This is a genomic window from Streptomyces sp. cg35, assembly GCF_050410835.1.
In the GTDB taxonomy this organism is placed as follows: Bacteria; Actinomycetota; Actinomycetes; order Streptomycetales; family Streptomycetaceae; genus Streptomyces.
This window is the reverse complement of the sequence record NZ_CP191268.1, coordinates 2429254-2659939: the sequence shown is the minus strand read 5'-3', so window position 1 is coordinate 2659939 and position 230686 is coordinate 2429254. Positions and strand designations below refer to the sequence as shown.

At 69.7% G+C, this 230686-nt stretch carries 196 protein-coding genes, 1 tRNA gene, 3 rRNA genes and 1 pseudogene (2 of these 201 running past the window's edge); 138 read left to right on the top strand and 63 right to left on the bottom strand.

Annotation, left to right across the window (positions count from 1 at the left end):
• On the bottom strand, positions 1-1459 hold the 5' portion of the coding sequence (locus tag ACQUQD_RS12170) for an HSP90 family protein (protein WP_428952073.1). It extends 353 nt beyond the left edge of the window; 1459 of the gene's 1812 nt are visible here — the first part of the coding sequence; the start codon lies at positions 1457-1459; its stop codon lies off the left edge, out of view.
• 162 nt (positions 1460-1621) lie between these two features.
• On the opposite strand from ACQUQD_RS12170, the gene recG reads away from it, so the two are divergent.
• From recG to mutM, 8 genes are all read left to right on the top strand, one after another.
• Complete coding sequence (gene recG, locus ACQUQD_RS12165; RefSeq protein WP_428952072.1) at positions 1622-3841, top strand: ATP-dependent DNA helicase RecG; 2220 nt, start codon at positions 1622-1624, stop codon at positions 3839-3841.
• A gap of 92 nt (positions 3842-3933) precedes the next feature.
• Positions 3934-4530, top strand: coding sequence for a 16S rRNA (guanine(966)-N(2))-methyltransferase RsmD (gene rsmD, locus ACQUQD_RS12160; protein ID WP_428952071.1), 597 nt, complete (start codon positions 3934-3936; stop codon positions 4528-4530).
• Between the two features lie 26 nt (positions 4531-4556).
• Positions 4557-5036 carry a pantetheine-phosphate adenylyltransferase gene (gene coaD, locus ACQUQD_RS12155; RefSeq protein ID WP_428952070.1) on the top strand — a complete coding sequence of 160 codons (480 nt, stop codon included), beginning with the start codon at positions 4557-4559 and terminating at the stop codon, positions 5034-5036.
• Positions 5037-5127: 91 nt separating this feature from the next.
• Positions 5128-6192 carry a cell division initiation protein gene (locus tag ACQUQD_RS12150; protein WP_428957533.1) on the top strand — a complete coding sequence of 355 codons (1065 nt, stop codon included), beginning with the start codon at positions 5128-5130 and terminating at the stop codon, positions 6190-6192.
• 168 nt (positions 6193-6360) lie between these two features.
• On the top strand, positions 6361-7005 hold the full coding sequence (locus tag ACQUQD_RS12145; RefSeq protein WP_428957532.1) for a YceD family protein: 645 nt from the start codon (positions 6361-6363) through the stop codon (positions 7003-7005).
• Between the two features lie 2 nt (positions 7006-7007).
• Positions 7008-7181 carry a 50S ribosomal protein L32 gene (gene rpmF / locus ACQUQD_RS12140; RefSeq protein WP_030361955.1) on the top strand — a complete coding sequence of 58 codons (174 nt, stop codon included), beginning with the start codon at positions 7008-7010 and terminating at the stop codon, positions 7179-7181.
• 19 nt (positions 7182-7200) lie between these two features.
• Positions 7201-7989 (top strand): ribonuclease III, encoded by a 789-nt coding sequence (rnc, locus tag ACQUQD_RS12135; RefSeq protein WP_428952069.1) that lies wholly within the window; start codon positions 7201-7203, stop codon positions 7987-7989.
• A gap of 191 nt (positions 7990-8180) precedes the next feature.
• Positions 8181-9050 carry a bifunctional DNA-formamidopyrimidine glycosylase/DNA-(apurinic or apyrimidinic site) lyase gene (mutM, locus tag ACQUQD_RS12130; RefSeq protein ID WP_428952068.1) on the top strand — a complete coding sequence of 290 codons (870 nt, stop codon included), beginning with the start codon at positions 8181-8183 and terminating at the stop codon, positions 9048-9050.
• Here the strand turns inward: mutM and ACQUQD_RS12125 are convergent.
• Positions 9023-9403 (bottom strand): winged helix-turn-helix transcriptional regulator, encoded by a 381-nt coding sequence (locus ACQUQD_RS12125; RefSeq protein WP_428952067.1) that lies wholly within the window; start codon positions 9401-9403, stop codon positions 9023-9025. The genes mutM and ACQUQD_RS12125 overlap by 28 nt on opposite strands.
• 84 nt (positions 9404-9487) lie before the next feature.
• Complete coding sequence (locus ACQUQD_RS12120; RefSeq protein ID WP_428957531.1) at positions 9488-10597, bottom strand: CAP domain-containing protein; 1110 nt, start codon at positions 10595-10597, stop codon at positions 9488-9490.
• Positions 10598-10731: 134 nt separating this feature from the next.
• Between ACQUQD_RS12120 and ACQUQD_RS12115 the strand changes: the two genes are divergently transcribed.
• From ACQUQD_RS12115 to ACQUQD_RS12100, 4 genes are all read left to right on the top strand, one after another.
• Positions 10732-11013 carry an acylphosphatase gene (locus ACQUQD_RS12115; RefSeq protein ID WP_428952066.1) on the top strand — a complete coding sequence of 94 codons (282 nt, stop codon included), beginning with the start codon at positions 10732-10734 and terminating at the stop codon, positions 11011-11013.
• Between the two features lie 381 nt (positions 11014-11394).
• A complete protein-coding gene (locus tag ACQUQD_RS12110; RefSeq protein ID WP_428952065.1) occupies positions 11395-11598 on the top strand; it encodes a hypothetical protein in 204 nt (67 codons plus the stop codon).
• Positions 11599-11818: 220 nt separating this feature from the next.
• Complete coding sequence (smc, locus tag ACQUQD_RS12105) at positions 11819-15373, top strand: chromosome segregation protein SMC (RefSeq protein ID WP_428952064.1); 3555 nt, start codon at positions 11819-11821, stop codon at positions 15371-15373.
• A 217-nt stretch (positions 15374-15590) separates the two neighbouring features.
• Entirely contained in the window at positions 15591-17015 is a 1425-nt protein-coding gene (locus ACQUQD_RS12100; protein ID WP_428952063.1) for a sugar porter family MFS transporter, read from the top strand.
• 87 nt (positions 17016-17102) lie between these two features.
• On the opposite strand, the gene ACQUQD_RS12095 is transcribed toward ACQUQD_RS12100, so the two are convergent.
• Together ACQUQD_RS12095 and ACQUQD_RS12090 are read right to left on the bottom strand one after the other, a co-directional pair.
• On the bottom strand, positions 17103-18077 hold the full coding sequence (locus ACQUQD_RS12095) for an LLM class flavin-dependent oxidoreductase (RefSeq protein WP_428952062.1): 975 nt from the start codon (positions 18075-18077) through the stop codon (positions 17103-17105).
• A 57-nt stretch (positions 18078-18134) separates the two neighbouring features.
• Complete coding sequence (locus tag ACQUQD_RS12090; RefSeq protein ID WP_428952061.1) at positions 18135-19583, bottom strand: cytosine permease; 1449 nt, start codon at positions 19581-19583, stop codon at positions 18135-18137.
• A 185-nt stretch (positions 19584-19768) separates the two neighbouring features.
• On the opposite strand from ACQUQD_RS12090, the gene ftsY reads away from it, so the two are divergent.
• Positions 19769-20986, top strand: coding sequence for a signal recognition particle-docking protein FtsY (gene ftsY / locus ACQUQD_RS12085; protein ID WP_428952060.1), 1218 nt, complete (start codon positions 19769-19771; stop codon positions 20984-20986).
• Positions 20987-21090: 104 nt separating this feature from the next.
• On the opposite strand, the gene ACQUQD_RS12080 is transcribed toward ftsY, so the two are convergent.
• A complete protein-coding gene (locus ACQUQD_RS12080) occupies positions 21091-21759 on the bottom strand; it encodes a bifunctional DNA primase/polymerase (protein WP_428952059.1) in 669 nt (222 codons plus the stop codon).
• A 461-nt stretch (positions 21760-22220) separates the two neighbouring features.
• Between ACQUQD_RS12080 and nsdA the strand changes: the two genes are divergently transcribed.
• The 5 genes from nsdA to ffh all read left to right on the top strand — a co-directional run bounded on the left by nsdA (position 22221) and on the right by ffh (position 30030).
• The gene (gene nsdA / locus ACQUQD_RS12075) at positions 22221-23702 is read left to right on the top strand and encodes a transcriptional repressor NsdA (RefSeq protein WP_428952058.1); all 1482 of its coding nucleotides are present in this window, start codon (positions 22221-22223) and stop codon (positions 23700-23702) included.
• A 319-nt stretch (positions 23703-24021) separates the two neighbouring features.
• Entirely contained in the window at positions 24022-25371 is a 1350-nt protein-coding gene (locus ACQUQD_RS12070) for an ammonium transporter (protein ID WP_428952057.1), read from the top strand.
• The gene (locus tag ACQUQD_RS12065) at positions 25368-25706 is read left to right on the top strand and encodes a P-II family nitrogen regulator (RefSeq protein WP_266596273.1); all 339 of its coding nucleotides are present in this window, start codon (positions 25368-25370) and stop codon (positions 25704-25706) included. Before ACQUQD_RS12070 ends, ACQUQD_RS12065 begins: the two co-directional genes overlap by 4 nt.
• Before the next feature lie 31 nt (positions 25707-25737).
• Positions 25738-28266 (top strand): [protein-PII] uridylyltransferase, encoded by a 2529-nt coding sequence (locus tag ACQUQD_RS12060; RefSeq protein ID WP_428952056.1) that lies wholly within the window; start codon positions 25738-25740, stop codon positions 28264-28266.
• A 204-nt stretch (positions 28267-28470) separates the two neighbouring features.
• A complete protein-coding gene (gene ffh / locus ACQUQD_RS12055) occupies positions 28471-30030 on the top strand; it encodes a signal recognition particle protein (protein WP_428952055.1) in 1560 nt (519 codons plus the stop codon).
• Positions 30031-30115: 85 nt separating this feature from the next.
• Here the strand turns inward: ffh and ACQUQD_RS12050 are convergent, their stop codons facing one another.
• The 8 genes from ACQUQD_RS12050 to yhfZ form a co-directional block, all read right to left on the bottom strand.
• Positions 30116-31351: a phosphopentomutase gene (locus ACQUQD_RS12050; protein WP_428952054.1), complete on the bottom strand. Its 1236-nt coding sequence runs from the start codon at positions 31349-31351 to the stop codon at positions 30116-30118.
• Entirely contained in the window at positions 31348-32514 is a 1167-nt protein-coding gene (locus ACQUQD_RS12045; protein ID WP_428952053.1) for an alanine racemase, read from the bottom strand. Before ACQUQD_RS12045 ends, ACQUQD_RS12050 begins: the two co-directional genes overlap by 4 nt.
• A 6-nt stretch (positions 32515-32520) precedes the next feature.
• On the bottom strand, positions 32521-33651 hold the full coding sequence (locus ACQUQD_RS12040; protein WP_428952052.1) for an aminotransferase class V-fold PLP-dependent enzyme: 1131 nt from the start codon (positions 33649-33651) through the stop codon (positions 32521-32523).
• A gap of 2 nt (positions 33652-33653) precedes the next feature.
• Positions 33654-34601 (bottom strand): phosphotriesterase family protein, encoded by a 948-nt coding sequence (locus tag ACQUQD_RS12035; RefSeq protein ID WP_428952051.1) that lies wholly within the window; start codon positions 34599-34601, stop codon positions 33654-33656.
• 181 nt (positions 34602-34782) lie between these two features.
• Entirely contained in the window at positions 34783-36129 is a 1347-nt protein-coding gene (locus ACQUQD_RS12030) for a YhfT family protein (RefSeq protein WP_428952050.1), read from the bottom strand.
• 17 nt (positions 36130-36146) lie between these two features.
• Positions 36147-36503 (bottom strand): DUF2620 domain-containing protein, encoded by a 357-nt coding sequence (locus ACQUQD_RS12025; protein ID WP_428952049.1) that lies wholly within the window; start codon positions 36501-36503, stop codon positions 36147-36149.
• 32 nt (positions 36504-36535) lie between these two features.
• On the bottom strand, positions 36536-36910 hold the full coding sequence (locus ACQUQD_RS12020; protein ID WP_428952048.1) for a PRD domain-containing protein: 375 nt from the start codon (positions 36908-36910) through the stop codon (positions 36536-36538).
• Positions 36911-36998: 88 nt separating this feature from the next.
• Positions 36999-37943: a GntR family transcriptional regulator YhfZ gene (gene yhfZ / locus ACQUQD_RS12015; RefSeq protein ID WP_428952047.1), complete on the bottom strand. Its 945-nt coding sequence runs from the start codon at positions 37941-37943 to the stop codon at positions 36999-37001.
• A gap of 123 nt (positions 37944-38066) precedes the next feature.
• Between yhfZ and ftsH the strand changes: the two genes are divergently transcribed.
• Positions 38067-40007 (top strand): ATP-dependent zinc metalloprotease FtsH, encoded by a 1941-nt coding sequence (gene ftsH / locus ACQUQD_RS12010; RefSeq protein WP_428952046.1) that lies wholly within the window; start codon positions 38067-38069, stop codon positions 40005-40007.
• 36 nt (positions 40008-40043) lie between these two features.
• Here ftsH and ACQUQD_RS12005 read toward each other — a convergent pair whose 3' ends face one another.
• Positions 40044-40907, bottom strand: coding sequence for an SAM-dependent methyltransferase (locus ACQUQD_RS12005; RefSeq protein ID WP_428952045.1), 864 nt, complete (start codon positions 40905-40907; stop codon positions 40044-40046).
• 256 nt (positions 40908-41163) lie between these two features.
• Between ACQUQD_RS12005 and proS the strand changes: the two genes are divergently transcribed.
• The 18 genes from proS (at position 41164) to ACQUQD_RS11915 (ending at position 55873) form a co-directional block, all read left to right on the top strand.
• Positions 41164-42579, top strand: a complete 1416-nt coding sequence (gene proS / locus ACQUQD_RS12000; RefSeq protein ID WP_428952044.1) for a proline--tRNA ligase — start codon at positions 41164-41166, stop codon at positions 42577-42579.
• Between the two features lie 258 nt (positions 42580-42837).
• On the top strand, positions 42838-43434 hold the full coding sequence (locus ACQUQD_RS11995; RefSeq protein ID WP_428952043.1) for a hypothetical protein: 597 nt from the start codon (positions 42838-42840) through the stop codon (positions 43432-43434).
• 199 nt (positions 43435-43633) lie between these two features.
• On the top strand, positions 43634-44056 hold the full coding sequence (rpsP, locus tag ACQUQD_RS11990) for a 30S ribosomal protein S16 (protein WP_428952042.1): 423 nt from the start codon (positions 43634-43636) through the stop codon (positions 44054-44056).
• A gap of 2 nt (positions 44057-44058) precedes the next feature.
• Positions 44059-44298, top strand: a complete 240-nt coding sequence (locus ACQUQD_RS11985) for an RNA-binding protein (protein ID WP_014176063.1) — start codon at positions 44059-44061, stop codon at positions 44296-44298.
• 81 nt (positions 44299-44379) lie between these two features.
• Positions 44380-44937 (top strand): ribosome maturation factor RimM, encoded by a 558-nt coding sequence (gene rimM, locus ACQUQD_RS11980; protein ID WP_428952041.1) that lies wholly within the window; start codon positions 44380-44382, stop codon positions 44935-44937.
• Positions 44934-45755 carry a tRNA (guanosine(37)-N1)-methyltransferase TrmD gene (trmD, locus tag ACQUQD_RS11975; RefSeq protein WP_428952040.1) on the top strand — a complete coding sequence of 274 codons (822 nt, stop codon included), beginning with the start codon at positions 44934-44936 and terminating at the stop codon, positions 45753-45755. Before rimM ends, trmD begins: the two co-directional genes overlap by 4 nt.
• 132 nt (positions 45756-45887) lie before the next feature.
• Positions 45888-46238 (top strand): 50S ribosomal protein L19, encoded by a 351-nt coding sequence (gene rplS, locus ACQUQD_RS11970; protein ID WP_428952039.1) that lies wholly within the window; start codon positions 45888-45890, stop codon positions 46236-46238.
• Positions 46239-46304: 66 nt separating this feature from the next.
• Positions 46305-47009 (top strand): signal peptidase I, encoded by a 705-nt coding sequence (gene lepB, locus ACQUQD_RS11965; protein ID WP_428952038.1) that lies wholly within the window; start codon positions 46305-46307, stop codon positions 47007-47009.
• Complete coding sequence (lepB, locus tag ACQUQD_RS11960) at positions 47002-48117, top strand: signal peptidase I (protein WP_428957530.1); 1116 nt, start codon at positions 47002-47004, stop codon at positions 48115-48117. Before lepB (ACQUQD_RS11965) ends, lepB (ACQUQD_RS11960) begins: the two co-directional genes overlap by 8 nt.
• Complete coding sequence (gene lepB / locus ACQUQD_RS11955; RefSeq protein ID WP_428952037.1) at positions 48005-48982, top strand: signal peptidase I; 978 nt, start codon at positions 48005-48007, stop codon at positions 48980-48982. The genes lepB (ACQUQD_RS11960) and lepB (ACQUQD_RS11955) overlap by 113 nt, the downstream gene beginning before the upstream one ends.
• A gap of 92 nt (positions 48983-49074) precedes the next feature.
• Positions 49075-49815, top strand: a complete 741-nt coding sequence (lepB, locus tag ACQUQD_RS11950) for a signal peptidase I (RefSeq protein WP_428952036.1) — start codon at positions 49075-49077, stop codon at positions 49813-49815.
• On the top strand, positions 49808-50317 hold the full coding sequence (locus ACQUQD_RS11945) for an NUDIX hydrolase (RefSeq protein WP_428952035.1): 510 nt from the start codon (positions 49808-49810) through the stop codon (positions 50315-50317). The genes lepB (ACQUQD_RS11950) and ACQUQD_RS11945 overlap by 8 nt, the downstream gene beginning before the upstream one ends.
• 55 nt (positions 50318-50372) lie before the next feature.
• On the top strand, positions 50373-50681 hold the full coding sequence (locus ACQUQD_RS11940; RefSeq protein WP_005311352.1) for a DUF2469 domain-containing protein: 309 nt from the start codon (positions 50373-50375) through the stop codon (positions 50679-50681).
• Positions 50682-50776: 95 nt separating this feature from the next.
• Complete coding sequence (locus ACQUQD_RS11935) at positions 50777-51184, top strand: YraN family protein (RefSeq protein ID WP_428957529.1); 408 nt, start codon at positions 50777-50779, stop codon at positions 51182-51184.
• Positions 51184-52803, top strand: a complete 1620-nt coding sequence (locus tag ACQUQD_RS11930) for a YifB family Mg chelatase-like AAA ATPase (RefSeq protein ID WP_428952034.1) — start codon at positions 51184-51186, stop codon at positions 52801-52803. Before ACQUQD_RS11935 ends, ACQUQD_RS11930 begins: the two co-directional genes overlap by 1 nt.
• Positions 52800-53981, top strand: a complete 1182-nt coding sequence (dprA, locus tag ACQUQD_RS11925) for a DNA-processing protein DprA (protein WP_428952033.1) — start codon at positions 52800-52802, stop codon at positions 53979-53981. Before ACQUQD_RS11930 ends, dprA begins: the two co-directional genes overlap by 4 nt.
• A 361-nt stretch (positions 53982-54342) precedes the next feature.
• Positions 54343-55185, top strand: a complete 843-nt coding sequence (gene whiG / locus ACQUQD_RS11920) for an RNA polymerase sigma factor WhiG (RefSeq protein ID WP_428952032.1) — start codon at positions 54343-54345, stop codon at positions 55183-55185.
• Between the two features lie 130 nt (positions 55186-55315).
• Positions 55316-55873 (top strand): TetR/AcrR family transcriptional regulator, encoded by a 558-nt coding sequence (locus ACQUQD_RS11915; protein WP_428957528.1) that lies wholly within the window; start codon positions 55316-55318, stop codon positions 55871-55873.
• Positions 55874-55918: 45 nt separating this feature from the next.
• Here the strand turns inward: ACQUQD_RS11915 and ACQUQD_RS11910 are convergent, their stop codons facing one another.
• Positions 55919-56461, bottom strand: coding sequence for a M23 family metallopeptidase (locus tag ACQUQD_RS11910; RefSeq protein ID WP_428952031.1), 543 nt, complete (start codon positions 56459-56461; stop codon positions 55919-55921).
• 268 nt (positions 56462-56729) lie between these two features.
• On the opposite strand from ACQUQD_RS11910, the gene rpsB reads away from it, so the two are divergent.
• From rpsB to ACQUQD_RS11885, 5 genes are all read left to right on the top strand, one after another.
• Positions 56730-57623: a 30S ribosomal protein S2 gene (gene rpsB / locus ACQUQD_RS11905; protein WP_428952030.1), complete on the top strand. Its 894-nt coding sequence runs from the start codon at positions 56730-56732 to the stop codon at positions 57621-57623.
• Positions 57624-57740: 117 nt separating this feature from the next.
• Positions 57741-58577, top strand: a complete 837-nt coding sequence (gene tsf, locus ACQUQD_RS11900; RefSeq protein WP_428952029.1) for a translation elongation factor Ts — start codon at positions 57741-57743, stop codon at positions 58575-58577.
• A 162-nt stretch (positions 58578-58739) separates the two neighbouring features.
• Positions 58740-59510 (top strand): UMP kinase, encoded by a 771-nt coding sequence (pyrH, locus tag ACQUQD_RS11895; RefSeq protein WP_428952028.1) that lies wholly within the window; start codon positions 58740-58742, stop codon positions 59508-59510.
• A gap of 156 nt (positions 59511-59666) precedes the next feature.
• Positions 59667-60224 (top strand): ribosome recycling factor, encoded by a 558-nt coding sequence (gene frr, locus ACQUQD_RS11890; protein ID WP_428952027.1) that lies wholly within the window; start codon positions 59667-59669, stop codon positions 60222-60224.
• A 32-nt stretch (positions 60225-60256) separates the two neighbouring features.
• A complete protein-coding gene (locus ACQUQD_RS11885; protein WP_428952026.1) occupies positions 60257-61408 on the top strand; it encodes a phosphatidate cytidylyltransferase in 1152 nt (383 codons plus the stop codon).
• 115 nt (positions 61409-61523) lie between these two features.
• Here ACQUQD_RS11885 and ACQUQD_RS11880 read toward each other — a convergent pair whose 3' ends face one another.
• Positions 61524-61952 (bottom strand): hypothetical protein, encoded by a 429-nt coding sequence (locus tag ACQUQD_RS11880; protein ID WP_428952025.1) that lies wholly within the window; start codon positions 61950-61952, stop codon positions 61524-61526.
• 112 nt (positions 61953-62064) lie between these two features.
• Between ACQUQD_RS11880 and ACQUQD_RS11875 the strand changes: the two genes are divergently transcribed.
• Entirely contained in the window at positions 62065-62457 is a 393-nt protein-coding gene (locus ACQUQD_RS11875) for a hypothetical protein (protein WP_428952024.1), read from the top strand.
• 203 nt (positions 62458-62660) lie between these two features.
• Here ACQUQD_RS11875 and ACQUQD_RS11870 read toward each other — a convergent pair whose 3' ends face one another.
• The 13 genes from ACQUQD_RS11870 to ACQUQD_RS11810 all read right to left on the bottom strand — a co-directional run bounded on the left by ACQUQD_RS11870 (position 62661) and on the right by ACQUQD_RS11810 (position 71405).
• Complete coding sequence (locus ACQUQD_RS11870; RefSeq protein ID WP_428952023.1) at positions 62661-63200, bottom strand: hypothetical protein; 540 nt, start codon at positions 63198-63200, stop codon at positions 62661-62663.
• Positions 63201-63614: 414 nt separating this feature from the next.
• Positions 63615-64025, bottom strand: coding sequence for a hypothetical protein (locus tag ACQUQD_RS11865; protein ID WP_428952022.1), 411 nt, complete (start codon positions 64023-64025; stop codon positions 63615-63617).
• Between the two features lie 158 nt (positions 64026-64183).
• Complete coding sequence (locus ACQUQD_RS11860; RefSeq protein WP_428952021.1) at positions 64184-65410, bottom strand: tyrosine-type recombinase/integrase; 1227 nt, start codon at positions 65408-65410, stop codon at positions 64184-64186.
• Positions 65410-65607: a helix-turn-helix transcriptional regulator gene (locus ACQUQD_RS11855; RefSeq protein ID WP_338701022.1), complete on the bottom strand. Its 198-nt coding sequence runs from the start codon at positions 65605-65607 to the stop codon at positions 65410-65412. Before ACQUQD_RS11855 ends, ACQUQD_RS11860 begins: the two co-directional genes overlap by 1 nt.
• Before the next feature lie 2 nt (positions 65608-65609).
• The gene (gene repSA, locus ACQUQD_RS11850) at positions 65610-66998 is read right to left on the bottom strand and encodes a replication initiator protein RepSA (RefSeq protein WP_428952020.1); all 1389 of its coding nucleotides are present in this window, start codon (positions 66996-66998) and stop codon (positions 65610-65612) included.
• A 7-nt stretch (positions 66999-67005) separates the two neighbouring features.
• Positions 67006-67188 carry a hypothetical protein gene (locus ACQUQD_RS11845; protein ID WP_428952019.1) on the bottom strand — a complete coding sequence of 61 codons (183 nt, stop codon included), beginning with the start codon at positions 67186-67188 and terminating at the stop codon, positions 67006-67008.
• A gap of 91 nt (positions 67189-67279) precedes the next feature.
• On the bottom strand, positions 67280-67606 hold the full coding sequence (locus ACQUQD_RS11840; protein ID WP_428952018.1) for a SpdD-like protein: 327 nt from the start codon (positions 67604-67606) through the stop codon (positions 67280-67282).
• A 24-nt stretch (positions 67607-67630) separates the two neighbouring features.
• Positions 67631-67786: a hypothetical protein gene (locus ACQUQD_RS11835; RefSeq protein WP_428952017.1), complete on the bottom strand. Its 156-nt coding sequence runs from the start codon at positions 67784-67786 to the stop codon at positions 67631-67633.
• Between the two features lie 9 nt (positions 67787-67795).
• A complete protein-coding gene (locus ACQUQD_RS11830) occupies positions 67796-67984 on the bottom strand; it encodes a mobile element transfer protein (protein ID WP_428952016.1) in 189 nt (62 codons plus the stop codon).
• 20 nt (positions 67985-68004) lie between these two features.
• On the bottom strand, positions 68005-68685 hold the full coding sequence (locus ACQUQD_RS11825) for a DUF2637 domain-containing protein (protein ID WP_428952015.1): 681 nt from the start codon (positions 68683-68685) through the stop codon (positions 68005-68007).
• 132 nt (positions 68686-68817) lie between these two features.
• The gene (locus tag ACQUQD_RS11820) at positions 68818-70155 is read right to left on the bottom strand and encodes an FtsK/SpoIIIE domain-containing protein (RefSeq protein ID WP_428952014.1); all 1338 of its coding nucleotides are present in this window, start codon (positions 70153-70155) and stop codon (positions 68818-68820) included.
• A gap of 3 nt (positions 70156-70158) precedes the next feature.
• Positions 70159-70491, bottom strand: coding sequence for a hypothetical protein (locus ACQUQD_RS11815; protein WP_338701037.1), 333 nt, complete (start codon positions 70489-70491; stop codon positions 70159-70161).
• A 134-nt stretch (positions 70492-70625) separates the two neighbouring features.
• On the bottom strand, positions 70626-71405 hold the full coding sequence (locus tag ACQUQD_RS11810) for a GntR family transcriptional regulator (protein WP_428952013.1): 780 nt from the start codon (positions 71403-71405) through the stop codon (positions 70626-70628).
• An 18-nt stretch (positions 71406-71423) separates the two neighbouring features.
• On the opposite strand from ACQUQD_RS11810, the gene ACQUQD_RS11805 reads away from it, so the two are divergent.
• From ACQUQD_RS11805 to ACQUQD_RS11795, 3 genes are all read left to right on the top strand, one after another.
• Positions 71424-71900 (top strand): NUDIX hydrolase, encoded by a 477-nt coding sequence (locus tag ACQUQD_RS11805; RefSeq protein WP_428957527.1) that lies wholly within the window; start codon positions 71424-71426, stop codon positions 71898-71900.
• Positions 71901-72481: 581 nt separating this feature from the next.
• Entirely contained in the window at positions 72482-73096 is a 615-nt protein-coding gene (locus ACQUQD_RS11800) for a hypothetical protein (protein WP_428952012.1), read from the top strand.
• 65 nt (positions 73097-73161) lie between these two features.
• A complete protein-coding gene (locus ACQUQD_RS11795) occupies positions 73162-73905 on the top strand; it encodes a hypothetical protein (protein WP_428952011.1) in 744 nt (247 codons plus the stop codon).
• A gap of 152 nt (positions 73906-74057) precedes the next feature.
• On the opposite strand, the gene ACQUQD_RS11790 is transcribed toward ACQUQD_RS11795, so the two are convergent.
• Positions 74058-74396, bottom strand: a complete 339-nt coding sequence (locus ACQUQD_RS11790) for a hypothetical protein (protein ID WP_428952010.1) — start codon at positions 74394-74396, stop codon at positions 74058-74060.
• 185 nt (positions 74397-74581) lie between these two features.
• Here ACQUQD_RS11790 and rlmN point away from each other — a divergent pair, with 185 nt between their 5' ends.
• From rlmN to ACQUQD_RS11765, 5 genes are all read left to right on the top strand, one after another.
• Complete coding sequence (rlmN, locus tag ACQUQD_RS11785; protein WP_428952009.1) at positions 74582-75688, top strand: 23S rRNA (adenine(2503)-C(2))-methyltransferase RlmN; 1107 nt, start codon at positions 74582-74584, stop codon at positions 75686-75688.
• A gap of 228 nt (positions 75689-75916) precedes the next feature.
• Positions 75917-76993 carry a thiamine ABC transporter substrate-binding protein gene (locus ACQUQD_RS11780; protein ID WP_428952008.1) on the top strand — a complete coding sequence of 359 codons (1077 nt, stop codon included), beginning with the start codon at positions 75917-75919 and terminating at the stop codon, positions 76991-76993.
• On the top strand, positions 76969-78663 hold the full coding sequence (locus tag ACQUQD_RS11775; RefSeq protein ID WP_428952007.1) for an ABC transporter permease: 1695 nt from the start codon (positions 76969-76971) through the stop codon (positions 78661-78663). The genes ACQUQD_RS11780 and ACQUQD_RS11775 overlap by 25 nt, the downstream gene beginning before the upstream one ends.
• A 9-nt stretch (positions 78664-78672) precedes the next feature.
• Positions 78673-79722 (top strand): ABC transporter ATP-binding protein, encoded by a 1050-nt coding sequence (locus ACQUQD_RS11770; protein WP_428952006.1) that lies wholly within the window; start codon positions 78673-78675, stop codon positions 79720-79722.
• 9 nt (positions 79723-79731) lie between these two features.
• Positions 79732-80544, top strand: a complete 813-nt coding sequence (locus tag ACQUQD_RS11765; protein WP_428952005.1) for a maleylpyruvate isomerase N-terminal domain-containing protein — start codon at positions 79732-79734, stop codon at positions 80542-80544.
• Positions 80545-80617: 73 nt separating this feature from the next.
• Here the strand turns inward: ACQUQD_RS11765 and ACQUQD_RS11760 are convergent, their stop codons facing one another.
• The 7 genes from ACQUQD_RS11760 to ACQUQD_RS11730 form a co-directional block, all read right to left on the bottom strand.
• The gene (locus ACQUQD_RS11760) at positions 80618-81286 is read right to left on the bottom strand and encodes an LAETG motif-containing sortase-dependent surface protein (RefSeq protein ID WP_428952004.1); all 669 of its coding nucleotides are present in this window, start codon (positions 81284-81286) and stop codon (positions 80618-80620) included.
• A 176-nt stretch (positions 81287-81462) separates the two neighbouring features.
• Entirely contained in the window at positions 81463-82605 is a 1143-nt protein-coding gene (locus ACQUQD_RS11755) for an LOG family protein (RefSeq protein WP_428952003.1), read from the bottom strand.
• Positions 82606-82643: 38 nt separating this feature from the next.
• Entirely contained in the window at positions 82644-83051 is a 408-nt protein-coding gene (locus ACQUQD_RS11750; RefSeq protein ID WP_428952002.1) for a VOC family protein, read from the bottom strand.
• Between the two features lie 73 nt (positions 83052-83124).
• Positions 83125-84309 carry a hypothetical protein gene (locus ACQUQD_RS11745; RefSeq protein ID WP_428952001.1) on the bottom strand — a complete coding sequence of 395 codons (1185 nt, stop codon included), beginning with the start codon at positions 84307-84309 and terminating at the stop codon, positions 83125-83127.
• Positions 84291-85031 carry an ABC transporter ATP-binding protein gene (locus ACQUQD_RS11740; RefSeq protein ID WP_428952000.1) on the bottom strand — a complete coding sequence of 247 codons (741 nt, stop codon included), beginning with the start codon at positions 85029-85031 and terminating at the stop codon, positions 84291-84293. The genes ACQUQD_RS11745 and ACQUQD_RS11740 overlap by 19 nt, the downstream gene beginning before the upstream one ends.
• Positions 85032-85206: 175 nt before the next feature.
• Positions 85207-86586, bottom strand: coding sequence for an aspartate aminotransferase family protein (locus tag ACQUQD_RS11735; RefSeq protein ID WP_428951999.1), 1380 nt, complete (start codon positions 86584-86586; stop codon positions 85207-85209).
• Positions 86571-87086 carry an Lrp/AsnC family transcriptional regulator gene (locus ACQUQD_RS11730; RefSeq protein WP_428951998.1) on the bottom strand — a complete coding sequence of 172 codons (516 nt, stop codon included), beginning with the start codon at positions 87084-87086 and terminating at the stop codon, positions 86571-86573. The genes ACQUQD_RS11735 and ACQUQD_RS11730 overlap by 16 nt, the downstream gene beginning before the upstream one ends.
• 176 nt (positions 87087-87262) lie before the next feature.
• Here ACQUQD_RS11730 and ACQUQD_RS11725 point away from each other — a divergent pair, with 176 nt between their 5' ends.
• The 3 genes from ACQUQD_RS11725 (at position 87263) to ACQUQD_RS11715 (ending at position 90573) form a co-directional block, all read left to right on the top strand.
• A complete protein-coding gene (locus ACQUQD_RS11725; protein WP_428951997.1) occupies positions 87263-88705 on the top strand; it encodes a gamma-aminobutyraldehyde dehydrogenase in 1443 nt (480 codons plus the stop codon).
• On the top strand, positions 88702-89214 hold the full coding sequence (locus ACQUQD_RS11720; RefSeq protein WP_428951996.1) for a DUF1990 family protein: 513 nt from the start codon (positions 88702-88704) through the stop codon (positions 89212-89214). Before ACQUQD_RS11725 ends, ACQUQD_RS11720 begins: the two co-directional genes overlap by 4 nt.
• A gap of 156 nt (positions 89215-89370) precedes the next feature.
• Positions 89371-90573 carry a polyamine ABC transporter substrate-binding protein gene (locus ACQUQD_RS11715; RefSeq protein ID WP_428951995.1) on the top strand — a complete coding sequence of 401 codons (1203 nt, stop codon included), beginning with the start codon at positions 89371-89373 and terminating at the stop codon, positions 90571-90573.
• A 75-nt stretch (positions 90574-90648) separates the two neighbouring features.
• Here the strand turns inward: ACQUQD_RS11715 and ACQUQD_RS11710 are convergent, their stop codons facing one another.
• Positions 90649-91533: a helix-turn-helix transcriptional regulator gene (locus ACQUQD_RS11710; RefSeq protein WP_428951994.1), complete on the bottom strand. Its 885-nt coding sequence runs from the start codon at positions 91531-91533 to the stop codon at positions 90649-90651.
• Positions 91534-91780: 247 nt separating this feature from the next.
• Here ACQUQD_RS11710 and ACQUQD_RS11705 point away from each other — a divergent pair, with 247 nt between their 5' ends.
• From ACQUQD_RS11705 to ACQUQD_RS11680, 6 genes and pseudogenes are all read left to right on the top strand, one after another.
• A complete protein-coding gene (locus ACQUQD_RS11705) occupies positions 91781-92797 on the top strand; it encodes a zinc-dependent alcohol dehydrogenase family protein (protein WP_428951993.1) in 1017 nt (338 codons plus the stop codon).
• Between the two features lie 94 nt (positions 92798-92891).
• Complete coding sequence (locus ACQUQD_RS11700) at positions 92892-93305, top strand: (R)-mandelonitrile lyase (RefSeq protein WP_428951992.1); 414 nt, start codon at positions 92892-92894, stop codon at positions 93303-93305.
• A 180-nt stretch (positions 93306-93485) separates the two neighbouring features.
• Positions 93486-94267: pseudogene (locus tag ACQUQD_RS11695) on the top strand (AraC family transcriptional regulator).
• Between the two features lie 483 nt (positions 94268-94750).
• The gene (locus ACQUQD_RS11690) at positions 94751-95443 is read left to right on the top strand and encodes a haloacid dehalogenase type II (RefSeq protein WP_428957526.1); all 693 of its coding nucleotides are present in this window, start codon (positions 94751-94753) and stop codon (positions 95441-95443) included.
• 85 nt (positions 95444-95528) lie between these two features.
• Complete coding sequence (locus tag ACQUQD_RS11685; protein ID WP_428951991.1) at positions 95529-96230, top strand: SDR family oxidoreductase; 702 nt, start codon at positions 95529-95531, stop codon at positions 96228-96230.
• A 22-nt stretch (positions 96231-96252) separates the two neighbouring features.
• Positions 96253-96822: a TetR/AcrR family transcriptional regulator gene (locus ACQUQD_RS11680; protein WP_428951990.1), complete on the top strand. Its 570-nt coding sequence runs from the start codon at positions 96253-96255 to the stop codon at positions 96820-96822.
• A gap of 101 nt (positions 96823-96923) precedes the next feature.
• On the opposite strand, the gene ACQUQD_RS11675 is transcribed toward ACQUQD_RS11680, so the two are convergent.
• The 3 genes from ACQUQD_RS11675 to ACQUQD_RS11665 form a co-directional block, all read right to left on the bottom strand.
• The gene (locus tag ACQUQD_RS11675; RefSeq protein ID WP_428951989.1) at positions 96924-98069 is read right to left on the bottom strand and encodes a serine hydrolase domain-containing protein; all 1146 of its coding nucleotides are present in this window, start codon (positions 98067-98069) and stop codon (positions 96924-96926) included.
• A gap of 141 nt (positions 98070-98210) precedes the next feature.
• Positions 98211-98891: a glycerophosphodiester phosphodiesterase gene (locus ACQUQD_RS11670; protein WP_428951988.1), complete on the bottom strand. Its 681-nt coding sequence runs from the start codon at positions 98889-98891 to the stop codon at positions 98211-98213.
• 37 nt (positions 98892-98928) lie between these two features.
• Complete coding sequence (locus tag ACQUQD_RS11665) at positions 98929-99993, bottom strand: adenosine deaminase (RefSeq protein WP_428957525.1); 1065 nt, start codon at positions 99991-99993, stop codon at positions 98929-98931.
• A 132-nt stretch (positions 99994-100125) separates the two neighbouring features.
• On the opposite strand from ACQUQD_RS11665, the gene ACQUQD_RS11660 reads away from it, so the two are divergent.
• Positions 100126-100761 (top strand): DUF4190 domain-containing protein, encoded by a 636-nt coding sequence (locus tag ACQUQD_RS11660; RefSeq protein WP_428951987.1) that lies wholly within the window; start codon positions 100126-100128, stop codon positions 100759-100761.
• A 51-nt stretch (positions 100762-100812) separates the two neighbouring features.
• Here the strand turns inward: ACQUQD_RS11660 and ACQUQD_RS11655 are convergent, their stop codons facing one another.
• Positions 100813-101394, bottom strand: coding sequence for an NADAR family protein (locus ACQUQD_RS11655; RefSeq protein WP_428951986.1), 582 nt, complete (start codon positions 101392-101394; stop codon positions 100813-100815).
• Positions 101395-101611: 217 nt separating this feature from the next.
• Between ACQUQD_RS11655 and ACQUQD_RS11650 the strand changes: the two genes are divergently transcribed.
• The 11 genes from ACQUQD_RS11650 to ACQUQD_RS11600 all read left to right on the top strand — a co-directional run bounded on the left by ACQUQD_RS11650 (position 101612) and on the right by ACQUQD_RS11600 (position 123106).
• Positions 101612-103162 carry a gamma-aminobutyraldehyde dehydrogenase gene (locus ACQUQD_RS11650; RefSeq protein WP_428951985.1) on the top strand — a complete coding sequence of 517 codons (1551 nt, stop codon included), beginning with the start codon at positions 101612-101614 and terminating at the stop codon, positions 103160-103162.
• 67 nt (positions 103163-103229) lie between these two features.
• Positions 103230-104483 (top strand): polyamine ABC transporter substrate-binding protein, encoded by a 1254-nt coding sequence (locus tag ACQUQD_RS11645; protein WP_428951984.1) that lies wholly within the window; start codon positions 103230-103232, stop codon positions 104481-104483.
• Positions 104484-104539: 56 nt separating this feature from the next.
• On the top strand, positions 104540-105706 hold the full coding sequence (locus ACQUQD_RS11640) for an ABC transporter ATP-binding protein (protein WP_428951983.1): 1167 nt from the start codon (positions 104540-104542) through the stop codon (positions 105704-105706).
• Positions 105703-106632, top strand: coding sequence for an ABC transporter permease (locus tag ACQUQD_RS11635; protein ID WP_428951982.1), 930 nt, complete (start codon positions 105703-105705; stop codon positions 106630-106632). The genes ACQUQD_RS11640 and ACQUQD_RS11635 overlap by 4 nt, the downstream gene beginning before the upstream one ends.
• Complete coding sequence (locus ACQUQD_RS11630) at positions 106632-107423, top strand: ABC transporter permease (protein WP_428951981.1); 792 nt, start codon at positions 106632-106634, stop codon at positions 107421-107423. Before ACQUQD_RS11635 ends, ACQUQD_RS11630 begins: the two co-directional genes overlap by 1 nt.
• Positions 107424-107469: 46 nt before the next feature.
• Positions 107470-108888: an NAD(P)/FAD-dependent oxidoreductase gene (locus ACQUQD_RS11625; protein WP_428951980.1), complete on the top strand. Its 1419-nt coding sequence runs from the start codon at positions 107470-107472 to the stop codon at positions 108886-108888.
• Positions 108889-109149: 261 nt separating this feature from the next.
• Positions 109150-109608 carry a hypothetical protein gene (locus ACQUQD_RS11620; RefSeq protein WP_428951979.1) on the top strand — a complete coding sequence of 153 codons (459 nt, stop codon included), beginning with the start codon at positions 109150-109152 and terminating at the stop codon, positions 109606-109608.
• A 90-nt stretch (positions 109609-109698) separates the two neighbouring features.
• On the top strand, positions 109699-111528 hold the full coding sequence (locus ACQUQD_RS11615) for a chitinase (protein ID WP_428951978.1): 1830 nt from the start codon (positions 109699-109701) through the stop codon (positions 111526-111528).
• Positions 111529-112452: 924 nt separating this feature from the next.
• Positions 112453-115974 carry a LamG-like jellyroll fold domain-containing protein gene (locus tag ACQUQD_RS11610; RefSeq protein WP_428951977.1) on the top strand — a complete coding sequence of 1174 codons (3522 nt, stop codon included), beginning with the start codon at positions 112453-112455 and terminating at the stop codon, positions 115972-115974.
• A 144-nt stretch (positions 115975-116118) separates the two neighbouring features.
• On the top strand, positions 116119-122607 hold the full coding sequence (locus tag ACQUQD_RS11605; protein ID WP_428951976.1) for an RHS repeat domain-containing protein: 6489 nt from the start codon (positions 116119-116121) through the stop codon (positions 122605-122607).
• A 91-nt stretch (positions 122608-122698) separates the two neighbouring features.
• Positions 122699-123106 (top strand): hypothetical protein, encoded by a 408-nt coding sequence (locus tag ACQUQD_RS11600; RefSeq protein ID WP_428951975.1) that lies wholly within the window; start codon positions 122699-122701, stop codon positions 123104-123106.
• Between the two features lie 186 nt (positions 123107-123292).
• On the opposite strand, the gene ACQUQD_RS11595 is transcribed toward ACQUQD_RS11600, so the two are convergent.
• Together ACQUQD_RS11595 and gabT are read right to left on the bottom strand one after the other, a co-directional pair.
• Entirely contained in the window at positions 123293-123934 is a 642-nt protein-coding gene (locus ACQUQD_RS11595; RefSeq protein WP_428951974.1) for a phosphatase PAP2 family protein, read from the bottom strand.
• A gap of 305 nt (positions 123935-124239) precedes the next feature.
• Complete coding sequence (gabT, locus tag ACQUQD_RS11590; protein ID WP_428951973.1) at positions 124240-125574, bottom strand: 4-aminobutyrate--2-oxoglutarate transaminase; 1335 nt, start codon at positions 125572-125574, stop codon at positions 124240-124242.
• Between the two features lie 261 nt (positions 125575-125835).
• Here gabT and ACQUQD_RS11585 point away from each other — a divergent pair, with 261 nt between their 5' ends.
• The 3 genes from ACQUQD_RS11585 to ACQUQD_RS11575 all read left to right on the top strand — a co-directional run bounded on the left by ACQUQD_RS11585 (position 125836) and on the right by ACQUQD_RS11575 (position 131453).
• Entirely contained in the window at positions 125836-127950 is a 2115-nt protein-coding gene (locus tag ACQUQD_RS11585; protein ID WP_428951972.1) for an ATP-binding protein, read from the top strand.
• A 143-nt stretch (positions 127951-128093) separates the two neighbouring features.
• Positions 128094-129740 (top strand): PucR family transcriptional regulator, encoded by a 1647-nt coding sequence (locus tag ACQUQD_RS11580; RefSeq protein ID WP_428951971.1) that lies wholly within the window; start codon positions 128094-128096, stop codon positions 129738-129740.
• Positions 129741-130007: 267 nt separating this feature from the next.
• Positions 130008-131453 carry an aldehyde dehydrogenase family protein gene (locus ACQUQD_RS11575; protein ID WP_428951970.1) on the top strand — a complete coding sequence of 482 codons (1446 nt, stop codon included), beginning with the start codon at positions 130008-130010 and terminating at the stop codon, positions 131451-131453.
• Positions 131454-131609: 156 nt separating this feature from the next.
• Here ACQUQD_RS11575 and ACQUQD_RS11570 read toward each other — a convergent pair whose 3' ends face one another.
• A complete protein-coding gene (locus ACQUQD_RS11570) occupies positions 131610-132725 on the bottom strand; it encodes a lipase family protein (protein ID WP_428951969.1) in 1116 nt (371 codons plus the stop codon).
• Between the two features lie 232 nt (positions 132726-132957).
• Between ACQUQD_RS11570 and ACQUQD_RS11565 the strand changes: the two genes are divergently transcribed.
• The 15 genes from ACQUQD_RS11565 to ACQUQD_RS11495 all read left to right on the top strand — a co-directional run bounded on the left by ACQUQD_RS11565 (position 132958) and on the right by ACQUQD_RS11495 (position 149245).
• Positions 132958-133386 carry a DUF6892 domain-containing protein gene (locus tag ACQUQD_RS11565; protein ID WP_428951968.1) on the top strand — a complete coding sequence of 143 codons (429 nt, stop codon included), beginning with the start codon at positions 132958-132960 and terminating at the stop codon, positions 133384-133386.
• A gap of 111 nt (positions 133387-133497) precedes the next feature.
• Positions 133498-135438 carry an acyl-CoA dehydrogenase family protein gene (locus tag ACQUQD_RS11560; RefSeq protein ID WP_428951967.1) on the top strand — a complete coding sequence of 647 codons (1941 nt, stop codon included), beginning with the start codon at positions 133498-133500 and terminating at the stop codon, positions 135436-135438.
• A 97-nt stretch (positions 135439-135535) separates the two neighbouring features.
• A complete protein-coding gene (locus ACQUQD_RS11555; RefSeq protein ID WP_428951966.1) occupies positions 135536-135901 on the top strand; it encodes a hypothetical protein in 366 nt (121 codons plus the stop codon).
• Positions 135902-135971: 70 nt separating this feature from the next.
• Complete coding sequence (gene dxr, locus ACQUQD_RS11550) at positions 135972-137240, top strand: 1-deoxy-D-xylulose-5-phosphate reductoisomerase (RefSeq protein WP_428951965.1); 1269 nt, start codon at positions 135972-135974, stop codon at positions 137238-137240.
• Complete coding sequence (locus ACQUQD_RS11545; protein WP_428951964.1) at positions 137237-138538, top strand: M50 family metallopeptidase; 1302 nt, start codon at positions 137237-137239, stop codon at positions 138536-138538. Before dxr ends, ACQUQD_RS11545 begins: the two co-directional genes overlap by 4 nt.
• Before the next feature lie 149 nt (positions 138539-138687).
• Positions 138688-139845 (top strand): flavodoxin-dependent (E)-4-hydroxy-3-methylbut-2-enyl-diphosphate synthase, encoded by a 1158-nt coding sequence (ispG, locus tag ACQUQD_RS11540; protein WP_428951963.1) that lies wholly within the window; start codon positions 138688-138690, stop codon positions 139843-139845.
• Positions 139846-140179: 334 nt separating this feature from the next.
• On the top strand, positions 140180-141028 hold the full coding sequence (locus ACQUQD_RS11535; RefSeq protein WP_428951962.1) for a GNAT family N-acetyltransferase: 849 nt from the start codon (positions 140180-140182) through the stop codon (positions 141026-141028).
• Positions 141029-141162: 134 nt separating this feature from the next.
• A complete protein-coding gene (locus ACQUQD_RS11530) occupies positions 141163-141909 on the top strand; it encodes a DUF1684 domain-containing protein (RefSeq protein ID WP_428951961.1) in 747 nt (248 codons plus the stop codon).
• 36 nt (positions 141910-141945) lie between these two features.
• Positions 141946-143472, top strand: a complete 1527-nt coding sequence (locus tag ACQUQD_RS11525; protein WP_428951960.1) for an ABC transporter substrate-binding protein — start codon at positions 141946-141948, stop codon at positions 143470-143472.
• A gap of 10 nt (positions 143473-143482) precedes the next feature.
• Positions 143483-144451 carry an ABC transporter permease gene (locus ACQUQD_RS11520; RefSeq protein WP_428951959.1) on the top strand — a complete coding sequence of 323 codons (969 nt, stop codon included), beginning with the start codon at positions 143483-143485 and terminating at the stop codon, positions 144449-144451.
• Positions 144448-145275: an ABC transporter permease gene (locus ACQUQD_RS11515; RefSeq protein ID WP_428951958.1), complete on the top strand. Its 828-nt coding sequence runs from the start codon at positions 144448-144450 to the stop codon at positions 145273-145275. The genes ACQUQD_RS11520 and ACQUQD_RS11515 overlap by 4 nt, the downstream gene beginning before the upstream one ends.
• Complete coding sequence (locus ACQUQD_RS11510) at positions 145272-146078, top strand: ATP-binding cassette domain-containing protein (RefSeq protein ID WP_428951957.1); 807 nt, start codon at positions 145272-145274, stop codon at positions 146076-146078. Before ACQUQD_RS11515 ends, ACQUQD_RS11510 begins: the two co-directional genes overlap by 4 nt.
• Positions 146075-146848, top strand: coding sequence for an ABC transporter ATP-binding protein (locus ACQUQD_RS11505; protein WP_428951956.1), 774 nt, complete (start codon positions 146075-146077; stop codon positions 146846-146848). Before ACQUQD_RS11510 ends, ACQUQD_RS11505 begins: the two co-directional genes overlap by 4 nt.
• Before the next feature lie 59 nt (positions 146849-146907).
• Positions 146908-147465, top strand: a complete 558-nt coding sequence (locus tag ACQUQD_RS11500) for a GNAT family N-acetyltransferase (RefSeq protein ID WP_428951955.1) — start codon at positions 146908-146910, stop codon at positions 147463-147465.
• A gap of 79 nt (positions 147466-147544) precedes the next feature.
• Positions 147545-149245: a proline--tRNA ligase gene (locus tag ACQUQD_RS11495; protein ID WP_428951954.1), complete on the top strand. Its 1701-nt coding sequence runs from the start codon at positions 147545-147547 to the stop codon at positions 149243-149245.
• A 74-nt stretch (positions 149246-149319) separates the two neighbouring features.
• Here the strand turns inward: ACQUQD_RS11495 and ACQUQD_RS11490 are convergent, their stop codons facing one another.
• Genes ACQUQD_RS11490 through ACQUQD_RS11480 form a run of 3 tightly spaced genes read right to left on the bottom strand, consistent with a single transcriptional unit; the run spans position 149320 to position 151239 of the window.
• On the bottom strand, positions 149320-150222 hold the full coding sequence (locus ACQUQD_RS11490; RefSeq protein ID WP_428951953.1) for an aminoglycoside phosphotransferase family protein: 903 nt from the start codon (positions 150220-150222) through the stop codon (positions 149320-149322).
• Positions 150223-150271: 49 nt separating this feature from the next.
• Positions 150272-150736 carry a ferritin-like domain-containing protein gene (locus tag ACQUQD_RS11485; RefSeq protein ID WP_428951952.1) on the bottom strand — a complete coding sequence of 155 codons (465 nt, stop codon included), beginning with the start codon at positions 150734-150736 and terminating at the stop codon, positions 150272-150274.
• A 5-nt stretch (positions 150737-150741) separates the two neighbouring features.
• On the bottom strand, positions 150742-151239 hold the full coding sequence (locus ACQUQD_RS11480; RefSeq protein ID WP_428951951.1) for a hypothetical protein: 498 nt from the start codon (positions 151237-151239) through the stop codon (positions 150742-150744).
• 218 nt (positions 151240-151457) lie between these two features.
• Here ACQUQD_RS11480 and rimP point away from each other — a divergent pair, with 218 nt between their 5' ends.
• The 10 genes from rimP to ACQUQD_RS11430 all read left to right on the top strand — a co-directional run bounded on the left by rimP (position 151458) and on the right by ACQUQD_RS11430 (position 163758).
• The gene (gene rimP / locus ACQUQD_RS11475) at positions 151458-151964 is read left to right on the top strand and encodes a ribosome maturation factor RimP (protein WP_428951950.1); all 507 of its coding nucleotides are present in this window, start codon (positions 151458-151460) and stop codon (positions 151962-151964) included.
• Positions 151965-151966: 2 nt separating this feature from the next.
• Positions 151967-152986: a transcription termination factor NusA gene (gene nusA / locus ACQUQD_RS11470; RefSeq protein ID WP_428951949.1), complete on the top strand. Its 1020-nt coding sequence runs from the start codon at positions 151967-151969 to the stop codon at positions 152984-152986.
• A gap of 103 nt (positions 152987-153089) precedes the next feature.
• Positions 153090-153368 (top strand): YlxR family protein, encoded by a 279-nt coding sequence (locus tag ACQUQD_RS11465; protein ID WP_428951948.1) that lies wholly within the window; start codon positions 153090-153092, stop codon positions 153366-153368.
• Positions 153369-153514: 146 nt separating this feature from the next.
• On the top strand, positions 153515-156604 hold the full coding sequence (gene infB / locus ACQUQD_RS11460) for a translation initiation factor IF-2 (RefSeq protein ID WP_428951947.1): 3090 nt from the start codon (positions 153515-153517) through the stop codon (positions 156602-156604).
• Between the two features lie 137 nt (positions 156605-156741).
• A complete protein-coding gene (locus tag ACQUQD_RS11455; protein WP_428951946.1) occupies positions 156742-157035 on the top strand; it encodes a DUF503 domain-containing protein in 294 nt (97 codons plus the stop codon).
• 35 nt (positions 157036-157070) lie between these two features.
• Positions 157071-157523, top strand: coding sequence for a 30S ribosome-binding factor RbfA (rbfA, locus tag ACQUQD_RS11450; RefSeq protein ID WP_428951945.1), 453 nt, complete (start codon positions 157071-157073; stop codon positions 157521-157523).
• A gap of 2 nt (positions 157524-157525) precedes the next feature.
• Positions 157526-158431 carry a tRNA pseudouridine(55) synthase TruB gene (truB, locus tag ACQUQD_RS11445; RefSeq protein WP_428951944.1) on the top strand — a complete coding sequence of 302 codons (906 nt, stop codon included), beginning with the start codon at positions 157526-157528 and terminating at the stop codon, positions 158429-158431.
• A gap of 229 nt (positions 158432-158660) precedes the next feature.
• Positions 158661-162086 carry a trypsin-like peptidase domain-containing protein gene (locus ACQUQD_RS11440; protein ID WP_428951943.1) on the top strand — a complete coding sequence of 1142 codons (3426 nt, stop codon included), beginning with the start codon at positions 158661-158663 and terminating at the stop codon, positions 162084-162086.
• Between the two features lie 146 nt (positions 162087-162232).
• Positions 162233-163183, top strand: a complete 951-nt coding sequence (locus ACQUQD_RS11435) for a bifunctional riboflavin kinase/FAD synthetase (RefSeq protein WP_428951942.1) — start codon at positions 162233-162235, stop codon at positions 163181-163183.
• 86 nt (positions 163184-163269) lie between these two features.
• A complete protein-coding gene (locus tag ACQUQD_RS11430; protein ID WP_428951941.1) occupies positions 163270-163758 on the top strand; it encodes a carboxymuconolactone decarboxylase family protein in 489 nt (162 codons plus the stop codon).
• Between the two features lie 119 nt (positions 163759-163877).
• Here the strand turns inward: ACQUQD_RS11430 and ACQUQD_RS11425 are convergent, their stop codons facing one another.
• From ACQUQD_RS11425 to eccE, 8 genes are all read right to left on the bottom strand, one after another.
• Positions 163878-164876, bottom strand: coding sequence for an oligopeptide/dipeptide ABC transporter ATP-binding protein (locus ACQUQD_RS11425; RefSeq protein WP_428951940.1), 999 nt, complete (start codon positions 164874-164876; stop codon positions 163878-163880).
• Entirely contained in the window at positions 164873-165865 is a 993-nt protein-coding gene (locus ACQUQD_RS11420) for an ABC transporter ATP-binding protein (RefSeq protein WP_428951939.1), read from the bottom strand. The genes ACQUQD_RS11425 and ACQUQD_RS11420 overlap by 4 nt, the downstream gene beginning before the upstream one ends.
• Positions 165862-166785: an ABC transporter permease gene (locus tag ACQUQD_RS11415; RefSeq protein WP_428951938.1), complete on the bottom strand. Its 924-nt coding sequence runs from the start codon at positions 166783-166785 to the stop codon at positions 165862-165864. The genes ACQUQD_RS11420 and ACQUQD_RS11415 overlap by 4 nt, the downstream gene beginning before the upstream one ends.
• The gene (locus ACQUQD_RS11410; RefSeq protein ID WP_428951937.1) at positions 166782-167870 is read right to left on the bottom strand and encodes an ABC transporter permease; all 1089 of its coding nucleotides are present in this window, start codon (positions 167868-167870) and stop codon (positions 166782-166784) included. The genes ACQUQD_RS11415 and ACQUQD_RS11410 overlap by 4 nt, the downstream gene beginning before the upstream one ends.
• A gap of 81 nt (positions 167871-167951) precedes the next feature.
• A complete protein-coding gene (locus ACQUQD_RS11405; RefSeq protein ID WP_428951936.1) occupies positions 167952-169835 on the bottom strand; it encodes an ABC transporter substrate-binding protein in 1884 nt (627 codons plus the stop codon).
• Between the two features lie 273 nt (positions 169836-170108).
• On the bottom strand, positions 170109-172769 hold the full coding sequence (locus ACQUQD_RS11400; RefSeq protein WP_428951935.1) for an SCO5717 family growth-regulating ATPase: 2661 nt from the start codon (positions 172767-172769) through the stop codon (positions 170109-170111).
• 361 nt (positions 172770-173130) lie between these two features.
• Positions 173131-173868: a hypothetical protein gene (locus ACQUQD_RS11395; RefSeq protein WP_428951934.1), complete on the bottom strand. Its 738-nt coding sequence runs from the start codon at positions 173866-173868 to the stop codon at positions 173131-173133.
• Positions 173868-175259, bottom strand: coding sequence for a type VII secretion protein EccE (gene eccE, locus ACQUQD_RS11390; RefSeq protein ID WP_428951933.1), 1392 nt, complete (start codon positions 175257-175259; stop codon positions 173868-173870). The genes ACQUQD_RS11395 and eccE overlap by 1 nt, the downstream gene beginning before the upstream one ends.
• A 260-nt stretch (positions 175260-175519) precedes the next feature.
• On the opposite strand from eccE, the gene eccB reads away from it, so the two are divergent.
• The 6 genes from eccB (at position 175520) to ACQUQD_RS11360 (ending at position 181400) form a co-directional block, all read left to right on the top strand.
• Positions 175520-177049, top strand: a complete 1530-nt coding sequence (gene eccB / locus ACQUQD_RS11385) for a type VII secretion protein EccB (protein WP_428951932.1) — start codon at positions 175520-175522, stop codon at positions 177047-177049.
• Positions 177050-177090: 41 nt separating this feature from the next.
• Entirely contained in the window at positions 177091-178362 is a 1272-nt protein-coding gene (mycP, locus tag ACQUQD_RS11380; protein ID WP_428951931.1) for a type VII secretion-associated serine protease mycosin, read from the top strand.
• Between the two features lie 478 nt (positions 178363-178840).
• On the top strand, positions 178841-179197 hold the full coding sequence (locus tag ACQUQD_RS11375; protein WP_428951930.1) for a DUF4333 domain-containing protein: 357 nt from the start codon (positions 178841-178843) through the stop codon (positions 179195-179197).
• A 37-nt stretch (positions 179198-179234) separates the two neighbouring features.
• Positions 179235-179540 (top strand): hypothetical protein, encoded by a 306-nt coding sequence (locus tag ACQUQD_RS11370; RefSeq protein ID WP_428951929.1) that lies wholly within the window; start codon positions 179235-179237, stop codon positions 179538-179540.
• 19 nt (positions 179541-179559) lie between these two features.
• Complete coding sequence (locus tag ACQUQD_RS11365) at positions 179560-180849, top strand: putative T7SS-secreted protein (RefSeq protein WP_428951928.1); 1290 nt, start codon at positions 179560-179562, stop codon at positions 180847-180849.
• A gap of 35 nt (positions 180850-180884) precedes the next feature.
• Entirely contained in the window at positions 180885-181400 is a 516-nt protein-coding gene (locus ACQUQD_RS11360; RefSeq protein ID WP_428951927.1) for a hypothetical protein, read from the top strand.
• A 64-nt stretch (positions 181401-181464) separates the two neighbouring features.
• Here ACQUQD_RS11360 and ACQUQD_RS11355 read toward each other — a convergent pair whose 3' ends face one another.
• Positions 181465-182181, bottom strand: coding sequence for a hypothetical protein (locus ACQUQD_RS11355; RefSeq protein WP_428951926.1), 717 nt, complete (start codon positions 182179-182181; stop codon positions 181465-181467).
• 375 nt (positions 182182-182556) lie between these two features.
• Between ACQUQD_RS11355 and ACQUQD_RS11350 the strand changes: the two genes are divergently transcribed.
• The 9 genes from ACQUQD_RS11350 to ACQUQD_RS11310 all read left to right on the top strand — a co-directional run bounded on the left by ACQUQD_RS11350 (position 182557) and on the right by ACQUQD_RS11310 (position 190247).
• A complete protein-coding gene (locus ACQUQD_RS11350; protein ID WP_428951925.1) occupies positions 182557-183000 on the top strand; it encodes a hypothetical protein in 444 nt (147 codons plus the stop codon).
• 2 nt (positions 183001-183002) lie between these two features.
• Positions 183003-184781: a hypothetical protein gene (locus ACQUQD_RS11345; RefSeq protein ID WP_428951924.1), complete on the top strand. Its 1779-nt coding sequence runs from the start codon at positions 183003-183005 to the stop codon at positions 184779-184781.
• A gap of 90 nt (positions 184782-184871) precedes the next feature.
• Positions 184872-186092, top strand: a complete 1221-nt coding sequence (locus tag ACQUQD_RS11340; RefSeq protein ID WP_428957524.1) for a S8 family serine peptidase — start codon at positions 184872-184874, stop codon at positions 186090-186092.
• 123 nt (positions 186093-186215) lie between these two features.
• Entirely contained in the window at positions 186216-186551 is a 336-nt protein-coding gene (locus ACQUQD_RS11335) for a WXG100 family type VII secretion target (RefSeq protein WP_428951923.1), read from the top strand.
• 68 nt (positions 186552-186619) lie between these two features.
• Complete coding sequence (locus ACQUQD_RS11330) at positions 186620-186919, top strand: WXG100 family type VII secretion target (RefSeq protein ID WP_255981905.1); 300 nt, start codon at positions 186620-186622, stop codon at positions 186917-186919.
• A 134-nt stretch (positions 186920-187053) separates the two neighbouring features.
• Positions 187054-188496, top strand: coding sequence for a PQQ-binding-like beta-propeller repeat protein (locus ACQUQD_RS11325; RefSeq protein WP_428951922.1), 1443 nt, complete (start codon positions 187054-187056; stop codon positions 188494-188496).
• A gap of 101 nt (positions 188497-188597) precedes the next feature.
• Positions 188598-189599: a serine/threonine protein kinase gene (locus tag ACQUQD_RS11320; RefSeq protein ID WP_428951921.1), complete on the top strand. Its 1002-nt coding sequence runs from the start codon at positions 188598-188600 to the stop codon at positions 189597-189599.
• A gap of 54 nt (positions 189600-189653) precedes the next feature.
• Positions 189654-189986, top strand: a complete 333-nt coding sequence (locus ACQUQD_RS11315; protein ID WP_428951920.1) for a hypothetical protein — start codon at positions 189654-189656, stop codon at positions 189984-189986.
• A 21-nt stretch (positions 189987-190007) separates the two neighbouring features.
• Complete coding sequence (locus tag ACQUQD_RS11310; RefSeq protein ID WP_428957523.1) at positions 190008-190247, top strand: PQQ-binding-like beta-propeller repeat protein; 240 nt, start codon at positions 190008-190010, stop codon at positions 190245-190247.
• Positions 190248-190454: 207 nt separating this feature from the next.
• On the opposite strand, the gene ACQUQD_RS11305 is transcribed toward ACQUQD_RS11310, so the two are convergent.
• A complete protein-coding gene (locus ACQUQD_RS11305; RefSeq protein ID WP_428951919.1) occupies positions 190455-190787 on the bottom strand; it encodes a DUF397 domain-containing protein in 333 nt (110 codons plus the stop codon).
• Positions 190788-190975: 188 nt separating this feature from the next.
• On the opposite strand from ACQUQD_RS11305, the gene ACQUQD_RS11300 reads away from it, so the two are divergent.
• Complete coding sequence (locus ACQUQD_RS11300; RefSeq protein WP_428951918.1) at positions 190976-191170, top strand: hypothetical protein; 195 nt, start codon at positions 190976-190978, stop codon at positions 191168-191170.
• A 185-nt stretch (positions 191171-191355) separates the two neighbouring features.
• Here ACQUQD_RS11300 and eccCa read toward each other — a convergent pair whose 3' ends face one another.
• Entirely contained in the window at positions 191356-195330 is a 3975-nt protein-coding gene (gene eccCa / locus ACQUQD_RS11295; RefSeq protein ID WP_428951917.1) for a type VII secretion protein EccCa, read from the bottom strand.
• A gap of 347 nt (positions 195331-195677) precedes the next feature.
• Between eccCa and eccD the strand changes: the two genes are divergently transcribed.
• The 6 genes from eccD (at position 195678) to ACQUQD_RS11265 (ending at position 202802) form a co-directional block, all read left to right on the top strand.
• Positions 195678-197195, top strand: a complete 1518-nt coding sequence (eccD, locus tag ACQUQD_RS11290) for a type VII secretion integral membrane protein EccD (RefSeq protein ID WP_428951916.1) — start codon at positions 195678-195680, stop codon at positions 197193-197195.
• A 194-nt stretch (positions 197196-197389) separates the two neighbouring features.
• Positions 197390-197677, top strand: coding sequence for a 30S ribosomal protein S15 (rpsO, locus tag ACQUQD_RS11285; RefSeq protein ID WP_428951915.1), 288 nt, complete (start codon positions 197390-197392; stop codon positions 197675-197677).
• A 282-nt stretch (positions 197678-197959) separates the two neighbouring features.
• Positions 197960-200179 (top strand): polyribonucleotide nucleotidyltransferase, encoded by a 2220-nt coding sequence (locus tag ACQUQD_RS11280; RefSeq protein ID WP_428951914.1) that lies wholly within the window; start codon positions 197960-197962, stop codon positions 200177-200179.
• Complete coding sequence (locus tag ACQUQD_RS11275) at positions 200176-201555, top strand: M16 family metallopeptidase (protein ID WP_428951913.1); 1380 nt, start codon at positions 200176-200178, stop codon at positions 201553-201555. The genes ACQUQD_RS11280 and ACQUQD_RS11275 overlap by 4 nt, the downstream gene beginning before the upstream one ends.
• Positions 201556-201584: 29 nt before the next feature.
• Entirely contained in the window at positions 201585-202340 is a 756-nt protein-coding gene (dapB, locus tag ACQUQD_RS11270; RefSeq protein ID WP_428951912.1) for a 4-hydroxy-tetrahydrodipicolinate reductase, read from the top strand.
• 9 nt (positions 202341-202349) lie between these two features.
• Entirely contained in the window at positions 202350-202802 is a 453-nt protein-coding gene (locus tag ACQUQD_RS11265; protein ID WP_428951911.1) for a hypothetical protein, read from the top strand.
• 60 nt (positions 202803-202862) lie between these two features.
• Here the strand turns inward: ACQUQD_RS11265 and ACQUQD_RS11260 are convergent, their stop codons facing one another.
• On the bottom strand, positions 202863-203417 hold the full coding sequence (locus tag ACQUQD_RS11260; RefSeq protein WP_428951910.1) for a hypothetical protein: 555 nt from the start codon (positions 203415-203417) through the stop codon (positions 202863-202865).
• A gap of 106 nt (positions 203418-203523) precedes the next feature.
• Positions 203524-203763 (bottom strand): hypothetical protein, encoded by a 240-nt coding sequence (locus ACQUQD_RS11255; RefSeq protein ID WP_428951909.1) that lies wholly within the window; start codon positions 203761-203763, stop codon positions 203524-203526.
• 213 nt (positions 203764-203976) lie between these two features.
• Between ACQUQD_RS11255 and thyX the strand changes: the two genes are divergently transcribed.
• The 8 genes from thyX to ACQUQD_RS11215 all read left to right on the top strand — a co-directional run bounded on the left by thyX (position 203977) and on the right by ACQUQD_RS11215 (position 214289).
• Entirely contained in the window at positions 203977-204717 is a 741-nt protein-coding gene (gene thyX, locus ACQUQD_RS11250; protein ID WP_428951908.1) for an FAD-dependent thymidylate synthase, read from the top strand.
• A 230-nt stretch (positions 204718-204947) separates the two neighbouring features.
• Complete coding sequence (gene dapA / locus ACQUQD_RS11245) at positions 204948-205847, top strand: 4-hydroxy-tetrahydrodipicolinate synthase (protein WP_428951907.1); 900 nt, start codon at positions 204948-204950, stop codon at positions 205845-205847.
• Positions 205848-205987: 140 nt separating this feature from the next.
• On the top strand, positions 205988-207673 hold the full coding sequence (locus ACQUQD_RS11240; RefSeq protein ID WP_428951906.1) for a ribonuclease J: 1686 nt from the start codon (positions 205988-205990) through the stop codon (positions 207671-207673).
• Between the two features lie 527 nt (positions 207674-208200).
• Positions 208201-209726: ribosomal RNA gene (locus ACQUQD_RS11235) — 16S ribosomal RNA — on the top strand.
• 308 nt (positions 209727-210034) lie between these two features.
• Positions 210035-213155, top strand: a 23S ribosomal RNA gene (locus tag ACQUQD_RS11230).
• Positions 213156-213243: 88 nt separating this feature from the next.
• A 5S ribosomal RNA gene (gene rrf, locus ACQUQD_RS11225) occupies positions 213244-213360 on the top strand.
• The 16S, 23S and 5S rRNA genes sit together here, the layout of an rRNA operon.
• A gap of 117 nt (positions 213361-213477) precedes the next feature.
• The gene (locus ACQUQD_RS11220; RefSeq protein WP_428957522.1) at positions 213478-214140 is read left to right on the top strand and encodes a DegT/DnrJ/EryC1/StrS family aminotransferase; all 663 of its coding nucleotides are present in this window, start codon (positions 213478-213480) and stop codon (positions 214138-214140) included.
• Positions 214141-214216: 76 nt separating this feature from the next.
• Positions 214217-214289 (top strand) — tRNA-Thr (locus ACQUQD_RS11215).
• Positions 214290-214369: 80 nt separating this feature from the next.
• Here the strand turns inward: ACQUQD_RS11215 and ACQUQD_RS11210 are convergent.
• Positions 214370-216991 carry a SpoIIE family protein phosphatase gene (locus ACQUQD_RS11210; RefSeq protein ID WP_428951905.1) on the bottom strand — a complete coding sequence of 874 codons (2622 nt, stop codon included), beginning with the start codon at positions 216989-216991 and terminating at the stop codon, positions 214370-214372.
• Between the two features lie 368 nt (positions 216992-217359).
• On the opposite strand from ACQUQD_RS11210, the gene ACQUQD_RS11205 reads away from it, so the two are divergent.
• The 8 genes from ACQUQD_RS11205 to ACQUQD_RS11170 form a co-directional block, all read left to right on the top strand.
• Positions 217360-222846 carry a HAMP domain-containing protein gene (locus tag ACQUQD_RS11205; protein WP_428951904.1) on the top strand — a complete coding sequence of 1829 codons (5487 nt, stop codon included), beginning with the start codon at positions 217360-217362 and terminating at the stop codon, positions 222844-222846.
• Positions 222847-223120: 274 nt separating this feature from the next.
• Positions 223121-223801: a response regulator gene (locus tag ACQUQD_RS11200; protein WP_428951903.1), complete on the top strand. Its 681-nt coding sequence runs from the start codon at positions 223121-223123 to the stop codon at positions 223799-223801.
• A gap of 115 nt (positions 223802-223916) precedes the next feature.
• On the top strand, positions 223917-226658 hold the full coding sequence (locus ACQUQD_RS11195) for a DNA translocase FtsK (RefSeq protein WP_428951902.1): 2742 nt from the start codon (positions 223917-223919) through the stop codon (positions 226656-226658).
• 218 nt (positions 226659-226876) lie between these two features.
• Positions 226877-227725, top strand: coding sequence for a helix-turn-helix domain-containing protein (locus ACQUQD_RS11190; protein WP_428951901.1), 849 nt, complete (start codon positions 226877-226879; stop codon positions 227723-227725).
• 65 nt (positions 227726-227790) lie between these two features.
• The gene (rimO, locus tag ACQUQD_RS11185) at positions 227791-229251 is read left to right on the top strand and encodes a 30S ribosomal protein S12 methylthiotransferase RimO (RefSeq protein ID WP_428951900.1); all 1461 of its coding nucleotides are present in this window, start codon (positions 227791-227793) and stop codon (positions 229249-229251) included.
• The gene (pgsA, locus tag ACQUQD_RS11180; RefSeq protein ID WP_428951899.1) at positions 229248-229955 is read left to right on the top strand and encodes a CDP-diacylglycerol--glycerol-3-phosphate 3-phosphatidyltransferase; all 708 of its coding nucleotides are present in this window, start codon (positions 229248-229250) and stop codon (positions 229953-229955) included. Before rimO ends, pgsA begins: the two co-directional genes overlap by 4 nt.
• Positions 229952-230521 (top strand): CinA family protein, encoded by a 570-nt coding sequence (locus ACQUQD_RS11175; protein ID WP_428951898.1) that lies wholly within the window; start codon positions 229952-229954, stop codon positions 230519-230521. Before pgsA ends, ACQUQD_RS11175 begins: the two co-directional genes overlap by 4 nt.
• A 109-nt stretch (positions 230522-230630) precedes the next feature.
• Positions 230631-230686, top strand: partial view of a helix-turn-helix domain-containing protein gene (locus ACQUQD_RS11170; protein WP_324769056.1) — the 5' portion only. Its footprint extends 325 nt past the window's final position; 56 of the gene's 381 nt are visible here — the first part of the coding sequence; its start codon is at positions 230631-230633; its stop codon lies beyond the right edge, outside the window.

Below are 230686 nucleotides of genomic sequence, written 5' to 3'. Positions count from 1 at the left end.
GATGGAAGGCGCGCAGGGCGACGTCACAGCCCAACGGGTCGAGCCTGGCCCGCGCGGACGCCAGGAAGGCCGACAGGGCCAGCTCCTCGGCCGGGTCGACGGCATCCAGGTGCGCGGTCACCGTGTCCGCGTCCAGTTCCGACACGGCCGTGCCCGGGCGCACCGACGGCAGCGCCTCGACCAGATCGGCGTCATACGTGTAACCGCCGTTGACGACCCCGATGCCCTGCGCGGAGGCGATCGGCGCGACCTGCCGGTACTCCTCCACGGTCCGGGTGAAGTGCACGACCGGGTGTCGCTGGGCGAACTCCTCCAGGGAGAGCTGCCCGTCCGTCGTCTCGAACGGCAGCCACGGAAGCATCGTGCGCAGCATCTCCTTGTCGTGCCGCGCAAGGGACTTGACCCCCAAGTGGTGCACGGACAAGAAGGCCGCGAGGCGCTCGGGATCACCGGCCGCCAGCGACGTCAGCCACTCCCGGATGCGCTCGCCCAGGGCCTCCCGGACGGCGGCCAGGGTCTCGTCCTCGTAGAGCGACTCGCGCGACGCCGTGGGACGCAGGCTGTCCGTGTCGATCACGCAGCGCACGAAGAAGGCCCAGTCGGGCAGCAGTTGCTCGGCCCGGTCGGTGAGCAGCATGCCCTTGAGGTGGACCCGGTGCCCCGCGCGCTGTGCCGGGCTGACCGCCTGCGGCAGCACGTGGGCGACTCCCCGGATCCCCGCGAGCGGCACCTCCAGGTCGATCGAGTCCAACGGCGTGAAGCCGAACAGCTCGTGACAGTGGCGGGCCAGGGCCACCCGGCGGGCGGCCGGGCTGGGATACGTACGGCTCCAGGCGGCCGGCAGGTCCGTGACCGCCGCGTCCCCGACCCGCACGTCGTACGGCAGCATCGAGCCGAAGTCCCGCGCCAGGGACAGGACCCGCTCCTCGGTCAGCCAGTCGGCGGCGCCCGCCCGGGCCTCCAGGTGCACGGTCGTGCCGGGCTCCGCGCGGGCCGCGTCCGGGAGCGTACGGACCGAGTACGAGCCGTCGTCGCGGGCCGTCCACTCGACCGGCGGCGCGTCGGGCGTGCGCGCGCTGCGGCTGACCACACGGATCCGCTCGGCCACGACGAAGCAGGCGAGCAGGCCGATGCCGAACTGCCCCAGGAAGTCGGCACGGGCCGACTCCAGGCCGTCGCCGCGCTTGGAGCTGCGGCCGATCGTCGCGAGCAGGCTGTGCACGTCGGCCTCGGTCAGACCGATGCCCGAGTCCTCGACGCGCAGCGACCCGCCCTCGGCGAACAGGCGCACCGTGGCAGGGGAGTCGGGCTGCTCGGCACGGCGGGCCGTGACGGCGTCCACCGCGTTCTGCAGCAGCTCGCGCAGATAGACCTTCGGGCTGGAGTAAAGGTGATGGGAGAGGAGGTCGACGAGACCGCGCAGGTCGACCTGGAATGTGTGCGGTGTCTGTGAGTCCATCGTCGCTGCGCCGGTGGGGGGACGGGCGACGGCGCGGGTCGGGCGGTCCCACGAGAGGTGACCGCGATCAAGGGCCGGAGCCGGTCATCCTAGGGCCGGAGAGTCCCTTGTGACCAGCGGTTTTCAGGGATGTTCGCGGGATTGTCAGTGGTGTGGTGTGCAATGGATCTCGTGCCCGTGCTCGAAGAACCACTGAAGAAGGTGCTCGGTCCTCCCACCGCGAAGGTGATGGCCGAGCACCTAGGCCTGCACACCGTCGGTGACCTGCTCCACCACTACCCGCGCAGATACGCGGAGCGCGGTGAGCTCACCGCGCTCGCGGAGCTGCCGCTCGACGAGCACGTCACGGTCGTCGCCCAGGTCGCGACCGCCCGCGTCCTGAGGTTCAACGGCGGGAGCGGACAGCGCCTGGAAGTCACCATCACCGACGGCAGCGGACAGCTCCAGCTCGTCTTCTTCGGCCGGGGCATCCACAAGCCGCACAAGGACCTGCTGCCGGGCACGCGCGCGATGTTCGCGGGGAAGGTCGGGGTCTTCAACCGGAAGATGCAGCTGGCGCACCCCGCGTACCAGTTGCTGAACGCCGACTCCTCGCAGGACGCGGCCGAGGCCGTCGGCTCCTGGGCGGGAGCGCTCCTGCCGCTCTATCCGGCCACCGCCAAGCTGGAGTCCTGGAAGATCGCCAAGGCCGTCGACCTGGTGCTCCCCAGCGCCCAGGAAGCCGTCGATCCGCTGCCCGAGGCACTGCGGGAGAGCCGCGGCCTGGTCCCGCTCACCGAGGCGCTGCTCAAGATCCACCGGCCGCAGACCAAGGCCGACATCGCCGACGCACGCGCCCGCCTCAAGTGGGACGAGGCGTTCGTTCTCCAAGTCGCCCTCGCCAGGCGCCGGTTCGCGGACACCCAGCTCACCGCCGTCGCGCGCGTGCCGAAGCCGGACGGACTCCTCACCGCCTTCGACGCGAAGCTGCCGTTCACGCTCACCGACGGCCAGCAGAAGGTCTCCAAGGAGATCTTCGACGACCTGGCCACCGAGCACCCGATGCACCGGCTGCTCCAGGGCGAGGTCGGCTCCGGAAAGACGATGGTGGCGCTGCGCGCCATGCTCGCCGTCGTCGACGCGGGCGGTCAGGCCGCGATGCTCGCCCCCACCGAGGTCCTCGCACAGCAGCACCACCGCTCGATCACCGAGATGATGGGCGAGCTGGCCGAGGGCGGCATGCTCGGCGGTTCGGAGCACTCCACCAAGGTCGTGCTGCTCACCGGTTCCATGGGCACCGCAGCGCGCCGTCAGGCCCTGCTCGACCTGGTCACCGGCGAGGCCGGCATCGTCATCGGCACGCACGCGTTGATCGAGGACAAGGTGCAGTTCCACGACCTGGGACTGGTCGTCGTGGACGAGCAGCACCGGTTCGGCGTGGAGCAGCGCGACGCGCTGCGCTCCAAGGGCAAGCAGCCCCCGCACCTCCTGGTCATGACCGCGACGCCGATCCCGCGCACAGTCGCCATGACGGTCTTCGGCGACCTGGAGACCTCCGTTCTCGACCAGCTTCCGGCCGGCCGCTCGCCGATCGCCAGCCATGTGGTGCCCGCCGCCGACAAGCCGCACTTCCTGTCCCGCGCGTGGGAGCGCGTCCGGGAAGAAGTGGGCAAGGGGCATCAGGCGTACGTCGTCTGCCCCCGGATCGGCGACGACGAGGACGAGAAGCCCAAGAAGGGCGGCAAGAGCGCGGCCAAGAAGCAGTCCGCCGAGGACGAGGCGGAGAAGCGGCCGCCGCTCGCCGTGCTCGACGTGGCCGACGAGCTGGCGCACGGCCCCCTCCAGGGCCTCAAGGTCGAGGTGCTGCACGGCCGGATGCAGCCCGACGACAAGGACGCCGTGATGCGCCGCTTCGCCGCCGGCGAGACGGACGTCCTGGTGGCGACGACCGTCATCGAGGTCGGGGTGAACGTGCCGAACGCGACAGCGATGGTGATCATGGACGCCGACCGCTTCGGCGTCTCGCAGCTCCACCAGCTGCGCGGCCGCGTCGGCCGTGGCTCGGCGGCCGGCCTGTGCCTTCTGGTCACCGAGATGCCCGAGGCCAGCCCCGCCCGCGCCCGCCTGGGCGCCGTCGCCTCCACGCTCGACGGCTTCGAGCTGTCCCGTATCGACCTGGAGCAGCGCCGCGAGGGCGACGTCCTCGGACAGGCCCAGTCCGGAGTGCGTTCCTCCCTGCGGATGCTCGCCGTCATCGAGGACGAGGAGATCATCGCCGAGGCGCGCGAGGAGGCGACCCGGGTGGTCACGGCCGACCCCGACCTGGAGCGCCTGCCCGGCCTGCGCACGGCGCTCGACGCACTCCTGGACGAGGAGCGTGAGCAGTACCTCGACAAGGGCTGAGACACTGATCGGGGGCAGACCCCGCCGACCCCATCGGTCGGGACGGGCCTGCCACCGAAAAGCCGACGAGTGACAAGCCGACAAGGACCGAGATGACCCGCGTGATCGCCGGGCGCGCCGGCGGACGCCGCCTGGCCGTGCCGCCGGGCAACGGCACCCGCCCCACCTCCGACCGCGCGCGCGAAGGCCTCTTCTCCACCTGGCAGGCGCTGCACGGCACGCTCGACGGCACCCGCGTCGCCGATTTGTACGCGGGCTCGGGAGCCGTCGGCCTGGAGGCCCTGTCCCGCGGCGCCGCGCACGCCCTGCTCGTCGAGGCGGACGCCCGGGCGGCCCGCACCGTCCGCGAGAACATCAAGTCCCTCGGCCTTCCCGGAGCCGAGGCACGTACCGGAAAAGCGGAACAAGTCGTCACCGGTCCGCCCCCGGCAACGCCCTATGACCTGGTCTTCCTCGACCCTCCGTACGCCGTCTCGGATGACGATCTTCGCGAGATTCTGCTCACACTCAGCGCTCAGGGCTGGCTCGCGGACGAAGCGCTCGTCACCGTTGAACGCAGTACAAGAGGCGGCGAATTCCAGTGGCCCGACGGGTTCGAGGGACTGAGGTCCCGTCGTTACGGCGAGGGCACGTTTTGGTACGGTCGCGCCGCCTTGAACACCACCCTCACGTGCGACGACGCACGATGACCGGACCGGAGAGCGAGGGACTTCCCGTGCGCCGCGCAGTCTGTCCCGGGTCGTTCGACCCCATCACCAACGGCCACCTCGACATCATCGCCCGAGCCTCCAAGCTGTACGACGTGGTGCACGTCGCGGTGATGATCAACAAGTCCAAGCAGGGCCTGTTCACCGTCGACGAGCGGATCGAGCTGATCCGCGAGGTCACCGCCGAGTTCGGCAACGTGGAGGTGGAGTCCTTCCACGGCCTCCTCGTCGACTTCTGCAAGCAGCGCGACATTCCCGCCATCGTGAAGGGCCTGCGTGCCGTCAGCGACTTCGACTACGAGCTGCAGATGGCCCAGATGAACAACGGCCTCTCGGGCGTGGAGACCCTCTTCGTCCCCACCAACCCCACCTACAGCTTCCTGTCCTCCTCGCTCGTCAAGGAGGTCGCTGCCTGGGGCGGAGACGTGTCGCACCTGGTCCCGCCACTGGTGCACCGGTCGCTGACCGAGCGCCTGCCCAAGAAGTGACACCCACGCACCAGTTGGGCATACAGTCGTCCCGTCCGTCTCCAACCCCCGTGTCACCCCGGTGACAAGACGAGAGAGTGGCGAGCACACGGTGGACGTGCAGAAGAAGCTCGACGAGATCGTCGCCGCGGTCGGCAGTGCCCGATCCATGCCCATGTCGGCCTCGTGCGTGGTCAACCGCGCCGACCTGCTCGCGATGCTCGAAGAGGTGCGCCAGGCGCTGCCCGGCTCCCTCGCCCAGGCCCAGGAGCTGATCGGCGGCCGCGAGCAGATGGTCGAGCAGGCCCGCGCCGAAGCCGAGCGGATCATCGAGACCGCGCACGCCGAGCGCGGCTCCCTGATCTCCGACACCGAGATCGCCCGCCGCTCGCAGAACGAGGCGGAGCGGATCCTCACCGAGGCCCGTCAGGAGGCCGAGGAGGTCCGCGCGGAGGCCGACGAGTACGTCGACTCCAAGCTGGCCAACTTCGAGGTCGTCCTCAACAAGACCCTCGGCTCGGTCGGCCGCGGCCGCGAGAAGCTCCTCGGTACCGGCCCCGGCACGGACGAGCAGGGCTACGAGGACGAGGACGCCCCCGAGCGCAGCCACGACCCCGAGACGCTCCGCCGCGACGCCGACGCCTACGTCGACACGAAGCTGGGCGCCTTCGAGGCGGTCCTCGCCAAGACCCTCGACGCCGTCGGCAAGGGCCGGCAGAAGCTGCACGGGCGCATCGCCAGCGACGACCTGGGCGCGTTGTCGATGGACGGCGACGGCGTTTCCCAGCCGCACACCAGCGACGCCGACTACCTGGCGGGCCTGGCGGAGATCGGCGGCCAGGACCCGGACCCGCGTCCGGAGCCCGCTGCCGCCCCGCAGATCCCGGCCCAGCAGCCGGTCGAGGCGTACGCCCAGCAGCAGGATCCGTACGCGTACCAGCAGGCACAGCAGGATCCGTACGCCGCGTATCAGCAGCAGGACCCGTACGCGTACCAGCAGGCACAGCAGGATCCGTACGCCGCGTATCAGCAGCAGGACCCGTACGCGTACCAGCAGCCGCAGCAGGACCAGCAGGCCCAGGCCGGCGCGCTCGACGAGACCAGCCTCTTCGACACGAGCATGATCAACATGGATCAGGTGCGGGAGTACGAGCGCCAGTACGAGCAGGGCCGCTGACGCCTGATCGCCGGGGCCGCCCCTGGGGTGGCCGGGACCGGATTGGGCCGAGAGCGAAAGGTCCAGTACCCTGGTTCTTCGGTCGCGCGTACACGTGTGATCCCCAGCTGCCCGGAAGGCTCGCGGCGGCAACCCCATGAGTTTCGAAGATCGAAAGCAGGACCAGCCCTGAGTACCCACCTCGACCACCGCAACCCACTCGTGTTCGATACGCACGAGCTGGGTCGGCGTCCTGGTGCCATGCAGCGGCTGTCCCGCACGATCGACGCTCCCCGGGACTTCGGTATCCAGGGAGTCATCGAGGTGCCGGAAGGCGCCCCGGTGGAGCTCGACCTCCGTCTGGAGTCGGTCATGGAAGGGGTGCTTGTCACAGGCACCGCCCGTGCATCGGCGAAGGGGGAGTGCGTAAGGTGTCTGGAGCCGATCGGCCTCGACGTCGAAGCGGACTTCCAGGAGATGTTCTCGTACCCTGACGCCGACGACCGTGGCCGTGTCCGCACGGAACCGGTCGACGACGCCGAGGAAGACGAGGACAGGCTCTTTCTCGAGGACGGTCTGTTCGACCTCGAGACCGTGCTGCGTGATGCGGTGGTGCTCGCACTGCCGATGCAGCCGGTGTGCCAGGACGACTGCGAGGGACTGTGCTCCGAGTGTGGAGTGCGGCTCGCGGACGAACCGGGACATCATCACGACGCCGTCGACATCCGTTGGGCGGCTTTGCAGGGACTCGCTGGATCCATCCAGGACGGCGAGAAGGACGAGATGAGCGGCGCCGAAGCGGAAGCGGGCGTCGACGAGAAGCAGGAGAAGTAGCCGTGGCTGTTCCGAAGCGGAAGATGTCGCGCAGCAACACGCGCCACCGCCGGTCGCAGTGGAAGGCTGCGGTCCCCACCCTGGTTTCGTGTGAGCGTTGCCAGGAGCCCAAGCTGCAGCACATCGCGTGCCCCGCTTGTGGCACCTACAACAAGCGCCAGGTCCTCGAGGTCTGAGCGGCTGGTGAGAGGCTCTATGTCTGACGCCAAGAAAAAGGCGGACACCACAGCCTCGTCCCACACGCTTCTGGAAGGGCGGCTCGGGTACAAGCTCGAGTCCGCCCTTCTGGTGCGTGCGCTGACGCATCGCTCGTACGCGTACGAGAACGGCGGACTGCCCACGAACGAGCGGCTGGAGTTCCTCGGTGACTCCGTGCTCGGCCTCGTGGTCACCGACACGCTCTACCGCACCCACCCCGACCTGCCCGAAGGCCAGCTGGCCAAGTTGCGGGCCGCGGTGGTCAATTCGCGTGCACTGGCGGAGGTCAGCCGCGGGCTGGACCTGGGCTCCTTCATCCGGCTCGGCCGGGGCGAAGAGGGCACGGGCGGCCGGGACAAGGCGTCCATCCTCGCCGACACCCTCGAAGCGGTGATCGGCGCGGTGTATCTGGACCAGGGACTGGACGCGGCGGGCGAACTCGTCCACCGGCTGTTCGACCCGTTGATCGAGAAGTCCTCGAATCTGGGTGCCGGCCTGGACTGGAAGACCAGTCTCCAGGAGCTCACGGCGACCGAGGGGCTCGGCGTTCCCGAGTACCTGGTCTCCGAGACCGGCCCGGACCACGAGAAGACCTTCACTGCTGCCGCCCGCGTCGGAGGCGTCTCGTACGGCACCGGCACCGGCCGCAGCAAGAAGGAAGCGGAGCAGCAGGCCGCCGAGTCCGCATGGCGTGCGATTCGCGCCGCGGCGGACGAGCGGGCCAAGGCGGCGGCTTCGGCCGCGGCCTCCGAAGGGGCGGCCGCCGACACCGCCCCTGGCGCGTAACCGCTCAGCTTCCTGCGCCCGTCCCCACTGGCTCCGGCCAGTGGGGACGGGCGTTTTTTCGGCGGCCGGCCTCTGGGCGTCGTGCTCCACGTGCGGCTTCATGGGGGCTGGTCGCGCAGTTCCCCGCGCCCCGCCGCGGCGCGATACGCTCCCCGGACCCCATCGCATCCGCCCCCTTACGGAGGACCCCCGTGCCAGAGCTGCCCGAAGTAGAGGTCGTCCGGCGCGGCCTCGCCCGGTGGGTGGCGCACCGCACCGTCGCCGACGCGGAGGTCCTGCACCCGCGCGCCGTACGCCGCCACATCGCGGGCGGCGACGACTTCGCGCACCGCCTCAAGGGGCAGCGGATCGGGGAGCCGAGCCGGCGCGGCAAGTACCTCTGGCTGCCCCTGGAGACGACCCACATGTCGGTGCTCGCGCACCTCGGCATGAGCGGCCAGCTCCTGGTCCAGCCGCACGAGGCCCCGGACGAGAAGCACCTGCGCATCCGCGTCCGCTTCGCCGACGACCTCGGCACCGAACTCCGCTTCGTCGATCAGCGCACCTTCGGCGGGCTGTCGTTGCACGAGACCGCCGAGAACAGTGCGGACGGTCTGCCCGACGTCATCGCGCACATCGCCCGCGACCCCCTGGACCCGCTCTTCGACGACGCGGCCTTCCACGACGCGCTGCGCAGGAAGCGCACCACCATCAAGCGCGCCCTGCTCGACCAGTCGCTCATCAGCGGTGTCGGCAACATCTACGCGGACGAGGCGCTCTGGCGGGCGAAGCTGCACTACGAGCGCCCCACCGCCACGCTGACCCGCCCGCGCACCGCCGAACTCCTGGGCCACGTAAGGGACGTGATGAACGCGGCGCTCGCGGTGGGCGGCACGAGCTTCGACTCCCTCTACGTGAATGTGAACGGGGAGTCGGGCTACTTCGACCGGTCGCTCGACGCCTACGGACGCGAGGGTGAACCCTGCCGGCGGTGTGCCACGCCGATGCGCCGCCGGGCCTGGATGAACCGGTCCAGCTACTACTGCCCGCGGTGTCAGCGCGTCCCGCGCGTCTCGTCGTAACGCTCGCGCGCCACCAGGACGTCGTCCATCCGTCCCTCCACGAAGTGGATGAGGCTCAGCAGCCGGTCGGCCACCTCGCGGCCCAGCGGCGTCAGTTCGTAGTCCACACGCGGCGGATTCGTCGGCTGGGCCTCACGGTGCACCAGACCGTCGCGCTCCAGCGCGTGCAGTGTCTGGGACAGCATCTTCTCGCTCACCCCGTCGACGCGACGGCGCAGCTCGTTGAAGCGGAGCGAGCCCTCGTGCAGCGCCCCGAGGGTGAGCGCGCCCCAGCGGCCGGTGACGTGCTCCAGCGTGCCGCGGGACGGACACGCCTTGGAGAACACGTCGTAGGCGAGGTCGATTGAGTCCATCCTTCGAGCATACTCTCGCGCAGCGCAACCCAATAGGTGGCGCTATCGAAAAGATAGCGCCACCTATAGGTGCTCAAAAAGGGCTCAGAAGCCGAAGTCCTGCGTCCACCAAGGACCGCCGGACCCGAAGTGCACACCCACGCCCAGGGTCTTGTAGTCGCAGTTGAGGATGTTCGCCTTGTGGCCGGGACTGTTCATCCAGGCGTCCATCACGGACTGGGCGTTGGCCTGGCCGCGGGCGATGTTCTCGCCGCCGAGGTCCGTGATGCCGGCCTTCTTGGCGCGGTCCCACGGCGTCGCGCCGTCCGGGTCGGTGTGGTCGAAGAAGTTCCGCGCGGCCATGTCCTCGCTGAACGCGGTCGCCAAAGCGGCGAGGCCGCTGTCGGCGGTCACGGGGGAGCAGCCGACCTTGGCCCGCTCCTGGTTGACGAGGGTCAGCACCTGAGCCGCGGCCGCGCTCTCCGACGAGGTGGCGGGTGCCTTCTCGGCGGGCGCCTGCGTCTTCTCGGGAGCCTGGGTGGAAGGGCTCGCGCTCTTCGTCGTGGTGCCGCTGCCGGAACTCTTGGAGCGGGACTCCTGCGGCGTCTTCGAGGGCTCCGAGGACGGCTTGGCCGACGCGGACTTCGAGGGCGACACCGAGGGCGTGGCCCGCTCGGTGTCGCGGCTCGCGGACGACGGGGCGCGGTCCTCGACCGCGCCGTCCGTGCCGCCCTGCGCCTCGACGGTGGGGGAGTCGGCGGCCTGCACCTTGTTCCCGCCGTTGTCGCCGCCGAGCTTGTAGTTGTCGGCGCCCGGGATCAGCCCCGACGCCACCGCGACCGCGCCCAGGGCGACGGCGGCGGAGACGCCGAGCAGACCGGTGCGGACCGGGACGCCGCCGCGCTTCTTGCGCCGGTGCGACCGACCGCCCTGCTCCTGTCCCGACCCGCCGGCCGAGGATATGGAGCCGTACAGGCCGGTCACGGTCTCGTCGTCGTGCGGGGAGTACGGCGAGTGCCCGAAGGGGGCGCGCGCGTGCCCGGCGGGCCCGGCGGCGTGCTCGTACGGGTACTCGCCGTAGTACGACCCCGCCTGACCTGCGCCGTACGTCTCGCCGTATGCTTCGGCGTGCACGTCCTCGGCGTAGGTCTCCGGGGTATCCGCGGCGCGGCCCGTGGCGGCGCGCCCGGCGGCGGAGCGTCGGTGGCGTCCCATGTCCTGGCCTTCCTCGTCCTCGCGGTCGTCGATGTGACTCACCCGTACGAGTGAGGCTCATCGGTCCGCGACGGTACCCCAAGACGCAAGGGGACGAAGTGCTCCGAGTGCAATTGGCCGGTTAGCGTGCACCCATGAACGAAGACGTACGGCTGACCGCGTGGGTGCGAGGACGCGTCCAACGTGTGGGTTTTCGGTGGTTCACCCGTGCCCGGGCCATGGAGATCGGCGGCCTGAGTGGTTTTGCTCTCAATTTGGACGACGGCCGCGTCCAGGTCGTCGCCGAGGGGTCGCGCGCCGGATGTCAGCAACTGCTCGACTGGCTCCACGGCGACGACACACCCGGCCGCGTCGACGGTGTCACTGAGATCTGGGACACGCCCCGTGGCGGTTACGACGGGTTTGCCATTCGCTGAACCGTCGCCGCAGGCGGGGCCGGGTGCACCCCGGGAAGAGATGCCATGGGCAACTGCTCCCGGCAGAAACGCCCTGGTGGTTGCCAAGGCGGGGCGCTCGTGGGAGGCTCCGGGGTACGGATGATCGCTACGCCCCCAGGGTCCCGAAGGTCAGGCCGCGCCGGACGATTCACGGCGCGAAGCCCCCGGGTTGCCCGCCAATACGGGGCGTGATCGTGTTGACCGTCAAACTTTTTGGTGAGACTCTGGAATCCCCGCGCACCTTAGCTGTTTGGCATGTAAGAACGGCAGCACAACAAGAAGTGCCAAGCACCGCGGGTGCGATTCCCTCACGACCCACCACCGCTTCGGTCGGTCACTCAGTGTGGAGGACCACTCATCATGGCAAAGGCGCTTCTCGGTTACGTCGGCGGCAGCGACCCGCGACTCCTCGCCGAGATGCGACGGCTCCAGCAGCGCGTCCAGGATCTGGAATCCGAGCTCGGCAGGATCCAGGCTGAGAACGACGCGCTCGCGGCTGCCGCTTCTCACGACTCTCTCATCGAGAGCATCGACGTACCCCAGGCGGAGCCTGCGCTCACCTGACCACGCCCAGCGACGCGCGTGAGCAGGCTGCTCGTATCAGCCGCTTGACAGAGATATGCAAGGGACGCTTCGGCGTCCCTTCTTTCTTGCTCCCTGTGCCTCGATCTTCACGCCCCCGCGCACCCAAGCGTTTTCTTAACGTCTGATGTGCCCTGCACTTTCATGAGCGAAACCGCGGGTTCATGGAGTGAGACAGAGGTGCCGGGTAGAGTCCGACGGCGTGCACCTCAAGGCTCTGACCCTGCGCGGGTTCAAATCGTTCGCCTCGGCCACCACGCTGCGGTTCGAGCCGGGCATCACCTGCGTCGTGGGGCCCAACGGCTCGGGCAAGTCCAATGTCGTGGACGCCCTCAGCTGGGTCATGGGCGAGCAGGGCGCCAAGTCGCTGCGCGGCGGCAAGATGGAGGACGTCATCTTCGCCGGCACCACCGGCCGCCCCCCGCTGGGCCGCGCCGAGGTGTCGCTGACCATCGACAACTCCGACGGCGCGCTGCCCATCGAGTACGCCGAGGTCACCATCACGCGGATCATGTTCCGCAACGGCGGCAGCGAGTACCAGATCAACGGCGACACATGCCGCCTCCTCGACATCCAGGACCTGCTGTCCGACTCCGGTATCGGCCGCGAGATGCACGTCATCGTCGGCCAGGGCCAGCTCGACGGCGTGCTGCACGCCGACCCGATGGGCCGCCGCGCCTTCATCGAGGAGGCCGCGGGTGTCCTCAAGCACCGCAAGCGCAAGGAGAAGGCGCTGCGGAAGCTGGACGCGATGCAGGCCAACCTCGCCCGCGTACAGGACCTGACCGACGAACTGCGGCGGCAGCTGAAGCCGCTGGGCCGGCAGGCCGCCGTCGCCCGCAGGGCCGCCGTCATCCAGGCCGACCTGCGCGACACGCGGCTGCGGCTGCTCGCCGACGATCTCGTACGGCTGCGGGAGGCGCTCAGCGCCGAGGTCGCCGACGAGGCCGAGCTGAAGCGGCGCAAGGAAGCCGCCGAGGACGAGCTGAAGAAGGCGCTGCTGCGCGAGGGGCACCTGGAGGACGAGGTGCGGCAGCTGACGCCCCGGCTGCAGCGGGCGCAGCAGAGCTGGTACGAGCTGTCGCAGCTCGCCGAGCGGGTGCGCGGCACGATCTCGCTGGCCGACGCGCGCGTCAAGAGCGCCACCTCCGTCCCGACCGAGGAGCGGCGCGGGCGCGACCCCGAGGACCTGGAGCGCGAGGCCGCCCGGGTGCGGGAGCAGGAGGCCGAGCTGGCGGCGGCGCTCGAGGCGGCGCAGATCGCGCTGGACGAGACCGTCTCCCACCGGGCCGAGCTGGAGCGTGAACTGGCGGTCGAGGAGCGCCGGCTGAAGGACGTCGCCCGCGCCATCGCCGACCGCAGGGAAGGGCTCGCCCGGCTTCAGGGCCAGGTCAACGCGGCCCGCTCCCGGGCCGCTTCCGCGCAGGCCGAGATCGACCGGCTCGCCGTCGCGCGGGACGAGGCGCAGCAGCGGGCCGTCGCCGCGCAGGAGGAGTACGAGCAGCTCAAGGCCGAGGTCGACGGGCTCGACGCCGGGGACGAGGAGCTCGTGGCGCAGCTGGAGGCCGCCAAGGCCGCGCTCGCCGGTGCCGAGTCCACGCTCTCCGCGGCCCGTGAGGCGGCCACGTCCGCGGAGCGCAAGCGGGCCGCTGTCGCCGCCCGGCACGAGGCGCTCGCGCTCGGGCTGCGCAGGAAGGACGGTTCGGGCGCGCTGCTCGGAGCGAAGGAACGATTGACCGGGGTGCTCGGGCCCGCCGCCGAGCTGTTGTCGGTGGCGCCGGGGTTCGAGGTGCCGGTGGCGGCGGCGTTCGGCGCGGCGGCCGACGCGATCGCCGTGACCACGCCCGCCTCCGCGGCGGACGCGATTCGCCTGCTGCGCAAGCAGGACGCGGGGCGGGCCGCCCTGCTGCTGGCCGGGGAGGCCGCTGCCGCGCCCGCCGCACAGCCGCCGGGCAGTCCGCCGCACGCCGCCGAGCTCGTCCGCGGTCCCGCCGAGCTGATGCCCGCCGTGCGGCACCTGCTCCGCGACATCGTGGTCGTCGGGACGCTGGAGGACGCCGAGGACCTGGTCTACGCGCGGCCCGAACTGACCGCGGTGACCGCCGAGGGGGACCTGCTCGGGGCGCACTTCGCGCAGGGCGGGTCCGCGGGGGCGCCCAGCCTGCTCGAAGTGCAGGCGTCCGTCGACGAGGCGGCCGCCGAGCTGGAGCACCTGGCGGCACAGTGCGAGGAGCTGGCCGAGGCACAGCACTCGGCGGTCGAGCGGCGCAAGGAGTGCGCCGTGCTCGTCGAGGAGTTGGGGCAGCGGCAGCGGGCCATAGAGCGGGAGCGCTCGGGCCGGGCGCAGCAGCTCGGGCGGCTCGCCGGACAGGCGCGCGGCGCCGCGGGCGAGGCCGAGCGGAGCGCCGCGGCGGCGGCCCAGGCGCAGGACGCGCTGGAGAAGGCCGCCATGGACGCGGAGGAGCTGGCCGAGCGGCTCGCCGTGGCCGAGGAGCAGCCCGCCGACGAGGAGCCGGACACCTCCGCGCGTGACCGGCTCTCGGCGGACGGGGCCAACGCCCGCCAGACGGAGATGGAGGCTCGGCTCCAGGTGCGTACGCACGAGGAGCGGGTGAAGGGGCTCTCGGGGCGGGCCGACTCGCTCGACCGGGCCGCCCGCGCCGAACGCGAGGCACGCGCGCGTGCCGAGCGACAGCGCGCCCGCCTCAAGTACGAGGCCGCCGTCGCCGAGGCCGTGGCGTCCGGTGCGCGGCAGCTGCTCGCGCACGTCGAGGTGTCCGTCACGCGGGCCGACGCGGAGCGGACGCTGGCCGAGCGGGCCAAGGGCGAGCGGGAGCGGGAGCTCGTCGCGGAGCGGGCCCGCGGCCGCGACCTGAAGGCGGAACTCGACAAGCTCACTGATTCGGTCCACCGCGGCGAGGTACTCGGTGCCGAGAAGCGGCTGCGGATCGAGCAGCTGGAGACCAAGGCGCTGGAGGAACTCGGTGTGGAACCGGCCGGGCTTGTCGCGGACTACGGTCCCGACCAGCTCGTGCCGCCCTCGCTCCCCGCCGAGGGTGAGGAACTGCCGGAGGACCCGGAGCACCCGCGCAACAAGCCGCGGCCGTTCGTCCGTTCGGAGCAGGAGAAGCGGCTCAAGTCCGCCGAGCGCGCGTACCAGCAGCTCGGCAAGGTCAATCCGCTGGCCCTGGAGGAGTTCGCGGCGCTGGAAGAGCGCCACAAGTTCCTCAGTGAGCAGCTGGAGGACCTGAAGAAGACCCGGGCCGACCTCCTTCAGGTGGTGAAGGAGGTCGACGAGCGCGTCGAGCAGGTCTTCACCGAGGCGTACCGGGACACGGCGCGCGAGTTCGAGGGCGTCTTCAGCCGGCTGTTCCCGGGCGGCGACGGACGGCTGATCCTGACCGATCCCGACAACATGCTCACGACGGGCGTGGACGTCGAGGCCCGCCCGCCGGGCAAGAAGGTCAAGCGGCTGAGCCTGCTCTCCGGCGGCGAGCGATCGCTGACCGCCGTGGCGCTGCTGGTCTCCATCTTCAAGGCGCGGCCCAGCCCGTTCTACGTGATGGACGAGGTCGAGGCCGCTCTGGACGACACCAATCTGCAGCGTCTCATCCGCATCATGCAGGAGCTGCAGGAGGCCTCGCAGCTCATCGTGATCACGCACCAGAAGCGCACGATGGAGGTCGCCGACGCGCTGTACGGCGTCTCCATGCAGGGCGACGGGGTGTCGAAGGTGATCAGCCAGCGGCTGCGCTAGTCGAGTCCGGCTCCCTAGCAGTCTTCAAGTCTTGAACTCAAGGCGACACTCCTGTGCCCAAAAACTCACAGCAGTTGAACTATTGACTTCGAAACTTGAAGGCATAGTCTCTGCAACGTTGCTTTTACCTTCAGGTGGTGGGCGGCGCGATGTTGTGCGCCACTGGAAGGGCTCGCCCCCACCCCCGGTAGCGAAGCCGGTGGCCCGAGGAGTACACGTGACCAGCACTTCGGCACCTCAATCAGGAGCCCGGGAAGCCCAGCCCGATCACCTCGGGCACGTCATCTTCATCACGGCGGCGGCCGCGATGGGTGGCTTCCTGTTCGGCTACGACAGCTCTGTGATCAATGGCGCGACCGTCGCCATCCAACACAAGTTCGACGTGAACGCCGATGTGCTCGGCTGGATCATCGCGTCCGCGCTGCTCGGCTGCGCGGTCGGCGCGGCGATCGCGGGCCGGATCGCCGACCGCATCGGGCGTATCCGCTGTATGCAGATCGCCGCCTGCCTCTTCGCGATCAGCGCCGTCGGCTCGGCCCTGCCGTTCGCGGCCTGGGACCTGACGATGTGGCGTGTCATCGGCGGCATCGGCATCGGTATGGCGTCCGTGATCGGCCCCGCCTACATCGCCGAGGTGGCCCCGCCCGCGTACCGCGGCCGGCTCGCCTCGTTCCAGCAGGCCGCCATCGTCATCGGCATCGCCGTCTCCCAGCTCGTCAACTGGGGCATCCTGAACATGGCCGACGGCGACCAGCGCGGCAAGCTCGCCGGTCTCGAGGCCTGGCAGTGGATGCTCGGTGTCATGGTCATCCCGGCCCTCCTCTACGGGCTGCTCTCCTTCGCGATCCCCGAGTCGCCGCGCTTCCTGATCTCCGCCGGCCGCGAGGAGCAGGCCCAGAAGGTCCTGACCGAGGTCGAGGGCACCGGCATCGACGTCCACGCGCGCGTGGCGGAGATCAAGGCCGGCATGCGCAGCGAGCACAAGTCGACGTTCAAGGACCTGCTCGGCGGCAAGTTCGGCTTCCTGCCGATCGTCTGGATCGGCATCTTCCTGTCGATCTTCCAGCAGCTCGTCGGCATCAACGTGATCTTCTACTACTCGAACCAGCTGTGGCAGTCGATCGGCAAGGACCCGTCCAGCTCGTTCCTGTACTCGTTCGAGACGTCGATCGTGAACATCATCGGTACCGTCATCGCGATGATCTTCGTCGACCGCATCGGCCGCAAGCCGCTCGCGATCATCGGCTCCGCCGGTATGGCGATCGCCCTGTTCACCTGTGCCTGGGCCTTCTCGTACCGGACCGGCTCCGGCGACAACGTCTCGCTGCCGAACGCGCAGGGCCTGACCGCGATCATCGCGGCCAACGCCTTCGTCCTCTTCTTCGCCCTCTCCTGGGGCGTGGTGGTCTGGGTGCTGCTCGGCGAGATCTTCCCGGGCCGGATCCGCGCCGCGGCGCTCGGTGTGGCGGCCTCGGCCCAGTGGCTGGCCAACTTCGCCATCACCAAGACCTTCCCGAGCATGTCCGAGTGGAGCCTGACCGGCTCGTACATCATCTACGGCGCCTTCGCCACGATCTCCATCCCGTTCGTGATGAAGTTCGTGAAGGAGACCAAGGGCAAGGCCCTGGAGGAGATGGGCTGACGCCCGCTCCTTCCCCGAAAGACCCGGGGAGATGGGTCAAGTCCCCGCTGCCATCTCCCCGCTGCCGTCACCGCCCCGGCTCAGGACCTACGCGTCCTTGAGCCGGGGCAGTACGTTTTCGCAGAACAGCTGCAGGCTGCGCCGGCCCTCGTCGAGCGGCATGCCGCCCGACAGCGGGTGCAGTACGTAGTTGTCGAGGCCCTGCGTCAGGCACTCGTCGGGCGTGAGGATCCGGTACACGCCCTCGGCGCGCAGTTCCTCGACGCTCGACGCGGCCGACTTCACCGCCGACTTGATGTCCCCCGACTGCCAGGACGCGTACGTCCGCGCCTCGTGCAGGAAGTGCGTGCCGTACTCGGCCCAGGTGCGGTCCGGGTCCTCGGACAGGTGCAGCAGCGGCGTGGTCCTCGCGGGCATCATGGTCCAGCCCTCGGTGCCGTACTCGGCGAGCCGCTCCTTGTAGTACGCGTCCAGCTCCGGCAGATGCGCGCTCGGGAAGAACGGCAGGCCGAGCCGGGCCGCCCGGCGCGCGGCCGCCTGCGAGGAGCCGCCGACCAGGAGCAGCGGGTGCGGCTGGGTGAACGGGCGCGGGGTGACGCGGACCCGGCGCCCGCGGAAGCTGAACTCCTCACCCGACCAGGCCTTCAGCAGCGTGTCGAGCAGCTCGTCCTGGAGCTTGCCGCGCCGCTTCCACTCCACGTCGAACTGCGCGTACTCCTCCGGCCGGTAGCCGATGCCGGCCACCGTCACCAGACGGCCGCCGCTCAGCAGATCCAGTACGGCGATGTCCTCGGCGAGGCGGAGCGGATCGTGCAGCGGGCCGATGATCGCGGAGACCGTGACCGCGATGCGGCGCGTGGCGCCGAGGACGGCGCCCGCGAAGGTGAACGGCGAGGGCAGCCAGTTGTTGGCGACGCCGTGGTGCTCCTCCGTCTGCACCGTGTCGACGCCCCGGTCGTCGGCGTAGACCGCCAACTCCACCGCCGCCCGGTAGCGGGCGCTCAGTGACTCGGGCGTACCGGCCGGGTCGACCAGATTGAACCGTACGACGGACACGGGCATACGACCGTCCCCCTTCACGCGGGCTTCGTGTGAAGGGGGACGGTAGCTGACGGGGCGTCAGACAGCCAGGGTCGTGGACTCCTCGACGGCGTCGTCCGGCGCCGTGGTGGTGTCCGCAGGCTTCGGCAGCGCGAGGTACAGCAGGCCCGAGACGACGATCGTGACGACCCAGCCGAGGCCGTACTCGCCGAGGAAGTTGTTCGTGGCGAGCGGGCCGGTGAACCAGTCCGAGGACGTGAACATCAGGCCCGCCACCAGACCGACCGCCCAGGCGATGACGGCCGCGGGGGAGAAGCCGCCCTTGTACCAGTAGGCGCTGGTGCGGGTGGTGTCGATCAGGGCCGCGGCGTCGTAGTGCTTGCGCGTGAACATGTCCGCGCCGAAGACGCCGACCCAGGCGGAGAAGGCGACCGCGAGCAGCGACAGGAAGGCGATGAACGAGCCCATGAAGCTGGTCGCGACCAGCATCAGGATGCCGCCGAAGACCAGCGAGATCACCGCGTTGACCGAGACGGCCCAGTGGCGCGGGACCTTGAAGCCGAGGGTCTGCGCGGTGAAGCCGGCCGAGTACATCGACATGGCGTTGATCAGCAGCATGCCGACCAGGGCGATCAGCAGGTACGGCACCGCGATCCACATCGGCAGGATCTCGCCGAGGAAGGAGACCGGGTCGGCGGCCGAGGCCAGGTCCGGGGTCGAGACCGCCATCACGGCGCCCATCAGGACCATGGGCAGGACGACGATGCCGGCGCCGCCGATCGAGTTGCGCACGATCGCCCCGGAGGAGGCGGTGCGCGGCAGGTAGCGCGTGAAGTCGGGGGAGGACGGGATCCAGCTGACGCCGCCCGCGGCGATCATGCCGATGCCCGCGACCATCAGCGACATCTTGCCCGCGGGCCGGTCGAAGACCTCCGACCAGTCGGTGTCGATGATCAGGTAGACGAGCACCAGGGCCGTGAAGAGGCCGAAGAGATACGTCGCGTACTTGTTGCACTTCTGCACGGCGTTGATGCCGAGCCCCGAGATCGCGAACGTGGCGACCACGAAGCAGAGCAGCGTGACGATCACCAGGAAGTCGTTCTGCTGGACCCCGAACAGGATGTCCAGGACGGTCAGTACGGCGTACGCACCCGTCACCGCGTTGATCGTCTCCCAGCCCCAGCGCGCGACCCAGATCAGCGAACCGGGCAGCAGATTGCCGCGCTGCCCGAAGACCGCGCGGGACAGGGCCATGCCGGGGGCGCCGCCGCGCTTGCCCGCGATACCGATCAGACCGACGAGGCCGTACGACACGACGGGCGCCGCGACCGCGACGACGAGGGCCTGCCAGAAGTTGAGCTTGTACGCCACGACGAGGCTCGCGCCCATCGTGAGCAGCAGCACGCTGATGTTCGCCGCGACCCAGGTCGGGAACAGCTCCCGGGTCTTGGCGGTGCGCTCGGCGTCGGGGACGGGCTCGATGCCGCGCGTCTCCAGGGTGCCTTCGGACTCGGCGGTCTTGCTCATGCGGTGGGGTTCCGTGCCTCTGTGGGGTGGGGCGGGCGAGAGGGGATGCGTGGGACTCTACGCGCGTTGACGCACTCTCCTCCATCGTACTTTAGTCCGAGTAATGCCCTCCAGAGACGTTTGTCCTTTGGAGGAATGTACGACTACGGCCCTGCCGGAGCCTCATGGCTGATACTGGACGGGTTATGGAAATCGTCATCCTTGCTGTAGTCATCGCCGTGGTCGTGATCGGCGCGCTCGGCGGGCTCGTGGTCGGCAGCCGCAAGAAGAAGCAGCTGCCGCCCGCGCCGCCCTCGGCGCCCGACATCACCGCCGCCCCGCCCGCCGAGCCGCACGTCGGCGACGAGGCCGAGACGCCGCGCGACGAAGCGCGGCGCACGATCGAGGAGGTCGACCTCCCGGTCGCCGAGCCGGTCGAGGAGGTCACCGAGGAGGAGCCGCCGGCGCCGGCGGCTCCCGAGATCGAGGTGCCGGAGCCGACCGCGGGCCGCCTGGTGCGGCTGCGCGCCCGGTTGTCCCGGTCGCAGAACGCGCTCGGCAAGGGGCTGCTCACGCTGCTGTCCCGCGAGCACCTCGACGAGGACACCTGGGAGGAGATCGAGGACACGCTGCTCACCGCCGATGTCGGTGTGCAGCCCACGCAGGAGCTCGTGGAGAACCTGCGCGAGCGCGTGAAGGTGCTGGGCACGCGCACCCCGGACGAGCTGCGCGGCCTGCTGCGCGAGGAGCTGCTGAAGCTGCTCGTCCCCGAGTTCGACCGCTCCGTGAAGACGGACGGGAACGTCGACGGGGCCACGCCGGGCATCGTGATGGTCGTCGGCGTCAACGGCACCGGCAAGACCACCACGACCGGCAAGCTCGCGCGCGTGCTCGTCGCCGACGGCAAGAACGTCGTGCTGGGGGCTGCAGATACGTTCCGCGCGGCCGCCGCCGATCAGCTGCAGACCTGGGGTGAGCGGGTCGGTGCGCGCACCGTGCGCGGGCCCGAGGGCGGCGACCCGGCGTCCATCGCCTTCGACGCCGTCAAGGAAGGCATCGAGGCGGGCGCGGACGTCGTGCTCATCGACACCGCCGGCCGGCTGCACACCAAGACCGGCCTGATGGACGAACTCGGCAAGGTCAAGCGCGTCGTGGAGAAGCACGCGCCGCTCGACGAGGTGCTCCTGGTGCTCGACGCCACGACCGGGCAGAACGGCCTGGTGCAGGCCCGGGTGTTCGCCGAGGTCGTCGACATCACCGGCATCGTGCTGACCAAGCTGGACGGCACGGCCAAGGGCGGCATCGTCGTGGCCGTGCAGCGCGAACTCGGTGTGCCCGTGAAGCTGGTCGGTCTCGGTGAGGGGCCGGACGATCTGGCGCCGTTCGAGCCCGAGGCGTTCGTGGACGCGCTGATCGGCGAGTAGTCGCTCCCCGCGGCGCGGGTTCACGCGCCGCGGGGGCTGTGTTCGTGGGGAACTGCGGGGCCGTTGTGGCCGTGCGCAGTTCCCCACAACCGTTTCGGGGCGCCTTACGCGCAGGGCGACCGATGCGCCACGTAGGCCAGCGTCCCGAGGAGCAGCCGCGCCTGCGGCGGTTGCGTCGCGGTGTCCAGGGACGGGGCCCGCAGCCAGGTGGCCGGGCCGAGGCCCGAGCGGTCCGAGGGCGGGGCCGTGATGTACGCGCCCGGGCCCAGGGCGTGCAGGTCGAGGGTCGCGTCGTCCCAGCCCGTGCGGTAGAGCAGGGCCGGGAGTTCGGCCGCGGCGCCCGGTGCCACGAAGAAGTGGGCGCGGCCCTCGGGGGTGGCGATCACCGGACCGAGGGGGAGACCCATCCGCTCCAGGCGGATCAGGGCACGGCGCCCCGCCGCCTCCGGGACGTCGATGATGTCGAAGGCGCGGCCGACCGGAAGCAGGGCCGAGGCGCCGGGGAACCGGCCCCAGGAGTCCGTCACTTCATCGAGGGTGGCGCCGGCCGGCACGACCACCGAGGGGTCGAGCGGGTGGGCGCCCGGAGCCGGGCAGTCCGGCCTGCCGCAGGAGCACTCGGATCCCGCGGCGCGCGCGCCCGGCACCACGTCCCAGCCCCACAGCCCGGTGAACTCCGCCACCGTGGTGCAGTCCGAAGCGCGGCCGGACGTGCGGCCACGGCGACGTGAGCCGGAGCGCATGTCGCGGATGCCGCCGATCGTGAAGCCCATGCCCCCTCCAACGGGTCCTGCGCGCCGGTGGTTACGAGGCGGGATCGGATCGTGACCCAGTGTGCCTGCCGCCCTGGTCGAGACGGCGCCGAGTCGCGTCCGGGGTGGTGCGCCCGGTGTCGCGCGCCTCGGCGTGCACCGCTTCGCCTACTTCCGGCTGTCCTATGTCAAGTGAATCGTGTGTGGCCGTCCCTGAGTTCATTCGAAGGGGTGGCGAATGGTGGCGTTTCCAGGTTCGCCCTCGCCGGAGGGGTGATCGTAGGATTACTTTCAGTGCACAAGCCGTGAGGGTAAGTGCACCCGTGGGTATGCCGCAGGCAAGTCGGTTTCCTGTTCGAGGAGTGACAACCGCCGGACGGGAGCCTGTAGTTGACGGCATCCTGATAGGGCTTGCGGACAAGAGTGGCCGACAGGTCTTGACGTTGAGCGTCTTGGATGAGTTCAGGGATGGGGGCGTTCCAGTGGGCGGCAGCGGCGGAAGCGTGACGAACGCTGAGAAGCGCCCGAACGAGCTGCTCGGTTCGTGGTTCGTGCGCAGCGGCTGGTCGAAGGGCGAGCTGGCGCGCCAAGTGAACCGGCGGGCACGGCAGTTGGGTGCGAACCACATCTCCACCGACACCTCGCGTGTACGGCGTTGGCTCGACGGGGAGAACCCGCGCGAGCCGATCCCGCGCATCCTCAGCGAGTTGTTCTCCGAGCGGTTCGGCTGTGTGGTCGCCGTCGAGGACCTCGGACTGCGGGCCGCGCACCAGGCGCCCTCCGTGTCCGGTGTCGACCTGCCCTGGACGGGGCCGCAGACCGTCGCGCTCATCGGCGAGTTCTCGCGCAGCGACCTGATGCTCGCGCGCCGCGGCTTCCTCGGCAGTTCGCTCGCGCTCGCCGCCGGGCCCTCGCTCATCGAGCCCATGCAGCGCTGGCTGGTGCCCAGCCCCGGCGGCGCGGCATCCCGGCCCGAGCCCGAGGCGTCGGCCCAGCGCCGTGGGAACCGGCTGTCCAAGCCGGAGCTCGACCTGCTGGAGTCCACCACCGTCATGTTCCGCCAGTGGGACGCCCAGTGCGGTGGAGGCCTGCGCCGCAAGGCGGTTGTAGGACAACTGCACGAGGTCACCGACCTCCTTCAGGAACAGCAGCCCGAGGCGACCATGAAGCGCCTGTTCAAGGTCGCGGCCGAACTCGCGGAGCTGGCCGGGTGGATGAGCTATGACGTGGGCCTGCAGCCCACCGCCCAGAAGTACTTCGTCCTCGCCCTGCACGCCGCCAAGGAGGCGGGCGACAAGCCGCTGGGCTCGTACGTCCTGAGCAGCATGAGCCGCCAGATGATCCACCTCGGCCGCCCCGAGGACGCCCTGGAGCTCATCCATCTCGCCCAGTACGGCAGTCGCGACTGCGCCAGCCCGCGCACCCAGTCCATGCTGTATGCGATGGAGGCCCGCGCGTACGCGAACATGGGGCAGCCCGGCAAGTGCAAGCGCGCCGTGCGCATGGCCGAGGACACCTTCACCGACGCCGACGACTGGGACGACCCGGACCCCGACTGGATCCGCTTCTTCTCCGAGGCCGAACTGCACGGGGAGAACAGCCACTCGTTCCGTGATCTCGCCTACGTCGCCGGCCGCAGCCCCACCTACGCGTCGATGGCCGAACCGCTGATGCAGCGGGCCGTCGAGCTGTTCGGGAAGGACGCCGAGCACCAGCGCTCGTACGCACTCAACTTGATCGGCATGGCCACGGTGCACCTGATCCAGAAGGAGCCCGAGCAGTCCACCGTCATGGCGGAGCAGGCGCTGGGGATCGCCAGAAAGGTGCGCTCCGAGCGGGTCAACACCCGCATCCGCAAGACCGTGGACACCGCGGTGCGCGACTACGGAGACGTCGCCGAGGTCATCCAGCTGACCGATCAGCTGGCCCTCCAGCTGCCCGAGACCGCGGAAGCGGCGGTCTGACACCCCCAGAAACTCCGGCCGCGGCCGACCGTCCCGAAACAGCCCGACTCGGCTCCCCCATGCCAGGTCATCGAGGACGGACGGCCGCGGCCGGTCTGTCGTGGCGACGCTTGGTTGCGTCACGATAACGATCGACACAGCCGCCATCCGGCATTTCATGCACGCGTAACACCCATGACCTCTTCGTCACTGCGGCGAAACATCGAGGGGCGTCCACGGAAACCGCGCTGGGCCAAAGTCTGGCGCATAACCGGCCCACCCCTCATGACCGCTTCAGGCTTCGCCCGCACGGGGCCGTACCAACGACGAGGAGACGCCGATGGCACCTGCCGCCATCACGCTCGCCGCAGAGGCGCCCAAGCTCTCTGCCGCGAACACAGGCTTCATGCTGATCTGTTCCGCTCTGGTGATGCTCATGACGCCGGGCCTGGCCTTCTTCTACGGAGGCATGGTCCGCGTCAAGAGCACCCTGAACATGCTGATGATGAGCTTCATCAGCCTCGGGATCATCACGATCCTCTGGGTGCTGTACGGCTTCTCCGTCGCGTTCGGCACGGACAAGGGGTCGCTCTTCGGCTGGGACGGCGACTACGTCGGCCTCAGCGGGATCGGACTGACCCAGCTCTGGGACGGCTACACCATCCCGATCTACGTCTTCGCCGTCTTCCAGCTGATGTTCGCCATCATCACGCCCGCCCTCATAAGCGGTGCCCTCGCGGACCGCGTGAAGTTCACGGCGTGGGCCCTGTTCATCGCCCTGTGGGCCACGATCGTCTACTTCCCGGTCGCGCACTGGGTGTGGGGGACCGGCGGCTGGGCCTTCGACCTCGGCGTCATCGACTTCGCCGGTGGCACGGCCGTCCACATCAACGCAGGTGCCGCAGCGCTCGGCGTGATCCTCGTCATCGGCAAGCGCGTCGGCTTCAAGAAGGACCCGATGCGGCCGCACTCGCTGCCGTGGACGATGCTCGGCGCCGGTCTGCTGTGGTTCGGCTGGTTCGGCTTCAACGCCGGCTCGTGGCTCGGCAACGACGACGGCGTCGGCGCGCTGATGTTCGTCAACACGCAGGTCGCCACCGCCGCCGCGATGCTCGCCTGGCTCATCTACGAGAAGCTCCGCCACGGCGCGTTCACCTCCCTCGGCGCCGCCTCCGGCGCTGTCGCCGGCCTCGTCGCGATCACCCCCTCCGGTGGTGCCGTCTCGCCGCTCGGCGCGATCGCCGTCGGCGCCATCGCCGGTGTGCTGTGCGCCATGGCCGTGGGCCTCAAGTACAAGTTCGGCTACGACGACTCCCTCGACGTCGTCGGCGTCCACCTGGTCGGCGGCATCGTCGGCTCCCTGCTCATCGGCTTCTTCGCCACCGGCGGCGGCCAGTCCGACGTGGCCGGCCTCTTCTACGGCGGCGGCCTCACCCAGTTCTGGAAGCAGTGCGCCGGTGTCGGCGGTGTCCTCGCCTACTCGCTCATCGCCTCCGCGATCCTCGCCTTCCTCATCGACAAGACCATCGGCATGCGGGTCAGCGAGGACGACGAGGTCGCCGGCATCGACCAGGTCGAGCACGCCGAGACCGCGTACGACTTCAGCGGCGCGGGCGGTGGCACCGCGGCCCGCACGGCCGTGCCCTCGCCGGTCGCCGCTCCCCAGGACACGAAGAAGGTGGACGCATGAAGCTCATCACCGCGGTCGTCAAGCCGCACCGGCTCGACGAGATCAAGGAAGCCCTCCAGGCCTTCGGCGTCCAGGGCCTGACCGTGACGGAGGCCAGCGGCTACGGCCGCCAGCGCGGCCACACCGAGGTCTACCGTGGTGCCGAGTACACCGTCGACCTGGTGCCCAAGATCCGCATCGAGGTGCTGGTCGAGGACGACGACGCCGATCAGCTGGTCGATGTCGTGGTGAAGGCCGCACGAACCGGCAAGATCGGTGACGGCAAGGTCTGGGCGGTCCCCGTCGAGACGGCCGTGCGGGTCCGGACCGGCGAGCGCGGACCGGACGCGCTGTAACCGATTCGACGGACGGAACGGGAGTCGCTGGGTGACGAGTGTGAACGACGTACGGACCGAAGCATCGGACGACAAACCCAGCGGCTACGCGGCGGCCCGGCTGCGCCTCCTCCAGGGAGGGGCGCAGTCCGGGCCGCCGCGCCGTTCGGCCCTCGCCGAGCTGACCGACGACTGGCTGACCGAGCTGTTCGGCGCCGGAACAGGGGGAGCGGGTGTCTCGCTGGTCGCCGTCGGTGGATACGGCCGCGGTGAACTCTCGCCGCGCAGCGACCTCGACCTGCTGCTCCTGCACGACGGCTCGGCCGACCCGGGCGAGATCGCCGCGCTCGCCGACCGCATCTGGTACCCGGTCTGGGACCTCGGCCTCGCCCTGGACCACTCCGTCCGGACGCCTTCGGAGGCACGCAAGACCGCCGGCGACGACCTCAAGGTGCAGCTGGGACTGCTCGACGCCCGGCACATCGCGGGCGACCTCGGCCTCACCGCAGGCCTGCGCACCGCCGTCCTCGCGGACTGGCGCAACCAGGCCCCCAAGCGGCTCCCGGAACTGCGCGAGCTGTGCGAGGAACGGGCCGAGCGCCAGGGCGAGTTGCAGTACCTGCTCGAACCCGATCTGAAGGAGGCGCGCGGCGGACTGCGGGACGCGGTCACGCTGCGGGCGGTGGCCGCCTCGTGGCTGGCCGATGCCCCGCGCGAGGGGCTCGCCGACGCCCGGCGCCGCCTGCTCGACGTGCGGGACGCACTGCATCTGACGACCGGCCGCGCCACCGACCGGCTCGCCCTCCAGGAGCAGGATCAGGTCGCCGCGGAGCTGGGCCTGCTCGACGCCGACACCCTCCTGCGTCAGGTGTACGAGGCGGCGCGCACGGTGGCGTACGCGAGTGATGTGACCTGGCGCGAGGTCAGCCGGGTCCTCAAGTCCCGCTCCGTACGCCCCCGGCTGCGGGCCATGCTGGGCGGCAAGCCCGCGCCCGTGGAACGGTCGCCGCTCGCCGAGGGCGTCGTCGAGATGGACGGCGAGGTCGTGCTCGCCCGGGCGGCCCGGCCCGAACGGGACCCGGTGCTTCCGCTGCGGGCTGCCGCCGCCGCGGCGCAGGCCGGCCTTCCGCTGTCGCTGCACGCGGTCCGGCGGATGGCCGCGGCCGCCCGGCCGCTCCCCACCCCCTGGCCCGCCGAGGCCCGCGAACAGCTCGTGACGCTGCTCGGGGCCGGCCGGACGACGGTCGAGGTGTGGGAGGCGCTCGAGGCCGAAGGACTGATCACCCGGCTGCTGCCGGACTGGGAGCGGGTGCGCTGCCGGCCGCAGCGCAACGCCGTGCACACCTGGACCGTCGACCGGCACCTCGTCGAGACCGCCGTACGCGCCTCGGCACTGACCCGGCGTGTCGGACGGCCCGACCTGCTGCTCGTGGCGGCGCTGCTGCACGACATCGGCAAGGGCTGGCCCGGGGACCACTCGGTCGCCGGCGAGATCATCGCGCGGGACGTCGCGGCGCGGATCGGCTTCGACCGGGCCGATGTCACGGTGCTCGCCTCCCTCGTACGGCACCATCTGCTGCTCATCGAGACCGCCACCCGGCGCGACCTGGAGGACCCGGCGACCGTACGAGCCGTCGCGGACACCGTCGGCTCGGTCGGGACGCTGGAGCTGCTGCACGCGCTGACGGAGGCGGACGCGCTGGCCACGGGCCCCGCCGCGTGGTCGTCGTGGCGCGGATCGCTGGTGGCCGATCTGGTCAAGCGGGTCTCCGCGGTGCTCGCGGGGGACAACCCTGTCGACATCGACGCCGCCGAGCCCACCGCCGAGCAGGAGCGGCTCGCGCTCGAGGCGTTCCGCACGGGTGGGCCGGTGCTCGCGCTGCGCGCGCAGACGGAGGCGGTACCCGCGGAGTCCGCGCAGGAGTCCTCCGACGCGGCCGCCCCGGAGCCGCTCGGCGTCGAACTGCTCATCGCCGTGTCGGACCAGCCCGGGGTACTGCCCGCGGTGGCCGGCGTGCTCGCGATGCACCGGCTGGCCGTGCGCACGGCCGAGCTGAGATCCCTGTCGCTGCCCGAGGAGTGGGCCCGGACGGCGGAGCGCTCTGCGGGCAAGGGCCAGGACCGTCCCGAGAGCGGTTCGGTACTGCTGCTGAACTGGCGGGTCGCCGCCGAGTACGGCTCCCTGCCGCAGGCCGCCCGGCTCCGTGCCGACCTCGTACGGGCCCTCGACGGATCCCTCGACATCGCGGCGCGGCTCGCCGAGCGGGACGCGGCCTACCCGCGGCGGCGCGGCGTGGTGGCGCCGCCGCCCCGGGTCACCGTCGCGTCGGCGGGATCCCGGCTCGCGACCGTCATCGAGGTGCGGGCCCAGGACGCGCCGGGCCTGCTGCACCGGATCGGGAGGGCGCTGGAGGTCTCCGGCGTGCAGGTGCGCTCCGCGCATGTCTCCACGCTGGGTGCCAACGCCGTGGACGCCTTCTACGTCACCGGGCCCGAAGGGGCGCCGCTGCCGTCGGAGGAGGCGGTGTCGGTGGCCCGGTCGCTGGAGAGCGCACTGCAGACAAGCCCCACCGGCGCGTGAGGAGCGGGGTCCGGGACCGGGCCCCGCGGCCTCTCGCCGTCGCCGATCGAGGATCCGCCGACGGATCCGGGCCCTTCCTGGCGGGCCCGGCCGGGCGCGTGGCCCCCGGCCCTCCTGACGGGGCGCTGACCCAATCCGTGGCGACCGATACCCTGGAGGGCGACCTGTCCGTAGAGCCACCCGACCCGAGGATTCGCGACCGCCGTGTTCGACACTCTTTCCGATCGCCTCGCAGCGACATTCAAGAATCTCCGCGGCAAGGGTCGCCTCAGCGAGGCGGATATCGACGCCACGGCGCGCGAGATCCGGATCGCCCTGCTGGAAGCCGACGTGGCGCTGCCCGTCGTCCGCGCGTTCATCAAGCAGGTCAAGGAGCGTGCGGCCGGTGCCGAGGTCTCCCAGGCGCTGAACCCCGCCCAGCAGGTCATCAAGATCGTCAACGAGGAGCTCATCGGCATCCTCGGTGGCGAGACCCGCCGCCTGCGCTTCGCCAAGACCGCACCGACCGTGATCATGCTCGCGGGTCTGCAGGGTGCCGGTAAGACGACCCTCGCGGGCAAGCTCGGCCACTGGCTCAAGTCCCAGGGCCACTCCCCGCTGCTCGTCGCCTGCGACCTGCAGCGCCCGAACGCCGTGAACCAGCTCAGCGTCGTCGCCGAGCGCGCCGGCGTCGGCATCTACGCCCCCGAGCCGGGCAACGGGGTGGGCGACCCGGTCAAGGTCGCCAAGGACTCCATCGAGTACGCGAAGTCCAAGGTCTACGACGTCGTCATCGTCGACACCGCCGGCCGCCTGGGCATCGACCAGGAGCTGATGCAGCAGGCCGCGGACATCCGCGACGCGGTCTCGCCGGACGAGGTCCTGTTCGTCGTCGACGCGATGATCGGTCAGGACGCGGTCAACACGGCCGAGGCGTTCCGCGACGGCGTCGGCTTCGACGGTGTCGTCCTGTCGAAGCTCGACGGTGACGCCCGCGGTGGTGCCGCGCTGTCGATCGCGCACGTCACCGGCCGCCAGATCATGTTCGCCTCGAACGGCGAGAAGCTGGACGACTTCGACGCGTTCCACCCGGACCGGATGGCGTCCCGCATCCTCGGCATGGGCGACATGCTCACGCTGATCGAGAAGGCCGAGCAGACCTTCTCGCAGCAAGAGGCCGAGAAGATGGCCTCGAAGCTGGCCTCCAAGAAGGGCCAGGACTTCACGCTCGACGACTTCCTGGCGCAGATGGAGCAGGTCAGGAAGATGGGCTCCATCTCCAAGCTGCTCGGCATGCTGCCGGGGATGAACCAGATCAAGGACCAGATCAACAACCTCGACGAGCGCGACGTCGACCGCACGGCCGCCATCATCAAGTCGATGACCCCGGCCGAGCGCGCCGACGCCACGATCATCAACGGCTCGCGCCGGGCCCGTATCGCCAAGGGTTCCGGAGTCGAGGTCAGCGCGGTCAAGAACCTGGTCGAGCGGTTCTTCGAGGCCCGCAAGATGATGTCCCGCATGGCCCAGGGCGGCGGCATGCCGGGGATGCCCGGCATGCCTGGGATGGGCGGCGGTCCCGGCCGGCAGAAGAAGCAGCCGAAGAAGGCCAAGGGCAAGCAGCGCTCCGGCAACCCGATGAAGCGCAAGCAGCAGGAGCAGGACGAGGCCGCTCGGCGCGAGGCCGCCGCTCAGGCGGGCGGCGCGCTCGGCCTGCCCGGCGCCGACCAGCAGGGCGGCAAGGACTTCGAACTCCCCGACGAGTTCAAGAAGTTCATGGGCTGACGTCATGGGTCGATGACCTTTCCGTACGCGGAGGGGTGAGGGGCGCTCGCTGCTGCGGGCGCCCCTCACCCCTGTCCGGAGGAGGTCAGGCGGCCCGCGTGGCGGCCTCGCGTATCTCCGTGCCGTTGGCCAGGCCCGTCGGGTCGAGGCCGAGCGTCGCCGCGGCCGTGGCGCCCACGTCGGCCAGGCTCCTCGCGTCCGGCATCCGCTCCACGCCCGCTGCCTCGGGACGGTGGATCAGCACGGGGACGTACTCGCGCGTGTGGAAGGCGTGGCCGATCGTCGGATCGTTGCCGTGGTCACCGGTGACGATCAGCCGGTCCCCGGGCTCGGACAGCAGGGACAGCAGTGCCGCGAGGCCCGCGTCGACCTGCTCCAGGATCCGGCCGTAGCGCTCCACGTCCTGCTGGTGCCCGGCGAGGTCGCTCTCCTGCACGTTCGCCACGACCAGCGCGTCGCCGTCGGCCCGCACCGCCTCCAGCGTGTGCGCGAGGACCTCCGCCGTGTCCACGGCAGGGCGCCGCACCGCCGCCTCGCAGGCCAGGATGTCCGCCGCCTTGCCCACGAGCGTCACCGGGATCCCGGCCCGCGCCGCCAGGTCGGGCAGCTGCCGGGTGTGGTCCGACTCGGCGCCCAGGTGCTGCACCTGGAGCCCGCCGTTGCGGTAGAAGCCGGTGGCCGGGGTGTCCAGGCCGACCGTGCCGCCGTCGCCCGCGCGCACGAACGTGCTCAGCCGGTCGTCCGCGTGACCGCCCACCGCGATGACCCGGGCGACCGGCGCGATCGCTCGTACCGTCCGGGCGATGGCCAGGATGCCGTCGAATCCGATGGCGTCGAGCCGGCCCGACGCGTTCCAGTTGATCCCCGGGTCGGCCTCCAGGTTGTCGTGCACGAGTACCGCACCGTCGACCACCAACAGGGGCTTGCCGTCGAGCAGTTCGACCCGGTGGCCCGCGTCCGTCAGGGCACGCGTCACCCGGTCCAGGTGCTCGGCGAGCCGGGCCACCGTCACCCGGCTGAAGTCCGCGCCCATCATCGTCTGGTGCCCGGCGAACGTGTCCGCTCCCGGATAACCGAGCGCGGCCCGCCCCACGGCCACCGGCAGATGGGTGCGCCGGGCCAGGTCGGGGTGCGGGTGGACCAGACCGAGACCGAGTGCGCCGAGCACGGGCAGCCGCAGCGGTCTGCCGAACGCCTGTCGGCACCGGTCGAGCACGTGCCCGCAGGTGTCCGCGGCCGTGTCGCCGGGGCGCAGCGCTCCCGCGTCCGGCATCGCACCGACGCCGAATCCGTCCACCACCACGATCACGGTCTTGCTCATGACACGGCCTTCCCTTGCGCGTCGTACAGTCCGACGAGGCGGGGCGCCCCGGTCGAGAGGCCGCCCACGACCGCGACCGTCGAGCGCGTCACGAAGATCTGCGTACGGAACGCGAGCAGCGCGGTGTCGCCGAGCCGGACGTCCGCGCCCGCCTCGGGGGCGTCGAGCAGCCGGTAGTAGTCGATGTTCTCCGGCGGCGCGGTCTGTACCGGCAGGCGCAGTCCGGTGCGGGGGAGCAGTGCGGACTTGATGTGGGAACGCGGGTAGAAGCCGCCTCCCTGGACCGCGGGCCGGCCGTCGGCGAGGGTGTGCGCGATCTCCGTGACGTACACGTACGCGGGCTTCTCGGGCTGGCCGAGATCCCGTGCGTGCAGCGGGGTGGTGCCCGTGAGGGAGTGGCCGGGCTCGCCGTGGGTGGCGCCGAGCTCGGCGAGCAGCGGGAGCGTCGCCATGGACGTGGCGCTCGGGGCGCTGAGCTTGAGGTCCTCGTGTCCGCGTGCGGCCAGCGCCTGCCGTGCCTTGAGCGCGATGTCGAAGTTGGGCGTGGGTCCTGGCATGCCCGTCGCCGGGTCGCACAGGACGCACGGGAACGCCGTGACACCGGCGATCCGCACCCCGGCGAGCCCCTCCACCGCCTCGGCGAACCCGTCGATCCCGGCGAGCGGAACACCGCCTTCCTGCCCGGGATAGACGGTGCCTTCCGCCCCTTCGAGGCGGATCAGCACGTCCTGCACGAAGCCGAGTTCACGCGCGGCCTCCGACACCGCTCGCGCGTTCGCCAAGTCGTACACGGTCACCGTCTCGGGGCGCCATGCCAGCATCTCGGGCAGCGCGCGGTGCGGGATCTGGACCAGGTGCCCGAGGTTGCCCGCCTGTGCGCCGGCCGCGTGCAGGGTGCGTGCCTCGGGCGGATCGATGGCGGCGTACTTCGGGATGTGCCGGGCGATGGCCTTGATCAGCTCGGGGTTGCGGCCGAGCTGCTTGACGACGAACCAGAGGGTCAGGCCCAGCCGCTCGGCCTCCGCGGCAAGCAGGGCCGCGTTGCCCTCGATCGCGTCGAGGTCCATCACGTAGGTGTCCGGAGGGATCGCGCCGCGTCGGTGGAGATCGGCCGCAGCGTCGATCAGTTCGGGGTTGCGGGTGATCAGACTGTCGAGGAACACGGTCGGTCAGTCCTTGCTGAGTTCGTGGAGCGAGCGGCGCAGGATGTCGACGACCAGGTCGGCCCCCGCGCGCATCGGGTTGATCCGGACCGTCCAGTCGGCGAGCTCCGGGGCGTCGTCCAGGGAGGAGCTGGACATGCGGTAGAAGAGCGGCGCGATCTCGTACCGGGAGTTCGAGCCCACCGGATAGGGCGCAGCCCCGAATCTCGCCGCCACGGCAGGCAGTTCCCGGGCCACGGGCCGGTCGAGTCGTACGAGGAGGCAGCGGTCCTGTGCGTTGGCGATCCGTACCTCGGCGACACCCGGCACCTCACCGGCCGCGAGACGTTCCGCCACTTCTGCCCCGACCCGCGACTGAAGCGCCCACATCACCGGCACGTGCGTGAGGGCCCGCAGCGCGTCGAGCGCCTGGTGGCCCTGGACCTGGCCGCCGCCCGAGTAGTTGTCCGCACGTACATGCTCGACGAGGTCGCGGGCGCCGACCACGACCCCCACGCCCTCCGGGCCGTGCAGCTTGAACAGGGAGAAGCAGGAGGCGTCGGCGCCCAGTTCGACACCCGAGGCCGGTACGCGCATCACCGCGTAGTTGTCGTCGACGACCGTGCGCACTCCGGCCGCACGGCAGGCGGCCAACACCTCGCCCGGGTCGTACGAGTCACCGAGCCGCTGACGCGTGTGCTGCACGTACGCCCAGCGGAACCGGCCCGACCCGAGGGCCGCGCGCAGCGCGTCGGCGTCGTTGAAGTCGACCTCGTGCGTCTGCACGCCGAGGCCGCGCAGGGTGACCTCGGTGGTGCGGTAGACGGGCGCGCGGTGGATGAGCAGGGGATCACCCGCGCTCACCGCCGCACTCAGCGCGGCCCGGATGGCGCCCGTGCCAGCGCCCTGGACGAGCGCGGCGTCCTCGGCGCCGAAGAAGTCGGCGAGCACGGCCTCCACCTGGGCGGTGGTCCTGGGCCGGCCGAGGCCGGGCACCACGCCCGCGTCCGCCGCGAACAGCTCGGCGCCCTCGAAGTGTGCGGCCGTGCATTCGAGGAGCCGGAACTGCCGGGCCGCGGCCTCCTCGACGGGAACGGTGGCGAGCGGGTGGGTCGGCGGCAGAGAGGGGGAGTGCACGGAGGAGTTCTCAGGAGGCATGGTCAGATCTCCTCGGTGTCGGCGCCGGTCAGGAAGCGCAGCGGATTGCGCCGTGTCATGAGGTCGATGAGGTCGTCGTCCATCCCGGCGGCCCGCAGCCGTGGCAGGAACGAGCGGAACAGATGCCCGTAGCCCTGACCGCCCTCCGACTCCAGATATCCGTGGCGGGAGATGTCACAGCTGAGCAGGACACGGTCCGCGTGCCCCGCCTCGATGAGGCCGATCAGCAGCCGGAGCCGTGTGTCGTCGCTCTGGTAGCTCTCCTTGCCGACCGTGTCGAAGGCGACGTACGCACCGCTTGCCGCCAGCTCCTTGTGCACGGCCGGATCGTCCAGGAGGTCCTGGTGACCGATGGAGACGCGGTGCGCGGGCAGCCCTTCCGAGGTGAGCAGCTCCAACTGGGCGAGGCCGCCGTGCCCGAGCTGGGCGTGCGTGGCGACGGACAGACCCGTGGTGGCGGCGGCCCGGGCGGCGGCGCGCAGCGACCGGGTCTCGGGCTCGCTCGGCACGTCGCCGTGGCTGCCGACCTCGCCGAGGACGCCGGGCCGGATGCCGGTGGTGCCGAAACCGTCCTCGATCTCGCGCACGAGACTCGCCGCGAGCTGCTCGACGCTCGTCGAGGCCAGCTCCGGGGTGTGGAACGGCTCGTAGTACCAGCCGGTGGCCGCGATGACCGCGACCCCCGTCGCTCGCGAGATCACGGCGAGTGCGCGCGGGTCGCGCCCCATCCCGCGGCAGGTCAGCTCTATGACGAGGGAGAGGTCGAACTCCTCGCGCAGTGCGGCCAGTTCGGCGGTGACCGCCGGGCCGTGCCGCTCCGCGTCGAGGACCGCGCCGCCGTCTCCCTTGGCGTCCAGGTCCAGGACGAGGTGCTCGTGGGAGAGGGCGGGGCCGCGGACGGCCTCGTAGGAAAGGGGTCCCGTGACGGTGTGGAGGGTGGGAGTGTGCATGGTGGGGGGTGTTCCTTTCCGGCGTACTGGCCCGAGGGGGCCGGGTGGTGCTGTCGGCCTCGGTCGGCGGCCGCTCACTTCCTCAACGGACCGCCTTCCGCACGAGTTCCACGGAGAGTGACGAAAGTGGGGGAGAATTTCACAGAGCGTGAATTCTCTGCTCGCTGACGGCCGCGGTCGTTCACGCCTTGATCGGGGTGAACAGGTCGAGCCAGTACAGGACGTTGAGCAGGATGCCGCCGACGATCACGGCCGCGGGCGCCGCCGCCATCCGCACGACCGGTCGGCCCATCGCCTCGTTGAGCAGGTACAACCCGCCGACGATGAGGATCCCGAGCCCCGCTCCCATCGCGTTCGCCGCCATCAGCGAGCCGAACAGGATGGCCAGTTGCAGCGTGTCGGTGATCGCGCTGCGCAGGTGCTCCGACGAGTCGCGCACGCTCGGCAGCTTGCCGAGGAACTTGCCGATGTACGACAGGGCGAGGACCTCGACCGCGAAGACGAGGGCGCCGACCACGGCCGCGAGGATCGGGTTCGGCATCAGGTAGCCGATGGGGTAGACGAGCGTGAAGCCCGCGATGCCGTACGCGCCGGAGGCCAGGGCCGTCGTCGCGATCAGCGGGATGAAGCCGAAGACGCGGTAGAAGTCGACCTGGGCCGCCTCCCCGTACTGCCCCTTGGCGATCAGGAAGCTGGTGGCCTCGCCGCCGCCGAATATGTGCATCTGCGCCAGGACGCAGACGCCCGCGCCGAGCACCATGAACAGCGGCAGGTACTTGCGCAGCCGGGCCGCGCTCGCGCTGAACAGCGAGGCCATCGGGTCGTCGGCGAGCGCGATCTCCTCGACTCCGTTCGCCCGGTCGGCCTTGCGCTGCTTGAGGTCCTTGGCGACCGCGAGGCCGATCAGCATCAGGACGCCGACGGCCATGGCGATGGCACCCGCGAAGACGTTCGGCCACAGCTTCATCGTCATGACGACGAGAGCCAGTTCGGCCACGGCCGCGATCCCGCCCCACTTGCGCCCGAACTGCTTGGTGATGGCGAGCACCGGGAACAGCGTGAACAGGAACAGGATCGGCGTCGACATCTGCTGCATCGCCGTCAGGAAGTCGACGGGCAGGTCGTGCGCGAGATTGTTGGCGCCGTTCAGACCGAAGACGACGACCGCGCCCCAGGCCCCGCCCAGGATCGGCGCGAGCCACTTCTTGGGCGCCAGGATGCCCAGGATGTCGGTGGGCAGGAACACCAGCCACGGGTTCAGGACGCCCGTGGACAGGGCCATCGGCGCGCCGAGTCCGAAGATGAAGCCGGCGGACAGGCCGAAGGAGACCGCGGTGGTGGCGCTGCGGGTGGACCGCCCCTGGATGAAGTCGAGCATGAAGGGGCGCACGCCGTCGTTGAAGACGGCCAGGGCCATGTGCGAGATGAACGCGGTCAGCGCGCACAGGGCGATCACGGTGAGCTGCTGGGCGAGCGTGAAGTCGAGGTTCGCGCCGGCGGCCAGGACGGTGTCCGGGGAGGTGTGCATGGCGGTGTCCTACGTGCCTACGAGCGGGCGGCGATCGCGCGGGCGATGAGCGGCGCGATCCGGTCGATCTGGTCCATGGAGAAGCCGAACACCTTCTTGCCGTCGGCCAGCAGGGAGCTGACCTCCTCCTCGGTGGGCACGGCGCGGCCGAAGGTGTGGCAGGCGGCCTGCCCCATCAGGCCGACGAGCACGCCGAGAGAGGCTCCGGCGCCGGTGTGGCAGGTGCCCAGGAAGTAGTCCGCCTGTCCGGCGCGCAGCTTCATCGCGGCATCCATGTCGCTGGAGACGGTGACCTCGACGCCGTCGAGGCCCAGCTCCTTGACCGTGTTCGCCACGTCGACCTTGCCGACGCCGCCGGTGAGGATCTTCGTCATGGCTGGTTCCTTCTTTCTGTGGTCCGTGGGACTCAGTGGGTGGGCTGCTGTGCCAGTACGGCGAGATGCATGGCCAGGAAATTGATCTCCGACTCGGGCAGGGTCGCCCCGAGCTCGGCGCGCGCCCGCGCGGAGACACGACGGGCGCGTTCCACGGCCTCGGGGTGGTCCGCGAGCTCGGCGGCGACCTGTTCGTCCGTGAGGAACTGCTCGATCGGCGCGCCGTCCAGGAGCCGGTTGAGCGCCATCATCAGATGGCTGGTCAGCATCCCGGCGCTCGCCTCGGTGACCGTGCGTCCCTCGTCCTCGAGCGCCGCCAGTTCGGCGGCCACGAAGTCGGCGACCTCCGGCCTGACCTGGCCGCTCTCGCGGAACAGCCGCATGCGGAGGGCTAGTTGATCGTCCATGGATCCTCCCTGTCGAGACAGTAACCGGGATTTTGGATTCTGAGTCGGGCCGTAGGTCCCGAAGATCGGGACCCGCGACGGGCCCACGTCAGTACGAAGGGATGCGATCGCCTCGCAGTACCTCGGACTGCAGCTGTGCCACCTGGGACAGGTCGAGGGCGTCACGCACTGCGGACAGCGCCTTCGCGCCCTCGGTCCTGCCGATGATCGCCGCACTGGAATTGCGCAGTGCCAGATCGCGGGTGACCTCGTCGCCCAGGGGGAGCACGTCCACTTCCATGCCGAGCCGGCCCTGCACCTCGTCGAGGTTCCAGACGGTGGCATCGGCCTGGTTCTGCGCGAACAGGTCGCGCAGCTGCATGTACGACGACTCGACCCACTGGATGTCGCCGCGTCCCGCGAACGCTCGCTCGGCCAGCATCCGCTGGTCCTCCGAAGCGTGGTCGACGGCGACGCGCAGGCCGGGGGCATCCAGGGACGCTCCCTCGCGCACGAGGAAACCGTGCGCGCCTACATAGGTGGCCGGACCCAGGTCGGCGACGAGCGCCAACTGGTCCTTGTGCTGCTCGACCAGCCCGTCGGCGGCGAGTCGCGACAGAACCACCAGGTCGACCTTGCCTTCGAGGAGGGCGGCGGTACGGTCCCCGGCGCCTCGCATGAAGGTGATGGCAAAAGGCGTTCCCGCGTCTTCGAAGGCGGCGCGCAAGCCCGTGGCCAGACCTTCGTAGCGGCGTGAATAGGGGAGCGGCATCGCGGCCAGCAAGGTGCCGAGCCCGGAGAGGCGCCACAGTATGGCGCGGTCCGAGCGGACCAGGAAGGTCCCCAGATGGCCCCGGGCGGCGGTCTCGATGCCGCCCGCCTCCTCGAGGAGGCGCAGTGCCGCCTGCACGGTTCCGTTCCCGCAGCCCAGCTCCTGGGCGAAGTCCTTCACGCGCGGCAGGCGGGTGTCCGGCTCGTGGCCCATGAGGAGAACCGCGAGCTGCCGGGCCGCGAGGCCGTTGCGCGTAAGGAAGCGATCGTCGAAACCGTTCACGAACAAGACAGTAACCAGGATTCTGGATACTGGCAAGGGTCCGGGATCTGTGCGGTCATGGGCCCAAGGCTCATGGGCCCAACACGGCGCTCGACGGCGGCAGGCGGCAGGAGGAGAGCAGGCGTGGCGAACCCCGTACCCCCGCGCGATCGGACCGATCAGCCCTGGCGCTCCGAAGGAGCACCGCCACCGCCGCCTCCCCAGAGCCCCAAGCGCAAGATGCCCGGCGGCTGGGGCGGGCTCATCCTTACGGCCCTGATCGTCTACCTCATCGCCAACCTGGTCCTGTCGTTCTTCAACGAGGGCGACGAGCCCACGATCTCGTACACCGAGTTCAGCAAGCAGGTCGCCGACGACAACGTCACCAAGATCTACTCCAAGGGCGACGCGATCCAGGGACAGCTCAAGAAGGAGCAGCCCACTCCGGACGGCAGCGACAGCCGCAGCAAGAACTACACGAAGTTCACGACGCAGCGGCCGTCGTTCGCCGACGACGACCTGTGGGCGAACCTGGAGAAGCACAAGGTCACCGTGACCGCGGAACCGGTCGTCCAGGAACGCAGCTTCCTGTCCAACCTCCTCATCTCGCTCGCCCCGATGCTGCTCCTCGTCGTCCTGTGGATCTTCATCGCGCGGCGCATGAGTCAGGGCATGGGCGGCGCGGGCGGCATGCTCGGGCGCAAGCAGCCGCCCAAGCCGGTCGAGCTGGAACCCGGCAAGAAGCGCACCACCTTCGAGGACGTCGCCGGCATCGACGAGGTCGAGGGCGAGCTCAACGATGTCGTCGACTTCCTCAAGAACCCCGACGCCTACCGCAAGATGGGCGCCAAGATGCCGCGCGGCGTGCTGCTCGCGGGGCCGCCCGGCACCGGTAAGACGCTGCTCGCGCGCGCGGTCGCGGGTGAGGCCGGGGTGCCGTTCTTCTCGGCCTCCGCCTCCGAGTTCATCGAGATGATCGTCGGCGTCGGCGCCTCACGCGTCCGGGAGCTCTTCGCCGAGGCCCGCAAGGTCGCCCCGTCGATCATCTTCATCGACGAGATCGACACCATCGGCCGCGCTCGGGGCGGCGGCAGCGGCATGGGCGGCCACGACGAGCGCGAGCAGACCCTGAACCAGATCCTCACGGAGATGGACGGCTTCACCGGCTCCGAGGGCGTCATCGTCATCGCCGCCACCAACCGCGCCGACGTCCTGGACCCCGCCCTCACCCGTCCCGGCCGCTTCGACCGCGTCGTCAACGTCGCGCCGCCCGACCGCGGCGGCCGCGAGGCCATCCTCAAGATCCACTCCCGGGAGATCCCGCTCGCCGACGACGTGGACCTCGCCCAGGTCGCGCGTACGACACCGGGCATGACCGGCGCGGAACTCGCCAACCTCACCAACGAGGCCGCCCTCCTCGCCGTCAAGCGCAAGCAGAAGGAGGTCACCCAGACCGACCTCTCCGAAGCGCTCGAGAAGGTCCAGCTCGGCGCCGAACGGCCGCTGGTGATGCCCGACGAGGAACGCCGCCGCACCGCCTACCACGAGAGCGGCCACGCGCTCCTGGGCATGCTCCAGCCCGGCGCCGACCCGGTCCGCAAGATCACCATCGTGCCGCGCGGCAGGGCACTGGGCGTGACCCTGTCCACCCCGGATGCCGACAAGTACGCGTACACGGAGGAGTACCTGCGCGGCCGCATCATCGGCGCCCTCGGAGGCATGGCCGCCGAACAGGTCGTCTACGGAGTCATCACGACCGGGGCCGAGAACGACCTCGAACAGGTCACCAACATCGCCCGTGGCATGGTCGCCCGCTGGGGCATGAGCGAGAAGGTCGGCCGTCTCTCGGCGCTCCCGAACGACGCCCAGCAGGCATACGGGCTCGCCGCCGCCCCTGACACCCTCGACACGATCGACGGCGAAATGCGCCGCATCGTGGACGAGTGCTACCAGGAGGCGTGCGACAAGCTGCGCGAGAACCGCCACAAGCTGGATGCTCTGGCCGGCGCGCTGCTGGACAACGAGACCCTGGAGGAGGCCGACGCGTACCGGGTCGCCGGCATCACACGCCTCACCAAGGACTGATCACGCCTCACCCGGAAGCGATCCAGAGCGCGTCGTTCACGGCGTACGGGCTATCAAGTACCGGAAGACGTTGGGCATCCACACAGTGCCGTCCTTGCGCACATACGGTTGCAGCGCCTCCGTCATTTCCTTGTCCACCTGTGCCGAGTCCGTCGCGGCCACCGCCGCATCGAACAGCCCGGTGGACAGCAGGCCGCGCACCGCGCTCTCCGTGTCCGCGTATCCGAAGGGGCACGCCACGCGCCCCGAACCGTCGGGCCGCAGGCCGGCCCGCTGAGCCACTTCTTCCAGGTCGTCCCGCAGTGCGGGCCGCCAACTGCCCGCACGACGTAGAGGGTCGGCGAGTTTTGTGGCCACCCGTAGGACGGACGATGTGGTGCAGCGCTCCGGCGGACCCCACCCGACGAGCGCGACCGTGGCACCGCGCTCCGCCAGCGGCGTGGCGCTCGCCAGAAGCGTGGACAGACCGTCGGCGTCCCCGGCCGTGCAGCCGACCGGCTGGAAGGCGGTGATCAGGTTGTACAGGGGCGCACCCGGCTGGGCCACCGTCATGCCGTCCGCGCCGCCGTCCGTCAGCTGGATGTCCGTGGGATCGCGCCGCTCCCCGGTGGCGGGCAGCAGCCGGTCCCTGGCGAGCGCCAGGCGGTCGGGTTGCGCGGGTTCGACGCCCGTCACCGCCGCACCGCGCGAGGCCGCCATGAGCAGGGCGAGCCCGGAACCGCAGCCGAGTCCGAGGAGTCGCGTGCCCGAGCCGACCTCGAGCCGCTCGTACACCGCTTCGTAGACGGGGACCAGCATCCGCTCCTGGATCTCTGCCCAGTCACGCGCGCGTGCGCACAGATCCGCGCGCTGCACAGGTGCCGCGTGGGGAAGGCGTCGCCGCACGAGCGTAGGTGTCATCGAAAGTGCCCCAATCCGCCGAGAGATGCCGAGAGTTGTCGCTGTGGTGTGTCGACCGTGTTCGCGCGCTGCTCGCACTCCCCCCGTATGTCAGAGAACTCCGCATCGTCCGTCACGTCTAGGGGGTCTTTGGCAGGCGCGCCGACAATGCCTACGTGCACCGTCGTGCGCCCCCTGCGAGCGCCCCGCGGCGGGCGGGGGCATCCGGGCGAAAAGGATTCCCGTGCCCGGCAACCCGCGCCGTAGCATGCGCGACATGGCCAAAGCACCTGTTCTCACGCCCCAGGCGGAAGACTTCCCGCGCTGGTACCAGGACCTGATCTCCAAGGCCGAACTGGCCGACAACGGACCGGTGCGCGGCACGATGGTGATCCGACCGTACGGCTACGGCCTGTGGGAGCGGATGCAGCAGGACATGGACGCGCGCATCAAGGAGACGGGTACGCAGAACGCGTACTTCCCGCTCCTGATCCCGCAGTCCTACCTGGCCAAGGAGGCCGACCACGTCGAGGGCTTCGCGCCCGAGCTGGCCGTGGTCACGCACGGCGGCGGCAAGGAACTCGAGGAGCCCGCCGTCGTCCGCCCCACCTCCGAGATGATCGTCAACGACTACTTCTCCAAGTGGATCCAGAGCTACCGCGACCTCCCGCTCCTCATCAACCAGTGGGCCAACGTGGTGCGTTGGGAGCTTCGCCCGCGCCTGTTCCTGCGGACGACGGAGTTCCTGTGGCAGGAGGGCCACACGGCGCACGCGACGTACGAGGAAGCGCGCGACTTCGCGGCACGGATCCACCGGCACGTCTACGCGGACTTCATGGAGAACGTCCTCGCCATGGACGTCGTCCTGGGACGCAAGACCCCCAAGGAGCGCTTCGCGGGTGCCATCAACACCCTCACCCTCGAAGGGATGATGAGCGACGGCAAAGCCCTCCAGATGGGCACCAGTCACGAGCTCGGCCAGAACTTCGCCAAGGCCTTCCACACCCAGTACCTGTCCAAGGAGGGCAAGCAGGAACTGGTCTGGCAGACCTCCTGGGGCTCGACGACCCGCATGATCGGCGCCCTGGTGATGATGCACGGCGACGACAACGGGCTGCGGGTGCCGCCCCGGCTCGCCCCCGTGCAGGTCGTGGTGCTCGCCATCAAGGGCGACGAAGCGGTTCTCGCCAAGGTCCGCGAGATCGGCGACACCCTGAAGGCGGCCGGACTCCGCGTCCAGGTCGACGACTGTACGGACACCCCCTTCGGGCGCCGCGCGGTCGACTGGGAGCTGAAGGGTGTCCCCGTACGGGTCGAGGTCGGACCCCGCGACCTGGAGAGCGGCACCGTGATGCTCGCCCGCCGCATCCCCGGCGGCAAGGAGGTCGTGGCCGCCGATGCCCTGGCCGGGCTGCTGCCGACCCTCCTCGAAGAGGACCAGGCGCTCCTCCTGAAGGAGTCGCGGGAGCGCCGCGAGTCCCGTACGAGCGAGGTCACGACCGTCGAGGAGGCCGTGGAGGCTGCCAGTGCCGGCGGTTGGGCACGCATCCCGTGGGCCACGCTCGGCGAGGAGGGCGAGGCGAGGCTCGCCGAGCACGCGGTGTCCGTGCGATGCCTGCTCGCCGCGGACGGGGCGGTGCCCGACGCCGATGACGCACCCGGTAACGTCGCGGTCGTGGCACGCGCCTACTGAGCGACCCTCAGTCGTGGCGGAAGCGGCCGAAACGCCCCTTGCGCACGACCGACCGGAACGCCCCGGCGCGAGCGGGCCACCTACGCGCCGGGGCGTACGTGTTACTACGCACCACCTTGGTGTGAGCTGTGCGTCTTCTCCGTAGATCAGCGCACCCGCCCTCGTCCGGACGCATGAGCGGCAACTGACTGGTACGTGCAAATTATTTGGGATGCCCCGGAATAGGAACACAGAGGCACCCCGGCTCGTTGTCACGACGTGAGCACGACACCACCTGTTCTCGCCGCAGAGCTGGCAGGGGCGTGGGCCGACATTCAGCGGCACCACCCCGAACTGCCGGATCTTGCCGCGCCCGAATCCCTGATCGGGGAGTCGTCGTCCGCGTGCGGACACGAGCTCTCCTTCGAGCGACTCCTCCATGAGGCAGTCCATGGCATCGCTGCCGCGCGCGGAATCCGTGACACATCACGCGCCGGCCGGTACCACAACCGTAGATTCCTGACCATCGCCGAGGAGTTGGGCCTCGACCATCCCGAGGAGCCGCACCCCAGCAGCGGCTTCTCGCTGGTCACGCTGAACTCCGAGGCCAAGCAGCGCTACCGGCAGACGATCGAGCGGCTCCAGCGCGCCCTCAAGGCGCACACCGTCGCGACCGCCGCGGACACCAAGCGGAGCTTCCGCGGCCCGGCCGCGCGGCACGGCTCCTCCGGGGGCGGTGTCCGCGTCAAGGCCGTCTGCGACTGCGGCCGCAACGTCCGCGTCGTACCGTCGGTGCTCGCCCAGGCCCCGATCATGTGCGGCGGATGCGGCAAGCCGTTCCGCATCCCGGAGGTCGTCGGCGCCGCCGTGGGCTGAGGGCCCGGTGCCTGGTGGGGCGGCCGTACGCCGGTTCGGCCGCCCCCATGACGTATGGCACAATGGCTAGCTGTACTCGACAGTCGCATAGGACCCCTCTCTCCTCCGGCTGACGCGTCCATCGGGCACTCGGGTACCGCAACCCCACGCGGCAGTCTCGCCGTGCCCACCCACGTCAAGACCAGGAGACACCACTCCCGTGGCAGTCAAGATCAAGCTGAAGCGTCTGGGCAAGATCCGTTCGCCTCACTACCGCATCGTCGTCGCCGACTCCCGTACCCGCCGTGACGGCCGGGCCATCGAGGAGATCGGTCTGTACCACCCGGTGCAGAACCCCTCGCGCATCGAGGTCGACTCGGAGCGCGCGCAGTACTGGCTGGGTGTCGGCGCGCAGCCGACCGAGCCGGTTCTCGCCATCCTGAAGCTCACCGGCGACTGGCAGAAGCACAAGGGTCTGCCGGCCCCGGAGCCGCTGAAGGTCGCCGAGCCCAAGAAGGCCCGTCCCTCCTTCGAGGCGCTGGCCACGGCCGACGAGCCCAAGGGTGAGGCCATCACCCAGAAGAAGAAGGCTGAGAAGAAGGACGAGGCCGCTGAGGCTGCGTCCGAGTCGACCGAGGCCTGAGCATGCTCGAGGAGGCTCTTGAGCACCTCGTGAAGGGCATTGTCGACAACCCCGACGACGTGCAGGTCGCCTCGCGCAACCTGCGCCGTGGGCGCGTTCTCGAGGTCCGGGTCCACCCCGACGACCTCGGCAAGGTGATCGGCCGCAACGGCCGCACCGCGCGTGCTCTGCGTACCGTCGTGGGCGCCATCGGCGGCCGCGGTGTCCGCGTCGACCTCGTCGACGTCGACCAGGTTCGCTGACAAAGTTGAACACCGGCTCGGGCCGGGGAGGGCTTACGAGCCGTCCCCGGCCCTAGTCGTATGACAGGAGAGTTACCGATCGTGCAGTTGGTAGTCGGGCGCATCGGTCGCGCCCACGGCATCAAGGGCGAGGTCACCATCGAGGTGCGCACCGACGAGCCCGAGCTGCGGCTCGGCCCCGGTGCGGTGCTCGCCACCGACCCTGCCGCCACGGGCCCGCTGACCATCGAGTCCGGCCGCGTCCACAGCGGCCGCCTGCTGCTGCGCTTCGCGGGCGTACGCGACCGGAACGGGGCGGAGGCGCTGCGCAACACCCTCCTGATCGCCGAGGTCGACCCGGAGGAGCTGCCGGAGGACGAGGACGAGTTCTACGACCACCAGCTCATGGACCTCGACGTCGTCACGGCGGACGGTGTCGAGGTCGGCCGCATCACCGAGATCTCGCACCTGCCCTCGCAGGATCTGTTCATCGTGGAGCGGCCCGACGGCAGTGAGGTCATGATCCCGTTCGTCGAGGAGATCGTCACCGAGATCGACCTCGAGGAGCAGAAGGCGGTCATCACCCCGCCGCCCGGCCTCATCGACGACCGGGCGGAGGTCGTCTCCGCCCGCGACGAGGCGGAGGGCGAGTCCGCATGAGGCTCGACGTCGTCACGATCTTCCCCGAGTACCTCGAACCGCTGAACGTCTCGCTCGTCGGCAAGGCGCGCGCACGTGGTCAACTCGACGTCCGTCTGCACGACTTGAGGGAGTGGACGTACGACCGGCACAACACGGTCGACGACACCCCCTACGGCGGCGGCCCCGGCATGGTCATGAAGACCGAACCGTGGGGCGACGCCCTCGACGACGTCCTGGCCGACGGATACGAGAACGGGGCGCGAGGGCCTGTCCTGGTCGTTCCCACGCCCAGCGGACGCCCCTTCACCCAGGAACTCGCCGTGGAGCTCTCCGAGCGCCCCTGGCTGGTCTTCACGCCCGCGCGCTACGAAGGCATCGACCGACGCGTCATCGACGAGTACGCGACCCGTATGCCGGTCTACGAGGTCTCCATCGGCGACTACGTCCTCGCGGGCGGGGAAGCCGCGGTGCTCGTGATCACGGAGGCGGTCGCCCGCCTGCTGCCGGGCGTGCTCGGCAACGCCGCCTCGCACCAGGACGACTCCTTCGCGCCCGGCGCCATGGCCAACCTCCTGGAAGGGCCCGTCTACACCAAGCCGCCCGAGTGGCGCGGCCGGGACATCCCGGACGTGCTGCTCAGCGGCCATCACGGCAAGATCGCGCGCTGGCGCCGGGACGAAGCGCTGCGCCGCACCGTGCGCAACCGGCCCGACCTCATCGAGCGCACGGACCCGAAGGCCTTCGACAAGAAGGACCGCGAAATGCTCTCGATCCTGGGCTGGCGGCCGGGGCCCGACGGACGATTTGGGCCAACGCCCGAGGCCGTGGAAGAATAGGCCGCTGCTGTGCGTTCAGCCCGCGCCCCTGCCACAGGGGGAACGACGCTGGGCCCGACGCGATCAGCTACCGAAACTCACCGCATATCTCCCGCCGATGACCTGTGGCATCGGCGAAGAAAGCAGACGATCATGTCTCACCTGCTCGACTCCGTCGACGCCGCGTCGCTGCGCAGCGACCTCCCGGCCTTCCGCCCGGGTGACACCGTCAACGTCCACGTCCGCGTCATCGAGGGCAACCGCTCCCGTGTGCAGCAGTTCAAGGGCGTAGTCATCCGTCGCCAGGGCGCCGGTGTCCGCGAGACCTTCACGGTCCGCAAGGTCTCCTTCTCCGTCGGCGTCGAGCGCACCTTCCCCGTGCACACGCCGATCGTCGAGAAGATCGAGCTCGTCACCAAGGGTGACGTCCGTCGCGCCAAGCTGTACTACCTGCGCGACCTGCGCGGCAAGGCCGCGAAGATCAAGGAGAAGCGCGAGAACTGATCTCGCGCCCGCGAGAGCACCTCTCGCGGATGGAGTCACAGCGCGGCCGGATAGCATCTGGCCTCGATGGACACCGAAGCACAGCATGCGGAGCGCGATCGCTCCTCCGAGCCCCCAGAGAGCACCTCAGCGGGCGAGGAGGACCGGTCGCGCTCCTCTTTGCTGTCCGGGGTCGCTGCCTGGCTGCCCGGCGGACGCATCACGCTCGCACTCCTGCTGTGCCTGGCGTTCCTGCTCGCCTTCGGCATCTTTGTGATGCAGCCGTTCCAGATCCCCAGCGGCTCCATGGAGTCCACATTGAGGGTCGGGGACCGCGTTCTCGTAAATAAGTTGGCGTACCGTTTCGGTGTCGAACCGAAGCGCGGGGACGTGGTCGTCTTCGACGGCAGCGGGTACTTCGGTGACGCCGACTACATCAAGCGCGTCGTGGGTGTGGGGGGAGACCACGTGGTCTGCTGCGACAGCAGGGGGAGGATCGAGGTGAACGGGCAGTCGGTGGACGAGCGCTCCGTGTTGCACACGGGGGACGCGCCTTCGGCCGTGCCGTTCGACATCGAGGTTCCTGAAGGCACCCTCTTCCTGCTCGGCGACCACCGCAGCGACTCCCGTGACTCCCGCGACTATCTGGGTGCCCCCGGCGGCGGTTTCGTCCCCGTCGACCACGTGATCGGCAAGGCCCAGTGGATCGCCTGGCCGGCGGGACACTGGCACTCCTTGTCGCGTCATGACGTCTACGCGCGCGTGCCCGCACCCGGCGGTGCCCATGGGTAGGCGCGGCAAGACGCGCTCCGGCCACGGCTCGGACGAGCGGCTGCCCACCGGGAGCCGGCCCACCAGCGGCCCGCCGCTGCCCGGCCGCGCGGAGCGGCGCAAGCTCGCCCGTAAGGTGAAGCGACGCAGAAGGCGCTCCGCGATCAAGGAGATACCCCTCCTGATAGGCGTGGCCCTGCTCATAGCCCTCGTCCTCAAGACGTTCCTCGTGCAGGCCTTCGTCATTCCGTCGGGCTCCATGGAGCAGACGATCAAGATCGGTGACCGGGTCGTCGTCGACAAGCTCACCCCGTGGTTCGGCGCGAAGGTGCAGCGCGGCGATGTCGTCGTCTTCAAGGACCCCGGCAAGTGGCTCGAGCAGGAGACCGGACAGAAGAAGGACGACCCCGTCGGGGTCAAGCAGATCAAGACGGGCCTGACCTGGATCGGCCTGCTGCCGTCCGACGACGAACGCGATCTCATCAAGCGTGTCGTCGGGGTCGGCGGCGACACCGTGAAGTGCTGCGACGACCAGGGCCGCGTCACGGTCAACGGGACTCCGCTCGAGGAGACGTCGTACATCCACCCCGGCAACGCCCCCTCCAAGTTCGACTTCTCGGTGAAGGTGCCTGAGGGGCGGCTGTTCGTGATGGGGGACCACCGCGCCAACTCGGCGGACTCGCGCTACCACCTCACCGACAAGTTCAACGGGACCGTCTCCGAGGAGTCGGTCGTCGGCCGGGCCCGGTGGATCGTGTGGCCGTTCGGACACTGGGCCGCGCTCGGGGAACCGGAGACCTTCTCGGCGGTGGCCGACGCGCATGGAGACGGGTCGACCGCGGCCTCAGCCACGTCGCATAGGCTGGCCACCGCGACCAGCGCCGTCTCGAGTTCGAACGCATCGGATTCGGACGGATTGATCCCCCTCCCGACCCCTGCGGAACTCCCGCTCGTTATGGGAATGGTGGGCCTGCATCGCGTAGGGATCAGGCAGCGGCACGGAGTGAGGAGTGGATGTGGGGGACTTGGCGGTCGGCGCACGGTCAGGGCATGGGCCCGAGGAGCAGCCCGGGCGATCCGACGACGCGGCGAGTCCGGCCGTGACGGACAGCGTGTCCGGGGACGGTGACGCGGTGGAGGCGAAGTCCGTGAGCGAGGCGGGATCCGGCGGCGACGCGGCGGCGAGAAAGCAGAAGAAGCCCCGTTCCTTCTGGAAGGAGCTGCCGCTGCTCATCGTCATTGCCCTGGTCCTCGCCCTGGTGATCAAGACGTTCCTGGTCCAGGCGTTCTCGATCCCGTCGGCGTCCATGGAGAACACGCTGCAGATCGGCGACCGCGTGCTCGTCGACAAGCTCACTCCGTGGTTCGGCTCGGAGCCCGAGCGCGGCGAGGTCATCGTCTTCCACGACCCGGCCGAGTGGCTGGAGGGTGAGCCGACCCCGGAGCCGAACGCGGTGCAGCAGGTCCTCAGCTGGGTCGGCCTGATGCCGTCCGCCAACGAGAAGGACCTCATCAAGCGCGTCATCGGCGTCGGCGGCGACACCGTCGAGTGCAAGGGCACGGGCCCGCTCAAGGTCAATGGCAAGGCCCTCGACGATTCGTACGTGTACGCGGGCAACACCCCGTGCAGTGCTGACAACGCGGGCGGGACCTTCAAGGTGAAGGTTCCTCAAGGCAAAGTTTGGGTCATGGGCGACCACCGCCAGGACTCGATGGACTCCCGCTACCACCAGAACGACAAGAACCACGGCTTCGTCCCGGTCGACAACGTCGTGGGTCGCGCCATCGTCGTCGCCTGGCCGCCCACGCACTGGTCGACGCTGCCGGTGCCGGACACCTTCGACCAGTCGGGCATCAACACCGCGGCGGGCGTGGCTCCGGGTGCGCTCGGGCTCGCGGGTGCGGTGCCGCTGGTGCTGTGGCGCCGACGCAAGATCAATCAGGGCCTTACCGACGGGAACACCAGGGTTTCTGGGACCGGTACCGCCGGGTAGGGTGCCGTCCCAGATCGCCGATCTTCCGTGGTCCGTGCCGCTCCGAGGCCGGGCCGCGGGGATCGATTTCTCCAACGCGGGGAGCAACTGGGATGAGCAGGACACGTCGTACGGACGAGGGCCACGGCCGGGTCGGCAGCGTGCTGTCGGGCATAGCCGTGGCCCTCGGCTGTGTGCTGTTCCTCGGCGGATTCGTGTGGGGTGCCATCGTCTACCAGCCGTACACGGTGCCCACCGACTCGATGACGCCGACGATCGGCGCGGGCGACCGGGTTCTCGCGCAGCGCATCGACGGCAGTGAGGTCAAGCGCGGTGATGTCGTCGTCTTCCAGACGAACAGCTGGGGCGATCTGCCGCTGGTGAAGCGGGTCGTCGGTGTCGGAGGCGACGAGATCGCCTGCTGCACGGACGGCAAGCTGACCGTCAACGGCAAGCAGATCGACGAACCGTATCTCCCGGCCGGCAAGAACGCCTCGCTCACCGGTATCAAGTCCACGACCGTCCCCGAGGGCCGGCTGTTCCTGCTCGGCGACGAGCGCAACGGATCCCTCGACTCCACCGTCCATCTCGGCGACTCCGAGCACGGCTCGGTGGAGCGCGGTGCCGTGCAGGCCCGCGTGGACGCCGTGGCCTGGCCCATGGACGGCATGCTGGCGAAGCCCACCGGCTTCGAGGCGCTGCCCGGCGGGATCTCCCGTCCGGGACCGTTGAATCTCATCCTGACCACCGTGGTCGCGGGAGCGGTCCTCGTGCTCGCCGGGGCGGCGTACGGCCCGATCGCCAAGCGGGCGCGGCGTCCCCGCGCCGGCGCCCCGGAGCCGGTCCGTGCCTGAGCTCGGCCACGAACTGCGCAAGGTGGCCCGGGTCGTGCTGCTCGACCCGGAGGGCCGCATCCTGCTGCTGCACGGGCACGAGCCGGGCGACACGGCGGACGACTGGTGGTTCACGCCGGGTGGCGGCCTGGAGGGCGACGAGACGCGTGAGCAGGCGGCGCTGCGGGAACTCGCCGAGGAGACCGGAATCACCGACGTGGAGCTGGGGCCGGTGCTGTGGCAGCGGGTCTGCTCCTTCCCGTTCGACGGGCGGCGCTGGGACCAGGACGAATGGTATTTCCTGGCCCGCACGACGGCCGCGGCGGTGCGGCCGGAGATCAATGAGACGGGCCTGACCGACCTGGAACGACGCAGTGTGGCCGGAGCGCGCTGGTGGACGTACCGGGAACTGGCCGAGGCGCATGAGACGGTGTATCCGACCAGACTCGCCGAGCTGCTGAACCGGCTGCTCGACGAAGGTCCCCCGAGCCGGCCGCTGCTTCTCGACACGGAAATCGTCTAGAGGCCCCAGGGGCTGGCGCACAATAGGGGGACGCACGGCTGAAGGGGAACATGCCATGAGCGCCGAGGACCTCGAGAAGTACGAGACCGAGATGGAGCTGAAGCTCTACCGGGAGTACCGCGATGTCGTCGGTCTGTTCAAATACGTGATCGAGACCGAGCGGCGTTTCTACCTCACCAACGACTACGAGATGCAGGTGCACTCGGTCCAGGGCGAGGTGTTCTTCGAGGTGTCGATGGCGGACGCGTGGGTCTGGGACATGTACCGACCGGCGCGGTTCGTGAAGCAGGTGCGCGTCCTCACGTTCAAGGACGTGAACATCGAGGAGCTCAACAAGAGCGATCTGGAGCTTCCGGGCAGCTGAGCCGGCTTTCCGGCCTGCCCGCCGCCCCGGCGGGTGACGAGGTTTTCCACAACCCGTAAGTAGTTCACCAAGATCCACTTCGTGTGCGGCCGTGCATCAGCGTGGGCGTCGGAGGTGGTGCCGACGTGAACGCACGGGGCGCAATGGGGAAGTACGGCGAAGACCTGGCCGCGAGGCGGCTGACCGACGCCGGGATGACGGTGCTCGCGCGGAACTGGCGCGCGGGCCGTACGGGCGAGATCGACATCGTGGCGCGGGACGGCGACGCGATCGTCGTGTGCGAGGTGAAGACCCGCCGGGGGCGCGGCAGGGCGGGCGGGGCCTTCGAGCACCCGATGGCCGCGATCACCCCGGCCAAGGCCCGACGGCTGCACGAGCTGGCGGAGCGCTGGGCGCAGGAGCACGGGGGAGCGCCACCCGGCGGCGTCAGGATCGATCTGGTCGGCGTCCTGCTGCCGGAGCGCGGGGCTCCGCTCGTCGAGCACGTGCGGGGGGTGTCCTGATGGGATTCGCGCGTACGTGTTCCGTGGCCCTGGTGGGCGTCGAGGGTGTCGTCGTCGAGGTCCAGGCGGACCTGGAGCCGGGCATCGCCGCGTTCACGCTCGTCGGCCTGCCCGACAAGAGCCTCGTCGAGAGCCGCGACCGGGTCAGGGCGGCTGTGGTCAACTCCGGCGCGGACTGGCCGCAGAAGAAGCTCACGGTGGGCCTCAGCCCGGCGTCCGTGCCCAAGGGGGGAAGCGGTTTCGATCTCGCTGTCGCCTGCGCCGTGCTGGGCGCGGCCGAGCGGATCGATCCACGAGTCCTCGCCGACATCGTGATGATCGGAGAGCTGGGGCTCGACGGGCGGGTGCGCCCGGTGCGGGGCGTCCTCCCGGCCGTCCTCGCCGCGGCAGACGCGGGGTACGAGCAGGTCGTCATCCCCGAGTCCACGATGGGCGAGGCGACTCTCGTGCCCGGCGTCTCCGTGCTCGGCGTCCGCAGCCTGCGCCAGCTCATCGCGGTGCTCACCGACGAGCCGGTGCCCGACGAGGACCCGCAGGAGCGCGGACGCCCCGATCAGATGCTCGCCGGGCTGAGCATGCCGGGCAGCGGCGCGGGCACAGGGCTCGGCGGACCGCTGCATGACGGCCACGGGCTCGATCTGGCCGATGTCGTCGGGCAGCTGTCGGCCCGCACCGCGATCGAGGTCGCCGCGGCGGGCGGGCACCACGTGATGCTCTCGGGCCCGCCGGGCGCGGGCAAGACGATGCTCGCCGAACGGCTGCCGGCCATCCTGCCGCCGCTCACCCGCGCGGAGTCCCTGGAGGTCACCGCGATCCACTCGGTGGCCGGCATGCTGCCGCCGGGCAAGTCGATGATCGACACCGCGCCCTACTGCGCACCGCACCACTCGGCGACCATGCAGTCCCTCGTCGGCGGCGGGCCGGGGGTGGCGCGGCCCGGGGCGGTGTCGTTGTCGCACAGAGGCGTGCTGTTCATGGACGAGGCGCCCGAGTTCAGCGGCCAGGCCCTCGACGCTCTGCGCCAACCTCTCGAAGCGGGGCACGTGGTGATCGCCCGCAGCGCCGGGGTGGTGCGGCTGCCCGCGCGCTTCTTGCTGGCGCTCGCCGCGAACCCCTGTCCCTGTGGGCAGTACCGGGCCCTGGGCGGTGAGTGCGACTGCCCGCCGGCCACCGTGCGGCGCTACCAGGCACGGCTCTCCGGACCCCTTCTCGACCGGGTCGATCTGCGGGTCGAGGTGGACCCCGTCACGCGTAACGAACTGTCCGGGTACGGGCCGCGGGGTGAGAGCACCCAGACCGTCGCCGATCGGGTGCGGGCGGCCCGGGAGAGGTCGGCGGCACGGTTCGCGGACACTCCCTGGCGGGCCAACAGCGAGGTCCCGGGCCATGCGCTGCGCACACGCTGGCCCGCGGCACCCGGCGCCCTGGACGAGGCCGAGCTGGATCTGGAGCGCGGTTTCCTGACCGCCCGCGGGCTCGACCGGGTGCTGCGGGTGGCCTGGACCGTGGCCGACCTCGCGGGACGGGACCGGCCCTTCGCCCAGGACGTGGCGCTCGCGCTGCAACTGCGGACCGGGATCTCGCGCGGGGTGCCGATGACGATCGGGGCCGACGCGTGACGGCGCCGGGCGCCCCGGAGGCGGTGCGGCTGGCGCGGGCCCGGCTGACCCGGATCGTCGAGCCGGGCTGGGACGTGGCGGGACGCTGGCTCAGGGAGTTCGGGGCCGTGGAGACCGTGCGGCGGATCGACGAGGCCGATGAGGGCACGGGCGAGCCGCTCCCGTTGCCGGGGGTGCGGGCCGAGCGCTGGGCCGGACTGGTCGCGCGGTCCCGCGAAGCGCCTCCTCCGGAGCGGGATTTGGCTCGGGCGGAGCAGTTCGGGGCGCGGTTCGTGTGCCCGGGCGACGCCGAATGGCCGGGGCAGCTGGACGACCTGGGGGACGCCCGGCCGGTCGGGCTGTGGGTGCGGGGCGGGGCGAGCCTGCGGATGTGGGCGCTGCGCTCGGTGGCCGTGGTCGGCGCGCGGGCGTGCACGGACTACGGGGTACGGATGGGCGCCAGTCTCGGGGCCGGGCTGGCGGAGCGCGGGTGGGTCGTCGTCTCCGGCGGCGCGTACGGGGTCGACGCGGCGGCGCACCGCGGGGCGCTGGGCGCCGCCGGGGCCACCGTCGCCGTTCTCGCCTGCGGTGTCGATCGCGTCTATCCGCGCGGCCACGCCCAGTTGATCGACCGGGTCGCGGAACAGGGGCTCGTGATCGGCGAGTTGCCGCCGGGCGATCATCCGACGCCCAGCCGCTTCATCCAGCGGAACCGGGTGATCGCCGCGCTCACCAGAGGCACGGTCGTCGTCGAGGCGGCGTACCGCAGCGGTGCGCTGGGCACGGCCCGTTGGGCGCAGCGCCTGGGGCGGCACGCGATGGGGGTGCCGGGCCCGGTGACCAGCGGCGTCTCGGCGGGAGTGCATGAACTGCTGCGCAAGGAGGGTGTGCTGGTCACCGATGCCGCGGAAGTCGTCGAGCTGGTCGGGGAGATGGGGGAGCTGGCGCCGGAGCGTCGTGGGCCCGTGCTGCCGCGCGATCTGCTGCCGCCGGCCACGGCGCGGGTGCTGGCCGCGCTCCCCGCGCAAGGGGCGCGCACCGCGGCGGAGATCGGCCGGGAGGCCGCGGCCGGTGTGGACGACACGATCGGGAGGCTGTACGAACTGCGCTCATTGGGGTTCGTCGAACGACACGGCGACGGCTGGCAGTTGACACGCCAGGCGATCCGCTCGGACTTTTCGGACGGGGGACATTCCTGACGCGGAGGGTTCCGCCGTCCGGATGACCCTCGACGGCCTTGGCAGTTCCGGTAGTTGACGATTCGCCCCGATCGCGTAGGGCAACAGAAGCGCTCGCGCAAGTCCCCCAACGGAACGTATCTGCGCGCGTACGATCCCATACCCTTCGCTCACCGCGACACTCCAGTCACGCTACGCTCACCAGGATTCGGGTTCGATACCTCAATCCGCAATCAGGCAGGCGGTTCGACACCAGTCACCATCAGACGGGCAACACGGCATCTTCACCAGTAAAGCGATCACCGCGACCACAACCTCGGTCACTCTCCCCGACTCCCTCTCCGATTCGCTCGGTCAGCAGCAGAACGGCACAAGGCGGCGCATGCCACAGCACACCTCCGGATCCGACCGGGCGGCGGTCCCTCCCGCGGCCCGCGGCTCCAGCGTGCGGCCTCCGGCTCCCTCCTCCCTCGAGGAGCTGTGGAGGTCGTACAAGGCGACCGGCGACGAGCGGCTGCGCGAGCAGCTGATCCTGCACTACTCGCCGCTCGTGAAGTACGTCGCCGGCCGGGTCAGCGTGGGGCTTCCGCCCAATGTCGAGCAGGCCGACTTCGTCTCGTCCGGGGTGTTCGGGCTGATCGACGCGATCGAGAAGTTCGACATCGAGCGGGAGATCAAGTTCGAGACGTACGCGATCACCCGGATCCGGGGCGCGATGATCGACGAGCTGCGGGCGCTGGACTGGATCCCGCGGTCCGTGCGGCAGAAGGCGCGCAACGTGGAGCGGGCCTACGCGACCCTGGAGGCCAAGCTGCGGCGCAGTCCCTCGGAGAGCGAGGTCGCCGAGGAGATGGGCGTCGCGCTGGAGGAACTGCACGCCGTTTTCAGCCAGTTGTCGCTGGCGAACGTGGTGGCGCTGGAGGAGCTGCTGCACGTCGGGGGCGAGGGTGGCGGGGATCGGCTCAGCCTCATGGACACCCTCGAGGACCATGCGGCGGACAATCCGGTGGAGGTCGCCGAGGACCGGGAGCTGCGACGGTTTCTGGCGCGGGCGATCAACACGTTGCCGGAGCGGGAGAAGACCGTGGTGACGCTCTACTACTACGAGGGCCTGACCCTGGCCGAGATCGGCAACGTGCTCGGGGTCACGGAGAGCCGGGTCAGCCAGATCCACACGAAGTCGGTGCTGCAGCTGCGGGCGAAGCTGGCCAGTTTCGGTCGCTGAGGAGCTCTGGAGCGCTGGTAGTGGTGAATCGTCCCTGCCGGGTGTCGGCGGGACGGGGTGGCCGGTGCGACTCCCGTCCTGGGCGGCGCGTCCGTAAAGTGGAGACGTGCCAAGGATTCGAGCGGCCTCTGTGGCCGAGCACCGGTCGATGCAGCGCGGCGCCCTTCTGGACGCGGCGCGTTCCCTGCTGTCCGAGGGCGGGACGGAGGCGCTGACGTTCCCCGCGCTGGCCGAGCGGACGGGGCTCGCGCGCTCGTCCGTCTACGAGTACTTCAAGTCCCGTGCGGCGGTCGTCGAGGAGCTGTGCGCGGTCGACTTCCCGGTGTGGGCGGCCGAGGTCGAGGCCGGGATGGCGCGGGCGGCGACGCCTGAGGGCAAGGTCGAGGCGTATGTCCGGGAGCAGCTCGCCCTGGTCGGGGACCGGCGGCACCGGGCCGTGGTGGCCATCTCGGCGAGCGAGCTGGACGCGGGGGCCCGGGAGAAGATCCGGGCCGCGCACGGCGGGCTCGTCGCGATGATCGTCGAGGCGCTCGGCGAGATGGGGCACGAGCAGCCCCGGCTCGCCGCGATGCTGCTGCAGGGCGTGGTGGACGCGGCGGTCCGGCGCATCGAGCTGGGAGCCGCGGAGGATCCGGGCGTGATCGTGGACGCGGCCGTCGGGATGGCGCTGCGGGGCGTCCAGGGCTGACCCCGGCCGTGCGGCGACGGGGATCGCCACCGGCTCCTGATCCGGTTACCAGGGGCGAATGTTCCCGAGAGGCCACCCCCACACGGGCAGCAGCCGCGCCGGCGCCCGGCGCAGGAGTGACGGATCCAGCAGGGACAGCGGGTCCAGGTACGTATCGCCTCTCAGCAGGCCCCAGTGCAGGCACGACGGGGACGAGGGCGGGCAGTGGCCCGTCGGGAGTTGCAGAACGCCGATCGGGTTGCCCGGAGCCACCTCCGTGCCCTTCTCGACCGTCGCCGTCACGGGCTCGTACGTCGTGCGCACAGGCGGGTCCCCGGTGCCCGACAGTTCCACCGAGACCACGCCCCGGCCCGCCACCTCGCCCGTGAAGGAGACCCGGCCGGCCGCGACCGCGCGGACCGGAGCGCCGATCGGGGCGGACAGGTCGACCCCGCGATGGCCCGGACCGTAGGGAGTCGCGGGCGGGGACCAGGGGCGGACCACCGCCGGGTGGTCGCCCACGGGCCAGAACCGTGAGCCTGCCGCGAGCGCGCGATCGGGCAGCGCGCACACGAGCAGGGTGAACGTCACACAGAGTAGTTTTCGCATGGCTCAGACGATCCCGGGCCCGGCCGGTTCCGGGGGATCATGGCCGGGAAACGTGGACTACCGGGCGGTTGTGGACAGCGGCGTCACCCCGTACCTCGCGGGTCCCGTACACTTCATGTGGCGATCCGGGCCACCGGATCGACTTCGCACGCCCCGGCACCGAGCCTCACCGGCTTCGTGTCAGCGTCCTTCGGTCCCGTACTCACGTACGCGGCAGGCGCGCAGCGGGGCGTCAGGACACAACCGAGAACACACAAGGAGTACGGCCATGGCCGTCGTCACGATGCGGGAGCTGCTGGAAAGCGGCGTCCACTTCGGTCACCAGACCCGTCGTTGGAACCCGAAGATGAAGCGCTTCATCTTCACGGAGCGCAACGGCATCTACATCATCGACCTTCTCCAGTCGCTGTCGTACATCGACCGCGCCTACGAGTTCGTCAAGGAGACCGTTGCCCACGGCGGCACGGTCATGTTCGTCGGTACGAAGAAGCAGGCGCAGGAGGCGATCGCCGAGCAGGCGACCCGCGTCGGCATGCCTTTCGTCAACCAGCGCTGGCTGGGCGGCATGCTCACCAACTTCTCGACCGTCTACAAGCGTCTGCAGCGCCTCAAGGAGCTCGAGCAGATCGACTTCGAGGACGTCGCCGCGTCCGGTCTGACCAAGAAGGAGCTTCTCGTGCTCTCGCGCGAGAAGGCCAAGCTGGAGAAGACCCTCGGCGGTATCCGCGAGATGTCCAAGGTTCCCAGCGCCGTCTGGATCGTGGACACCAAGAAGGAGCACATCGCCGTTGGTGAGGCCCGGAAGCTCAACATTCCGGTCGTCGCGATCCTCGACACCAACTGCGACCCCGACGAGGTCGACTACAAGATCCCGGGCAACGACGACGCGATCCGCTCCGTCACCCTGCTCACCCGCGTGATCGCCGACGCCGTCGCCGAGGGCCTCATCGCCCGTTCCGGCGTCGCCACGGGCGACCAGAAGCCGGGCGAGAAGGCCCAGGGCGAGCCGCTCGCCGAGTGGGAGCGCGACCTGCTCGAGGGTGAGAAGAAGGCCGACGAGAAGGCTGAGGAGGCCCCGGCCGCCGAGGCTGCTGCCGCCGAGGCCCCCGCTGCCGAGGCGCCCGCCGCCGAGGCTCCGGCCGCGGACGCCGAGCAGGCCTGACCCGCACGGGTACCGGCTTCAACACCGGTTTCACGAGGTGACGGCGGGGGCCGCTTCGGCCCCCGCCGTTCACCCGTGACCTTCGTCTTCAGACTTCGTAGAGAGAAAACCAGGATCATGGCGAACTACACCGCCGCTGACGTCAAGAAGCTCCGCGAGCTCACGGGCGCCGGCATGATGGACTGCAAGAAGGCGCTCGACGAGGCCGACGGCCAGGTCGACAAGGCCGTCGAGGCGCTCCGCATCAAGGGCCAGAAGGGCGTCGCCAAGCGCGAGGGCCGCTCCGCCGAGAACGGTGCCGTCGTCTCCCTCATCGCCGACGACAACACCTCCGGTGTCATCGTCGAGCTGAAGTGCGAGACGGACTTCGTCGCCAAGGGCGAGAAGTTCCAGTCGGTCGCCAACCAGCTGGCCGCCCACGTCGCCAAGACGAGCCCGGCCGACCTCGAGGCGCTGCTCGCCTCCGAGATCGAGGCCGGCAAGACCGTCCAGGCGTTCGTCGACGAGGCCAACGCCAACCTCGGCGAGAAGATCGTCCTGGACCGCTTCGCGCAGTTCTCCGGCGCCTACGTCACCGCCTACATGCACCGCACCATGCCCGACCTGCCCCCGCAGATCGGTGTTCTGGTCGAGCTGGACAAGGCCGACGCCGACCTCGCCAAGGGTGTCGCGCAGCACATCGCCGCCTTCGCGCCGAAGTACCTCTCCCGTGAGGACGTCCCGGCCGAGGTCGTCGAGTCCGAGCGCCGCGTCGCCGAGGAGACCACCCGCGCCGAGGGCAAGCCCGAGGCCGCGCTCCCGAAGATCGTCGAGGGTCGCGTCAACGGCTTCTTCAAGGAGGCGACGCTGCTCGGTCAGCCGTACGCCCTCGACAACAAGAAGTCCGTCGAGAAGGTGCTCCAGGAGGCCGGTGTCACCCTGAAGCGCTTCTCGCGCATCAAGGTCGGCATCTGAGTCCGTACCGCGACAGCCGCGAGACCCCGCTAGGGTCGACAGCAGTCGCCCGGGAACGTGCCGGACGACCGCAGATGTGACGAGGAGGCCATTGCCGCGCATGGGATGCGAACACCCCATCGGCAGTGGCCTTCTTCGTATGTGCACCACGAGGAGAACTCCATGACCACCACCCAGGCCGACAACGGCGACAAGAGCGACGACGGCAAAGGCACTGGCCGCTTTCTGCTGAAGCTTTCCGGCGAGGCGTTCGCCGGGGGCGGGGGTCTGGGTGTCGACCCCGATGTGGTGCACGCCATCGCCCGTGAGATCGCGGCGGTCGTCCGCGACGGGGCGCAGATCGCCGTCGTCATCGGCGGCGGCAACTTCTTCCGCGGCGCCGAGCTGCAGCAGCGCGGCATGGACCGGGCCCGCTCCGACTACATGGGCATGCTCGGCACCGTCATGAACTGCCTCGCCCTCCAGGACTTCCTGGAGAAGGAGGGCATCGACAGCCGCGTGCAGACCGCCATCACGATGGGCCAGGTCGCCGAGCCCTACATCCCGCTGCGCGCCGTGCGCCACCTGGAGAAGGGCCGCGTCGTGATCTTCGGCGCCGGTATGGGCATGCCGTACTTCTCCACCGACACCACCGCCGCGCAGCGTGCCCTGGAGATCGACGCCGAGGCGCTGCTCATGGGCAAGAACGGCGTGGACGGTGTCTACGACTCGGACCCGAAGACGAACCCCGGGGCCGTGAAGTTCGACGCGCTCAGCTACAGCGAGGTCATCACCCGCGACCTCAAGGTCGCCGACATGACCGCGATCACCCTGTGCCGGGACAACAAGCTCCCCATTCTCGTCTTCGAGCTGCTGACGTCCGGCAATATCGCCCGGGCCGTCAAGGGTGAGAAGATCGGGACGCTCGTGGGTGACCAGGGCACCCGCGCCTGACCCTCATGTCCGTACCACCTCGCGAGGGATGGACAATGTCCTGCCGGTCGGACACCGTGCAAGGACACCGCAGGAAACCGCGCGGGAAATAGACACGCGACGCAGCCGGCCGCCCCGTGCAAGCCGGGCCTCACTCAAGACACGCAGGAGCAAGTGGTGATCGAAGAGACCCTCCTCGAGGCCGAGGAAAAGATGGAGAAGGCCGTCGTGGTCGCCAAGGAGGACTTCGCCGCGATCCGCACCGGTCGTGCGCACCCGGCGATGTTCAACAAGATCGTGGCCGACTACTACGGCGCGCTGACGCCGATCAACCAGCTGGCCTCGTTCTCGGTGCCCGAGCCGCGGATGGCCGTGGTGACCCCGTTCGACAAGAGCGCGCTGCGCAACATCGAGCAGGCGATCCGCGACTCCGACCTGGGCGTCAACCCGAGCAACGACGGCAACATCATTCGTGTGACGTTCCCCGAGCTCACCGAGGAGCGCCGCCGCGACTACATCAAGGTCGCCAAGAACAAGGCGGAGGACAGCAAGGTGTCCATCCGTTCGGTCCGCCGCAAGGCCAAGGACGCCATCGACAAGGCGGTCAAGGACGGCGAGATCGGCGAGGACGAGGGCCGTCGCGGCGAGAAGGAACTGGACGACACCACCGCCAAGTACGTGGCCCAGGTGGACGAGCTGCTCAAGCACAAGGAAGCCGAGCTGCTCGAAGTCTGAGCGAGCGCGGAACATCGAGGTTCGAGGAATCCGTGAACGACTCTTCCTGGGGGGCGCCGCAGACCGGGCCCGGGTACTGGGGCCCCGCCGATCAGGGCCAGGGGCCCGCGTACGGTCAGGGCCCCTCGTACGACCAGGGGCGTGCTCCGGCGGGTCCCGCGTACGAACGGCACGCGGTTGAGGAGACTCGGCCCATGCCCATCGTGCCCGATATGCCTGATGTGCCCGCCGGTGGCGGTGACCAGGACGACCGGGGGGCCGCTCGGCTGAGTGGTCCCCTGTTCCGCGACGAGACGCCGCAGGAGCCCATGCCCAGCGCAGCACCGCAGCCCGCCCCCGCCGCGCCGCAGGAGCCCCTGCCGAAGCAGAAGAAGAGCGCGGGCCGGGACCTCGGGGCGGCCATAGGGGTCGGTGTCGGACTCGGTGCGGTGATCGTCGCGTCGTTGTTCGTCGTCAAGGCCGTGTTCGTCGGCGTGATAGCGGTCGCCGTCGTCGTCGGCCTGTGGGAGCTGACCTCGCGGCTGGAGGAGCGCAAGGCCATCAAGGCCCCGCTCGTGCCGCTCGCCGTCGGCGGTGCGGCGATGGTGGTCGCCGGATACGTCCGCGGGGCCGAGGGTGCCTGGGTGGCGATGGCGCTGACCGCCCTCGCCGTCCTGGTGTGGCGGATGACCGAGCCGCCCGAGGGCTATCTGAAGGACGTCACGGCGGGGGTCTTCGCCGCGTTCTACGTGCCGTTCCTCGCGACGTTCGTGGCGATGATGCTCACCGCGGACGACGGGGCGTGGCGCGTACTGACGTTCCTGATCCTGACCGTGGTCAGCGACACCGGCGCGTACGCCGTCGGCTGGCGATTCGGCAAGCACAAGCTCGCGCCGCGCATCAGCCCCGGCAAGACCCGCGAGGGCCTGGTCGGCGCGGTGACGTTCGCGATGGTGGCGGGCGTGCTGTGCATGCAGTTCCTGGTGGACGACGGCACGTGGTGGCAGGGCCTGGTCCTCGGCGTCTGCGTCGCCGCCAGCGCCACCCTCGGTGACCTGGGCGAGTCCATGATCAAGCGGGACCTCGGCATCAAGGACATGGGCACGCTGCTCCCCGGCCACGGGGGCATCATGGACCGCCTCGACTCCTTGCTGCCGACCGCGCCGGTGGTGTGGTTGCTGCTGGTGCTGTTCGTGGGGTCCTGAGCGGCTGAGCCGACGGCTCTCGCCGATTCGACACGAGCCCTCGCCCTTCGGGTGGGGGCTCGTCGTCGTGCGGAGCCGGTGGCGCGCGGCCGTGGGTGGGCGGGGCGGGGGCTGGTCACGCCGGCGGGGGCTGCCGCCGAGGCAGGCGCAGGAGGAGGACCGTCATGAGGTTGGCCAGCAGCATGCTGAAGACCAACCCGGGCGCCCAGCCGAGAAAGGCCAGAACCGGGATGCTGATCAGTCCGTAGGCGACGGCGCGGACGCGGGCCGTCCTGGTGAGGTCCTTGAGGCTCGCGATGATCATGAACATGGGTCCGGTCCAGCACAGGCACATCGCGGCTACCGCCCAGACGGTTCCCATCGTGTACAGAGCGCCTTGCCCGTAGCCGTCGCTCTCCCCTCCGAAGGCGTCCGGAGCGAGCAGCCCGATCGCGGCCCCTACGACGAGGTGGCTCAGGACGTAGGCGGCCACGGCGGTCAAGAACCAGGCCACGCTCGACACGAAGCGGTGCAGGAGGGCGCGCAGAAGGGCTCGTGTGTTCACTCTTGGAGTCTTGGCGCGGCCGCGGCTGGCGGGGGCGGCCACTGGCCCTGTCTGCGCCGGCGAAAGTCCCGACTGTTGACCTCAATCAAGGTTGAGGTACGACGATGACGGCATGACGACACAGGACAGCGTTCTGCTCTTCCGTAACACGATGCGCATCACCGAAGGCCATGTGGTCGAGTTCCGTGAGGCCATCGCGAACGCGGTGGACTTCGCCCAGCGGCACGGACCGCAGCTGATGGTGCAGACGTTCATCGACGAGAGCCGGATGCTCGCGCACAGCTTCCAGCTCTACCAGGACTCCGATGCCGTCCGCGCCCACTGGGCACTCTCCGACCCCTACATCCAGGACGTGATGAAGCACTGCAGCGTCGACCGCTTCGAGGTCTTCGGGCAGCCGGACCCCGACGTGGCCCAGGGCCTGCGCTCCGTGCTCGGGGAGGGCGCCCGGATCACGTTCTCCCCGCGGACGGCAGGGTTCCTGCGCGGGGCGAGTCTCGACTGAACCGGGCCGGCGTCCTGGCCGACGGGCCGGCGGTTCCCTCTGTGAGGCCGGTAGAGCCATGCCTGGTCCTGCGGAACGGACAGGATCCGATATCAAAGGCCCTGAACTGCGTGCTGGGTGCGGATCGAGAGCCCTGTGCGGTAGTACTTCCCGCGCAGTAGCAGGCAGGCGTCCCGACAGCCGCGCACGCCTCGGCTGCTTCGTCAGGGCCAGGCATCTGTCCGGGACCTGCGCTGGTCCGACAGACGGTACTGGCCCACTTCGGGGTCGGGAGGGCCGTCCATACCCAGGTCCTTTCGCATCACCTCACGCAGGCGGGCGTTCTCCCGCCAGAGATCTGCGCGGCAGACCCGGTAGGCGCTGCTCCGGATGTCAGGCTCCTCGACGAGTCGGTCCCGCATCATCGCCAAGGCGTCACACGTCTTCTCGGCGAGCACGATGATCTCGGCGGGGGCGGTGAGTGAGAGATTCTGTCTCAGGCGCCAGATGCCTGCGCTGTCGAGAGCTTGATGAAGCGCGCCGTAAAGGGCATCGCCGGACGGGTGGTCGGGTTGCAGAACCACGCTCCGCAAGGTCGAGTGGCCGCTGCTCAGTGCCATCAGGAACTCCGAGTACACGGCTCTGCGTGTCTGTGCCGCTTCCCTCACCTGATCGCGACGCCATCGGATGCGGTCGGCGACCAGCGCGGACCCCACGCCGACCACAGCCCCTGCCAAGGTGCTCACTGGTGATATCCAGTCCATCGGTGAGTGTTACCCCGATGTCCGATATCCGCTAACTCGTTTGGCTGTCAGTGAGGCCGAGGACTCGGCTGCTGGCGACTGCTCTCAGCGTGCCCGATTGGCCCCGTCCATGCGCTCTGATCTCGTGCTTTAGGGGTGCCCCGGGCTGTCTGCGGGCCGTCCGAGAGAAGCCGAGTGCGCCTTCAACGGCCGTCGATGACCCCTTGCGGAAGCGACGACAGCAGGTCAGGCCATCTGATCTGCGACACTGGTACAGCCATGCCTAAGCCCGGAGAACTGGCAGTGATCCGGCATCAAAAAGGCCCCCGACCTGCGCGTTTGGCGCGGATCAGGGGCCTCTTTTGGGTTACTGGGCCGTGTCTGGGCCGTCAGAGCTGGACGCGGCCCTCCCCCACCGGCCTCAGCTGTGGTCAGCTATTTCCCGTGTAGGAGCAGGTAGACGACGGTGAAGGCAACGAGCGCATGGCCGCACAAGGTCAGGCGCGCCCCCCAGGTGTACGCCTTCCCGCCTTTTGCCCACACCCCTTGCTGTCCCGTCCAGAGTTCGTAGGCGCGGCGGGCGTTGCCTGAGGCGAGACACCGGGTGATCGCGATACGGGCCCGATGCACGCCCTGCACGTATCGGAAGAACAGGGCGCTACCGCTGAGCGCTACGACGATACCGACAACCAGGACTGTTCTCATGGCGAGTGGCATGCCCAGCAATCGCTCGAACGGCAGCTGTGTCAGGGTGATCACGACCGCAGTAAGTGAGACCGTCATATAGGTCGTGACGTGGCGTGCGTCCTCGCTCGTTAGCTCCGTCAACGCGGATATGTACTGCATCCTCCGGTCTTCTGGTCCATCGAAGTCCGAGTGATCCGCTGGGAAGGCAATGTTCGACATGTTCCCCCGAGTCCGTGATCGCGTACAGACATGTTCCATGCGAGGTGCACAGCCTTCCCAGCCCTTCGTCTCCTGAACCGGCGGTCGTTGACGGGCGCTCAGCGACGCATCGCGTCGTCGATGACCCGCCTGGTGCGTTCCTGGCTTGTCGGCATGAGGTGGGCGTACACCCGCAGCGTCAGCGCCGGGTCGGTGTGCCCCAGGTACTGGCTCACGGCCTTGATGCTCTCCCCGGCGTCCAGGAGGACGGACGCGTAGAAGTGCCTCAGCGCGTGCATGCCGTGCTCGCGGGCCGACTCGTACTTGCCGTCGGGCCCGGCGTCCGGGATGAGGCCAGCGAGCGCGAGAGCAGGCTTCCAGTCCTGGACGTTGAAGTTGCTGCGCCACACGATCCCGTTCGCGGCGTTCGTGAACAGGAGACGAGCCGTCACCTTCGGGCCGTCCGGCTTCCGCCACGGCAGCGTGATCTCAACCGGCTTGAAGACGTCCAAGTGGATGCGCAGCGCCTCAGCGACGTACGACGGCAGCGGGACGTCACGCTCCTTGCCGCACTTCGGCGGGGCGAACACGGCCTTGCCCCGGATGAGCTTCACCTGACGGACCACGCGCAGGATGCCGGCATCGAAGTCGATTGCGTCTTCAGCAAGTCCGACGATCTCGCCCTGACGGAGGCCGCACCCGGCGCCCGTGTCCACCATGGTCCGGTAGCGCTGGGGGAGCGCTGCGCGAACGGCCTGCACCTGCGTGGGCAGCCATGGAACGACGCGCCGCCGCTCAGCAGTCGGCGGGCGGACGGACTTCGCAGAGCACGGGTTCCGGGACAGGAGACCGTCGTCCACGGCTGCGCTCAGCACGGCACGAACGTCGCCGTAGATGTTGCGCGCGTAGGCGCCGCTCACTGCCGGGTTGGCCTCCAGGGCGCTGGCGAGCTGGCGGATGTGCTCGGGGCGGAACGAGTCCAGCGGGCGTGTGCCGATCACCGGGAACGCGTGCAGTCGAAGCCGCTGCTCCGTGACGATCTGGCTCGACACGTCAGCGGTGTGCGCCGTGAGCCACTTCTCGGCGTACTTCTTGAAGGTGATCCGAGCGGCGCGAGGATCGACGTAGTTGCCGCGAGACATGTCCGAAGCAATGTCGATCAGCCATTGCTCCGCGAGCCGCTTCTGCCGGTCCGGAAAGCTCTTGGACTTCTCGGATCCGTCCGGCCCGATGTAGCGGGCGCGATAGCGGAGACCGACGCCGTAGCGGTCGCTCTTGACCTTGACGGGCTTGCCGTCCTGGCCGGGCTCGACCTTGAACCAGCGGTCTTGGATGTGTCCGGCCATCAGGCGGCGGCTCCTTCCATGAGGGAACCGACCCAGGCGCGGACGTCGGCGGGGTCGAAACGAAGGTGCCGGCCGACGCGGAATCCCTTCGGACCCGTGCGCTTGCGACGCCACTGGTAGACGGTCTCGACCGAGACGCCCAGGAGTTCGGCGACGTCAACAGGGGTCATGTAGCGGTCGGGCAAGGCGTGCTGCATAGTCACCACTCCTTCTCGTCTGCCAGGTCTGCAAGTGCCTCGCGTGCTGTCTCGCGGTTCATTTGGATATCGCGGCGGATGTTGGCGGCGAACCAGGACTCACCAGGGGAGTGGCCATGTCCCGCGTAGGCCCAGTGCGCGAGGGTGAGCGTGGTCTCCTCGGGGATTTCGTCGGGGTCGGGCAGGCCGAGGGAGGCGCGGTGTTGGGCGGCGCGGTAGTCGGCGCGGACCTGGCGGAGGGCGCCGAGGGTGGTGGAGAAGCGGCGGGATTTGGTGGAGAAGTGGCCGCGGAAGCCGAGCATGTGGGCCCAGTCGCGGAGCTTGCGGTCCGGGTAGGCGGCGTGCAGGTCGAGGCAGGTCTCGATCAGACGGCGCGGGTGGTCGGGCACGTCCAGGAGGACCAGGGCTTCCTTGTTGCCGATGCGGCGGTCGACTGTGCCGGTGGTCTCGGCGGCCTTGGTGGCGTACTTGGCGACGTAGGAGGCCACGGCCTGTTCGGTGACCTCGGAGCCGTCGCCGAAGGCCTTGATGGGCTGGACGTCGAGCCGGTCGCCCCAGCAGAAGACGCGGGCGGGGTGGTCGCCGGAGGCGTCCAGGTCGACGCGGACGCGAGCAGCTGCAGCGCGGATCGCGTCGGTCAGCAGCGCGAGTGTGGCCCAGTGTGGGGGAGGGGAGTCGGGACCGTCTGAGCCGTCGAAGCGGATGACGGCGTGGAAGTGGATGGCGCCTCGCTTCTGGTACTCGGCGACCTTCCCGAAGGAGAGCCGGGACTGTTCCTTGGCTGCCTTCTGAGTGAGTCCGGCGCGGGCGGCGATCTCGCGGCGCAGGTAGATCGTGAAGTAGCGCCACAGGTCGGAGGCGTGGTTGTTCCACAGCACCGAGCCCGCGTAGTCATAGGTGTCGGGGTCGAGCGGTGTGCCCAACTCGGCAGCTTCTTCCGGGTGTTGGGCTCCGCAGCGGCACGGCCGGGTGCTGGGTCGGTTGTGAACGGGGCCGAAGCTGGGAGCGGTCAGGGTGGCGAAGACGCGGGGGTGCTCGCGCAGGGTGCGTGGGGTGCCCTTGTCGGGGTCGCCGACGAGTCCGGCGCGGATCAGGTGGTAGGTGTCGCCCGCGTAGGTCCAGGCGCAGGAGGGGCAGCGTGAGGCGCGGCGGTTGCCGCAGGCGACCCGGAGCCGTCCGCCCGGTTCGGTGTCGGTGGAGTAGCTGTAGAGGACCTGGCCGGTGGCGCGGTCGCGGGTGACGGTGGCGCCCTGGAGGTGGATCGGGTCGGAGCAGCCGCCGGTGCGCTTGATCTGGTCTTGGATGCGGTCGAAGCCCGGGGACCCGGCGACCCTCAGCACGTCGGCGAGGGTGGCCGGGTCCAGGCCCGCCATGGTGGCGGTGTCGGTCATCGGTCGGTCACCGGCCCGCGCGGGCGAGGACGGCACGGGTGGTGTGGCCGTGGCCGTTGCAGGTGCGGCAGGTGGCGGTGAGGGTCTGGCGGAAGCCGTCCCGGTCGCGCAGACCGGTGGTGATCGCGACGACGGGGAAGCCGTCGCAGTCGGAGCAGATGCGTGCGCGGGCAGGGGTGAGCTGGGCCATGATGGTTCTTCCTTCCGGATCTGTTGGTTCGGGCAGGAGGCACGGCTCCGGAGCGGGCGAGACTTGGCGGTTGAGACCGCTCCGGGGCCGGTCAGCGGTGGTTCTTGATCTCGCTGTTGATGAGCGAGCGGACGACGAGCGCGACGATGGCGAGCGACCCGGCGGTGATGGCGACCGCGAGGAGCATGGAGACCAGCACGGCGCCGATCACGAGGACGCCCGCAGTGCCGCCGCCGACGAGCAGCGCGACCGAGCCGGGGGTGAGCTGCACGGTGGGGCGGTTGGTCGCGGCCGGGGTGGGGGCCGGGTGCTGGCAGTTGCAGGCCGGGGCGTGCTGGTGGCCGTCCACGGCGTTGGTGTCGAGCGGGATGATCTGGCCGGTGGGCTGGTCGTTGACCGGGATCTTCGGCGTGAACACGGGCGTACTCCCTTCCGGGGCAGGTCAGTTGATGAGGGAGTCGACGGCGGGGCCGAGGAAGCTGTCGGCGATGAGGTAGCCGCCGAGCAGGAGCAGGATCACGAGCCACCAGGGCGGGCGGACGAGCTTGATGCCGAGCCATCCGACGACGATCAGGGCGAGCCAGAGCGGGACGTCCACGGCGGTCTCCTAGGCGGTGCAGCGGTGGGTGCGGGCGGCGAGCTCGGCGGCGGAACGGTTGTCGTACTCCGTGGAGAAATCACAGCGGGGCGCGGTGCAGGCAGCCGTGTGGCGTTCGCGGCCGCGCCCGTCGAAGAAGGTGGCGACCTGGACGGGGCCGAACTTCTGCACGTTGCGGAACCGGCGGTATGCGCTCATGTCGGGGACGTCCTTTCTGATCAGGCGAGTTGGAGGTGAGCGGCGATCGAGTCGACGACCGGCGCGGGAAGGCCGAGTTGGGCCCGCAGGTTGGCGACCGGGAGCGGACTGCCGGTGGTCGCGTGGTGGTGGTCGGCGAGCTTTCGGGCGTGGTCCAGGAGTGCCGGCGGAACGCTCGCCGGGAGCGGCGCGGGCTCCGGGATCGGTTCGGCTGCCGGGAGTTCCTGGGCGGCCGGTTCGGGGAGTTCGGGTGTGCTGTCGGTGCGGTGCAGGTCGACCGCGGGCACGTCTTCAGTCGGCTCCGGCGCGGCAGGCACCGGGGCCGGGGTGGTCTCGGTCGGGGTGTGGACCAGGAGCGTGCCGCCGAGGAAGGCGAGCGCGGGCCATCCGGCGACGACGATGCGCAGCCAGGCCGGGACGGCGTTGAGGTCGAGGAGTCCGGCGGTGGCGATGTTCGCGCCGAGCGAGGCGAACAGAGCGATCACGAACCAGGCCCAGGCGGCGCGGTCACGGCGGCTTGTGCGCAGACGCCGCCAGGCCGCGACGAGGAGCAGGTCGACGCTGATCGGGTAGGCCCAGGCCTTCCAGCCGGACTGTCCGGCGGCGTCGGCCAGGTCGTGCAGGTGAGAGAAGGACAGGGCTCCGGCGATCACGGCTTGGATGAGTACGGCGTCCAGGCGGATCGAGCGGTTCACCGTCATCACCTCCTAGCAGGGATGGGGCCGAGCGGGGCGGGGAGCAGGGGCTCCGGCCGCCCGGCTTCGGCGGATTCAGGCATGGGTGGGGTAGGGACCTGGCGCGAGACGGTCGCGCCGACCGGAGAGCGAGGAGCGTCAGGGGAACGCGGGTGCCGTCGTCGGCATGGGCGGGATCGTCGGCGCCGGGACCGAAACGGCCGGCCGGAAGGGAGCCAGGGCCGGAAGATCCGGGATCAGGTGAGCGAACTCGCGGCAGGTGGCCATGGTTTCGTCGACCGAGGTGTACGGGGTTCGGATGTGTCCCCAGCCGCCCGAAGCGTCGGCGGCAACGGCCTGCCCAGGCCGGTCGGCGGGGATGGTGCACGCGGCCGGGACGGACTCCGGGGCCACGTCGTTCAGCCCCATCTCTGCCGTCTGCTTGTCGTTGACGCGGTGCACCACGCGGCCGGTGAGCTGGGCACGAAGCATGGTCGCGCCCTTGCCCAGCTCGGAGCCGAAGCGCTGCCCAGAGATCTCCAGGTAGATACCCACCGCGCGGGAGAGCTGGGCCAGGCGGATCATCCCGGTGACGATGCGCTCCCGGCGCTCCTCGTCCTTCTTGGAGGAGATCAGGAAGAGTTCCGCGATCTCGTCGACCAGGACCACGACCGGCGCCGGGCGCAGGTCCTCGGGCAGCTCCCACAGGTCCGAGACGGCGTGCTTGGCCAGCAGATCGAAGCGGTCTTCCATCTCCGCCACCAGCACATCGACCAGTGAGGCAGCGTCGTCGGGGTTGGTCGCGAGCGCGGACAGGCGCGGGGCGTAGCGGGCCTGCTCGACCCCGCGCTTGCAGTCCATCCCCACCAGAGCGACGGGCAGTTGAGCGAGCCCCTTGATCAGGTTGCGCTGGTACATGGACTTGCCGGACTGGTTCGCGCCGAGGGTGAGCGCGTGCGGGATCTCGCGGTAGTCCCGCAGATACGCCGTACCGTCGTCCCGGAGTGCGACCGGCACCACCAGGTCGTGCGGGGCCGTCTTCTTTGGCAACTGCACCCGGCGCAGCAGGTCATGCCCGGTCATCCGCAGTTCGACATAGCCCGGCTTCTTGGCGATCACCTGGACCGAGTGGACGCCCCAGGCGTGCCGCAGCCGCTCGGATGCGGCGGCCAGGTCGGCGGGCTCCAGACCGGCGGGAAGCCGCAGCGTGACCCGCAGACCGGTCGAAGTGCCCCGCACCCGGCGGATCTTCGGAGCCACCGGCCGGACCTCGTGGCGGGCGACCCGGCGGGACATGAACGCTCGTAGTCCCGACGGCTGGACTGTCAGCCCGCACACATCCATCGTGTTCCGGTACGAGAGAGCGAACCGGCCCCAGGTCATCGGCAGGCCCACGGCCGCCCAGTAGACGCGCGGAGCCTTGTACTTGGCGTAGGTGACGCCCCCAGCACCCGCTATGGCGCCCGACGCCTCGAACCACACGGCCAGGTCAGCCACGGCTCAGACCCCCGACGTGATCGCGATCGCGCGGAACGAGATCCCGTGCCGCTTCTCGCCGTTGAAGGTGTTCTCCCAGTCACGGGCCTTGAGCCCGGTCACCCGCACCGGAGTGCCCGGCGCGAGGCCCTCGGGGATGCCCGTCTCCGGGACGGTCACCTGGTAGAGGTTGCCCTCTCCCTCGTCCGAGACCAGCAGGCCCACCGTCGACAGCGCGACGCTCGGGTTGTCGCGGTCCATGGCCCGCTCGCCGGTCTTCTTGTTGATCAGCTTCGGCTCCGGTGCGGTCGCTACGAACACGACGGCGGTCTGAAGGTCGATCTTGAAGGACGGCATTGCGTCTCCTCTATACGAGCTCTTCTCCTGCACTCATGTACAGGAGTTACGAGTAGAAGAGTGCCCAACTCATGTACATGAGTCAAGCAATCAGGGTCGCTGTGCGCCGAGTTGGCCAGAAAGTGGTTCGGCTGTCAGTCCCGCGCGGCGAAGCGATAGTCCAGAACGAACTGGTCAGCGGCCATGATCGTGTCGCAGACCTCCACTACGCGATCGCCATCCGTGATCGCGTTCCGGACAAGGTGGATCACGGGCGCTCCCGGGCTCAGAGCCAAGGCGGAGCCCTCGGCCTTCGTCGCGAGGCGGGCGCTGACGGTCTCGACGAACTCGGCGAGCAGGTGGCCGTGTTCTTCAAGCCGGGCGTAGATGCCGCCGCCCCCGGGGTTCTCGGCGAACATCTCGGGGATGTCCTTCACCACGTCCCACGGCAGGTAGGAGGTCGCCTCTTCGGTGGGAACGCCGTCCCGGAAGTAACGGCGCTTGCGGGCCAGGACCTTCGAGCCCGCCGGCACTTCGAGTCGCTCAGCGATCTCCGCCGGTGCGTCAATGGGCCCGACGAACAACACGTTCACCGACGGTACCCCGCCCGACCGCTCCGCCTCGGCGAGGTAAGCAGCCTTCCCGGCCTTCCGGTGGGCCCTACGGAAGCGATCAGAGGACTTCCGCTGTACCGGCGGACGCGAGCGCACGAAGGAACCGCGGCCGTGGTGGGTCTCGATCAATTGGGTAGCGCGGAGCTCGGCCACGGCCTTGCGCACGGTGCCGGACGCGACTCCATACCGAGCCATCAGGTCCGATTCGCTGGGCACAGGAGACCCAGGCTCAAGCGTGCCCGATTGGATCTGCGCGGCCAGGTCGTCCGCGATCTGTAGGTACTTCGCCTTCGCTGAAGACGCCACGCTGTCACTCGCCATAGTCCTACAGTCTCTCCTATTCTCCTGTACATGAGTAACAGCGACCGCCAGAAGCCGTCAACGCCTCTGCACTCGGTATCCGTAGCGGGGGTTGTCGTGCGCGAGGACGGGCGCGTGCTGGTGATCCGTCGCGCCGACAACGGGCACTGGGAGCCGCCGGGCGGAGTGCTAGAGCGGGACGAGGCCATCGAGGATGGGGTGTGCCGCGAGGTCTACGAAGAGACCGGGATCAAGGTGCGCGTCGAGCGGCTCACCGGGGTGTACAAGAACATGACGATCGGGGTCGTCGCCATGGTCTTCCGATGTAGCCCGGATGGTGGGCACGAACAGCTCTCGGACGAATCGACCGCAGTGACCTGGCTTGCCCCGGACGAAGCCATGGCCGCGATGAGCGAGGCCTACAGCGTTCGCATCGCAGATGCCCTCACCGACGACACGGCGCCCCACATCCGAACCCATGACGGACGCAACCTCACCGGCCGGTCAGGCAACTAGTTCAACTGCCCGGAGCCTGAGAGCTGTTACAAGTTTCTCTACCTCATCAAGCACCCGGCTGCGCTCCGCTCCGCCGGGCGGGCTTCCCGGCTCCGCTCGGGGCTGCGCTCATGCCTTCGGCCCGCGCTGCCCCGGCTGCGCCGACGCCCGCCCACATGTGGATAGGTCCCGGAGGTCATGAGTCGAGCACCCGAGGCATCCGGCCCACGGTCACAGACGATGCCTCCGGCGGGGGATCGGCCGGCACCGGGTGGGAGGGGGCGCCGTTCGAGGCCGCGGGCGCATCGTGGCGAGCGTGGTCGGCTCCCATCCCGTCCACCGTCGACCCAGGCGGAGCCGAGCAGACGCGGCCCATGGCGTCCAGGTCGTTCGTACAGTGGCGCGCTCCACCTGGACGCCATGAACCACGCCCGCTCCACAGACGTGTGGGTCGACGGCGGACGGGATGGGAGCTGGGGTGAGTGGAGGTAAATGCGGTTGCCTGGCCGCTCGTAGGTGGCACGGGCGGAAACCTCTAACAGCCTGCGCAGTATCTGGGTTGGCTGGGACGATCTGGCTTCATCCAGAAACATGGAGGAAACATGAGAGCTCAGGAGTCTCGCATCTCTGTGGCAGTGGTCGAAACGCTCGAACACTATCCAAATGAGGTTTGGGAAATCAGACTGACCCACCTTGACATGTTCACCGAAGAGGTTCTTGACGAGCTCGACACGATCGCGTGGTGTGAGGGGAACCACTATCCCAACCACAGTTCCATCTCGGCGAAAACCGGTAAGCATAATTGGGGCGCATCCGGCTCCTTCGCTGACATCCTAATGGAAGTTTCATCGAATACTGGTGGCGGAATTGGTGCAGTAGCTATCACTGCGGCAATCAAGAGCGTCTATGAGAAGTTCAAAAAACGCTCGCAGGGGGGCGCGTGGCAGTCCATGCCCTCCGCCGAGGAGGCCGTCAGTCATGCTAAATCAAGCCTCTACCAGCACTACAATGTTGCCTTCGATAGTCTCACGGTGGTTCGCTCAGATGCCGACGCGGAGTCCCTGCGTCACGATTTCGAATTCAGCCATAGTGACGGGCGAAAGTTTGGTGCCACTGTAGGGGCGATCAAGGGAATTCCGTCCTGTATTCGTGTCTGGGCTGAGGGGGATGACCTAATGCCTCGCCCCGACCCCACTCCGCCGGACCCGGGAAACTGACCGGTGAGTAGTGGTTCGATTTCGTTCGTGCCGCGTCACACAATTGGGCTGCGAGAGGAAACATCGTGATCATCGGCGTAGTCACCACCTTGGTTGCTTCAGCTATCGTCGGACTTTGGGCTTTCGCTCGCCGGTGGCTGAAGCGCGGTGCTCCGCTTTTTGTTACAGGGGAAGTGCTAGTACCCAAGGCTTGGGAGATGGTCCTGCCCACGGATGACGCGCTGCCGCAGCACGTACCTGAGGGCGAGCGCTCCTATTTGCCTATGTACAGGCTGCTCCGCAAAAGAGGTGCCGCCGACTTCAAGGCGACCACGGTTAAATTGCTGGTAGAGAATCGCACGGAGCAGCCACTCACAATTACCAACATCGGCGTTCAGAAAATACAACAAGGTGCCCCATTTAGCGCAGCTTGGGTGCGATACCCTCCTGCGGGTGCGGCGGGTGCCATCGTTCTCGACTTTTTCCTTGATGAAGAACACCCTGACGCGTGGGAAGCTTCCTACGAGGACTCCATCACGCAACTTACCCGATCAGGAAACCGTCCATACTTCGATGGAAATTTCATCACGCTCTCCCCTGGAGAATCTCAATCACTATTGATCACTGGCCGCGCTGAGGCCATCCGATGCTCGTGGACTCTAGAAATCGAAGTCGTCCAGGCGGGCAAGCGACGAATTATCGACCTCGTACCAGAGGGTGGCCCGCTGTTCACATCTGGTACCCCCGCTGCAGGGTTCCAGCGTCAGTTGGAATGGAGCTGGTATGAGGGAGCAGACGCAGCTTTTGTTGCGCCACCCTGGCTAACTTGATCTGCGGTGCGATGCAGCGGGCGGGTCGAGGTGATGTGAGTGTCCAACTGTCTGGCAACCACGGACAGCCGTGGACGTTACGTCAGCACAGGTGACAGGCACAGCAGCCCCAGGACAACGACCACCTCAAGTTCCGTGGGAATGAAGCAGCCCTAGGCTCGGGGCTGGAGGTGGAGGAACCCGTCGGACTGGTCCAGGTGGAACGAGGGGCCAGGCCGCGTTGGGTGCCAGCCCCGGGCAAGGGCCAAGGTAATGGCGGCGCTGACATCGCTGGGCAGCACCGCGGCGCTCGGCGCTCCTAACCAGTTGCTGGCATGCGGTTGATTCGTGGTGACGACGAGGGTTGTGCCGGGGGAGTCCGCGTGATGCACCGCGTACGTACACGGCCGATCACAGAGGGCCTGGTCGTAGGTCGGCCGGCGGCGCAGGCGCCAGCGGTAAGTCGTGCCGTCGACGACGATGCGTCGCGAACCCTTGCGGCCGATGGCCATGGCGGGCCCCCATCCCGTGGACTGGCCGCGATGCTAGCTGGTCAGAGCACGGACGAGCCGAGAGTTTCGGGCCGTCCCTGGGCCGTCCGAGGCCGCTCAGCAGTGACCAACGGCGACCGACGGTGACAGGTGTCCAGGGCGACGACCCCAGGTCACCGCGTTCTATCTGCGACACTGGTACAGCCATGCCTAAGCCCGGAGAACTCACTTTCGTCGCCCCCCGCGGAGCCAAGAAGCCGCCGCGGCACCTCGCCGACCTCTCGCCCGCCGAGCGGAAGGAAGCTGTTGCCGCGATCGGTGAGAAGCCGTTCCGCGCCAAGCAGCTGTCGCAGCACTACTTCGCGCGGTACGCGCACGACCCGGCGGAGTGGACCGACATCCCGGCCGGTTCGCGGGAGAAGCTGCGGGAAGCGCTGCTGCCCGAGCTGATGACCGTCGTGCGGCACCTGTCGACCGATCAGGACACCACCCGCAAGACCCTGTGGCGGCTGTTCGACGGGACGCTCGTCGAGTCCGTTCTGATGCGGTACCCGGACCGGGTCACCATGTGCATCTCGTCGCAGGCCGGATGCGGGATGAACTGCCCGTTCTGTGCCACGGGGCAGGCCGGGCTCGACCGGAATCTGTCGACCGGCGAGATCGTGCACCAGATCGTCGACGGGATGCGGGCCCTGCGCGACGGGGAGATCCCGGGCGGTCCGGCGCGGCTGAGCAACATCGTGTTCATGGGGATGGGCGAGCCGCTCGCCAACTACAAGCGGGTGGTCGGTGCGATTCGGGCGCTGACCGACCCCGAGCCGGACGGGCTCGGGCTGAGCCAGCGCGGCATCACCGTGTCGACGGTCGGGCTCGTGCCCGCCATCAACCGGTTCGCCGACGAGGGCTTCAAGTGCCGCCTCGCCATCTCGCTGCACGCCCCCGACGACGAGCTGCGCGACACCCTCGTGCCCGTCAACACGCGGTGGAAGGTGCGGGAGGTGCTCGACGCCGGCCTGGAGTACGCGGCCAGGTCCGGGCGGCGGCTGTCCATCGAGTACGCGCTCATCCGCGACATCAACGACCAGGCGTGGCGCGGTGACCGGCTCGGCCGGCTGCTCAAGGGCAAGCCGGTGCACGTGAACCTGATCCCGCTGAACCCGACGCCGGGCTCGAAGTGGACCGCGTCGCGGCCCGAGGACGAGAAGGCGTTCGTCGCGGCCATCGCCGCGCACGGCGTGCCGGTGACCGTCCGGGACACCCGTGGCCAGGAGATCGACGGGGCGTGTGGTCAGCTCGCCGCCACCGAGCGGTAGCCTTGCGTCCGGTAGTACCTACATCTGCATATTCCGACAGGGGAGCGCCACAGCGCTGAGAGTGCGGCACCAGACCTATGGCAGGCCGCAGACCCTCTGAACCTTGCCCAGGTCATTCTGGGTAGGAAGTTCGGACACCACTCAAGCTGTTGCGCCCTGCCCGGAACCTTGTCCAAGGTCTCCGGGCAGGGCCGCGTCTTCTCCTGGTCACCCCCAGGAGGAATTCCAGTGAGCAAGAAGACGTACGTGGCCGTGGCCGTCGGCCTCGGACTGGTCACGCTGTCCGCGTGCGGGTCGTCCGGCACCGCGGGCTCCGGCGGCGACGCCAAGACCGTCACCCTCGTCAGCCACGACTCGTGGGCCGTCTCCAAGAACGTACTGAAGGACTTCGAGAAGAAGTCCGGGTACAAGGTGAAGGTCCTGGAGGACGGCGACGCCGGGCAGGCCGTCAACAAGGCGATCCTCTCCAAGGGCAACCCGCAGGGCGACGTGTTCTTCGGCGTCGACAACACCCTGCTGTCGCGGGCGCTCGACAACGGGGTCTTCTCCTCGTACAAGGCGAAGGGCCTCGGCGAGGTGAAGAGCGAGTACCAGCTCGACGCCGACAAGAACCGGGTCACGCCCGTCGACACCGGCGACATCTGCGTCAACTACGACAAGAAGTACTTCGAGCAGCACAAGCTGACGCCGCCGGGCTCCTTCGCCGACCTCACCAAGCCCGCGTACAAGAACCTGCTCGTCACCGAGAACGCCGCCACGTCGTCGCCCGGCCTCGGCTTCCTTCTCGGGTCCGCCGCGCGGTACGGCGACGACGCCTGGCAGGGCTACTGGAAGAAGCTCGTGGCCAACGGCGTGAAGGTCGTCGACGGCTGGGACCAGGCCTACAACGAGGAGTTCAGCGGAAGCGCCGGCGGGAAGAAGGCGGGCGGCGACCGGCCGCTCGTCGTGTCGTACGCCTCCTCGCCGCCCGCCGAGGCGATCTACTCCGACCCGCAGCCCAAGACGTCGCCGGTCGGCGTCGCGACCGGCACCTGCTTCCAGCAGGTCGAGTTCGCCGGCCTGCTCGACGGAGCGAAGAACACCAAGGGCGGCCAGGCGTTCATCGACTTCCTGATCTCCAAGGAGTTCCAGCAGGACATGCCGCTCAACATGTTCGTCGACCCGGTGACGGAGAGCGCCACCGCGCCCGCCGACTACACCAAGTACGCGGTGCAGGTCGACGACCCCGAGACCATGAGCCCCCGCAAGATCGCGGACAACCGTGACGACTGGGTCAAGGCGTGGACCTCGCTCGTAAGGAAGTGACGAAGGCGCGGGCGACCCGCGTCCGCCGGCCCGGGAACGCGACGCGGCTCGGCCTCATGGCCGTGCCCGTCGTGTTCTTCGGCGTCTTCTTCGCCTACCCGGTCGTCGCGATCGTGCGGCGGGGGCTGTACGCCGACGGCGGCCGGCACCTCGGGCGGATCGTGGACGTGCTGGGGGAGCCGGACATCCGGCACGTCCTGTGGTTCACGGTGTGGCAGGCGCTCGCCTCGACCGTGCTCACCCTGCTGATCGCGCTGCCGGGCGCGTACGTCTTCGCCCGGCTCGACTTCCCCGGCAAGCAGGTGCTGCGGGCCGTGGTGACCGTGCCGTTCGTGCTGCCGACCGTCGTCGTCGGGACCGCGTTCCTGGCCCTCGTCGGCCGGGGCGGGCTGCTCGACGAGCTGTGGGGCGTCCGGCTCGACACCACGGTGTGGGCGATCCTGATCGCGCATGTCTTCTTCAACTACGCGGTGGTCGTGCGGACCGTGGGCGGCCTGTGGTCGCAGCTCGACCCGCGCCAGGAGGAGGCCGCGCGGATGCTCGGCGCCTCCCGGCTCGCGGCCTGGCGCACGGTGACGCTGGCCGCGCTCGGCCCGGCCGTGGCGGCCGCGGCCCTCATGGTCTTCCTGTTCACGTTCACGTCGTTCGGGGTCGTGCAGATCCTCGGCGGGCCGGGCTACTCGACCCTGGAGGTCGAGATCTACCGGCAGACCGCGCAGATCTTCGACCTGTCGACCGCGGCCGTCCTCACCCTCGTGCAGTTCGCGGCGGTCGGGCTGATCCTCGGCGTGCACGCCTGGACCGTGCGGCGACGGGAGGGCGCGCTGCGCCTCGTCGACGCCGCGCACACCGCCCGTCGGCCGCGCGGGGCGGGCCAGTGGGCGCTCCTCGCCGGGGTGCTGGCGACCGTCCTCGTACTGATCCTGCTGCCGCTCGGCGTGCTGGTGCAGCGCTCGCTCGACGCTCCGGGCGGATACGGCTTCGCGTACTACCGGGCGCTGGGCGACGCCGACGGCGGCACCTTCCTCGTGCCGCCGATCAACGCGATCTGGAACTCGCTGGAGTACGCGCTCGCCGCCACCGCCATCGCGCTCGTCATCGGCGGGCTCGCCGCGGCGGCCCTGACCCGGCGCGCGGGGCGGCTCGTGCGCGGGTTCGACGCGCTGCTGATGCTGCCGCTCGGGGTGTCCGCGGTGACCGTCGGGTTCGGTTTCCTGATCACCCTCGACAAGCCGCCGCTGGACCTGCGGGCCTCCTGGATCCTGGTGCCGCTCGCGCAGGCGCTGGTCGGCGTCCCGTTCGTCGTCCGCACCATGCTGCCGGTGCTGCGGGCCGTCGACGGACGGCTGCGGGAGGCCGCCGCCGTACTCGGCGCCTCGCCGCTGCGGGTGTGGCGGGAGGTCGATCTGCCCATGGTGCGGCGGGCGTTGCTGGTCGCGGCGGGGTTCGCGTTCGCCGTGTCGCTCGGCGAGTTCGGGGCGACGGTCTTCATCGCGCGGCCCGACAACCCGACGCTGCCGGTCGCCGTGGCACGGCTGCTCGGCCGGGCCGGCGACCTCAACTACGGGCAGGCGATGGCTCTTTCGACGGTCCTCATGGTCGTCTGTGCCGTCTCCCTGCTGTTGCTCGAACGTATTCGGCCCGCCAAGGCCTCGACCGGGGAGTTCTGAGGAGTCTGTATGCCGGCGCTGCTGGAGTTGGACGACGCGACCGTACGGTTCGGCGGGCGCGCCGCGCTCGACGACGTGGACCTGGAGGTCGCCGAGCACGAGATCGTGTGCGTGCTGGGGCCCAGCGGCAGCGGCAAGTCGACGCTGCTGCGGGCCGTCGCCGGACTGCAGCCCCTGGACGGCGGGCGGGTCCTGCTCGACGGGCGTGACCAGAGCGGGGTGTCCGCGCACAAGCGGGGCGTGGGCCTGATGTTCCAGGACCACCAGCTGTTCCCGCAGCGGGACGTGGGCGGCAACGTCGCCTTCGGGCTGCGGATGCACGGCGCGGCCCGGGACGAACAGGCTTCCCGTGTCGGGGAGTTGCTCGAGCTCGTCGGCCTGCCCGGCGCCGAGCGCCGGGCCGTCGCCGCGCTGTCCGGCGGTGAGCAGCAGCGCGTCGCCCTTGCCCGGGCCCTCGCGCCGCGCCCCCGGCTGCTCATGCTCGACGAACCGCTCGGCCAGCTCGACCGGTCGCTGCGCGAGCGGCTGGTCGTCGAACTGCGCGAACTCTTCGGCGAGTTGGGCACCACCGTGCTCGCCGTCACGCACGACCAGGGCGAGGCCTTCGCGCTCGCCGACCGGGTCGTCGTCATGCGCGACGGGCGGATCGCCCAGTCCGGCACCCCTCTCGACGTGTGGCGCCACCCGGCCGACGAGTTCGTGGCCCGCTTCCTCGGCTTCGACAACGTGGTCGAGGCGACCGTGTCCGTCTCGGGCGACGCCGCGGACACCCCCTGGGGCAAGGTGCCGGTGCCCGCGGGCGCGGCGCCGGGCACCGCCAGGATCCTCGTCCGGCCCGCGGGCGTACGCCTCGTGCCCGCCGCCGACGCCCAGTTGCTCTGCACCGTCGCCGCCCGCACCTTCCGCGGCACGCACGTCGCGCTGCACCTGCAACCGGACGACGCGCCCCGGCTCGAAGCGGCCTGCGCCCTGCGCGAGGCACCGGAGCAGGGCGCCGAGGTCGGCGTCGCCTTCGACGCGGCGGAAATCGTGATGCTGGGCGGCGGCCCCGATACGTAGGGTCGGCGCATGACGACCTCAGCGCCGCAGTCGCCCGGACAGCTCTCCCACGACCGTCATTGCGACGAAATCATCGCCCAGACCGCTCTGTTGAGGGGACACCTGGCCGATGCCGACCTCTCCGTGACCGTGCCGACCTGCCCCGACTGGAGCCTGCGCGAACTCGCCGAGCACGTCGGCCGCGCACACCGCTGGGCCGAGGCCATGGTCCGCACCCGGGCGACCGAGGCACTGCCCGAGGACGAGGTGCCGGACCGGGCACCGCGGGACAGCACGGCCGCGACGCTCGGCAGCTGGCTCGACGACGGGGCGCGGCGGCTCGCGGACACCCTGCGCGCGGCCGGTCCCGACACCGCCTGCTGGAGCTGGGCGTGGCGGCACGACGCCGGGTTCTGGGCCCGCCGGATGACCCACGAGACGGTGATCCACCGGGCCGACGCGGCCCTCGCGGCGAAGGACGACTACGACGTGGCGCCCGAGGTGGCCGCCGACGCGATCGAGGAATGGCTGCGCATCGTGCGCTTCGTCCAGGACGTCGACGCCCGGGACTGCGCCCAGGAGTTGAAGGCCGGCGGCCGCACCCTGCATCTGCACGCCACCGACACCGCCCCGGAACTCGCCGCCGAGTGGCTGATCGAACTGCGCGACGAGGGCATCGTCTGGCGTCGCGACCACGCGAAGGCCGACGTCGCGCTGCGCGGCCCGCTGACCGCCGTGCTGCTCGCCTTCTACCGCCGCGAACCGGTCGACGGCGGCCGCGTCGAGGTCCTGGGCGACCGGGAGTTGCTCGACCACTGGCTGGCCCGGGCCACCTTCGCCTGAACGCGAAGAAGGGGCCGTACGGGACACCGGCCCACCTGCTCGGCCAAGGCGCCCGTACGACCCCTTCAGATGCTCAGCGCTGGGCGGCGCCGCGCTTGCGCAGCGCGAACACCACACCGCCGCCCGCGACGACCAGAGCCGCGGCGACACCGGCGATCAGGCCGGTGTTGCTGTTGGCACCGGTCTCGGCGAGGTCCGAACCACCGGCCGGGGAGGCCGAGTTGCTCGGGGCCGGGGCCGCCGGGGTGGTGGACTCGGACGCCGACGGGGTCGGCGTGGCCGACTCGGCCGGCTTGGACGTGCTCGGCGCCGGGGAGGACGGCGTCGGGGTCGGCTTCTCCGTGGCGCAGGCCGTCGCCGGGGTGGTGACGCCGCCCGGGATGTCCTTGTCCACGTCGTACTTGTCGGTCTTCACGTGTACGCGGTACTGCGTGTTCGGGGCCCAGTTCTCGGTGAACGTGATGGTGGTGCCCTCGCGGGAACCGGTCACGGTCTGGGTGCCGACGAGCTTCTCGCTGTCGCCCGACCCGGTGAACAGGGTGATGGTGGCGGGCGTCCTCGAGGAGTCGACGTCCTTGACGGTGATGACGCCCTGGTCACCGTTGCAGCTGGCCTCGGCGGTGAAGTCGCCGATGGAGCACGCCGAGGCGGAACCGGCTACGCCCAGCGTCAGCGCCGTCGCGGCGGCAGCCACTCCGGCGAAGCGCGCGGCGCGTGCGGATATACGGGGGGTTACGGACACGGTTGTCCTTCACGGGATCAAGTGCAGAAAACGATGGGTGCCGTGGGGGAACGCGTGGCTCCTGCCTCAACACCCTCACGGTCCCCTCACGTTTACAAGCGCCCATAACGCAGCGTCAATACACAGAGGGGCCTCAGAGTTCAGTCTTGACCCGCGCTTGACCCGGCGGCCGGCTCTCACGTCATGCGCGTCAGCGCCTCGCCCGCCTCCTCGACCGAGTCGACGAGCGCGATCCGCGACTCCATCGACCGGCCGCGCGCGAGCGCCTGCAGCAGCGGCCACGCCGGCAGCCGCTCCGTCCAGTGTGCCCGGTCGACGAGGACCATCGGGGTCGGTTCGCCACGCGACTCGTAGTAATTGGGCGTGGCGTTGTCGAAGACCTCCTGGACCGTGCCGGCCGCGCCGGGCAGGAAGATGACGCCCGCGTTCGAGCGGGCGAGCAGGCCGTCCTCGCGGGTGGCGTTGGCGAAGTACTTGGCGAGGTGCGCGGCGAACGCGTTGGGCGGCTCGTGCCCGTAGAACCAGGTCGGGATGCCGACCGAGGCACCGCCGCCGGGCCAGCGCGAGCGCACCTCGAACGCGGCGCCCGCCCAGTCCGTGACCGAGGGCGTGAACGACGGCGCCTTCGCGAGCAGCCGCAGCGCCTCGTCCAGCATGCCGTCGGCGAAGGGCGCGGCGTACCCGCCCAGGTTCGCCGCCTCCATCGCGCCCGGACCGCCGCCCGTCGCCACGGTGAGACCGGCCCGCGCCAGCGACCGGCCGAGCCGGGCCGCCCCCGCGTACTCCTGGGTGCCGCGGGCCATCGCGTGGCCGCCCATGACGCCCACCACCCGGGCCCCGGCGAGGAGTTCGTCGAGGGCGTCGGAGACCGAGTCGTCGTGCACGGCACGCAGCATCGACGCGAACACATCGCCGTCGGCCTTGGTCCGCTGGAACCAGTCGTACGCGCGGGCGTCCGGCGTCGCCTCGTACCCGCCCGGCCCGGACAGCCCCTCGAAGAGCTCCTCCGGCGTGTAGAGGTGGCCCCGGTACGGGTCGAAGGGAAGGCCGGGCACCGGCGGGAAGACGAGGGCCCCGGCGGCCCGCACCCGCGCGGCCGCCGCCGGCTCCATCGGGCAGCCGAGGAAGACCGCCCCCGCGACATCGGCGGCGAGCAGCCGGTCCGAGCGGTCCGTCAGATCGACGGCCTGCACCCGGTGACCGGCGAGCGTGCCGTGCGCGTCGACGGTCTCGTCGAACTCCGCGAGCGTCTCGATCTCGCGGTCGGACGTGGTCCGGGGCGGGGACGGTTCGGATGACTGCTCAGGTGTCGTCTGCACCCGCCCATGCTAAGCACCCCCGCCGCAACGGCAGTTGCTCAGCCCTCCACGACCGACGGGTCCATCCACATCACCTCGAAGGTGTGGCCGTCCAGGTCGTCGAAGGCCCGGCCGTACATGAACCCGTGGTCCTGCTTCTCGCCGGTCTCGGTGCCGCCCGCCGCGATCGCCCGGTCGACCAGCTCGTCGACCTTCTCGCGGCTCTCGGCGCTCAGACACAGCAGCACCTCGCTGCTGCTCGTCGAGTCGACGATCGTCTTCTTCGTGAAGCTCGCGTACTTCTCCTTGGAGAGCAGCATGATCACGATGTGCTCGCTGACCACGATCGACGAGCAGGTGTCGTCGGAGAACTGGGGGTTGCGCGCGTATCCGAGCTCGGTGAAGAACGTGGTGGCCGCCGCCAGGTCGTTCACGGCCAGGTTCGGGAAGATCATCTGCTGGTACATGGGGTGTCCGTCGCCTTCTCGGTCCGGTGGTCTCGTGTCGTACGCAGAGTTAGACGCCGGGCCGCGGCAAAACTCATCGCACGGCCAGCGGACTCGCCGAAAGTTCCGCGACGGCCCAGGTCAGCGGGCCGAAGAGGGCCAGCAGAGCGCCCGCGCGCAGGGCCGCGGCCCCGCGCAGCATCGTGGCCGGCGCACCGAGCCGCAGCAGCGCGGCGGTGGTGTGGCTGCGGGCCTGGCGCGCCTCGACGGCCGCGGTCGCCAGCGTGGCGAGGGTGCAGCCGACGACGAGCACCGCGCCGAGCGTCGTCAGCGGACCGAGGCCCGGGTCGGCCTTGCCGACGTTCCCGTACAGCACGTTCGCCGCGTACGCCCCGGAGGCCACCGCGCAGACGACGCCGAGCGGGCGCCCGATGCGCCGCGCCTCCTCCTGGAGCACGCGCCCGGCGAGCAGCCGGACGGCCCCCGGGCGTACGGCCTGGAGGACGCGCCCGCACTGGTAGGTGAGACCGGGTCCGGCGAGCGCCAGGCCGAGCGCGGTCAGCGCCCAGCCGGCCAGCACTCCGCCCGGGCTGCCGCCGAGCCCGCCCGGCATCGGCGGCCCGTCGGCGCCGCGGGCGTGCGAGGCGTACGTCTCCACGGCGAGCCCGGCGGCGAGCAGCGCGACGCCCCACGGCAGGCCGGTCGGCGCGGGGGTCGGCTCCGCGGCCGCCGCGGCCCCTTCCTCGGCGGCGGCCTTGCGGGCCTTGCCCGGCTGGGGGCGCAGCACGAGGGCGCTGGCGCCGGACGCCACCAGCGGCACGAAGGTGAGCAGGGTGAGGGCGGCGGCCAGCGGCAGCGGCCGGTCGGCGGCGAGGAGCCGGCGGGCCGCGCCGTCGAACGGGAGCCCCGAGAGGTCCCCGCGCAGGTGCAGGAAGAACAGCAGCGCCAGCATCGAGCCGAGGGTGCAGGCGATCGCCGTGGAGATCGCCGACAGGAGGGTGAGGCGCGCCGGGCCGAGGCCCACGGCGGACAGGCCGGGGCGCGGTTTCGTCCCCGGGTCCGAGCGGGCCACGGCGACGGCGAAGTGCACGGTGGCGGCGAGCGGTACGGCGCACCAGGCCAGGCGCAGCAGGGCGTTCGTGGACGCCTCGGGGTGCCCCATCGCGTACCCCAGGGTGCACAGCAGCAGGAATCCGGTGCCCGCCGAGGCGGCGGCCACCAGGAGTCTGCGGAGCTGGACCAGGGGATGGGAGCCGCGGGCTAGACGGAGAGCGAGCACGCGGCCCGGCCTTCCGCGTCGGTGGCCCCGGCGGGCAGGTGCACGGTGTTCACCCGGCGTCCGTCGAGCAACGACACCGTGCGGTCGGCGAGCGCGCTGACGTCGGGGTCGTGGGTGGCCAGCACGACGGTGATGGCGTGCGAGCGGGCCGCCGCCGTCAGCGTGCGAAGAACGTGGGCGCGGTCGGCGCGGTGCAGCGTCGCGGTCGGCTCGTCGGCGAACACCACGTCCGGGGCGTGCACCAGGGCGCGGGCGATGGCCACGCGCTGCCGCTCGGCCATCCGCAGGGCGCCGGGGCGCTTGCGGGCGAGGTGGCCGACGTCGAGCCGGTCCAGCCATTCGTGGGCGGCGGTCTTGGCGGGGCGCCGGCCGGTGCCGCGCAGCATCAGCGGCAGGGCCGTGTTCTCCCACACGTTCAGCTCGTCGACGAGGGCGGGTTCGGGGTCGATCCAGCCGAACCGGTCGCGCCGCAGCCGCTCGCGCACCAGGGCGCCCATGGTGTGCACCGGCGTGCTGTTGAACCACACCTCGCCCTGCTGCGGCAGGAGCTGGCCCGACAGGCACTGCAGCAGCGTCGTCTTGCCGGCGCCGCGCGGGCCGCTGACGGCGAGGATCTCGCCCTCGCGGACACCGAGCGAGACGCCGGTGAGCGCGGGCGAGCCGCTGTGCGTGAAGTGCAGGGCGCGTGCCCAGAGAACGTCGTTGTCCGGCGGGGCCACCATGGGCGTACACCTCGGTTCAGATCAGTTGCCTTACCCCGTAAGGGGGGAACGAAGGCGGGGCCGATCGGTCACTGGGCACGGTAGGTATCCCTGAGCGGATGCCGGACAAAGGACGCGGCCCGGCCGCCCCCATCTCACTCGGATGGGCGCAGCCGGGCCGTTGCCCGAAGGAGGATCAGATCTTCGTCCAGGCCTCCGTGAGCACCTGGCGGATGATCCCCTCGATCTCGTCGAACGTGGACTGGTCCGAGATCAGCGGCGGGGAGAGCTGGATGACCGGGTCGCCACGGTCGTCGGCGCGGCAGTACAGGCCGTACTCGAAGAGCTTCTTGGAGACGAAGCCGTAGAGCACGCGCTCCGACTCCTCGTCCGTGAAGGTCTCCTTGGTGGCCTTGTCCTTGACGAGCTCGATGCCGTAGAAGAAGCCGTTGCCGCGGACGTCGCCGACGATCGGCAGGTCGTGCAGCTTCTGCAGCGTCTGCAGGAAGTTGGCCTCGTTGTCGAGCACGTGCTGGTTGAGGCCCTCGCGCTCGAACAGGTCGAGGTTGGCGAGACCCACCGCGGCGGACACCGGGTGACCACCGAAGGTGTAGCCGTGCAGGAAGGTGTTGTCGCCCTTGTAGAAGGGCTCCGCGATGCGGTCGGACACGATCGCGGCACCGATCGGGGAGTAGCCCGAGGTCATGCCCTTGGCGCAGGTGATGATGTCCGGGACGTAGCCGAACTTGTCACACGCGAAATACGTGCCGAGACGGCCGAAGGCGCAGATGACCTCGTCCGAGACGAGCAGCACGTCGTACTGGTCGCAGATCTCGCGCACGCGCTGGAAGTAGCCGGGCGGCGGCGGGAAGCAGCCGCCGGCGTTCTGCACCGGCTCCAGGAACACGGCCGCGACCGTCTCCGGGCCCTCGAACAGGATCTCCTGCTCGATCTGGTCGGCGGCCCAGCGGCCGAAGGCCTCGGGGTCGTCGCCGTGGATCGGGGCGCGGTAGATGTTCGTGTTCGGCACCTTGTGCGCGCCCGGGACGAGCGGCTCGAAGGGGGCCTTGAGGGCCGGCAGGCCGGTGATGGACAGGGCGCCCTGCGGGGTGCCGTGGTAGGCGACCGCGCGCGAGATGACCTTGTACTTCGTGTGGTTGCCGTTGAGCTTGTGGTACTGCTTCGCCAGCTTCCACGCGGTCTCGACGGCCTCGCCGCCACCGGTGGTGAAGAAGACCTTGTTGAGGTCGCCCGGAGCGTGGTGGGCCAGGCGCTCGGCCAGCTCCACCGCCTTGGGGTGGGCGTAGGACCACACGGGGAAGAAGGCCAGCTCGGCCGCCTGCTTGGCGGCGACCTCGGCGAGCTCCTGGCGGCCGTGGCCGGCCTGGACCACGAACAGGCCCGCGAGGCCGTCGAGGTACTTCTTGCCCTTGTCGTCGTAGATGTAGGTGCCCTCGCCACGCACGATGGTGGGAACGGGCGCGTTCTCGTACGACGACATGCGGGTGAAGTGCATCCACAGGTGGTCGTACGCGGTTCGGCTGAGGTCCTTGCTCACGGCTATCGGGTTCCCCACATATAGGTCTGCTTCTTGAGCTTGAGGTAGACGAAGCTCTCGGTGGAGCGCACGCCGGGCAGCGCCCGGATGCGTTTGTTGATGACGTCCAGAAGGTGGTCGTCGTCCTCGCAGACGACCTCCACCATCAGGTCGAACGAGCCCGCTGTCATCACGACGTACTCGCATTCCGGCATGGCCGTCAGCGCGTCCGCCACGGGATCCAGGTCGCCCTCGACGTTGATGCCGACCATCGCCTGCCGCCGGAAGCCCACGGTGAGCGGGTCCGTGACGGCGACGATCTGCATCACGCCCTGGTCGAGCAGCTTCTGCACGCGCTGGCGCACGGCCGCCTCGGACAGGCCGACAGCCTTGCCGATGGCGGCGTACGGGCGCCTGCCGTCTTCTTGGAGCTGCTCGATGATGGCGAGGGAGACGGCGTCCAGCGGCGGACTTCCGCCGTTCTTCGGACGGGGTCCCTTGGGGTCTGCGCTGCGACTGGCCACGACCTCACTGTGCACGAGGACTCGACAGTTCCGCAAGCCCGGATCGATGAAATCCGTTGTTTACGACTTCGATACTCACGGATTTCGTAGGTGCGGGGTGGCGGGGGGTGTCGAAAACGTCGGTGGACGGATTAGGGTGGGTGTCTCAAGCAGTGGACATCCGTCTTTTCCATCCGCAAGGAGGCCGGTCAGTGACCACCAGTGAGCTGCGTCGTCTGCGCAATTACATCGATGGCGAGTTCCGGGACGCCGCCGACGGCCGGACCACCGAGGTGGTCAACCCGGCCACCGGCGAGGCGTACGCCACCGCGCCGCTGTCCGGGCAGGCGGACATCGACGCCGCCATGGCCGCCGCCGAGGCCGCGTTCCCGGCCTGGCGCGACCTGACCCCGGCCGAGCGCCAGAAGGCCCTCCTCAAGATCGCGGACGCGTTCGAGGAGCGGGCCGAGGAGCTCATCGCGGCCGAGGTCGAGAACACGGGCAAGCCGATCGGGCTCACGCGGTCCGAGGAGATCCCGCCGATGGTGGACCAGATCCGCTTCTTCGCGGGCGCCGCCCGGATGCTCGAAGGCCGCGCGGCCGGCGAGTACATGGAGGGCCTGACCTCCATCATCCGCCGCGAGCCGATCGGCGTCTGCGCGCAGGTCGCGCCGTGGAACTACCCGATGATGATGGGCGTGTGGAAGTTCGCCCCGGCGCTGGCCGCGGGCAACACCGTCGTCCTCAAGCCGTCCGACACCACCCCCGCCTCCACGGTCCTGATGGCCGAGATCATCGGCTCGATCGTGCCCAAGGGCGTCTTCAACGTGGTGTGCGGCGACCGTGACACCGGCCGCATGATGGTCGAGCACGAGACCCCGGCGATGGCCTCCATCACCGGTTCCGTGCGCGCCGGCATGCAGGTCGCCGAGTCCGCGTCCAAGGACCTCAAGCGCGTCCACCTGGAGCTGGGCGGCAAGGCCCCGGTCGTCGTCTTCGAGGACACCGACATCGCCAAGGCCGTCGAGGACATCTCGGTCGCGGGCTTCTTCAACGCGGGCCAGGACTGTACGGCCGCCACCCGCGTCCTCGTCCAGGAGTCCATCCACGACGAGTTCGTGACCGCGCTCGCCAAGGCCGCCGCAGACACCAAGACCGGCCAGCCGGACGACGAGGACGTGCTCTACGGCCCGCTCAACAACCCGAACCAGCTCAAGCAGGTCTCCGGGTTCATCGAGCGCCTGCCCGCCCACGCCAAGGTCGAGGCCGGTGGCCACCGCGTCGGCGAGAAGGGCTTCTTCTACGCGCCGACCGTCGTCTCGGGCCTCAAGCAGGACGACGAGATCATCCAGAACGAGGTCTTCGGCCCGGTCATCACCGTCCAGTCCTTCACGGACGAGGCGCAGGCCACCGAGTGGGCCAACGGCGTGGACTACGCGCTGGCGTCCTCGGTGTGGACCAAGGACCACGCGCGCGCGATGCGCATGTCGAAGGTCCTCGACTTCGGCTGCGTGTGGATCAACACGCACATCCCGCTCGTCGCCGAGATGCCGCACGGCGGCTTCAAGAAGTCGGGCTACGGCAAGGACCTGTCGGCGTACGGCTTCGACGACTACACGCGCATCAAGCACGTGATGACGTCGCTGGACGCGTGACCCTCACCTATCCGGAGGTCGGCGCGACCCTGACGGACGGTCACCTGCCGTCGGGGTACGCCCACATGGACCGTCGTGTCCGTCTCGGCTCGGGGCCTGAGTGCTTCGAGCGGGCGGGCGCGGCGGTTCTGTCGTGGGCGGCGCAGCGCGGGGCAGGGCTGACCGTGACACCGCCGGACGCCGTCCGGGAGGACGCCGACGTGGTGCTGCGGGCGCCGTTCCTGCCCGGCGTGCGGATCCCGTGCCGCGTCGTACGGGTCGTCCGGGACGAGGCACGCGCCGGCTTCGCGTACGGGACGCTGCCCGGGCATCCCGAATGCGGCGAGGAGGCCTTCCTCGTCGAACGGGACGCGGACGGCTCCGTGTGGTTCCGGATCCGGGCGTTCTCGCGGCCGGGGCGGTGGTACGCCCGGGTGGGCGGGCCTCTGGCGCGGGCCGTGCAGAGGTGGGTGACCGGGCGGTATCTGCGGGCCGTTCAGCGGGCGGCCGCCTCGTCGCCGCGGGCGTGACTCCCGTTCGCGGGCACGGAGTTCGCCGAGGTTGCCCGCGCGGGTTCCCGCGCCGTCGGCGGGCCCGAAAAGATCGACAGGGTGTCGGCCGGGGGCCGCGCCGCTCGACGCAGCGTCCATTGCCCGGGGCCGGACAGCGGCGGCATCCTGCACTGCGTGCGAGCCAACCGTGTCACCTCCCAGGTCACCCGCCGTTCCCTGCTGCGCGCCCTCGGCGGTGGTGCCGGCGCCGCGGCGGTCGGCGCCCTCGCGACGGGGTGCGGGGTGCCCGCCGCCTACGTGGCGCCCGGCGACCGCGCGGCCAAGGACCTCTCGTCCGGCGACAAGCGCCTCACCTGGGCGAACTGGCCGCTCTACATCGACGTCGACGACGACAACCCGTCGAAGCGGCCGACGCTGGACGCGTTCGAGAAGCGGACCGGCATCCAGGTCAAGTACACCGAGGAGATCAACGACAACGACGAGTTCTTCGGCAAGATCAGCCCGTCGCTGATGAACCACCAGAAGACCGGCCGCGACCTCATCGTCATCTCCGACTGGATGTGCTCCCGCTTCGTCCGCCTCGGCTGGGTCCAGGAGATGGACCGCGCGCGCCAGCCGAACGTCACCGAGTACCTCGATCCGCTGCTGCGTTCGCCGGCCTTCGACCCCGGCCGCAAGTACACCGTGCCGTGGCAGTCCGGCATCACCGGCATCGCGTACAACAAGCGCCGGCTCGGCCGCGAGATCAAGCACGTCTCCGACCTGTGGGCCGCCGACCTCAAGGGCCGGGTCACCCTGCTCTCCGGACTCGACGAGTCCTTCGCGCTGCTCATGCAGGGCAACGGCGTCGACATCACCAAGTGGACCGCCGACGACTTCCACCAGGTCTGCGACCAGGTCGAGAAGCTCGTGCGCACGAAGCACATCCGCCGCTTCACCGGCAACGACTACATCAAGGACCTGTCGAGCGGTGACGTCCTCGCCTGCCAGGCCTACAGCGGTGACGTCATCCAGCTCCAGGCCGACGATCCGGACATCGAGTTCGTCGTCCCCGAGGAGGGCGCCGAGCTGTGGGCCGAATCCCTGATGATCCCCAACCTCGCCGACCACAAGGCCAACGCCGAGCGCCTGATCGACTACTACTACGCGCCCGAGGTCGCCGCCGAACTCGCGGCGTGGGTCAACTACGTCTGCCCGGTCCCGGCCGCCAAGGACGTCCTGGCCTCCTCCAAGGACAAGGAGACGGCCGAACTCGCCGAGGACCCGCTGATCTTCCCCGACGACAGGATGCGCGCGCGGCTCGCGATCGCGCGGGACATCAGGTCGTCGGAGCGCACGCAGTTCGCGAAGCGGTGGAACGCCATCGCAGGATTGTGAGGCGGGGGCTGCCCGACCTGTGACGAGACGCCCCCGCGGGTGCCCGTCGGCACGCTGGCGTCGAGTACCCGCAGGTCATCCGGCTCGTTCCGCGTCGGCGTCGGTCTCCTGCGTGGCGGCCCAGGAGGCGAGCAGGCGCAGGCCCTCTTCGGAGGGCGAGCCGGGTTCGGCGGTGTAGATGGTGAGGGTGAGTCCGGGTTCGGCGGCCATCTCGAGTCCTTCGAAGGCAAGGGTGAGGTCGCCGACGGCCTGGTGGTGGAAGCGTTTGGTGCCGGTGCCGTGGTGGCGGACGTTGTGGGCGCCCCAGCGGGTGCGGAATTCATCGCTGCGGGTCGACAACTCGCCTACGAGGTCGTGCAGTTCCTTGTCGTGGGGGTTGCGGCCGGCCTCGGTGCGCAGGATGGCGACGGCGATGTCGGCGAAGAGGTCCCAGTCCGGGTAGAAGCGGCGTGAGGACGGGTCCAGAAAGTTGAAACGGGCCAGGTTCGCCTGGTTGTGCCGCGAGGCGTAGACGTCCGCGTAGAAGGCCCGGGCGAGCGGGTTGGCGGCGAGGATGTCCAGGCGGCCGTTGCGGACGAAGGCGGGGCCGGAGGTGATGGCGTCCAGGGTCCATTGCAGGCTGCGGTGCGGCGTCCACTGCCGGGCGGCGCGGCGGCGGGGGCGGGTGAGGGCGTCGGAGCCGTCGGCGGCCTGGGCGAGGTTCAGCAGGTGGGCACGTTCGGCGTCGTCGAGCTGGAGCGCGCGGGCGACGGCTTCCAGGACGGCCGGGGAGACTCCGGCGAGGTTCCCGCGTTCGAGCTTGGCGTAGTACTCGACGCTCATGTCGGCGAGACCGGCGACCTCGCTCCTGCGCAGGCCGGGCACGCGCCGTCGGCTGCCGGAGGGCAGCCCGGCCTGCTCCGGGCCGATCTTCGCGCGCCGCGAGGTCAGGAACTCGCGGACCTCTTCATGGTTGTCCACACCTCGACGGTACGTCCGGAACGCGAGCTGAGGGATGTACTGCCGGTACACCCCTTGACGGTGACTCGCTCCGTGCGCGAAGTGCCGGTTTCCTGGAAGACGTGGTGCTCCTCGCCCGTCGTGCGACGACTGGCGAGGACTCCATGCCCGGCCGGACGGCTCACCTCCGCTGCGGACGGCGCGCTCCCTGTCCGGCGTCGCCCACTCACCCGTCCGGCGTACGCCCCCGTACGTAAGGAGCCCTCTCATGCGCGGAGCCGTGATCCACGCCCCCGGCGACATCCGATTCGAGACCCTGGAGGACCCGAAGATCCTCCAGCCGACGGACGCGGTCATCCGCACCGCCGTCACCTGTGTGTGCGGCTCGGACCTGTGGCCCTACCGCGGTCTGGAGCCCACGGACGAGCCGCACCCGATGGGCCATGAGTACGTCGGCTTCGTGGAGGAGGTCGGCTCCGAGGTCACCGCGGTCGAGCCGGGCCAGTTCGTCGTCGGCTCCTTCGCGACCTCGGACAACACCTGCGCCAACTGCAGGAACGGCTTCCAGTCCAGCTGCCTGCACCGCGAGTTCATGAGCACCTGCCAGGCCGACTACGTGCGCATCCCCAACGCCCAGGGCACCCTGGTGGCCACCGACGAGGTCCCGGGCGAGGAGCTGTGGCCGAGCCTGCTGGCCGTCTCCGACGTCATGGGCACCGGCTGGTGGGCCGCGGACGCCGCCGAGGTGAAGCCCGGCTCCACGGCCGTCGTCGTCGGTGACGGCGCGGTGGGCCTGTGCGCGGTGATCGCCGCCAAGGAGAGGGGCGCGGAGCGCATCATCGCCATGTCCCGTCACGAATCCCGCCAGAAGCTGGCCCGCGCGTTCGGCGCCACCGACATCGTCACCGAGCGCGGCGACGAGGGCATCGAGCGGATCAAGGAACTGACCGGCGGCATCGGTGCCGACAGCGTGCTGGAGTGCGTCGGCACCGCCCAGGCCATGCGGCAGGCCCTGCACTCGGCCCGCCCCGGCGGCAACGTCGGCTTCGTCGGCGTCCCGCACGAGGTCGCCGTCGACGGGCAGGAGCTGTTCTTCTCCCACGTCGGCCTGCGCGGTGGCCCGGCGCCCGTGCGCCGCTACCTGCCCGACCTCATCGAGCTGGTCCGGACGGGCCGCATCGACCCGGGCAAGGTCTTCGACCTCACCCTGCCCCTGGAGCAGGTCGCCGAGGGCTACCGGGCGATGGACGAGCGCCGCGCCATCAAGACCCTCCTCAAGCCTTGACGCCCCAGGCGCGCCGACGTCACCAACGACGCAGCGCGACGCGTCCTGAACCCACCCCGCCCCGCAGCGTCCACGAACGACAAGGAAGATCAGCATGGAGCACATCACCTCGACCCCCACGGCCAAGGCCCCGGCCGAGCGGTTCACCGGCGACGTCTACCTCAACATGATCGAGACCCCGGCCGAGCCCGCCCGCCTGGCCGCCGCTCTGGTCCGCTTCACCCCCGGCGCCCGGACCGACTGGCACCGCCACGCCAACGGGCAGACCCTCTACATCACCGACGGCATCGGCCTGGTCGGTACCCGCGACGGCAGCGTCGTGCGTGTCAGCGCCGGACAGATCGTCAAGTGCCCGGCCGGTGAGGAGCATTGGCACGGAGGTACCGACACCACGCTCATGGCGCACATCGCCATGGTCATCGGCGACGGTGCGGGCGACGGCACCACATGGCTGGAGCCCGTCACCGACGAGCAGTACACGCAGGCCCTCGCCGGAATCAGGGACTGATCCGAGCGACAGGCGTGCCCGGATACCCGCGCCGGGCATGACGCACGGGCGGAGCACAGCGGTGGGCCCGCCCGCGCACGCCAGGGGGGACTCGCCCTTCGTGCTCATGCCCACTCCCATGCTCATGAGGCCACTGTGGGCTCCACCGGGTTCCTCGATCCACCAGTGATCTGGCGTGTGATGCCGGAAACCCGCCACACCGCGACACCGTCCTCTGAGTCCGACGAGGCACCCCTGCAGGGCGGCGCGTGGCTGCCGCACGGTTACCGGCTCGACCCTCCTCGCATGCCCAGGGGCAGATCGTCTACGCCGCCGCGGGCGCGCTGGCCACCGCGACGGAGCGCGGGACCTGGGTCGCCCCGGCCAGCCGGGTCACCTGGACGCCGCCGCGGTTCGCCCACTCCCACCGCTTCTACGGGCGCACCGACGTCCGCCTCCTCGCCGTCCCGGTCGACCTGTGCGCCGGGCTCGTGGACCGTTCCAGCGTCTTCGCGGTGAGCCCCCTGCTGCGCGAGGCGATCCTGGCGTTGACCGACCGGCCGGAGAGGCGTCCCGGCGCCCACCGGCGACTGCTCACCGTGATCGTGGACGAACTCGCCGACGCCGCCGAGCACTCCCTGCATCTGCCCGAAGCCGACGACGACAGGCTGCGCGCCGCCACGGGCCTGCTGCACGAGGACCCCGCGCGTCCCGCCACCCTGGCGCAGCTGGGGCGGACGGTGGGCGCGAGCGAGCGGACCCTGAGCCGCCTGTTCCACACGGAACTCGGCATGAGCTTCCACCGGTGGCGCACCACCCTGCGCATCCATCACGCCCTGGCCCGCCTCGCCGACGGGCTGTCCGTCACCGAGACCGCGGTGGCCTGCGGCTGGTCCAACCCGTCCAGCTTCATCGCTGCCTTCACCGAGGTCGTCGGCCAGACTCCCGGCCGCTATCAGGCGGACCTGCGCAACCACGGATGAGCTTGGCGGCTTTCCGGCATGCGCTGTCCGATCGCCGGTGGTCCGCAGGTCCCGCCCGGTTTCACAGTGGTGTCCGAACGCCGCACCACCCGGGCGGCACACCGTCGTTCGCGTCCTCCGCGCGTCCGTCCACCGCTTCGAGCTCGGAGGCTCGCTCACCCATGACGGCATCACGCGAACACGCGGCCGTCGTCCTCATCGGCGCGGGTGTCGCCGGCCTGACGCTCGGCAGCCTTCTGCTGCGCAGAGGGCGACGCCGGTCTTCTCGACAGCTACTCGCAGACCTGCCTGCCCCACATCTGGAACTACCAGGCGTTCGCGACCTGGATCACCGACATGATGCACAACGCCGGCTTCACCGGCCACGAGGGCGAGTTCCGCAAGCGGATCGCCCGAGCGGAACTGCAGCGCCAGTTCACCTCGGACGCGGCGAACGAGCTCTTCGGCGAACTCTCTGCCGGAACGAACCAGACAGGAGACCGGATGTCCGGGACAGGTGACATCGAGGCCGTCGTCTTCGACGTCCTCGGCACGATGGTCGACGAGCCGGGCGGGCTCCGGGCGGCCGTCCGCGAGGCGGTGCCCGACGCCGATGCGGCGTCCGTCGATTCCCTGCTCACCGTGTGGCAGGAACACGTGGAGCACGAGCAGCGGCGCATCGAGGACGGCGGCCGGGCCTACGCCAACAGCGAGGTCATCGATCGCGAGGCGGCCCGCCGCGTCGCCGGCCGCGCCGGGCTCACCGACCCCGTCGCCGTCGAACGGCTGGCCACGGCGAGCCGGCGCCTGGATCCCTGGGCCGACTCCGTCGACGCACTCGCGCGCCTCGCGCGGAGCCTGCCCGTCCTGGGGCTCTCGAACGCCGGGCGCGTGACACTGCTCCGCCTCGACGCGCACGCCGGGCTCCGCTGGCATCTGGCGCTGTCCGCCGAGGACGCTCGCGCCTACAAGCCCGCGCCGGAGGTCTACCGGCTCGCGCTCGACGCGGCGGGCTGTCCGCCGGAGCGCGTGCTGATGGTCGCCGCCCACGCCTGGGACCTGCGCGGCGCGCAGGCGGTGGGCATGCGGACCGCCTACGTCGAGCGGCCGGTCGGGGATCCGCCGGGGGCGTCCGACACCTTCGACCTGCGGGTCGGCGGCCTGGACGAGCTGGTGACCGCGCTCACGGGGACATAGGCCCGCTTGAGATCGGAAACCGATCGGTTTACGCTACTGGAAACCGATCGGTTTCCCATTGTCGGATCCCTGCTTGGAGTACGCCATGACCGACCTCAAGAACGCCGTCGCGCTCGTCACCGGCGGCAGCCGCGGCATCGGAGCCGCGCTGGTCGAGGAGCTGTACGCGCGCGGCGCCGCCAAGGTCTACGCGACGGCCCGCGACCCGCGCACCGTGACCCACCCCGACGCCGTACCGCTCGCCCTGGAGGTCACCGACCCGGCGTCCGTCGCGGCCGCGGCCGCCCAGGCGCCCGACGTCACCGTGCTGGTCAACAACGCGGGCGCCTCGGTGAAGGCGTCCTTCATCGGCTCGCCCGTCGAGGACGTGCGCCGCGAGTTCGAGACCAACTTCTACGGGCCGCTGCTCGTCACCCGCGCCTTCGTGCCGGTCATCGAGGCCAACGGCGGCGGTCACCTCCTCAACGTCCACTCCGTGCTCTCCTGGCTCGGCGTCGCGGACTCCTACAGCGCCTCCAAGGCCGCGCTCTGGTCGCAGACCAACTCCCTGCGCCTGGAGCTGCGGCCGCGCGGCATCGAGGTCACCGGGCTGCACGTCGGCTACGTCGACACCGACCTCACCGCCGGAATCGACGCCCCGAAGTCCGACGCGCGGGCGGTGGCCGCCGCCGCTTTTGACGGGGTCGCGTCGGGCGCGTACGAGGTGCTCGCGGACGACGTGTCACGGCAGGTGAAGGCGGGCCTGTCCGGGGACCTCGCCGCGCTGTACCCGCAGCTGGCGCGGTAGCCGTCCCGCGTAATCTCGCACCATGACCACAGAGGCGAAGCCCAGCTCCCGCGACCGGCTGCTCGACGCGGCCGCCGCGCTCGCCTACCGCGACGGCGTCGGTGTCGGCATCGCGGAGCTGTGCAAGGCGGCGGGCGTCTCCAAGCGCTCGATGTACCAGCTCTTCGAGAGCAAGGACGAACTGCTCGCCGAGAGCCTGAAGCGGCGCGCCCCCGGATTCGCCGAGCGGCTCCGGCCCGCCGAGGGCGACGCCCGCACCCCGCGCGAGCGGATCCTGTACGTCTTCGGACAGGTGGAGGAGGCGGCCTCCGCCGACACGTACCGGGGCTGCCCCTTCCTGGCGGTCCAGGTCGAGCTCAAGGACGAGGAGCACCCCGCCAGCCGGGTGGCGCGCCGCGTCAAGGCGGACCTGGCCGGCTTCTTCCGCGACGAGGCGGAGCGCGGCGGTGCGGCCGACCCGGAGCTGCTCGCCCGCCAGTTGATGCTGGTCTTCGACGGGGCGAGCGCCCGCGCGGGGATCGGGGCCGACTCGCCGGCCGGCCTGGTGGTGCCGACCGTCGTCGTCCTGCTCGATGCCGCCGGAGTCGGCTGAGCGGGCCACCGTCGCGGGGGCGCGTGGGCGGCCGCGGCGACGGTCGTCTCGCACGGGGTGGCGCGGCGGCTGACCGCCCGCCGCTGACGTGCCCCGTCCGGTCAGCTGTTCGCCACGGCGGCCATGACGATGCGCTGGGCCACGGGATTCATCTCCTCGCCCTTCGCGTCCGTGGCGTTGACGGAGTAGACGACGGTCCTGGACAGATCGCGGGTCGCCGCGACGGCCGTCGCGTACCCGTAGCGGGAACCGGTCTTGGCCCAGAACACCGTGCCGTCGAACTCGATGCGCTGCAGGCCCGCGCTCATCGTCGCGCCCTTGATGCCGGACGGCACGGTGAACATCTCCCGCAGCTGCGGCGCGGGCACGATCCGCCCCCGGAACAGCGCGGTCAGCAGGCGCTCCAGGTCGGCCGTCGTCGAGATCATGTCGCCCGCCGCCTGCCGGTCGCCCTGCGCCCAGTCCGTGACGTCGACGAACTCGCCCTCCACGAGCTGGTATCCGCGGTTGTGCGGACCGTGGATGACCGGGTCGTCACCCGGGAAGGACGTGTCGCGCATCCCGGCGGGGCGCAGCACGAGCCGCGTCGCCACGTCCGCGTACGAGCGTCCCGTCACCCGCTCGATCAGCAGGCCGAGCAGCGTGTAGTTGATGTTCAGGTAGTGCTGCTGCCGGCCCGGCCGGAACTCCGGACCCTTGGCGAGCGCGGAGGCGGCCACCCGCTCGGGCGTGAGGACGTCGAAGCGGTGCGCGTACTGGTCGGCGAACGTGTCGCCCCAGCCGTCGCCGGGCTGGATGCCGCTGGTGTGGTTGAGCAACTGCCGTACGGAGACGGGCCGGTGGAAGGCGGTACCGCGGAAGAGCGCCGGGAGGTAGCGCTGCACCGGGGCGTCCAGGCCGATCCTGCCGTCCGCGGCGAGCCGCAGCACCGCGGCGGCCGTGACCACCTTGGTCGTCGACCCGGCCCGGAAGCGGCCGTGCTCGTCGGCGGCCCGCCCCGAGCCCAGATCGTGCACCCCGCCCGCCCCGTGCCAGGAGCCGCCGCTGCCGCCGACCCGGACGAGCGCGGCGGTGGCGTCGGCGTCGGGCAGCCCCGCGACGGCCGCCGCCAGAGCCCTGGCGTCCGGGGTGCCGGGCGCGGGTGCGGCCACGGCCGGGCGGGCCTGCGCCGGGACCGCGGCGAGCGGCACCGCGACCGCGCCGAGGGCGAGCGATGCGGACAGGGCGAGGGCGGCACGACGCTTCAAGGGAGCCTCCTGGTGGGGGAGTTGACCCGGCTGGGCCGACCCGCACCATCCTGGGCGGCGCCCGACCGCGGGAGGTCGTCGCGAAGGACGATCCGGACCCTGGTCCGCGCCGTGCCCGTCCCCTAGGGGAGTGCCGGCGTCTCAGGCGTCGCGCAGTGCCGTCAGGACGTCGATCCGGTTCGTCGTGACCGAGTCGACGCCGGCGTCGAGCAGCCGTCGCATCGACCGCTTCGTGTCCGGGGTCCACACCGAGACGAGGTGTCCGCCGCGGTGGACGCGGGCCACAAGCTCCCGGCTCACCAGCGGGAAGCGGTAGTTGAGCCAGCGCGGGCGGACCGCGTCCAGCAGGGCGGGACGCGGCGGGGCCAGCGTCGTCCAGGTCAGGGCGATCTCGGCGGACGGATCCGCGGCGCGCACCTTGAGCATCGTCTCGGCGCCCGCGCAGTAGTAGACGCGGTCCTCGGCGCCGCAGTCGCGGATCGCGCCGACGACGGTGCGGACCGCCCGGGCGGTCGCACCCGGCAGGTCGACCATCACCCGGGCGCCGTCCGTCGCCTTCAGCCCCTCGGCCAGCGTCGGCACCCCGCCCGCCGTCAGCCCGCGCACCTCGTCGGCGGAGAGCGCGGACAGCGGGCGGTCGTGCTCCCACAGCCGCTCGAGCGTCGCGTCGTGCAGCAGCACGGGCACGCCGTCGCGGGTCAGACGGACGTCGATCTCCACCGCGTCCGCGCCCCGGTCCAGCGCGGAGCGCAGGGACGGGAGGGTGTTCTCGCGGACACGGTAGGGGTCGCCTCGATGGGCCACGGCAGTCACGGTGCGCATGGCCCCATTGTGGTGGGTGCGGCCGGACCGCCGGGTGTTACGCGTCGGCGAGCCAGGCCTCCGTGTACGCGTCGATCTCCGCGGCGATCCGGGCCTTGCCGGGCTCGTCGAGGAAGGAGACGCGCACCGCGTTCTTCGCGAGCTCGGCAAGCCCCCGCTCGTCGAGATCGAGGAGACGGGCGGCGACCGCGTACTCGTTGTTGAGGTCCGTGGCGAACATCGGCGGGTCGTCCGAGTTGATCGTGACGGTCACGCCCGCGTCCACGAACTGCTTCAGGGGGTGCTCGTCGAGGGTGGCCACCGCGCGCGTCGCGATGTTCGACGTCGGGCACACCTCCAGCGGGATGCCGTGCTCGGCGAGGTGCGCGAGCAGCTTCGGGTCCTGGGCGCTGGAGGTGCCGTGCCCGATGCGCTCGGCGCCCAGGTAGGTCAGCGCGTCCCACACCGTCCCGGGCCCGGTCGTCTCGCCGGCGTGCGGTACGGAGTGCAGGCCCGCCGCGATCGCGCGGTCGAAGTACGGCTTGAACTGCGGCCGGGGCACGCCGATCTCGGGGCCGCCGAGCCCGAACGACACCAGGCCCTCCGGGCGCAGCGCGTCGTCCGTCGCGAGCCGCACCGTCTCCTCGGCCGACTCCAGGCCCGCCTCGCCCGGGATGTCGAAGCACCAGCGCAGCACCGTGCCGAACTCCGACTCGGCGGCCTTGCGGGCGTCCTCGACGGCGTCCATGAACCCGCGGGCGTCGATGCCGCGGCGGGTCGAGGAGTACGGGGTGATGGTGAGCTCGGCGTAGCGCACGTTCTGCCGGGCCATGTCGCGGGCCACCTCGTACGTGAGGAGCCGGACGTCCTCCGGCGTCCGGATCAGGTCGACCACGGACAGGTACACGGTGATGAAGTGCGCGAAGTCCCGGAACGTGAAGAAGTCCGCGAGGGCCTCGGGGTCGGTGGGCACCTGGGAGTCGGGGTGCCGGGCGGCGAGCGCCGCCACGATCCTGGGTGAGGCGGAGCCCACGTGATGGACGTGGAGTTCTGCTTTCGGCAGTCCGGCGACAAAGGTCTGCAGGCGCTGGCTCACGGATTCCTCCCCAGGAACTCGGGTGATCGGCTGATCGGGGTCCCCGGCATCGTATGCGGGCGCGTCCCGGGCGCGGCCGGGCGGGATCCCGGCCGCCGGGGAGCCCGGGCCACGGGCCCCGTAGCATGTCGGGACGCACGAACTAAGGGGGCGCTTCACATGGCAGGCGGCACCACACCGCAGGGGAACGACCCCTGGGCCGCGCCGCAGGACGCGGCAGCACAGCAGCAGCCGAAGGCCCAGGAGGCCCGCGGCCTGCACGACAGCCAGACGGTGACGGCGATGCCGGCCCACCAGGTACCTCAGGCACCGCAGCCCCCGCAGGCGCCACAACCGCCCCAGGCACCGCAGCCGCCCCAGTCGCCGTACGGGGCGCCGCCCGTGCAGCAGGGAGGTCCGGTGCCGCCCCCGCCGGTCTCGCCCGCCGGCCCGGGCCTGCCGTCGTACGGCAGCTACCAGAGCGGCCCGCAGTACGGGTACGCGGCGCAGCAGCCCGCGCCGTACGGCGCCGCTCCCCAGTACGGCTGGCCGGGCGGGATGCCCGCGCAGCCGAGCAACGGCATCGGGGTCGCCGGCATGGTGACCGGCATCGTCTCCGCCGTGCTGTGCCTGATGTGGCCGCTCGCCATCATCACCGGCATCCTCGGCATCGTCTTCGGCATCATCGGCCGGGGCAAGGCCAGGCGCGGCGAGGCGACCAACCCGGGACAGGCCCTGACCGGGATCATCTGCGGCTCGTTCGGACTGGTCGTCGGCATCGGATTCATCGTGCTGCTGGTCGCGGTCAACGCCTGACCGCACGGCCGAGAACCGGGCCCGGGGCGCCGCCCCGGGCCCGCGCGCCGGTCAGGCCGGCTGCGCCGCGAGCCGCCGCCGCGCCTCCATGAGCGCGAACCCCAGCAGGTTCGGCCCGCGCCAGGTGCGCGGATCCTGCGCCGCCGCGTCGTCCGCGGCCAGGCCGATGCCCCAGATCCGGTCCACCGGACTCGCCTCCACCAGCACGCGCTCGCCCGTGCCCAGCAGAAAGTCCCGCAGGGCCGGGTCCGCGGCGAACTTGTGGACGCTGCCCGCCACGACGATCCGGAACCGCTCCCGCTGCCACACCGCGTCGTCGAAGCCCCGCACCAGGCGGCCCGCCTTCTTCGCCTCGGACGGATGCCCCGCGGCCACCGCGCGCCGCTCGGCGTCCCGGTCACCGAACAGCCGGGCCTTCGCCGCCATCATCCAGTGCTCCGCCGTCGCGTACTCCACGCCGTCCACAGTGAACGGCGAAGGCCACCACTGACTCAGGCAACTCGCCCCCAGCTCACCGTCCTTGCGCGGTGCGTGCCCCCAGAAGTGCAGATACTTCACCCGTGCTCCCGCGGCCAGGGCCGCCACCAGCGATTCCCTGCTGTCGATCTCCATCTCGTCCCCCATGATCTCCATGCACGCGAGTCTGGCACGCACCACGGACACTCCGTCCTGGGTTTTCCAGGGGGACTCGACACCTGGTCGACAGATTCCGTCGCGTAACCAAAAGGCAACAACGGAATCACTTGTTGACGTACTACAGCTCTGTCAGGATCGGCACTCAAATCGAGCTGGAGCCACGCCGGCCCCTGCGGGACGGGCCGCCGGCGCAGGAGAGCGAGAGCGAGCACTCATGCACAACCCCACCCCGGCCGACCCCATCCGGGCCGAAGCCGTCGCCGCCGCCGCGCAGGAGCGCTTCGCCGACGGGGCGAACTTCATCGCAGGACGTCTGGTCAAGGGCACCTCGGGCCGGACCCACTCCGTCGTCGACCCGGCCACCGGCAAGGACGTGTACACGTACGAGCTCGCGGGCGCGCAGGACGTGGACGCCGCCGTCGCCGCCGCCCGCGACGCCTTCCCCGGCTGGGCCGGGGCGACCCCCGGCGAGCGGTCCGACGCGATGCACCGGTTCGCGGGCGTGCTGGACGAGCGGGCCGAGGAGTTCGCGCGGCTCGAGTCGCTGCAGTGCGGCAAGCCCATCAAGCTGAGCCGCGAGTTCGACGTCCCGGGCACCGTCGACAACACCGCCTTCTTCGCGGGCGCCGCCCGGCATCTGCAGGGCCAGTCCGCGGGCGAGTACAGCGGGGACCACACCTCGTACGTACGCCGTGAGCCCATCGGCGTCGTCGGCTCCATCGCCCCCTGGAACTACCCGCTCCAGATGGCCGCCTGGAAGGTGCTGCCGGCCATCGCCGCCGGGAACACCATCGTCCTCAAGCCCGCCGAACTGACCCCGTTCACCTCGCTGCTCTTCGCGCAGTGCGCCACCGAGGCCGGGCTCCCCGACGGCGTGGTCAACGTCGTCTCCGGCGCGGGCCGGGACGCGGGCGAGCACCTCGTCGGACACCCGGACGTCGCCATGACCTCCTTCACCGGCTCCACCGGCGTCGGCAAGCGCGTCGCCGAGGTCGCCACCGCCACCGTGAAGCGGCTGCACCTGGAGCTCGGCGGCAAGGCCCCGTTCGTCGTGTTCGACGACGCCGACCTGGAGGCCGCGGTGCACGGCGCCGTCGCGGGCGCCCTCATCAACACCGGGCAGGACTGCACCGCCGCCACGCGCGCGTACGTGCAGCGCCCCCTCTACGACGCCTTCGTGTCGGGCGTCGCGGACCTGATGGGGACGATCCGCCTCGGTGACCCGTTCGCCGAGGACACCGACCTCGGCCCGCTCATCTCGCACGCCCAGCGCGACCGCGTCGCCGGCTTCGTGGACCGCGCCCGCGGCTACGCGCGCGTGGTCACCGGCGGCGAGGCCCCCGGCGGCGCCCTCGCCGACGGCGCCTACTACCGGCCCACCCTCATCGCCGACGCCGCGCAGGACAGCGAGATCGTGCAGTCCGAGATCTTCGGGCCCGTCCTGGTGGTGCTGCCCTTCGACAGCGACGACGAGGGCATCCGGCTCGCCAACGACACCCCCTACGGCCTCGCCGCCTCGGCCTGGTCGACCAACGTGTTCCGGGCGAACCGCGCCACCCGCGAGATCAAGGCGGGCTGCGTCTGGATCAACGACCACATCCCGATCCTCAGCGAGATGCCGCACGGCGGCTACAAGGCGTCCGGCTTCGGCAAGGACATGTCCGCCTACTCCTTCGAGGAGTACACGCAGATCAAGCACGTCATGTTCGACAACACCGCGGTCGCCAGGAAGGACTGGCACCGCACGATCTTCGGGGACCGATAGAAACCAGGCCGCCCGACCAGCGGCCGCCCCACCTCCCGTAAGGGCCTCCCGAAAGGGCACCACGCGCATGGAGCAGTACGAGCCCGACCGCCTGTCCCCGGCCCAAGTGGCGGCTGTGCGGCGGAGTTTCCGGAATGGCAGGGCCGCCCTGTCCCGCCGTTCGCTGCTGCGCGCCTCGGCGGGCGGCGCGCTCGCCGTCGGCGGCCTCGGGGCGCTGAGCGGCTGCGGCATCCCGGCCGCGAGCACGTCGCAGGGCGGCATCTCGTCCGAGGACCACTCGGCCAAGGAGAAGACGATCAACTTCTCCAACTGGACCGAGTACATCGACATGAGCGACGACGAGAAGCACCGGCCCACCCTGGACGCGTTCACCAAGCGCACCGGGATCCGGGTCAAGTACACCGAGGACATCAACGACAACGTCGAGTTCTTCGGCAAGGTCAAGCCGCAGCTCGCCGCGGGCCAGGACACCGGCCGCGACATCATGGTCCTCACCGACTGGCTGGCCGCCCGCCTCATCCGCTACGGCTGGGTGCAGAAGCTCGACCCGGCCAACCTGCCGCACGCGTACACCAACCTGTCCGCCCAGTTCCGCAACCCCGACTGGGACCCGGGCCGCGCCTACTCCTACCCCTGGACGGGCATCTCGACGGTCATCGCGTACAACACGAAGGCCACCGGCGGCAAAGAGATCACCTCGGTCTCGCAGCTCCTCGACGACCCCCAGCTCAAGGGCCGGGTCGGCCTGCTCTCGGAGATGCGCGACACCATCGGCATGACGCTGATCGACATGGGCAAGGACCCGCGCGACTTCAAGGCCGACGACTTCGACGCGGCGATCGCCCGCGTCCAGAAGGCCGTCGACAAGAAGCAGGTGCGCCGCTTCACCGGCAACGACTACATAGCCGACCTCAGTAAGGGCGACCTGGCGGCCTGTCTCGCCTGGGCCGGTGACGTGGTCCAGCTCCAGGCGGACAACCCGCACGTCAAGTTCGCGATCCCGGACGCCGGTTACATCTCGTCGACCGACAACCTGCTGGTCCCGAACAAGGCGCGGCACAAGACGAACGCCGAGAAGCTCATCGACTACTACTACGAGCCCGCCGTCGGCGCCGAACTCGCCGCCTGGATCAACTACGTCACCCCGCTCGACACCGGCGTCGTCAAGCCGGAACTCGCGAAGATCGACAAGGACGTCGCGAACGACCCCCTCATCGTCCCCGACAAGGCGATGGCGGCCAAGGCGCACGGCTTCCGCTCGCTGACCGCCAAGGAAGAGACCTCGTTCGAGGAGAAGTTCGCCCAGCTCACCGGCGGCTGAGCCGGTCCCGGCCCGCGCCCCCAACTGCCCCTGCCCTCAGACTCCTTGGACTCACCATGACGACCGACCACGGCGGCGACGTCCGTCTCACCGGGATCAGCAAGACGTACGACAACGGGTTCACGGCCGTACAGCCGCTGGACCTCACCGTGCCCCAGGGCTCGTTCTTCGCACTGCTCGGCGCCTCCGGCTGCGGCAAGACGACCACGCTGCGCATGATCGCGGGCCTGGAGGAACCGACGACAGGAACGGTTCACCTGGGGGAGCAGGACGTCACCGCGCTGCCGCCCTACAAGCGGCCGGTGAACACCGTCTTCCAGTCCTACGCGCTCTTCCCGCACCTCGACATCTTCGAGAACGTCGCCTTCGGCCTGCGCCGCCGCGGCATCAAGTCGGTGAAGAAGCAGGTCGAGGAGATGCTCGACCTGGTGCAGCTCGGCGAGCACAAGCGCAAGAAGCCGCACCAGCTCTCCGGCGGCCAGCAGCAGCGCGTCGCCGTGGCCCGCGCCCTGATCAACCACCCCAAGGTGCTCCTGCTCGACGAGCCGCTCGGCGCCCTCGACCTCAAGCTGCGCCGCCAGATGCAGCTGGAGCTCAAGCGCATCCAGACCGAGGTCGGCATCACCTTCATCCACGTCACGCACGACCAGGAGGAGGCCATGACCATGGCCGACACCGTCGCCGTGATGAACCAGGGCCGCGTCGAACAGCTCGGCGCCCCCACCGACCTGTACGAGAACCCGGGCTCCACCTTCGTCGCCAACTTCCTCGGCACCTCGAACTTCATCGAGGCCGAGATCGCGGGCCGCGCCGGGGAGGACCTGACGCTGAAGGCCGGCGACGGCAAGCTCGTGCTGCCCACCGCGCGATGTTCCGCCGCCACCGCCACGGGCGGCAAGGTCCTGCTCGGCGTACGCCCCGAGAAGATCTCGCTCACCCACGCCGACGACGCGGGCACCATCCCCGACGGCCGCAACCGGATCACCGGCCGCATCGCCGACAGCAGCTTCATCGGCGTCTCCACGCAGTACGTCATCGACAGCCCGCTCTGCGACGAGTTCGAGGTCTACGCCCAGAACATCGAGCGCGACAGCCGCCTCGCGCCCGGCGCCGAGGTCGTCCTGCACTGGAACCCGGCGCACACCTTCGGCCTCGACGCCGCGCAGGACGCCGAGGCGGGCGTGGAGAAGGTCTCGGAGAACGCAGAGGGCGCCGCCGCATGAGCACTGTCACCGACGCGCCCCCGGCGGCGCCCGCTCCGGCACAGCAGCCCCGCAAGGTCCGCAGCCGCGGCCGCCTCGTCCCGTACTGGCTGCTGCTGCCCGGCATCCTGTGGCTGGTCGTCTTCTTCGCCCTGCCGATGATCTACCAGGCGTCGACCTCGGTGCAGCAGGGATCGCTGGAGGACGGCTTCAAGGTCACCTGGCACTTCGCGACGTACTGGGACGCGCTGTCGGACTACTACCCGCAGTTCCTGCGCTCCGTCCTGTACGCGGGCTGCGCCACGATCCTGTGCCTGCTGCTCGGCTATCCGCTCGCCTACCTGATCGCGTTCCGTGCGGGCCGCTGGCGCAATGTCGTGCTGATCCTGGTCATCGCGCCGTTCTTCACCAGCTTCCTGATCCGCACGCTCGCCTGGAAGACGATCCTCGCGGACGGCGGGCCCGTCGTCGGCGCCCTCAACACCCTGCACGTCCTCGACGTCACGACCTGGCTCGGCATGACCGAGGGCGACCGCGTCCTCGCCACACCGCTCGCGGTGGTGTGCGGCCTCACGTACAACTTCCTGCCGTTCATGATCCTGCCGCTCTACACGTCGCTGGAGCGCATCGACAGCCGGCTGCACGAGGCGGCCGGCGACCTGTACGCGTCCCCGGCGACCACCTTCCGCAAGGTGACCTTCCCGCTGTCGATGCCCGGCGTCGTCTCCGGCACCCTGCTCACCTTCATCCCGGCGGCCGGCGACTACGTGAACGCGGACCTGCTCGGCTCCACCGACACCCGCATGGTCGGCAACGTCATCCAGACGCAGTTCCTGCGCATTCTCGACTATCCGACGGCGGCGGCCCTCTCCTTCATCCTCATGGCGGCCATTCTCGTCATGGTCACCGTCTACATTCGCCGTGCCGGAACGGAGGACCTCGTCTGATGCGCTGGCTGCGGAAGAATTTCGTGGTGATAGCGGGCCTGCTCACGCTCGCCTATCTGCTCCTCCCGAACGTCATTGTCACGGTCTTCTCCTTCAACAAGCCCAAGGGCCGCTTCAATTACGAGTGGCAGCAGTTCTCGCTGGACGCCTGGAAGAATCCGTGCGGCGTCGCCGACATGTGCGGCTCGCTGTCGCTGAGCCTGCAGATCGCGCTGTGGGCGACGATCGGCGCGACCGTCCTCGGCACGATGATCGCCTTCGCGCTGGTGCGCTACCGGTTCCGGGCGCGCGGCGCGGTCAACTCGCTGATCTTCCTGCCGATGGCGATGCCGGAGGTCGTGATGGCGGCCTCGCTGCTCACGCTCTTCCTCAACATGGGCGCTCAGCTGGGCTTCTGGACGATCCTCATCGCCCACATCATGTTCTGCCTGAGCTTCGTGGTGACGGCCGTGAAGGCGCGCGTGATGTCGATGGACCCGCGCCTCGAGCAGGCCGCCCAGGACCTGTACGCGGGCCCCGCGCAGACCTTCCTGCGGGTCACGCTGCCGATCGCGGCGCCCGGCATCGCGGCGGGCGCGCTGCTCGCCTTCGCGCTCTCCTTCGACGACTTCATCATCACGAATTTCAACGCGGGTTCGACCGTGACGTTCCCCATGTTCGTGTGGGGATCGGCGCAGCGCGGTACGCCCGTTCAGATCAATGTCATCGGTACGGCCATGTTCCTGGTCGCCGTACTGTGCGTGCTTGCCGGAATGATGGTCGGCAAGCGCAAGAACAAGACGGCCGCGTAGAGCACACGGCCGTCCCTGAAAAGCAGTTCCTGAGGGAGTTGAAATCATGGCCGCTGGAGCCATGAACCGCTGGACCGCGTCGCTGGCCGACGCCAAGCCCGTCTCGTACTGGCTGGACGACCCCGGCAGGCCCGAGCCCCGCCCCGCCCTCACCGGCGACGAGCACTGCGATCTGCTCGTCGTCGGCGGCGGCTACAGCGGGCTGTGGACGGCGCTCATCGCCAAGGAGCGCGACCCCGGCCGGGACGTCGTCCTCGTCGAGGGCCGCGAGATCGGCTGGGCCGCCTCCGGGCGCAACGGCGGGTTCTGCGCCGCCTCCCTCACGCACGGCACGGCCAACGGGCTCTCCCGCTGGCCGGGGGAGATCAAGAAGCTGGAGGAGCTGGGCGCCGCCAACCTCGACGCCATCGAGGACGCGGTGGCCCGCTACTCCATCGACTGCGACTTCGAGCGCACCGGCGAGCTGGACGTGGCGACGCAGCCGCACCAGGTCGCCGAACTCCGCGAGTTCTACGCGGAGCTGAGCGAGGCCGGCCTTGCCGACGGCCTGGAGATGCTGGACGCGGACGAGGTCCGCGAGCAGGTCGACTCGCCCACCTTCCTCGGCGCCCTGTACGACCGGCGAGGCGTCGCCATGCTGCACCCGGCGAAGCTGGCCTGGGGCCTCAAACAGGCCTGCCTCGACCTCGGCGTACGCATCTACGAGCACACGCCGGCCACCGAACTCGCCTCCCGCAGCACCGCAGTGGCGGTCCGCACCCCGTACGGACGGGTCTTCGCGCAGCACGCCGCGCTCGGGACGAACGTGTTCCCGTCCCTGGTCAAGCGGGTCCGCTCGTACACGGTCCCGGTGTACGACTACGCGCTGATGACGGAGCCGCTGAGCGAGGGGCAGCTGGCCTCGATCGGCTGGAAGAACCGGCAGGGCCTCGGCGACTCGGCCAACCAGTTCCACTACTTCCGGCTCTCCGCCGACAACCGCATCCTGTGGGGCGGCTACGACGCGATCTACCCGTACGGCGGCCGCGTCCGCGAGGAGCTCGACCACCGCCCGGAGACGTACGCGAAGCTCGCGGGCCACTTCTTCACCTGCTTCCCTCAGCTGGAGGGCCTGCGCTTCACCCACGCGTGGGGCGGCGCCATCGACACCTGCTCCCGCTTCTCGGCGTTCTTCGGCACCGCCCACGGCGGCCGGGTCGCCTACGCCGCCGGGTACACCGGCCTGGGCGTCGGCGCGACCCGCTTCGGCGCGGACGTGATGCTCGACCTGCTGTCGGGCGAGCGCACGGAACGCACCGAGCTGGAGATGGTCCGCACGAAGCCGCTGCCGTTCCCGCCGGAGCCCTTCGCGTCCACCGGCATCGCGCTCACCAAGTGGTCGCTGGCCCGCGCCGACGACAACGGCGGCCGGCGCAACCTGTGGCTGAAGGCGATGGACGGCCTGGGCCTCGGCTTCGACAGCTGACCCGGGTCGCTCGTCCGTCGGCGTCCCCTGAGGGAAGTACAGCCGCCACCCGGCCTCCGGGCGGCGGCGCCACAGGGAGCTGGACCGACTCCCGGTGCCGGCGCCGCCCCGCACCCCGCCCTCGATCCACCGGCGTACGCCCTGGTGGGGCGGTGTGACCCGGTTCACCACCAAGAAGTCGCCCGAACTCGCGTAATGCCCGCGCCGCGGCCCGCTCTCGCTCGTGACCAACTGTGTCGGAGCGAAGAGGGAGGTCCCGCCATGACTGGTTCGGGGGACAGGTCGGCGGTCGAGTGGCTGGTGGCGGTGGCGCCGGATCCGGAGGCCTGCCGCTGGGAATGGGAGCGCAATCCGCTCGGGGTGGCGCTGCTGCCCGCGGGCAAGCAGTGGGACGTGCTGATCCTGCCGGGCGAGCTGGGCTACCCCACGCTGGACGTCCTCACCCGCGTCATCGACCGCCCGGGACCGGTCCTCGCGGACTTCGGGGACGCCCGTATGGGCTTCTTCGTGCCCGCGGGCACCGTGGCCCGCTGGCTCGGCACGGGCGTGCGCGGCGCGGGGCCCGGCACGTGGATCGTGGTGCCGTATCCGGGCCGCGCCACCGGTGGTGTCCGCTGGCTGGTGCCGCCGGACGGCTCCGGCACCCTCACGGATCCCGGCCTGCTGGAGCTCGCGATGCACGAGGCGGCGGCCCAACTGGCGCGGGACGCGGGGGAATAGAGGCGACGGAACCCTTGACAACCGAATTGGTCTGGACCAAGTTTGGCGCACTCCACCGTGCTCGTCCCCCCGCCCTGCCCGGAGGCACCCATGGCCCGTCCCAGACCCGCTGTCCGCTCACGGAGCAGACTCCTCACGAGTCTCACGGCCGCCGCGCTCGCCGCGACCGGCCTCACCGCCCTGTCCACCACCGCCCACGCGGCCGACACCGATCTGGCCCGCAACGGCGGCTTCGAGTCGTCCCTCGACGGCTGGACCTGTACGGCGAACACCGGCAGGACGGTGAACTCGCCCGTCCACAGCGGCACTTCCGCCCTGCAGGCCACCCCGACCGCGGCCGACAACGCCCAGTGCACGCAGACCGTGACGGTCAAACCCGACTCGGCCTACACCCTGTCCGGCTATGTCCGCGGCAGCTACGTCTACCTCGGCGCGAGCGGCACCGGCACCACCGACGTGTCGACCTGGACCCAGTCGGCGCCCGACTGGCAGAAGCTGACGACGACGTTCCGCACGGGCCCGTCCACGACCAAGGTCACGCTCTACACCCATGGCTGGTACGGCACCCCGGCCTACAACGCCGACGACATCACCCTGCTCGGCCCCGGCGCGCAGGCGCCCGTCCCGCCCGCGGCCCCGACGGGCCTGACGGCCGGCTCGGTCACCTCGTCCAGCGTGGCCCTGTCCTGGGGCGCGGTCTCCGGCGCGACGAGCTACGCGATCTACACGAACGGCACCAAGTCCCGCACGGTGACCGGCACGTCGGCCACCCTCTCCGGTCTCACCCCGGCCACGGCGTACAGCTTCCAGGTCGCGGCCGTGAACGACGCGGGCGAGTCCGCCAAGTCCGCCGTGGTCACGGCGACGACGGCCCAGGGGTCGAGCGGCGGAGGCGGCTCGACGGGCCTCCCGACCCACGCCCTGGTCGGCTATCTGCACGCGAGCTTCGCCAACGGCGCGGGCTACACCCGCCTCGCCGACGTCCCCGACAGCTGGGACGTCATCGACCTCGCCTTCGGCGAACCCACCTCCACCACCTCGGGCGACATCCGCTTCAACCGCTGCCCGGCGACCGAGTGCCCGACGGTCGAGTCGGACGCCGACTTCAAGGCGGCCATCAAGGCCAAGCAGGCGGCCGGCAAGAAGGTCCTGATCTCCATCGGCGGCCAGAACGGCCAGGTCCAGCTCACGACGACGGCGGCCCGCGACACCTTCGTCTCGTCCGTCTCGAAGATCATCGACGAGTACGGACTGGACGGCCTCGACATCGACTTCGAGGGCCACAGCCTGTCCCTGAACGCGAACGACACGGACTTCAAGAACCCCACGACCCCCGTGATCGTCAACCTGATCTCGGCGCTGAAGACCCTCAAGGCCAAGTACGGCGACAAGTTCGTCCTGTCGATGGCTCCGGAGACCTTCTTCGTCCAGAACGGCTACCAGTTCTACGGCACCGGCAAGTGGGGCGGCCAGGACCCGCGCTGCGGCGCCTACCTCCCGGTCATCCACGCGATGCGCGACGACCTGACCCTGCTGCACGTCCAGGACTACAACTCGGGGCCGATCATGGGCCTCGACAACCAGTACCACTCCATGGGCGGCGCCGACTTCCACATCGCCATGACCGACATGCTCCTGACGGGCTTCCCGGTCGCGGGCGACGCGAACAACGTCTTCCCGCCGCTGCGCCCCGACCAGATCGCCATCGGCATGCCGGCCTCCACGAACGCGGGCAACGGCTACGTCTCCCCGGCCGAGACGAACAAGGCCCTGAACTGCCTCACCAAGAAGACCGACTGCGGCTCGTACACCACCCACGGCACCTGGCCGGGCCTGCGGGGCCTGATGACGTGGTCGGTGAACTGGGACCGCTTCAACAACTGGGAGTTCCAGAAGAACTTCGACGCGTACTTCGGCTGAGCACCCGGGCCGCCGCGTAGAACTGTAGGTGCACATTCCCCCTGTCCTTGTCTCGTCAGCGAGGGCCCCTGTCCGGCCTGTGAGTCGGGAGCGTCGGTGCATCTCGTAGATGTCAGCAACGGTCGGAAGGCTTGTGATCCATCCCAAATGACTGTGGGAACCCCAAGCCTGTGACCTGCAGCGCCCTCAGTCCTTGGAGACGTCGCTTTGCCTGACGTCTCCAAGGACTGAGGGCACGTCGCTGAGCGGACGGGACTGTGCGCACACGGCCTGGGGTCTGTCCTCGAAGTGGCCGTGACCGGAGGGGTGAGTCTGCACGCCTCGGCGCTGGTCAAGTGGGAGCAAAAACTTACTGGGCGGCAGCAGGGTGCAGCAGGGCATGTGTCTCGTGCGGGAGTGTCCTGCGGTCGTTCATGCGGCGTTGATCGTCACGTTGTGTACGCCTGCTGAACGCGTGGAGCTGAGGGAGCTGTGGAGCGACCGCGCAGGATGGAGTCATTGGTCGGTTTCGTGCTTGCAATCGCTCGTGATGACGCTGGGTGCAGCTTGACTGCGCGTCACGAACGCCTGGTAGAAGCGGTTGTGGGCGCCGCGTTCCGCAAGACGCTCTACGGATCTGCCGTGATATAGGTCACTCTTGACCATTGGATTAGACCACCACATCATCCTCACAGTTTCTTCGGTTTCTTACCAAGTTCTTAGGGATGGGGTGGGGGCGTGCCCGCACGCAGAGGGTTGGGCTGGCGCCGAACGGTGTGGCGAGGCGCCATCACGGTTGCGCTGTTGGGCGGCGCGGTGCCGGGCATCGGCGCAGGTCTGGCCTCGGCCGTACCAGGCGGCAGTGCGGGGGACGCTGTCGCGAGGAGTGCCGCCACGGAGTCGGCGGCGAGTGCGCTGGCGGCTCGGAGCGGTGAACGCGTCGCTGTGGAGAGCGCGACGACGGAGTCGTCCCAGGCGTTCGCCAACCCCGACGGCACGTTCACGCAAGAGATGAATGCGGCTCCGGTGCGCGCGCGTGGCGACGATGGTGCGTGGGCGCCTCTCGACACGACCTTGGCGCGCGGTGCCGACGGCGCGGTCCGGGCGAAGAACACCACTGCCGGCGTCGAGTTCTCGGGCGGAGGCAGCGGTGCGGGTCTGGTCATCCTGAACGACGGTGGCCGTGAGCTGAAGCTCGGCTGGCCTACCGCCCTGCCCGAGCCCAAGCTGGACGGCGCAACCGCCACCTACCCGTCCGTTCTCCCGGACGTGGATCTGAAGTTGACGGCGCTGAGTACCGGCTACACCTCGGTTCTGGTGGTCAAGACGGCCGAGGCGGCGCAGAACCCGGCGCTCGAGTCCATCCGGTTGTCCGTCGCGGGCAAGGGCCTGGACGTTGCCGCGACCGCCGACGGCGGCTTCGTCGCACGGGACGGCGACGGTTCGCCGGTGTTCGAGAGCCCGGCGGGGCGCATGTGGGACTCGGCCGGCGACACCCCGGCCCCCAGCGCACAAAAGGTGACGCGCTCGACGTCGTCCGTGGATGCGGCCGATGAGCCGACGGACGAGACGCCGGTTCCCGCTGCCAAGGGCGAGCCGGCTCCGGCCGAGGGGCCCAGTAGTGGTGATGCCGCGGCCGAGGTCCCGCTGAAGGTCACGGACACGACGCTGCAGATCCAGCCCGATCTCGACCTGCTGCACGGCAAGGACACCGTCTTCCCCCTGTACATCGATCCGCCCACCAAGGGCATCGCGCTGGGTGACTGGACGGCCCTGTCCTCGGACGGCGACAAGTTCTGGGAGTTCGACGGGGACAAGGGCGTGGGGCGCTGCTCGAACTACGGCGGCTACCTCTGTTCGAACAGCCCCTACACCCAGCGCCTGTACTTCGAGTACCCGCTCTCCTCGATCCATGGAAAGAAGATTCTCGACGCCACGATGGAGGTGTACCAGGAGTGGACCTTCACATGTGATCCGCAGTGGTACGACCTGAGCCGCGTGGACAAGGGCATCTCTTCCAGCACCACCTGGTCCTCCCGCCCCACCGCGGTGGACCTGATGGGCGACAGGAAGGTCGCCTACGGACGGGGCAGCCTGTGCAGCCCCTCGCAGCCTGCGAACTGGGTCCGCTTCAGCGACAACGTGGACGAGGAGACCAACGAGAACCTGACGACGACCCTCGCCTCCTATGCGGCGAACAAGACCTCGCAGATCACCTTCTCGCTGACCGCGCACGATGAGTCGAACGCCGCCGCCTGGGCCCGCTTCCGTGACGACGCGAAGCTGTCGGTCACCTATGTCTCCTACCCCGACAAGCCGACCTCCTACGGCGTCCAGGACGGCACCACGGGCCGGGCCTGCAACGCATCCACGATCCCGTACGCCACCAGCGACACCACACCCAAGTCGCTCGCCACGGTCCAGTCCGCGGACGGCTCCAACGCACAGTTGCGCGCCGCGTTCGAGGTGTGGAAGGCCGACGGATCGAGCCGGACCTGGTCCGGGTACTCGCCCGACGGCACCTGGGTCGCCGACAACGCTCCCCGCACAGGGACAACCTCCACGGCCCTGACCCCGCAGACGGACTACCGCATGCGCGTCAAGACCCAGGCGTACTACAAGACGGACCGGGGGGCCACAGGTGTCTTGGACTCGGCCTGGTCGTCGTGGTGTTACTTCCGCGTCGACACCGACTCACCGCCCAAACCCGTGGTGACGAGCGCGGACGGCGTTTACAAGCCGTCCGAGACCGCCCCGGCGGCCGGCGGCGTGGGTACACCCGGCAAGTTCACCTTCACGCCCGGCGACACCAACCCCACCACTGCCGGCATCCAATCGGACGTCACCAGCTTCAAGTGGAAGCTCAACAGCGGAGCGATCTCCAGCCCCATCCCGGTCGCCAAGGGCACCGCCACCACGCAGACCATCACCCCCAACCAGGCTGGTGAGAACACCATCCAGGTCTGGGGCTATGACGCGGCCCAGCACAGTTCGCTCACGGCCACCTACAGCTTCCTGGTCAAGGGAGCTGAACAGCCGTCGGGGATCTGGCATCTCGACAACACGCTCACCGACTCCACCACGGCCACGCAGCACCCGCTGACCTCGTCCGGCGCGGCATGGGACGTGCTGTCCCGCAGCGGGACGGGAGCGGCGAAGTTGAACGGCACGACCTCGTACCTGTCCACGTCAGGAGCCGTGCTCGACACCACCAAGTCGTTCACCGTGTCGGCCTGGGCACGACTCACGAAGAACGACGTCAACTACAGCGTTGTGTCGCAGGCGGGGACGAACGCCTCCGGGTTCCAGCTGTACTACTCCAGCAGCTACAACGCCTGGATCTTCAACCGTCACCAGAGCGACGTGACGGATCCGGTCATCGTCCGTTCCCTGAGCGCCAGGCCGCCGGTGCTGAACGTTTGGACCCACCTGGCCGGCGTGTACGACGCTGCTTCCCAGACCGTCCAGCTCTACGTCAACGGCGTCCCTCAGGGCAGCCCGGTCGCCTTCAGCACCCCGTGGAAGGCATCGGGGGGTCTGCAGGTCGGACGGCTCTGGTACACCGGCGCGGGCAAGGAGAATTTCTCCGGAACGATCGATGAGGTGAAGGTCTGGTCTCGCGCCCTAGCGGACACCGAAGTCGCTCACGATGCCTGGCTGGAGGACGAGGACCTCAGCGACGGCACCGCCGGAGATCCGGTCCCCGCCCTGGTGTCCAAGTGGGACGCCACTGACACGGCCAACGCGACCGGTACCACGGTCAAGGACACCAGCGGCTTCGCCCGAAACCTGACCCTCAACGGCGCGGCACTGGCCACGATCACCCACGGTGACCCGGACATCGGTGAGGAGGTCACCACCACCCAGACCATGAACCTCAACGGCACCAGCGCCTACGCCACTGCCACCGGCCCGGTCGTTGACGACACCGGCTCGTTCACCGCCACCGCCTGGGTGACCCTGGACCCGGCCAAGCTCGCCGACACCAGCAAGGCGTACGCGGTGCAGGTCATGGGCCAGTCCGGCACCAGCCAGTCCGCGTGGGGAGTCTGGTACGAACAACCCACAGGCAGCACCCAGGGACGCTGGACCTTCGGCCGTCCCAACAAGGACGGCACCGGCGCCACCTGGACCACCAGCACCGCGACGGCGGCCACCACGGCACAGCTCGGCGTTCCCACGATGCTGACCATCGTGTACGACGCCCAGGCTCCTGCCGACCCCGACGACACGTCCAAGCTCGGCGCGCTCAAGCTCTACGTCGACAACGCCCTGATGGGCGATGGGGACGGCATCCCCTACACCGCGCCGTGGCAGGGCAGCGGAGCCTTCGAGATCGGCCGAGCGAAGATCAACGGCGCCGCCGCGCGCTACTTCCCCGGCTCTCTCGACAGCGTCCGTGTGTGGGCCGGAACCACCTCCACCGACACGATCGCCAATCGCTTCAACACCGAACAGCAGCAGTAAACACCCAGGTTGTGCGGGGCGAGAACCTCAGCTCGCCCCGCACAACCCTTGGTTGCCACATGCGCGCGATCCGCGCCCACAAGCCGGCGCCGCGGCATCAGTTGCCGTGCGCTTCCCACCCATTTCCAGAACCAGGACACCAGCATGTCTAGAGCACCCGTCCCCAGACGTGTGCCAAGGGCGGTCCTCCGCCATTGGCTCACTCGCGGAGCACTTGTCGCCTCCCTGGCCCTCCTCCCACAGGTCACGGTCCCGTCGGGCTACGACTTTGTAGCCCAGGCCCAGTCCACGACAGCGAGCAAGAATCTGGAGGACCGGCCCGACGCGAAGATCGACAAGGTGGGCGGATTCAAGGCGGGCACGTCCAAGGCCCCGAAGGACAAGGCCGCTCCCGCCTCGCGGGAGACCCGTGAGCGGCTGAAGCAGGCCACGTGGCCCGAGCCGGGCAAGGTCACCACCGAGGTGGGGACGACCGGTGAGGCCAAGACCACCGTCGGCGGGCTCGGGGTGAAGCTCGCCCAGGAGCCGCCTGCGGTGTCCCGGTCCCAGAAGACGAAGGTGCCGAAGAGCAGGGCCAAGGCAACCGGCCCTGCCGAGAAGTTCACCCTCGACGTGCGGGCCCAGGTAGCGGCGAAGAGGGCGGGCGTCAACGGTGTCCTGATGACCGTCGCTCCGGCCGGCGAGGGAGAAGACGCCACCGACACCGACGGCCTCCGCGTCTCTCTGGACTACTCTTCGTTCGGCGATGCCTACGGTGGCAACTTCGGCCCTCGCCTTCGCCTCGTCACCCTGCCCGCGTGTGCGCTGACCACGCCGGACAAGAGGTCCTGCCGTACACAAACACCGGTGACGGGCGCGGACAATGACGCGAAGACCCAGACTCTGACCGGCGCCCTCTCCGCCCGAACGCTGTCCGCGGGTACCGCGGTCGTGCTCGCCGCGGCGGCCGACTCCTCCGGCGGCGGGGACTACAGCGCCACCTCGCTGTCGCCGAGCGCGACGTGGGAGGCCGGTGGCAGCACCGGTGACTTCAACTGGAGTTACCCGCTGCGCGTGCCACCGGCGACCGCCGGCCCGGCGCCGAACCTGTCGATCTCCTACAGCTCCGGTTCAGTGGACGGCCGTACCGCGGGAGAAAACAACCAGACCTCGGTCGTCGGTGAAGGGTTCTCCATGACGGAGTCCTACATCGAGCGCAAATACGCCTCCTGCAAGAGCGACGGGCAGGCCGGCAAGGGTGACCTGTGCTGGAAGTACGCGAACGCCACCCTCGTGCTCAACGGCAAAGCGGTCGAGCTCGTCAACGCCTGTGCGGACAAAGCGGCATGCGACACCGCCGCCAACTCCGAGGCCGCCGGCGGCGCCTGGAAACTGAAGAACGAGGACGGCACGCGAGTCGAGCACCTGACCGGTGCCACCGACAACGGCGACAACAACACCGAGTACTGGAAGGTCACGGACGCCTCCGGCATCCAGTACTTCTTCGGTAAGAGCCGCATGCCCGGGTGGAGCGACAAGGGCACGACCGACACCGCCGACGACGACCCGGTCACCAACTCCGTGTGGACAGTCCCGGTCGCCGGCGACGACGCCGGAGAGCCCTGCTACAAGTCCGGCGGCTTCGCCGACACTCTGTGCACTCAGGCATGGCGCTGGAACCTGGATTACGTCGTCGACCCGCACGGCAACGCCTCCACCTACTGGTACGGCAAGGAGACGAACTACTACTCCAAGAATGCCGACACCAGCGTCAACGGCACCGCCTACACCCGCGGCGGCTACCTCAACCATATCGACTACGGCCTGCGCAGCGGCATGATCTACGCCAAGCCCGCCGCCCAGCAGGTCTCGTTCACGTACGCCGAGCGCTGCGTCACCTCCGGCGGCTGCGACAGCCTCACCAAGGACACCAAGGCCAACTGGCCCGACGTGCCCTTCGACATGATCTGCGCCTCCGGAACCAAGTGCACCACCCAGATCGGCCCGGCCTTCTTCACCCGTAAGCGCCTCACCGACATCACCACCTCCGTGTGGACCGGCACCGGCACCACACGGCGCAGTGTGGACACGTGGCACCTGGAGCAGGATTTCCCCAACACCGGCGATGCCTCCTCACCGAGCCTGTGGCTGAAGTCCATCCAGAACACCGGCAAGGCCAACACGAGCACAGCCGCCATGCCACCCGTCATCTTCGGCGGGGTCCAGATGGCCAACCACGTGGAAGGCAGCGGCCCTGACACCCTGCGCTACATCAAGTGGCGCGTACGCACCATCAAGTCGGAGACCGGCTCGACCCTCACCGTCAACTACTCCGATCCTGACTGCATCTGGGGCTCCAGCATGCCCTCGGCAGTCGACAAGAACACCCGACGCTGCTTCCCCGTCAAATGGTCGCAGTCCGGGGCGGAGCCGGTCCTCGACTGGTTCCACAAGTACGTCGTCTCCTCCGTCCTCCAGGACGACCTCTACGGCCACAACGACGCCCTTGAGACGTACTACACCTACGAGGACGCCGGTTGGGGCTACGCCGACGACGACGGCCTGACCAAACCCGCCAACCGCACCTGGTCCCAGTGGCGCGGCTACGCCAAGGTGACGCAGAGCGCGGGGAGTTCTGAGGACACCCGCAGCAAGCAGACGACGCTCTACATGCGCGGTCTCGACGGCGAGAAGGAACTCGACGGCAGCCCGCGCGTTGCGAAGGTCACCGACTCCACCGGCACCTCCATCGACGACTCCCGCCAGTACGCCGGCTTCGTCCGCGAGACGATCGCATACAACGGCGCCGAGGAGAACAAGGGCACGATCAACACTCCTTGGTCCCACAAGACCGGAAGCCATACCTACAGTTGGGGCACCACCGACTCCTGGATCGTCCAGCCGGGTGAGACCGCCACCCGCACCAAGACCTCTACCGGCACGCGCACGGTCAAGCAGAAGAACACGTACGACACCACGTACGGGCTGCCGATGACCGTGGAGGACGGCGGTGATGCAGCCAAGAACGGCGACGAGACCTGCACGCGCACGTCGTACGCCCGCAGTGCCGCGTCCTCGATCGTGAACGCGGTCTCACGGGCGGAGACCTACGCAACCACGTGCGACGCCACCCCGAAGGTCCCGGACGACACCATCTCCGACACGACCACGGCCTACGACAATCAGGCGGTCGGGACGGCACCCACCAAGGGCGAGATCACCGCCTCCTCCCGCGTTTCCAGCTACGGCACCGACGGCAAGCCCGTCTACCAGCAGGTATCGGGCGCCACCTATGACGATCTGGGGCGGCCGGAGAGCGAAACCGACGCACTGGGCCGTACGACCCGGACTGCCTACGTGCCGGACGACAGCGGATACGGTCCGCTCACATCCGAGACGACCACCGACCCCAAGCTCTTCACCTCCACCACCGAGGTCGACCCGGCCTGGGGTACAGCCACCAAGGTCACCGACGCCAACAGCAACGTCACCGAGGAGTCCTTCGACGCACTCGGCCGGTTGCTATCCGTCTGGAAACCCGACCGCTCCCGCTCACTCGGCGACGCGGCCAGCATCGTCTACGGCTACAGCATCAACAACGACAAGGAGACCTGGGTCCGCACCGGCGCCCTCAAGGCCGACGGCAAGACCTACAACAGCTCCTACGAGATCTTCGACAGCCTCCTGCGTTCCCGCCAGAAGCAGGTCCCGGCGCCCGGCGGGGGCCGCGTGATCTCGGAGACCCTCTACGACAGCCGTGGCCTCGCCTACCTCACCAACGACCAGATTCACGACAACAGCGCGCCCTCGGGAGGCCTGGCCAACACCTACCCCGGCTCCGTGCCCGCCTCCACCGAGACGGTCTTCGACGCCGTCGGTCGCGCCACCGACTCGATCTTCCGGGGCTACGGACAGGAGAAGTGGCGTACCAAGACGGACGAGCAGGGAGACCGTACCGCCGTCACCGCGGCCGCCGGAGGCACCGGCACCCTCACGATCCTCGACGCCCGCGGCCGTCTCACCGAGCGCCGCGAGTACGCAGGACCGGCACCGACGGGCAGCGACTACACCCGCACCCTGTACGAGTACACGCCCGGCGGACAGGTCAAGAAGATGACCGGCCCGGACGGATCTGTCTGGGCCTACGGGTACGACCTGCGGGGTCGTAAGACCCATTCCGCGGATCCCGACAAGGCGAGCGTGGACACCACGTACAACGACGTGGACCAGCCACTGACGGCGACCACCACTCTCAACGGTGCCTCCCGCACGCTGATCACGGCCTATGACGAGTTGGGCCGCAAGTCGGGTACCTGGGACGGCATCCAGGACAGCGCCCACCAGCTGACCAAGTTCACCTACGACACACTGGCCAAGGGAGAGCCGACCGCGGCGATCCGCTATGTCGGCGGCACGACGGGCAAGATCTATTCCCAGGTCGTCACCGGCTACGACGCACTCGGACGTTCCAAGGGCACCAAGGTTGTCATCGCTGCGACCGACCCCCTGGTCACCGCCGGCGCGCCGCAGACCTACACCACGTCCACTACCTACAACCTGGACGGGACCGTCCAGTCCACCTCGGTTCCAGCTGTGGCCGGGCTGGCCGCTGAGACGGTCACCAACAGCTACAACGACCTCGGCCTACTCACCGGCACCGACGGTATGACCGACTACGTCCAGAACATCGGCTACTCCCCCTACGGAGAGGTCGAGGAGACCCGCCTGGGCACGTCCACCGATGCCAAGCAGTTCCAGATCCTCAACCAGTACGAGGACGGCACCCGCCGTCTGGTCAACACGCACACGGTCGACCAGACGAACACCGGACACACCAGCGACGTCGACTACGCCTACGACGTCACCGGCAACGTCAAGTCGGTCACGGACAAGGCCAACGGCAAGGACACCCAGTGCTTCGCCTACGACGGCCACCGCCGTCTGACCGAGGCCTGGACCCCCTCATCCAACGACTGCGCCACCACCCGCTCGGCGAGTGCTCTCGGCGGCCCGGCACCGTACTGGACCAGCTGGACCTACAAGACGGGAGGCCTGCGCGACACCCAGACCGAGCACAAGTCCGCTGGTGTCACCACGACCGCCTACGGCTATCCGGCAGTCAACTCCACTGGCACCGGGCAGCCCCACACGATGACCTCGGTCACGGTCAACGGCGGCACCGCCAAGACGTATTCCTACGACGAGCAGGGCAACACCACCAAGCGCTACGGCCCCACCGGCACCGCGCAGAGCCTTGTCTGGGACATTGAAGGAGCACTCGCCCAGCTCACCGAGGGCGGCAAGACCACCGACTACCTGTACGACGCCGACGGCGATCTCCTGATCCGTCGCGGTCCGGTCGAGTCCGTCCTCTACCTGGACGGCCAGGAACTCCACTACGACAAGAACTCCAAGAAGTTCACCGCCCAGCGCTACTACGCGGCTGGGGACGCCACGGCACTCCGCACCGAGCAGGGCCTTTACTGGATGGTCGACGACCACCACGGCACCGCGTCCATGACGGTGAACGCCAGCACTCAGGCTGTCACCCGCCGCTACACCAAGCCCTTCGGTGAATCACGCGGCACGGCACCGTCCGCCTGGCCCGACGACAAGGGCTTCCTCGGCAAGACCGCGGATACTGAGACCGGGCTCACCCACGTCGGGGCCCGGGAGTACGACCCGGTCACGGGACGCTTCCTTTCGGTCGACCAGGTGCTCGCGCCTGACGATCACGAGTCGCTCAACGGGTACGCCTACGCCAACAACACACCCGTTACCGAGTCCGACCCGAGCGGCCTGCGCCCGATCACGGACTGCGAGAGGGGATGCTCCGACGGGCACGGCGGCTCCTATGTGAGTTGGATGTCACCGAGCCGCAACGGCTGGGTCTACAACTCGACCCAGACGTACAGCACGACCATCACGGCGGACGACGGAAGTACCGGCGTTCTGACGATCACGGTACGCACCAAGGGGAATTCCTCCGCGGGGCACATCACGTTCAAGAAGGGTCCCAACCCGGCACCGAAACGTAAGGAAGGACGTCCGCAGAAGTACGTCCATGAGGTGAACGGCGTGTGCGTTTACGCCGTGGCAAGTAGTTGTGAGGAGGTTTCTGCCCCCGCCGACACAGAAATTCCTGACCTGCCCTGCTACGACGGAGAATCTGAGACGCATTGCTCGATTCGCAATTCGTACAACAAGACGGCCCAGACGCTCGGTCCCCTCGTCGGCATGGTGGCGGGCGCACGCTCATGGGCCAAGCGTGGAGAGGTGACTGTCTACCGTGTGGAAGGGGCGAAGAATCAGAGGGTCAAGATCCTCGGCGGCGGTTTCGTCACACTCAAGAACGCGAAGAAGCCGGTATTCCTGAATTTCGGCGTAAAGGCTCGCGCCGATAATTTCTTGGAGAAGCGGATATCGCAGGGATTCTCGGACAGCAAGGTGAAGGCTTTCGAGGTCGACGCCCAGTTCCTTGAATGGCTCCGCGCCAACGCGGTACCGGAGTCGATGGCCAAGGATAATCCGGGAATGCCTCTCAAGGTTGACACGACGAAGGCTGCGGATCAGTACATGCTGCGCCCCGAGCACATGAGCGCTTTCTTCGATAGTATGATCCAGGGTTCCGGCCGAGAATACGGGCCGAAGTAGTAGAGAAGTCGATACAAAGAATGCGCGGCGGGGCATCTCCATACATGGGGTGCCCCGCCGCAAAATATGTAACTCCAGAAAGGCAAGCAGCTTGCTCACCGAATTGCGCGTCGAGGGTGCCGCACGCGGCATCGAGAAATTCTCCGAGGCGTTGCTCCCTGCTCTTCGCTGCGAGGACGGCGCGGAGTGCGAAGCGCCCGCATGGCTGTCGGAGCAGTTCTCCTCGCCACTCACGAAGGAGCAGCGCGACCGCTGGCTCGACGAATGGCGGCGCGCGTCGGACGCGGGGAAGGCGCAGATGGAGAAGAGTGCGGGTTGGGAGAAGGGGGACTGGTTCCACTGGGTGACTGGAGAGAGCGGGTTCTGGACGATTCAGCGCATCGTCCCACGTGACGCAATCTCCCTGACGGTCGTGCTGGATGCCGTCGACTGGCCGGTGCCCATCGCCGCGCTCGAATGGCTCGCCGAAAAATCAGGCGTGCGGATCCGTCACGAATGATGTGGATCCGCCGCTGCCGATGCGGACCAGAGGGAGATGCCCGCGACGTGGAGTCCGGCCAGGCAGATGGCCGAGGCACCGCTCGATGATGTTGCGGTGCTTGTACGCCTTACGGTCGGAGGCCGCCGGTCTGCCACCGGTCCGTCCGCGCCGTATGCGGGTGGCCCGCCGGTCGGCACGTCCCTGTCATCGTCCACGTACGGGACGGAGCAGAAGCGGAAACGACAAGAGCAGCATCGCCGAGAGGCACCAGCTGCCGATCACGTCCACCGGCCAGTGGTACCCCTGCCGCACCAGCCCCAGGCCTACGGCCGCGTTCAGTACGACGCAGCCGTAGGCCGCTTCACGTCTGCGGAACACCTGGTGCAGCAGCAGTGCGCACAGCCCGTACCCCACCGCCGCCGTCGCCGCGTGCCCCGACGGGTAGAAGCCCGTCTCCGGGGACATGGGCGGCGGACCCGGGCGGGACAGCGCCGATTGGAGGGGGCCGACCAGGGCCGGGACCAGGGCCATGGTGAGGATCGCGGTGAGTGCGGGGAGCCAGTGGCGGGTGCGCCAGGTGACGTACGCGAGGGCCGCCGCGAGGACGGGCAGGGCCACCTGGAGGTTGCCGAGGTCCGCGAAGAATTCGGCCGGGGCGGCGGGGATCGCGCTGGTGCGGATCGCGTTCCCGAGGCGTTCGTCGGGGGCGAGGAGCGGGCCGTCGGACGCCACCTGCCAGGTGAGCGCCGTGAAGACGAGCGTCGCGAGAAGGGTGAGAAAAGTGGTCGGCCGGCCCGGAACAGGGGGGGTGGTTCCGAGCCGGCCGAACTGACCGGCGTGCCGCACGCCCCGGGGGGTTTGGGGCGGGCGACCGTCCGATCGGTGAGGAGTTCCGGAGCCGGAAGCTCCGGGTGTGTGCGCGAGGGCACGACCAGGGCGGGGCTGGGGAGGCTCCGACCCGGTGTCGCCCACAGTCCCCTGTGGGCGGGGTGTTTCTCTCATCTGCAGAAACCGTACGTCAGGGGGTGGGGGTGCGACAGTCGCTTCGGCAACATGCCATCGGCCCCCCACACCTTCTTCACACGGCCCGACCGTCACCGCAGGTCACGGAATGATTACCGGTCCAACGGGTGTCGATCGGCGGTCCGTGGTCAGAGTGCCGCGAAGGCGTTCTCGATGATGTCGAGACCCTCGTTCAGCAGGTCCTGGCCGATCACCAGCGGGGGCAGGAAGCGCAGGACGTTGCCGTAGGTGCCGCAGGTCAGGACGAGGAGGCCCTCGGCGTGGCAGGCCTTGGCGAGGGCGGCGGTGGCCTCCGGGTTCGGCTCCTTGGTGGCCGGGTCCTTGACCAGCTCGACGGCGATCATCGCGCCGCGGCCGCGCACGTCGCCGATGACGGAGAACTTCTCCTGCATCGCCGTCAGGCGGGCCTTCATCGTCGACTCGATCTCCTTCGCCTTCGCGTTGAGGTCGAGCTCCTTCATCGTCTCGATGGCACCGAGCGCACCGGCGCAGGCCACCGGGTTGCCGCCGTAGGTGCCGCCGAGGCCGCCCGCGTGCGCGGCGTCCATGATCTCGGCGCGGCCGGTCACGGCGGCGAGCGGCAGACCGCCCGCGATGCCCTTGGCGGTGGTGATCAGGTCGGGGACGATGCCCTCGTCCTCGCAGGCGAACCACTGGCCGGTGCGGCAGAAGCCGGACTGGATCTCGTCCGCGACGAAGACGATGCCGTTGTCGTTGGCGAACTTCACGATCTCCGGCAGGAAGCCCTTGGCCGGCTCGATGAAGCCGCCCTCGCCGAGCACCGGCTCGATGATGATCGCGGCGACGTTGTCCGCGCCGACCTGCTTGGTGATCTGGTCGATGGCCTGGGCGGCGGCCTCCGGGCCGGCGTTCTCGGCGCCGGTCGGCCAGCGGTAGCCGTACGCCACCGGGACGCGGTAGACCTCGGGCGCGAACGGGCCGAAGCCGTGCTTGTACGGCATGTTCTTGGCCGTCAGCGCCATCGTCAGATTCGTGCGGCCGTGGTAGCCGTGGTCGAAGACGACGACCGCCTGGCGCTTGGTGTAGGCGCGCGCGATCTTGACGGCGTTCTCGACGGCCTCGGCGCCCGAGTTGAACAGGGCCGACTTCTTGGCGTGGTCACCCGGCGTCAGCTCGGCCAGCGCCTCGGCGACGGCGACGTAGCCCTCGTACGGCGTGACCATGAAACAGGTGTGGGTGAAGTCCTGGAGCTGGGCGCTCGCACGGCGCACCACGGCCTCGGCGGAGGCGCCGACCGAGGTGACGGCGATGCCGGAGCCGAAGTCGATCAGGCGGTTGCCGTCGACGTCCTCGATGATGCCGCGGTCCACCCGGGCGGTGAACACGGGCAGCGTGGAGCCCACGCCGGCCGCGACCGCGGCGAGGCGGCGTTCCTGCAGCTCCTGCGACTTCGGGCCGGGGATGGCGGTGACGACGCGGCGCTCCTGCGGGATGTCGCTCATGCGGGGCTCCTGGTTCTTCGGTCCCGGTTTCGCCGGGTTGGTTCGGGGGGTTTCCTCGCAGGTTAGGGCCGGGATCCGCGGGCGGTCATGCTCCATCCGGGTGGGGTCGCCCGGCCGTGTTGTCCGTCGTGGACACATGGGTACGACGCCACGGAGAGGGCGACGAGGCGCGTAAGCGGTGAACTCCCTTGGTCCGGGCACTAGATTGAGCCCGGATCGACGCGCTGAGAACGACGGACCGGCAGGTCAGGGGGCAAGGCCATGAGCAGCGAGGGCATGCAGGGCACGGGCGGTTCCGCCGGGGAGCGCAGCATTCCCTCCGGCGGGGCGGTGCCGCCACCGCGTCCCGCCCACGCACCGGGCGAGCAGAGCGTCTCCGCGGGCACCACGTTCCTGACCTGGCTGCGCACACCGCGGCCCGCCGCCGCGCCCGGCGTATGGCGGTTCGGGCACCGGCCGCGGGCCGAGCAGGAACCCGAGCGCACCCCGACCCGGCAGCTGCTCAGCGGCGCGGTCATCGCGTTCCTGGTGGGCTGGCTCGTCTGGTCGCTGCTGTGGAACGGCTACCTGGGCGGCTGGTGGCTGCTGCCGCTGTACGCGATGGTCCCGGAGTCCTGGGCGTCCCCGCACTCGTTCGCCTCGGTCGTCGTCTCCTACCTCTACTACGGGATCTTCGCCGTCGGAATCATGATCGCCGTCGGCCGGCTCGGCCGGTGGGGCGAGGTCTGGCGCCGCTTCGGCTACCCCGCCTGGCGCACGGCCGTCCCCACGCAGCCCGAGCGCCCGCCCGCGCCCGAGCGGGACCCCGCCCAGTGGCCCCAGCTGCGCGAGGCCGGGGCCGTCGACGCCGCCGAGCGGCTCGGGGCCGACGCCCGCGCCGGGCTGATGCGCGACGTCGACCACGCCCGCATCGTCCGCGCCTGGCAGGGCGTCAAGCGCGGCCGGCACACCCTCGCCGCGTTCACCGCCGCCGTCGTCCGGGACGGCGCCGCCGCCTGCCCGCACCCCTCCGGCGCCCGCGACCTGCCCGCCCGCGCCGCCCGCCACGACCTCGCCACCGCGCAGGTCAGGATCGGCACGGCCGCCGACGACACCCGCAACCCGTACGCGTACCGGGGCGTCGGCCTCGCCCTCGGCCCCGACCTGCTCGGCACGTCCCTGCTCGCCGTCGGCCCGCCCGGCGCGGGCAAGACCGGCAGCCTCGTGTGGCCGCTCGCGGAGTCGCTGTGCCTGGGCGCGCTCGCCGGACGGGCCGCGGTGGTCGTCGTCGGCGCGGCCGGCGCCGGGCTCGGCGCGCAGGACGCCTACGACGTCGTCGTCCGCGTCGGACAGCCCGACTCCGTCTACGACCTCGATCTGTACGGCGGCAGCAAGGACCCGGACGAGGCCGCCGCGGTGCTCGCCGAGGCGCTCGTCGGCGACCTCGCCGATCCGCACCCGGGCGGCGACAGCCGGCGCTCCACCACCGTCCTCGCCCAGCTCCTCGGCCCCTACTTCACCGTCCACCGGCGCTTCCCCTCCGTGCCCGAGCTGCGGCAGCTGCTCGACGGGGTGCCCGCGGCGCTCGACGCGCTGCGCAAGGCGCTCACCGAGGCGGGGCACGACGCGATGCTGCGCGAACTCGACGCCCGCGAACGGCAGCTGGGCCATCCGGGCGATGTCGGAGCGGTGCTCGCCGACCGGATCGCGCTGCTCGACCGGCCCGCGTTCGCCTCGTTCTTCGACACCTCGGGCGCCACCCGGCCGTTCTCGCTGCGCGCCCTCGACCATCCCGTGCGGGTACGGATCGACCTCCCCGAGCGGGGACACGCGGACGCCTCCCGGATCCTGGCGCGGCTCGTGCTCGCGCAGTTCATGACGAGCGTGGCCGTGCGCGAGGACCGCTCGCTGTTCGCGTGCCTGGTGTTCGACGACGCCACCGGGGTCGTCACGCCGCATGCCGTCCGCGGCATCCAGCGACTGCGCTCCGCGAACGCCGGAACCGTACTGACCCTGCGCACCCTCGACGACCTGCCGCGCCCGCTGCGCGGACCGCTGCTCGGCTCCGTCGGCTGCCGGATGGCCCTGTCCGGGCTCACCCCGTGGGACGGGCAGGACTTCGCCGAGGTGTGGGGCAAGGAGTGGACCGAGGCCCGTGACGTCACCGACCGGCAGATCATCGCCGAGACCCCGGCCGGCAAGGCGCTGCACGCCGTACGCCGGGTGATCACCGGGCGGGCGCCGACCGCCCGCGCGGTCACCGTCCGCCAGGTCGAACGCGAACGCTGGTCCGCCTCCGACCTCGCCCACGCCGTCCCGCCCGGCCACGCCGTCCTCTCCCTCACCACCGTGCGCGGGGAGCACGCGCCCCCGCTGCTGGTGCAGCTGCGGGGCTGACGGCGCACCGGGAATCGTGGGGGCGGCCTTCCGGGGTACGTACGGTGAGGCAGAATCGGCACTGGTCGTTCATACGGACCGGCCAAAAGCTTCACATCTCCTGTGCCCGCCCCACGCGTACCTCCAGCTCACCTGAAGGCCCCATGCCGCCCACGCTCGCCTCCCTCGTCCACCACTCGGCACTCAAACTCGCCGTGCGCGCGGGCGAGGACCATCTGGACACCCCGGTCCGCTGGGCCCACGTGAGCGAGCTCGCCGACCCCGTCCCCTACATGGAGGGCGGCGAGCTCCTGCTGATCACCGCCCTCAAGCTGGACGCCGACGACCCCGAGGCGATGCGGCGGTACGTGAAGCGGCTGGCCGGCGCGGGCGTGGTCGGGCTCGGCTTCGCCGTCGGCGTCAACTACGACGACGTACCCGAAGCGCTCGTGAAGGCCGCCAGGGACGAGGGACTCCCGCTCCTCGCGGTGCCTCCCCGCACGCCCTTCATCGCCATCAGCAAGGCGGTCTCCGCGGCCATCGCCGCCGACCAGTACCGCGCCGTCACCTCCGGGTTCGCCGCGCAGCGCGAGCTGACCAAGCAGGCCCTGAACGAAGGGCCCGAGGGGCTGCTCGCGGTGCTCGCCGCGCAGGTCGACGGATGGGCCGCGCTCTACGACGCGTCCGGCGCCGTCGTCGCCACCGCCCCGGACTGGGCGGGCCGCCGGGCCGCCCGGCTGACCCCCGATGTCGAGCGGCTGCGGGAGCGGCCCGCGCCCGCCAGCGCCGTGGTGGCGGGCGGCGCCGACGACCGGGTCGAACTGCATTCCATCGGCACCGGGCGACGGGCCCGCGCCGCGCTCGCCGTGGGGACGGCGACGGCGCTCGGCACGGCCGAGCGGTACGCGCTGCACTCCGCGATCGCCCTCCTGACGCTGACCACCGAGCGGTCGCGCGCGCTGTACGCCGCCGAGCAGCGGATCGGCGCGGCCGTGCTGCGGATGCTGCTCGCGGGGGAGCCCGACCATGCGCGGGCCGTCGCCGGCGACCTGTACGGGGCGCTCCTGGACGCGCCGTTCCGGATGGTCGTCGCGGAGGCCGTGGCGCCGCCGCCGACCGGCGTCGTGGCCGCGGCGGGCGTCGCGGCCGGGCCCGGCACGGCCTCGCTCCTCGCGGAGGCGGTGACCGGCGGCGGCCCGGACGCCGACCCGATGTCCGTCCTCGCGGACGTCGTCGAGTCCGCCGCCGCCCGGGCCGGCGAGGCCGTCCTGGTCGTCCCGGACGGGGAGCGGCTGGTGCTGCTCACGGTCGACGGGGGCGCGGCCGCGGAGGCCTGCGTGCAGTACGCCGAGGCGCTGGAGGCGACCCGGGCGAGCGGGTCCGCCGGGGACGAGCTCGTCGTCGGGTTCTCGGCACCGGCCGGGCCGATCGCCGCCGCGACCGCCTTCAAGCAGGCCGAGCAGGCCCTGTCCGTCGCACGCCGGCGCGGACGGATCCTCGTCGAGCACGAGGACGTCGTGGCCGGGTCGGTGCTGCCGCTGCTCGGCGACGACGCGGTGCGGGCGTTCGCGGACGGGTTGCTGCGGGCGCTGCGCGATCACGACGCGACGGGGCGGGGGGACCTGGTCGCCTCGCTGCGGGCGTGGCTGTCGCGGCACGGGCAGTGGGACGCCGCCGCCGCGGATCTGGGGGTGCATCGGCATACGTTGCGGTACCGGATGCGCCGGGTCGAGGAGATCCTGGGCCGGTCGCTGGACGATCCGGATGTGCGGATGGAGTTGTGGCTGGCGCTGAAGGCGACCGGGACGTGATCCAGGGCTTCGCGCCGTCGGGGCTTGCTGGTGGGTTGCCGGGTACGGGGTTCGTCGTGGCTTCTCGCGCGGTTCCCCGCGCCCCTGAGATGCGCACTTCGTGCGGCATCTCCCGATGGAGGCGCGGGGAACCGCGCGACGCCTAGGCCAAACCGGCGCACCGGTCGGCCCCGATCACTCCACCCCGGCCAAAACGTCCGCGCCCCCGCCCCGCCTAACGTGGGGCAAGGAACAAGCCCACGTACACGGAGAGGCCGGTAGACACACATGACCGCCACCCACGCCTTCTGGCTCGCCGGCCGCCAGGCCACCGGGGACGCGACCTTCGACGTCCACAACTCCTACGACGGCCGTCTCGTCGGCACCGTCGCCGTGCCGACCGAGGCCCAGGTCGAGGAGGCCGTCGCCGCCGCGCACGCCGTGCGCGAGGAGTTCGCCGCGACCCCGGCGCACGTACGGGCCAAGGCCCTGAACCACGTCGCCGACCGCCTCACCGAGCGCACCGAGGAGATCGCCCTGCTGATCTCCGCCGAGAACGGCAAGCCGATCAAGTGGGCCCGCGGCGAGGTGGGCCGCGCGGTCTCCGTGTTCCGGTTCGCCGCCGAGGAGGCCCGCCGCTGGAACAGCGGTGACGCCCAGCGCCTCGACACCGACGCGGGCGGCACCGGCCGTCTCGCCCTGACCCGCCGCATCCCCAAGGGCGTCGTCCTCGGTATCGCGCCGTTCAACTTCCCGCTGAACCTGAGCGCCCACAAGGTCGCCCCGGCCATCGCGGTCGGCGCCCCGATCATCCTCAAGCCGGCGCCCGCGACCCCGATCTCCTCCCTGATCCTGGGCGAGCTGCTCGCGGAGACGGACCTCCCGGCCGGTTCGTGGTCGGTCCTCACCGTCCCGAACGACCGGATGCCCGCCCTCGTCCAGGACGAGCGCCTCCCGGTCATCTCCTTCACCGGTTCCGGCCCGGTCGGCTACGCGATCATGGACAGCGTCCCGCGCAAGCACTGCACGCTGGAGCTCGGCGGCAACGGCGCGGCCGTGGTCCTCGCCGACTACGCCTCCGAGGCCGACCTGGACTGGGCCGCGGGCCGCATCGCCACCTTCTCCAACTACCAGGGCGGCCAGTCCTGCATCTCGGTGCAGCGCGTCATCGCCGACGCCGCCGTGTACGACCGGCTGCTCCCCAAGATCGTCGCCGCCGTCGAGGCGCAGGTCACCGGCGACCCGGCCGACGACGCCACCGACGTGGGCCCGCTGGTCAGCGAGGACGCGGCCAAGCGCGTCGAGGCGTGGGTGACCGAGGCCGTCGACGCCGGCGCCTCGCTCCTCGCGGGCGGCAAGCGCGACGGCGCCACGTACGCGCCGACCGTCCTCGCCGACGTGCCGGCCGACGTCACGATCTCCTGCGAAGAGGTCTTCGGCCCGGTCCTCACGGTCAAGAAGGTCGACGGGGAGACCGAGGCCTTCGCGGCGGTCAACGACTCCAAGTACGGCCTCCAGGCAGGCGTGTTCACGCACGACCTGCAGACCGCCTTCCGCGCCCACCGCGCCCTGGAGGTCGGCGGCGTCGTGGTCGGCGACGTGCCGTCCTACCGCGCCGACCAGATGCCGTACGGCGGCGCCAAGCAGTCCGGCGTCGGCCGCGAGGGCGTGCGCTACGCGATGGACGACTACACGTACGAGCGCGTCCTCGTCCTGACCGGCCTCGCCCTGTAAGCGACCCGGCAAACCCCGGCGCGCGCCTGTCCCGCGCGCCGGCGACGGCGGCCCGAACCCACTGTGCGGGGGTTCGGGCCGTCGGCATTTGCATGCGCGCCGACCTGCCCGAACGGCATGCTCCTGGCTGGATCGGATCAAGTCCGAGGGGCGGGTTCAGGGGAATGTCGTCGCCGCATTCTCCAGCTTCGAGCAGTCCACATAGTTCTGCGGAATGTGGTCGTCCAGCGAGACGGGCAGGGAGAGCTTGCGTCCCGCCGGCAGCTGTCGGAGCACGAAGGCGAGGATGCCGATGGGGAACGCCACGGTCGCTGCGAGCACTTGCCGGGCCGTGAATTTCCGCTCTTCCCAGGCGCTGTTCCGGGTGCCGAACATTTCCCTGCCGAAGTGCCTGAAGGAGCCCGCCGTGCGGGGCGGGAAGCGCGGCACGAGATCGTACTGATACACGTGCCGGAACGTCATCGCGCCGAAAATTTCCTGGAAGTGATCCGCGAAGGCCTGGTCCCCGACCATGGGCTGGCCGAAGGTGTAGAGACCGCGGAAAGCGTGCTGCAGTTCTTCCCTCAGATCCTTGGTGAGCTGCTTCAGTCCGTTGTCGAAGAGTTCGCACGCCGCGAATACGGCCAGCGCGCCACCCAGGCTGTGCCCGGTGATGTACAGCTCACCGATCTCGTTCTTGGATTTGCCGCGTCCCCCGAGATGGCCGACGATTTCCGGCCATGCGTACTTGAAGCCGCGGAGGAAGCCGGCGTGGACCATGGAGCCGACCGTGTCCGGGTACGGGACGGTCTCGGTGACGATATCTGTGTAGATATCGGTGAGCGATACGCCCCCGAACTCCGTCCCGCGGAAGATGAGGATGCTGAGCGGCCTCCCGGCACTCCCACCCTCCCGATCGGGCAGCGTGCCCTGCACGAGGAACGCCTGTGTATCGACGAGGAGCGCCCCGTTCTTCACGTCGAATGCGGTGCATTCGGCGTCGCTGATGCCGAAACTCGTCTTCAGCATCTGGCACAGCGTTTGCTCGGTCTCCGAGTAGGCCCACGCGGACGCTGCCGAGAGGAGGAGCGCCATTCCGCGGTCGTAGCCTGTGTAGCTCACTCCGCCGCCGCTTCCGCCTCGCGTTGTGATCGACGCGTTGCGGGCGGACGTCCTCAACACCAGGCTGGTCAGCCCGTCAGGGCCCACCGGCACCGGCGGCGGGACATCCGGTTGAAGGCTGGTCGATGATCCCTGCCCCGATTTCCTGCCTGCCGACTCGCTGTCCACCATGTCATCTCCGAGTGGCTCTGCGGCGGGCCGGTCGGAGCGGTCTTTCGCCGCCCCTGTAAGACGTCGGCCCGCCGCTGTTCAGGCTTGCAGGCATACGGCGACACGGGCGGCGCTTCGTGGTGGAATGTCCGATTCCGTCAGGCTTGGGGGCCGAGAACCGTGATCCGCTCCGGGCCGAGGGGCCGCAGGCGGGTCCGGTCCCGTTGTCAGTGCCGTGCTCTACGTTTCCCGCATGGCCACCTTCACCGACCTGAACCTCAAGCTCGTCGTCATCGAGCGGCTCATGTACACCGACGGGACGCTGGCGCCGCCCTTCCGGCTCGCCGACGTACTGAAGGAGCGGGGGCTGGGCGACGACCCCTGGGACTACGCCTACGCGCACGACCTGGCGTACAAGGTGGTGCCCGAGGCCCGCGCCTACTTCGAGGCGCTGGAGATAAGTGACGAACTCCTGGCCTCGGTCGATGAGTTGGTGATGGACGGCGGCCTCGCGGTCTACCAGGAGTGCGCGCCCGTGTGGGACGGGGAGGACGACCTGTTCGACATCGCCACGCTCGACGACCTCGCGCTGCTGCCGAACCTGCGGCGCGTCATCGGCTCGGAGTTCCTCGGCCCCGAGCTGCGGGCCGCCCTCGGAGCCCGGGGCGTCACGGCGGACTAGCAGCTGCCGCGAGGGCTGGCCGACATGCCCGTTATCGGGTACATACGATCGAGTAGCACCGGTCGGTAGTGAGCCGGGCCGGTGGACCCGACGCGCGGCGAGGTGAACCTCATGTCCGCAACACCCCAACATCAGGCGAAGGTCTCCGAGCGGGAGGCCAGGCAGGTCGCCGAGGCCGCCCGTGAGCAGGACTGGCGCAAGCCCAGCTTCGCCAAGGAGCTGTTCCTCGGCCGGTTCCGGCTCGATCTCATCCACCCGCACCCGCTGCCCGCCGACGCGGACGCGCAGCGCGGCGAGGAGTTCCTCGCCAAGCTGCGCGACTTCTGCGAGACGGAGATCGACGCGGCCCGCATCGAGCGCGAGGCGCGGATCCCCGACGAGACGGTCAACGGGCTCAAGGAGCTCGGCGCGCTCGGCATGAAGATCGACACGAAGTACGGCGGCCTCGGCCTGACGCAGGTGTACTACAACAAGTCCCTCGCGCTGATCGGTTCGGCCAGCCCCGCCCTCGGCGCGCTGCTCTCCGCCCATCAATCCATCGGCGTACCGCAGCCGTTGAAGCTGTTCGGTACCCAGGAGCAGAAGGAAGCCTTCCTGCCGCGGTGCGCGCGCACCGACATCAGCGCGTTCCTGCTGACCGAGCCCGACGTGGGCTCCGACCCCGCGCGCCTGGCCACGACGGCCGTCCCGGACGGCGACGACTACGTCCTCGACGGGGTGAAGCTGTGGACGACGAACGGGGTCGTCGCGGACCTCCTCGTCGTCATGGCGCGCGTACCGAGGTCCGAGGGGCACAAGGGCGGCATCACCGCGTTCGTCGTGGAGGCCGCCGCGGACGGCATCACCGTCGAGAACCGCAACGGCTTCATGGGCCTGCGCGGCCTGGAGAACGGGGTCACGCGCTTCCACCAGGTCCGGGTGCCCGCGGCGAACCGGATCGGGCCGGAGGGCGCCGGCCTCAAGATCGCCCTCACCACGCTCAACACCGGCCGCCTCTCCCTGCCCGCGATGTGCGTGGGCGCGGGCAAGTGGTGCCTGAAGATCGCCCGCGAGTGGTCGGCGGCGCGCGAGCAGTGGGGCAAGCCGGTCGCGTTCCACGAGGCGGTCGGCGCGAAGATCAGCTTCATCGCGGCCACCACGTTCGCCCTGGAGGCCGTCGTCGACCTGTCCTCGCAGATGGCCGACGAGGACCGCAACGACATCCGCATCGAGGCCGCCCTCGCCAAGCTGTACGGCTCCGAGATGGGCTGCCTGATGGCCGACGAACTCGTCCAGATCCGCGGCGGCCGCGGCTTCGAGACCGCCGAGTCCCTGGCCGCGCGCGGCGAGCGCGCCGTGCCCGCCGAGCAGATCCTGCGCGACCTGCGGATCAACCGCATCTTCGAGGGCTCGACCGAGATCATGCACCTGCTGATCGCCCGGGAGGCCGTGGACGCCCACCTGTCGGTCGCGGGAGACCTGATCGACCCGGACAAGTCCCTGTCGGACAAGGCGAAGGCGGGCGCCAAGGCAGGCGGCTTCTACGCCAAGTGGCTGCCGAAGCTGGTCGCCGGCCCCGGTCAGCTCCCGCGCTCGTACGCCGAGTTCCACCCGGCCGGACACCCGGACCTGTCGGGTCACCTGAGGTACGTCGAGCGGTCCGCGCGCAAGCTCGCCCGCTCCACCTTCTACGCCATGTCCCGCTGGCAGGGCCGCATGGAGACCAAACAGGGCTTCCTCGGCCGCATCGTCGACATCGGCGCCGAACTGTTCGCCATGAGCGCGGCGTGCGTCCGCGCCGAACTCCTGCGCACCACCGAAGGGTACGGCCGCGAGGCCTATCAACTCGCCGACGTGTTCTGCCGCCAGGCCCGGATCCGCGCCGACGAGCTCTTCGACCGGCTCTGGACCAACACCGACGACCTGGACCACAAGGTCGTCAAGGGCGTCCTCGGCGGTACGTACACCTGGCTGGAGCAGGGCGTCGTCGACCCGAGCGGCGAAGGCCCCTGGATCGCCGACGCGTCGCCGGGCCCGTCCAAGCGGGAGAACGTGCACCGGCCGATCCGCTGAGCCGCCGACCGGACCCGGCCGTCGCTGGCCTGACGGAGGGCGCCGACGGATCCGCCGGTAGAGTCCGGCGGATCCGTCACGACGTCAGGGGGCTCGGATGCGCGATGAGACGAAGTACCGCAACGACCTGGAACGCCACTTCCTCGCCGAGACCCAGCGCATGCGCGGCCGCGGCCTGGCCCTGCTGTGGACCGGCGGCCTGCTCTGGCTGTACGTCGCCCTGCGGCTCGTCCTGCCGTGGTCGGTCCTCGGCGCCGACCCGGACTGCGGCGCCCCGCTCTTCGAACGCCTCGACGTCGACTACGAAGGCGCCGTCGTCAACGCCTGCTCGGTCAGCCCCTGGCCCACCCTGCTCGCCGTCCTCGCGGTCTCCGTCCCGGTGCTGGTCACGGGCGCGGCCCTGTACGTACGCGGCGTGGTGAGCGCCAACCTCAGCCACTACGTGCGGTCGATGACCCGCTGAGGCCAGATCTTCCGGACCCGTACGGGGGCACCCTGTCGGCCTCACAGCAAGGCCACGCAACAATAGGGGAATGACCGACAGCCCAGCGCCGCTCGCCGACCCGCATCTCGTCTTCGACCCCGCCCCCGGTGACGCCCCCAGGGACATCGCCGTCCTGGGCGCGACGGGCTCGATCGGCACCCAGGCCATCGACCTCGTGCTGCGCAACCCCGACCGGTTCCGGGTCACCGCCCTGAGCGCGGCCGGCGGCCGGGTCGAGCTCCTCGCGGAGCAGGCGCACCGCCTGCGCGTCCGCACGGTCGCCGTCGCCCGCGAGGACGCCGTACCGGCGCTGCGCGAGGCACTCACGGCCCAGTACGGCGCGGGGGAGCAGCTCCCCGAGATCCTCGCCGGGCCCGACGCCGCCACCGAGATCGCCGGACGCGGCGACTGCCACACCGTGCTCAACGGCATCACCGGCTCCATCGGCCTGGCCCCCACGCTGGCCGCCCTCGAAGCGGGCCGCACCCTCGCCCTCGCCAACAAGGAGTCGCTGATCGTCGGCGGCCCGCTGGTGAAGGCCCTCGCCAAGCCCGGCCAGATCATCCCGGTCGACTCCGAGCACGCCGCCCTCTTCCAGGCCCTGGCCGCCGGCACCCGCGCCGACGTGCGCAAGCTGGTCGTCACCGCGTCCGGCGGCCCGTTCCGCGGACGCACCAAGGCGGACCTCGCGAACGTCACGGTCGAGGACGCGCTCGCGCACCCGACCTGGGCGATGGGCCCGGTCATCACCGTCAACTCGGCGACCCTGGTCAACAAGGGACTGGAGGTCATCGAGGCGCACCTGCTCTACGACATCCCCTTCGACCGCATCGAAGTGGTCGTGCACCCGCAGTCCTACGTGCACTCCATGGTCGAGTACGTCGACGGGTCCTCGATCCTCCAGGCGACCCCGCCCGACATGCGCGGCCCGATCGCGATCGGCCTCGGCTGGCCCGAGCGGATCCCGGACGCGGCGCCCGCGTTCGACTGGACGAAGGCGTCGAGCTGGGAGTTCTTCCCGCTCGACAACGACGCGTTCCCGTCGGTGGGCCTCGCCCGGCACGTGGGGGAGCTCGCGGGCACGGCCCCGGCGGTGTTCAATGCCGCCAACGAGGAGTGCGTGGACGCCTTCCTGAAGGGCGCCCTGCCGTTCAACGGGATCATGGAGACCGTCACCCGGGTCGTCGAGGAACACGGCACACCGGGAACGGGAACTTCCCTGACGGTCGCGGACGTCCTCGAAGCGGAGACCTGGGCACGCGCCCGGGCCCGTGAACTGACAGCACAGGACAAGGCAGCCGCGGAGGCTCGTGCATGACGACCTTGATGATGATCCTCGGCGTAGTCATCTTCGTGGTGGGCCTGCTCATCTCCATCGCCTGGCACGAACTGGGCCACCTGTCGACGGCGAAGCTCTTCGGCATCCGCGTCCCGCAGTACATGGTCGGCTTCGGGCCCACCATCTTCTCGCGGAAGAAGGGCGAGACCGAGTACGGCATCAAGGCGATCCCGCTCGGCGGCTACATCCGCATGATCGGCATGTTCCCGCCCGGCGCCGACGGCCGGATCGAGGCCCGCTCGACCTCGCCGTTCCGCTCCATGGTGGAGGACGCCCGCGCGGCCGCCTTCGAGGAGCTCAAGCCCGGCGACGAGACCCGCCTCTTCTACACACGCAAGCCGTGGAAGCGCGTCATCGTGATGTTCGCGGGCCCCTTCATGAACCTGGTCCTGGCGATCGGGCTGTTCTTCGTGGTCCTGATGGGCTTCGGCGTCACCCAGCAGACCAACGTCGTCTCGTCCGTCTCGCCCTGCGTCATCGAGGCCAGTGCCCAGCGCGACAGCTGCAAGGCGTCCGACCCCGAGTCCCCGGCGAAGGCGGCCGGCCTCCAGCCGAAGGACAAGATCGTGTCCTTCAACGGGGTCACGACGGACAAGTGGAACACCCTGTCCGACGAGATCCGGGAGAGCGCCGGCAAGACGGTCCCGATCGTCGTCGAGCGCGACGGGCAGCAGAAGACGCTGAACGCGAAGATCGCCACGAACCTGGTCGCGAAGAAGGACTCCAGCGGCCAGATCGTCGACGGGTACGTCCGGGCCGGCTTCCTCGGCTTCACCGCCGCCACCGGCGTCGTCCACCAGGACTTCGGCGACTCCGTGTCCTGGATGACCGACCGGGTGGGCGACGCCGTCGACTCGATCGTCGCGCTCCCGGGGAAGATCCCCGCGCTGTGGGACGCCGCCTTCGGCGACGGCCCGCGCGAGCAGGACTCCCCGATGGGCGTGGTCGGCGCGGCCCGGGTCGGCGGCGAGATCTTCACCATGGACATCCCGGCGACCCAGCAGCTCGCGATGGCCCTGATGCTGGTCGCGGGCTTCAACCTCTCCCTGTTCCTGTTCAACATGCTGCCGCTGCTCCCGCTCGACGGCGGCCACATCGCGGGCGCCCTGTGGGAGTCGCTGCGGCGCAATCTGGCGCGGGTGTTCCGGCGCCCCGACCCGGGCCCGTTCGACGTGGCGAAGCTCATGCCGGTGGCGTACGTCGTGGCGGGAATCTTCGTCTGCTTCACCATCCTGGTGCTCATCGCGGACGTGGTGAACCCAGTGAAGATTTCCTGATCGCAGGGCATTTACGGCGGCCGGGCACACTGTGTGTCCGGCCGCCCACCTTTGAGTGGAGTTGCGGGGCGCGGTGTGCTGGGGCGTGCGCCGGTGACGTAATCTCGGAAGCCTTGGGACTCGATCCATACCTTGGGGTTGCACAGCAGATGACTGCGATTTCACTCGGCATGCCGGACGTACCGATCAAGCTCGCCGAGCGGCGCAAGAGCCGGCAGATCCAGGTCGGCACGGTGGCCGTCGGCGGCGACGCTCCGGTCTCGGTGCAGTCCATGACGACGACGCGCACGTCCGACATCGGCGCCACGCTCCAGCAGATCGCCGAGCTGACCGCGTCCGGCTGCCAGATCGTGCGGGTGGCCTGCCCCACGCAGGACGACGCCGACGCGCTGCCCGTCATCGCCAAGAAGTCGCAGATCCCGGTGATCGCGGACATCCACTTCCAGCCGAAGTACGTCTTCGCGGCCATCGAGGCGGGCTGCGCCGCGGTCCGCGTGAACCCGGGCAACATCAAGCAGTTCGACGACAAGGTCAAGGAGATCGCCAAGGCGGCCCGTGACCACGGCACCCCGATCCGTATCGGCGTGAACGCGGGCTCGCTCGACCGGCGCCTGCTCCAGAAGTACGGCAAGGCGACCCCCGAGGCCCTCGCCGAGTCCGCGCTGTGGGAGGCGTCCCTCTTCGAGGAGCACGACTTCCGCGACATCAAGATCTCGGTCAAGCACAACGACCCGGTCGTGATGGTCAACGCGTACCGGCTGCTCGCCGAGAAGTGCGACTACCCGCTGCACCTCGGCGTGACCGAGGCGGGTCCCGCCTTCCAGGGCACCATCAAGTCCGCGGTCGCCTTCGGCGCGCTGCTCTCCGAGGGCATCGGCGACACCATCCGCGTCTCCCTCTCGGCCCCGCCGGTCGAGGAGATCAAGGTCGGCAACCAGATCCTGGAGTCGCTGGGCCTCAAGCCCCGCCGCCTGGAGATCGTGTCCTGCCCGTCCTGCGGCCGCGCCCAGGTCGACGTCTACAAGCTCGCCGAGGAGGTCACCGCCGGCCTCGACGGCATGGAGGTGCCGCTCCGCGTCGCCGTCATGGGCTGCGTCGTGAACGGCCCGGGCGAGGCCCGCGAGGCCGACCTCGGTGTCGCGTCCGGCAACGGCAAGGGCCAGATCTTCGTCAAGGGCGAGGTCATCAAGACCGTCCCCGAGTCGAAGATCGTGGAGACCCTCATCGAGGAAGCGATGAAGATCGCCGAGCAGATGGAGAAGGACGGGGTGGCCTCCGGCGAGCCCTCCGTGGCCGTCGCGGGCTGACACCGGCTCGGGCCTCCTCGGCCTTTTTGCGCGCGCTCGTCTGCCGGGTCCTTCCGGTGGGCGGGCGCGCCTCTCGTGGTGGCTGGTCGCGCCGTTCCCCGCGCCCCTGAGATGCGCGCTTCGTGCGGCATCTCATCGATGAGGCAGCGGCGGAGCCGCATGCCTCAGGGGCGCGGGGAACGGCGCGAGAAGCCCCACCGGGCCGCACCCGCCCGACAGCGACAACCCGGCAGACGAGTCCGCGCGCAAAGGGACCCCGCCCACGACAGAGGCGGCCCACACCACCGGCAGGTACAGTGCGGAGATCAGCAGCCCAGCCAAAAAGGCCCCGCACGTGTTGACTCAGACCACCACCCGGGTCCTCGAACCGAGTGACCTCGACGCCGCACTCGCCGTGCTCGACCGCGAGCCGGTCGCCAATGCCTTCGTGACGGCCCGCGTCCGCATCGCGGGCCTGGATCCGTGGCGGCTCGGCGGCGAGATGTGGGGCTGGTACGAGGACGGCATGCTGCAGTCGCTCTGCTACGCGGGCGCCAACCTCGTGCCGATCTGCGCGACCGACCGCGCCATCCGCGGCTTCGCCGACCGGGCGCGACGGGCCGGCCGCCGCTGCTCCTCGATCGTGGGGCCCGCCGAGCCGACGGCCCAGCTGTGGCGGCTGCTCGAGGCGAGCTGGGGCCCGGCCCGCGAGGTCCGTCCCCACCAGCCGCTGATGGTGACCGACCGGATGTCCGCCGACGTCACCCCGGACCCGTACGTGCGCCGCATCCGCAAGGACGAGATGGACGCGATCATGCCGGCGTGCGTGGCGATGTTCACCGAGGAGGTCGGCGTCTCCCCGCTGGCCGGCGACGGCGGCCTGCTCTACCAGGCGCGGGTGGCCGAGCTGGTCGGCTCCGGACGCTCCTTCGCCCGCCTCGACGAGCACGGCAAGGTGGTCTTCAAGGCGGAGATCGGCGCCGCCACCGAACAGGCCTGCCAGATCCAGGGCGTCTGGGTCGCGCCCGAGTACCGCGGCCGCGGCCTCGCCGCCCCCGGCATGGCCGCCGTACTGCGCTACGCCCTCGCCGACGTCGCCCCCGTCGTCAGCCTCTACGTCAACGACTTCAACACCCCGGCCCGCGCCGCGTACCGCCGCGTGGGCTTCGAAGAGGTCGGGGCGTTCATGAGCGTCCTGTTCTAGGACGCTCACCCCGACGCTCGCACGTTTCCTGTGGCTCCCGTCTCATCTCTTTGACGCCGTTTGACATTAGTGAGTCTTATGAACCATAAAGGGAGAGCTTTGGTTTAAGTTTCACTGACTGTAGGTGCCACGCGATGTCTGTTTCCGGTCCGGCCGCTCCGTCCGACGACCCCCAGAGGGACTGGGAGGCATGGCGTGCCGAGCGGCACCGCTCCCTCACCGGCCCCACCGGGAACCTCTCCCTCGTCGAGACGCGCTGGCTCCCCGCGGGCGAGCTGCCCGACCTCGATGCCGCCCGCGCCGGACAGCCGGACACCGTGAGCGTCACCGCCCTCGAGCGCACGGACCTGGTCACCGGAGAGCCCGAGCACGGACTGCGCTTCTGGGACGCGAACTCCCCGGCCGTACAGGACTTCGAGCGCGTCGACGCCTTCCCGTACGACCCGGACTGGGTCCTCGACGCCACGTACACGCCCGTCGAGGGCGCCCGCCGCGTCGCCTTCGAGCACCTCCGTGACAACGGCGGCACCCGCGAGAAGGTCGTCCCCGGCGACATCGCCCTCACCGTCGACGGCACCGCCTACACGCTCTCCGCCTTCGACGACGACGGCACCCTGCTGCTCGTCTTCGGCGACCCGACGAACGGCGACTCCACGTACGGCGCCGGCCGCTTCCTCTTCGTCGAGCACCTCGGCGCAGAGGAAGCAGCCGGCGAGGGCCGCGTCCGCCTCGACTTCAACCGCGCCTTCGTGCCCCCGTGCGGCTTCTCCGATCAGTACAACTGTCCGATGCCGCCGCGGCAGAACCGCTTCCACCTGCCCGTCGAGGCGGGCGAGAAGCTCCCCCTCTTCCGCGACGGCGCCGCCGGCACCGCCCACTGATCGACCTCCCGCAGCACTTCGCACGAAAGCACCCTCATGAACCTGCACCTGCGCAAGAAGCCCCTCTCCGCCGGCGTGCTCACCGTCGCCCTCGCCGTCACGCTCGCCGCCTGCGGCGGTGGTGGCGCCAACTCCGCCTCGGGCAGCGGAAGTTACGACAAGAACGCCACCGTGAACATAGGCTCGCTCTACGAGCCCCAGAACCTCGACAACACCGGAGGCGGTGGCCAGGGCGTCACCGAGGCCCTCAACGGCAACGTCTACGAGGGACTGTTCCGGCTCACCGACGCCGGCAAGGTCGAGAAGCTCCTCGCCCAGGACTACAAGGTCAGCGGCGACGGTCTCACCTACACCTTCACCCTGCGCGACGGCGTCAAGTTCCATAGCGGCAAGGCCCTGACCAGCAAGGACGTCAAGTACAGCCTCGAGAAGGTGATCGCGAAGGACTCGCAGTCCGCGCGCAAGTCCAACCTGGAGGTCATGAAGGACATCACCACCCCCGACGCGAAGACCGTCAAGGTCACGCTGTCGCAGAAGTCGATCTCCTTCGTCTACAACCTCTCCTACGTCTGGATCATCAACTCCGACGCGAAGAACCTGAAGACGACGGAGGACGGCACCGGCCCGTACACGCTGGACAAGTGGACACGCGGCTCGGCACTGAGTCTCGACCGCTTCGCCGGGTACTGGGGCCCCGCAGCCAAGAACAAGCAGGTCGTCCTCCACTACTACAAGGACGCGACCGCCCTCAACAACGCGCTGCGGACCAACGCCGTCGACGTCGTCACCAGCGAGCAGTCGCCGGACGCCCTCGACCAGTTCAAGTCCGACCAGAACTACAAGGTCAACGACGGCGACTCCACCACCAAGCTGCTGCTCGCCTTCAACGACAAGGCCAAGCCGTTCACCGACGTCAAGGTGCGCCAGGCCGTCTCCGCCGCCATCGACGACAAGAAGCTCCTCGCGTCCGTCTGGGGCGGTTACGGCAAGGAGATCGGGTCGATGGTGCCGCCCACCGACCCCTGGTACGAGGACCTGACCAAGGTCAACGCGTACGACGTGACGAAGGCGAAGAAGCTGCTCAAGGAGGCCGGGTACGCCAAGGGCTTCAGCTTCACGCTGGACACCCCGAACTACGACCCGCACCCCACCGCCGCCACCTTCATCAAGTCGCAGCTCGCCAAGGTCGGCATCACCGTCAAGATCAACACGATCACGCCCGACGAGTGGTACACGAAGGTCTACAAGAACCACGACTTCTCGGCCACGCTCCAGGAGCACGTCAACGACCGCGACCTCGTCTGGTACGGCAACCCCGACTTCTACTGGGGCTATGACGACAAGCAGGTCCAGGACTGGGTGAAGCAGGCCGAGGAGGCCTCCAGCACCGCAGCGCAGACCGAGCTGCTGAAGAAGGTCAACCGCAAGACCGCCGAGGACGCGGCCAGCGACTGGCTGTACCTGTACCCGCAGATCGTCGTCGCCAGCACGAAGCTGTCGGGCTACCCGCTCAACGGCCTCAACTCGCAGTTCTTCGCGTACGACATCAAGAAGAGCAGCTGACACCCCGGCCATGCTGAGATACCTCCTGCGGAGGCTGGTGTTCCTGCTGGTCTCCCTCGTCCTCGCGAGCATCGTGCTGTTCGTGCTGCTGCGGATGCTGCCCGGCGACCCGGCGAACGCGCTCACCTCGGTGGGCGCCTCGCCCGAGCAGATCGCCGCGGCCCGGCACTCCATCGGCTCCGACCAGCCGCTGCCCGAGCAGTTCGTCCACTGGATCGGCCAGCTGGCGAGCGGTGACCTCGGCACGTCGTTCGTCAGCTCGCTGCCGGTCGGACCCGAGGTGAGCCAGCGCCTGAACGTGACGGTGCCGCTCACCCTCGCCGCGTTCGTGCTCGCCGTGCTCGTCGCGATACCGGCCGGCTTCGTGGCCGCGTACAAGAAGAACACCTGGTACGGGGCGCTGCTCAGCGGCGTCTCCCAACTGGGCATCGCCGTCCCGGTGTTCTGGCTCGGCATGATCCTCATCGCGGTCTTCGCGCTGAACGCGGGCTGGCTGCCGTCCGGCGGCTTCCCGCAGGACGGCTGGGACACCCCGGCCGACGCCGTCCGCTCGCTCGTCCTGCCGGTGGTGACGGTGGCGCTGGTGATGTCGGCGTCCCTGATCCGGTACGTGCGCTCGGCCACCCTCGACGTCCTCGACAGCGAATACCTGCGCACGGCACGCGCGCTGGGCTCGTCGTTCGGCCGCGCCATGTGGCGGCACGGACTGCGCAACGCCTCCGTGCCGGTCATCTCCGTGCTCGGCATCGAGCTGGCGTCGACGCTGCTCGGCGCCGTCGTCGTCGAGTCCGTGTACGCGCTGCCGGGCCTCGGCTCGATGCTCGCGACCGGCATCGCACAGCACGACTACCCGGTGATCCAGGGCGTGCTGTTCCTCTCGACGTTCGGCGTGCTGATCATCGGGTTCGTCGCGGACCTCGTGCAGCGGATCGTCGACCCGCGGCTGCGCGGACGGCTGTCGGGAGGTGGGGTGCGATGAAGCGCCGGTCCTCCCTCACCCTGTGGACGGGCGGGGTGCTCGCGGGCCTCGTGGTCCTGCTCGCCCTCGTCTCCCTCTTCTGGCTGCCCTACGACAGCGACGACACCTCCGGCGGACGGCTCGCCGGACCCGGCGACGGGCATCTGCTCGGCACCGACAAGCTCGGACGCGACCTGTTCACCCAGCTCATGACCGGATCGCGGATCGCCCTGGAATCCGGGCTCGGGGCCGTGGCCGTCGCCACGCTGCTCGGCGTCACGCTGGGCGTCCTCGCGGCGTTCGCGCAGGGCTGGTTCGACGACACGGTCTCCGCGCTGCTCGACATCCTCATCGCGTTCCCGACACTGCTGCTCGCCATGCTGATCGTCGCCGCGCGCTCGGCGACGCTCGGCTCCGCGATCCTCGCCATCGGCCTCGCGCAGAGCGCCGTGGTGGCCCGGCTGACCCGGATCCTGGTCAAGCGCGTCCTGGCGCAGGACTACATCACCGCGTCCCGCACCTCGGGCACCTCCTGGGCGCGGGTCGTCGCCGGGCACGTGCTGCCCAACATCTGGCCGACGCTCGTGGTCAACCTCGCGCTGCAGTTCGGCCTGGCCGTGCTGGCCGAGGCCGGCCTGTCCTACCTGGGCCTGGGCGCACCGCCGCCGAACGCCTCGTGGGGCCGGATGCTCCAGGAGGCACAGGCGACGTTCACCACCGCTCCCGCGGGCGCGCTCGCCCCGGGCATCCTGCTTGTCGTCCTGGTCATCGGCGTGAACCTCATCGCGGACGGACTGCGCGACGTCCTCGACCCGACCGCGCGGAAGGGAAGGGCGGCGCTGTGACCGACGCACTGCTCGCGGTGAACGACCTGACGATCCGTACCGCCGAGGGGCGGGCCCTCGTCTCGGAGCTGAGCTTCGAGATCGGCCGCGGTGAACGGCTCGGCCTCATCGGCGAGTCCGGCTCGGGCAAGTCCCTGACCACACTGGCCGTGCTCGGCCTGCTGCCCGCGGGCATGACGGTCACCGGCGGCATCGAGCTGGACGGCACGCCGATCGTCGGGGCGAGCGAGCGCACCCTCGTCGGCGTACGCGGCCGCAGCGCGGCCGTCGTCTTCCAGGAGCCGCTCACCGCCCTGGACCCGTTGATGCGGGTGGGCCGGCAGATCGCCGAACCCCTGCGCAGACGCCAGGGGCTCAAGGGCGCCGCGCTGCGGGCCGCCGTGGCCGCACTCCTCGACCAGGTGCGGCTGCCCGAACCGGACCGCATCGCCCGCGCCTTCCCGCACGAGATCTCCGGCGGCCAGCGCCAGCGCGTCGCCCTCGCCATGGCACTGGCCTGCGACCCGGCGCTGCTCATCGCCGACGAACCCACGACCGCCCTCGACGTGACCGTGCAGGCCGACATGCTCGACCTGATCGACGGACTCGTGCGCGAGCGCGGCACCGCCGTGCTGTTCGTCAGCCACGACCTGGCCGTCGTCGCGCGGGTCACGGACCGGGTCCTGGTCATGAAGGACGGCCGCGCGGTCGAGACGGGCGCCGTCGCCGACGTCGTACGGGCTCCCCGCGAGGCCTACACCAAGACGCTGGTGGACAGCGCACGCCAGCTGGAATCGGCCCTTGACCTGGGAGGTGCGCGATGACCTCGCCCGTGCTGGAACTCGACGCGGTGTCCTACGCGTACCGGGGGAGCGCGGCACCCGTCGTCACCGACGTGTCCGTGGCCGTCGAGGCCGGGCAGAGCCTGGCCCTCGTCGGCGAATCGGGGGCGGGCAAGACGACCCTGCTGCGGATGCTGCTCGGCCTCGCCCGGCCCACCGCGGGGACGGTGCGCTTCGACGGCGACGAGCTGCGGCTGCGCGACCGGACACAGATGAAGGCGTTCCGGCGCAGCGTGCAGTGCGTCTTCCAGGACCCCTACGCGTCGTTGGACCCGCGCCGGCGCGTGCGCCGCATCGTCGCCGAGCCGCTCAGGTCCCTCGGCGTCGCCTCCGGGGACGATGCCGGGCGGCGCGTCGCCGAGGCGCTCGAACGGGTGGGACTCCCGGCCGACGCCGCGGAGCGCTACCCGCACGAGTTCTCCGGCGGCCAGCGCCAGCGCATCGCCATCGCGCGGGCCACCGTCTGCGACCCGCGCGTCCTCCTCGCCGACGAACCGGTCTCGGCGCTCGACGTCACGACCCGCGTGAAGGTCGTCGACCTGCTCGCGGAGCTGAAGGAGACGGCCGGACTGACGGTCGTCATGGTCTCCCACGACCTGTCGGCGGTGGCCGCCCTGTGCGAGCGCACCGCCGTGCTGGAGCGGGGCCGGGTGGTCGAGTCGGGCGCCACGTCCGCGGTCCTCGGCGCGCCCGAACACGCCTACACCCGCCGCCTGCTGGCGAGCGTGCCGCGGCTGCCGGCGCGGGCCTGACCCGGGCCGAGGCGGGCCACCCGTACGGCATGCCCGGCCCCCCGGGGTACCCTCCGGGCATGCCGCACCGGAACCGCACGGACGACACCGCCGTCGCCATCGGCCCCCTCGATCTGCGCGCCCGGGTCGACGAGGCCCTCGCCGTCCAGGCGTACGCCTTCGGGCTGAGCGACGACGAGATCGCCGTGCGCCGGCAGATCGTGCTGCGGCACATGACGTACCCGGGAGCCCGCGCCCTCGGCGCCACCACCGACACCGGCCGCCTCGTCGGCTTCGTCTACGGCATGCCGAACGACCGCACCCACTGGTGGTCCACGGTCGTCGAGCCGTACCTGCGCGCCCGCGGCCACGACCACTGGCTCGACGACTCCTTCGTCATCACCGAGCTGCACGTCCACCCCGGCTACCAGAACCGCGGCATCGGCCGCACCCTCATCACCACGATCACCGACGCCGCGTCGCAGCCCCGCTCGATCCTCTCCGCGATCGACTTCGACAGCCCGGCCCGTGGCCTGTACCACTCCCTCGGCTACGACGACCTGGCCCGACAGGTCCTCTTCCCCAGCGCCCCGAAGCCGTACGCGGTGATGGGCGCGCCCCTGCCGCTGCTGCGCTGACCCGGAACCGATTTCCGGCCGCGCCCACCGCCCGGCTAACCTCCTGCCCATAACCCTTTCGTCGCAGGAGTCGAGAATCATGGCCAAGGTCCAGGTCCAGCGCATGTCCCGCTTGATGGTGAAGACGCTGCGCGACGACCCGGCGGACGCCGAGGTGCTCAGCCACAAGCTGCTGGTCCGCGCCGGTTTCGTGCGCCGCACCGCCGCCGGCATCTGGTCCTGGCTGCCGCTCGGCAAGAAGGTCCTCGCCAACGTCGAGCGCGTGGTGCGCGAGGAGATGGACGCCATCGGCGCCCAGGAGGTCACCCTCCCCGCCCTGCTGCCCAAGGAGCCCTACGAGGCGACCGGCCGCTGGACGGAGTACGGAGCCGAGCTGTTCCGCCTGAACGACCGCAAGGGCGGCGACTACCTCCTCGGCCCGACCCACGAGGAGATCTTCACGCTCCTCGTCAAGGACCAGTGCACGTCCTACAAGGACCTGCCGGTGATCCTCTACCAGATCCAGTCGAAGTACCGCGACGAGGCCCGCCCCCGCGCCGGCATCCTGCGCGGCCGCGAGTTCCTGATGAAGGACTCCTACTCCTTCGACACGGCCGACGAGGGCCTCGCCGAGTCCTACGCCCTGCACCGCGCCGCCTACCAGCGGATCTTCGAGCGCCTCGGCCTCGACCACCGCATCTGCGCCGCCACCGCCGGCGCCATGGGCGGCTCGAAGTCGGAGGAGTTCCTGGCCCCGGCCGCCGCCGGCGAGGACACCTTCGCCGACTGCCCGAACTGCGACTACGCGGCGAACACCGAGGCGGTCTCGTACACCCTCAAGCCGGTCGACGCCGCGGGCGTCGCCGCTCTGGAGGAGATCCCCACCCCCGACACCCCGACCATCGAGACGCTCGCCGCGTACCTCGACGTCCCGGCGTCGGCCACGCTCAAGAACCTCCTGGTGAAGGTCGACGGCGAGATCGTCGCCCTCGGCGTCCCCGGCGACCGCGAGGTCGACATGGACAAGGTCGAGGCCCACTTCGCCCCGGCCGCCGTCGAGCTCGTCACGGCCGAGGACTTCGAGGGCCGCGACGACCTCGTCCGCGGCTACGTCGGACCGCAGGGCCTGGAGAAGGTCACCTACCTCGCCGACCCCCGCATCGCCCCCGGCACCGCCTGGATCACCGGCGCCAACAAGGACGGCGTGCACGCCAGGAACGTCGTCGCGGGCCGCGACTTCGAGGTCGACACCCACGTCGACATCGTCGTCGTCCAGGAAGGCGACCCGTGCCCGAACTGCGGCACCGGCCTCAAGCTGGACCGCGCCATCGAGATCGGCCACATCTTCCAGCTCGGCCGCAAGTACGCCGACGCCTTCCAGCTCGACGTGCTCGGCCAGAACGGCAAGCCGGTCCGCGTGACCATGGGCTCCTACGGCATCGGCGTCTCCCGCGCCGTCGCCGCGCTCGCCGAGCAGCACGCCGACGACAAGGGCCTCGTCTGGCCCGAGGAGATCGCCCCGGCCGACGTGCACGTCGTCGCCGCCGGCAAGGCCCTCCAGACGGAGCTGGCCCTGGAGGTCTCCGACAAACTGGCCGCGGCCGGTGTCCGCGTCCTGGTCGACGACCGCCCGGGCATCTCGCCCGGCGTGAAGTTCACCGACTCCGAGCTGATCGGCGTGCCGAAGATCCTGGTCGCCGGCCGCCGCAGCGGCGACGGCATCGTCGAGCTGAAGGACCGCCGCACCGGCGAGCGCGAGGAGCTCACGGTCGAGGAGGCCGTGGCCCGCCTCACCGCCTGAGCACCGCCCAAGACGCCGATGGCGCCGGAACCTCGGTTCCGGCGCCATCGGCGTCTTGGTGTCTCAGCGTGCTCTCAGAGCCAGCCCGCGAACTCCAGCAGGTTCTCCGCGTCCCGCTCCCGCCCCACGCGCAGCGCCCGCACCCCGGACTCCACCGCGCGGAACAGCGTCCAGCCGCGCAGCCGCGCCTGGTCCACCTCCAGGGACTCGGCCAGACGCTTCACCCGGCGGCGCGTGATGGCCGGCCCCGACGGCGAGCCGATCAGGTCCTCGACCCGGTCGCGCACGAGCCGCGCCAGATCGAAGGCGCACTCGCCGACGACCGGGTCGGGCCCGACCGCCAGCCACGGCGTCCGCTCCCCGGACAGCACCTTGGACTGCCGGAACGTGCCGTGCAGCAGCCGCAGTTCGGGCGGCGCGGCGACCAGCTCCTCGCGGGCCTCCAGCGCCGCGTCGACCAGCGGGGCCACCTCGGGGAAGGCGTCCACGCTGGCCCGCATCGCCGTCGCCTGCCGGCCCGTGCGCTCGGGCACCGTCTCGCAGTTGCGCCCGGCGGGCGGCTCCGTCCACAGCCGGCGCAGTGTCCCCGCCGCCTCCAGGAGAGCCTTCGCCTCCGGCAGCGTCCGCACGGAGACCTCGGGGTGCAGCCGCTCCAGGAGCAGCGCCCCGTCGTTGGTCCCGGGATCCAGCAGGCGCACGGCCCCGAACCCGTCCCAGTGCGTCAGCGCGGCCCGCTCCGCCTCCGGACGGAACCGCTCCGGCGCCAGCTTCAGGACGGCGGGCGCACCGTCCGCCGTCCGGACATGGGCGACCAGGCTGCTGCGCCCGCCGGGCACGTGCACCCGCTCCACGGTCACCCCGCGCAGGGCCGCGGCCTCGGCGAGCAGGACATCGATCTGGCCGAGCCACGCCGACGCCCCGTCGTCGCGCACCTCGCCGAGCGCGTTCACCAGCCGCTGCGGCGGTTCAAAAGCCATGCGCGAGAGATTCCCTTCAGAACTACAGGACTGCTTGTGTACGCGTCACTCACGTACGCGGGGTCGCCGACGGCGACGCGGACGGCACCGCGGCCCGTTCGGCGAGCCCAGGGAAGGCTACGCTCCCGCCGCGCCAGCGCACCGCACGGACCGCCGCCTCCCGCAGCGCGTCCGCCGCGGCCCGGCGCCGCTCGCCGCTCGCCGCCCGGACGAGGTCCGAGTACACCCCGGCGACCTTGTCCTCGATGTCGGCCGCGAGCCGGGCCGCGGCGGCCGAGTCCGGCACCGGGAACGGCAGCGCGTACGCCCCCGCCGACTCCTCGGGGCTGCCGCCCAGGTCCCGCACGGTGCGCCGCAGTTCGTCCCGGCGGGCGCGGTGCGCGTCGTACGCGGCCTTCGCCTCGTCGCGGCGGCCCGCGCGGACCCGGCCGCCGACCACCCCGTACCCGTACACCGCCGCGTGCTCGGCGCGCAGCGCCGCCTGCACCGTCGCGAGCAGGTCGCTCTCGCTCATCCCCGTCAGCCCTCCGTCAGCAGATACGCGTGCCCGGCCCCGGCCGCCGCCACCGAGGCGAGCAGCCGCGCCTGTTCGGCGGGAGCGTCCACGAGCGCCGCCAGCCGCCGGTCCGACAGGGCCCGCTCGGCCGCCGCCAGCGCCTTCAGTACGTCCTTCTCGGCCACCGGCGACGTCGTCGGCGACGGGGCGAGCGCCGACGGCCGGGCCGCCCCGCCGAACGCCTTCACATGCCGCTCGACCTCCGAGCGCAGCGGTCCGAGCCGGGACGCGAGCGAGGGGTGGGCGGCGAGCGCCTGGTCGTACTGCCCCAGCAGATCGGCGCTCTCCCGGGCCGCCTGCGCCCGCAGCCGCTTCTCCTGCGAGACGGCGGGCGCCCCCCGGCCGCCCTCGGTCCCTTCGTCGCCGCTGCCCGAACATCCGGTCAGCAGCGCGGCCCCGGCCAGCGAGGCGAGCAGACTCCTACGGCGTGGCCCCGGTCGGGCCTGAGTGGTGAGCGGCACGGCGGTCGTCCTCGGCATGAAGGTGCGGCGGAAAGCAGCGGGACACAGAAGGCTCAGAAAGGTTTCGGCACGACCGAAGACGGAGCGGCCGGTGATCACCGTACCGTCGCCCCCTCCCCGGTGGACGGCAACACCCCCCTGGACCGGATACCCTTTGACCTGACGCGCATGGAATGCCGGCAAACCACAACAGCACACGCGGCCGAGGAGTCACCCGGATGAGCACCACCCAGAACGAGAGGCTGCGGGAACTACTGGAACCGCTCGTCAGCTCACAGGGGCTCGATCTCGAAGAGATCGAAGTGGCCTCGGTAGGACGCAAGCGGGTGCTGCGCGTCGTCGTCGACTCCGACGAAGGAGCCGATCTCGACCGGGTCGCCGATGTGAGCCGCGCGCTCTCGGCGACGCTCGACGAGCCCGGTAACAGCACCGTCATGGGCGACGGGGAGTACGAGCTCGAGGTCGGGACCCCGGGCGCCGAGCGCCCGCTCACCGAGCACCGTCACTACGTCCGCGCGACGGACCGCCTCGTGAAGTTCCAGCTGACGGACGACACCGAGCTGGTCGCGCGCATCCTCGAGGTCGACGACGAGGGCCTCGACCTCGAAGTACCGGGCGTGAAGGGCCGCAAGGCGACCGCCCGACGGCTCGACTTCACGGACATCGCCAAGGCGCGTGTCCAGGTCGAGTTCAACCGCAAGAACAAGAACGAAGAGGAGGCGTAGCCGTGGACATCGACATGAGTGCCCTGCGGGGTCTGGTCCGGGAGAAGGAGATCTCCTTCGATCTGCTGGTCGAGGCGATCGAGTCGGCCCTCCTCATCGCCTACCACCGCACCGACGGGAGCTTCCGTCGCGCCCGCGTGAAGCTCGACCGCGAGAGCGGCCACGTGACGGTGTGGGCGACTGAGGACCCGGCGGACCTCGAAGAGGGCCAGGAGCCCAAGGAGTTCGACGACACCCCCTCCGACTTCGGCCGCATCGCCGCGACCACCGCGAAGCAGGTCATCCTGCAGCGGCTGCGCGACGCCGAGGACGACGCGACGCTCGGCGAGTACGCGGGCCGCGAGGGCGACATCGTCATGGGCGTGGTCCAGCAGGGCCGCGACCCGAAGAACGTGCTGGTCGACATCGGCAAGCTCGAGGCGATCCTGCCGGTGCAGGAGCAGGTGCCGGGCGAGGAGTACCCGCACGGCCAGCGGCTGCGCTCGTACGTCGTCCGCGTCGCGAAGGGTGTGCGCGGCCCGTCCGTGACCCTGTCGCGCACCCACCCGAGCCTGGTGAAGAAGCTCTTCGCGCTCGAGGTGCCGGAGATCGCCGACGGGTCCGTCGAGATCTCGGCCATCGCCCGTGAGGCCGGCCACCGTACGAAGATCGCCGTGCGCTCCACGCGCAGCGGGCTCAACGCCAAGGGCGCCTGCATCGGCCCGATGGGCGGCCGGGTGCGCAACGTGATGGGCGAGCTGAACGGCGAGAAGATCGACATCGTCGACTGGTCGGACGACCCGGCGGAGATGGTGGCCAACGCGCTGTCCCCGGCCCGTGTCTCCAAGGTCGAGATCGTCGACCTCGCGGCCCGTTCGGCCCGGGTGACCGTCCCGGACTACCAGCTCTCCCTCGCCATCGGCAAGGAGGGGCAGAACGCCCGGCTCGCGGCCCGGCTCACCGGCTGGCGCATCGACATCCGCCCGGACACCGAGCAGACCGGCCCCGAGGGCGGCGCCCGGGACACCCGGGGCGGGGAATAAATCCAGGCGCTGTGCGTTTGGACCACGACAGTATGTGACGAGAAACAGCCGTTCGATTTTTACCCCGAATGGGTGAGGTCGGTACGGGGAGGTAGACTTAAGCGTGTCTGGCCGGACGCATGCCCGCGCATGCCCAGAGCGAACCTGTGTGGGATGCCGGGAGCGAGCGGCCAAGAGCGAACTGCTGCGGATCGTGGTGACCGAGGGCCGATGCGTCCCCGATGATCGCGGTACGCTGCCCGGCCGGGGTGCCTACGTGCACCCCGCCCCGGTCTGTCTCGACCTGGCGGTCCGCCGCCGGGCGTTCCAGCGGGCGTTCAAAGCCCCTGGACCGTTCGACACGGAGGCGCTGCGCCACCGAGTCGAGCAGGCAACACCGTAAGACGTGCCGTACGGGGCCCCCGTGCGGTCCTGGTACCCCGCGAGTTGGAAGTAGGTCGAGATTGCGATGAGCACTCGATGAGCACGCGATGAGTACGCCCATGAAGTAGCGACGGTCCGGCGTAACCCGGACCTAAAAGGAGCGAAGTGGCTAAGGTCCGGGTATACGAACTCGCCAAGGAGTTCGGCGTAGAGAGCAAGGTCGTCATGGCCAAGCTCCAAGAACTCGGTGAATTCGTACGTTCGGCGTCCTCGACGATCGAGGCGCCCGTTGTACGCAAATTGACTGACGCCCTCCAGCAGGGCAACGGGTCCGGCAAGCCTGCCGCGGCCCGCAAGGCCGCGCCCGCGAAGCCCGCGGCGCCGCGTCCCACCCCTTCCCCCGCGCAGGCCGCGAAGCCTGCCGCGCCGCGCCCGCCGGCCCCGAAGCCGGCCGCCGCGGAGAAGCCCGCCGCCCCGGCCGCGACGCCGGGTCCGCGTCCCACCCCCGCCCCGAAGCCGGCTCCCAAGCCCGCTTCGCCGGCTCCGGCCGCGCCCGAGTTCACGGCGCCGCCCGCTGCCCCGGCCGCCCCGTCGGCCCCGGCCGCGAGCGGCCAGAGCGGCCAGAGCGGTCCGCGGCCCGGCGCCCGTCCCGGTGCCCCGAAGCCCGGTGCCCGTCCGGCTCCCGGCCAGGACCGGGGCCAGGGCCAGCGTGGCGACCGCGGTGACCGTCAGGGCGCCCCGCGTCCCGGCGGCCAGGGCGCCCGTCCCGGTGGTGCCCGTCCCGCGGGTCCCCGTCCGGGCAACAACCCCTTCACCTCTGGTGGCTCCACCGGCATGGCGCGCCCGCAGGCGCCCCGTCCGGGCGGCGCCCCGCGTCCCGGCGGCCAGGGTGCCCCGGGCGGTCCCCGCCCGCAGGGCGGCGGCCAGGGTGGTCCCCGTCCGCAGGGTCAGGGCGGCGCCCGTCCGACCCCGGGCGGCATGCCTCGTCCGCAGGGCGGCGCGGCCGGTCCGCGTCCCGGCGGCGGCCCCGGTGGCAACCGTCCGAACCCGGGCATGATGCCGCAGCGTCCCGCCGCGGGCCCGCGTCCCGGTGGTGGCCCCGGCGGTGGCCGTGGTCCCGGCGGCGGCGGTCGCCCGGGTGGCGGCGGCGGTCGTCCCGGTGGCGGCGGCTTCGCCGGTCGTCCCGGTGGCGGCGGCGGTGGCGGTTTCGCCGGCCGTCCCGGTGGTCCCGGTGGCGGTGGCGGCGGCTTCGCCGGCCGTCCCGGCGGTGGCGGCGGTGGCCGTCCCGGCTTCGGCGGTCGTCCCGGCGGTCCGGGTGGCCGTGGTGGCACGCAGGGTGCGTTCGGCCGTCCCGGCGGGCCCGCCCGTCGTGGTCGCAAGTCGAAGCGTCAGAGGCGCCAGGAGTACGAGGCCATGCAGGCCCCGTCGGTCGGCGGCGTCATGCTGCCTCGCGGCAACGGACAGTCCGTCCGCCTGTCGCGCGGTGCTTCCCTGACCGACTTCGCGGAGAAGATCAACGCCAACCCGGCGTCGCTCGTCGCCGTGATGATGAACCTCGGCGAGATGGTCACCGCCACGCAGTCCGTCTCCGACGAGACGCTGAAGCTTCTCGCGGACGAGATGAACTACCTCCTCGAGATCGTCAGCCCCGAGGAGGAGGACCGCGAGCTGCTCGAGTCCTTCGACATCGAGTTCGGCGAGGACGAGGGTGGCGAGGAGCTCCTCGTCGCGCGTCCGCCGGTCGTGACCGTCATGGGTCACGTCGACCACGGTAAGACCCGCCTGCTCGACACCATCCGCAAGACGAACGTCATCGCGGGTGAGGCCGGCGGCATCACGCAGCACATCGGTGCGTACCAGGTCACGACCGAGGTGAACGACGAGGATCGCAAGATCACCTTCATCGACACCCCCGGTCACGAGGCCTTCACCGCCATGCGTGCCCGTGGTGCGAAGTCGACCGACATCGCGATCCTCGTGGTCGCGGCCAACGACGGTGTCATGCCGCAGACGGTCGAGGCGCTCAACCACGCCAAGGCCGCCGAGGTCCCGATCGTCGTCGCGGTCAACAAGATCGACGTCGAGGGTGCCGACCCGACCAAGGTGCGCGGTCAGCTGACCGAGTACGGCCTGGTGGCCGAGGAGTACGGCGGCGACACCATGTTCGTCGACATCTCCGCCAAGCAGGGTCTGAACATCGACTCCCTGCTCGAGGCCGTGGTCCTGACCGCGGACGCCTCGCTCGACCTGCGGGCCAACCCGGAGCAGGACGCGCAGGGTATTGCGATCGAGTCCCACCTCGACAAGGGCCGCGGTGCCGTCTCGACGGTCCTGGTCCAGCGCGGCACGCTGCGCATCGGCGACACGATGGTGGTCGGCGACGCGTACGGCCGTGTCCGGGCGATGCTCGACGACAACGGGAACAACGTCGAGGAAGCGGGTCCCTCGACCCCCGTCCTCGTGCTCGGTCTCACCAACGTCCCGGGTGCCGGCGACAACTTCCTGGTGGTCGACGAGGACCGTACGGCCCGTCAGATCGCCGAGAAGCGTGCCGCTCGCGAGCGCAACGCCAACTTCGCGCGCCGCGGCGTCCGGTTCTCCCTGGAGAACCTGGACGAGGCCCTCAAGGCCGGTCTGGTGCAGGAACTCAACCTCATCATCAAGGGCGACGCGTCCGGTTCGGTGGAGGCTCTCGAGTCCTCGCTGCTCCAGCTCGACGTCGGCGAAGAGGTCGACATCCGCGTCCTGCACCGCGGTGTGGGTGCGGTCACCGAGTCCGACATCAACCTGGCGACCGGCTCCGACGCCATCGTCATCGGCTTCAACGTCCGGGCAGCCGGCCGTGCGCAGCAGATGGCGGAGCGCGAGGGCGTCGACGTCCGGTACTACTCGGTGATCTACCAGGCCATCGAGGAGATCGAGGCGGCCCTCAAGGGCATGCTCAAGCCGGAGTACGAAGAGGTCGAGCTCGGCACGGCGGAGATCCGCGAGGTCTTCAAGTCGTCCAAGCTGGGCAACATCGCCGGTGTGCTCGTCCGGTCCGGAGAGGTCAAGCGCAACACCAAGGCGCGCCTGCTGCGCGATGGCAAGGTCATCGCGGAGAACCTCAACATCTCCGGTCTGCGTCGCTTCAAGGACGACGTCACCGAGATCCGCGAAGGGTTCGAGGGCGGTATCAACCTCGGCAACTTCAACGACATCAAGGTCGACGACGTCATCGCGACGTACGAGATGCGCGAGAAGCCGCGCGCCTGACCTGAGCGTCAATGATCGGGGCCGGTCGGCGGGACTTATTTCCGTCGATCGGCCCCGGCCGTTGCGTGTACGGTTCCCGTATCGGCGTACAAGCGTTGCGCCCATACGAACCCGAACCGGCGGGCATCCGGACACACATGTATGTGGGGACTCTGTCCTTCGATCTGCTCCTCGGCGACGTCCACTCGCTGAAGGAGAAGCGCTCTCTCGTCCGTCCGATCGTGGCCGAACTCCAGCGCAAGTACGCGGTGAGCGTGGCGGAGACGGGCAATCAGGACCTCCACCGCAGGGCCGAGATCGGGCTCGCGGTGGTCTCCGGGGACACGGGACACCTCACCGACGTACTGGACCGCTGCGAGCGGCTGGTCGCCGGGCGGCCCGAGGTGGAACTGCTCTCGGTTCGACGCAGGCTCCACAGCGACGAAGACTGAAGCAACAACGCAAGACAGTTACTAAGGAGACGGCAGTGGCCGACAACGCGCGCGCCAAGAGGCTGGCGGACCTCATCCGAGAGGTGGTGGCCCAGAAGCTGCAGCGCGGGATCAAGGACCCGCGGCTCGGCACCCACGTCACCATCACGGACACCCGCGTCACGGGTGACCTGCGGGAGGCGACCGTCTTCTACACCGTGTACGGGGACGACGAGGAGCGGGCCGAGGCGGCCGCCGGTCTGGAGAGCGCCAAGGGCATCCTGCGCTCCGCGGTCGGCGCAGCGGCGGGCGTGAAGTTCACGCCGACCCTGACCTTCGTGGCGGACGCCCTGCCCGACAACGCCAAGACGATCGAGGACCTCCTCGACAAGGCGCGGGCCTCCGACGCCCAGGTGCGGGAGGCGTCCGCGGGCGCCACGTTCGCCGGTGACGCCGACCCGTACAAGAAGCCCGAGGACGACGAGGACGAGACGGACGGCGACGCCTGAGCATGTCCGACCGCACCCCTGTGCCCGACGGCCTTGTCATCGTCGACAAGCCGTCGGGCTTCACTTCGCACGACGTCGTGGCCAAGATGCGCGGGATCGCCAAGACCCGCCGCGTCGGCCACGCGGGCACCCTCGACCCGATGGCGACGGGCGTCCTCGTGCTCGGCGTCGAGCGTGCCACCAAGCTCCTCGGCCACCTCGCGCTGACCGAGAAGGAGTACCTGGGCACCATCCGCCTGGGCCAGAACACCCTGACCGACGACGCCGAGGGCGAGATCACCTCGTCCGCCGACGCGTCCGGGGTCCGGCGCGAGGCCGTCGACGCGGGCATCGCCAAGCTGACCGGCGACATCATGCAGGTGCCGTCCAAGGTCAGCGCCATCAAGATCAAGGGCGTGCGCTCGTACAAGCGGGCCCGGGACGGCGAGGACTTCGAGATCCCCGCCCGCCCCGTCACCGTCTCGTCCTTCGCGGTGTACGACATCCGGGACGCGGTCGCCGAGGACGGCACCCCGGTGCTCGACCTCGTCGTGTCCGTGGTCTGCTCGTCGGGCACGTACATCCGGGCACTGGCCCGGGACCTGGGCGCCGACCTCGGGGTCGGCGGCCACCTGACCGCGCTGCGCCGCACCCGCGTCGGCCCCTACAAGCTGGACTCGGCGCGCACCCTGGACCAGCTCCAGCAGGAGCTGACCGTGATGCCGGTGGCCGACGCCGCGGCCGCCGCGTTCACCCGCTGGGACGTGGACGAGCGCCGCGCGAAGCTGCTCCTGAACGGCGTACGCCTGGAGATGCCCGGGGAGTACGCCGGGCGCGGTCCGGTCGCCGTGTTCGGCGCGGACGGGCGTTTCCTCGCGCTGGTCGAGGAGTCGAAGGGCAAGGCGAAGAGCCTGGCCGTCTTCGCCTGACGATCCCGGTTCCTCCGGTGGAGCGGCGGCCGCCCGGTCAGGGGCGGCCGCCGCTCCACGTTCCCCCCTCCCAAGGGTCTGTCCGCCACGCGCGTCGACTTCACCCCATCGAGCAGGCGCTCGGAGTGAACCGGGGGAGCGGAAGGGGGCGCGTTCGCCTCGCGTCCCGTCCAGCTGATCACCGCGCGCCTACCGTCGGGAAGACGGGGTGTGGCGGGAGGTTCGAGGCATGGTGGATCCGCCGCTGGTACGGATCTGTGATCTGGCCGGGCGGCCGCGCGGGACGGGGTTCGTCGCGGACGACCGCGGGACCGTCGTCACCAGTCATGAGGCGGTGGACGGGCTCGGGCGCGTGGTCCTGCACGCGCCGGGCGGTGCCACCTGTGTGGTGGGACGCGAGGCGGTGGTCGAACTGCCCGCGGTGGACCTCGCGCTGGTGCGCACCGACGGGCTCGGCGCGGCGCCGCTGCCCGTCGGGGCCGGGCGGGCCAAGGAGGCGGGGGCCTATGTACGGATCCCGGCCGGCGGCTGGCGCGAGGCCCGGGTGCTCGGGCACACCGACGTGACGTACACGGCCACCGACCGCTTCCATCTACTGGAGAACGCGATGGAGCTGGCCGTCGGGACGGCAGGCGCCGACGCGCTGCGGCTCGGCGGCGGCGCCGCGGGCGGTCCCGTCCTCGACGCGACGACGGGCGCCGTGGTCGCCGTCCTCGGCACCGCGCTGCAGGCCGGGCACCGGGCGGCCGGATTCGCGGTGCCGCTGCACGCGGCGGCCGGCGGGGACCCGCGCCTCGCCGACGTGCTGGCGCGCAACGCCGTGACCGTGCCCGCGTACGGCTCCGATCTGAACCTCGCCGGGGTGCTGCACCTGACCGCCGTCTCGGTGGGCAGCGACGGCCCGGGCGACGCCGCCGTGACACCGGTCGAACGGCCGGATGTGGCACGTGAGTTGGCGGACTTCATGGCGAGCGGGGCGTCCGTGCTGGCGCTCGTCGGGGAGCCGGGCAGCGGCCGTACGACGGAACTGGCGGCGCTCGCCGCACGGCGGGCCGGCGGGGAGAGCGCCGCGCCGACACTGTGGCTGCGCGGCGCGGACCTGCGCGGCGACGACACCTCCGTGACCGACGCCGCGGGGCGCGCCCTGGAGCGGGCCGGCCGGATCGTCGCGGCGTCCCGGGGCAGTGAGCCCGGCGCGCTGGGGGACATCTCGCCGGAGCACGTCGCCGCGGTCGCGCGCGCGGCGGGGCAGCCGCTCGTGCTGCTGCTCGACGGGCCCGAGGAGATGCCGCCCGTGCTCGCGCTCCGGCTCGCCGCGTGGTCCCGGGAGACCGAGCGGCGGCTGGCGGGCCCGGAGATGCGGCTCGTTGTGGCGTGCCGCGCGGAGTACTGGGAGCAGGCCGGGGCGCTGTTCGGCGGCGACGTGCTGCACGGGCGGCCGGGGCGGCTGCCCGCGTGCGTCCGCATCGGGGATCTGCCGGCGGAGCAGGCGCGGCGGGCGCGCGAGCGGTTCGGGATCGCCGAGGACGCGCTCGCGCCGAGGGACGCGGGACATCCGCTCGCGCTGCGGCTGCTGGGCGAGGTGCGGGCGGCGCTGTCCGGGGAGGTGGCCGGGTGCCCCGACCGCGACGAGGTGTTCGCGGCCTACCTGGATCTGATGTGCCTGCGGGTGGCGGTGCGGCTGGCGGCCGCCGCAGGTGTGCGGGGCACCGGGGTGCGGCGGCTCGCGGCACGCGTGTCCGGGCAGGTGCACGAGGCGGCCCGGCGCTGCCTGGGGCCCGGGCAGGGGGAGCTGGACCGGAAGACGTTCGAGGAACTGTTCCCGTGGGGTGCGTGGGGCGGGGTGAGCGGGTGGGCGTCGGCGGTGCTCGCGGAGGGGGTGCTGGTGCCCGCCGGGAGCGGATACCGGTTCGGGCACGAGGAGGTGGCCGACTGGGTCCAGGGAATGCATCTGGATCTGGACGCGGCGCTGGACGCGCTGGTGTTCCGGCGGCGCAGCGGGGCGTCGGTGCCGGTTCCCCGGCATCGGGCCGGGCCTGTGGTGCGGGCCCTCTTGCTGGTGGAGCGGCAGCGGGACGCCGGTGCGCTCGAGCTCACGTTGCGGGAGCTGGGCGTTCGGCTCGCGGGGCTTTCGCGGGGGCCCGGTGCATCCGCGCCCGGCGCCGGGGAGCCGCCTCGCCCACCCTGCCGCCCCGGGCGGCGGACTGCCCAGGACGACCGAGTCGCGTCGATGGACACCGAGGCCGACTGGTGGGCAGGTCACTTGCTCAGTGAAGTGTTGCTGCGCGTACCGGACGCCACCGCCTATCTGTCCCTGCTCGAAGAACTCGCCGACGCGGGCGTGTTCGGGAGCTGGTTCTGGATGGCCCTGCCCGTGGACGACGACACCCGGTTCGAGCTGCTGCGGCGACTCGTCGTGCACGACGCGCGGGAGCCGGGCGGGCGCTACCTCGACGCCGTCGCCGCGTCCCTGGAGGCCGAACCGGGGCGGGTGCAGCGGCGCCTCACCCGGTGGTTCCACGACGAGCGGCCGCTGCCCGCGCTGCCCGACGCCACCGTGGCGACCGCCGCGCAGGCCCTGCTGCACACCCATCGGCGCCGTGCCGTCGACGACCTGATCGAGGCGCTCGTCGACTGCGCGCACCCGCGGGCCGACGAACTGCTCGCCACCCTCGCCGACGAGGAGCCGTCCGCGCTGTGCCGGGCCGTCGACCGGTGGGCGCACGACGAGCGGCCCGCACGGCACGTGGCGGCCGTGGCGTACGGGCCCCGGGCGGCGGCCCGGGTGACGACCGAGGCCGACCGGGGTCTGCTGCGGTACGCCGCGCTGGCCCTGCTGGCCCGCCCCTCCGACTGCACGCTGCACGGCGCCGCGCTCGCCCTGCTCGTACGGGATCCGCAGTCCCGGCCCGTATACCTGGCGCCGGCGCTGAAGCGGTTCGAGGCCGGGGACCCGCAACTGCCCGCGGCCGCGCTGGCCGCGGCCCTCGGCACGCACCCGGACCCGGTGTTCGCGGCGTTCCGGACCCGGCTCCGGGAACCGGGTCCGGGCGCCGGGGACGTGCTGCGCACCCTCGCCGATGTCACGACGCCCGCTCTCGCGCGGCGGGCCGCCACGCTCGTCGCGGAGCTGGCGCAGTCCGGCCCCGAGGAGACGGCGGGGCAGGTGGCGGTCTTCGTCGACCGGCGCCTGGAGCACGGGGTGTCCGCGCGCGCCGTGCTGCTCCCGCTCGTCGTGGGCGTGCTGCACCGCGGGCCCGTCGCCGTCCGGGCCGCGCTCGCGCCCGTCCTCACCGCGCCCGGCACGGCCGCCTCGCGCGAGCTGCGGGCCGAGCTGCTCGACATCCTGCTCGGGCAGGAGCGCGAGCCGGCCGTCCTGGACGCCGTGCTGCGCGCCGCGGCGTGGGGCGCCGCACGGCGCGGGCAGCCGCGGACGCGGGAGCTGGTGCACCGGACGGGGGCGCTGCTCGTCCGCACCCCGGAGGGCGCCGCGTGCTTCGACCGGCGGCTCGTGGAGCTGGCGCGGACCGTGCCGGGGTTCGCGAGCCTCGTGTCCCGCTGGCTGGGTGCCGCGCAGCAGGAGTGGGCGGCGCTGGTCGGTCCCAGCGCCCGGCGCATGATCGAGAACCTCGCCGGGGTGCGGGTCCCCGCCTGACCCGGCGCCCGGCCCTACCCTGCCCGATGAGAGGCGTGGGCGGTCGGCATGGCACTCTTAGACCTGCGTATTCGGCAAGAGACGCAGAGACAGCAGAGACCGCACAGACGGAACCGTCGTACACAGGTTTGCGAGGAGCAATCACCGTGCAGCGCTGGCGTGGCTTGGAGGACATCCCCCAGGACTGGGGGCGCAGCGTCGTCACCATCGGTTCCTACGACGGCGTGCACCGCGGGCATCAGTTGATCATCGGCCGTGCCGTGGAGCGGGCCCGTGAGCTGGGCGTCCCCGCGGTCGTCGTCACCTTCGACCCGCACCCCAGCGAGGTCGTGCGCCCCGGCTCGCACCCGCCGCTGCTCGCCCCGCACCACCGGCGCGCCGAGCTGATGGCCGACCTCGGTGTCGATGCCGTGCTGATCCTCCCCTTCACCACCGAGTTCTCGAAGCTGTCGCCCGCCGACTTCGTGGCGAAGGTGCTCGTCGACAAGCTGCACGCGCGCGTCGTCGTCGAGGGCCCCAACTTCCGCTTCGGGCACAAGGCCGCGGGCAATGTCGCCTTCCTCGCCGAGCAGGGCGAGACCTTCGACTTCGAGGTCGAGGTCATCGACCTGTACGTGAGCGGATCCGCCGGGGGCGGCCGGCCGTTCTCCTCCACGCTCACCCGGCGGCTCGTCGCCGAGGGCGATGTCGAGGGGGCCCGCGAGATCCTCGGCCGGCCGCACCGTGTCGAGGGCGTGGTCGTCCGGGGCGCTCAGCGCGGCCGTGAGCTGGGCTTTCCCACGGCCAACGTGGAGACCCTGCCGCACACCGCGATCCCCGCGGACGGCGTCTACGCCGGGTGGCTGCACGTGAACGGCGAGGCGATGCCGGCCGCGATCTCCGTCGGGACGAACCCTCAGTTCGACGGCACCGAGCGCACCGTCGAGGCGTACGCCATCGACCGGGTGGGACTCGACCTGTACGGGCTGCACGTGGCCGTGGACTTCCTGGCGTTCGTGCGCGGCATGTCGAAGTTCGACTCGCTCGACCAGCTCGTCGAGGCCATCGCGAACGATGTGAAGCGGTCCCGTGAGCTCGTCGAGGAGTATGAGGCGTAGGTCACATCCAGGGCATGTCACAGACGGGCCCGCCCGTTCCGTCCCGTAGGTGGAAGCAGCACTCACCACGGCACAGGGAGCCCGTCATGGAAGCTCGTCTGAACATGTTCGCCAGCAAGTCCGCCACGGGGTTCGTCAAGCGTCTCGTCGCCGCGCACATGCCGGTCATGGAGTCGGGGCTGCCGGCCGCGACGCAGGAACTGGTGAAGATCCGCGCCAGCCAGATCAACGGCTGCTCGGGGTGCCTCGACATGCACACCAAGGAGGCCGCTGCCGCCGGTGAGACCGCGCAGCGGCTCAACCTGATCGCGGCCTGGCGGGAGGCCAAGGTGTTCACCGAGGCCGAGCGCGCCGCCCTCGAGGTGACGGAGCAGGGCACCCGGCTCGCGGACGGGGCCGGCGGCGTCACGGACGAGGCGTGGGCCGATGCCGCGAAGCACTACGACGAGGACCAGCTCGGCGCGCTGGTCTGCCTGATCGCCGGCATCAACGCCTTCAACCGGCTGAACGTCATCGTCCAGCAGCCGGCCGGCGACTACGAGGCCGGCCAGGCGGCGGCGTTCCACCGGGATTGAGCGGTGGATGGCCGGGTGCGGGAGCGTAGGGGCTCGTCGCGCAGTTCCCCGCGCCCCGGGGAACTGCGCGATCGGCCACGACGGACCCGCACCCGCCGACGATCCCTCACCGGCAGACGCTACGGCGCACCCTCAGCCACCCGGGCCCGCGCCCAGTGACAGGCCACCTGCGCCTCGGCCCCGCCGGACAGCACCGGCAGATCCTCGTTCCGGCACGCGTCGGAGACACCCGCCCGCTCGGCCTCCCCTCCGGCGAGGACCTGGCACCGCGCATGGAACCGGCAGCCACCAGGAATCCGCGACGGGTCCGGCGGCTCGCCGGTCAGCACCACCGGATCGCCGGGCGCCTCCGGCAGCACCGACAACAGGGCCTGGGTGTAAGGGTGCTGGGGTGAGGTCAGCACCTCCTCCACCGCGCCCGTCTCCACGATCCGGCCCAGATACATCACCGCCACCCGGTCCGCGATGTTCCAGGCCAGGCCGAGGTCGTGCGTGACGACCAGCGCCGACAGCCCCAGTTCGTCGCGGAGCTTCAGCAGCAGCGCGAGGATCTCACCCCGCACGGACGCGTCGAGCGACGCCACCGGCTCGTCCGCCACGATGAGTTCGGGCTCCAGGACCAGCGCGCCCGCGATCACGACACGCTGGCGCTGCCCGCCGGACAGCTCGTGCGGGTAGCGCAGGAAGAACCGCTCGGGCGGCCGCAGCCCGGCGCGGGACAGGGCGTTCGACACCGCCTCGCGCTCGTCCCCCGCGTACCCGTGGATCCGCAGGCCCTCCGCCACCGCGTCGTACACCGTGTGCCGCGGGTTGAGCGAGCCGCTCGGGTCCTGCAGCACCAGCTGCACCCGCTTGCGGTACGCCTTGAGCGCCCGGGAACCGTAGTTCAGCGGCTCACCGGCGAAGCTGACCCGCCCCGACGTCGGCCGCTCCAGTCCGAGCAGCGTGCGCGCCAGACTGGTCTTGCCGCAGCCGGACTCGCCGACCAGGGCCACGATCTCGCCCGGCGCGATGTCCAGGTCCACCCCGTCCACGGCCCGCGCCTCGGGTGCGCCGCGCCGGCCCGGGAACGTCACCTGCAACCGGTCGGCGGACAGCAGGGGTTCGGTGTCCGTCATGCCGTCGTGCTCCTTGCCTCGACGGCCGGCGCCCCGGCCTCGTCCGATACGTGCACACAGGCCGCGCGGCGCCCGGCCCCCGCGTCCCGCAGCGTCTGGTCCTCGCTCGCGCAGACGTCGAGCGCCACGGGACAGCGCGGGTGGAACGTGCAGCCGGGCGGCAGCGCCGACGGGTCCGGCGGATCGCCGGGCAGGCCGCGCGGCGCGAACCGGGACGCCGGGTCGCCGATCGTCGGGAACGCCGCCGACAGGGCCTTGCCGTACGGGTGCAGCGCGTTCTCGTACACCTGCAGGGCCGGGCCCTCCTCGACGACACGGCCCGCGTACATCACCGCGAGCCGGTCACACGTGTCGGAGAGGACCGCCAGATCGTGGCTGATCATGATGAGCCCGAGGTCCTGCTCCGTCACCAGCTGCTCGATCAGGCGCAGGATCTGGGCCTGGATCATCACGTCCAGGGCGGTCGTCGGCTCGTCCGCGATGATCAGCTCTGGGTCGCAGGCGAGCGCCATCGCGATCATCACGCGCTGGCGTTGGCCGCCGGAGAGCTCGTGCGGGTAGGCGCTCGCGCGCGCCGCCGGAAGACCCACGTGCTCCAGCAGCTCGGCGACCTTCTTCTTGGCGCCCGCCGGTGTCGCCTTCTTGTGCAGCAGGATCGGCTCGGCGATCTGGTCGCCGATGCGGTGCACGGCGTTGAGCGAGTGCATCGCGCCCTGGAAGACGACCGAGGCACCGGCCCAGCGCACCGCGCGGACCCGGCCCCACTTCATCGTCAGCACGTCCTCGCCGTTGAGCAGGATCTCGCCCGAGACCTTCGTACCGGCGGGCAGCAGCCGCAGCAGCGCCAGCGCCAGCGTCGACTTGCCGCAGCCCGACTCGCCCGCGATGCCGAGCTTCTGGCCGGCCTCGACGGACAGGTTCACCCCGCGGACGGCCTCGGCCCCGCCGGCGTACGTCACCGTCAGGTCGTTCACCTGAAGCAGCGTCATGACCGCACCCCCAGCTTCGGGTTGAGGACGGACTCGATCGCGCGGCCGCACAGCGTGAACGCCAGGGCGACGACGGCGATGGCGATGCCGGGCGGGGCCAGGTACCACCAGTCACCCGCGCTGACCGCGCCCGCCTCCCGCGCGTCCTGGAGCATGCCGCCCCACGAGGTGATCGTCGGGTCGGACAGGCCGAGGAAGGCGAGCGTCGCCTCCGTCAGGATCGCGGACGAGATGATCATGGTGGTCTGGGCGAGGACCAGCGGCATCACGTTCGGCAGCACGTGCCGGGTCATGATGTGGCCGTGGCCGCCGCCCAGCGCGCGGGAGCGCTCGATGTACGGGCGGGACTCCACCGCGAGGGTCTGCGCGCGCACCAGCCGGGCCGTCGTCGGCCAGGTCGTCACGCCGATCGCGATGATCACCGTCCACATGGAGCGGTCCATCACCGTGGCCAGCGCGATGGCGAGCACCAGGGTCGGCATCACCAGGAACCAGTCCGTGACACGCATCAGGACCGTCGAGTACCAGCCACGGAAGTGCCCGGCGACGATCCCGATGACCGTGCCGATCGCCACGCACAGGAACGCCGCGAGCAGGCCCACGGTGAGCGAGACCCGGGCCCCGTACACCAGCAGCGCCAGCACGCTGCGGCCGAACTGGTCGGTGCCGAGCGGGAACTCACCGCTCGGGCCCTCCAGCGGTCCGCCGGGCGCGTCGGTGACGCTCTGCGAGTCCGCGCCGACCAGGGCCGGGGCGAACACGGCGATGAGCGCGATCAGGATCAGCAGGCCGAGGCCCCACAGGCCCCCCTTGTGCGCCCGGTACGAGCGCCAGAAGCGGGCCAGGGACTGGCGCTTGCGGGCCCGCGCCAGGGCCCGCGGATTGCCCGTCTTCGTGACAGGAGCGGTCTCGGTCGTCATCGGCCCACCCTCGGGTCGAGCAGCGGATAGAGGATGTCGGCGAGGGTGTTCGCCAGGATCACCGCGGTGGCGAAGACGAAGAACAGGCCCTGGACCAGCGGGAGATCGGGCACGGACAGGGCCGAGTAGAAGAGCCCGCCGAGGCCCGGCCAGGAGAACACCGTCTCGACCAGGATCTGCCCGGCGACCACGTGCCCGAGGTTCACGAACATCAGCGTGAACGTGGGCAGCATGGCGTTCGGCACGGCGTGCTTGCGGCGCACCACGTCGTCCCGCAGGCCCTTGGCGCGCGCGGTCGTCAGATAGTCGCTGCCCATCTCGTCGAGCAGCGAGGAGCGCATGACGAGCAGCGTCTGCGCGTAGCCGACCGCGACGAGAGTGATGACGGGGAGGACCAGATGGTGCGCGACGTCGATGACGTACGCGAATCCGGTCTCGCCGCCCGATTCGAGACCGCCCGTCGGGAACATGCCGGGGATCGGGCCGATGCCGACGGAGAAGACGATGATGAGGAGCAGGCCCAGCCAGAACGACGGGACCGAGTAGAGGGTCAGGGCGAACGCGGTGTTGAAGCGGTCGCTCCTCGACCCGTTGCGCCAGGCCGTGCGAGTGCCCAGCCAGATGCCGAGCGCCGAGTACAGCACGTACGCCGTGCCGGTCAGCAGCAGCGTCGCCGGCAGCGCGTCGGTGATCTTGTCGATGACCGGGGTGTGGAACTGGTACGAGGTGCCGAAGTCGCCGGTCAGCGCGTCCCCGATGTACGACGTGAACTGCTTCCACATCGGCTGGTCGAGGCCGAACTGGTGGCGCAGGTTCTCCAGTTGCTGCTCGGAGACCCGCTTGCCGCCGGTCATCTGCTTGACCGGGTCGCTCGGGATGAGCCGGAAGAGGAAGAAGCTCGTGACGAGGACGGCGAAGAGCGAGACGACCGCGCCCGCGATCTTCGCCGCGGCGTACTGGAGGTACGCCTTGGTGTTGCGGGCCCGTGGGCCGCGGGCGCCCGTCGACGGCCCGGCCGGGGAGGCCGGGTCGCCGACGGGCGCGTCCGCGGACCGCACGAGCGCCGGAGTGCTGTCAGCTGTCATGGTCCACGCGATTCGTGCTCGAAGTGCTTGGCATGCGAACTCTCGTTGCTCGTGCGGGTGTTGACCGAACCTGTGGCGTGCCTACTCGCGGTCGTCCGCCGTGGTCCGGCGCCGCTTCGCGAAGAGAACACCGCCGCCGATGACGACGAGCGCGGCGACCACGATCCCGATCACGATGCCGGTGGAGCCCGACGAGTCCGAGTCGCCGCTGGAGGCGGTCGCCGGCTCGGCCGACCACCAGCTCCAGTAGCCGTCCTGGCCGTAGATGTTGCCGGCCGCCGTGGGCATGGTCTCGATGGACTTGATCTGGTCCGTGCGGTAGGCCTCCACCGCGTTCGGGTACGCCATGACGTTCATGTACCCGGAGTCGTACAGCCACGACTCCATCTGCTTGACGTAACCCGCCCGCTTGGCCGGGTCGTACTCGGCGAGCTGCTTGTTGTACAGGTCGTCGTACGTCTTGTCGCAGATGCCGTTGTCGGTCGCCGCGGTCTCCCGGGCCTTGGTGGGCAGGGCGGCGCAGGTGTGGATGCCGAGCACGAAGTCCGGGTCCGGGTTCACCGACCAGCCGTCGAAGGCGAGGTCGTACTCACCCGCGTACCAGGGCACGGAGACGTCGTCGACGCAGTTGAGCTTGAGGCCGACACCGATCTTCCCGTACCACTCCTTCAGGTACTTGCCGACGGCCTTGTCGTTCGGGTCGGTGGCGTGGCACAGCATGCGCAGGTCGAGCGGCTTGCCGTCCTTGCCGACGCGCTTGCCGTCCTTGAGCGGGTAGCCCGCCTCGTCGAGCATCTTGCCCGCGGCCGTGGCGTCGTAGGACAGCTTCTGGCTGTCCGAGGGCTTCCAGAAGTAGTCACCGAAGCGCGGCGGGATGTAGCCCTCGCCCTGCACGGCGTGGCCCTGGAAGACCTTGTCGACGATGGTCTTGGTGTCGACCGCGCGGAACAGCGCCTGGCGCACCTTCTGGTCGAGCAGCGCCTTGTTGCCGTCGCCGAACTTCTTGCCGTCCTTGGTCTGCCAGCCCGGATTCACCGCGATCGCGTAGAAGCGGCGGCCCGGACCCTCGTTGACCTTGATGTTCTTCTCGCCCTTGAGGGACGCCGCCTGAGCGGGCGTCAGGGCGGGGGAACCGGCGACGAAGGAGACCTCGCCCTTGCGCAGGGCGGCGACCGCGGCGTCCTGGTCCTTGTACGTCTTGAAGACGATCTCGTCGAACTGGGGCGTCTTCGATTTGCGCCAGAAGTCCTTGTTGACCTCGAGCTTCACGTACTGGTCGGTCTTGTACGCGGTCAGCTTGAACGGGCCGTTGCCGACGATCGGGAACTTCTCGTCGTTGTTGAACTTCGCGTAGTCCTTGACGTCCTTCCAGATGTGCTCGGGCACGATCGGAACGTCCAGAGCCGTCATCGTCGCCTGCGGCTTCTTCAGCTCGATGACGAGCTTGGTGTCACTGGGCGCCGTGACCTTCTTGAAGTTGCCGACGAACGAGCCGTTCGCGGTGGCCGCGCCCTCGTCCGTCATCATCTTGTTGAAGGTGAAGGCCGCATCCTTGGCGGTGGCCTTCTGGCCGTCCGTCCACTTCGAGTTCGACCGAATGGTGTACGTCCACGTCAACTTGTCGGCCGAGGACTCCCACTTGGTGGCGAAGCCCGGGACGACGTGGTTGTCCTTCGGGTCGTAGTTGGTCAGGAACTCGTTCGTCAGGCGGAGAATGCTCGTGCTGAGCAGGCGCTGCGCCAGGAACGGGCTCAGCGAGTCGACGCTCTGGGCGACCGCCACGGTGAGCGTCTTCTTGCCGCTGTCGGCCTTGGCCTGAGCCTGCTCGGGGGCCGGGTTGAGCGGCGTGGCCAGGCCCGCCGTCAGGGTGAAGGCGGCGGCACCGGCCGCCAGGAGGAGACGCACGCCGCGCTGTGCGGGGCGTGCTGTTCTGTGGTGCCGGTCTAGCTGAGCCTGTGTATCCATCGGTCGTGGACCTCGCGCATCGCTCGCACAGCATGGCTGGATCTGGGTTTCAGGTGGAATGAAGTGTTGGTTTATCAGCGGCAGTTGACGCACGTCAACGGCGTATGAACCCCATGTGGCCTGCGGAAATAACGAGTTGACCCGCATTTCACGCACATTGGTCGAGACCTCTGACGCTTTGCAGGCCAGGGCGTGGCGCCCGCAACGCGACGATATGCGCGGTACACGCGAAAGGCCCGCACCGTCCAACGGTGCGGGCCTTTCGGGGAGTTGCTACTGCTGAGGCGGCTGCGGCTGCTGCCACCCCGGGGGCGGACCGGCCTGCGGCTGCTGCTGCGGGGCGGGCTGCTGGCCTTGGGCCTGCTGCGGCGGAGGCGGCGGGACCTGCCAGCCGGGCTGCGGCCCCGGCTGCTGCGCCTGACCGGGCTGCTGCGGGGGCGGCCCCTGCGGCGGCATGCCCTGCGGTGGCGGCCCCTGGGGCGGCATGCCCTGCTGCGGCGGATACGGGGCGGGCGGCTGCTGACCCGGGTACGGCTGCTGACCCGGGTACGGCTGCTGCTGGCCGGGCATCGGCGGGGCCATGGTGGGCGGCTGCTGGCCGTCCGCCTGGGTCCACAGGCCCTGCTGCTGCTGGGCACGCACGAAGTCCTCGGCGACCATCGCGGAGAGGTTGAAGTACGCCTCCCGGACCTTCGGCCGCATCATGTCGAGGTCGACCTCGGCGCCGGCCGCCAGGTGCTCGTCGAACGGGACCACGACGACGCCGCGGCAGCGCGTCTCGAAGTGGCTGACGATGTCCTCCACCTTGATCATCTTGCCGGTCTCGCGGACCCCCGAGATGACCGTGATCGAGCGTGAGACGAGGTCCGCGTACCCGTGCGCGGACAGCCAGTCGAGCGTGGTGCTCGCGCTGGAGGCGCCGTCGACGGACGGGGTCGAGATGATGATCAACTGGTCGGCGAGGTCCAGTACTCCGCGCATCGCGGAGTACAGCAGACCCGTACCGGAGTCGGTCAGGATGATCGGGTACTGCTTGCCGAGCACGTCGATCGCGCTGCGGTAGTCCTCGTCGTTGAACGTCGTCGAGACCGCGGGGTCCACGTCGTTCGCGATGATCTCCAGACCGGACGGCGCCTGCGAGGTGAACCGCCGGATGTCCATGTACGAGTGCAGGTGCGGGATCGACTGCACCAGGTCACGGATGGTCGCGCCGGTCTCGCGGCGCACGCGGCGGCCGAGCGTGCCCGCGTCCGGGTTGGCGTCGATCGCGAGGATCTTGTCCTGCCGCTCGGTGGCGAGCGTCGAGCCCAGCGCGGTGGTGGTCGTCGTCTTGCCGACGCCGCCCTTGAGGCTGATCACGGCGATCCGGTAGCAGGAGAGCACCGGGGTGCGGATCAGCTCCAGCTTCCGCTGCCGCTCGGCCTCCTCCTTCTTGCCGCCGAGCTTGAAGCGCGCGTTGCCGCCGCCGGGGCGGGTGCTCTTCGCCTTCTGCCGCTTGTTGTTGAGCAGCCGGTCGGCCGACAGCTCCACGGCCGCCGTGTAACCGAGCGGGGCGCCGCCGACGTTCGTGGGCTGGCGCTGGTCGTGCTGCACGGGCTGCGGCCAGGCGGCACCGGTGCGCGGGTCCGCCGGGGCGGGCGGCTGCGGAGCGGCGTGCTGGGGCTGCGGCGCCGGTGGCTGCGCTCCCGGGTGGGGCTGCTGCGGCGGGAAGCCGTAACCGGTGCCCGGCTGCTGCGGAGGCTGCGGCTGAGCCGGCTGCTGCGGGTGACCCTGCGGCGGCTGCTGCACCGGCGGCTGGGGCTGAGGCTGGGGGAAGCCGTAACCGGGCTGCGGGGCAGGGGCGTTGGGCGCGGGCATCGGCGCGGCCTGACCCGCGGCGGGGGGCTGCGGCTGGGCCTGGGGCTGCGGGAAGCCGTAGCCGTTCCCGGGCTGGGGCTGGGCCTGGGGCTGCGCCTGCGGCTGGGGGAAGCCGTAGCCGCTCTCCGGCGGGGCCTGCTGGGGCACGGGCGCGGCCGGTGGCGCGGGCTGCTGGGGCGCCGCGGCAGCGGGCTGCGCGGGCCAGCCGGGCGGCGCGACGGGCGGCTGCTGCGCCGGGTCGGGCCCGGTCCACTGGGGCGCGGCGGGCGGCGCGGCCGGCTGGAAGGCCGGCGGCAGCGGCGGCACCCCGCCTTCCGGCGCGGGCGGCGGAGTCCAGGCCTCGGCCGGAGCGTTCGGCACGTCAGCGGCAGGCGCCGGGACCGCTTCGGGCGCCGCGGCGGCGGGCTCGGCAGCGCCGTCCGTGCCGGTGCCGGTGTCCGTGTCCTCGGCGGTGGCGGCTTCCGGGGCGTCCCCGGGCGTCTCCTTCTCGGCGTCCTCACCCGCGGCGGTGTCGGCGGGGGCGAGCGCGAAGCCCGGGTCGGCCGGAGCCTCGGCGGGCTCGGCGGCGGTGTCGGCCGAGGGCTCGGCGGTGGCATCGGGGTTGTCGTGGGCGCTCACCCAGGCACGCGGCGACTCGGTGTCGTCGCCGGCCGGGTCCGTGGCGTCCGGGGTCTGCGCGTCGGGGGCGGCGGGGGCGGCGGGGGTGTCCGGGCGGTCACCGAGGGCGGCCAGCTCCGCGAACTCCCGCTTCAGCGCGGACGCGGAGAACTTCATGGTCGCGCCGCTCTCCAGGTCCCCGTTCCCGGAACCGGACTCCGGCTCCGGCTCGGCGGGCGCGGCGGCGGCCGGAGTCGGAGCGGGGGCCGCCGGAGCGGGGGCGGGCACGGGAGCCGGCGGGGCCGGGGGCGCGGGCGGCTCGGGCGCGGCGCCGGACGCCGCCGCGTTCTGCGTGTACCAGGCCGGAGGGGCGTAGTCGATGGTGAACTCGCCCGTCATCTCGACACTGGACTCCGCGTCGGACTGATCATCGACGGGTGAATCCCAGCCCCCGCGGATACCGTCCCGATCGCTGTTCACAATGCCTCCTGGTGTGGTCGAGCACCCTCGTGCCGTGCTGGGGGGCGACCGCTTCTGTCGATCCGCCGGGCTGACCCCCTGGCCCCCTGACGCCCGCGGCACCCGCACACGGGTACGCACAACACGTCCTGTCCCAGCCTAATCACGAAAACCACGTGCACGGCAGGCCCGTCCACCCCGTCGCGGATGTCCGCTGCGTCACGTAGGGCCCGAGAGCGGCCGGGTCCACGGCAGACGTACACCAAAACGTGACGAACAAGCGCCGCACAGGGCTGAAAAATGTCCGAATCATGCGTAAAACGGCTGGAGTTCACCGGTGAGATGGCCGCGTCGCAGGGGGACCGATGACGCGCGCCCCGACTCAGTCCATCCGGCGTGCGGTTCCCAACAATCCGGTCTCGGCGTCCGTCGCCTGCGTCATCACGTACTGCCGGTCGCGGTCGGTGCACCACAGGGTCACGCCGTCGGCGAGCGTCGGCAGCGACTCGAACTCGCCGCGCGGCAGCCCTATCACCCGCCCGATCTCGGCCGCCTCGTCCGGGGACACCCGCTGCACACCCACGAGCCGGGCCTGCCGCATCAGGCGCGGCGCGACCGGGCTCAGATAGGGGAGCAGAGTGAGGACCGACTGCCAGGGCGCCGAGGCCACGCGTCCGCGCGGCGGCCGCATGCCGCAGTCACGGATCACGAGCACGGGCCCGCCGGCCGACGCACCCTGCGGCGGCACGCGCCCCACGTCGTGCACGGTCATCCCGGACTGTCCGCCGCCGACGGCCTGCACGAGCTGCGCCCACTGCTGCGCACGGCCCGTCTCCACGGCCACCCGCGCACCGGTCGCGGCCGCCCGCAACGCGAGCACCTGCGCCGTCCACAGACCGCCGATGAGCACGATGTCGTACGGCGTCGGGCGGTTGATGCCCATCACGGCGGGCTGTCCCTCGGCGTCGACGCCGACGACCACGCCGTCGTCCCCGATGGGCAGCGACAGCGAGTCGAGCTGCTCGGGGGACAGGGAGTGCCGCTGGTGGCGCGGCCCGAGCAGCCCGAAGCCGGTCCGCAGCCGCTCGCCGAGGTCAGGGATCTGGCTGGTCATGGCCATCAGCGGGCTCCTCCGAGCGGCAAGGTGGCGAGAACGCCGGGCAGTTGCTCACGGTCGAGCCGGACGAGCCCGGTGCGCACCTGGCGCGCGGCCCGCTCCAGATCACGCCGGGCGGTGGTCAGCTCGCTGTCGCTGCGGCCGGTGATCCGCATGTGCCCGGTCAGCGTGACGTCCTGCTGGTCGCCCTTGGCCAGCGTCAGACTGAACGTCGTCGCGAGCGCGGGCACCGTCGTCAGCTGGGCGACGAGCTGCGGCAGGGTGGCGCCGCCGCTGCCCAGTTGGGGCCAGCGCCGCACCCAGTACGTGGTGTGCCGGCGGTTGTCGCAGCGCCAGCTGCGCCCGGACTCCTCGGTGCGCCGCTGCGGCGCCTCGCTGCGGCCGGCCTGGGCGGTCACCATCGGGTTGGCGCAGGCGGACGTGGCGACCGCGGAGATCAGCTCCTCCTCGGTGAGCACGCTCGCCCGGAACCCGGCGCCGCTCAGCCGGCTCGACAGATGCTCGGCGACCCGCGCGAGGCACTTCTGCGCGCCGACCACGCCACCGCCACGGGCGGACACGGCCTCCGGGCACAGCTCGGGGTCGAGCTTCAGCGCGATCCACGTGATGCGCACCGCGGGCGATCCGGTCTGCGCCTGCAGCGGCGCGTAATTGCTCACGGCCACGGACTGCTGCGGCAGGTGCAGCGCGGGGGCGGGCTGCGTGTGCAGCACGATCTGCGCCGACTCCAGGCGGATCCCGTCCACCTCCAGGGCGTCCCGCACCAGAGCCACCGGCAGCGGGCGGCGGCTGCGCTCGGCCCGCAGCGCGGTGGCGTCGGACTCGACCTGGAGCACGGCGGTCAGGAACCCGCCGTCCCCGACCATGCCCACCGGGCGCTGGTCCCGGTCGTCGCCGCGGTTGTGGCTGTACGTCCGCAGGCTCGGGTCGCACTCGACGGCGGGCGCGAGCCCCGGCTCGGTGCCCGGCGGCACCGGCGAGCCCGCCGCGCTGCGCCGACGGGCCCGCATCGCGAGCACCGTGCCCAGCCACTCCGGCAGGGAGCGCCCCCGGCGGCGTACGAGAGCGAGCAGCAGCAGGAGGGCGGCGACGGCGCCCGTCGCGATCAACGCGACCATGCCGGCCACCCAGCCGCACACCACGAGGGCGGCGGCCAGCTCGATCATCACGAGCCGCTGCGCGCGGAACGAACCGCCCCGGCCGGAACGCGATTTCAAATGCGGCGTCACGGCTCCGCGATAAGGCGCCGCGGAATGCGGGCCCGTACCGGAATCACGCGAATTCTGTGCAGGCGTGTGTGTCATTTGTGAAGGAGAAGGGGATCCCGGCCCCGAACGGTCACCCGATCGTGACCTCGATTGCGACCGCGATCGAGCCCGCGTTGCGGAAGCCATCACTCAAAACCCCCCGAACTCTCCCGAAATCCCATGCGCAAAGGCTCCTTGAAAGGGCCCCACAGGCCCTTTGGAAGGCCTCAGCACCCTACCCGTGCCACACGCACAACGTCGCAACAGGCATAGTAGGGGCCTGGTCTGACAGCCACGGCGGTCGCACGAGAGCCGCCCGGTGGACCGAGGCACGTACGTCGACACCGGTCGACCGAGGACGGGGGGACGCGCCCCCACGGCTCCGCACGGGGAGAGAGCGGACACAGATGGCATCACGGCGGGACGAACTCAACGCCTATACCTTCGCGAAGCGCCGCACCTTGGCGTCCTTCCTGCAGCCCTCACCGTCGGGCTCGGAGGAGGGCGCCCCCAAGCCGCTGCGCGCGGTGGTGCCCGGCACGATCGTGGGTGTGGTGGTCCTTGCGGTCTTCGGCGCGATCGGGATGTTCAAGCCCACGGCGCCGAAGGGCTGGGACACGACCCAGGCGAACGTCATCGTGGCGAGCGACTCGACGACGCGCTACGTGGTCCTGAAGACCGACGGGCAGAAGCAGCTGCACCCGGTCCTGAACACGGCATCGGCCAAGCTGCTGCTCAAGGACTACACCGACAAGGTCGTCACCGTCGACGAGAACGTCCTCGACAGCGGCGAGCCCCCGCACGGCGCCACCCTCGGCATCCCGTACGCCCCCGACCGCCTCCCCTCCAGCTCGCAGGCCGAGGAGGCGAAGCGCTGGATGGTGTGCGAGCGCCCCAGCGACGGCGGGCGCGCCATCCAGAAGGCCGCGTTCGTCCTCGCCAAGAAGGAGTGGAAGAAGTCGGAGGGGCGCAACAAGCTCTCCGGCGGCGAGCTGATGTACGTGGCCGACTCGGCCACCAAGAAGCAGTACGTCGTCGATGCGCGCGGTACCTCCTACGAGATCACCGACCCGGCCCAGGAAGGCGTGCTCAGCGCGCTCGACACGCAGGGGCGCACCCCGCAGCGCGTCTCCTCCGACTGGCTGCGCACGCTGCACCCCGGCACCCCGGTCTCCATCCCGCAGGTCCCCGGCAACGCCGGCGAGACCGCGAACGCGGTCGCGGGCACCGGTAACGCCGAGTACGACAAGGTCGGCACGGTCCTCAAGTCCATCGACGGCACCCGCATGCAGTACTACGTGGTGCTGCCCGGCAAGGTGGCCCGCATCTCCGAGTTCACCTCCAAACTCCTGCTCCACAGCAAGCAGTTGGTGAACGTCAACTCGACGGGTGCGGCGGTGCAGGTGAACCCGGCCGCCGTCGCCGAGAACGAGCCGTTCGAGGGCGAGGGCGCCAACTGGCCCACCCAGGGCGCGAAGACCGTCAACAACGGCGCCAGCGCGACCAGCGGCCGCAACACCGTCTGCAACACCCTGCACTCGGTCAAGAGCAGCGGCACCACCCTGTCGACCTGGGCCGGCACGGACTTCCCCGCCGACCTGCCCACCGGTTCGTCCAGCGCGTACGTCACCCCGGGCTCGGGCCAGATCTTCCGGCAGATCCAGGGCACGGAGACCAAGGCGGGCGGGATCTTCCTGATCACCGACACCGGTCTGCGCTACGCCCTCCAGTCCAACGCCGACAGCGCCACCGACGACCAGGGCATCGGCACGACCGCCAAGGAGCGCAAGGCGGAGCAGGCCGAGGCACAGATCGCGCAGAAGCTCCTCGGCTACGACAAGACGAACCCGTCGCCGATCCCGATCACCTGGTCGACCTTCCTGCCCACCGGCCCGCGACTCTCCCAGGCGGCCGCACGTCAGCCGCAGGGCTCGTAGCGGACCGGCGGGACAAGAGCACGAGGGGAAGGGGCCAACTCATGGCGATCACCAGCAACTTCGCGCCCGGCGCCCGGCGACTGGCCGCCGTGTCCGCGGCCACGGCGCTCACCGCGTCCGCGGCGGTACTGGCCCTGCCGGCCGCTCCGGCGGCGGCGGACAGCGGCCAGTGCACGTTCGGCGGCAAGAAGTACGCGGGCCGCCCGTGGGCCCTGCAGCGCGTCAACCTCGACGAGCTGTGGGGGAGCGCGACGGGCAAGGGGGTGCGGGTCGCGGTCATCGACACGGGCGTGGACGTCAAGAACCCGCAGCTGACGAAGGCCGTGGACGTGGGAGCGGGCGCCAACTTCCTTCCCAAAAAGGACGACAAGGGCGAGGCGATCCCGGACCGCGGCAACGCGCACGGCACGACGGACACCGTCGGCCACGGCACGCGCGTGGCCGGCATCATCGCGGCCCGCAAGGCGAGCGGCACCGGGTTCGTGGGCCTGGCCCCCGACGCCACGATCATCCCGATCAAGCAGAACGACGCCGAGGGCCACGGCGACTCCAACGCCCTGGCGCTGGCGATCAACCACGCGGTCACCGAGAAGGCCGACGTCATCAACATCTCCCAGGACACGGAGAAGGCCCTGGCCCCCGGCTCCAGGCTGGAGAACGCGGTCAACAACGCGCTGGCGCACGACATCGTGGTCGTGGCCTCCGCCGGCAACGACGGCCTAGGCGGCAACGTCAAGGACACCTACCCCGCCTCGTACAAGGGCGTCCTCGCCGTCGCGGCCTCCGACCGCAACAACGAACGCGCCGCGTTCTCGCAGTCCAACGACTCCGTCGGCGTGGCCGCCCCCGGCGTCGACATGATCTCCACGGTCCCCAAGGGCGGCCACTGCTCCGACAACGGAACGAGCTTCTCGGCCCCCTACGTGGCGGCGGTGGCCGCCCTGCTCAAGGAGCACCACAAGGACTGGACGGCCCAGGAGGTCGTGGCCCAGATCGAGCAGACCGCGGAACGCTCCATCACCGGCCGGGACCGCCTCGTCGGCTGGGGCGTGGTCGACCCGGTGCGAGCCGTCACCGAGATCAGTGACCCGAAGAACCCCATCCAGACCCCGAAGCCGGAAGAGGCCGGCGCACACGCCGAGCCGCCCGAGGTCGCCCCGGTCCACTTCGGCGAGACGGCGGAAGAGCGCAACGCGCGCCTGGGCACGTATGTACTGATCGGTGGTCTGGTCGCGGTGGCGGGGCTGGGCGGAGCGGCGGTGGCGGTGCGGGATGCGCGGCGCAGGAAGGGGCGCGTGGAGCGCGGGGTGTGACAGCGCCGCCGGAGACGTGTCGCCGGAGCCCTTACCCGCCGCTCATCCTCGCCCGGCGCAACGGGCACTCCGTATTCTCAGGCGGCCGTCCAGACCCGTCATTCCCAGGCTGCCGTCCAGACCCGTCCAGACCTGAGCGGGAATCCGGTCGAGCACGTAGCACAGGTAGTTCAGCCGCTCTTCGAGGGACTGCGGCGACGGCGTGCCGGTGCGGTCAGGTTCGGCAGTGACTCCACGGCCCGGATTGTCGCGGACGCTGTGTGCTCCTGTGAATCGAGGCCGGCTCGGGGTGGTAACGGTGAAGATCGTTTGTCGTTGCGGCGAAGACTCCATGGAGCTCGGGGAGTTGCCGGGTAAGCAACTAAATGCCCCAAGTGCGAGCCCGGTATGCGCCCTATGCTGAGCGCGCCGAAGGCCGCGATGCGAGCCTGCCCGCCTCGTCATCTCCGTCTGCCCTGACCGCCTGGAACGGAACACCATGATCAAGTCCCGCTTGGCCGCCGCAACTTTGGCCCTCTCGGCCGTGGCAGCGGGCGCCCTGCTCGTCGGCTGCTCGGGCTCGGTCAGCGTCGGCAGCACCGACCCCAAGGTGTCCAAGGACAAGCTGTCCGACACGGTCGCGGAGCAGCTCGCCAAGACGACAGGGCAGCCGAAGCCGGATGTCACCTGCCCCAAGGACCTCGTGGGCAAGGTCGGCAACGCGACGCGCTGCACGCTCACGGCGAGCGACGGCAGCACCCTCGGCGTGACGGTCACGGTCTCCAAGGTCGACGGCAAGAACGTCAACTTCGACATCAAGGCGGACGACACGCCTTCGCCGGCGCCGAGCAACTGACGATCTGCGACCGGGAGAACAGAAAGAAAGAGGGGCTGTGGCAACCGACCTTGGAGTAGGGCCGGGGACGCTGAAGAAAGGCGCGGGGGACATTCTCGAGATCCTCACGCCGGTCAAGAAAGTGGACCTGGAGGATTCGTCCAAGGCGGGGGACGACCTCGGCGACGACGATGCGGCCAAGGCGCTCACCGTGTTCTGCGCGACGTGGGAGATGGGCGCCGGATTCCTGAACGACTGCGCGGCGACGCTGGCCGAGGGGCTGAACTCCGCCAACAAGGATCTCGACGCGACGGACCAGGCGATCCGTGACGCGGTCGATTCGGTGAAGACGGACCTGGGTTAGAGGCGAGGAACACGGATCCATGGGCGGAAACAGGCTGGGGTGGACGGACGACCCCAAGGACCTCGTCCCGGGTGACGCCGGCAAGCTGGGCGGGATCGTCACCACCTTCAACGGCTGGTCGACCAAGTTCGAGAGGGTCGGGGACGACCTGCGCGACCTGAAGATCCCGGGGTGGACCGGGCAGGCCAGCGAGTCCTTCTGGCCCACGATGGCCAAGGAGAAGAAGAACTGGTACCTCGCCGCGGACGCGATGTCGGGCGCCGCGAAGGCCATCACCTCGTACTCCTCCACGCTGAGCTGGGCCCAGCAGCAGGCGCAGACGGCGATCCACAAGTGGGACGCGGGGGATCACGACGGAGCGGAAGAGGTTCTGGAAGCCGCGAAGAAGCAGCTCAAGACCGCGGCCGAGACGCTGACCAAGAAGCTCGGCAATCTGGCGGGGGACGCGAAGGACAGCCCCAAGTGGCTTGCGGAGGCCAAGGATTATGTCGACGCGAGGCAATGGGCTGCTGAGCATGGGGCGCTCAAGACTTCGCAGAACAAGTGGTCCTGGGACCGGCAGCGGTGGGCGAAGGACGCGGATGGCAAGGAGCGCCATACGCTCAAGGCCTGGGGCAAGGACGAGAACGGCAACTGGTTCATCAAGGACCAGGTGGTCACAGACCCCGACACGCCGCAGACAGCCAACAAGCCCGGTGTGAACGTCAAGCTCGCCGAGTGGCAGGGCGGCGCCGACGTCTGGTCGGTGGGTGCGTCCGGAGACGGGAAGTTCGGCGTCTTCGACGTGAAGGGCAACGCGGGTATCTCCACACTCGGTGTCTCCGGAGCCGCCGGTGCGAGCTTCACCGACGGACGGCTGCAGGCCACCGCCTCTGGCAGCGCGTATCTGGCCCAGGCCTCGGCCGCCGGCAGCGCGGAGTGGGGCGTCGTCGCCGGCCAGGCCGAGGGCAAGGCCTTCGTGGGCGCTGACGCCTCGGCGAACCTCGGAGTCGGCAAGGACGGACTGCACGCCGGAGCGGAGGCGTTCGCAGGGGCCAAGGCCACCGGGTCGGTCTCCGCCGACGTCGGTGGTGTCGGCGCCGGTGCCACCGGCGAGGCATGGGCGGGCGTGGGTGCGTCCGCCAGCGCCGACCTCGGCATGAAGGACGGCAAGTTCACCATCGGCGGCGAGCTCGGCGTCGGCCTCGGTGTCGGCGGCAAGGTCTCGGTCGACATCACTGTCGATCCCGGCAAGGTGGTCGACACGGCCGAAGACGCGGCCGACGCCGTGGGCGATGCCTGGGACAGCACGGTCGGCAGCTGGTTCTAGCCTGAGTCGACGTTCATCGAAGGATGGGATCCACCATGGCGACCACGTTGCCGATCAAGATTTCCTTTTCGCTGCCCGACGGGTGGCAGGCGGCACCGCCGGACGAGGTGGGCGCGCCGGGCGTCGCGTTCGTCGCGCTCCACCCCGCTTCCGTGGACGGCGGCTTCACGGCGAACATCACCATCGCCGGCGAGCTGCGCAACGACGGCGCCAGCCTGTCGCGGATCGCCGACGAATCAGTACCCCGGCTGTCGCAGGCCGGGACCGTGCGGGTCCTGAAGAAGACCGAAGTCGGTACGCCCGACATCCCCGGGCTGACGGATTCGCCCGGAATTGTCCAAAACTTGATTCTCTCCACGACGCTGCGAGGCGAGCCGGTGGAACTGTGCCAGAGCCAGGTGTACCTCGGTATGGAGGACGTGAAGAACCCTGCGAAGCGCGCCCTCATCGAACTCGTCCTGACCGCGAAGCAGGAGCAGCTCGACGAGGTGATCGAGGACTTCAAGGCGTTCCTGCGGACCGTGCGCCCGGCCGAGGAGGCGTCGGACTGAGGTGTCCGGAGAACACGAGTGCCCCTTGCCCTGATGGGGCAAGGGGCACTCGGCTGCGGTCCGCTCAGGCGGTGCTCCATGACTGCGCCGGAATGCGATCCAGCACATCACACAGGAAGTTCAGCTTCTCCTCGACCGCGGCGGGGGACACGGCGCCCTGATACCAGGTGAACAGCTCGTCGCCGCGGAGCTGGAGCGGGGACGAGGCGGCCCGCGAGTCCGTCAGCAGGAACGGCACCACGGTGCCGTCCAGGACGTTTCGCGCAAAGCCCTCGTCGCTCGTGACGACCCGGAACTTCGCGTCGAATTCCGCGACGCCGATTTCTGTCCTCTCCCTGCGGTCGAGGACGGCGTCGAGCTTGCGCGGCTGCAGAATCTCGAGGGAGGGAGCTGAGCCGGGTGCGGTGACGACGAAGATCGCATTGACGGTGGGCGTCCTGGCCTCACCGGCTTCATGCGTCGAACCGGGGTTGACGTAACGGTGCTCGAAGAACGTGAAGGACCGTCCTCGGAGCTCGCCCGTGGTGTGGTGCCAGGCACGCAGGCCCGACCCGGAACCGGGCATCGCGGCCGCCCCGCAGTACTGATCGATTCGCCCGTACGCCTGCGGCGCGTACGCCCACCCGTTCTCCTGGGCGACCCTGGCCAGCTCCGCGTAACCATCGGCGGTCTGCTGATTCTTCTTGCGCCCACGCCTGGACAACACGAAGACGGCGACGAAGACCCCGGCGATGAGAGCGAAGACGAGCGCGCTCTCCAGGATCTCAACCAGTTGATTCATGTCCCCACACTATGGGGCGCCCCACTACAGCGTGAACTCGGTCCGGAACATTTGCTTCCGCGGAACTCGCGGGTCTTCACCCGGGACGCTCCGTCATTCCTGCCGCGTGGAGATTTGATGGAGATTGCCGGTGGCCGCCTCGTGGTGCGACTCGCGGCCGCGTGACGGTGATTCGCCAGCAGGGACAACTCCGGCGAAACGGCGCTGCAGATGCAGTCTCGTAACTGAGTTAACACACAGCGCGGTTGGAGTAGATGTACAGGGTGACTACAGTGGTAAACGCGTTGTAAGACGCGACTGACTTTGCGGTCGCCCGTCGGCCAGACAGGCTGCGGCGACCGGGTTGGACCACGGGGAAACGGGGAGGAAGGCGTCGTGCTTCCAGCAGACATGGTGGGCGGGCCGTCGAAGGCCAGGGCCGCGAACCTGGAGGTCACCAACGAGGCGCTGACCACGTTCCAGAAGCGGGTCGACGCGGTACTCAAGGACCTGGACGCCTCGGCGGGAAGTCCCACGAAGGTCAGTGCCCAGAGCATCAGCAAGTCGTCCCTGCACAATGCGGGAGTACGCGCGTTCCCTGAGGCTGACGACCTGTTCACGGCGTACAACGCGGTGCACACGAACCTTGTCACGCTCTCCAAGACGCTGAGTCTGCAGATCGAGGCGATCAGCATCGCCGTGCAGGGTGCCCACCGGGGCTTCGGCAACCTCGAAGAGGATCAACGGCAGCGGTTCTGGTCCATCCAGACCGAGATCAGGAAGCTCCAGGGCGCCGGTAAGAAGCACACCAACGAGGCGACGAAGGACGCGGGGCTCTGACCATGACTGGACACAATCACGACGCGGACCGCGATCGCGTCTCACAGCAGAACCAGTTCACGGACTTCGCCCACGGTGTCGAGGACAACAACACGGGCGGCGGCTGGATCAATGGCATGCTGCGTGCCGTCGTCGGAGTCACTCCGACGGGCCAGGCGCTCGGTACCCGCGAGTCCCATTTCGAGGATCCGAACCTCGATCTCAACACGATGCTCGACATGGTCGCGCAGACCAACCCGGCCGACCTCGAGTCCTCCGGCACGGCCCTGTGGAACGCGCGCGACGCGATCAAGAAGGCCGCCTCCGAACTCGACGGGCACATCACGAGAGTCCACTGGGTCGGCGAGTCCGGTGACAGCTTCCGTGACTTCGGCAAGGACCTGGTCACTTACGGAGAGCAGCTCAGCACGTTCGCCGGCAGCGCCGGTGACCAGCTGTCCGCGGCCTCCATGGGGCTGGCTTCCGTGCGGGGCGCGATGCCGGAGCGTGACACCCGCCCGGCGGACCAGCGCAAGATGCAGCCCAAGGACTATCCGGCCCACAAGCAGGTGGACAGCAACGCCGAATACGCGGCTGCGGTGAAGGTTGAGAAGAACCGCCAAGAGGCGATCAACCAGATGAACCGCCTGTCGTCCTACTACGCCGTGTCCACAGAGCAGTTGAACGCTCTGAACAGCGAGCCGCCGAAGCTTCGGTCCATGCCGGATGTGGGGGTGCCGAAGCCGAAGGTTGGAAGGCGCTGGGGCGGTGAGGCTGTTGGCTCCGGCGGGAGTACGGCGGACACCTCGGCCGATGGAGCGCATGCCTCGGGCAGTTCGCACGCACAGGTCGACGGCACCCGTGTGAGTGCTCCTCCGGCTGTGAGCGAGACTCCGGTCAAGGACGTGGACGGGACCGTCACGCAGCCGGACCGCCCTGTAGGCACGGAGATCGACAGCGTAGGAACCCTGCCGTCGCCCACCACGACCTCGCCGACGACCGGACCTGGTCCGGTGTCCGGTGGCCCGAACCCCGTGGGACCTTCGTCCAACGGATTCAACAACGGGTACGTCCCTCCGATGGCGAGTGGAACAACTGGCCGCAACATCGGCCCCGCAGGGTCTCGTGCCCCCTTCTCGCCACAGGGCCGGTCTGGAGGCGCTCCGGGTGCGGCCGATCCGAGCAGCGCCCGGTCCATGGGCCGCGGCGGCGTCGGCGAGATGGGCAGGACGAGCTCGACCGCGAAGGCCGCCGGTGTCAGTGGAAAGCCGTCGCCGGCAGCGGGCCAAGGCATCACCGGCGGTACGCCGCGGGCCACCGGGGGGCAGACGCCTCGCACAGCAGGTGGCACGGGAGCCGGTCGTTCGAACGGTGTGGTGGGTGGACGCCCCACAGCCGCGCCCACGGGACAGAACGGGTCGCGCATCCCCCGTGGTTCCGTGATGGGTGCCGGCGAGTCCGCGGGTGGTGGCCGGTCGGCCACGGGACGCGTGGGACAGCGAGGCGTCTTCGGCGCACCCGGATCCGCCGCCAGGCAGACAGGGCCGGCTGCGGCAGGGACGAGGAACGGTGCCACGTCGCGCGAGGCGGTCACCGGTAGCCCGACCTCGCGCAATTCCGCTGCGCGTGCCGAGCGGAACGGCATGACGCGGGGCGGCGCCGGCCTCGTGGGCGGCCGCGCCAAGAACGGTAAGCCGAACGAGGAAGAGACGGATGTGGCGGAGCGGCCCGACTACGTCGTCGAGGACGTGAACACCCATCTGCCTGCCAACCGGCGCGACGTGCCGCCGGTCGTCAACTGAAGCCGAGCGAGGACAGAAAGCACCATGAAGTCAGGTATCAGCCGACGACCCGATCGTTCCGCGCTGTTCAAGGCCCGCGCCGGCAGACGCGTGCGCGCGGTCGGGGCGGTCGTCGGAGCCCTGACCGCAGTGAGTGCGGGCTTCGCACCGAGTGCTGCGGCATACGACGCGCAGTCCAAGCAGTGGTACCTGGACCCGATGCAGACCGCGCAAATGTGGAAGGTCAGCACGGGCAAGGGCGTCAAGGTAGCTGTCATCGACTCGGGTGTGAACGCGCAGACGAGTTCGCTCAAGGGACAGGTACTCACGAACGAGGTCTCCAAGTCCGTTTCATACCACGTGACTCGGGACTTCTCCGGGCATGGCACGACGATGGCGGAACTAATCGCGGGAACAGGTGCCGGTGGTGGCATCAAGGGACTCGCGCCTGATGCGAAGATCATTCCTTACCGGGTCCAGATGGAGGACCTCACGAGCAAGGCGGAGCTGGCGAAGACTCCGGAGCCTGCTGAAGCGATCAAGGCAGCGGCGGATTCCGACGCCAAGATCATCAATATGTCGTTCGGCTCGGACACCATCGACCCCGACCAAGAGGCCGCACTTCAGTACGCGGCGTCCAAGGGCAAGCTGATGATGGTGGCTGTCGGCAACGAGGGCGTGAAGTCGGGGAACATCGGCTATCCGGCTGCGTACCCGTACGCGGTCGGCGTGGGCTCGGTGGACGCGACCGGAACGGTTTCGAAGTCCTCGTCCTACGGGAACGACGTGGACCTTGCGGCCCCTGGAGTCGACATTCCGGGTTGGTGCGACACGTCGTTCCAGTCGTACTGCATGCGAGACGGCGGAACCAGCTCGGCAACCGCCATCGCCTCAGGAGCCGCCGCCCTCATTTGGTCCGCCCACCCCGACTGGACGGCGAACCAGGTCCTGCGTTCGCTGATCGACACGGCCAGCCGCACCTGGAAGAAGGACGACCCCAGCAAGTACCTCGGCTACGGAACCGTTCGTCCCCGCAAGGTACTTGAGGATCCCAACTACGACGCCGGACCGGCGCAGTCGGACCCGCTCGCCGAGGAGAACGGCGGCCCGGCGAAGACCGAGAACGGAACCGCCACCAAGCCCTCCGCCTCTGCATCAGCCTCGTCACAGCCCTCGCAGAAGGCTTCAGAAGTCCCGGCCGAAGCGGCAGGATCGGAAGCGAAGTCCTCAAGTGACAGCAACACGTTGTGGATTGTGCTCGGTGCTGTTGCCGCGGTGATCGTCATCGGGGGCGGGGGATTCGCTGTGATGAGGGCGCGGCGCAGCCAGTGAGACTTTCAACCGTGGGATTTCCTGCGCTTCTTGGGCGGGCCACGGGGGAGCGGTTCGGCCTCAAGCGGGGCATGGACCAGAGCAGTTGGAACTAGAGGCAGACCAAGGAAAGGCAGGAGCGCCATGGCCGGCGGACGGCAGAAGCTCGAAGACCAGCAAGTAGTCGTACTTGAGAAGCAGATGTCGGAGAAGTACGACGGCATCCGGAAGCGCGTCCACAACCTGCAGGGCGTCATCGACAGCCTCGAGGGCCAGTGGCAGGGCATCGGTAAGAACGCCTTCGACAAGAAGCAGTACGAGATCAATGAGTCGCTGCAGAACATCGGCAAGATCCTCGCCGATGTCATCGACTCCATGAACAAGACGCGAAACATCAAGGACAGCAGCGAGGACGACGTTCGCGCTTCGGTGGACAAGATCTCCGTTACGGACGGTGCCTCTTCTCTCCGCAGCTACTGAGGGACTTCGAGCCCAGCGGATCAGAAGTACGTCGGAACAGAATCACGAGCGAGACGAGGTAGAAGGACATGGCCGGTAACGGAGACGGGCTGCTCGTTACTTATGACGGGCTCGACCAGGCGGCGACCCAGATCGGCAATGAGGCGAAGGCTCTCGAGGCTGACCTGCAGGAACTCAAGCAGATGGTCGTCAAGAGCCTGCAGTACTGGGAGGGCGAGGCCCAGAGCACGTTCGACCAGAAGCTGAAGAAGTGGGACCAGGAGGCCAGCGACATCCACACGGCGCTGACCGGCATCGGCCACGTCGTCGGCACCTCTGGTGGCACTTACATGGATGGCGACAAGAAGGCAGCCAGCTACTTCCAGTAGTCAACGGCTGTTGAGTCGGAACAGGGTGGACGCGCACGGGAGGCGTCCACCCTGTTCTCTTTGTGCCCCGCTCGAAGCGGTCGCGGAACCTTCGGTGACTGAATGGTCCATTTCTACGAAAGGGTGAGAAAAGAATGTCGTTCGGCCCGCCGCCTTCGCCGTTCACGCAGTCCGTAAAGGTCGCGGAAGAGCGCGTTCGCCGTCGGAAGGTTCTGCGTGGTGTGTGCTTCCTGGCATTCGCGGTGATTCTGGGAGCGGGCGGCTGGTACGTGTGGCCCAACTCGTCGCAGGCTCCGTCCGCGCAGGAGGGCAAGGCGCCGGCGAAGGCCGCTCCCGAAGCAATTCGGGAGACCGTTGAGGATCCTCCGAAGGGTGGTGTGGGCCATGTGGAGAGCGCGGTCATCGAGAGGGGTCTTGAGCCCGGAAAGTACCTGGTCACACCGGGCATGTGGGCAACGAAGAAGGTTCTCGTGAAGGGCAGGCAGTCGAGTCTCGTCGCCGTGAACATCGCTGATGGCTCCGATGCCTGGACTCGGGACCTCGGCAGTGACATCTGCGCCATCACTCAAGATGTGACGAACGATGGACGTACTGCCGTAATGGTCAAGGATCCCGAGGGCGACCACCTGTGCAATCAATTGGTGATGTTCAGAATCGGCACCGGAGCGAAGCTCTGGCAGGTCAAGGTCCCCGTCAAGCGGGGATTCTTCTCCGAGCCCACGAGGATGACCATGACTCAGGGAGTTGTCGTGACGTCATGGAACGAGGGATCGGCCGGATCGGACATGAGTACGGGCAAGACGCTGTGGCAGCGGGGTCGCACCAAGCAATGTCATGATGGTGGGTTCGTGGGAGGTCAGTCGCTCCTGCTGAGGTACGACTGCTTTGATGAGAAAAGCCAGCAGGATCACTATCGCGTGCAGAAGCTCGATCCCGGCACCGGAGCGGTTGAATGGACGTACAAGGTCGCCTCGGGTGTGAAATTTGCGTATCTCCTTTCCAGTCAACCTGCGGTCCTGGCGGTGGCGGCCGGAGACTACGACGTAACGAACCTGATCTCTTTGGATGGGCGCGGCAAGTATCGCGCCGGCATTCGAATGGAAGGTGATCACTACAATGTGGAATGCGATCCCGACAGCGTCGACGGCTGTACTGGTGCGCTAGTTGCCAATGATCAGGTCTTTGTCACCAGTGGCGATTCCAGCGAGGAACCCGGGAACAATACCAACTGGATCGTGACGTTCGACCTGGCAACTGGAAAGTCCGGCTTCAAGTTCGATGCGGGTGAAGATCAACAGATTTCACTTCTACGTGTGAGTGGCGACCGGGTTCTTGCCTTGAAGAACGGTACGGATACCATCGCCCCGAACTCGTTGGTGAGCCTTGATCCGAAGAGCGGCAAGCAGCGCACGTACTTCTACTTCACTATTCCAAGTGGCATGCATGGTTACGGCGCGGGTGAAGTTGCGGTCGAGCACGGAAGAATCTTCTTCGGTAACCAACAATGGCGAGGCAGTGGAAAGAAGGGCATGCCTGAAGCCAAGTGGCTGGCGTATGCCGTAGGTAGAGCCGCCTGATCCTGGCTCAGGCCAGGTGCTACGTCGAGCCGATGCCAGGCAAAGTGTTGCGGAGGTCTACTTGTAGGCTCGGCTGCGCCGTACGGGGGGAGTTGTTGCACGTGCAGAGTGTCGATGGAGCGGGAGCGGAGACGTACTCCGGGAGGAATGGCGGAAGCCGTGCCTCCCGCACCGGCCCGTACGTACCACTCACCCGACTCGACAGCCCCATCGGTACCCCACTCTCCACCATCCGCCACATCGCCCGAACCCTCGACGGCAACCGCACCGTCCTCCTCACCACCCCCCACCCCAGCACCGACCCCGCCCGCTTCATGGCCGAGGCCGACGCCTCCCGGTACCTGGTGGGAAACCGGGTACTGGCCGCCACTGAATTCGCCGGGCCGGGGCAAGGGGCATGGCACGCCAGCCCCTATCTCCCCGTGCTGCCGCTCCCGGCCGCGCTCGCCGTGTACGCCGGCCCCTTGCCGGAGCGGACCGTGCGGGCGCTCGGGGTCGCCCTCGCCGAGACGCTGGCCGTGATCCATGGGCAGAACCTCACCCACGCCGGGGTCTCGCCGGCCGCCGTGCTCATCGCCCATGACGGGTCGCGGCTCAGCGGCTTCGGTGCCGTACGCGCCGCCGGTCCCGAGGGTGTCGTACGGCGCGGTCTGCCCGGGATCGACGCGAGCGTGCTCGCGCCGGAGCAGGCCGCCGGTGGGATGCCCCGGCCGCTCGGGGACGTGTACGCGCTGGGCGCGACCCTCGCGTACGCCGCCACCGGCAGCACGGCGCCCGAGCGGGACGAGTTGCCGCCCTGGTTGCGGTCCGTCGTCGGCCGGTGCCTGTCGCGCGATCCCGCCCACCGGCCACAACTGGCGGACTTGGTGAGCGAGTTGGCGTCAGCCGGCGATCCGGTCGCGCAGTCCCAGGGCTTCGGCGCCCCGGACCGGGCCTCCGCCCTCCTCGGCCCCGGCTGGCTGCCCGCCCGTGTCGTCGCCGCGCTCGCGCACCAGGCCGCCACCGTCCTCGCGGCGGAGACGGCCGTCGAGCCGGAACCGGAGCCGACGCCGCACCAGCCCGGTGCGGCGTACGCGGCCCACTCCCATCCCTACGCCCCCTGAACCGACGGACCCGACGGACGCGATCCCTCATGCCGACCCCTCATTGCCCCGGCGGTGCGCACACCCCAGCAGCTGCTCGACAAGACCGTCGAAGGGCCGTCGATCCTCCCCGGTGACGGCACCCCGTCCGCTCTCTGGTCCCTCGACGCCGCGGTGGACGTCTGCTCGCGACAGCTGCTTCCCGTGCGTGACGTGATCCTCTCCGGCTCGGCGGGCGGCGGCATCGTCGCGTACGGCGTCAAGGACGGCAAGGAGCGCTGGCGCGCGCCCGGGATCCGGCCCACAGTCGGCTATCTGCCGCTGCCCGACCGGCTGGTGGCCGCGATCGACGAGAAGGGGACCTTGCGTACGTACGTGGCCTCGGCCGGCGTCGCCAAGTGGACGTGACAGGAAGCCGCGGCCGCGGCGCTGCCGGCGGCCGACGAGGAGGCCGTCTACCTCCTGGCCGAGAGCAGCAGACTGCGCAGCGTCGGGCGCTCCGACGGGAAGGTGCGCTGGACCGTCAGGGCACCGGCTGAGTTCCGGGGGCAGAAGGTGATGGAGACCGCGACCGCGGGCCGGGGGCGACTGCTCACGCCGACGACCGACGGCAGAGTGCTCGTGCTCGACACCCGCAACGGTGAGAGCGCACCTGGAGGTACGACCTGACGGCGTCCGACTACCAGGAGATAGCTAGCTGCGGACGGAAACCGCGTCTTCGTCATGAGCGGTAGCACGCCGACGGTGTTGGGAGCGTTCTGAGGCGGTGCCGCTCGGTGCTGCCGCGCCCGTTCAAGTCATCGGTACACGGCGCTACATGGCGCTGAGTGCCACTACCCGTCACTACGTGGCGATCAACTGACGGGTGCGGGGACGCTACTGCTCGGCCGCAACTCCTCCGTTGTGCGGCGCCGGCTCCAGATCGAACTCCCCGTCCCGCGCCCCCAGTACGAACGCCGTCCACTCCGCCTCGGTGTACCGCAGCACCGTCTCCGGCTCCAGCGACGACCGCATCGCCACCGCGCCGGCCGGCAGATACGCGATCTCGACCCGCTCCTCGTGCTGCTCGGTGCCGGGCGCGCTGACCCACTCGACGTCCGAGATGTCCAGCGCGTACAGCTCGTTCTTCTCGCGCTCCTTGCGGGCCTTGATCTCCTCCGGCGTCTCGGTCGCCGGCTCCCCGGTGTGCTGCTTCTGAGGTTCGGCCATGCTGGGCGGCCCCTTCCCGATGTGCCAACGAACTGTGCGGTCAGCCTACTTGGCCGACCGTGACGGGCGGGTCGGAATACGGCCGATGACCGGCGGGAGCGACGCAACTCCCCCGGAAGTGTCACGGCACATCGACGATCATGCGCCGCGGGTGCCGCCTCCGCACCCTCGTCATTACTGTCGTGGTCATGACTTTCCAGGCTCTCCACGACGTGCACGCGCGGGTCGTCGCCGGACGCGGCTACCACCACCACTACAGCTCGGGCCACAGCGGCGGGGGCGGTGGCTCCGATCCGTGGTGGTTCTGGCCGCTCATGATCGCGCTGGTCGTTCTCGTCATCTGGCTCGTCGTGTGGGACCGCCGGCGGCAGAGCCGCGGCTGACACCAGGCGAGGCCGGACGTGACCGGCACGACCGGCACGACCGGCACGGTTGGGATGCCCGGCACGATCGGCACGTGAGGCATCGTCGGCACGGTCGGCTCGTCGCTACGCGCAAGGGGCCGGGGTGGTCACAAGCCACCCCGGCCCCTTGCGCATGCTTCCCGCCTCCCCGGGCGAGCCCGGTGTCAGCCCTGGTCCTCCAGACCGATCTGGACCAACGGCTTGCCCCGCTTGCGCGACACGAACACGCCACGCCCCGGCGGCATCGGCCGCGGCCGGACCCCGCCCAGCAGATCGCCCTCGGCCGGGTCACCGGCCAGCACCACGCCCTGCGCGCCGAGCTCCTTGATGCGCTGCATGAAGCCCTCGTACCCGGCGCGGCCCGAACCGGCCGTGGAGCGGGCGATGATGAAGCGCACGCCGACGTCCCGCGCGAACGGCAGCAGCTCGGTCAGGCCCGACAGCGGGTTACCGCTCGACGTCGACACCAGGTCGTAGTCGTCGATGACCACGTAGACCGTCGGGCCGCGCCACCAACTGCGGTCGCGCAGCTGCTGAGCCGTCACGTCCGCGGTCGGCGTACGGCGCTGCATCAGGTCGGCCAGCGCGTCCATGTGGTGCGCCATCTGGTTCGACATCGGGATGTACTCGGCCAGGTGCGAGGCCGGGGTGACATCGAGCAGGGAGCGACGGTTGTCGACCACGAACAGCTTGCAGGTGTCGCCGCTGTAGCGCTGCGTGAGCTGCCGGATGAGCAGCCTCAGCAGGTTCGACTTACCGGACTCGCTCTCGCCGAAGATCAGGAAGAACGGGTCCTGGTCGAAGTCCACGAACAGCGGCTCGAGGTTGTCCTCGTCGAGCGCGAAGGAGATGCCGCGCTCCGGGAACCGGTCGCCCGGCGGCAGCTGGCGCGCGGAGAACTCCCGCGGCAGGAGCCGGACTTCGGGGGCGCCGGGCTGCGTCCAGTGCCGAGTCACCTCGGTGGCGAGCGCCGACGTGGCCTCGGCCAGGTCGGTGTCCGACGACAGACCGTCGATCCGCGGGACCGCCGCCATGAAGTGCTGTTTCTGCGGGGTCTGGCCACGACCGGGCACACCCGTCGGCACATTGGCCGCGACCTTGCGGTCGAACTCGGAGTCCATCGTGTCGCCGAGCCGCAGCTCCAGGCGGTTCATGAGGTGGTCCTTCATGTTCGCCCGGACCTCCATGGACCGCGACGCCGTCAGGATCACGTGGATGCCGTAACCGAGACCGCGCGCCGCCATGTCCAGGACGAGCGGCTCCAACGCCTCGTAGTCGCTGCGGAAGTTGCCCCAGCCGTCGATGACCAGGAACACGTCGCCCCACGGCTGGTCGGTCATCGAGATGTCGCCCCGCGCGCGACGCGCGCGGAAGTCGGCGATCGAGGCGATGCCCGCCGTACGGAAGTACTCCTCGCGACGCGTCAGCACGCCGTAGACCTCGGCCGTCGTACGGCGCACCTTCTCGGGGTCGAGACGCGAGGCCACGCCACCCACATGCGGCAGGGTCTGGACGGCGGCCATACCGCCACCACCGAAGTCGAGGCCGTAGAACTGCACTTCCTGCGGCGTGTGCGTCAGCGCGAACGAGGCGATGAGCGAGCGCAGCAGCGTCGACTTGCCGGACTGCGGACCACCCAGGATCTGCATATGGCCCGCCGCGCCACCGAAGTCGATCCACAGCGGGTCACGCCGCTGCTCGTACGGCTTGTCGACGAGACCGACCGGCACGACCAGGCGTCCGGCGCCCTCGTAACCGGGCTGTGTGAGACCACGGCCCTGTACGGGAGTGAGCCCCGGCAGCAGCGAGTCGAGCGACGGCGGGCTGTCCAGCGGCGGCAGCCACACCTGGTGCGCCGCGGGCCCCTGCGCCTCCAGACGCCGCACGATCACGTCGAGGACGGTGTCGGCGAGCGCGTCGTCCTTCTCGTCGCGCGGCGCCTCCTCCTCGCGCTGCTGCGGCACGGGCACGTACTGCACGGGGACCTCGGCCGCCGTGAACAGCGCCGGCCGCCGGTCCACCGGAAGCGGCCCACCGGGCGTCGCGACCTGCGCCGAACCGGTGCGGTACACCCCGGACACGTACGCCGCCTTGAAGCGCACCATTTCGTCGGTGCCGAACTTCAGGAAGCCGGAACCCGGCACGTTCGGCAGCTCGTACGCGTCCGGGACACCCAGCGCGGCACGCGACTCGGCGGCCGAGAAGGTCCGCAGACCGATCCGGTACGACAGGTAGGTCTCCAGGCCGCGCAGGCGGCCCTCTTCCAGGCGCTGCGAGGCGAGCAGCAGGTGCACGCCCAGCGATCGGCCGATGCGGCCGATCTGCACGAACATCTCGATGAAGTCCGGCTTCGCCGTCAACAGCTCACTGAACTCGTCGATCACCAGGACGAGTGAGGGGATCGGCTGCAGCGGCGCACCGGCCGCGCGTGCCTTCTCGTAGTCGTGGATGTTCGCGTAGTTGCCCGCGTCGCGGAGCATCTCCTGGCGGCGGTTGAGCTCACCACGGATCGAGTCGCCCATGCGGTCGACGAGCGTGAGGTCGTCCGCGAGGTTGGTGATCACGGCCGCGACGTGCGGCATCTGGGCCATGCCGGCGAACGTGGCACCACCCTTGAAGTCCGCGAGTACGAAGTTCAGCGTCTCGGAGGAGTGCGTCACCGCGAGACCGAGCACCAGCGTGCGCAGCAGCTCCGACTTACCGGAACCGGTGGCGCCGACGCACAGGCCGTGCGGGCCCATGCCCTCCTGGGCGGCTTCCTTCAGGTCGAGCATCACGGGCCGGCCGTCGTCGCCGACACCGATGGGCACCCGCAGCCGCTCGGCCTGCGAGCGCGGGCGCCAAGTGCGCTTGGTGTCGACGGTCGCCGCGTCGCCCAGGTTCATCAGGTCCGTGAACTCGAGGTTGGCGAGCAGCGGCTCGTCGTCGCTGTCGCCGCCCGACGCCATGCGCAGCGGCGCGAGCTGCCGGGCGAGCGCCTCGGCGGCGGCGTACGAGAGCACGTCAGGGGTGCCTTCGTAGACCATCCCGTGCGCCGATTCGAGGCGCAGCAGCTTCGGGTGGACGACGACGGAGAGGTCGCCGCGGCCGGCCGCGAGGTCGCCGGGGACGACCTCCAGGACCGTCACGCCCTGCAGACCCTCGGGGCTCGCCAGGATCGACGTGGGAGGCAGGGAGACACCGTCGAGGACGACCACCAGATGCGGCTGCTCGGGCACGGGGGCGCCGCCGGGGTGGAAGCGCGGCCGGCCGTCGAGGCGGCTGCCGAGCAGGTCCTCCAGCTCGACGGGGTCGGTGGTGATCAGGCGACGGCTGCCCGCGCCGTCCGTGAGCCCGGGCACCTGGTTGTGCGGGAGCCACTTCGCCCACTCCCACTCCGGGGCGGTCTGGCGTCCGGCGGCGACGGCGACGACGAGGTCCTCGGGGGAGTGCATCGAGGCGAGGGACGCCACCAGGGCGCGGGCGGAGCCGCGCACGGTCGCCGGCTCACCGCTCACGGACACGTGGTAGAAGGCCCGCAGCGACACGGCCATCGGCAGGTCCTCGAGCGTGCTGTGCGTGGCGAGGAAGCGCTGCATCGCGCCCGCCGTCAGCGGCTCCAGCTCGTCGACCGGGGCGGTCTGCGGCGGCACCAGGGGAGTGGCCAGCCCTTGCGGGCCGAGGCCCACCCGTACCTGCCCGAAGTCCTCGTCGCCGGTGCGCCGCTCCCATACGCGGCTGCCCTCGGCGACCAGCGCCCACAGTTGCTCGGGCGAAGGGTGCAGGTAGTACTGCGCGTCGCGCTGCTTGCGTGCCGTACCCAGGGCGTCCTTGCGCGTCTGTGACAGATAGCGCAGGTAGTCGCGGCGCATGTCCGCCATCTGCCCCTGGTTGCCCTTGCGATAGCGGGCGAGCATCGCGATGCCCATCGCGATCGTGGACGCCACCATCACCATGCCCATGATCTTCATGAAGGGCTGGGCCTGCGGATTGAAGAAGAACACGACCGAGCCGCCCATGCCGAGCATGGGCAGAATCTGCATCAGCGCGCCTTCTTGCTGCCCGCGCGGAAGCTCCGGCGGAGGCTGCAGCACCACCTCTTCCGTGGGCACCTCGGACGGCAGTGCCCGAGGTGGGCGCTTGACGACGATGTGGCTCACTCTGCACCAATTCCCTTGCCGGACCGAGCTGTTCCGTCCGCCGCCCCGTGTCAGGCGGACGTCGATCGCGGTTCGCGATCCTACTGACAACCACTGACAACAGCGGGCGGTAGGGTGCCGGTGGTACGCGTGAGCAGTTGCGAATCCGCCCGGGAAAATCGGGCAATCCGCACGGTTCGGAACGTGCGCCTCTCCCGGAATCCTGGCGGGACAGCGTATGTGACCGGCCCCGCGGGCCGCAGAGCGCAACGTACACAGGATCTTTACAGGCGGATGTGCGCGGTACACCACTGCGCCCGTCCCCGCACCAACCGATTCTTCGGAAAAAGGGGGAACAGCAGGTGAGCATGACGGCCTCCGCGCCGGCCGGCCGAGCCGGCGGAACGGGCACCGGAGCCCCTGCAGGGGCGGGCACGGGCCTCGGCTTCTGCCGCGTCACCATCGTGGCGCCCGACAGCCGCATCGACGTGGCCCTGCCCGACGACGTACCGGTCGCCGACCTGTACCCCGAGATCCTGCGGCTCTCCCAGCAGAGCCCGGCCGAGGGCGCCCCCGTCGGCTACCACCTCGTACGCCGCGACGGCACGGTCCTCGACAGCGCGCGCTCGTTCGCCGCGCTGCGCATCCTGGACGGCGAGCTGCTCACGCTGCGCCCCTTCTCCGAGTCCCTGCCGCCCGCGGTCTTCGACGACGTCTCCGAGGCCGTGGCCTCCGCCGTCACCAAGGACCGCACCCTGTGGAGCGGCGACCTCACGCGCGCGGCGGGCCTCGTGGCCGGCGGCATCCTGCCCGCGCTGATCGCCTTCGTGGCCTGGAACTCCCAGATCCGCCACGACATGCACAGCCTCCAGGGCATCATCGCCGGCGTCGCGGGCCTTCTTCTTGTCACCCTGGCGTGCGTTCGCGCCCGGATCTACGCCGACCGTGGCTCGGCGGTCGCGCTCGGCCTCGGCGCCCTGCCGAACATCGCCGTGGCGGGCTCCGGCCTGCTGCCGCTCTCTTCGGGCCAGGGCATCGGCCGCCTCCAGTTCCTGCTCGCCTGCGCGGCGGTCCTGGTCGTCTCCGTCGTGCTCACCTTGGTGTCTCCCGGTGGTGACGGCCCCTTCGTGGCGTTCGTCTTCGCCTCCCTGATCGGCCTGCTGACCACCTTCATCGCGATCCTCACGGACCTGCGGCCCATCGAGACGGCCGCCATCGGCGCCCCGCTCTCCGTGAGCGCACTGGCCTTCCTGCCCGGCCTCTCCATGCGGTTCGCGCGCCTGCCCATCGGCTTCGAACCGCCCAACCCCGGGCGCGCGGGCTACGAGACCGCGGCGGACCCGGCCGACCCGCACGAGGCCGTGGACGCCGATCGCGTCGCCGCCCAGGCCCGCCGCGGCCACGAGCTGCTCGTCGGTCTCGTCGGCGGCTGCGCCCTCGTCTCCGTAGGCGCGTCGATCGTCCTCGGCTTCTCCAGCAACGTATGGGGACAGCTGCTGGCCCTGGCCACCGGCATCGCGATGCTGATGCGCGCCCACCTGTTCCGCTACACCGCACAAGTAGGCGCCACCCTGGCGGCCGGCCTCGCCGCGCTCGTCTTCCTGGGCCTCGGTCTCGCGCTGCACCCTCCGATGGACTACCTGCGCGACGCCGTGCTCAAGCACGACACCACGGCGCTCGACATCCGTACGGTGTGGATCGCCGCGGCCATCGGAGCGGCCGCCGCCCTGGTCACCGCGATCGGCCTGATCACTCCGCGTCGCGGCATCACCCCCTTCTGGGGCCGCTTCCTGGAGATCGCCGAGACGTTCGTCCTGCTCACCCTGATCCCGCTGGCCCTCGCGGTCTTCGACGTGTACGCGTCGGCGCGGGCCATGACCAGCTGAGACGGGCTGGTCAAGGGCAGGGTCGGGGGCGCTCCCGGCGGCTGGTACGCTGTGTGACGGCCGTTTGTGTACGCGCCCCCACCTGCATCCCGGGGGCAGCGCCGGACGGATCCCCGCCTCCGAGTTACGGAAGCTCTCCTGAGATGTAGACCAGGGGCACTCGGTGGCCACGAAGAACACCAAGAGGAGTACGCGTGTCGCTCGACGCCGCTACGAAGAAGCAGATCATCGCCGAGTTCGGCCAGAAGGAGGGCGACACCGGCTCCCCCGAGGTCCAGGTCGCCATGCTTTCGCGCCGCATCTCGGACCTGACCGAGCACCTCAAGACGCACAAGCACGACCACCACTCGCGTCGTGGTCTGCTCATCCTGGTCGGCCAGCGTCGCCGCCTTCTGCAGTACCTGGCCAAGAAGGACATCCAGCGCTTCCGTGTGCTGGTCGAGCGCCTCGGCATCCGCCGCGGTGCGGCCGGCGCCCGCTAAGACGCCGTGAAGGGAGCGGTTCCCAATTGAGGGGGCCGCTCCCTTTGCTGTACGTGCGCACTGTCACAGACGCTTTGTAGTCTGGTGACGTACGAATGAGGAGAAGCGCACCCTCGCCGCCGCCGGTCCTCGGTAGTGGCCCCCGGAGACGCAAGAGGATCCCCGGGTGCTTCGATCGAAGACCGGCCCGCACCCAAGGCGCGCTTCTCCGTTCCGTCCCACTGCCACACGGGCAGATGCGGACAAAAGACGAAACAGACGAAAGTAACGGAGAAAACGCTAGTGGAGAACGAGACCCACTACGCCGAGGCCGTCATCGACAACGGCTCCTTCGGCACCCGCACCATCCGCTTCGAGACGGGCCGGCTGGCCCGCCAGGCCGCCGGTTCCGCCGTCGCCTACCTCGACGACGACACCATGGTGCTCTCGGCCACCTCGGCCTCGAAGAACCCCAAGGACCAGCTCGACTTCTTCCCCCTCACGGTGGACGTCGAGGAGCGGCAGTACGCCGCCGGCAAGATCCCCGGCAGCTTCTTCCGCCGTGAAGGCCGTCCCTCCGAGGACGCCATCCTCACCTGCCGCCTGATCGACCGCCCGCTGCGCCCGTCCTTCAAGAAGGGCCTGCGCAACGAGATCCAGGTCGTCGCCACGATCATGGCGCTCAACCCCGACCACCTGTACGACGTCGTGGCGATCAACGCCGCGTCCGCGTCCACGCAGCTGGCCGGTCTGCCCTTCTCCGGCCCGGTCGGCGGCGTCCGCGTCGCGCTGATCAACGGCCAGTGGGTCGCGTTCCCGACGCACACCGAGCTCGAGGACGCCGTCTTCGACATGGTCGTCGCCGGTCGCGTCCTCGAGGACGGCGACGTCGCGATCATGATGGTCGAGGCCGAGGCCACCGACAAGACCATCAAGCTCGTCGAGGGCGGCGCCGAGGCTCCCACCGAGGAGGTCGTCGCCGCCGGTCTCGAGGCCGCGAAGCCCTTCATCAAGGTCCTCTGCAAGGCCCAGTCGGACCTCGCCGCCAAGGCCGCGAAGCCGACCGCCGAGTTCCCGATCTTCCTGGACTACCAGGACGACGTGCTCGAGGCCCTGACCGCCGCGGTCAAGTCCGAGCTCTCCGCCGCCCTCACCATCCCGGGCAAGCAGGACCGCGAGGCCGAGCTGGACCGCGTCAAGGGTCTGGCCGCCGAGAAGCTGCTCCCGCAGTTCGAGGGCCGCGAGAAGGAGATCTCCGCCGCGTACCGCTCCCTGACCAAGTCCCTGGTCCGTGAGCGCGTCATCAAGGAGAAGAAGCGCATCGACGGCCGCGGTGTCACCGACATCCGCACCCTGGCCGCCGAGGTCGAGGCCATCCCGCGCGTGCACGGCTCGGCCCTGTTCGAGCGCGGCGAGACCCAGATCCTGGGTGTCACCACGCTGAACATGCTGCGCATGGAGCAGCAGCTGGACACCCTCTCCCCGGTGACCCGCAAGCGCTACATGCACAACTACAACTTCCCGCCGTACTCCGTCGGCGAGACGGGCCGCGTCGGCTCCCCGAAGCGCCGCGAGATCGGCCACGGCGCGCTCGCCGAGCGCGCGATCGTGCCGGTCCTGCCGACGCGCGAGGAGTTCCCCTACGCGATCCGTCAGGTCTCCGAGGCCCTCGGTTCCAACGGCTCGACGTCCATGGGCTCGGTCTGCGCCTCCACCATGTCGCTGCTGAACGCCGGTGTGCCGCTGAAGGCCCCCGTCGCCGGTATCGCCATGGGTCTGATCTCGCAGGAGATCAAGGGCGAGACGCACTACGTCGCCCTCACCGACATCCTCGGTGCGGAGGACGCCTTCGGTGACATGGACTTCAAGGTCGCCGGCACCAAGGAGTTCGTGACGGCCCTCCAGCTCGACACGAAGCTCGACGGCATCCCGGCCTCCGTCCTGGCCGCCGCCCTCAAGCAGGCCCGTGACGCCCGCCTCCACATCCTCGACGTGATGATGGAAGCGATCGACGTCCCGGACGAGATGTCCCCGAACGCCCCGCGGATCATCACCGTCAAGATCCCCGTGGACAAGATCGGTGAGGTCATTGGCCCCAAGGGCAAGATGATCAACCAGATCCAGGAGGACACCGGCGCCGACATCACGATCGAGGACGACGGCACGATCTACATCGGTGCCGCCGACGGTCCGGCCGCCGAGGCCGCCCGCGCCACGATCAACGGCATCGCGAACCCGACCATGCCGGAGGTCGGCGAGCGCTACCTGGGCACCGTCGTGAAGACGACGACCTTCGGTGCGTTCGTCTCGCTGCTCCCGGGCAAGGACGGTCTGCTGCACATCTCGCAGATCCGCAAGCTCGCCGGCGGCAAGCGCGTGGAGAACGTCGAGGACGTCCTCGGTGTGGGCCAGAAGGTCCAGGTCGAGATCGCCGAGATCGACTCCCGCGGCAAGCTCTCCCTGATCCCCGTGATCGAGGGCGAGGACGGCGACGAGAACAAGAAGGACGACGCCGACAAGTGACGTCCCGTAGCACCAAGGCGACGGCCCGCACCTCCTCGGAGGCGCGGGCCGTCGCCCGTACCCAAACCCTGATCAAGGGCGAGAACGGCATCGGTACGGTCCGCAGGACCACGCTCCCGAGCGGTCTGCGCATCGTCACCGAGACCCTGCCCTCCGTCCGCTCGGCCACCTTCGGCATCTGGGCCCACGTCGGTTCCCGCGACGAGACGCCCACACTGAACGGTGCGACGCACTACCTGGAGCACCTCCTCTTCAAGGGCACGCGCAAGCGCAGCGCCCTGGACATCTCCGCCGCGATCGACGCGGTCGGCGGCGAGATGAACGCCTTCACGGCGAAGGAGTACACGTGCTACTACGCGCGCGTGCTCGACACCGATCTGCCGCTCGCCATAGACGTGGTCTGCGACATGCTGACCGGCTCCCTCATCGACGAGGAGGACGTCGACGCGGAGCGCGGCGTGATCCTCGAAGAGATCGCGATGACCGAGGACGACCCGGGCGACTGCGTGCACGACCTGTTCGCGCACACCATGCTCGGCGACACCCCGCTCGGCCGCCCCGTCCTCGGCACGGTCGACACGATCAACGCGCTCAACCGCGGTCAGATCAGCCGCTTCTACAAGAAGCACTACGACCCGACGCACCTGGTCGTCGCCGCTGCGGGCAACGTCGACCACAACAAGGTCGTCCGCCAGGTCCGCGCCGCCTTCGAGAAGGCGGGCGCGCTGAACGGCGCGGCCGCGGCCCCCATCGGCCCCCGCGCGGGCCACAAGACGCTGCGCGCGGCCGGCCGCATGGAACTCCTCGGCCGCAAGACCGAGCAGGCCCACGTCATCCTCGGCATGCCGGGGCTGGCCCGCACCGACGACCGCCGCTGGGCCATGGGCGTCCTGAACACGGCACTGGGCGGCGGCATGTCGTCCCGCCTCTTCCAGGAGGTCCGCGAGAAGCGGGGCCTTGCGTACAGCGTGTACTCGTACACGTCTGGCTTCGCGGACTGCGGACTGTTCGGCGTGTACGCGGGCTGCCGCCCCAGTCAGGTGCACGACGTCCTGAAGATCTGCCGCGACGAGCTCGACCAGGTCGCGCAGCACGGTCTGAGCGACGACGAGATCAGCCGCGCCATCGGCCAGCTCTCCGGCTCCACGGTCCTGGGCCTGGAGGACACGGGCGCGCTGATGAACCGTATCGGCAAGAGCGAGCTGTGCTGGGGCGAGCAGATGTCGGTCGACGACATGCTGGAGCGCATCGCGGCCGTGACCCCGGACGAGGTGCGCGAGGTCGCACGCGACATCCTGGGACAGCGCCCGTCCCTGTCGGTCATCGGCCCGCTCAAGGACAAGCAGGCCGCGCGCCTGCACGAAGCGGTCGCGTAACAGCCACCTACGTAAGGATCAGGGAAGACATGAGCAAGCTGCGCGTGGCGGTCCTCGGAGCCCGGGGCCGCATCGGCTCCGAGGCGGTACGAGCCGTCGAGGCCGCCGAGGACATGGAGCTGGTCGCGGCCCTCGGCCGTGGCGACAAGCTGGATGCCCTCGTCGAGTCGGGCGCCCAGGTCGCGGTCGAGCTGACCACGCCCGACTCGGTGATGGAGAACCTGGACTTCTGTGTGCGCCACGGAATCCACGGAGTCGTCGGGACGACGGGCTGGACGGAAGACCGTCTCGCGCAGCTTCGGCAGTGGCTGGCCGCCTCTCCGGAGACGGGCGTGCTCATCGCGCCGAACTTCTCCATCGGCGCGGTCCTGACCATGAAGTTCGCCGAGGTGGCGGCCCCGTACTTCGAGTCCGTCGAGGTCATCGAGCTGCACCACCCGAGGAAGGTCGACGCGCCCTCCGGTACGGCGTCCCGCACGGCCCAGCTGATCGCCGCCGCGCGGCAGAAGGCGGGCAGCGCGCCCCAGCCCGACGCGACGGCGACGGCGCTCGACGGGGCGCGCGGCGCGGACGTCGACGGCGTTCCGGTGCACTCGGTACGTCTGCGCGGCCTCCTGGCCCACCAGGAGGTCCTCCTGGGCGGCGAGGGCGAGACGCTGACCATCCGCCACGACTCGCTGCACCACAGCAGCTTCATGCCGGGCATCCTGCTGGGCGCCCGCAAGGTCGTGACGACCCCCGGCCTCACCTTCGGCCTGGAACACTTCCTCGATCTGAACGGCTGACCTGCAGCGATGCGCGCGAAAATCACCTACGCCGTCACGGCCGCCGTCCTGGTCGTCTACTTCGTCCTGGCCGGCGACCGCGGGGTCATGCTCATCCAGCAGGGCACGGTGCTGACGGTCACCTTCGGCATCGCGGTGCTGATCCTGCCCGTGATCGGCGTGTGGTTCCTGTGGGCGAACACCCAGTTCGTCCGTAAGGCCAACCGCCTCGCCGAACTCCTCGAGGCCGAGGGCGGACTGCCCGTCGACGAGCTCCGCCGCGACCAGTACGGCCGCATCGACCGTGACTCCGCCGACGAGGTCTTCGCCCGGCGCAGGGCCGAGACGGAGGACACCCCGGGCGACTGGCGCTGCTGGTTCCGGCTGGCCGTCGCCTACAAGGACGCGCGCGACACCCCGCGCGCGCGGAAGGCGATGCAGCGCGCGATCGCCCTCCAGGAGGGCCGCTCCGTAAGCGCCTGACATCACAGAAAGGGGCCCGCACCGTCTCCCCGGTGCGGGCCCTTTCGCATGTTGTGCGACTCAGCTGTGCGGCCGGTACTCCTCGGCCCACACCTCGATACTGTCCGCGGCTCGGTCGAACGCGGTGGCCCGGCCGAGGAAGTCTCCGTTGTGACTGGTCAGCAGCGCCGTCTGCTCACCCGACAGATCCCGCCGTACGAGGACCAGGGCCTGGCCCTGCACGGTCCGAGGCAGCCCGAGCCAGCGCACCGGCTGCTGCACCGTGCGCGCGGTCACGACCTTTCCCCACGGCACCGTCTGCGTCTTGAAGAAGGCGACATGGCGCAGCCCGCGCGCGCTCACCCAGGCACCCATCCTCAGCATCCGCAGGGCGGCCACGATGATCAGCAGGGCGAGCACGCCGCAGATCCCGGCCGCGGCCGTGTCCCCGGCCACCGCGATGATCACGGCGGCGAACAGCACGTACGACGCCAGGAGCAGCAGCAGCGCGGACGCCCCCACCCGGTACGGGCCCGGGCGGTAGGGACGGCGCCACTGGTCGCGGTCGTCGAAGGGCAGCGCGGTGTCCGCGGCTTCGTCAAAAGCACGGTCGGCCGTCAGGAAGGGCAGGGGCACGACGGGTCCTCACTCGATCCACGCTGGATGGGGGCTGTGCCCGGTGAGGCTACCCAGGCGCGCTCCGGCCTTCCACCTCAGGGGGTCCGGACGAGTCAGCTCCCGGTCAGCGCCCGTCGGACGCTTCGGACTGCTGAACGTGCTGGGAGGACGGGCCGGCCGACAGAGCGGGCATCCCGAACAACAGAGAGCCCACGAGCCCGGCCACGACGGTCAGCCCCACGAGGGTGCGGCCGGCGATCTGACCTGCGGAGGGACGCTCGCGCGCGGGCGGCGTGACGTTACTGCGGAACTTGTCGGCTTCGGCGATGAAGGCGAACGGTACGGGCTCGCGCCGACGAAACATGGGCGGTGCTTCTCCTCAAGAGGTTCGAACGAAGTGTGTTCATCTACACAGACGCTCGAACGCCCCAAATGGTGCCCACTTTCGCCAAATTCACTGAAGTTCGCTCTCGTTCGCCGGAGATCGTCGTGAGAAGCGAGCGAATGCCCCGTTGTCAGTGGCGGCCCGTAGAGTGGGCGCCGCCCGAGTGAAGTACTGGGAAGGACCCCTCAAGTCGTGACCGAAACCCCTGCTGAAGACCTCAAGCCGACGTTCCGAGGCGACGTCACCGTCGAGCTCGTGAAGCACACCGCGAGCGACGCCGACGTGCTGTTCGCGGCGCGTGTGTCCACGGTAGGCGAGCAGTCTTTGGACGAGCTGTCGAAGGACCCCGCCCGATCCAAGGGCCTCATCAACTACTTGATGCGCGACCGCCACGGCAGCCCGTTCGAGCACAACTCGATGACCTTCCTCATCAGCGCCCCGATCTTCGTCTTCCGCGAGTTCATGCGGCACCGCGTGGGCTGGTCGTACAACGAGGAGTCGGGCCGCTACCGGGAGCTCCAGCCGGTCTTCTACGTCCCGGACGCCGACCGCAAGCTCGTGCAGGAGGGCCGCCCCGGCAAGTACGTGTTCGTCGAGGGCACGCAGGCCCAGCAGGAGCTGACGGGCCGCGTCATGGAGGACTCGTACCGCCAGGCGTACGAGGCGTACCAGGAGATGCTGGCCGCGGGTGTCGCCCGCGAGGTGGCCCGTGCGGTGCTCCCGGTCGGCCTGTTCTCGTCGATGTACGCGACGTGCAACGCGCGCTCGCTGATGCACTTCATCGGCCTGCGTACCCAGCACGAGCTGGCCAAGGTCCCGTCCTTCCCGCAGCGGGAGATCGAGATGGTCGGCGAGAAGATGGAGGCGGAATGGGCCAAGCTCATGCCGCTCACGTACGCGGCCTTCAATGCCAACGGCCGCGTGGCGCCGTAGTCCTGGACGCGGACGTCTCTTGATCGTCGTGTCGCGCCGCGGCACAGATGTGCGGATCAGCCGACCGAAGTGTCCGTATTGCGGCATTTCGTAAAGTTCATCTAGCCTGATCAAACGGACCCGGCACTGCTTGAACCCCCGAGCAGGCAGTGCCGGGCTCCTTCTTTGTCGTGACTTGTCGCATCCCCCGAGGGGGGACCCGGCGCTGAGCAGCGAGTAGCGTGTTACCCATGGCTCCGACCTCGACTCCGCAGACCCCCTTCGGGAGGGTCCTCACCGCCATGGTCACGCCCTTCGCGGCGGACGGCGCACTTGACCTCGACGGCGCGCAGCGACTCGCCGCCCACCTGGTGGACGCAGGCAACGACGGCCTGATCGTCAACGGCACCACGGGCGAGTCCCCGACCACCGGCAACGCGGAGAAAGCGGATCTCGTACGGGCCGTCGTGGAAGCGGTCGGCGACCGCGCGCACGTCGTCGCCGGCGTCGGCACGAACGACACGCGGCACAGCATCGAGCTGGCCCGCGACGCCCAGCAGGCCGGCGCCCACGGTCTGCTCACGGTGACGCCGTACTACAACAAGCCCCCGCAGGAGGGTCTGCTCCGCCACTTCACGGCGATCGCGGACTCGACCGAACTGCCCGTGATGCTGTACGACATCCCGGGCCGCAGCGGCGTACCGATCAACACGGACACGATCGTCCGGCTCGCCGAGCACCCGCGCATCGTCGCCAACAAGGACGCCAAGGGCGACCTCGGCCGCGCCAGCTGGGCCATCGCCCGCTCCGGCCTCGCCTGGTACTCCGGCGACGACATGCTCAACCTGCCGCTGCTCTCGGTCGGCGCATGCGGCTTCGTCTCGGTCGTCGGCCATGTGGTCGCACCCGAACTGCGCGCGATGCTCGACGCGTACGTCTCCGGTGACGTCCACAAGGCCACGGAGATCCACCAGAAGCTGCTCCCCGTCTTCACCGGCATGTTCCGCACGCAGGGCGTCATCACCACGAAGGCCGCGCTCGCCCTCCAGGGCCTGCCGGCCGGACCGCTGCGCCTGCCCCTCGTGGAACTCACCCCCGCCGAAACGGCGCAGCTCAAGATCGATCTTGCCGCCGGTGGGGTACAGCTCTAATCACAGACTTCGAAAAGCTCCACAACTGAATCAACAGAACACGAGCAACACCCAAGAACCACCAACAACTGCTACTGCACGAACGTCACGCGCGCCACGTGCCTACAGGTACGTGGCGCGCGTGCTTAAGGGAGAGTCTTTTGAGTCATCCGCATCCTGAACTCGGCGCCCCGCCGAAGCTCCCGAAGGGCGGCCTGCGCGTCACCCCGCTCGGCGGCCTCGGTGAGATCGGGCGCAACATGACCGTCTTCGAGTTTGACGGCCGTCTGCTGATCGTCGACTGCGGAGTGCTCTTCCCCGAGGAGGAGCAGCCCGGAATCGACCTGATCCTTCCGGACTTCACGTCCATCCGGGACCGCCTCGACGACATCGAGGGCATCGTCCTGACGCACGGCCACGAGGACCACATCGGTGGCGTCCCGTACCTCCTGCGCGAGAAGCCGGACATCCCGCTGATCGGCTCCAAGCTGACGCTCGCCCTCATCGAGGCGAAGCTCCAGGAGCACCGCATCCGCCCCTACACCCTTGAGGTGGCCGAGGGCGACCGTGAGCGGCTCGGTCCCTTCGACTGCGAGTTCGTCGCGGTCAACCACTCCATCCCGGACGCGCTGGCCGTCGCCATCCGTACGCCCGCGGGCATGGTGGTCCACACCGGCGACTTCAAGATGGACCAGCTCCCGCTGGACCGTCGCCTGACGGACCTTCCCACCTTCGCGCGACTCGGCGAGGAGGGCATGGACCTGCTCCTCTCCGACTCGACGAACGCCGAGGTCCCGGGCTTCGTCCCGCCCGAGCGCGACATCTCGAACGTGATCCGCGGCGTCTTCGCCGGCGCCCAGAAGCGGATCATCGTCGCGTCGTTCGCCAGCCATGTGCACCGCATCCAGCAGATCCTGGACGCCGCGCACGAGTACGGCCGCCGGGTCGCGTTCGTGGGCCGCTCGATGGTCCGCAACATGGGCATCGCCCGGGATCTCGGCTACCTGAAGGTCCCGCCGGGCCTGGTCGTGGACGTCAAGACGCTCGACGATCTCCCGGACAGCGAGGTCGTCCTGGTCTGCACGGGCTCCCAGGGCGAACCGATGGCGGCCCTGTCCCGCATGGCCAACCGTGACCACCAGATCCGCATCGTCTCCGGCGACACGGTGATCCTGGCCTCGTCGCTGATCCCCGGCAACGAGAACGCGGTCTACCGCGTCATCAACGGCCTGACCCGCTGGGGCGCCAACGTCGTCCACAAGGGCAACGCCAAGGTGCACGTCTCGGGCCACGCGTCCGCGGGCGAGCTCCTGTACTTCTACAACATCTGCAAGCCGAAGAACCTGATGCCGGTCCACGGCGAATGGCGTCACCTGCGCGCCAACGCCGAGCTCGGCGCTCTCACCGGCGTTCCGCACGACCGCATCGTCATCGCCGAGGACGGCGTCGTGGTCGACCTCGTCGGAGGCAAGGCGAAGATCGTCGGCAAGGTTCAGGCCGGTTACGTCTACGTCGACGGCCTCTCGGTCGGCGATGTCGGCGAGCCCGCGCTCAAGGACCGCAAGATCCTCGGGGACGAGGGCATCATCTCGGTCTTCGTGGTCGTGGACTCGAGCACCGGCAAGATCACCAGCGGCCCGAACATCCAGGCCCGCGGCTCCGGTATCGAGGACTCCGCGTTCAGCGCCGTCGTTCCGAAGATCCAGGAGGTCCTGGAGAAGTCGGCCCAGGACGGCGTCGTCGAGCCCCACCAGCTGCAGCAGCTCATCCGCCGCACGCTGGGCAAGTGGGTGTCGGACACCTACCGCCGGCGCCCGATGATCCTCCCGGTCGTCGTCGAGGTCTGAGGCCACGCCGGAAGCACCTGAGGAGCGGGGCGCCTCGATTTGCATCGAGGCGCCCCGCTCCAGTAGGTTTACGGCTCCGCCCGAGGGGAACCCGCAGTGCTCACGCGCTGGGACCACGTCCCCGAGAGGGGCGGGAATTCCGACTCAGAATCTCTGATAAAGTCGGGAGCGCCGGAAAGGAAACCGCGAAAGCGGAATTCCTGGAAAGCGAAGCAAGACCCCGAGGAAGTCGGCCGGTGAAACGGTCTGATAGAGTCGGAGACACGAAATACCGAAGGGAAGCGCCCGGAGGAAAGCCCGAGAGGGTGAGTACAAAGGAAGCGTCCGTTCCTTGAGAACTCAACAGCGTGCCAAAAATCAACGCCAGATATGTTGATACCCCGACTCACTTCGGTGAGTTGAGGTTCCTTTGAAAAAGTCCTGCCGGTCCTGGTGGCTGGTAGGCGCACAGCGAGGACGCTGTGAACAAGGGGATTATTCCTCTCCTTGTTCCGCTCTCGTGGTGTCACCCCGAGTACGGGGAAACATTCACGGAGAGTTTGATCCTGGCTCAGGACGAACGCTGGCGGCGTGCTTAACACATGCAAGTCGAACGATGAAGCCCTTCGGGGTGGATTAGTGGCGAACGGGTGAGTAACACGTGGGCAATCTGCCCTGCACTCTGGGACAAGCCCTGGAAACGGGGTCTAATACCGGATGACACTCCTTCAGGCATCTGAGGGGGTTGAAAGCTCCGGCGGTGCAGGATGAGCCCGCGGCCTATCAGCTTGTTGGTGAGGTAGTGGCTCACCAAGGCGACGACGGGTAGCCGGCCTGAGAGGGCGACCGGCCACACTGGGACTGAGACACGGCCCAGACTCCTACGGGAGGCAGCAGTGGGGAATATTGCACAATGGGCGAAAGCCTGATGCAGCGACGCCGCGTGAGGGATGACGGCCTTCGGGTTGTAAACCTCTTTCAGCAGGGAAGAAGCGAAAGTGACGGTACCTGCAGAAGAAGCGCCGGCTAACTACGTGCCAGCAGCCGCGGTAATACGTAGGGCGCAAGCGTTGTCCGGAATTATTGGGCGTAAAGAGCTCGTAGGCGGCTTGTCGCGTCGGTTGTGAAAGCCCGGGGCTTAACCCCGGGTCTGCAGTCGATACGGGCAGGCTAGAGTTCGGTAGGGGAGATCGGAATTCCTGGTGTAGCGGTGAAATGCGCAGATATCAGGAGGAACACCGGTGGCGAAGGCGGATCTCTGGGCCGATACTGACGCTGAGGAGCGAAAGCGTGGGGAGCGAACAGGATTAGATACCCTGGTAGTCCACGCCGTAAACGGTGGGCACTAGGTGTGGGCAACATTCCACGTTGTCCGTGCCGCAGCTAACGCATTAAGTGCCCCGCCTGGGGAGTACGGCCGCAAGGCTAAAACTCAAAGGAATTGACGGGGGCCCGCACAAGCAGCGGAGCATGTGGCTTAATTCGACGCAACGCGAAGAACCTTACCAAGGCTTGACATACACCGGAAAGCATTAGAGATAGTGCCCCCCTTGTGGTCGGTGTACAGGTGGTGCATGGCTGTCGTCAGCTCGTGTCGTGAGATGTTGGGTTAAGTCCCGCAACGAGCGCAACCCTTGTTCTGTGTTGCCAGCATGCCCTTCGGGGTGATGGGGACTCACAGGAGACCGCCGGGGTCAACTCGGAGGAAGGTGGGGACGACGTCAAGTCATCATGCCCCTTATGTCTTGGGCTGCACACGTGCTACAATGGCAGGTACAATGAGCTGCGATACCGCGAGGTGGAGCGAATCTCAAAAAGCCTGTCTCAGTTCGGATTGGGGTCTGCAACTCGACCCCATGAAGTTGGAGTTGCTAGTAATCGCAGATCAGCATTGCTGCGGTGAATACGTTCCCGGGCCTTGTACACACCGCCCGTCACGTCACGAAAGTCGGTAACACCCGAAGCCGGTGGCCCAACCCCTTGTGGGAGGGAGCTGTCGAAGGTGGGACTGGCGATTGGGACGAAGTCGTAACAAGGTAGCCGTACCGGAAGGTGCGGCTGGATCACCTCCTTTCTAAGGAGCACTTCTTACCGGGCTTGCTCGGTCAGAGGCCAGCATGCGAGCGAATGTCTCGCACTGGTTGCTCATGGGTGGAACGTTGATTATTCGGCACACTTGATCGTCTTCTCCTTCCAGTACTGCTCCTTGTGAGCGTGGAACGTTGAGGGAAGCGGCGAGGGTGTCGGGCACGCTGTTGGGTATCTGAGGGTACGGACTTGTTCCCGACCTCAATGCCGGCCCCGGTAAAGCGCCAAGGTTCTTGGTGTGTGACGGGTGGTTGGTCGTTGTTTGAGAACTGCACAGTGGACGCGAGCATCTGTGGCCAAGTTTTTAAGGGCGCACGGTGGATGCCTTGGCACCAGGAACCGATGAAGGACGTGGGAGGCCACGATAGTCCCCGGGGAGTCGTCAACCAGGCTTTGATCCGGGGGTTTCCGAATGGGGAAACCCGGCAGTCGTCATGGGCTGTCACCCGCTGCTGAACACATAGGCAGTGTGGAGGGAACGCGGGGAAGTGAAACATCTCAGTACCCGCAGGAAGAGAAAACAACCGTGATTCCGGGAGTAGTGGCGAGCGAAACTGGATGAGGCCAAACCTACGGCGTGTGAGACCCGGCAGGGGTTGCGTCGTGGGGGTTGTGGGATCTCTTTTCTACGGTCTGCCGGCCGTGGGACGAGTCAGAAACCGTTGATGTAGGCGAAGGACATGCGAAAGGTCCGGCGTAGAGGGTAAGACCCCCGTAGTCGAAACGTCAGCGGCTCGTTTAAGAGACACCCAAGTAGCACGGGGCCCGAGAAATCCCGTGTGAATCTGGCGGGACCACCCGTTAAGCCTAAATATTCCCTGGTGACCGATAGCGGATAGTACCGTGAGGGAATGGTGAAAAGTACCGCGGGAGCGGAGTGAAATAGTACCTGAAACCGTGTGCCTACAAGCCGTGGGAGCGTCGGATATGTGCTTGCACATATCTCGTGACTGCGTGCCTTTTGAAGAATGAGCCTGCGAGTTTGCGGTGTGTTGCGAGGTTAACCCGTGTGGGGAAGCCGTAGCGAAAGCGAGTCCGAATAGGGCGATTCAGTAGCGCGCTCAAGACCCGAAGCGGAGTGATCTAGCCATGGGCAGGTTGAAGCGGAGGTAAGACTTCGTGGAGGACCGAACCCACCAGGGTTGAAAACCTGGGGGATGACCTGTGGTTAGGGGTGAAAGGCCAATCAAACTCCGTGATAGCTGGTTCTCCCCGAAATGCATTTAGGTGCAGCGTCGTGTGTTTCTTGCCGGAGGTAGAGCACTGGATAGGCGATGGGCCCTACCGGGTTACTGACCTTAGCCAAACTCCGAATGCCGGTAAGTGAGAGCGCGGCAGTGAGACTGTGGGGGATAAGCTCCATGGTCGAGAGGGAAACAGCCCAGAGCATCGACTAAGGCCCCTAAGCGTACGCTAAGTGGGAAAGGATGTGGAGTCGCAGAGACAACCAGGAGGTTGGCTTAGAAGCAGCCACCCTTGAAAGAGTGCGTAATAGCTCACTGGTCTAGTGATTCCGCGCCGACAATGTAGCGGGGCTCAAGCGTACCGCCGAAGTCGTGTCATTGCAGCAAGAGGGCCAACGCCTGCTGTGATGGGTAGGGGAGCGTCGTGTGCCGGGTGAAGCTGCAGCGGAAGCTAGTGGTGGACGGTTCACGAGTGAGAATGCAGGCATGAGTAGCGATACACACGTGAGAAACGTGTGCGCCGATTGACTAAGGGTTCCTGGGTCAAGCTGATCTGCCCAGGGTAAGTCGGGACCTAAGGCGAGGCCGACAGGCGTAGTCGATGGATAACCGGTTGATATTCCGGTACCCGCTGTGAAGCGTCAAACATCGAATCCAGTGATGCTAAGGCCGTGAAGCCGTTCCGGACCCTTCGGGGAATGGAAAGTGGTGGAGCCGCCGGCCCAAGTTGGTAGTAGGTGAGTGATGGGGTGACGCAGGAAGGTAGTCCAGCCCGGGCGGTGGTTGTCCCGGGGTAAGGGTGTAGGACGTGATCCAGGTAAATCCGGTTCACATGAGTCTGAGACCTGATGCCGAGCCGATTGTGGTGAAGTGGATGATCCTATGCTGTCGAGAAAAGCCTCTAGCGAGTTTCATGGCGGCCCGTACCCTAAACCGACTCAGGTGGTCAGGTAGAGAATACCGAGGCGTTCGGGTGAACTATGGTTAAGGAACTCGGCAAAATGCCCCCGTAACTTCGGGAGAAGGGGGGCCATTCCTGGTGATGAGTCTTGCACTCTGAGCTGGGGGTGGCCGCAGAGACCAGCGAGAAGCGACTGTTTACTAAAAACACAGGTCCGTGCGAAGCCGTAAGGCGATGTATACGGACTGACGCCTGCCCGGTGCTGGAACGTTAAGGGGACCGGTTAGTCAAGATTCGTCTTGGCGAAGCTGAGAACTTAAGCGCCAGTAAACGGCGGTGGTAACTATAACCATCCTAAGGTAGCGAAATTCCTTGTCGGGTAAGTTCCGACCTGCACGAATGGCGTAACGACTTCTCGACTGTCTCAACCATAGGCCCGGTGAAATTGCACTACGAGTAAAGATGCTCGTTTCGCGCAGCAGGACGGAAAGACCCCGGGACCTTTACTACAGTTTGATATTGGTGTTCGGTTCGGCTTGTGTAGGATAGGTGGGAGACTGTGAACTCTGGACGCCAGTTCAGGGGGAGTCGTCGTTGAAATACCACTCTGGTCGTGCTGGATATCTAACCTGGGTCCGTGATCCGGATCAGGGACAGTGTCTGATGGGTAGTTTAACTGGGGCGGTTGCCTCCCAAAGGGTAACGGAGGCGCCCAAAGGTTCCCTCAGCCTGGTTGGTAATCAGGTGTTGAGTGTAAGTGCACAAGGGAGCTTGACTGTGAGACCGACGGGTCGAGCAGGGACGAAAGTCGGGACTAGTGATCCGGCGGTGGCTTGTGGAAGCGCCGTCGCTCAACGGATAAAAGGTACCCCGGGGATAACAGGCTGATCTTCCCCAAGAGTCCATATCGACGGGATGGTTTGGCACCTCGATGTCGGCTCGTCGCATCCTGGGGCTGGAGTCGGTCCCAAGGGTTGGGCTGTTCGCCCATTAAAGCGGTACGCGAGCTGGGTTTAGAACGTCGTGAGACAGTTCGGTCCCTATCCGCTGTGCGCGTAGGAGTCTTGAGAAGGGCTGTCCCTAGTACGAGAGGACCGGGACGGACGAACCTCTGGTGTGCCAGTTGTCCTGCCAAGGGCATGGCTGGTTGGCTACGTTCGGAAAGGATAACCGCTGAAAGCATCTAAGCGGGAAGCCTGCTTCAAGATGAGGACTCCCACCCCCTTTGAGGGGTTAAGGCTCCCAGTAGACGACTGGGTTGATAGGCCAGATCTGGAAGCACCGTAAGGTGTGGAGGTGACTGGTACTAATAGGCCGAGGGCTTGTCCTCAGTTGCTCGCGTCCACTGTGTTGGTTCTGAAACCACGAACAACCCCGCATGGGTCACATATGCGGTGCGGTTGACAGTTTCATAGTGTTTCGGTGGTCATAGCGTGAGGGAAACGCCCGGTTACATTCCGAACCCGGAAGCTAAGCCTTACAGCGCCGATGGTACTGCAGGGGGGACCCTGTGGGAGAGTAGGACGCCGCCGAACTAATTTTGAATAAAGCCTCAACCCCCGAGTATTCACTCGGGGGTTGAGGCTTTTTTGTTGTGCGTCACTTCTTGTTCACGTTCTGCGACCACCATCCAGGTCATGGGCACACTTGCAATGCTGCAGGCCGCAGGCGTCGGCGCCGGTGATGAAGTGATCGTGCCGGCCTTCGGCAACCCCGAGGTCGCCGAAGCCGTCGTGCGGGCCGGTGCAGCCCCTGTCTTCGCGGACATCGACCCGGACACGTACTGCATCGATCCCTCGTACGTCGCCAGCCGCCTGACTGAGCGGACCGCGGCCGTCGTCGCCGTCCACCGCTTCGGACAGAGAGCCGATGTCGCACGGCTGCGAGAACTCAGCCGCGGGCACGGGCTCCTCGTACTGGAGCAGGGCGAGTCCGAGAAGCCGTACGACGAAGTGGCTCAACGACGGAGCCACGCCGCCTACTTGAGCGGGCGGCTGAGCGGAGTACGGACGCCCTTCGGGCACGAAGGACACACCTATCAGCAGTACGTCGTGCGGGTGCCCGGGAACGGGCGGCCCGACCGGGACGCCTTCGCACGATTCCTACGGGGCAAGGGAGTCGAGTGCAGTGTGCCGGTGAAGACGCCTGTGCACCGCTTGTCGGCGTTCCGTCGCGATGTGGCGCTGCCCGAGACCGAGCGGGCCGCTGACGAGACGCTGGCGCTGCCCGTCGACGGAATGATGTCGCAGAGACAGCTGCAGCGAGTGGTGTCGGCCTGCAACGCACTCGGAGGACTGCTGCAACCGGCCTTCTAGACCGGCGGTTTTAGAGGGCCTGAACTTCAGGTATGATCTATTTCGTTGCCGAGCGGGAAACCGCAGAGAGCAACAGGCCCCTATAGCTCAGTCGGTAGAGCGTCTCCATGGTAAGGAGAAGGTCAGCGGTTCGATTCCGCTTGGGGGCTCAGGAATTGAGGCTCTCGCCCTGATCGGGCGGGGGCCTTTTTCCGTTGCCCCCGCCCCCGCCCGGGCTGAACCCGCGCCGTCAGTCGTGCTGGATACCGGGCACACGCATGGCGAGGATCGCCATGTCGTCCGACGGGGCATCCGCGGCGAAGCGCTCCACCGCGCGCATGATGCGGGCGGCGACCGCGCCGGCCGTCAGACCCGTACACGTCGACAGGACCTCGGCCAGGCCGTCGTCGCCGAGCATGCGGGTGCCCTCACGGCGCTCCGTGATGCCGTCGGTGACACAGAGCAGGACGTCGCCCGGGTCGAGCGTCATCGTCTGCTCGTACAGCTCCAGGTCGTCCATGACGCCGAGCAGCGGCTGCGGCTCCGCGTACGCCTCGACCGTGCCGTCCTGGCGCAGACGGAGCGGGAGCGGGTGGCCGGCGCAGACCATCTTGAGGACCGCCGAGCCGTCCTCCTGCGGCCACAGCTCGCCGTAAAGCAGCGTCAGGAAGCGGCTGCGGGCGCCCTCGTCCAGGATCGCCGCGTTCAGGCGCTCCAGGACGGCAGGGCCGCCGAAGCCCTCGCGGGCCAGCAGGCGCAAGGCGTGCCGGGCGAGGCCGGTGACGGCCGCGGCCTCCGGGCCCGTGCCGCAGACATCGCCGATCGCGAAGCCGTACGCGCCGTCGCGGATCGGGAAGAGATCGTAGAAGTCACCGCCGACCTCGTTGCCCTCGCCGGCCGCGCGGTAGATGACCTCCACCTCGACGCCCGGGACGTGCGGGAGCTCCGGCGGGAGGAGGCTGCGCTGGAGGGACTGGCTGATGGCCATGCGCTCCGAGTACAGCCGCGCGTTGTCCAGAGCGAGGGCGGCCCTGCGGCTCAAGTCCTCGGCCAGCTCCAGGATTTCCTGGCGGAAGTGCTCGTCCGTGGGCTTGCCCAGCGTCAGCATGCCGATCACGCGGTTGCGGGCGACCAGGGGGAGGACCACCGTCTCGCCGCCCACCGCGGAAGCCGTGGCGAGCGTGGTGCCGATGCCCGAGCTGACGCTGGCCGGTTCGCCGAGGCCGAGGCTGCGCATGGAGGTGCGGAGCGCCGCCTGGTGCGCCGCCTCCGCCGGAGCCGCCCACACGCGGGCACCCGGGGTCGGCACGGGTTCAGGCGGGGAGATCTTGGAGAGCAGCGCCTTGAGGCCGTCGATGCGGTCCTCGTCCTCGTGCAGGACATAGGAGAGGTGCGGCTCCGAGGCCTGGTCGGCGATCATGTAGACCGCGCACCAGGTGGCGAGGGTGGGGACCGTCATCTGCGCCATGAGGGCCAGGGTCTGGTCCCGGTCGAGGGTGCCGGCCAGCAGGTCGGAGGCCTCGACGAGGAAGCTGAGGGAGCCACGGCGCAGCTTCTCGAGTTCGCCCAGGCGGGCCGACTCGACCGCCATGGCGATGCGGTCGGCAGCGAACTGGAGACGCAGGGCCTCCTCGTTCGAGTAGCGGTCGGGGGACTCCGCCGCGACACCGAGCGAGCCGGTCAGACGGCCCTCCACCTTCAGCGGAACGGTGACGACCGAACGCATGCCCGTGCCGTTCAACAGCGGGACCGCGCCCGGTACTTGGGACAGGTCCTCGTGGACGGCCGGCATCCGCGCCGAACCGTAGCGGCCCGGGCCGACCTCGACCGGGACCCGGGCGAAGCGCTGGCGGGCCGAGGGCAGTCCGGTGGAGGCGCGGACCTCCAGCTCCGTCTCGTCGTCCGTGGCCAGCAGCAGGAACGCGGAGTCGCCGTCGAGCATGTCCCGAGCGCGCTCCACCGTGCGCTGGAGAAGTCCGTCCAGGTCGTCGGGTGCCGGGGACCCGATGAAGACCTCGAAGGCGTCCGGGCCCTGACTCTCGGAGTGGGCGGAACTGTCGGCTGCCGGGAGGCGCAGCGGCGTCTGCAGCACGGCGCGCTCGTGGTCGCGTACGAGGAGACAGACCGTCGACGGTTCGCCGTCGGTGTCGCGGACACGCAAGTGAGACGCGTACACGGGAGCCACACGGCCGCTGGCGCTGCGGATGCCGTAGCTGCCCTCCCAGCGGGAGAGCTGGAGCGCGTCGGCGATGCCCGTGCTGGTGCCGGGGGTGTGCGGCCACGCGGCGAGATCGGTGAGGGGCTTGCCGATGACCTGCTCCGCCACATATCCGAAGAGGTGCTCCGCGTCCTCGTTCCACGCCGTGATCGCACCGGACTTCTCGATCTGTACGACGGCGACACGGACGCGCTCGTCGGCGAGGGGCAGCAGGTCCGTGGGGAGCACGGGGCCCGCGGCGCGCGTGCCGACCGAGCGCTCGGGCAGGTCGAGTTGGAACCAGACCTGCTTGTGCGTGGCCGAATAGTCGACGCCCCAGCGGCCCGCCAGAGCCGCGCAGAGCTGGAGACCGCGGCCGCCCTCGCGGTCGGGGCTGCCCATGTTGATCGCGGAGGACTGAAGCGGGATCTCGCGCTCCGGATAGCGGTCGGAGACCTCGATACGGATGTGGTCGTCACTGCGCAGGCACAGAACCTCCGCGGACGTGCCCGCGTGAACGACGGCATTTGTCACGAGTTCGCTGGTCAGGACCACGGCGTCGTCGATGATGTCGGCGTAGCCCCACCCCTGCAGGGTGTCGCGTACAAAGGAGCGGGCCGTGGCGACGGACCGTCCGACCGGTTCGAAGGTGGCAGCCGCGCGCGCGGTGATCACAGAACTCCCTGTACGAGTCGTACTCGCTGTTCGAGTGTCGAGGCCCAGGTCTCCCGTACCCATGTCTCGGCCGCCCCTCCGATGCCCGCTCGTTTTCCGCCACCACCCAGGCCGGGCGGACCGGGGTGGGTGGACAGCCGCATGCAAGGTTACTTACCTTCGCCGTCCATGCGGATGCCGGTCGTCAGTGTTTCCGTCCGGAGGGTGTGCGGACGGTGTGCGAAGCTGCCGAACTGTTATGGCCTGGTTCAGCCATGGTGAAACACTGGGCAAGCTTCCGGAGAGAACGCATTGGAAAGCCGATGCGACGGTAGAAGCGAACCCGAGCAAGCCGAGCAGTTCAGGTCGACCCCTGCGGGAGGGACACAGTGGAGTCTGGCGCAGCGACGCGGGGCAGGAAAACGCGCGCAGAAGGCGGACAGTCCCTGAGTAAACAGCACAAGTCGCGTAATGGGACCACAACAGTGGACACCGCGGCGCTGAACAGACTGCTGGCCGGTCTCGTCGCCATGCGGGACGGCAACTTCCGCAAGCGGCTCACCGTCAACGGCGACGGCGTGATGTCGGAGATCGCTGCCGTCTTCAACGAGGTGGCCGACCGGAATCTCCATCTGACCGGTGAGCTGTCCCGGGTCAGGCGAACGGTCGGGCGGGAGGGCAAGCTCACCGAGCGCCTGGAGGCGGGCGCCTGCGAGGGCTCCTGGGCCGCCGCGATCAACGCGTCGAACGCGCTCGTCGACGACCTCGTACGACCTGTCTCCGAGGTCGGCAGGGTGCTCACGGCGGTCGCGGAGGGCGATCTGTCGCCGCGCATGGAGCTGCGTGCACAGGTGCCGGAGGGGGCGGGGCACCCGCTGCGCGGCGAGTTCCTGAAGGTCGGGCGGACCGTCAACAACCTGGTCGACCAGCTCTCCACCTTCACCGACGAGGTCACGCGCGTGGCCAGTGAGGTGGGTACCGAGGGCAAGCTCGGTGGACAGGCACGCGTTCGTGGGATGTCCGGTTCGTGGAAAGATCTCACGGATTCGGTCAATACGATGGCGTACCGGCTCACCGCTCAGGTGCGTGACATTGCTCTCGTCACGACCGCGGTGGCCAAGGGTGACCTGTCGCGAAAGGTCACGGTTCACGTCGCGGGCGAAATGCTCGAGCTGAAGAACACCGTGAACACGATGGTCGATCAGCTGTCGTCGTTCTCCTCCGAGGTCACACGGGTGGCTCGGGAGGTGGGCACCGAGGGCGAGCTGGGCGGGCAGGCGCAGGTGCCCGGTGTGGCCGGTGTGTGGAAGGACCTCACCGATTCGGTGAACCTTATGGCCGGCAATCTGACCGCCCAGGTGCGAGGGATCGCTCAGGTCACTACAGCTGTAGCGAACGGTGACCTGTCGCAGAAGGTGACGGTGTCGGCGCGCGGCGAGGTCGCCCAGCTCGCCGAGACGATCAACCAGATGACCGAGACGCTGCGTACGTTCGCGGACGAGGTCACCCGGGTCGCCAACGAGGTCGGTGCCGAGGGCCAGCTCGGCGGCCAGGCCAATGTGCCGGGCGCCGCCGGTACGTGGAAGGACCTCACCGACTCCGTCAACACGGTCTTCCGGAACCTCACCACGCAGGTGCGTGACATTGCCACTGTCACGACGGCGGTGGCGAGCGGTGACCTCTCGCAGAAGGTCACCGTCGACGTCGCCGGTGAAATGCTGGAGCTGAAGAACACCGTCAACACGATGGTCGACCAGCTGTCGGCCTTCGGCTCCGAAGTCACGCGCGTGGCGCGCGAGGTCGGCGTCGAGGGTGAACTGGGCGGCCAGGCGCTGGTGCCGGGTGCGGCCGGCACCTGGAAGGACCTCACCGACTCCGTCAACACGGCTTTCCGCAACCTGACCGGTCAGGTGCGCAACATCGCCCAGGTGACGACGGCGGTGGCCAACGGTGACCTGTCGCAGAAGGTCACCGTCGACGTCTCCGGCGAGATGCTCCAGCTGAAGAACACCGTGAACACGATGGTGGACCAGCTCTCCAGCTTCGCCGACCAGGTGACCCGTATGGCGCGCGACGTGGGCACGGAGGGCCGCCTCGGCGGTCAGGCCCGTGTGGACGGTGTGAGCGGTACGTGGAAGGAACTCACCGACTCCGTCAACTTCATGGCGGGGAACCTGACTTCACAGGTGCGGCAGATCGCCCAGGTCACTACAGCTGTAGCGCGCGGTGACCTCTCCCAGAAGATCGATGTCGACGCGCGGGGCGAGATCCTCGAACTGAAGAACACCATCAACACGATGGTGGACCAGCTCTCCGCGTTCGCGGACCAGGTGACCCGCGTGGCCCGCGAGGTGGGCACCGAGGGGCGCCTGGGCGGACAGGCGCAGGTGCCCGGCGTCGCCGGTGTGTGGCGCGACCTGACGGACTCCGTGAACGGCATGGCCGGCAACCTCACGGCCCAGGTGCGCAACATCGCGCAGGTCGCCACGGCGGTGGCGCGCGGTGACCTGTCGCAGAAGATCGACGTGGACGCGCGGGGCGAGATCCTTGAGCTGAAGAACACCCTCAACACGATGGTGGATCAGCTGTCGGCCTTCGCCGAGCAGGTGACGCGGGTGTCCCGTGAGGTGGGTACGGACGGCATCCTCGGCGGACAGGCCGAGGTGCAGGGTGTGTCGGGTACGTGGAAGGACCTGACGCAGTCCGTGAACGGCATGGCGAACAACCTGACCCTTCAGGTGCGCAACATCGCCGAGGTCACTACAGCTGTAGCGCGCGGAGACCTCTCCAAGAAGATCACCGTCGACGCCAAGGGCGAGATCCTCGAACTCGTCACCACGGTCAACACGATGGTGGACCAGCTGTCGTCGTTCGCCGAGCAGGTGACCCGGGTGGCCCGCGAAGTGGGCACCGAGGGCCAACTCGGCGGCCAGGCACGGGTTCCGGGCGTCACCGGTATCTGGAAGGACCTGAGCGACAACGTCAACCTGATGGCCAACAACCTGACCATGCAGGTGCGCAACATCTCCCAGGTCGCCAACGCCGTGGCCAACGGCGACCTGACCCGTACGGTCACCATCGAGGCCCGCGGCGAGGTCGCGCAGCTCGCCGACACGTTCAACACGATGGTGAAGACGCTGAGTTCGTTCGCCGACCAGGTCACCAAGGTGGCCCGCGAGGTGGGCACGGACGGCATCCTCGGCGGCCAGGCCCGCGTCCCCGGCGTGGCCGGCACGTGGAAGGACCTCACCGAGTCCGTGAACGGCATGGCCTCGAACCTCACCGGTCAGGTGCGCAACATCGCGATGGTCACGACCGCCATCGCCAAGGGCGACCTGACCAAGAAGATCGACATCGACGCGCGCGGCGAGATCCTCGAACTGAAGACGACGATCAACACGATGGTCGACCAGCTGTCGTCGTTCGCCGAGCAGGTCACCCGGGTGGCCCGCGAGGTGGGCACGGAGGGCCAGCTGGGCGGCCAGGCCCGGGTGCGCGACGTGGACGGCACGTGGCGCGACCTGACCGAGTCCGTGAACGAGATGGCCGGGAACCTGACCCGTCAGGTGCGTGCCATCGCGGCCGTCGCCACCGCGGTGACCCGCGGCGACCTCAACCTGAAGATCGATGTCGACGCGGCGGGCGAGATCCAGGTCCTGCAGGACAACATCAACAAGATGATCTCGAACCTGCGCGACACCACGATCGCCAACGAGGAGCAGGACTGGCTCAAGGGCAACCTGGCCCGCATCTCCGGCCTGATGCAGGGCCGCCGGGACCTCGACGACGTGGCCTCGCTCATCATGAGCGAGCTGACGCCGGTCGTCTCCGCGCAGCACGGCGCGTTCTTCCTGGCGCTGCCCCTGGACGACGTCGCCGACCCGACGACGGCGCCCGAGGACGCGTACGAACTGCGCATGCTCGGCAGCTACGGCTACTCCATGGGCTCCATGCCGACGTCCTTCCGCCCCGGAGAGACGCTCATCGGGACCGCCGCGCAGGAGCGGCGCACGATCCTCGTGGACAACGCGCCCAGCGGCTACCTGAAGATCGCCTCGGGGCTCGGTGAGGCGCCGCCGGCGCAGGTCATCGTGATCCCCGTGCTCTTCGAGGGCACGGTGCTCGGCGTGATCGAGCTGGCGTCGTTCACGCCGTTCACGCAGATCCAGAAGGACTTCCTGGGGCAGATCGCCGAGATGATCGCGACGAGCGTCAACACGATCTCCGTCAATACGAAGACGGAGGTGCTGCTGAAGCAGTCGCAGGAGCTCACCGAGCAACTCCGGGAGCGCTCGGCAGAGTTGGAGAACCGGCAGAAGGCCCTCCAGGCGTCCAACGCCGAACTGGAGGAGAAGGCCGAACTGCTCGCCCAGCAGAACCGCGACATCGAAGTGAAGAACACCGAGATCGAAGAGGCGCGGCAGGTCCTGGAGGAGCGCGCCGAGCAGCTCGCGGTGTCGATGCGCTACAAGAGCGAGTTCCTCGCCAACATGTCGCACGAGCTGCGCACGCCGCTCAACTCCCTCTTGATCCTCGCCAAGTTGCTCGCCGACAACGCCGACTCGAACCTCACCCCGAAGCAGGTCGAGTTCGCCGAGACGATCCACGGAGCGGGCTCCGACCTGCTCCAACTGATCAACGACATCCTGGACCTGTCGAAGGTCGAGGCGGGCAAGATGGACGTCTCGCCGACGCGCATCGCCCTGGTGCAACTCGTCGACTACGTAGAGGCCACGTTCCGTCCGCTGACCGCGGAGAAGCAACTCGACTTCTCCGTAAGGGTCTCGCCGGAACTGCCCACCACCTTGCACACCGACGAACAGCGTCTCCTTCAGGTGCTGCGCAACCTGCTCTCCAATGCGGTGAAGTTCACCGACTCGGGCGCCGTGGAGCTCGTCATCAGGCCGGCAGGGGCCGATGTGCCGAACGCCATTCGTGAACAGCTCCTGGAAGCGGGCTCGTTGAGGGAGGCGGACGCCGACCTGATCGCCTTCTCGGTGACGGACACCGGCATCGGCATCGCGGCCAGCAAGATGCGGGTCATCTTCGAGGCGTTCAAGCAGGCCGACGGCACGACCAGCCGCAAGTACGGCGGTACGGGCCTCGGGCTGTCCATCAGCCGGGAGATCGCCCGCCTGCTGGGCGGTGAGATCCACGCGGCGAGCGAGCCCGGCCGCGGCTCCACGTTCACGCTGTACCTGCCGCTGCACCCGAGCGAGCTCCCGCCCCAGGGGTACACGCAGCTCGCCCCGGCCGTCGAACCGGGCCGGCCACTGGCCCTGGACGCCGCGCCGGAGCCGGCCCAGGTGGAGACCCCGGCCGAGGTGAAGTCGTACCAGGAGACCCAGAACGGTGCCGCCGCGCTCTTCAGGCGCCGTCGCAAGACCGCGCCGCCGTCCGAGCCGCGCCAGGCGCTCCCGGAGCAGGCGGCGCCCGCTCAGGAGCACTGGGAGAACGGGGAGGCGCAGGGCGCACCCAAGGTGAGGCGTGCCTTCCACTTCGGTGGGGAGAAGGTGCTCATCGTCGACGACGACATCCGCAATGTCTTCGCACTCACCAGCGTGCTGGAGCAGCACGGGCTGTCGGTCCTGTACGCGGAGAACGGGCGTGAGGGCATCGAAGTGCTGGAGCAGCACGACGATGTGACCGTGGTGCTGATGGACATCATGATGCCGGAGATGGACGGCTACGCGACGACGACGGCGATCCGCAGGATGCCGCAGTTCGCCGGACTGCCGATCATCGCGCTCACCGCGAAGGCCATGAAGGGCGACCGGGAGAAGGCCATCGAGTCGGGTGCGTCCGACTACGTCACGAAGCCGGTCGATCCCGACCATCTGCTGTCTGTGATGGAGCAGTGGATGCGCGGTGACTGACCGGAATCCGAAACATTCACGCGGAGTTGCTGACTGAGTGTGGCCGTGGCCGTGTAGAAGTGCGGTAACCGGGGAACCTTCTGGTCTCCCGCTGCGTTTCTGCTACGTGCACAGTGACATCTCGGTGACAGGGTGTGGCGACAGGCGGGGTACGGCTACGATGACCGGCACAAGGACGGGCGACGCAAGGGAGTCGTCCCCTGGGGCGGCGACAGGAGTCTCCCCGAATCCTGCGGACAGGGGCGGCCCCATGCCGGGGCGAGGAGGGCGGGCCATGGTGCAGAAGGCCAAGATCCTCCTGGTCGATGACCGGCCGGAGAATCTGCTGGCGCTGGAGGCCATCCTCTCCGCGCTCGATCAGACGCTGGTGCGGGCATCGTCCGGGGAGGAAGCGCTCAAAGCGCTGCTCACGGACGATTTCGCGGTCATTCTGCTGGACGTTCAGATGCCGGGAATGGACGGTTTCGAAACCGCGGCGCACATCAAGCGTCGAGAGCGGACACGGGACATCCCGATCATCTTCCTCACCGCGATCAACCACGGCCCGCACCACACGTTCCGTGGCTACGCGGCGGGTGCGGTCGACTACATCTCCAAGCCGTTCGACCCGTGGGTACTGCGCGCGAAGGTCTCGGTCTTCGTGGAGCTGTACATGAAGAACTGCCAACTCCGGGAGCAGGCGGCTCTGCTGCGGCTTCAGCTGGAGGGCGGCGGCAGGTCCGTCGGCGACGCGAAGGAGCCCGCGGGGCTGCTCGCCGAGCTGTCGGCGCGCCTCGCCGCGGTCGAGGAGCAGGCCGAGGCGCTGTCCAAGCAGCTCGACGACGACTCGGCGGACGCGGCGGCCGTCGCCACGGCCGCGCACCTGGAGCGCAAACTCACCGGTCTGCGCAGGGCCCTTGACGCTCTGGAGCCCGGCGCGGGCAGCGGCACGCCGTCCCTGCCGTCCCAGAACTGAGCCGCGGTGCGGGCTTTGAGCCCGCGTCAGCTCAAGCGCCGTCCATTCGCGACACAAAAGGGTGAAGCACCGGGCACACGTGTCCGCGGACGCCTCCCCCGGTAACCTCACAGCTATGGCCTCACGTCCCGCAGCCAAGAAGACGCCCGCGAAGAAGGCGGCCGCGCCGACCAAGGCTCCGGCGAAGAAGGCCCCTGCGAAAAAAGCTCCCGCCAAGAAGGCGCCCGCGAAGAAGGCAGCGGCGAAGAAGCCCGCCCCCAAGCCGGCGCCCAGTCCCACAGGGGGCCTGTACAAGGTCGTACGCGCCCTGTGGCTCGGCGTCGCGCACAGCGTAGGAGCGATGTTCCGCGGCATAGGGCGCGGCGCGAAGGGGCTCGACCCGGCGCACCGCAAGGACGGCCTGGCGCTGCTCCTGCTCGGCATCGCCCTGATCTGCGCAGCCGGCACCTGGTCCAATCTGCAAGGACCTGTCGGCGACCTCGTCGAGGTCCTGGTGACCGGCGCGTTCGGCCGGCTCGACCTGCTGGTGCCGATACTGCTCGGCCTCATCGCCGTACGCCTCATCCGGCACCCGGAGAAGCCCGAGGCCAACGGGCGCATCGTCATCGGCCTGTCCGCGCTCGTCGTCGGCGTGCTCGGCCAGGTCCACATCGCGTGCGGCTCGCCCGCGCGCGACGACGGCATGCAGGCCATAAGGGACGCGGGCGGGCTCATCGGCTGGGCCGCCGCGACCCCGCTGAGCTTCACGATGACCGAGGTGCTCGCGGTCCCGATGCTCGTGCTGCTCACCGTCTTCGGTCTGCTCGTGGTCACCGCGACGCCCGTCAACGCGATCCCGCAGCGGCTCCGGCTGCTCGGGGTGAAGCTCGGCATCGTGCACGACGACACGGCCCTACAGGAGCCCGGCGCCGACGAGTACGACGAGGAGTGGCGCGAGGCCGCCCCCGCGCGCGCGAGGCGGCGCTCCACGGCTCCGGAGGCGTACGACCCCGACCGCATAGAGGAAGACGCGCTCTCCAAGCGGCGCAGGCCCCGGCGCACGTCCGTGCAGCCCGCCATGGAGCGGCCCATGGACGCCGTCGACGTGGCCGCCGCTGCCGCCGCCGCGCTCGACGGTGCCGTGCTGCACGGGATGCCGCCGTCGCCCCTGGTCGCCGACCTGACGCAGGGCGTCGGCAGCGAGCGCGGGCAGCGTACGGGGGAGGCGCCCGAGCCGGAGCGCTCGGTGCCCGTGCCCACGGCCCGCGGCAAGAAGGCCGAGCAGGCCGCCGAGGAGCCCGAGGCGACACCGTCGAAGCTCGCCGTGCCCGACCTGACCAAGTCCTCGCCCGAGCAGATGCGCGACCTGCCGCCGCGTGCCGAGCAGCTCCAGCTCGCCGGCGACATCACGTACGCGCTGCCGTCGCTCGACCTCCTGACGCGCGGGGGGCCCGGAAAGTCGCGCAGCGCGGCCAACGACGCCGTCGTCGACTCGCTGTCGAACGTCTTCACCGAGTTCAAGGTCGACGCCGCCGTCACGGGCTTCACGCGCGGCCCGACGGTCACGCGGTACGAGGTCGAGCTCGGCCCGGCCGTGAAGGTCGAGAAGATCACGGCCCTCGCCAAGAACATCGCGTACGCCGTGGCGTCGCCGGACGTCCGGATCATCAGCCCCATTCCCGGCAAGTCCGCGGTCGGCATCGAGATCCCGAACACCGACCGCGAGATGGTGAACGTCGGCGACGTGCTGCGCCTCGCGGACGCCGCCGAGGACGACCACCCGATGCTCGTCGCGCTCGGCAAGGACGTCGAGGGCGGCTACGTGATGTCGAATCTCGCGAAGATGCCGCACGTCCTGGTCGCCGGCGCCACCGGCTCCGGCAAGTCCTCGTGCATCAACTGCCTGATCACCTCGATCATGATGCGGGCGACCCCCGAGGACGTACGCATGGTCCTCGTCGACCCCAAGCGCGTGGAGCTGACGGCGTACGAGGGGATCCCGCACCTCATCACGCCGATCATCACCAACCCGAAGAAGGCCGCCGAGGCGCTCCAGTGGGTCGTACGTGAGATGGATCTGCGCTACGACGACCTCGCGGCGTTCGGCTACCGGCACATCGACGACTTCAATCAGGCCATCCGCGACGGCAAGCTCAAGACTCCCGAGGGCAGCGAGCGGGAGCTGAAGACGTACCCGTATCTGCTGGTGATCGTCGACGAGCTCGCCGACCTTATGATGGTCGCGCCGCGCGACGTCGAGGACGCCATCGTGCGGATCACCCAGCTCGCGCGCGCGGCGGGCATTCACCTGGTGCTCGCCACGCAGCGCCCGTCCGTCGACGTGGTCACCGGCCTCATCAAGGCGAACGTGCCCTCGCGCCTCGCCTTCGCCACCTCTTCGCTCGCCGACAGCCGCGTCATCCTCGACCAGCCCGGTGCCGAGAAGCTCATCGGCAAGGGCGACGGCCTGTACCTCCCCATGGGCGCGAACAAGCCGACCCGTATGCAGGGTGCTTTCGTCACCGAGGACGAGATCCACGCCGTCGTACAGCACTGCAAGGACCAGATGGCGCCCGTCTTCCGGGACGACGTCACCGTGGGTACGAAGCAGAAGAAGGAGATCGACGAGGACATCGGCGACGACCTCGAGCTGCTCTGTGCCGCCGCCGAGCTGGTCGTGTCCACCCAGTTCGGGTCCACATCCATGCTGCAGCGCAAGCTCCGCGTGGGCTTCGCCAAGGCCGGGCGCCTGATGGACCTGATGGAGTCGCGCAACATCGTGGGGCCGAGTGAGGGGTCGAAGGCCCGGGACGTCCTCGTGAAGCCGGACGAACTGGATGGAGTGCTCGCGGTGATCCGCGGGGAGGCTCAATCCTGAGGATCTTTCGATTTTGATGTCACTCGGACGAGGATCCGGGGCAACCGTTTCCCCAACGAGTACGTCAAGTTGAGGGAGGGGGCAGCGAGCTGTCCCGCCATCAGGACGTCCGGCCATTCTGATGGCGTACAAAGTCCGACCGCCCGGTTGCCCCACCCTTTCGTACCCCCCCTAGACTGAACCTCCAGCAGGTGGCTACACGCTCGAAAGGCGCCCCCGTGTCCATCGGCAACTCCCCTGAAGACGACCGTCCTTCGGAAGACCGCACCCCGCACGCGGACGACTGGCCCTCCATCGGCCGTGCCCTTCAGCAGGCACGTATCGACGCGGGGCTGACCGTCGACGAGATCAGCCAGTCGACCCGGGTCCGCATCCCGATCGTGCACGCCATCGAACAGGACGACTTCTCCCGGTGCGGCGGCGACGTGTATGCGCGCGGCCACATCAGGACCCTCGCGCGCGCCGTGGGCGTCGATCCTGAGCCCCTTCTGGCCCAGTACGGCGACGCGCACGGCGGGCAGCCCGCTCCCACCCCGGCCACCCCGCTGTTCGAGGCCGAGCGCATCCGCTCCGAGCCGCGCCGGCCCAACTGGACCGCCGCCATGGTCGCCGCGATCGTCGCGGTGATCGCCTTCGTGGGCTACACCGCGGTCAACGGCGGCGACGACGGCGGTGACAAGCAGCAGGCCGCCGAGGGGGCCACGCCCGCGACCAGCAAGCCCGCCCCCAAGCCGAGCCCCTCGACCAAGAAGCCCGTCGATCCGAAGCCGGACCCCTCCGACAGCGCGATCGCGGCCGCCCCGCCGAACAAGGTCACCGTGAAGATGACCGCGGCGGAGGGGCGCAGCTGGATCTCGGCCAAGGACCACAACGGGCGGATCCTGTTCGACGGGCTGCTCGAAAAGGGCCAGTCGAAGACGTTCCAGGACAACCAGAAGATCGATCTCGTGCTCGGTGACGCGGGCGCGATCCAGCTGTTCGTGAACGGCAAGCAGATCGACGACGAATTCCAGCCCGGGCAGGTCGAGCGCCTCACCTACACCAAGGGTGACCCCGAGGTCGGATGACCTGGGCGATCCTTCGGTAACCCTCGCGGCGAGGGCTGTCAGTGGAACAAAGTAGTCTTGAGTCCATGCCCGAACGCCGTACCGTCGCACTTGTCACTCTCGGCTGCGCCCGTAACGAGGTGGACTCGGAGGAGCTCGCAGGCCGCTTGGAGGCGGACGGCTGGGAGCTCGTCGAGGACGCCGAGTCCGCCGATGTCGCCGTCGTCAACACCTGTGGCTTCGTCGAGGCCGCCAAGAAGGACTCGGTCGACGCCCTGCTGGAAGCCAATGACCTGAAGGGCCATGGCAGAACCCAGGCCGTCGTGGCCGTCGGCTGCATGGCCGAGCGCTACGGCAAGGAGCTCGCCGAGGCGCTCCCCGAGGCCGACGGTGTGCTCGGGTTCGACGACTACGAGGACATCTCCGGCCGCCTGCAGACCATCCTCGCCGGCGGCAACGTGGAGGCGCACGCCCCGCGCGACCGGCGCCAGCTGCTGCCGATCAGCCCTGCCGAGCGGCAGGAGGCGGGGGCCGGTGTCGCGCTTCCGGGCCACGCTCCGGCGGACCTGCCCGAGGGGCTCGCTCCCGCGTCCGGGCCGCGCGCGCCGCTGCGGCGCAGGCTCGACGGCTCGCCCGTCGCCTCCGTCAAGCTGGCCTCCGGCTGTGACCGACGCTGTACGTTCTGCGCGATCCCGTCGTTCCGCGGCTCCTTCATCTCGCGCCGCCCCAGCGACGTGCTGAACGAGGCGCGGTGGCTGGGCGAGCAGGGCGTCAAGGAGATCATGCTGGTCTCCGAGAACAACACGTCGTACGGCAAGGACCTCGGCGACATCCGCCTCCTGGAGTCGCTGCTGCCCGAGCTCGCGGCCGTCGACGGGATCGAGCGGGTGCGCGTCAGCTATCTGCAGCCCGCCGAGATGCGGCCCGGGCTCATCGACGTACTGACCGGGACCGACAAGGTCGTCCCGTACTTCGACCTCTCCTTCCAGCACTCGGCGCCCGGCGTGCTCCGCGCGATGCGGCGCTTCGGTGACACCGACCGGTTCCTGGAGCTCCTCGACACCATTCGGAGCAAGGCGCCGCAGGCCGGTGTCCGGTCGAACTTCATCGTGGGCTTCCCCGGCGAGTCCGAGTCCGACTTCGCCGAGCTGGAGCGCTTCCTGAACGGTGCGCGGCTGGACGCCATCGGCGTGTTCGGCTACTCCGACGAGGAGGGCACGGAAGCGGCGACCTACGAGAACAAGCTCGACGAGGACGTCGTCGCCGAGCGCCTCGCGCGCGTGTCGCGCCTCGCCGAGCAGCTGGTGTCACAGCGGGCCGAGGACCGCCTCGGCGAGACCGTGGAGGTGCTCGTCGAGTCCGTGGACGCCGAGGACGGCGTCATCGGGCGCGGTGCGCACCAGGCGCCCGAGACGGACGGCCAGGTGCGGCTCACGGGCGGCGCGGACCTGCGCGTCGGCCGTATGGTCGAGGCAAAGGTGGTCGGAACCGAGGGCGTGGACCTCGTCGCGGAGCCGCTCGACAGTGCTGAGGAGGCGCGCAGATGACCGGAGTCCCGGCATCCGCCACGGGCGGCGCCGGTACGCCGGCGCCCGGCGGCAAGCTGGGCGCTGCGGCCGTCAACCAGGCCAGCCTGTGGAACATCGCCAACATCCTGACCATGGTGCGGCTGCTGCTCGTGCCCGGGTTCGTGATGCTCATGCTGGCCGACGGCGGGTACGACCCCGTGTGGCGCGCCTGGGCCTGGGCGGCGTTCGCCGTCGCGATGATCACGGATGTCTTCGACGGGCACCTGGCGCGTACGTACAACCTGGTCACCGACTTCGGGAAGATCGCCGACCCGATCGCCGACAAGGCGATCATGGGTGCGGCGCTGATCTGTCTGTCGTCCCTCGGGGATCTGCCGTGGTGGGTCACCGGCGTCATCCTCGGGCGTGAGCTCGGGATCACCCTGCTGCGGTTCCTGGTGATCCGCTACGGGGTCATCCCGGCCAGCCGCGGCGGCAAGATGAAGACGCTCGCGCAGGGCACGGCCGTCGGCATGTACGTGCTGGCGCTGACCGGGCCGCTCGCCACCTTCCGGTTCTGGGTGATGGCGGTGGCCGTCGCGCTGACCGTGCTGACCGGGCTCGACTACGTGCGGCAGGCGGTCGTGCTGCGCCGCGCGGGCCTGGCGGAGGCGCAGGCCGCCGCTGCGGCGTCCCAGGCGGCCGCCGCGCAGGCGTCGTCCTCGGAGGCGGCCGAGAAGTGACGGACGAGGCTGCCGAGGCGCTGCGGCTGTTGACCGGGCGAGGGGAGACCCTTGCCGTCGCCGAGTCGCTCACCGGCGGTCTGGTGGCCGCGGAGCTGGTGGCGGTGCCCGGAGCCTCGAAGGCCCTGCGTGGATCCGTCACGGCGTACGCCACGGAGCTCAAGCACCGGCTGCTCGGCGTCGACGCTGAGCTGCTGGCCGAGCACGGGCCCGTCCACCCCGAGGTCGCGCTGCAGATGGCGGCCGGAGTGCGCGAGGCGCTCGGCGCGGACTGGGGGATCGCCACGACCGGCGTCGCAGGCCCCGAGCCGCAGGACGGGCAGCCCGTGGGCACCGTCTTCGTGGCCGCCGTCGGGCCGGGGAACGGTGTTTCGAAGACCACACGGAATTTCGCTGGTAGCCGCAAAGTGCTCGAGCTGCGGTTGAACGGCGACCGTACGGAAATCCGTATGGAGAGTGTACGGAGTGTGCTCGGCCTGCTCACGGAAGAGCTGGTCGGAGGGCATTCCGGCGAACGTACTGAGAATGCGCGGGCACAGGATACGGAACAGAACGGGGGGTTTTGATGTTTGCAGCCCTGAGTGAACACGACATCGCTCCCCGCACGGCCGCGGCACGAGGCGGTACGGTGGGGCGTGAAGGATGCGGCTACGCGGTCCGAGGAGGGAGCCACCGATGATTCTGCTCCGTCGCCTGCTGGGTGACGTGCTGCGTCGGCAGCGCCAGCGCCA

Coding starts and splice junctions, on each gene's coding strand:
- ACQUQD_RS11440 (WP_428951943.1), top strand. CDS start 158,661: ATGGTGGATCCGCCGCTGGTACGGATCTGTGATCTGGCCGGGCGGCCG.
- ACQUQD_RS11740 (WP_428952000.1), bottom strand. CDS start 85,031: ATGGTGGCCCCGCCGGACAACGACGTTCTCTGGGCACGCGCCCTGCAC.
- ACQUQD_RS11860 (WP_428952021.1), bottom strand. CDS start 65,410: ATGGCCGGACACATCCAAGACCGCTGGTTCAAGGTCGAGCCCGGCCAG.
- ACQUQD_RS12005 (WP_428952045.1), bottom strand. CDS start 40,907: ATGACACCTACGCTCGTGCGGCGACGCCTTCCCCACGCGGCACCTGTG.
- ACQUQD_RS11705 (WP_428951993.1), top strand. CDS start 91,781: ATGCGCGGAGCCGTGATCCACGCCCCCGGCGACATCCGATTCGAGACC.
- ACQUQD_RS11685 (WP_428951991.1), top strand. CDS start 95,529: ATGACCGACCTCAAGAACGCCGTCGCGCTCGTCACCGGCGGCAGCCGC.
- ACQUQD_RS11865 (WP_428952022.1), bottom strand. CDS start 64,025: ATGCAGTACATATCCGCGTTGACGGAGCTAACGAGCGAGGACGCACGC.
- ACQUQD_RS11545 (WP_428951964.1), top strand. CDS start 137,237: ATGACGACCTTGATGATGATCCTCGGCGTAGTCATCTTCGTGGTGGGC.
- ACQUQD_RS11645 (WP_428951984.1), top strand. CDS start 103,230: ATGGAGCAGTACGAGCCCGACCGCCTGTCCCCGGCCCAAGTGGCGGCT.
- ACQUQD_RS11565 (WP_428951968.1), top strand. CDS start 132,958: ATGGCCACCTTCACCGACCTGAACCTCAAGCTCGTCGTCATCGAGCGG.
- rlmN (WP_428952009.1), top strand. CDS start 74,582: ATGCCTAAGCCCGGAGAACTCACTTTCGTCGCCCCCCGCGGAGCCAAG.
- ACQUQD_RS11615 (WP_428951978.1), top strand. CDS start 109,699: ATGGCCCGTCCCAGACCCGCTGTCCGCTCACGGAGCAGACTCCTCACG.
- recG (WP_428952072.1), top strand. CDS start 1,622: ATGGATCTCGTGCCCGTGCTCGAAGAACCACTGAAGAAGGTGCTCGGT.
- pgsA (WP_428951899.1), top strand. CDS start 229,248: ATGACCGGAGTCCCGGCATCCGCCACGGGCGGCGCCGGTACGCCGGCG.
- ACQUQD_RS12120 (WP_428957531.1), bottom strand. CDS start 10,597: ATGGGACGCCACCGACGCTCCGCCGCCGGGCGCGCCGCCACGGGCCGC.
- ACQUQD_RS11670 (WP_428951988.1), bottom strand. CDS start 98,891: ATGCGCACCGTGACTGCCGTGGCCCATCGAGGCGACCCCTACCGTGTC.
- ACQUQD_RS12070 (WP_428952057.1), top strand. CDS start 24,022: ATGGCACCTGCCGCCATCACGCTCGCCGCAGAGGCGCCCAAGCTCTCT.
- dapB (WP_428951912.1), top strand. CDS start 201,585: ATGAGCAAGCTGCGCGTGGCGGTCCTCGGAGCCCGGGGCCGCATCGGC.
- ACQUQD_RS11305 (WP_428951919.1), bottom strand. CDS start 190,787: ATGGCCGAACCTCAGAAGCAGCACACCGGGGAGCCGGCGACCGAGACG.
- ACQUQD_RS11405 (WP_428951936.1), bottom strand. CDS start 169,835: ATGGATACACAGGCTCAGCTAGACCGGCACCACAGAACAGCACGCCCC.
- ACQUQD_RS12110 (WP_428952065.1), top strand. CDS start 11,395: ATGGCAAAGGCGCTTCTCGGTTACGTCGGCGGCAGCGACCCGCGACTC.
- ACQUQD_RS11910 (WP_428952031.1), bottom strand. CDS start 56,461: ATGCGAAAACTACTCTGTGTGACGTTCACCCTGCTCGTGTGCGCGCTG.
- dapA (WP_428951907.1), top strand. CDS start 204,948: ATGGCTCCGACCTCGACTCCGCAGACCCCCTTCGGGAGGGTCCTCACC.
- ispG (WP_428951963.1), top strand. CDS start 138,688: ATGACTGCGATTTCACTCGGCATGCCGGACGTACCGATCAAGCTCGCC.
- ACQUQD_RS12020 (WP_428952048.1), bottom strand. CDS start 36,910: ATGGACGATCAACTAGCCCTCCGCATGCGGCTGTTCCGCGAGAGCGGC.
- ACQUQD_RS11555 (WP_428951966.1), top strand. CDS start 135,536: ATGCGCGATGAGACGAAGTACCGCAACGACCTGGAACGCCACTTCCTC.
- proS (WP_428952044.1), top strand. CDS start 41,164: ATGGCCAAAGCACCTGTTCTCACGCCCCAGGCGGAAGACTTCCCGCGC.
- ACQUQD_RS12025 (WP_428952049.1), bottom strand. CDS start 36,503: ATGACGAAGATCCTCACCGGCGGCGTCGGCAAGGTCGACGTGGCGAAC.
- lepB (WP_428957530.1), top strand. CDS start 47,002: ATGGGTAGGCGCGGCAAGACGCGCTCCGGCCACGGCTCGGACGAGCGG.
- ACQUQD_RS11410 (WP_428951937.1), bottom strand. CDS start 167,870: ATGACAGCTGACAGCACTCCGGCGCTCGTGCGGTCCGCGGACGCGCCC.
- ACQUQD_RS11845 (WP_428952019.1), bottom strand. CDS start 67,188: ATGGCCCAGCTCACCCCTGCCCGCGCACGCATCTGCTCCGACTGCGAC.
- ACQUQD_RS11495 (WP_428951954.1), top strand. CDS start 147,545: ATGGCCAAGGTCCAGGTCCAGCGCATGTCCCGCTTGATGGTGAAGACG.
- ACQUQD_RS12125 (WP_428952067.1), bottom strand. CDS start 9,403: ATGGACTCAATCGACCTCGCCTACGACGTGTTCTCCAAGGCGTGTCCG.
- ACQUQD_RS11485 (WP_428951952.1), bottom strand. CDS start 150,736: ATGAGCGAGAGCGACCTGCTCGCGACGGTGCAGGCGGCGCTGCGCGCC.
- ACQUQD_RS11345 (WP_428951924.1), top strand. CDS start 183,003: ATGACTGGACACAATCACGACGCGGACCGCGATCGCGTCTCACAGCAG.
- truB (WP_428951944.1), top strand. CDS start 157,526: ATGTCCGACCGCACCCCTGTGCCCGACGGCCTTGTCATCGTCGACAAG.
- ACQUQD_RS11790 (WP_428952010.1), bottom strand. CDS start 74,396: ATGGCCATCGGCCGCAAGGGTTCGCGACGCATCGTCGTCGACGGCACG.
- mycP (WP_428951931.1), top strand. CDS start 177,091: ATGGCGATCACCAGCAACTTCGCGCCCGGCGCCCGGCGACTGGCCGCC.
- rimP (WP_428951950.1), top strand. CDS start 151,458: ATGAGCACCACCCAGAACGAGAGGCTGCGGGAACTACTGGAACCGCTC.
- ACQUQD_RS11560 (WP_428951967.1), top strand. CDS start 133,498: ATGTCCGCAACACCCCAACATCAGGCGAAGGTCTCCGAGCGGGAGGCC.
- ACQUQD_RS11325 (WP_428951922.1), top strand. CDS start 187,054: ATGTCGTTCGGCCCGCCGCCTTCGCCGTTCACGCAGTCCGTAAAGGTC.
- ACQUQD_RS11940 (WP_005311352.1), top strand. CDS start 50,373: ATGAGCGCCGAGGACCTCGAGAAGTACGAGACCGAGATGGAGCTGAAG.
- ACQUQD_RS11520 (WP_428951959.1), top strand. CDS start 143,483: ATGCTGAGATACCTCCTGCGGAGGCTGGTGTTCCTGCTGGTCTCCCTC.
- ACQUQD_RS11680 (WP_428951990.1), top strand. CDS start 96,253: ATGACCACAGAGGCGAAGCCCAGCTCCCGCGACCGGCTGCTCGACGCG.
- ACQUQD_RS11265 (WP_428951911.1), top strand. CDS start 202,350: ATGCGCGCGAAAATCACCTACGCCGTCACGGCCGCCGTCCTGGTCGTC.
- ACQUQD_RS12050 (WP_428952054.1), bottom strand. CDS start 31,351: ATGAGCAAGACCGTGATCGTGGTGGTGGACGGATTCGGCGTCGGTGCG.
- rsmD (WP_428952071.1), top strand. CDS start 3,934: ATGACCCGCGTGATCGCCGGGCGCGCCGGCGGACGCCGCCTGGCCGTG.
- ACQUQD_RS11500 (WP_428951955.1), top strand. CDS start 146,908: ATGCCGCACCGGAACCGCACGGACGACACCGCCGTCGCCATCGGCCCC.
- ACQUQD_RS11575 (WP_428951970.1), top strand. CDS start 130,008: ATGACCGCCACCCACGCCTTCTGGCTCGCCGGCCGCCAGGCCACCGGG.
- lepB (WP_428952036.1), top strand. CDS start 49,075: ATGAGCAGGACACGTCGTACGGACGAGGGCCACGGCCGGGTCGGCAGC.
- ACQUQD_RS11660 (WP_428951987.1), top strand. CDS start 100,126: ATGGCAGGCGGCACCACACCGCAGGGGAACGACCCCTGGGCCGCGCCG.
- ACQUQD_RS11750 (WP_428952002.1), bottom strand. CDS start 83,051: ATGTACCAGCAGATGATCTTCCCGAACCTGGCCGTGAACGACCTGGCG.
- ACQUQD_RS11825 (WP_428952015.1), bottom strand. CDS start 68,685: ATGACGGTGAACCGCTCGATCCGCCTGGACGCCGTACTCATCCAAGCC.
- trmD (WP_428952040.1), top strand. CDS start 44,934: ATGAGGCTCGACGTCGTCACGATCTTCCCCGAGTACCTCGAACCGCTG.
- rimO (WP_428951900.1), top strand. CDS start 227,791: ATGCCCGAACGCCGTACCGTCGCACTTGTCACTCTCGGCTGCGCCCGT.
- ACQUQD_RS11810 (WP_428952013.1), bottom strand. CDS start 71,405: ATGGCGAGTGACAGCGTGGCGTCTTCAGCGAAGGCGAAGTACCTACAG.
- ACQUQD_RS11875 (WP_428952024.1), top strand. CDS start 62,065: ATGACGACACAGGACAGCGTTCTGCTCTTCCGTAACACGATGCGCATC.
- ACQUQD_RS12035 (WP_428952051.1), bottom strand. CDS start 34,601: ATGCACACTCCCACCCTCCACACCGTCACGGGACCCCTTTCCTACGAG.
- ACQUQD_RS11335 (WP_428951923.1), top strand. CDS start 186,216: ATGGCCGGCGGACGGCAGAAGCTCGAAGACCAGCAAGTAGTCGTACTT.
- ACQUQD_RS11525 (WP_428951960.1), top strand. CDS start 141,946: ATGAACCTGCACCTGCGCAAGAAGCCCCTCTCCGCCGGCGTGCTCACC.
- ACQUQD_RS11365 (WP_428951928.1), top strand. CDS start 179,560: ATGGGCGGAAACAGGCTGGGGTGGACGGACGACCCCAAGGACCTCGTC.
- ACQUQD_RS11455 (WP_428951946.1), top strand. CDS start 156,742: ATGTATGTGGGGACTCTGTCCTTCGATCTGCTCCTCGGCGACGTCCAC.
- ACQUQD_RS11530 (WP_428951961.1), top strand. CDS start 141,163: ATGTCTGTTTCCGGTCCGGCCGCTCCGTCCGACGACCCCCAGAGGGAC.
- ACQUQD_RS11800 (WP_428952012.1), top strand. CDS start 72,482: ATGAGAGCTCAGGAGTCTCGCATCTCTGTGGCAGTGGTCGAAACGCTC.
- ACQUQD_RS11770 (WP_428952006.1), top strand. CDS start 78,673: ATGCCGGCGCTGCTGGAGTTGGACGACGCGACCGTACGGTTCGGCGGG.
- rpsB (WP_428952030.1), top strand. CDS start 56,730: ATGGCCGTCGTCACGATGCGGGAGCTGCTGGAAAGCGGCGTCCACTTC.
- ACQUQD_RS11870 (WP_428952023.1), bottom strand. CDS start 63,200: ATGGACTGGATATCACCAGTGAGCACCTTGGCAGGGGCTGTGGTCGGC.
- ACQUQD_RS11620 (WP_428951979.1), top strand. CDS start 109,150: ATGACTGGTTCGGGGGACAGGTCGGCGGTCGAGTGGCTGGTGGCGGTG.
- ACQUQD_RS11855 (WP_338701022.1), bottom strand. CDS start 65,607: ATGCAGCACGCCTTGCCCGACCGCTACATGACCCCTGTTGACGTCGCC.
- ACQUQD_RS11700 (WP_428951992.1), top strand. CDS start 92,892: ATGGAGCACATCACCTCGACCCCCACGGCCAAGGCCCCGGCCGAGCGG.
- ACQUQD_RS11430 (WP_428951941.1), top strand. CDS start 163,270: ATGGAAGCTCGTCTGAACATGTTCGCCAGCAAGTCCGCCACGGGGTTC.
- ACQUQD_RS11585 (WP_428951972.1), top strand. CDS start 125,836: ATGAGCAGCGAGGGCATGCAGGGCACGGGCGGTTCCGCCGGGGAGCGC.
- ACQUQD_RS11300 (WP_428951918.1), top strand. CDS start 190,976: ATGACTTTCCAGGCTCTCCACGACGTGCACGCGCGGGTCGTCGCCGGA.
- rnc (WP_428952069.1), top strand. CDS start 7,201: ATGTCTGACGCCAAGAAAAAGGCGGACACCACAGCCTCGTCCCACACG.
- ACQUQD_RS12090 (WP_428952061.1), bottom strand. CDS start 19,583: ATGAGCAAGACCGCCGAGTCCGAAGGCACCCTGGAGACGCGCGGCATC.
- ACQUQD_RS11360 (WP_428951927.1), top strand. CDS start 180,885: ATGGCGACCACGTTGCCGATCAAGATTTCCTTTTCGCTGCCCGACGGG.
- ACQUQD_RS11425 (WP_428951940.1), bottom strand. CDS start 164,876: ATGACGGACACCGAACCCCTGCTGTCCGCCGACCGGTTGCAGGTGACG.
- dxr (WP_428951965.1), top strand. CDS start 135,972: ATGACCGACAGCCCAGCGCCGCTCGCCGACCCGCATCTCGTCTTCGAC.
- ACQUQD_RS11395 (WP_428951934.1), bottom strand. CDS start 173,868: ATGGCCATGACCAGCCAGATCCCTGACCTCGGCGAGCGGCTGCGGACC.
- tsf (WP_428952029.1), top strand. CDS start 57,741: ATGGCGAACTACACCGCCGCTGACGTCAAGAAGCTCCGCGAGCTCACG.
- ACQUQD_RS11815 (WP_338701037.1), bottom strand. CDS start 70,491: ATGCCGTCCTTCAAGATCGACCTTCAGACCGCCGTCGTGTTCGTAGCG.
- ftsY (WP_428952060.1), top strand. CDS start 19,769: ATGGAAATCGTCATCCTTGCTGTAGTCATCGCCGTGGTCGTGATCGGC.
- ACQUQD_RS11930 (WP_428952034.1), top strand. CDS start 51,184: ATGGGATTCGCGCGTACGTGTTCCGTGGCCCTGGTGGGCGTCGAGGGT.
- ACQUQD_RS11650 (WP_428951985.1), top strand. CDS start 101,612: ATGCACAACCCCACCCCGGCCGACCCCATCCGGGCCGAAGCCGTCGCC.
- eccB (WP_428951932.1), top strand. CDS start 175,520: ATGGCATCACGGCGGGACGAACTCAACGCCTATACCTTCGCGAAGCGC.
- ACQUQD_RS11355 (WP_428951926.1), bottom strand. CDS start 182,181: ATGAATCAACTGGTTGAGATCCTGGAGAGCGCGCTCGTCTTCGCTCTC.
- repSA (WP_428952020.1), bottom strand. CDS start 66,998: ATGACCGACACCGCCACCATGGCGGGCCTGGACCCGGCCACCCTCGCC.
- ACQUQD_RS12080 (WP_428952059.1), bottom strand. CDS start 21,759: ATGGGCTTCACGATCGGCGGCATCCGCGACATGCGCTCCGGCTCACGT.
- ACQUQD_RS11655 (WP_428951986.1), bottom strand. CDS start 101,394: ATGGAGATCATGGGGGACGAGATGGAGATCGACAGCAGGGAATCGCTG.
- ACQUQD_RS11490 (WP_428951953.1), bottom strand. CDS start 150,222: ATGGCTTTTGAACCGCCGCAGCGGCTGGTGAACGCGCTCGGCGAGGTG.
- ACQUQD_RS12095 (WP_428952062.1), bottom strand. CDS start 18,077: ATGCCCGTGTCCGTCGTACGGTTCAATCTGGTCGACCCGGCCGGTACG.
- ACQUQD_RS11200 (WP_428951903.1), top strand. CDS start 223,121: ATGGTGCAGAAGGCCAAGATCCTCCTGGTCGATGACCGGCCGGAGAAT.
- eccD (WP_428951916.1), top strand. CDS start 195,678: ATGACGGCCTCCGCGCCGGCCGGCCGAGCCGGCGGAACGGGCACCGGA.
- ACQUQD_RS11515 (WP_428951958.1), top strand. CDS start 144,448: ATGAAGCGCCGGTCCTCCCTCACCCTGTGGACGGGCGGGGTGCTCGCG.
- lepB (WP_428952038.1), top strand. CDS start 46,305: ATGGACACCGAAGCACAGCATGCGGAGCGCGATCGCTCCTCCGAGCCC.
- ACQUQD_RS12030 (WP_428952050.1), bottom strand. CDS start 36,129: ATGCACACCTCCCCGGACACCGTCCTGGCCGCCGGCGCGAACCTCGAC.
- eccE (WP_428951933.1), bottom strand. CDS start 175,259: ATGGCTTCCGCAACGCGGGCTCGATCGCGGTCGCAATCGAGGTCACGA.
- ACQUQD_RS12115 (WP_428952066.1), top strand. CDS start 10,732: ATGAACGAAGACGTACGGCTGACCGCGTGGGTGCGAGGACGCGTCCAA.
- ACQUQD_RS11765 (WP_428952005.1), top strand. CDS start 79,732: ATGACGACCTCAGCGCCGCAGTCGCCCGGACAGCTCTCCCACGACCGT.
- ACQUQD_RS11640 (WP_428951983.1), top strand. CDS start 104,540: ATGACGACCGACCACGGCGGCGACGTCCGTCTCACCGGGATCAGCAAG.
- ACQUQD_RS11255 (WP_428951909.1), bottom strand. CDS start 203,763: ATGTTTCGTCGGCGCGAGCCCGTACCGTTCGCCTTCATCGCCGAAGCC.
- ACQUQD_RS11985 (WP_014176063.1), top strand. CDS start 44,059: ATGCTCGAGGAGGCTCTTGAGCACCTCGTGAAGGGCATTGTCGACAAC.
- ACQUQD_RS11415 (WP_428951938.1), bottom strand. CDS start 166,785: ATGACGACCGAGACCGCTCCTGTCACGAAGACGGGCAATCCGCGGGCC.
- pyrH (WP_428952028.1), top strand. CDS start 58,740: ATGACCACCACCCAGGCCGACAACGGCGACAAGAGCGACGACGGCAAA.
- ACQUQD_RS11605 (WP_428951976.1), top strand. CDS start 116,119: ATGTCTAGAGCACCCGTCCCCAGACGTGTGCCAAGGGCGGTCCTCCGC.
- ACQUQD_RS12065 (WP_266596273.1), top strand. CDS start 25,368: ATGAAGCTCATCACCGCGGTCGTCAAGCCGCACCGGCTCGACGAGATC.
- ACQUQD_RS11375 (WP_428951930.1), top strand. CDS start 178,841: ATGATCAAGTCCCGCTTGGCCGCCGCAACTTTGGCCCTCTCGGCCGTG.
- rplS (WP_428952039.1), top strand. CDS start 45,888: ATGTCTCACCTGCTCGACTCCGTCGACGCCGCGTCGCTGCGCAGCGAC.
- ACQUQD_RS11330 (WP_255981905.1), top strand. CDS start 186,620: ATGGCCGGTAACGGAGACGGGCTGCTCGTTACTTATGACGGGCTCGAC.
- ACQUQD_RS11220 (WP_428957522.1), top strand. CDS start 213,478: ATGCTGCAGGCCGCAGGCGTCGGCGCCGGTGATGAAGTGATCGTGCCG.
- ACQUQD_RS11420 (WP_428951939.1), bottom strand. CDS start 165,865: ATGACGCTGCTTCAGGTGAACGACCTGACGGTGACGTACGCCGGCGGG.
- ACQUQD_RS11830 (WP_428952016.1), bottom strand. CDS start 67,984: ATGAGCGCATACCGCCGGTTCCGCAACGTGCAGAAGTTCGGCCCCGTC.
- ACQUQD_RS11625 (WP_428951980.1), top strand. CDS start 107,470: ATGGCCGCTGGAGCCATGAACCGCTGGACCGCGTCGCTGGCCGACGCC.
- gabT (WP_428951973.1), bottom strand. CDS start 125,574: ATGAGCGACATCCCGCAGGAGCGCCGCGTCGTCACCGCCATCCCCGGC.
- ACQUQD_RS11630 (WP_428951981.1), top strand. CDS start 106,632: ATGCGCTGGCTGCGGAAGAATTTCGTGGTGATAGCGGGCCTGCTCACG.
- ACQUQD_RS11505 (WP_428951956.1), top strand. CDS start 146,075: ATGACCTCGCCCGTGCTGGAACTCGACGCGGTGTCCTACGCGTACCGG.
- ACQUQD_RS12040 (WP_428952052.1), bottom strand. CDS start 33,651: ATGCCTCCTGAGAACTCCTCCGTGCACTCCCCCTCTCTGCCGCCGACC.
- ACQUQD_RS11690 (WP_428957526.1), top strand. CDS start 94,751: ATGTCCGGGACAGGTGACATCGAGGCCGTCGTCTTCGACGTCCTCGGC.
- ACQUQD_RS11580 (WP_428951971.1), top strand. CDS start 128,094: ATGCCGCCCACGCTCGCCTCCCTCGTCCACCACTCGGCACTCAAACTC.
- ACQUQD_RS11570 (WP_428951969.1), bottom strand. CDS start 132,725: ATGGTGGACAGCGAGTCGGCAGGCAGGAAATCGGGGCAGGGATCATCG.
- ACQUQD_RS11195 (WP_428951902.1), top strand. CDS start 223,917: ATGGCCTCACGTCCCGCAGCCAAGAAGACGCCCGCGAAGAAGGCGGCC.
- whiG (WP_428952032.1), top strand. CDS start 54,343: ATGCCACAGCACACCTCCGGATCCGACCGGGCGGCGGTCCCTCCCGCG.
- ACQUQD_RS11635 (WP_428951982.1), top strand. CDS start 105,703: ATGAGCACTGTCACCGACGCGCCCCCGGCGGCGCCCGCTCCGGCACAG.